General features: G+C 71.8%; 132 protein-coding genes, 1 tRNA gene and 3 pseudogenes. 87 read left to right on the forward strand and 49 right to left on the reverse strand.

Annotation, left to right across the window (positions count from 1 at the left end):
- A pseudogene (locus HGB44_RS19595) lies at window positions 1-233 on the forward strand (succinate--CoA ligase subunit alpha); the annotation flags it as partial.
- A 91-nt stretch (window positions 234-324) separates the two neighbouring features.
- Here HGB44_RS19595 and HGB44_RS19600 read toward each other — a convergent pair.
- Entirely contained in the window at window positions 325-831 is a 507-nt protein-coding gene (locus HGB44_RS19600; RefSeq protein ID WP_061081733.1) for a DUF1707 SHOCT-like domain-containing protein, read from the reverse strand.
- Between the two features lie 144 nt (window positions 832-975).
- On the opposite strand from HGB44_RS19600, the gene HGB44_RS19605 reads away from it, so the two are divergent.
- Together HGB44_RS19605 and HGB44_RS19610 are read left to right on the forward strand one after the other, a co-directional pair.
- Window positions 976-2,757 carry a cell division protein PerM gene (locus HGB44_RS19605; protein WP_061081732.1) on the forward strand — a complete coding sequence of 594 codons (1,782 nt, stop codon included), beginning with the start codon at window positions 976-978 and terminating at the stop codon, window positions 2,755-2,757.
- A gap of 89 nt (window positions 2,758-2,846) precedes the next feature.
- The gene (locus HGB44_RS19610) at window positions 2,847-3,299 is read left to right on the forward strand and encodes a hypothetical protein (RefSeq protein ID WP_061081731.1); all 453 of its coding nucleotides are present in this window, start codon (window positions 2,847-2,849) and stop codon (window positions 3,297-3,299) included.
- Here the strand turns inward: HGB44_RS19610 and mfd are convergent.
- A complete protein-coding gene (gene mfd, locus HGB44_RS19615; protein ID WP_061081730.1) occupies window positions 3,296-6,904 on the reverse strand; it encodes a transcription-repair coupling factor in 3,609 nt (1,202 codons plus the stop codon). The genes HGB44_RS19610 and mfd overlap by 4 nt on opposite strands.
- A gap of 322 nt (window positions 6,905-7,226) precedes the next feature.
- On the opposite strand from mfd, the gene cysC reads away from it, so the two are divergent.
- Both cysC and HGB44_RS19625 read left to right on the forward strand, forming a co-directional pair.
- Window positions 7,227-8,810, forward strand: a complete 1,584-nt coding sequence (gene cysC, locus HGB44_RS19620) for an adenylyl-sulfate kinase (protein WP_061081729.1) — start codon at window positions 7,227-7,229, stop codon at window positions 8,808-8,810.
- A gap of 128 nt (window positions 8,811-8,938) precedes the next feature.
- A complete protein-coding gene (locus HGB44_RS19625; protein ID WP_061081736.1) occupies window positions 8,939-9,637 on the forward strand; it encodes a MazG family protein in 699 nt (232 codons plus the stop codon).
- 136 nt (window positions 9,638-9,773) lie between these two features.
- Here the strand turns inward: HGB44_RS19625 and HGB44_RS19630 are convergent, their stop codons facing one another.
- Window positions 9,774-10,976: an FAD-dependent monooxygenase gene (locus HGB44_RS19630; protein WP_061081728.1), complete on the reverse strand. Its 1,203-nt coding sequence runs from the start codon at window positions 10,974-10,976 to the stop codon at window positions 9,774-9,776.
- A gap of 151 nt (window positions 10,977-11,127) precedes the next feature.
- Here HGB44_RS19630 and HGB44_RS19635 point away from each other — a divergent pair, with 151 nt between their 5' ends.
- From HGB44_RS19635 to HGB44_RS19645, 3 genes are all read left to right on the forward strand, one after another.
- Window positions 11,128-11,685, forward strand: a complete 558-nt coding sequence (locus HGB44_RS19635) for a TetR/AcrR family transcriptional regulator (protein WP_061081727.1) — start codon at window positions 11,128-11,130, stop codon at window positions 11,683-11,685.
- Window positions 11,686-11,789: 104 nt separating this feature from the next.
- Window positions 11,790-13,073 (forward strand): phosphopyruvate hydratase, encoded by a 1,284-nt coding sequence (gene eno, locus HGB44_RS19640; RefSeq protein WP_061081726.1) that lies wholly within the window; start codon window positions 11,790-11,792, stop codon window positions 13,071-13,073.
- A gap of 141 nt (window positions 13,074-13,214) precedes the next feature.
- On the forward strand, window positions 13,215-13,586 hold the full coding sequence (locus tag HGB44_RS19645) for an FtsB family cell division protein (RefSeq protein WP_061081725.1): 372 nt from the start codon (window positions 13,215-13,217) through the stop codon (window positions 13,584-13,586).
- Window positions 13,587-13,602: 16 nt separating this feature from the next.
- On the opposite strand, the gene crcB (HGB44_RS19650) is transcribed toward HGB44_RS19645, so the two are convergent.
- Both crcB (HGB44_RS19650) and crcB (HGB44_RS19655) read right to left on the reverse strand, forming a co-directional pair.
- Entirely contained in the window at window positions 13,603-13,980 is a 378-nt protein-coding gene (crcB, locus tag HGB44_RS19650; RefSeq protein WP_061081724.1) for a fluoride efflux transporter CrcB, read from the reverse strand.
- Window positions 13,977-14,423, reverse strand: coding sequence for a fluoride efflux transporter CrcB (gene crcB, locus HGB44_RS19655; RefSeq protein ID WP_231972516.1), 447 nt, complete (start codon window positions 14,421-14,423; stop codon window positions 13,977-13,979). The genes crcB (HGB44_RS19650) and crcB (HGB44_RS19655) overlap by 4 nt, the downstream gene beginning before the upstream one ends.
- A gap of 172 nt (window positions 14,424-14,595) precedes the next feature.
- Between crcB (HGB44_RS19655) and HGB44_RS19660 the strand changes: the two genes are divergently transcribed.
- From HGB44_RS19660 to HGB44_RS19675, 4 genes are all read left to right on the forward strand, one after another.
- Window positions 14,596-15,183: a DUF501 domain-containing protein gene (locus HGB44_RS19660; protein WP_061081723.1), complete on the forward strand. Its 588-nt coding sequence runs from the start codon at window positions 14,596-14,598 to the stop codon at window positions 15,181-15,183.
- Entirely contained in the window at window positions 15,180-16,163 is a 984-nt protein-coding gene (locus HGB44_RS19665; RefSeq protein ID WP_061081722.1) for a Ppx/GppA phosphatase family protein, read from the forward strand. The genes HGB44_RS19660 and HGB44_RS19665 overlap by 4 nt, the downstream gene beginning before the upstream one ends.
- A 345-nt stretch (window positions 16,164-16,508) precedes the next feature.
- Window positions 16,509-17,885: an NAD(P)/FAD-dependent oxidoreductase gene (locus tag HGB44_RS19670; RefSeq protein ID WP_061081721.1), complete on the forward strand. Its 1,377-nt coding sequence runs from the start codon at window positions 16,509-16,511 to the stop codon at window positions 17,883-17,885.
- A gap of 145 nt (window positions 17,886-18,030) precedes the next feature.
- A tRNA-Leu gene (locus tag HGB44_RS19675) sits at window positions 18,031-18,104 on the forward strand.
- A gap of 101 nt (window positions 18,105-18,205) precedes the next feature.
- On the opposite strand, the gene HGB44_RS19680 is transcribed toward HGB44_RS19675, so the two are convergent.
- Window positions 18,206-20,044, reverse strand: coding sequence for a helix-turn-helix domain-containing protein (locus tag HGB44_RS19680; protein ID WP_061081720.1), 1,839 nt, complete (start codon window positions 20,042-20,044; stop codon window positions 18,206-18,208).
- Between the two features lie 141 nt (window positions 20,045-20,185).
- On the opposite strand from HGB44_RS19680, the gene pruA reads away from it, so the two are divergent.
- The 3 genes from pruA (at window position 20,186) to HGB44_RS19695 (ending at window position 24,073) form a co-directional block, all read left to right on the forward strand.
- On the forward strand, window positions 20,186-21,811 hold the full coding sequence (gene pruA / locus HGB44_RS19685) for an L-glutamate gamma-semialdehyde dehydrogenase (protein ID WP_061081719.1): 1,626 nt from the start codon (window positions 20,186-20,188) through the stop codon (window positions 21,809-21,811).
- Window positions 21,812-22,068: 257 nt separating this feature from the next.
- A complete protein-coding gene (locus HGB44_RS19690) occupies window positions 22,069-22,995 on the forward strand; it encodes a proline dehydrogenase family protein (RefSeq protein WP_061081718.1) in 927 nt (308 codons plus the stop codon).
- A 121-nt stretch (window positions 22,996-23,116) separates the two neighbouring features.
- Complete coding sequence (locus HGB44_RS19695; RefSeq protein ID WP_061081717.1) at window positions 23,117-24,073, forward strand: Bax inhibitor-1/YccA family protein; 957 nt, start codon at window positions 23,117-23,119, stop codon at window positions 24,071-24,073.
- A gap of 128 nt (window positions 24,074-24,201) precedes the next feature.
- On the opposite strand, the gene HGB44_RS19700 is transcribed toward HGB44_RS19695, so the two are convergent.
- The 3 genes from HGB44_RS19700 to HGB44_RS19710 all read right to left on the reverse strand — a co-directional run bounded on the left by HGB44_RS19700 (window position 24,202) and on the right by HGB44_RS19710 (window position 27,192).
- Window positions 24,202-24,453 (reverse strand): DUF4287 domain-containing protein, encoded by a 252-nt coding sequence (locus HGB44_RS19700; protein WP_013151139.1) that lies wholly within the window; start codon window positions 24,451-24,453, stop codon window positions 24,202-24,204.
- A gap of 332 nt (window positions 24,454-24,785) precedes the next feature.
- Window positions 24,786-26,006: an acetyl-CoA C-acetyltransferase gene (locus HGB44_RS19705; protein WP_061081716.1), complete on the reverse strand. Its 1,221-nt coding sequence runs from the start codon at window positions 26,004-26,006 to the stop codon at window positions 24,786-24,788.
- Window positions 26,007-26,139: 133 nt separating this feature from the next.
- Window positions 26,140-27,192, reverse strand: a complete 1,053-nt coding sequence (locus tag HGB44_RS19710; RefSeq protein ID WP_061081715.1) for an SGNH/GDSL hydrolase family protein — start codon at window positions 27,190-27,192, stop codon at window positions 26,140-26,142.
- Between the two features lie 405 nt (window positions 27,193-27,597).
- On the opposite strand from HGB44_RS19710, the gene HGB44_RS19715 reads away from it, so the two are divergent.
- Both HGB44_RS19715 and HGB44_RS19720 read left to right on the forward strand, forming a co-directional pair.
- Window positions 27,598-28,974, forward strand: a complete 1,377-nt coding sequence (locus HGB44_RS19715) for a cystathionine beta-synthase (protein WP_061081714.1) — start codon at window positions 27,598-27,600, stop codon at window positions 28,972-28,974.
- A 149-nt stretch (window positions 28,975-29,123) separates the two neighbouring features.
- On the forward strand, window positions 29,124-29,864 hold the full coding sequence (locus tag HGB44_RS19720; RefSeq protein ID WP_061081713.1) for an acyltransferase: 741 nt from the start codon (window positions 29,124-29,126) through the stop codon (window positions 29,862-29,864).
- Window positions 29,865-29,973: 109 nt separating this feature from the next.
- Here the strand turns inward: HGB44_RS19720 and HGB44_RS19725 are convergent, their stop codons facing one another.
- Window positions 29,974-30,576, reverse strand: a complete 603-nt coding sequence (locus tag HGB44_RS19725; RefSeq protein ID WP_168444072.1) for a hypothetical protein — start codon at window positions 30,574-30,576, stop codon at window positions 29,974-29,976.
- 274 nt (window positions 30,577-30,850) lie between these two features.
- Between HGB44_RS19725 and HGB44_RS19730 the strand changes: the two genes are divergently transcribed.
- Window positions 30,851-31,996: a cystathionine gamma-synthase gene (locus HGB44_RS19730; RefSeq protein WP_061081711.1), complete on the forward strand. Its 1,146-nt coding sequence runs from the start codon at window positions 30,851-30,853 to the stop codon at window positions 31,994-31,996.
- 174 nt (window positions 31,997-32,170) lie between these two features.
- Here HGB44_RS19730 and HGB44_RS19735 read toward each other — a convergent pair whose 3' ends face one another.
- Window positions 32,171-32,410 (reverse strand): hypothetical protein, encoded by a 240-nt coding sequence (locus tag HGB44_RS19735; protein ID WP_061081710.1) that lies wholly within the window; start codon window positions 32,408-32,410, stop codon window positions 32,171-32,173.
- A gap of 313 nt (window positions 32,411-32,723) precedes the next feature.
- On the opposite strand from HGB44_RS19735, the gene HGB44_RS19740 reads away from it, so the two are divergent.
- Complete coding sequence (locus HGB44_RS19740) at window positions 32,724-33,449, forward strand: GntR family transcriptional regulator (RefSeq protein WP_061081709.1); 726 nt, start codon at window positions 32,724-32,726, stop codon at window positions 33,447-33,449.
- 8 nt (window positions 33,450-33,457) lie between these two features.
- Window positions 33,458-34,270 carry a GntR family transcriptional regulator gene (locus HGB44_RS19745; RefSeq protein ID WP_061081708.1) on the forward strand — a complete coding sequence of 271 codons (813 nt, stop codon included), beginning with the start codon at window positions 33,458-33,460 and terminating at the stop codon, window positions 34,268-34,270.
- Window positions 34,271-34,352: 82 nt separating this feature from the next.
- Here the strand turns inward: HGB44_RS19745 and HGB44_RS19750 are convergent, their stop codons facing one another.
- Window positions 34,353-35,603 (reverse strand): VWA domain-containing protein, encoded by a 1,251-nt coding sequence (locus HGB44_RS19750; RefSeq protein ID WP_061081707.1) that lies wholly within the window; start codon window positions 35,601-35,603, stop codon window positions 34,353-34,355.
- 167 nt (window positions 35,604-35,770) lie between these two features.
- On the reverse strand, window positions 35,771-37,204 hold the full coding sequence (locus tag HGB44_RS19755) for a sigma 54-interacting transcriptional regulator (protein ID WP_061081706.1): 1,434 nt from the start codon (window positions 37,202-37,204) through the stop codon (window positions 35,771-35,773).
- A 242-nt stretch (window positions 37,205-37,446) separates the two neighbouring features.
- On the opposite strand from HGB44_RS19755, the gene HGB44_RS19760 reads away from it, so the two are divergent.
- Together HGB44_RS19760 and HGB44_RS19765 are read left to right on the forward strand one after the other, a co-directional pair.
- Window positions 37,447-38,598, forward strand: a complete 1,152-nt coding sequence (locus HGB44_RS19760; protein WP_061081734.1) for an FIST signal transduction protein — start codon at window positions 37,447-37,449, stop codon at window positions 38,596-38,598.
- A gap of 223 nt (window positions 38,599-38,821) precedes the next feature.
- Window positions 38,822-40,123, forward strand: coding sequence for a hypothetical protein (locus HGB44_RS19765; RefSeq protein WP_061081705.1), 1,302 nt, complete (start codon window positions 38,822-38,824; stop codon window positions 40,121-40,123).
- 151 nt (window positions 40,124-40,274) lie between these two features.
- Here HGB44_RS19765 and HGB44_RS19770 read toward each other — a convergent pair whose 3' ends face one another.
- From HGB44_RS19770 to HGB44_RS19780, 3 genes are all read right to left on the reverse strand, one after another.
- Window positions 40,275-40,772, reverse strand: coding sequence for an RDD family protein (locus HGB44_RS19770; protein WP_231972515.1), 498 nt, complete (start codon window positions 40,770-40,772; stop codon window positions 40,275-40,277).
- Between the two features lie 394 nt (window positions 40,773-41,166).
- Window positions 41,167-41,667: a transcription elongation factor GreA gene (gene greA, locus HGB44_RS19775; RefSeq protein ID WP_017568294.1), complete on the reverse strand. Its 501-nt coding sequence runs from the start codon at window positions 41,665-41,667 to the stop codon at window positions 41,167-41,169.
- A gap of 137 nt (window positions 41,668-41,804) precedes the next feature.
- Complete coding sequence (locus HGB44_RS19780) at window positions 41,805-42,257, reverse strand: DUF4307 domain-containing protein (protein ID WP_061081703.1); 453 nt, start codon at window positions 42,255-42,257, stop codon at window positions 41,805-41,807.
- A 155-nt stretch (window positions 42,258-42,412) separates the two neighbouring features.
- Here HGB44_RS19780 and mca point away from each other — a divergent pair, with 155 nt between their 5' ends.
- The 3 genes from mca (at window position 42,413) to HGB44_RS19795 (ending at window position 45,731) form a co-directional block, all read left to right on the forward strand.
- Window positions 42,413-43,291, forward strand: a complete 879-nt coding sequence (mca, locus tag HGB44_RS19785; protein WP_017568292.1) for a mycothiol conjugate amidase Mca — start codon at window positions 42,413-42,415, stop codon at window positions 43,289-43,291.
- Window positions 43,292-43,296: 5 nt separating this feature from the next.
- The gene (locus HGB44_RS19790) at window positions 43,297-43,578 is read left to right on the forward strand and encodes a hypothetical protein (protein WP_061081702.1); all 282 of its coding nucleotides are present in this window, start codon (window positions 43,297-43,299) and stop codon (window positions 43,576-43,578) included.
- Between the two features lie 119 nt (window positions 43,579-43,697).
- Window positions 43,698-45,731 carry a thioredoxin domain-containing protein gene (locus HGB44_RS19795; RefSeq protein ID WP_061081701.1) on the forward strand — a complete coding sequence of 678 codons (2,034 nt, stop codon included), beginning with the start codon at window positions 43,698-43,700 and terminating at the stop codon, window positions 45,729-45,731.
- Window positions 45,732-45,750: 19 nt separating this feature from the next.
- Here HGB44_RS19795 and HGB44_RS19800 read toward each other — a convergent pair whose 3' ends face one another.
- Window positions 45,751-47,121 (reverse strand): serine/threonine-protein kinase, encoded by a 1,371-nt coding sequence (locus HGB44_RS19800; protein ID WP_061081700.1) that lies wholly within the window; start codon window positions 47,119-47,121, stop codon window positions 45,751-45,753.
- A gap of 311 nt (window positions 47,122-47,432) precedes the next feature.
- Between HGB44_RS19800 and HGB44_RS19805 the strand changes: the two genes are divergently transcribed.
- From HGB44_RS19805 to HGB44_RS19815, 3 genes are all read left to right on the forward strand, one after another.
- Window positions 47,433-48,044 (forward strand): RNA polymerase sigma factor, encoded by a 612-nt coding sequence (locus HGB44_RS19805; RefSeq protein ID WP_013151158.1) that lies wholly within the window; start codon window positions 47,433-47,435, stop codon window positions 48,042-48,044.
- A gap of 92 nt (window positions 48,045-48,136) precedes the next feature.
- Window positions 48,137-48,898 carry an isoprenyl transferase gene (locus HGB44_RS19810; RefSeq protein ID WP_061081699.1) on the forward strand — a complete coding sequence of 254 codons (762 nt, stop codon included), beginning with the start codon at window positions 48,137-48,139 and terminating at the stop codon, window positions 48,896-48,898.
- Window positions 48,899-49,156: 258 nt separating this feature from the next.
- Window positions 49,157-50,503 (forward strand): PhoH family protein, encoded by a 1,347-nt coding sequence (locus HGB44_RS19815; protein ID WP_061081698.1) that lies wholly within the window; start codon window positions 49,157-49,159, stop codon window positions 50,501-50,503.
- A gap of 165 nt (window positions 50,504-50,668) precedes the next feature.
- On the opposite strand, the gene HGB44_RS19820 is transcribed toward HGB44_RS19815, so the two are convergent.
- The gene (locus tag HGB44_RS19820) at window positions 50,669-51,076 is read right to left on the reverse strand and encodes a pyridoxamine 5'-phosphate oxidase family protein (protein ID WP_061081697.1); all 408 of its coding nucleotides are present in this window, start codon (window positions 51,074-51,076) and stop codon (window positions 50,669-50,671) included.
- 78 nt (window positions 51,077-51,154) lie between these two features.
- On the reverse strand, window positions 51,155-54,586 hold the full coding sequence (locus tag HGB44_RS19825; protein ID WP_061081696.1) for an SCO7613 C-terminal domain-containing membrane protein: 3,432 nt from the start codon (window positions 54,584-54,586) through the stop codon (window positions 51,155-51,157).
- 414 nt (window positions 54,587-55,000) lie between these two features.
- Here HGB44_RS19825 and HGB44_RS19830 point away from each other — a divergent pair, with 414 nt between their 5' ends.
- Together HGB44_RS19830 and HGB44_RS19835 are read left to right on the forward strand one after the other, a co-directional pair.
- A complete protein-coding gene (locus HGB44_RS19830) occupies window positions 55,001-55,714 on the forward strand; it encodes an aggregation-promoting factor C-terminal-like domain-containing protein (RefSeq protein WP_061081695.1) in 714 nt (237 codons plus the stop codon).
- Between the two features lie 58 nt (window positions 55,715-55,772).
- Window positions 55,773-56,414 (forward strand): aggregation-promoting factor C-terminal-like domain-containing protein, encoded by a 642-nt coding sequence (locus tag HGB44_RS19835; RefSeq protein WP_210751904.1) that lies wholly within the window; start codon window positions 55,773-55,775, stop codon window positions 56,412-56,414.
- Between the two features lie 162 nt (window positions 56,415-56,576).
- On the opposite strand, the gene HGB44_RS19840 is transcribed toward HGB44_RS19835, so the two are convergent.
- From HGB44_RS19840 to HGB44_RS19860, 5 genes are all read right to left on the reverse strand, one after another.
- Entirely contained in the window at window positions 56,577-58,571 is a 1,995-nt protein-coding gene (locus HGB44_RS19840) for a serine/threonine-protein kinase (protein ID WP_061083740.1), read from the reverse strand.
- A 237-nt stretch (window positions 58,572-58,808) separates the two neighbouring features.
- Window positions 58,809-60,197, reverse strand: coding sequence for a class II fumarate hydratase (locus HGB44_RS19845; RefSeq protein ID WP_061083739.1), 1,389 nt, complete (start codon window positions 60,195-60,197; stop codon window positions 58,809-58,811).
- Window positions 60,198-60,445: 248 nt separating this feature from the next.
- Window positions 60,446-61,036, reverse strand: coding sequence for a DUF1707 SHOCT-like domain-containing protein (locus tag HGB44_RS19850; RefSeq protein WP_061083738.1), 591 nt, complete (start codon window positions 61,034-61,036; stop codon window positions 60,446-60,448).
- A gap of 251 nt (window positions 61,037-61,287) precedes the next feature.
- Window positions 61,288-61,716 carry an RNHCP domain-containing protein gene (locus tag HGB44_RS19855; RefSeq protein WP_061078288.1) on the reverse strand — a complete coding sequence of 143 codons (429 nt, stop codon included), beginning with the start codon at window positions 61,714-61,716 and terminating at the stop codon, window positions 61,288-61,290.
- On the reverse strand, window positions 61,713-62,120 hold the full coding sequence (locus HGB44_RS19860; protein ID WP_061078287.1) for an RNHCP domain-containing protein: 408 nt from the start codon (window positions 62,118-62,120) through the stop codon (window positions 61,713-61,715). The genes HGB44_RS19855 and HGB44_RS19860 overlap by 4 nt, the downstream gene beginning before the upstream one ends.
- A gap of 478 nt (window positions 62,121-62,598) precedes the next feature.
- Between HGB44_RS19860 and HGB44_RS19865 the strand changes: the two are divergent.
- Window positions 62,599-62,775 (forward strand): annotated as a pseudogene (locus tag HGB44_RS19865) (transposase); the annotation flags it as partial.
- Between the two features lie 232 nt (window positions 62,776-63,007).
- Here the strand turns inward: HGB44_RS19865 and HGB44_RS19870 are convergent.
- Entirely contained in the window at window positions 63,008-64,669 is a 1,662-nt protein-coding gene (locus HGB44_RS19870) for a hypothetical protein (protein WP_061078285.1), read from the reverse strand.
- Window positions 64,670-64,860: 191 nt separating this feature from the next.
- Window positions 64,861-65,901 carry a class II fructose-bisphosphatase gene (gene glpX, locus HGB44_RS19875; RefSeq protein ID WP_061078304.1) on the reverse strand — a complete coding sequence of 347 codons (1,041 nt, stop codon included), beginning with the start codon at window positions 65,899-65,901 and terminating at the stop codon, window positions 64,861-64,863.
- 154 nt (window positions 65,902-66,055) lie between these two features.
- On the opposite strand from glpX, the gene HGB44_RS19880 reads away from it, so the two are divergent.
- The 4 genes from HGB44_RS19880 to trxA all read left to right on the forward strand — a co-directional run bounded on the left by HGB44_RS19880 (window position 66,056) and on the right by trxA (window position 68,306).
- Complete coding sequence (locus tag HGB44_RS19880; RefSeq protein ID WP_061078284.1) at window positions 66,056-66,655, forward strand: TetR/AcrR family transcriptional regulator; 600 nt, start codon at window positions 66,056-66,058, stop codon at window positions 66,653-66,655.
- Window positions 66,656-66,906: 251 nt separating this feature from the next.
- Window positions 66,907-67,461: a DUF4245 domain-containing protein gene (locus tag HGB44_RS19885; RefSeq protein ID WP_061078283.1), complete on the forward strand. Its 555-nt coding sequence runs from the start codon at window positions 66,907-66,909 to the stop codon at window positions 67,459-67,461.
- Between the two features lie 81 nt (window positions 67,462-67,542).
- Entirely contained in the window at window positions 67,543-67,959 is a 417-nt protein-coding gene (locus HGB44_RS19890; RefSeq protein ID WP_061078282.1) for a MerR family transcriptional regulator, read from the forward strand.
- Window positions 67,959-68,306: a thioredoxin gene (trxA, locus tag HGB44_RS19895; protein ID WP_061078281.1), complete on the forward strand. Its 348-nt coding sequence runs from the start codon at window positions 67,959-67,961 to the stop codon at window positions 68,304-68,306. The genes HGB44_RS19890 and trxA overlap by 1 nt, the downstream gene beginning before the upstream one ends.
- A gap of 127 nt (window positions 68,307-68,433) precedes the next feature.
- Here the strand turns inward: trxA and HGB44_RS19900 are convergent, their stop codons facing one another.
- On the reverse strand, window positions 68,434-69,405 hold the full coding sequence (locus HGB44_RS19900; protein ID WP_210751905.1) for a 4-hydroxy-3-methylbut-2-enyl diphosphate reductase: 972 nt from the start codon (window positions 69,403-69,405) through the stop codon (window positions 68,434-68,436).
- A 296-nt stretch (window positions 69,406-69,701) separates the two neighbouring features.
- Between HGB44_RS19900 and HGB44_RS19905 the strand changes: the two genes are divergently transcribed.
- The 4 genes from HGB44_RS19905 to HGB44_RS19920 all read left to right on the forward strand — a co-directional run bounded on the left by HGB44_RS19905 (window position 69,702) and on the right by HGB44_RS19920 (window position 72,815).
- Window positions 69,702-70,517, forward strand: a complete 816-nt coding sequence (locus HGB44_RS19905; protein ID WP_061078279.1) for a hypothetical protein — start codon at window positions 69,702-69,704, stop codon at window positions 70,515-70,517.
- 134 nt (window positions 70,518-70,651) lie between these two features.
- On the forward strand, window positions 70,652-71,164 hold the full coding sequence (locus HGB44_RS19910) for a DUF3060 domain-containing protein (RefSeq protein ID WP_061078278.1): 513 nt from the start codon (window positions 70,652-70,654) through the stop codon (window positions 71,162-71,164).
- Between the two features lie 148 nt (window positions 71,165-71,312).
- Window positions 71,313-72,545 carry an exodeoxyribonuclease VII large subunit gene (gene xseA / locus HGB44_RS19915; RefSeq protein ID WP_061078277.1) on the forward strand — a complete coding sequence of 411 codons (1,233 nt, stop codon included), beginning with the start codon at window positions 71,313-71,315 and terminating at the stop codon, window positions 72,543-72,545.
- Between the two features lie 3 nt (window positions 72,546-72,548).
- Window positions 72,549-72,815 carry an exodeoxyribonuclease VII small subunit gene (locus tag HGB44_RS19920; protein ID WP_061078276.1) on the forward strand — a complete coding sequence of 89 codons (267 nt, stop codon included), beginning with the start codon at window positions 72,549-72,551 and terminating at the stop codon, window positions 72,813-72,815.
- A 118-nt stretch (window positions 72,816-72,933) separates the two neighbouring features.
- Here the strand turns inward: HGB44_RS19920 and HGB44_RS19925 are convergent, their stop codons facing one another.
- Together HGB44_RS19925 and rmuC are read right to left on the reverse strand one after the other, a co-directional pair.
- Window positions 72,934-73,473 carry a DUF6542 domain-containing protein gene (locus HGB44_RS19925; protein WP_061078275.1) on the reverse strand — a complete coding sequence of 180 codons (540 nt, stop codon included), beginning with the start codon at window positions 73,471-73,473 and terminating at the stop codon, window positions 72,934-72,936.
- A gap of 35 nt (window positions 73,474-73,508) precedes the next feature.
- Entirely contained in the window at window positions 73,509-74,933 is a 1,425-nt protein-coding gene (gene rmuC / locus HGB44_RS19930) for a DNA recombination protein RmuC (RefSeq protein WP_061078274.1), read from the reverse strand.
- 304 nt (window positions 74,934-75,237) lie between these two features.
- On the opposite strand from rmuC, the gene HGB44_RS19935 reads away from it, so the two are divergent.
- Window positions 75,238-75,936 carry an alpha/beta fold hydrolase gene (locus HGB44_RS19935; protein WP_061078273.1) on the forward strand — a complete coding sequence of 233 codons (699 nt, stop codon included), beginning with the start codon at window positions 75,238-75,240 and terminating at the stop codon, window positions 75,934-75,936.
- 66 nt (window positions 75,937-76,002) lie between these two features.
- On the opposite strand, the gene HGB44_RS19940 is transcribed toward HGB44_RS19935, so the two are convergent.
- Window positions 76,003-76,983 (reverse strand): FkbM family methyltransferase, encoded by a 981-nt coding sequence (locus HGB44_RS19940; RefSeq protein WP_061078272.1) that lies wholly within the window; start codon window positions 76,981-76,983, stop codon window positions 76,003-76,005.
- A 474-nt stretch (window positions 76,984-77,457) separates the two neighbouring features.
- Here HGB44_RS19940 and ychF point away from each other — a divergent pair, with 474 nt between their 5' ends.
- Entirely contained in the window at window positions 77,458-78,543 is a 1,086-nt protein-coding gene (gene ychF, locus HGB44_RS19945; RefSeq protein WP_061078271.1) for a redox-regulated ATPase YchF, read from the forward strand.
- A gap of 74 nt (window positions 78,544-78,617) precedes the next feature.
- Window positions 78,618-78,818, forward strand: a complete 201-nt coding sequence (locus HGB44_RS32500; RefSeq protein ID WP_061078270.1) for a Txe/YoeB family addiction module toxin — start codon at window positions 78,618-78,620, stop codon at window positions 78,816-78,818.
- A gap of 55 nt (window positions 78,819-78,873) precedes the next feature.
- Here the strand turns inward: HGB44_RS32500 and HGB44_RS19955 are convergent, their stop codons facing one another.
- Window positions 78,874-79,449 (reverse strand): 1-acyl-sn-glycerol-3-phosphate acyltransferase, encoded by a 576-nt coding sequence (locus HGB44_RS19955; protein ID WP_061078269.1) that lies wholly within the window; start codon window positions 79,447-79,449, stop codon window positions 78,874-78,876.
- A gap of 484 nt (window positions 79,450-79,933) precedes the next feature.
- Here HGB44_RS19955 and HGB44_RS19960 point away from each other — a divergent pair, with 484 nt between their 5' ends.
- The 3 genes from HGB44_RS19960 to HGB44_RS19970 all read left to right on the forward strand — a co-directional run bounded on the left by HGB44_RS19960 (window position 79,934) and on the right by HGB44_RS19970 (window position 85,708).
- Window positions 79,934-80,884, forward strand: a complete 951-nt coding sequence (locus tag HGB44_RS19960) for a conjugal transfer protein (RefSeq protein WP_061078268.1) — start codon at window positions 79,934-79,936, stop codon at window positions 80,882-80,884.
- A 72-nt stretch (window positions 80,885-80,956) separates the two neighbouring features.
- The gene (locus tag HGB44_RS19965; protein ID WP_013151193.1) at window positions 80,957-81,274 is read left to right on the forward strand and encodes a hypothetical protein; all 318 of its coding nucleotides are present in this window, start codon (window positions 80,957-80,959) and stop codon (window positions 81,272-81,274) included.
- Window positions 81,275-81,292: 18 nt separating this feature from the next.
- Window positions 81,293-85,708 (forward strand): TcpE family conjugal transfer membrane protein, encoded by a 4,416-nt coding sequence (locus tag HGB44_RS19970; protein WP_061078267.1) that lies wholly within the window; start codon window positions 81,293-81,295, stop codon window positions 85,706-85,708.
- A 309-nt stretch (window positions 85,709-86,017) separates the two neighbouring features.
- Here HGB44_RS19970 and thpD read toward each other — a convergent pair whose 3' ends face one another.
- The gene (gene thpD / locus HGB44_RS19975) at window positions 86,018-86,926 is read right to left on the reverse strand and encodes an ectoine hydroxylase (protein WP_082768166.1); all 909 of its coding nucleotides are present in this window, start codon (window positions 86,924-86,926) and stop codon (window positions 86,018-86,020) included.
- A gap of 512 nt (window positions 86,927-87,438) precedes the next feature.
- Between thpD and HGB44_RS19980 the strand changes: the two genes are divergently transcribed.
- From HGB44_RS19980 to HGB44_RS19995, 4 genes are all read left to right on the forward strand, one after another.
- Window positions 87,439-88,101, forward strand: coding sequence for an HNH endonuclease family protein (locus HGB44_RS19980; protein ID WP_061078265.1), 663 nt, complete (start codon window positions 87,439-87,441; stop codon window positions 88,099-88,101).
- 214 nt (window positions 88,102-88,315) lie between these two features.
- The gene (locus tag HGB44_RS19985) at window positions 88,316-90,796 is read left to right on the forward strand and encodes an ATP-binding protein (RefSeq protein WP_061078264.1); all 2,481 of its coding nucleotides are present in this window, start codon (window positions 88,316-88,318) and stop codon (window positions 90,794-90,796) included.
- A gap of 270 nt (window positions 90,797-91,066) precedes the next feature.
- A complete protein-coding gene (locus tag HGB44_RS19990; protein ID WP_061078263.1) occupies window positions 91,067-92,101 on the forward strand; it encodes a hypothetical protein in 1,035 nt (344 codons plus the stop codon).
- A gap of 151 nt (window positions 92,102-92,252) precedes the next feature.
- A complete protein-coding gene (locus HGB44_RS19995) occupies window positions 92,253-93,545 on the forward strand; it encodes a DUF6891 domain-containing protein (protein WP_061078262.1) in 1,293 nt (430 codons plus the stop codon).
- Between the two features lie 286 nt (window positions 93,546-93,831).
- On the opposite strand, the gene HGB44_RS20000 is transcribed toward HGB44_RS19995, so the two are convergent.
- From HGB44_RS20000 to HGB44_RS20010, 3 genes are all read right to left on the reverse strand, one after another.
- Entirely contained in the window at window positions 93,832-94,323 is a 492-nt protein-coding gene (locus HGB44_RS20000; RefSeq protein ID WP_082768165.1) for a DUF3995 domain-containing protein, read from the reverse strand.
- A gap of 101 nt (window positions 94,324-94,424) precedes the next feature.
- Complete coding sequence (locus HGB44_RS31610) at window positions 94,425-96,464, reverse strand: protein kinase domain-containing protein (protein WP_061078260.1); 2,040 nt, start codon at window positions 96,462-96,464, stop codon at window positions 94,425-94,427.
- Between the two features lie 227 nt (window positions 96,465-96,691).
- On the reverse strand, window positions 96,692-97,774 hold the full coding sequence (locus tag HGB44_RS20010) for a hypothetical protein (protein ID WP_061078259.1): 1,083 nt from the start codon (window positions 97,772-97,774) through the stop codon (window positions 96,692-96,694).
- 746 nt (window positions 97,775-98,520) lie between these two features.
- On the opposite strand from HGB44_RS20010, the gene HGB44_RS20015 reads away from it, so the two are divergent.
- Genes HGB44_RS20015 through HGB44_RS20030 form a run of 4 tightly spaced genes read left to right on the forward strand, consistent with a single transcriptional unit; the run spans window position 98,521 to window position 103,506 of the window.
- Entirely contained in the window at window positions 98,521-100,872 is a 2,352-nt protein-coding gene (locus HGB44_RS20015) for a type IV secretion system protein (protein WP_061078258.1), read from the forward strand.
- Window positions 100,873-100,891: 19 nt separating this feature from the next.
- Entirely contained in the window at window positions 100,892-101,572 is a 681-nt protein-coding gene (locus HGB44_RS20020; RefSeq protein WP_061078257.1) for a hypothetical protein, read from the forward strand.
- Window positions 101,573-101,576: 4 nt separating this feature from the next.
- Entirely contained in the window at window positions 101,577-102,755 is a 1,179-nt protein-coding gene (locus HGB44_RS20025; protein ID WP_082768164.1) for a C40 family peptidase, read from the forward strand.
- Window positions 102,748-103,506 (forward strand): hypothetical protein, encoded by a 759-nt coding sequence (locus HGB44_RS20030; protein WP_168444074.1) that lies wholly within the window; start codon window positions 102,748-102,750, stop codon window positions 103,504-103,506. Before HGB44_RS20025 ends, HGB44_RS20030 begins: the two co-directional genes overlap by 8 nt.
- A gap of 78 nt (window positions 103,507-103,584) precedes the next feature.
- Here HGB44_RS20030 and HGB44_RS20035 read toward each other — a convergent pair whose 3' ends face one another.
- Entirely contained in the window at window positions 103,585-104,136 is a 552-nt protein-coding gene (locus HGB44_RS20035; RefSeq protein WP_061078256.1) for a thymidine kinase, read from the reverse strand.
- Between the two features lie 538 nt (window positions 104,137-104,674).
- On the opposite strand from HGB44_RS20035, the gene HGB44_RS20040 reads away from it, so the two are divergent.
- Window positions 104,675-105,622 carry an ion transporter gene (locus HGB44_RS20040; RefSeq protein ID WP_082768163.1) on the forward strand — a complete coding sequence of 316 codons (948 nt, stop codon included), beginning with the start codon at window positions 104,675-104,677 and terminating at the stop codon, window positions 105,620-105,622.
- Window positions 105,623-105,724: 102 nt separating this feature from the next.
- Here the strand turns inward: HGB44_RS20040 and HGB44_RS20045 are convergent, their stop codons facing one another.
- Both HGB44_RS20045 and HGB44_RS20050 read right to left on the reverse strand, forming a co-directional pair.
- Window positions 105,725-105,976, reverse strand: coding sequence for a DUF397 domain-containing protein (locus tag HGB44_RS20045; protein WP_061078254.1), 252 nt, complete (start codon window positions 105,974-105,976; stop codon window positions 105,725-105,727).
- Window positions 105,973-106,833, reverse strand: a complete 861-nt coding sequence (locus HGB44_RS20050) for a helix-turn-helix domain-containing protein (RefSeq protein ID WP_061078253.1) — start codon at window positions 106,831-106,833, stop codon at window positions 105,973-105,975. Before HGB44_RS20050 ends, HGB44_RS20045 begins: the two co-directional genes overlap by 4 nt.
- 227 nt (window positions 106,834-107,060) lie before the next feature.
- Between HGB44_RS20050 and HGB44_RS20055 the strand changes: the two genes are divergently transcribed.
- Both HGB44_RS20055 and HGB44_RS20060 read left to right on the forward strand, forming a co-directional pair.
- Complete coding sequence (locus tag HGB44_RS20055; protein ID WP_061078302.1) at window positions 107,061-107,612, forward strand: ATP-binding protein; 552 nt, start codon at window positions 107,061-107,063, stop codon at window positions 107,610-107,612.
- A 113-nt stretch (window positions 107,613-107,725) separates the two neighbouring features.
- Window positions 107,726-108,211 carry a 4a-hydroxytetrahydrobiopterin dehydratase family protein gene (locus HGB44_RS20060; RefSeq protein ID WP_231972202.1) on the forward strand — a complete coding sequence of 162 codons (486 nt, stop codon included), beginning with the start codon at window positions 107,726-107,728 and terminating at the stop codon, window positions 108,209-108,211.
- 65 nt (window positions 108,212-108,276) lie between these two features.
- Here the strand turns inward: HGB44_RS20060 and HGB44_RS31615 are convergent, their stop codons facing one another.
- The 4 genes and pseudogenes from HGB44_RS31615 to HGB44_RS31625 all read right to left on the reverse strand — a co-directional run bounded on the left by HGB44_RS31615 (window position 108,277) and on the right by HGB44_RS31625 (window position 111,131).
- On the reverse strand, window positions 108,277-108,939 hold the full coding sequence (locus HGB44_RS31615) for a type ISP restriction/modification enzyme (RefSeq protein WP_394354064.1): 663 nt from the start codon (window positions 108,937-108,939) through the stop codon (window positions 108,277-108,279).
- A pseudogene (locus tag HGB44_RS32855) lies at window positions 108,843-109,562 on the reverse strand (helicase-related protein); the annotation flags it as partial. The gene HGB44_RS31615 and the pseudogene HGB44_RS32855, both read right to left, overlap by 97 nt.
- A 6-nt stretch (window positions 109,563-109,568) precedes the next feature.
- Window positions 109,569-110,642 (reverse strand): DEAD/DEAH box helicase family protein, encoded by a 1,074-nt coding sequence (locus tag HGB44_RS31620; RefSeq protein WP_394354065.1) that lies wholly within the window; start codon window positions 110,640-110,642, stop codon window positions 109,569-109,571.
- Window positions 110,643-110,672: 30 nt separating this feature from the next.
- Window positions 110,673-111,131 (reverse strand): restriction endonuclease, encoded by a 459-nt coding sequence (locus HGB44_RS31625; protein ID WP_061078249.1) that lies wholly within the window; start codon window positions 111,129-111,131, stop codon window positions 110,673-110,675.
- A 493-nt stretch (window positions 111,132-111,624) separates the two neighbouring features.
- Between HGB44_RS31625 and HGB44_RS20070 the strand changes: the two genes are divergently transcribed.
- The 15 genes from HGB44_RS20070 to HGB44_RS20140 all read left to right on the forward strand — a co-directional run bounded on the left by HGB44_RS20070 (window position 111,625) and on the right by HGB44_RS20140 (window position 128,596).
- A complete protein-coding gene (locus HGB44_RS20070; protein WP_231972201.1) occupies window positions 111,625-111,963 on the forward strand; it encodes a hypothetical protein in 339 nt (112 codons plus the stop codon).
- 41 nt (window positions 111,964-112,004) lie between these two features.
- Window positions 112,005-114,461: a TPR repeat region-containing protein gene (locus tag HGB44_RS20075; protein WP_061078248.1), complete on the forward strand. Its 2,457-nt coding sequence runs from the start codon at window positions 112,005-112,007 to the stop codon at window positions 114,459-114,461.
- Entirely contained in the window at window positions 114,458-115,915 is a 1,458-nt protein-coding gene (locus HGB44_RS20080; RefSeq protein ID WP_168444075.1) for a PQQ-binding-like beta-propeller repeat protein, read from the forward strand. Before HGB44_RS20075 ends, HGB44_RS20080 begins: the two co-directional genes overlap by 4 nt.
- Before the next feature lie 115 nt (window positions 115,916-116,030).
- A complete protein-coding gene (locus tag HGB44_RS20085) occupies window positions 116,031-117,044 on the forward strand; it encodes an STM4015 family protein (RefSeq protein ID WP_061078247.1) in 1,014 nt (337 codons plus the stop codon).
- Window positions 117,045-117,201: 157 nt separating this feature from the next.
- A complete protein-coding gene (locus HGB44_RS20090) occupies window positions 117,202-118,209 on the forward strand; it encodes an STM4015 family protein (protein ID WP_061078246.1) in 1,008 nt (335 codons plus the stop codon).
- Between the two features lie 152 nt (window positions 118,210-118,361).
- Window positions 118,362-119,336, forward strand: coding sequence for an STM4015 family protein (locus HGB44_RS20095; RefSeq protein ID WP_061078245.1), 975 nt, complete (start codon window positions 118,362-118,364; stop codon window positions 119,334-119,336).
- Between the two features lie 150 nt (window positions 119,337-119,486).
- Window positions 119,487-119,714: a hypothetical protein gene (locus HGB44_RS20100; RefSeq protein WP_061078244.1), complete on the forward strand. Its 228-nt coding sequence runs from the start codon at window positions 119,487-119,489 to the stop codon at window positions 119,712-119,714.
- A gap of 272 nt (window positions 119,715-119,986) precedes the next feature.
- Window positions 119,987-120,298, forward strand: a complete 312-nt coding sequence (locus HGB44_RS20105) for a hypothetical protein (RefSeq protein ID WP_061078243.1) — start codon at window positions 119,987-119,989, stop codon at window positions 120,296-120,298.
- Complete coding sequence (locus HGB44_RS20110) at window positions 120,295-121,545, forward strand: zeta toxin family protein (RefSeq protein WP_231972200.1); 1,251 nt, start codon at window positions 120,295-120,297, stop codon at window positions 121,543-121,545. The genes HGB44_RS20105 and HGB44_RS20110 overlap by 4 nt, the downstream gene beginning before the upstream one ends.
- Window positions 121,546-121,574: 29 nt before the next feature.
- The gene (locus HGB44_RS20115) at window positions 121,575-122,156 is read left to right on the forward strand and encodes a DUF4913 domain-containing protein (RefSeq protein WP_231972199.1); all 582 of its coding nucleotides are present in this window, start codon (window positions 121,575-121,577) and stop codon (window positions 122,154-122,156) included.
- A 149-nt stretch (window positions 122,157-122,305) separates the two neighbouring features.
- Complete coding sequence (locus HGB44_RS20120) at window positions 122,306-123,937, forward strand: M48 family metalloprotease (protein WP_233458816.1); 1,632 nt, start codon at window positions 122,306-122,308, stop codon at window positions 123,935-123,937.
- Between the two features lie 5 nt (window positions 123,938-123,942).
- Entirely contained in the window at window positions 123,943-125,319 is a 1,377-nt protein-coding gene (locus HGB44_RS20125; RefSeq protein WP_061078242.1) for a type IV secretory system conjugative DNA transfer family protein, read from the forward strand.
- 161 nt (window positions 125,320-125,480) lie between these two features.
- Window positions 125,481-126,479, forward strand: a complete 999-nt coding sequence (locus HGB44_RS20130) for a hypothetical protein (RefSeq protein ID WP_231972197.1) — start codon at window positions 125,481-125,483, stop codon at window positions 126,477-126,479.
- A gap of 255 nt (window positions 126,480-126,734) precedes the next feature.
- Complete coding sequence (locus HGB44_RS20135; protein ID WP_061078297.1) at window positions 126,735-127,358, forward strand: DUF5956 family protein; 624 nt, start codon at window positions 126,735-126,737, stop codon at window positions 127,356-127,358.
- Window positions 127,359-127,588: 230 nt separating this feature from the next.
- A complete protein-coding gene (locus HGB44_RS20140; protein WP_061078240.1) occupies window positions 127,589-128,596 on the forward strand; it encodes an STM4015 family protein in 1,008 nt (335 codons plus the stop codon).
- Between the two features lie 63 nt (window positions 128,597-128,659).
- On the opposite strand, the gene HGB44_RS20145 is transcribed toward HGB44_RS20140, so the two are convergent.
- Both HGB44_RS20145 and HGB44_RS20150 read right to left on the reverse strand, forming a co-directional pair.
- A complete protein-coding gene (locus tag HGB44_RS20145; protein WP_231972203.1) occupies window positions 128,660-129,598 on the reverse strand; it encodes a hypothetical protein in 939 nt (312 codons plus the stop codon).
- A gap of 190 nt (window positions 129,599-129,788) precedes the next feature.
- On the reverse strand, window positions 129,789-130,955 hold the full coding sequence (locus HGB44_RS20150) for a DUF695 domain-containing protein (RefSeq protein ID WP_061078295.1): 1,167 nt from the start codon (window positions 130,953-130,955) through the stop codon (window positions 129,789-129,791).
- A gap of 227 nt (window positions 130,956-131,182) precedes the next feature.
- On the opposite strand from HGB44_RS20150, the gene mnmA reads away from it, so the two are divergent.
- The 7 genes from mnmA (at window position 131,183) to gatA (ending at window position 140,926) form a co-directional block, all read left to right on the forward strand.
- A complete protein-coding gene (gene mnmA, locus HGB44_RS20155) occupies window positions 131,183-132,271 on the forward strand; it encodes a tRNA 2-thiouridine(34) synthase MnmA (RefSeq protein ID WP_231972196.1) in 1,089 nt (362 codons plus the stop codon).
- Window positions 132,272-132,484: 213 nt separating this feature from the next.
- A complete protein-coding gene (locus HGB44_RS20160; RefSeq protein ID WP_061078238.1) occupies window positions 132,485-133,096 on the forward strand; it encodes a DedA family protein in 612 nt (203 codons plus the stop codon).
- 58 nt (window positions 133,097-133,154) lie between these two features.
- Entirely contained in the window at window positions 133,155-134,198 is a 1,044-nt protein-coding gene (locus HGB44_RS20165; RefSeq protein WP_061078294.1) for a methionine synthase, read from the forward strand.
- A 40-nt stretch (window positions 134,199-134,238) separates the two neighbouring features.
- Window positions 134,239-136,620, forward strand: coding sequence for an NAD-dependent DNA ligase LigA (ligA, locus tag HGB44_RS20170; protein WP_061078237.1), 2,382 nt, complete (start codon window positions 134,239-134,241; stop codon window positions 136,618-136,620).
- A gap of 309 nt (window positions 136,621-136,929) precedes the next feature.
- Window positions 136,930-138,978 (forward strand): putative bifunctional diguanylate cyclase/phosphodiesterase, encoded by a 2,049-nt coding sequence (locus tag HGB44_RS20175; protein WP_061078236.1) that lies wholly within the window; start codon window positions 136,930-136,932, stop codon window positions 138,976-138,978.
- A gap of 146 nt (window positions 138,979-139,124) precedes the next feature.
- On the forward strand, window positions 139,125-139,424 hold the full coding sequence (gene gatC, locus HGB44_RS20180; protein WP_017566322.1) for an Asp-tRNA(Asn)/Glu-tRNA(Gln) amidotransferase subunit GatC: 300 nt from the start codon (window positions 139,125-139,127) through the stop codon (window positions 139,422-139,424).
- A gap of 2 nt (window positions 139,425-139,426) precedes the next feature.
- Complete coding sequence (gene gatA, locus HGB44_RS20185; protein WP_061078293.1) at window positions 139,427-140,926, forward strand: Asp-tRNA(Asn)/Glu-tRNA(Gln) amidotransferase subunit GatA; 1,500 nt, start codon at window positions 139,427-139,429, stop codon at window positions 140,924-140,926.
- 371 nt (window positions 140,927-141,297) lie between these two features.
- On the opposite strand, the gene HGB44_RS20190 is transcribed toward gatA, so the two are convergent.
- Window positions 141,298-142,536 carry a thioester domain-containing protein gene (locus HGB44_RS20190; RefSeq protein ID WP_061078235.1) on the reverse strand — a complete coding sequence of 413 codons (1,239 nt, stop codon included), beginning with the start codon at window positions 142,534-142,536 and terminating at the stop codon, window positions 141,298-141,300.
- Window positions 142,537-143,475: 939 nt separating this feature from the next.
- Between HGB44_RS20190 and HGB44_RS20195 the strand changes: the two genes are divergently transcribed.
- Window positions 143,476-144,288, forward strand: a complete 813-nt coding sequence (locus tag HGB44_RS20195) for a CPBP family intramembrane glutamic endopeptidase (protein WP_231972195.1) — start codon at window positions 143,476-143,478, stop codon at window positions 144,286-144,288.
- Between the two features lie 44 nt (window positions 144,289-144,332).
- Here the strand turns inward: HGB44_RS20195 and HGB44_RS20200 are convergent, their stop codons facing one another.
- The 4 genes from HGB44_RS20200 to HGB44_RS20215 all read right to left on the reverse strand — a co-directional run bounded on the left by HGB44_RS20200 (window position 144,333) and on the right by HGB44_RS20215 (window position 148,588).
- A complete protein-coding gene (locus HGB44_RS20200; RefSeq protein WP_061078234.1) occupies window positions 144,333-145,274 on the reverse strand; it encodes a Clp protease N-terminal domain-containing protein in 942 nt (313 codons plus the stop codon).
- Entirely contained in the window at window positions 145,271-145,522 is a 252-nt protein-coding gene (locus HGB44_RS20205; protein WP_061078233.1) for a hypothetical protein, read from the reverse strand. The genes HGB44_RS20200 and HGB44_RS20205 overlap by 4 nt, the downstream gene beginning before the upstream one ends.
- Window positions 145,523-145,788: 266 nt before the next feature.
- The gene (locus HGB44_RS20210; RefSeq protein ID WP_061078232.1) at window positions 145,789-147,009 is read right to left on the reverse strand and encodes a thioester domain-containing protein; all 1,221 of its coding nucleotides are present in this window, start codon (window positions 147,007-147,009) and stop codon (window positions 145,789-145,791) included.
- A gap of 409 nt (window positions 147,010-147,418) precedes the next feature.
- Window positions 147,419-148,588, reverse strand: a complete 1,170-nt coding sequence (locus HGB44_RS20215; protein ID WP_061078231.1) for a thioester domain-containing protein — start codon at window positions 148,586-148,588, stop codon at window positions 147,419-147,421.
- 298 nt (window positions 148,589-148,886) lie between these two features.
- On the opposite strand from HGB44_RS20215, the gene gatB reads away from it, so the two are divergent.
- From gatB to HGB44_RS20255, 8 genes are all read left to right on the forward strand, one after another.
- Complete coding sequence (gene gatB, locus HGB44_RS20220) at window positions 148,887-150,383, forward strand: Asp-tRNA(Asn)/Glu-tRNA(Gln) amidotransferase subunit GatB (RefSeq protein ID WP_061078230.1); 1,497 nt, start codon at window positions 148,887-148,889, stop codon at window positions 150,381-150,383.
- A gap of 580 nt (window positions 150,384-150,963) precedes the next feature.
- Window positions 150,964-153,669, forward strand: a complete 2,706-nt coding sequence (locus HGB44_RS20225; protein WP_061078229.1) for a putative bifunctional diguanylate cyclase/phosphodiesterase — start codon at window positions 150,964-150,966, stop codon at window positions 153,667-153,669.
- Window positions 153,670-154,090: 421 nt separating this feature from the next.
- A complete protein-coding gene (locus HGB44_RS20230) occupies window positions 154,091-155,851 on the forward strand; it encodes an acetolactate synthase large subunit (RefSeq protein WP_061078228.1) in 1,761 nt (586 codons plus the stop codon).
- Window positions 155,852-155,871: 20 nt separating this feature from the next.
- Window positions 155,872-156,396 carry an acetolactate synthase small subunit gene (gene ilvN / locus HGB44_RS20235; protein ID WP_013151229.1) on the forward strand — a complete coding sequence of 175 codons (525 nt, stop codon included), beginning with the start codon at window positions 155,872-155,874 and terminating at the stop codon, window positions 156,394-156,396.
- Between the two features lie 103 nt (window positions 156,397-156,499).
- Window positions 156,500-157,495: a ketol-acid reductoisomerase gene (gene ilvC / locus HGB44_RS20240; protein WP_190394677.1), complete on the forward strand. Its 996-nt coding sequence runs from the start codon at window positions 156,500-156,502 to the stop codon at window positions 157,493-157,495.
- A gap of 209 nt (window positions 157,496-157,704) precedes the next feature.
- Window positions 157,705-159,294 (forward strand): phosphoglycerate dehydrogenase, encoded by a 1,590-nt coding sequence (gene serA / locus HGB44_RS20245; RefSeq protein ID WP_061078226.1) that lies wholly within the window; start codon window positions 157,705-157,707, stop codon window positions 159,292-159,294.
- Window positions 159,295-160,069: 775 nt separating this feature from the next.
- A complete protein-coding gene (locus tag HGB44_RS20250) occupies window positions 160,070-161,134 on the forward strand; it encodes a 3-isopropylmalate dehydrogenase (RefSeq protein WP_061078225.1) in 1,065 nt (354 codons plus the stop codon).
- A 247-nt stretch (window positions 161,135-161,381) separates the two neighbouring features.
- Complete coding sequence (locus HGB44_RS20255; RefSeq protein WP_061078224.1) at window positions 161,382-162,497, forward strand: branched-chain amino acid aminotransferase; 1,116 nt, start codon at window positions 161,382-161,384, stop codon at window positions 162,495-162,497.
- Window positions 162,498-162,554: the final 57 nt, after the last annotated feature.

The following is a 162,554-nucleotide window of genomic DNA, read 5'->3' on the forward strand; positions in this document are numbered from 1 at the left end:
GCGACGCCGAGGAGCGTGCGGCGGAGTTCATCCGTGACAACGTGACCAAGCCCGTGGTGGGCTACGTGGCGGGCTTCACGGCTCCGGAGGGCAAGACGATGGGCCACGCGGGTGCCATCGTCTCGGGTTCCTCGGGCACGGCCGCCGCGAAGAAGGAAGCTCTGGAGGCCGTCGGCGTCAAGGTCGGCAAGACTCCGAGCGAGACCGCTCAGCTGGCGCGCGCGCTGTTCTGACGCGTTCCGGTACCGACAACGGCTCCGCCCCGCCGCTCAGCGGTGAGGCGGAGCCGTTGTCGTGTGCGTCCCCGTGTCCGCCGACCGCAGGTCAGGTGGAGCGGTGGCGGTGCCGGGCCACGCCCACGACGACGTGGGGGACGATCATCACGGTGAGGAAGATCCCCCAGCCGACGAGGGCCTCGGTGCTTCCGTTCAGGACGGCGGGCAGACCCCAGAACAGGAAGACGAAGCCGACCCAGGGCAGCACGCCCCACCAGGGTGCGGAGCGGCTCCCGGCGTCCGCGCAGCCCGAACTGGCGGCCGGCGCGGCCTTCCCGTCCTCTCGGCGGGGACCGGGGACCGGCGCGCGCCCGTCCCCGCGCCCCTGGCTGCTTCGGTGCCCGGAACCGGGGGCGCTTCCGTTCGTCGCGGGCAGGTCGTCGAAGAGGGGGACCAGGTCGGAGGAGGTGGCGGCGCGCACTGCCAGGGAGGCGCGCTCCTCGTGCTCGTCGATGTCCAGGCGCCCCTCCTCGAAGGCGGTGCGCAGCCGGACCAGGGCTTCGTCGCGTTCGGCGTCGGAGAGGCGGTAGGGGCGCTGGTACTCGGGGCCTGCCATGCGGGACCGATCCGTTCGGGCTTGGGGAGGAGCCTCATTCCCCGGATAGGACGGCCGGACCGCGGATCCGGTTCCGTCCTTCCGGGCACGACACGCGCGGCCGGGATACCACGGAGCATTCCGGTCCCTGGCAGCATAAGTCGGGTGAGTACGCCAGGATCTCCCCCCGACCGCGGTCGCCCCTCCCAGCGCACGCGGTCCAGCGGCGCGGCGGAGCCCGACGCGGCCGCCGCGCCCCGACCCGTCTACGCGACCGGCGGGATCGCCGCGGCCACCGCCGCGGCGTTGGGGCTGGCCGTGATCGTCACCCTCACCATCATCGGGTGGGTGGCCGCGCCGCACGACACCTTCGGCGAGGACATCGTCGATATCCTCCAGGGCGCGGTGCTGGCCTGGCTGGTGGGCCACCACGTGTCGTTCTCGGTGCCCGACGGCCAGATCGCCCTGTTGCCGTTGGGGCTGGTGTTGCTGCCGGGGCTGCTGCTGTACCGGTCGGGACGGTGGCTGGCGCGATCCTGCGACATTCCCCGTCTGCGGTACGTGTACCGGGCGGCGCTGGCGATCGCCGGACCGTACGCGGCGATCGCGGGCACCCTGGCCCTGTTGGCGCGTACCGAGGCGGTCGAGCCGAGCATGCCGCGCGCGCTGGTCATGGGGTTCGTGATCGCCTTCCTCGCCGGAGGGCTGGGGGTGCTGCGCCAGCTGATGCGCGACAAGGAGGTACCCGCCCGGGACCTGCTGCGGCTGATGCCCGCCCGGTCGCGCTCCCTGCTGGTGGGGATGCTCGCCTCCACGGGAACGCTTGTGTTGGGCGGGCTGCTGTTGTTCCTGGTGGCTCTGGGGATGAGTCTGCCCGAGGTCGTCGAGACGACCCGGGTGCTTGGTCCCGGCCTGGTGGGCGGCGCGTTGCTGGTCGTCGTCCAGTTGGCCTACCTGCCCAACGCGGTGGTGTTCGCGGTCTGCTACGCGCTGGGTCCGGGGTTCGCGGTGGGGGCGGGGACCGTCGTCGCGCCGACGGGGGTTTCGGTGGGGGCCCTGCCGATGCTCCCGATGCTGGCCGCGCTGCCGTCGAACGGGGCCGCGCCGGTGGCCTCCCTGCTGGCGCTGGCGGTGCCGTTCGTGGCGGGGGCGGTGGGCGGCGCCCTCACCCAGCGCAGCGCCCCGGACGTGGTCAGCGAGGCCGCTCCGCTGTGGGGGTTCGTGTGCGGGGTGACCACGGGGCTGCTGTGCGCGGCGCTGGCCGTGATGGCCGGCGGGCCGCTCGGCGGCGAGAGGCTGAGCGAGGTCGGGCCGTCGGCGTGGCAGGTGGGCCTGGTCGCCGCCCTGGAGGTGGGCGTGGCCGCCGCCGTCGTGGCGTGGGTGGCCAACTGGTGGTACACGCGCGGGCGGCGTCCGTCGGCGCGCAGGGATCCGCGTTCGGCGACCGGGCGTGAGCAGCGACCGGCGAAGGACGCGGCGTCTTCCGTGAAGGACGAGGCGCCCGCCGCGAGGAACGCGGCGCGCCCGGCCAAGAGCACGGCGTCCCCCGCCAAGGACGTGACGCGCCCATCCGAGGAGGAAGCGCGGGCCCGGCCGGAAGTGGAGCTGCCCCCGGACGTGCCGGTCGGTGAGGGCCTGGCCACGGTCACGCCGCTGCGCCGCCGTGAGGAGGAGGTGCGGCCGGACCCCGACCGGAACGCTCCGCGGGACGGGTTCCCCGAGGGCGAGGAGCCGGACTCGGACCGGGCGGACCGGGCAGCCGAACGCGCGGAGGGCAGAAGCGAGCGCCGGGAGCTGCGCAGGCAGCGGCGCGAGGAGCGCAGGGCCGGGCGGGCCGGAGGCGGACGCTGGTGGCGTCGCGGGTCCGCCGAGGACGAGGAGTCCGAGGAGATGTACGGAATCACCTACGAGGCCGAGCCCGACGAGATCGACACCCCGCAGCGGTGAAGCGGTGGGCCCGGAGAGGGCCCCTGTCGTGACCAGTGCCCGGGCCCGGTGCCCTGAGCGGACGTCGAGTCGCGGGAAGGAGTGTTCGGGTGGTCAGCATCGAACCGGGGTTCACCGACTGGGACTCCCTGCGTCATGCGGAGGGGAAGGCGGACGTTCCTGCCATCCTCGCCGATCTGGGGTCGGGGGACCCCGACCGGGCCTCTGAAGCCCTGGATCTGCTGTCCTGCATCCTGACCGAGATCGGCCCCCTGTACCCCGAGACACCGGACGTGGTCACCGCGCTGGTGGCGGTGGCCGGGGAAGGGCTGGCCGCCGTACCCGTCGAAGCCCTCACCCGTCTCCGACCGGCGGACGGATGGCCTCCCGGCCTCCCGGCCGCGGGGCTGAACACGGCCGCGGGCCGTCCCGGTTTTCCAGGACGGCCCACGGCGTTGTCGGATGGTGTCTGCGGGCCCGCGCTCCGGGCCGTGGGCCAAAGCGCGCCAGGACGCCCGGACACGGCCCTCTCACACCGGAGACCTGTTCGCGACGGGTCCTAGGCGTTCTCCTTGGGCGCGGTCTTCCTCTTCTGCGGTTCGAAGATGGAGTTGACCAGGTCGGTGCACCACTTGAGCAGTTCCAGGTCCCGCAGGGGCCTGCCGCCCAGGCCGCCGGACTTGGGCACCGGCACCAGAAGGGTCCGGGTCGTCTCCTTGCGGATCGACTTGGGGTACAGGCGCCGCAGCCGCAGCTCCTGCGACTCGCGCAGCTCCACCGGGGCGAAGCGGATCTGGTTGCCCTGCATCACCACGTCCGAGAGGCCCGCGGACTTGGCCAGAACCCGGAACCGGGCCACCGCCATGAGGTTGTCCACCTGCTCGGGCGGGGTGCCGTAGCGGTCGGTGAGCTCCTCGTAGGCGGCGAGGATGTCCTCCTCGCTGGTGACGCTGGCGATGCGCTTGTAGGACTGCAACCGCAGCCGCTCACCCGGCACGTAGTCGTGCGGGATGTAGGCGTTGATGGGCAGCTCGACCTTGGTCTCGATCTCCTTGACCGCGTCCGGGTCGCCCTTGAGCTCGGCCACGGCCTCGCCGACCATGCGCACGTACAGGTCGAAGCCCACGCCCGCGATGGTCCCGGACTGCTCCGCGCCCAGGATGTTGCCCGCGCCCCGGATCTCCAGGTCCTTCATGGCCACGTACATGCCCGCGCCGGTCTCGGTGTGCTGGGCCACGGTGGCCAGCCGCTCGTAGGCGGTCTCGGTCAGCGGCCTCTCCGGCGGGTAGAGGAAGTAGGCGTAGGCGCGCTCGCGCCCGCGGCCCACGCGGCCGCGCAGCTGGTGCAGCTGCGACAGGCCGTAGGTGTCGGCGCGGTCGATGATCAGGGTGTTGGCGTTGGGCACGTCCAGGCCGGACTCGACGATGGTGGTGGAGACCAGCACGTCGAAGTTCTTCTCCCAGAAGTCGACCATCACCTTCTCCAGCTGCTGCTCGTTCATCTGACCGTGCGCGTACGCCACCCGGGCCTCGGGGACCAGGCGCTGGATGCTCGCCGCCACCTTGTCGATGGACGCCACCCGGTTGTGCACGAAGAACACCTGTCCCTCGCGCATCAGCTCGCGTCGGATGGCCGCGGTGATCTGCTTGTCCTCGTAGGGCCCCACGAAGGTGAGCACCGGGTGGCGCTCCTCGGGCGGGGTGAGGATCGTGGTCATCTCGCGGATGCCGGTCAGGCCCATCTCCAGGGTGCGCGGGATGGGGGTGGCCGACATCGCCAGCACGTCCACCTGGGTGCGCAGCCGCTTGAGCGCCTCCTTGTGCTCCACGCCGAAGCGCTGCTCCTCGTCGATGATGACCAGGCCCAGGTCCTTGAAGCGGGTCTCCGAGGACAGCAGCCGGTGCGTGCCGATGACCACGTCCACCTCGCCTGAGCGCAGCCCCTCGCGGGTGGCCTCCACCTCGCCGTCGGTCTGGAACCGCGACATCGGCTTGACGGTGACCGGGAAGGAGGCGTACCGCTCGGTGAACGTGGACAGGTGCTGCTGCACCAGCAGCGTGGTGGGCACCAGCAGGGCGACCTGCTTGCCGTCCTGCACGGCCTTGAAGGCTGCGCGCACCGCCACCTCGGTCTTGCCGTAGCCGACGTCGCCGCAGATCAGCCGGTCCATCGGGACCGATCTGGACATGTCCTTCTTGACCTCGTCGATGGCGGCGAGCTGGTCGGGCGTCTCCACGTAGGGGAACGCGTCCTCCAGTTCGCGCTGCCACGGGGTGTCGGCGCCGAAGGCGTGCCCGGGGGAGGCCTGGCGCGCCGAGTACAGCCGGATGAGGTCGCCCGCGATCTCCCGGACCACCTTGCGGGCCCGGCTCTTGGCCTTGCTCCACTCGGCGCCGCCCATCTTGGACAGCGTGGGCGCCTCACCGCCCACGTACCGGGTGACCTCGCCCAGCTGCTCGGTGGGCACGAACAGGCGGTCGCCCGGCTGGCCGCGCTTGGAGGGCGCGTACTCGATGAGCAGGTACTCGCGGGTGGCGCCCTGCACCTGGCGGCTGACCATCTCCAGGTAGCGGCCCACACCGTGCTGCTCGTGCACGACGTAGTCGCCGGGCTTGAGCTGGAGCGGGTCGACGGTGCCGCGCCGCCTGCTCGGCATGCGCCGCATGTCCCGGGTGGAGGACCTCTGCCCGGCCAGGTCGGTCTCGGTGAGCACCACCGTGCGCACCGACCGCAGCAGGAACCCGTGGTCGACCAGGCCGGTGGTGACGGTGGCGACCGCCTGTCTGGGCTGCTCGGTCAGGTCCGAGGCCAGGGAGGCGCCCAGCCCGGCGTCGCGCAGCATCGCCACCAGGCGCTCGGCGGGGCCGTGCCCCTGGGTGACCAGGACGACGCTCCAGTTGTCGTGCAGCCACCCCTTGATGTCGGCCAGCGCGCGCTCGGTGTCGCCCCGGTAGGACTCGGAGGGCACCGCGCCGACGACGACGGCGTCGTCCTCCTCGGCCGCGCCGCCCTTCTCGTCCGCGGCGAACGGGGTCAGCCCCCACCAGGGCAGGCCCAGCTCGGTGGCGGCGGAGCGCAGTTCGGAGATGGACATGTAGGCGGATCCGCCCAGGTCGATGGGCGCCTCGCCGCCGGAGGCGGCGTTGATCCACGACGCGTCCAGGAACTCGGCGCTGGTGGCCTCCAGTTCCACCGCGCGGGTACGGATGCGCTCGGGGTCGCAGCCCACCACCATCGCGCCCTCGGGCAGGTGGGCCAGGAACGGCTCCATGCGCTCGGCGAGCACCGGCGCGAAGGCCTCCATGCCCTCCACCGCGACGCCGTCGGCGATCTTGTGCAGGATCTCGGCGAGGGAGGGGTGCTCCTCGGCCAGCGCACGCGCGCGCCCGCGCACGGCGTCGGTGAGCAGCAGTTCGCGGCACGGCGGCGCGAACAGCCCGGAGGAGGCGCTGGTGCGCGGGTCCCCGCCGCCCTCGGAGGAGTCGATGGAGCGCTGGTCGGCGACCTGGAAGTAGCGGACGTCCTCGACGGTGTCGCCCCAGAACTCCAGCCGCAGCGGGTGCTCCTCGGTGGGCGGGAACACGTCCAGGATGCCGCCGCGCACCGCCATGTCGCCGCGCTTCTCGACCAGGTCCACACGGGCGTAGCCGGTGTTGGCCAGAGCCTGGACGACCTCCTCCAGGGGCGCCTCGTCGCCGGGGCGGATGCGCACCGGCTCCAGGTCGCCCAGCCCGGACACCAGCGGTTGCAGGACGCTGCGCACGGGGGCCACGACCACGCGCAGCGGGGTGGTCAGCGGGTCGGAGGGGTCGGGGTGGGCCAGGCGGCGCAGGACGGCCAGCCGCTGGCCGACGGTGTCCGAGCGCGGGGAGAGCCGCTCGTGCGGCAGCGTCTCCCACGCGGGGAAGAGGGCCACCGAGTCCTCGGGCAGCAGGCAGCCGAGGGCGTCGGCCAGGTCGGCGGCCTCGCGCTCGGTGGCGGTGACGGCGAGCACGGGCCGCTGCGCGCCCACGGGGGTGTCGGCGGCCAGCGCCCCCACCATGAAGGGGCGCAGCGCCGCCGGGGCGACGAGGTCGAGATGGGGATCGCGGCCGCCTCGGGCGGCCTCGATCGCGCTGTGCAGTGCCGGGTCCCTGGAGACGTCGGCGAGAAGTCCAATGAGGCTCATAGCACCAGAAAGTGGAAGTGGTCCGGATCAGGCGGTGAAGGTCGCGGCCTGCACGGGAAGAAGGCGGCTGCGTGAGTGGACGCCCGGCACCTTTCAGACTATCGAGTCCGGCGGTCCGGCGCGGGCGGGGTGTGGACAACCGGCGACACGGGGCTGCCCCGTGCCGCCCGCGTCCCCGGCCTGGTGGCGCGGGCGGCGGCGCACCGGGTAGAACCGTCTCCGAACTGCTTCTATTCCGTCCGACACGGTGCGAGGGCGGGTCGTCCCGTGCCCGCGTCATACGCTGGGTGCGTTTGCCGGACAGCCCGAGGAGAGGAAGCGCGTGGTGAGTGCCAACAGGCGTGGGAGTGCGCCGCAGGGCGGTGCGGGGAGCCCGGACGCCCCCGTCTTCGCCCCAGGCCCGGACGGGCTCGCCCACCTGGAGCTGATCCTCAACGGCGCCTACCCGCTGCCCGGTTTCATGACGCGGGACGAGGCGGAGTCGGTGGAGCGGGACGGCCGCCTGCCCGACGGGCGTCCCTGGCCGGTTCCGGTCACGCTGGAGGTGCCCGAGGAGCTGTCCGGAGCCGACCACCTGACCCTCTCCGACCCGGAGGGGGCACCGCTGGCCGGGCTCGACGTCACCGAGCACTGGCGGGACGCCGGCGGCCGCCACCTCCTGGCCGGTTCCGTGACCCTTCTGCGCCCGCCCACCTACGGCGTGCTGCGTGAGCTGCGGCCCTCGCCCGCGGAGGTGCGGGCCCAGCGCGAACTGGAGCCCTCCGAGCGCCCCCTGCTGGCCGTGGTCACGGACCGTCCGCTGCACCACCGCGCCCTGCACCAGATCCGGGCCGAGGCCGACGCGCTGGGCCTGGTCCACGGCGAGGGCGGCCGCGCCGACGTGCTGGTGATCGTCGACACCGGCCTGGAGGACGAGGGCATGGCCACGGCGGTGCTGGCCGCCGGGCCCCTGCTGCCCGCGCGCACCTCCTTCGTGGTGTGCACGCTGCCCAGGAGCGCCGACCGCTCCCGGGGCCTGTTCGGCGGGCCGTGGGGTGCGCGCGAGGTGGGTCTGGCCGCGCACGTGGCCGCGTCCTACGGCGCCACCCACATGCTGGCGGTGACCGGCGGGGACGGCCCCGACGTCGAGCGGGTGATGGCGCTGCGCCCGCCCCTGACCGTGCTGGACCCCGAACCGTGGCGCTACCACTCCTCCGACGGGCTGTGGCTGCCCGTGACCCGGATCGACCCGGCGTCCGCGCGGGCCGAGCTGACCGACGAGCAGGTGGAGACCGAGCTGGCGCACGGGCGCGAGCTGCCCTCCTGGTTCACCCCGGCCCGGGTGGGCGCGGAGCTGGCGCGGCTGCGCCCGGCTCGCACGTCGAGGGGCCTGACCGTGCTGTTCACCGGCCTGTCGGGCTCGGGCAAGTCCACGATCGCCCGGGGGGTGTGCGACGGCATCCGCAGGTCGGGGCGCCCGGTGACCCTGCTGGACGGCGACGTGGTGCGGCGCATGCTCTCCAGCGGGCTGACCTTCTCCCGTGAGGACCGGGAGCTCAACATCCGCCGGATCGGTTACGTGGCCTCGGAGATCACCCGGCACGGCGGGGTCACGGTGTGCGCGCCGATCGCCCCCTACGCCAAGGGCCGGGCCGAGGTGCGCGCGATGGTGGAGGAGTTCGGCGACTTCTTCCTGGTGCACGTGGCGACCCCGCTGGAGGTGTGCGAGGCCCGCGACCGCAAGGGCCTGTACGCCAAGGCGCGGGCGGGGGAGGTCCCCGAGTTCACCGGGATCTCCGACCCCTACGAGGAGCCGGACGACGCCGACCTGGTGGTGGACACCGAGGACGTGGACCCGGCCGAGTCCGTGGCCCGGGTGATGTCGGCCCTGCGCGCGGGCGGCTGGCTGCCCGAGCACGACGGCTGAACGGCGGCGCGAACAGTGGAGGAAGAGCGTTGAACGACCCCCGAGACCCCCAGGACGTGCGGGACGGACGGAGCGGGAGGGAGGGCGCCCCGCCGGTCGGGCACCGGGTGCTGCGCCTGGTCGAGGTGATGGACACCCTGCGCCGGGAGTGCCCGTGGGACCGCGGCCAGACCCACGGGTCGCTGGCCAAGTACCTCATCCAGGAGGCCTACGAGGCCCTGGAGACGATCGAGGAGGGCGACTTCGCGCTGCTGCGCGAGGAGCTGGGCGACGTGCTGCTCCAGGTGGTCTTCCACGCGGCGGTCGCCGCCGAGCGGCCCGAGGGGGACCCGGCGCGGTTCACGGTGGACGACGTCGCCGACGCCATCATCGACAAGATGACCCGCCGCCACCCGCACGTGTTCGGCGGGGTCGAGGTGTCGGGCGCCGACGAGGTGGGGTCCAACTGGGAGGCCATCAAGGCCGCCGAGCGGGCGGAGAAGGCCCGGGCGGCGGGCGGCGACGGGCGCAACTCGGTCCTGGACGGGGTGCCGTTCGCCCAGCCCGCGGTGCTGTTGGCCGACGAGTTGCAGAGGAGGGCGGTGCGCAACGGCTTCCCCGCCGACCTGGTCGGCGACGACGGGGCCGAGGGCGGCGAGCTGTTCGCGGCGGTGGCGGCCGAGCGCGGTCGGGGCCGTGACGCCGAGACCGACCTGAGGGCGGCGGCCCGCCGGTTCGACGCCCGTGTGCGCGCCGCCGAGGACGCCGCCCGCGCGGACGGCAGGGAGCCCCGCGAGCTGTCCGGGCAGGAGTGGCGGACCTACTGGGACAAGGCGGGCGAGGCCTGACGGGCCGGCCGCGGGCGCGGCCGGCGTGGCGCGGGGGCCCTGACCGGCGTCTCAGCCGATGCCGGCGCCCGAACCCCACCGCAGGCACGGGATCACGGCGAAGGGGGCGGGCGGATCCGCCGGGCGCCGGTCCGCGTCAGGCCCCGGCGGGTGCGGGGGCGTCCAGCTCCAGGGCCTCCGACGCCCGTGACAGCCGGTTGTCGAAGCCTCCGAGGGAGGACAGCAGCGGGGCCAGCCGGAGCAGGAGGCCGCGTGCCAGCAGCGCCGGTCGGGTGCGCGGGAGCAGGAACGCCTGGCCCCGGTCGGCGATGTCCTGGTTGGCCGCCACGAACGGCCTCATCCGGGCCTCGTAGGCGGCCAGCGCCGCGCCGTGGCCGTCGTTGCGGGCGAGTTCCCGGGCCAGGACGTAGGCGCCGACCATGGCCAGGCTGCTGCCCTGCCCCGACATGGGGGAGGGGCAGTACCCGGCGTCCCCGAGCAGGGTCACGCGCCCGGCCGACCAGCGGCCCATGCGGATCTGGGCCACGGAGTCGAAGTAGAAGTCCGGGGCCCGCTCCATCTCCTCCAGGACGCGGTCGGCCTCCCACCCGTGCCCGGAGAAGGTCCGGCGCAGGAACTCCCTCTGCTCCTCGGGCGGCCTGCGGTCGACGCCGCTCTCCTCGGGCACGGACAGCGCCAGCATGGCCTTGGCCCCCTCCGCGCGGGGCGTGTGGTACATGGCCACGAGCCGCCCCGGGGTGTTGAACAGCACGGCCTCGCGGTCCAGCCCCGGGTGGTTGGGCACGGTGAAGATGCTGATGTAGCTGCCCAGGAAGCGGCGGTGGGGGGCCTCGGGTCCGAACGCGAGCCGCCGGGTCGTGGAGTGCAGGCCGTCCGCCCCCACGACGAGGTCGAACACGCGCGGCCCGGCCCGCTCGAAGGTCACGCGGACCCCGTCCCCCTCCTGCTCGAACGCGGTGACGGAGTCCCCGTACAGGTACTCGGTGTACGCGGTGGTCGGTGCGTGGACCAGGCGGACCAGGTCGCCGCGCAGCAGCTCCGCGGAGCGGTCGTCGGCGGTGAGCGCGCTCGCCTCGAAACCGCCCCTGCGCCTGCCGCGGGCGTCCACGGTCGTGGCCCTGGACATCTCGGTGGCCGAGGCCCGGATGCCGTCGAGCACCCCCATGCGCTCGGCGACGTCGAGGGCCGCGCCGCGTACGTCGATGGCGTAGCCCCCCGTGCGGGGCGCGGGGGCGCGTTCGACGACGGTGGCCTCGATGCCGTGGCGGTGGAGCCAGTGGGCGAGGGTCGGCCCGGCGATGCCCGCGCCGGAGATCAGGACGTTGCGTACGGCGGTCATGGCGTTCTCGCTCCTTCGGGTGCCGTCGTCCCCACGCTAGAACGCTACTTACCGTGCGTCAAGTAACTTGCCGTTCGACAAGTAAACTACCGGCCGGAAGGTCGCCGTTAGACTCGTCCGACCAGGTGGCGAGGGAACGGAAGTGGCACGGGTGCCCAGAGTGCGGAACGACACCAAGGCGGAGATCCGGGCGGTGGCCCTGGAGCTGTTCGCCCGGAAGGGATTCGAGAAGACCAGCCTGCGCGAGATCGCCGAGCGCCTGGACATCACCAAGGCCGCGCTGTACTACCACTTCCCCTCCAAGAACGACCTGCTCACGTCGCTGGTCAGGCCTCTGGGCGAGGACATGGAGGCGCTCCTCGCCAGGTACGGGGACCGCGGCGGGGCCGGCGACCCGCGCGCGCTGCTGGGCGACTACTTCGACGTCTGCGTGCGCCACAGCGCCCTGCTGCTCGCCGTCCTCAACGACCTGGGCGCGCTGGCCGACGTCGGCCTGGTCGAGTCCGTCATCTCCTGGCGCCGACGCCTGGACGCCCTGCTCGTGGGGCCCGAGGGCGGCGTGCCCGCCCGGATGGGCGCCGTGATCGCCCTCGGCGGCATCCAGGACCTCTCGGTCATGTTCTCCGCTGAGGAGGCCGCCGACCACCGAGAACGCGCCATCGACATCGCCATGGCCGCCCTGGAGTCGGGAATGTCCGATATGGACTAGACCAATTCCGCCGGGTGCGCGCTCCCTCCCCGGTGCGGGGTCGCTAGTCTCGTGTCGGGTCCTGAACCAGTGGTCCGAGAAACCCCAAGAGACGGAGAGAGACCGTGGCGTCCATCGAGGCAGTACAGGCGCGGGAGATCCTTGACTCCCGGGGCAACCCGACAGTCGAGGTCGAGGTTCTGCTCGACGACGGAACCATCGCGCGCGCGGGCGTCCCCAGCGGCGCCTCCACCGGCCAGTTCGAGGCGGTCGAGCTGCGTGACGGCGGCGACCGCTACGGCGGCAAGGGTGTGACCAAGGCCGTCACGGCCGTCAACGACGAGATCGCCGACGAGCTGCTCGGCCACGCACCCGACGAGCAGCGCATCATCGACCGTGCGCTCATCGACCTGGACGGCACCCCGGACAAGTCCCGGATCGGCGCCAACGCCATCCTGGGCGCCTCCCTGGCCGTGGCCAGGGCCGCCGCGGCCGAGGCCGGGCTGCCCCTGTTCCGCTACATCGGCGGTCCCAACGCGCACGTGCTGCCGGTGCCGATGATGAACATCCTCAACGGCGGCGCGCACGCCGACAGCAACGTCGACATCCAGGAGTTCATGGTCGCGCCGATCGGCGCCCCGACCTTCTCCGAGGCCGTCCGCTGGGGCACCGAGGTCTACCACGCCCTCAAGTCGGTCCTCAAGGCCCACGGCCTGGCCACCGGCGTGGGCGACGAGGGCGGCTTCGCCCCCAACCTGGACAGCAACCGCGCCGCCCTCGACCTGATCGTGGAGGCCATCGAGAAGGCGGGCTACACCCCGGGCACCGACATCGCGCTCGCCCTGGACGTGGCCGCCAGCGAGTTCTTCAGTGACGGCGTGTACACCTTCGAGGGCAAGGCCCGCTCCTCGGAGGAGATGGCCGCCTACTACGCCGAGCTGGTGGAGGCCTACCCGCTCGTCTCGATCGAGGACCCCCTCGACGAGGAGGACTGGGAGGGCTGGAAGAAGCTCACCGCCCAGCTGGGCGACAGGGTCCAGCTCGTGGGCGACGACCTGTTCGTCACCAACCCCGAGCGGCTCCAGCGCGGCATCCTGGCCGACACCGCCAACTCGCTGCTGGTGAAGGTCAACCAGATCGGCACCCTCACCGAGACGCTGGACGCGGTCTCCCTCGCCCAGCGCAGCGGTTACACGGCCATGATCAGCCACCGCTCCGGCGAGACCGAGGACACCACCATCGCCGACATCGCGGTGGCCACCAACGCCGGGCAGATCAAGACCGGCGCCCCGGCGCGCAGTGAGCGGGTCGCCAAGTACAACCAGCTGCTGCGCATCGAGGAGGAACTCGACGACGCCGCCGTGTACGCGGGCGTGTCGGCCTTCCCGCGCTTCGCCGCGCGCGGCTAGTCTGCCCCCGTGTCCCGCGAATCCGAGCAGCAGCGTCCAAAGGCCAAGAAGGCGGCCAAAGCCGACAGGCCCGAGCGCCGTGCTGCCCGGAAGACGGGACCCTCCGGCACGAGCACGGGCCGCACCCCCCGGGTGCGGCCCATGCTCACCAGCCGCGCGGCCATCCTCGCGCTCGTGATGTGCGTGATCGCGCTCAGCCTGGCCTACCCGCTGCGCGAGTACATCGCCCAGCGCGCCCAGCTCGCCGAACTCCGGGAGGAGCGCGCGCGCATGGAGCAGAGCGTGCAGGACCTGCGCCGGCGCGAGGAGGAGATGACCCAGGACTCCTACGTGGAGCGCGAGGCCCGCGTCCGGCTGCACTACCAGTACCCCGGCGAGACCGCCTACATCGTCATCCCGCCCGACTCCGAGGACGAGGACGAGGACGACACCGGCCCCAGCGAGCCCTGGTTCACCGCCCTGTGGCGCTCGGTGGAGGAGGCCGACGACCCGCCGTCGGGCGACGGGCTCTGATGCCCTCCGCGCGCCCTCAGAGCAGGGCGCCCGCGGCCCGCGCCCCCGCCGCCAGCGCGACCAGCGCGCAGCACCCGGTCAGCGCCGCGTAGCCGACGGCGGCCGGAGCGCGTCCCTCCCGGGCGAGGGAGAGGACCTCGTGGGAGAACGTCGAGTACGTGGTCAGCGCGCCGCAGAACCCGACGGAGAGCAGGGCCCACAGCCGGGGGGAGACGGCCGCCGCCCCCGCGGCGCCGACCAGCAGGCCCAGCAGCAGGGTGCCCGCGACGTTCGCGGTGAACGTGCCCCAGGGCAGCCCCGCGCCGACCGCGCGGGAGACGGCCCGGTCCACCAGGTAGCGCAGGGCCGCCCCCGCGCCGCCGCCCAGGCCGACGAGCCACACCTCCCAGTTCACGGCCGCCTCCCACGCCCCATGGCGCGGATCGCGCGCCCCGTGGCCCACGCGCCCAGGGCGGTTCCGGCCACCGCTCCGACCAGCGTGAGCGCCATGTAGGCCGCGGCCTCGGCGACCCGCCCGGACGCCGCCAGCGTCCCCGTGTCCAGGACGTGGGCCGAGTAGGTGGTGAACCCGCCCAGGAAGCCGGTGCCGAGCAGCTGCCTGACCCAGGGCGGCGCGGGCCGGGGACCGGTGACGGCCGCGACCAGGACGCCGATGAGCACCGAACCCGCGAGGTTGACGGCCAGGGTGGCCAGCGGCAGCCCGCCGTCGGGGGTCGGCCAGGCCTGTGCCACCAGGTGGCGGGCCACCGCCCCCGCGGCCCCGCCGCAGGCGGCGATCCCGGCCATGGCGGCCACACCCCGCGCACGGAGGGGGGCGGGTTCGGGCGGGCTGCTCACGTCGGAGTCTCCCTTCGGCGGCTCCGGCGCGCGGGAACCGGTGCGGTGGTGTGCGCCGACGGCCCGGCGCCGACGGCTCGCGCCCGTGTGTCCGCGGCGAGGACCTGCGCGCGGACCGCCGGCGGACCGCCCGCGCCCGCGGGTGCGCGTGCGGCCCTATGCTGGGTGCGCCATGACTTCCGCAGATCAGCCCGCGCCCGGGCACGCCGCCGGGCGCCCCGCCCCGGTCGCCGAGCGCGACACCGTTGCCGTCGAACTCCAACTGGGCCGCCCGCCGCGCGGCGTACGCGCGATCGCGCACCGCTGCCCCTGCGGCCTGCCCGACGTGGTGCGCACCGCGCCCCGGCTGGAGAGCGGCGAGCCCTTTCCGACCCTGTACTACCTGACGTGCCCGCGCGCCGCCTCGGCCATCGGCCGGATGGAGAACGAGGGCCGCATGCGCCGCATGCAGGAGCGCCTGGGCGAGGACCCCGAACTCCGGGCCGCCTACACCCGGGCGCACGAATCCTATCTGGCCGAGCGCGCCGAGCAGGCGAGACTGGACGGTGTCGAGCCGCTGCCCGAGGGCATGCAGAGCACCGGTGGCATGCCCACCCGGGTCAAGTGCCTGCACGCGCTGGTCGCCCACGAGCTGGCCGAGCCGGGGACCAACCCCTTCGGCGCCGAGGCGCTGGAGGAACTGCCGCACTGGTGGGACAGGGGCCCGTGCGTGTGCGTCGACGAGAACGCCCCCGAGGGCGACGAAGGGAACAGGTCATGAGCGGTGTCGCGGCCATCGACTGCGGAACCAACTCCGTCCGCCTGCTGATCGCCGACGTCGTCCACGTGGGCGACGACGAGGTGCAGGTGGTCGACGTCGACCGGCGCATGGAGATCGTGCGCCTGGGCGAGGGCGTGGACGAGACCGGGGCGTTCGCGCCCCAGGCGCTGGAGCGCACCTTCGAGGCGCTGCGCGGGTACGCCGAGGCCATCGAGGCACACGGCATCGCCCTGGGCCCGGACGCGGTGCGCATGGTCGCCACCAGCGCCACCCGGGACGCGAGCAACCGCCAGGTCTTCGTCGACGGCGTGCGCGACATCCTCGGGGTGGAGCCCGAGGTGGTCACCGGCCTGGACGAGGCCGAGCTGTCCTTCGTGGGCGCCACCGCCGAGCTGGAGGCCGAGGGCCCGGACGAGGACCTGGCCCCGCCGTTCCTGGTCGTGGACATCGGCGGCGGCTCCACCGAGTTCGTCCTGGGCGGCGCCCTGTCCGGGGACGACGGCGGCGAGCTGGTCCGCGCGTCGCTGTCGGTGGACATCGGCTGCGTGCGCATGACCGAGCGCCACCTGCGCAGCGACCCTCCCACGGCGGAGGAGGTCGCGGCGGCGACCGCCGACATCGAGGCCGCGCTGGACGAGGTCGAGCGGGTGGTCCCGCTGCGCGAGGCCGCCTCGGTCGTGTGCGTCGCGGGCACCGCGACCACGGTCGCCGGTATCGCCCTGGACCTGCCCGAGTACGACCCCGAGCGCATCCACCACACCCGCGTGGGCGTCGCCGACCTGGAGCGCATCACCGGAGAGCTGCTCAAGGCCGCCTCGCGGGAGCGGTCCCTGATCGGCGTCATGCACCCGGGCCGGGTGGACGTCATCGGCGCGGGCGCGCTCGTGCTGTCGCGGGTGCTGGCCCGCACGGGAGCCGACTCCTTCACGGCCAGCGAGCACGACATCCTCGACGGCGTGGCCTGGAGCCTGGTGGTCTGACACCGCCTCCGTGAGGCGCTCCGCGGGGCGCCTCACGGAGCGCGCGCAAGGGTGCCCCGGGTGAGACGTGTCACCTCCCAGGGGCCTTGTGAATGCTTTCACAACCGCTCTGACCTGCGAAAACGCCGGTAAGGTGAAGCGGGAAGTGGTCGGAAGGTGAGCCGGTGTGAACCTTCTCTGTCGGCGGGGGCTTGTGAAAGAATGCACAAGCGAAGGGACGAGGCACCTCGCTCCGACCCGGGCGGCACCCCGCCGCGACCACGGCGCGGGCGACCGAAGACCGTGACAACCTCGCGGCCCCTGGGAAGGGGCACCACACAGAAGAACCGTTAGGGCGGAAATGCGATGACCGAGAGCAGGAACTACCGGCTGGTACACGGCGGAGGGGACGACGCGGAGATCCCGCACATCCTCATCGTCGGCGGCGGTTACCTCGGGATGTACACCGCGAGGCGGCTGGAGAAGAAGCTCGGGGCGGGCGAGGCGCGGATCACCGTCATCGACCCGAACTCCTACATGACCTACCAGCCCTTCCTGCCCGAGACCGCGGCCGGCAGCATCTCGCCCCGACACGTGGTCGTCCCGCTGCGCAAGGTCTTCAAGCGGGTCCGCGTCCTGGGCGGCAGGGTCGTGCGCATCGACCACGCCGACCGCACGGTCCGCTACGAGCCCAACGTCGGCGAGGCCGAGACCCTCGCCTACGACTACCTCGTCATGGCCGCCGGAGCGGTCTCGCGCACCCTGCCCATCCCCGGCCTGGCCGAGTGGGGCATCGGGATCAAGACGGTCGAGGAGGCCGCCTTCCTGCGCAACCACGTCCTGGACCAGCTCTCCATCGCCGACTCCACCGACGACGAGGCCATCCGGCGCAAGGCGCTGAACTTCGTCTTCGTCGGCGGCGGCTTCGCCGGAGCCGAGGCCATCGCCGAGCTGGAGGACATGGTCCGCGACGCCGTGCGCCACCACCCCTCGATCGGGCTGGAGGACGTGCAGTTCTACCTCATCGAGGCGGCTGACAAGATCCTTCCCGAGGTCGGTCCCGAGGTCGGCAGCAAGGCGCTCAACCAGCTGCGCCGCCGCGGCATCGACGTCCGGCTCAAGACCTTCCTGGAGTCGGCGGTCGACCAGCACATCAAGCTGAGCGACGGCACCGAGTTCGACTCGGGCACGCTGGTGTGGACCGCGGGCGTCAAGCCCAGCCCGGTCGTGGCCGCCAGCGACCTGCCGCTCGGGCCCAAGGGCCACCTGGACACCAGCGAGTACCTGGCCGTCAACGGCGCGGAGAACGCCTTCGCGGGCGGCGACAACGCGCAGGTGCCCGACGGCAACGGCGGCTACTACCCGCCCAACGCCCAGAACGCGGTCCGCCAGGCCCCGGTCTTGGCCGACAACGTGATCGCCGCCCTGCGCGGCACCGAGCCCAAGGCCTACCGCCACAAGAACCTGGGCGCGGTCGCCGGGCTCGGCGTCCACAAGGGCGCCGCCCAGCTGTTCGGAAAGATCAAGCTCAACGGCCGCCTGGCCTGGTACGCGCACCGGTCCTACCACCTGTTCGCGGTCCCGACCTTCAACCGCAAGATGCGCGTGCTCTCGGACTGGACGCTAGCCCTCTTCCTGCGCCGCGACTACGCCGCGCTCCCGGAGATGGCCGAGCCCCGCCAGGCCTTCGAGGAGGCCAGCCACCCGCAGATCGAGAACGGCCGCCTCCGCAGGGTCAGCTGACCGGACGGGACGCGCCCGCGGGCGCGGTCTTCGCGACAGGCGCGCGATACGACCGGCTTCCCGGAGGGGAGCCGGTCGTTTCCTGTCCCAATGCGGCCAAGCCAAGTCAAAGTGGGCAATCAGCCCGCCCGGTATGATGGGCCACGCCCTCGTAGCCCAATGGAAGAGGCAGGCCCCCTAAAAGGGTCACAAGTGTCGGTTCGAGTCCGACCGGGGGTACCCACGGCATCAGCCCCGACGACGCCTGCTCACCGAGCGGGCGTCGTGTGTTTTCCGAGGCGGGCGCCGCTCCGTGCGCCCGCGGGTACGGCGGCGGCCCCTCAGGGCGTCGGTCCCTGCTGCTCCATCAACAGCTGCAACTGCGTGAACAGGCGCTCGCCGGGGTCCCCCAGGTCGATCCCGCTCACCGACGCCGCCCGGCGCACCCGGTAGCGCAGCGTGTTCGGGTGGATGTGCAGCCGCTCCGCCGCCGCCCGCGCGTCCCCGAACGCCTCCAGGTAGGCCAGCAGGGAGTGCACCAGGTCGGCGCCGCCCGCACGGTCGTGCTCGATCAGTCGGCTCACCCGCGGGTCCCGCAGCGACGGGTCCTCGCGCAGCCGCGCCAGCGTCTCGCTGACCAGCACCCGAGAGCGCACGTCAGAGATGGTCGCCACGTCCCAGCCCGGACTCCGGTCCGGGGAGCGGTCCATCGCGTCCAGGACCCGGTCCGCCTCCGCGCGCGAGTCCGGTACGTCCCCCAGCCGCTCCACCAGCGACCCCACCGCCGCGTGCACATCCAACCCCAGCGCCGCGCGCGCCGCCGCCACCGTCTTGCGGGTCAGCGCCAGCACCGACTGCTCCACCCCGCGCCGCCCCTCCCGGGCGCGCGCCAGATCCGGCAGCAGCACGTAGACCCGCCCGCCCAGCGCGGTCACCAGGGCGCTGCGCCGGTAAGCCGCGGTGTGCACCGACACCAGGTCGATCAGCTGGCGGCGGCGCAGCTCGCGCTCGGGCCGGTCGGGACGCTCCTCCGCCGCACCCTCCACCACTCCGACCAGTGCGAACGCCACCACCAGCGCACCCCGGTCGGCTCGCACCTCCACGGTGTCGGCCAGCGCGCCGGCGTCGATCCTCCCCTCCAGCAGGCTCGACAGCAGGTCCTCGCGCAACCGCAGCCCCGCGCTGGCCTGCGTTCGCTGGCGGATCATCTGCAGCGCGGTGGTGCGCGCCGCGCCGAGCAGGGCCTCCTCCGCGTGCTCGGCCAGCGGCCGGTCCCCCTCCTGCACCCAGATCGCGCCCAGCGGCTGGCGCCCCGCGTGGATGCCCACGGCCAACCGGCGCCTGATGCCCAGGTCGGGGTGCTCGTCCACCCGCACCACCTCCTCGCCCGCGCGCAGCTTGGCGAACACCCCCCACTCGCGCAGCAGCGCCAGGTACGACTCCGGGCCGCGCCGCCCCAGCACCGACAGCCGCCGCAACTCGTCCACCTCGGCGCCGCTGGAGTAGGCCAGCACCCGGCTCGCCGCGTCCTCGATGCTCACCAGACCGCCGGTGAGCCGGGCGATGGTCTGCGCCATGGAGAACAGGTCGCCGCCGGACTCGCTCAGATCCTCCGAGGCGGTCAGGCGGGCGTCGTCCAGGATGGACCGGCACACCGACTGCAACTGGTCCCAGCGCACCTCGGGGCGCACGGTGAGCAGGGCGATCCCCGCCTCCTGCGCCTCGGTGCGCAGCGCCCGCGCCTCGTCGCCGCCTCCGGGCCGGGGCCGGCCGGACCGCGTCCCCGCGGGCGGCGGCAGCACCTCCTCCGGCGCCGCGTGCGCGCTGGTTTTGACCGCGACGGCCGTGGCGCCCCGCTCGGCCAGCGTCCTGACCAGGCGCCGCGCGGAGGCGCCCCGTGCCCCGATCAGCAGCACCAGGTCCCCCTCGCGCACCTCCGTGCGGTCCTCCGGGTCGAGGATGACGACGTTGTCCACCTGGACATCGAGCCCGTCCGGGGCGGCGGCCACGTCCACGACGGGATCGCCGAGGGCCAGCAGCAGCCCGCGCAGGGGCAGGCCTGTGGTCCTGTCATCGGATGAACCATCCTGAACAGGCGGAACCTCCGGCCTTGGTGTCGTCCGGGGCGCTCCGCCACCGGATGCGGGGAGCGGGTCTGATGCTGGGCTGTCATTACTCATGTGTGTCCCATTTTGTCCTGGAGAACAAATAAGGCGGGCAAAGAGTGGCCTGGTCCACAAGGTTCGCACGCCCTGGTTCTGGGAGCGTTGAGTCAGCCAACCCTGCTTGTTTCAGGGACATTCTTCACCGGGAAGGTGCCCATGGACGCCGTGACCAACGTCCCTCTGCCGCAGAACGAGCCGGTTCTGTCCTACGCGCCCGGCAGCGCCGAGCGCGAGGAGCTCGTGGCCAAGCTGGAGGAGCTCGGCAGCCGGAGCATCGACCTGCCGATGCGCATCGGCGGTGAGAGCCGCATGGGCGGCGGCGAGCCCATCGACGTCGTGCAGCCGCACCGCCACGCCGCGGTCCTGGGCACCATGCGCAACGCCACCCGTGAGGACGCCCGCGACGCCGTCGCCGCCGCCAAGGCCGCCGCCCCCGCCTGGCGCGCGATGTCCTTCGACGACCGCGCCGCCATCCTCCTGCGCGCCGCCGAACTGCTCTCCGGCCCCTGGCGCGCCACCATCAACGCCGCCACCATGCTCGGCCAGTCCAAGACCGTGCAGCAGGCGGAGATCGACTCGGCCTGCGAGCTGATCGACTTCTGGCGCTTCAACGTCTCCTACGCCCGCGACCTGATCGCCCAGCAGCCGCTGAGCGTCAAGGGCGTGTGGAACCGCATGGAGCAGCGCCCCCTGGAGGGGTTCGTCTACGCGATCACCCCCTTCAACTTCACCGCCATCGCGGGCAACCTGCCCACCGCCCCGGCCCTGATGGGCAACGTGGTCGTGTGGAAGCCGTCCCCGACCCAGCAGTTCGCCGCCGAGCTGACCATGCGCCTGCTGGAGGAGGCGGGCATGCCCCCCGGCGTCATCAACATGGTCACCGGTGACGGCCTCGCCGTCTCCGACGTCGCCCTCAACGACCCGGAGCTGGCCGGTGTGCACTTCACCGGTTCGACCAGGACCTTCCAGCACCTGTGGAGGAGCGTGGGCGAGAACATCGCCAACTACCGCTCCTACCCGCGCATCGTCGGCGAGACCGGCGGCAAGGACTTCATCGTCGCCCACTCCTCGGCCGACCCCGAGGTCCTGCGCACCGCCATCGTGCGCGGCGCCTTCGAGTACCAGGGCCAGAAGTGCTCGGCCGCCTCGCGCGCCTTCGTCGCCCGCTCGGTGTGGGAGCAGGTCCGCGACGACCTCGTCACCGAGACCGAGGCCCTGACCATGGGCGACGTCACCGACCTGTCCAACTTCGTCGGCGCCGTCATCGACCGCCGCGCCTTCGACAAGCTGGCCAAGGTCCTGGAGGACGCCAAGTCCGACCCGACCCTGACCGTCCTGGCGGGCGGCACCGCCGACGACTCCGTCGGCTACTTCGTGCGCCCCACCATCATCGAGGGCACCGACCCGTCCCACGACGTGTTCCGCACCGAGTACTTCGGCCCGGTCGTCGCCGTCCACGTCTACGAGGACGAGAAGTTCGACGAGGTCCTCAAGGTCGTCGACGAGGGCTCGGCCTATGCGCTGACCGGCGCCGTCCTGGCCCGGGACCGCGCCGCCGTGGCCAAGGCCAGCGAGGCCCTGCGCTTCGCCGCGGGCAACTTCTACGTCAACGACCGCCCGACCGGCTCCATCGTGGGCCAGCAGCCCTTCGGCGGCGGACGCGCCTCCGGCACCAACGACAAGGCCGGTTCGGCGCAGAACCTGTCCCGCTGGTCCAGCCCGCGCGCCATCAAGGAGACCTTCGTCGCGCCGACGGTCTCCTCCTACCCCCACCAGGGCTGACAGCGCCCCTCGGGGGCTCCGCCTCGTCCGCCCGCCGCCCGCCGAGGGCGCTTCGCGCCGGGACGGGCCGGCGCCCCCGACGGACGCCACGCGCAGTATTTCCCGTGTTCGGGCGTCCGAACAACGACGGGGTCCGGGCCCCCTCCCGTCCTGAGGGGGCCCGGACCCCGCCCGGATCCACCGGTGCGGCCGGAAGACCCCGCCGCGCCCCGTCCGCGCCAGCCCACCGGCTCGCGCACGTCTTTCCCGAGGTCACCATGCTTCGCAAACCCCTGCTGCTCGCCGCCAGGTCCCAGGCCTGCCGCACCGTCGTCGAGCGCACTCCCGTCACCCGGGCCATGGTCAAGCGGTTCGTCGCGGGCTCCACCCAGGAGGAGGCGCTCCCCGTGGTCGGGGAGCTGACCCGGGACCGCCACGTCACCCTGGACTTCCTGGGCGAGGACACCACCGACACGGCCCAGGCCGAGGCGACGGTGACCGCCTACCGGGACCTGCTGGCCGCGCTGGGCGAGGCGGGTCTGGCCGAGCGCGCCGAGGTCTCGGTCAAGCTCTCGGCCGTGGGCCAGTTCCTCAACAGCGACGGCGAGAAGATCGCCCTGGACAACGCCCGCCAGATCGCCGAGGCGGCCCGGGCGGTCGGCACCACGGTGACCCTGGACATGGAGGACCACACCACCACCGACTCCACGCTGGGCATCCTGCGCGAACTGCGCCAGGACTTCCCCTTCGTGGGCGCGGTGCTCCAGGCCTACCTGCGCCGCACCGAGGCCGACTGCCGCGACCTGAGCGGGGCCGGTTCGCGCGTGCGCCTGTGCAAGGGCGCCTACGACGAGCCCGAGTCGGTGGCCTTCCGCGACAAGGCCGAGGTGGACAAGGCCTACGTGCGCGCGCTGCGCGTGCTGATGGAGGGTGAGGGCTACCCGATGGTGGCCTCGCACGACCCGCGCATGATCGCCATCGCCGGTGCGCTGGCCGCCGCCAACGGCCGCGGCGAGGACGACTTCGAGTACCAGATGCTCTACGGCATCCGCGACGCCGAGCAGGTCCGGCTGGCCGCCGAGGGCAACCGGATGCGGGTCTACGTGCCCTACGGCGACGAGTGGTACGGCTACTACATGCGCCGTCTGGCGGAGCGTCCGGCGAACATGCTCTTCTTCGCCCGGTCCCTGGTCACGCGCGGTTGACACGGTCGGTGCGGCCCCGCCGCGCCGTGTCTGAACGGTGACCTCGCCCGTGGAACTCCGGATGGGGCGCGTACGTTACGTTGTGGGCAGCAATCCACGCGTGAAAGGGTCTTGACTAGACATGCGGATGCGGAGTTCCAACCCCGTCCTCAAGCGGGCGCTCCAGCAGGCCGGTCCTGCCGGAAGCGCCCAGCAGGGGCTCAACGGCCAGCCGGGTTACGGCTACGGCCAGCAGCAGGGCTATGGCCAGTCGGGGTACGGACAACCGTACCCGCAGCAGGGCTACGGCCAGCCCTACCCCCAGCAGGGGTACGGCCAGCCGTACCCCCAGCAGGGCTACCCCGGCGGCCCGGTGCAGAGCGCCGACAGCCAGCCGATGACCATCGACGACGTGGTCGTGCGCACCGGTATGACGCTCGGTGTGGTCGCGGCCTTCGCCGTCGTCAACTACTTCCTCTTCAGCTCGGCCCCGGGCATCGCCGTGGCGCTCACCCTCGTGGGCGCGCTCGGCGGCCTGGTGCTGGGCCTGGTGATCTCCTTCAAGCAGATCACCAACCCCGTCGCCATCCTGAGCTACGCCGCCCTGGAGGGCCTGCTCGTCGGCGGCATCTCCGCGATCCTGGCCACCAGCCTGACGGCCACCACCGGTGACGCCGGTGCGGGCGGCACGCTCGTGACCCAGGCGGTGCTGGGCACCGTCGTGGTGTTCGCCGTGATGCTCGCGCTGTACAAGTTCCGCATCATCAAGGTGACCGACGGCTTCGTCAAGGTCGTCACGTACGCGGTGCTCGGCGCCGCGGCCCTGATGCTGGTCAACTTCGTGGCCAGCTTCTTCATCGCGGGCGGCATCGGCCTGCGCGAGCCCAGCCCGCTGGGCCTGCTCATCGGCCTGGTGTTCGTGGTCCTGGCCGCGCTGACCCTGGCCGTGGAGTTCCGCGGCATCGAGGAGGGCCTCAACGCCGGCATCCCCAACAAGTTCGCCTGGCAGTTCGCCTTCGGCCTGACCGTCTCCCTGGTCTGGCTCTACATCGAGATCCTGCGCCTGCTCTGGATCATCAAGACGCTCTTCGCGGAGTAGTCCGCGTCCGACGCGCGGAGGTATCCCGCGGTCGCCCGCGGCGTCCGCACACCCACGCGAGGGGCCGCCGCCCGGATATCCGTCCGGGCGGCGGCCCCTTCGCCGTGGTCGGCGAGCCCGCGGTGCGCTCAGGCCTTCCCGCGCCGGGGCGCGGGAATGGAGCGGTTCCTGCGGCGGCGGTCGTACTCCGTCACGAGGGCCTGCGCGTACCACTGGGGCAACTCGTACTCGTCGGCGAGCCAGTTCGACCGGTCCTGGCAGCGCACCAGGCCCGGCCCCCCGTCGAGGGCGTCGAACCACTCGTGGAGTCCCCGGCCGGTGACGACCGGGATGCGTTCGATGAGCTTGGCGTGGATCTCCGGCGAGTGGGTTACCGACATGGGCACCTCCGGCAGCGCGTTGGCGTGTGGCACTTACCTGCGACCCTGCATCAGGATCACGTTTTGGACAAGCCCTGGTCACCAGCTTTTACCTTGCCAGTGTGAGAACGTTCGTCTTGAGGGACTTCCCAGACGAACCCTTCTGTGGCAGACGGGTTCCGCGCGTGTTCCGGCGACGGAAGAGTCGCCCGGTGACTGCGTGACCAAGCGTCCGGAACGCGGCCGCCGGTCGCGGCGCGGACCGGACGAGAGGGGCCGGACACGACGAAGGGCCCGGAGGCACCACTGGGATCCGAGTGGCGCGTTCCGGGCCCGGGGACTGCTCGGGGACGTCAGCTCAGGCGCTCGAAGACGGCGGCCATGCCCTGGCCGCCGCCGACGCACATGGTCTCCAGACCGAAGGTCCGGTCGTGGAAGCGCAGGCCGTTGATCAGCGTGCCGGTGATGCGGGCGCCGGTGCTGCCGAACGGGTGGCCGATCGCGATGGCGCCGCCGTTGACGTTGAGCTGGGAGTCGATGTCGATGCCCAGCTGGTCGGCGGAGGGCAGCACCTGCGCGGCGAAGGCCTCGTTGATCTCGACCAGGTCGATGTCGCCCATGGCCATGTTGGCGCGGGCCAGCGCCTGCCGGGAGGCCTCCACCGGGCCCAGGCCCATGATCTCCGGGCTCAGGCCGGTCACGCCGGTGGACACGATGCGGGCCAGCGGGGTGATGCCCAGCTGGGCGGCCTTGGTGTCGCTCATGACGACCACGGCGGAGGCGCCGTCGTTGAGCGGGCAGGCGTTGCCCGCGGTGACGGTGCCGTCGGGGCGGAACACCGGCTTGAGCTCGGAGACCTTCTCGTAGGTGGTGCCGCGGCGGATGCCGTCGTCGGTGCTGACCACGGTGCCGTCGGGCAGGGTCACCGGGGTGATCTCGCGCTCCCAGAAGCCGTTGTCCAGGGACTTCTCGGCGAGGTTCTGCGAGCGCACCGCGAACTCGTCCTGGCGCTGGCGCGAGACGCCGGTGGTCTGGGCGACGTTCTCGGCGGTCTGGCCCATCGCGATGTAGGCGTCGGGCAGGTTGCCGTCCTCGCGCGGGTCGGTCCAGGCCCCGGCGCCGCCCTCGGCGCGCTTGGCGGTGCGGGCCTTGGCGTCGTCGAAGAGCGGGTTCTCGTTGGCGCCGTCGTCGCTGCTGCCGTTGACGAACCGGCTGACGGTCTCCACACCCGCGGAGACGAAGACGTCGCCCTCGCCCGCCTTGATGGCGTGGTAGGCCATCCGGGTGGTCTGGAGGGAGGAGGAGCAGTAGCGGGTGACCGTGGTGCCCGGGACGGTGTCCAGGCCCAGCTGGACGGCCACGACGCGGGCCATGTTGAAGCCCTGCTCGCCGCCGGGCAGGCCGCAGCCGAGCATCAGGTCGTCGATGCCCCGGGGGTCCAGCTCGGGGACCTTGGCCAGCGCCGCGCGGACGATCTGGGTGGTCAGGTCGTCCGGCCGGATGTCCTTGAGCGAGCCCTTGAAGGCGCGGCCGATGGGGGAGCGGGCGGTTGCGACGATGACTGCTTCGGGCATGGCTGCGTCCCTAACGGTTGAGGTGCTGCGTGTGGAGCTGTGGATCCGGAGGGCCGGGCGACCTGCTCCGGCCTCGGTTGTTACCGACCAGTAAACCCGGCCGGGGTCCCGCACGCCACCCGGGGGTCGGCGTTCAGACGCCCTCCCCGGAACGGTCGGCGTTCTCGGCCGTGCCCACCTCGGCCGCCCCGTCCGGACGCCCGCGGGCGCCCCGGAGGTGGAACGGGCCTCGGACGAGCGCGGCCCAGCGCCCGCGCGTACCGGGCGTGTTCCCGCTGACCTGGGTGTCCACGCGGGAGACCTCCGTTCCGGGGGTCTGGGCGGCGACCACGGCCGCGCGGTCCACCGGCAGGACGCCGCTGCTGCGCTCGGCGTCGTCCAGCTCGGGCAGCAGTCCCAGGGCGGCGCAGGCCGAGGGCAGGACGGCGAAGGCGGCCTGCGAGTACCCGAGGGCTGACGGATGAAAACGGTCAGGTCCGAACATGGAACCAGGGTCTGTCCGAAAATCATCGGCCAGCACGTCGCTCATGGAGACCGCGCGGCCCCCGGCCTCGGTGACCGCGATGACCTGGGCGGCGGCGAGCTGTCGGGAGGCGCGGCGGGCCACCGAGCGCAGCGGCCAGCCGATGGGCCGGACGGTGCCCAGGTCGGGGCAGGTGCCCACCACCACCTGCGTGCCGTGGTCGACCAGTCGGCGGACGGTCTCGCGGAGCTGGCCGACGGCGTCGTTGGGGCGCACGCGGCGGATGACGTCGTTGGCACCGACGAAGATGACCGCGAGGTCGTAGCGGGTGGCCTCCTCCAGGGCGCGGGAGCGCTCGATCTGGGCGGCCAGGTTGGCCGAGGTGGTGCCGGGGGAGGCGGTGCAGCGCAGGCGCACGGGGCGCTCGGCGGCCGCCGCCAGCCCCGAGGCCAGGAGGACGCCGGGGGTCTGGTCGGCCCGCTCGACCGCGAAACCGGCGGCGGTGGAGTCGCCCATCATCAGCATGCGGATCGGCGGTCCGGAACCCTCGCCGTAGACGCCGTTGACCACGGGCCTGTCCCAGTGGGGGGAGCCGACCGCGCGCCGGGCCAGCCTGGCCTGGAGGTAGAGGAGCGCGACGGTGCCGCCGCCGACGAGCGTGAGTCCGCCGCCGCCGAACGCGGTGGCAGCGGCGATCCGTCTTGCGCGTGCGGCTCGCAGCATCGGACACCCCCGAGGCTCGGACCCGCCTGCCCTGGGCGGGACGGATACGAGCGAGGTTACCGGTGGGGAACTCCGGAATCACGTACCTGAGCGGTACACAATCCGCGCCCCGGGGTGAGGGGACCGGCATGGGCGGGACAGGGACGGACGGCGGCTCCGCCGGGCGGACGGCGGAGCCCCGGCGGGGCGGGCCGTGGCGGTGCAGGTGCGCGTGGTCACGCCGACACCTCCTGCCCGGCGGACACCGGGGAGGACCACCGGTTTCCTGAGGCCGCAGAACCCGCTGGTGGAGACCATTAGAGTCTGAACGGAGACGGGCCGGACCGGCCCAGGGCCCCGGACTCGCCACCGGGGCGAGGACATGGCGGGCCGAGACCCGGTCGCCAAGACGCAGAGGGAGCGCAAGTGCGGGTATACGACTCACTGATCGATCTGGTCGGGGACACTCCGCTCGTCCGTTTGAACAAGGTCACCCAGGTCCTCGGCCCGAACGCCCCGACGGTCCTCGCCAAGGTCGAGTACTTCAACCCGGGCGGCTCGGTCAAGGACCGTATCGCGCTGCGCATGGTCGAGGCCGCCGAGAAGAGCGGCGAGCTCAGGCCGGGAGGCACCATCGTCGAGCCGACCTCGGGCAACACCGGCATCGGCCTGGCCATCGTGGCCCAGGAGAAGGGCTACCGCTGCGTCTTCGTCTGCCCGGACAAGGTCGGCCCGGACAAGCTCTCGGTCCTGCGCGCCTACGGGGCCGAGGTCGTGGTCTGCCCGACCACCGTCGCCCCCGACCACCCCGAGTCCTACTACTCCGTCTCCGACCGGCTGGCCACCGAGATCCCCGGCGCCTGGAAGCCCAACCAGTACGAGAACACGAACAACCCGGAGTCGCACTACCACAGCACCGGTCCCGAGATCTGGGAGCAGACCGAGGGCCGCATCACCCACTTCGTGGCGGGCATCGGCACCGGCGGCACCATCAGCGGCACCGGCCGCTACCTCAAGGAGGTCTCCGGCGGCGCGGTGCGCGTCGTCGGCGCCGACCCCGAGGGCTCGGTCTACTCCGGCGGTTCGGGCCGCCCGTACCTGGTCGAGGGCGTGGGCGAGGACATCTGGCCCGGCACCTACGACACCTCGGTGTGCGACGACATCGTGGCGGTCAGCGACAAGGACTCCTTCCTCATGACCCGCCGCCTGGCCCGCGAGGAGGCCCTGCTGGTCGGCGGTTCCTGCGGCCTGGCCGTCGAGGCGGCCCTGCGTGTGGCCCGGGACGCCGGCCCCGACGACGTCATCGTCGTGCTGCTGCCCGACGGCGGCCGGGGCTACCTCGGCAAGATCTTCAACGACGAGTGGATGGCCGACTACGGCTTCCTGTCCGCCGAGACCGAGGAGGCCACGGCGGGCCAGGTGCTGGCCGCCAAGGGCGGCGAGATGCCCGACTTCGTGCACGCCCACCCGGACGAGACCGTCGGTACGGCCGTGGCCATCATGCGCGAGTACGGCGTCTCCCAGCTGCCGGTGATGAAGGAGGAGCCCCCGGTCATGGCCGCCGAGGTCGTCGGCTCCATCGCCGAGCGCGACCTTCTCGACGCCCTCTTCGACGGCCGCGCCGAGCTGGACGACCTGGTGGAGACCCACATGGGCAGGCCGCTGGCCACGGTGGGCACCGGCACGCCGGTGAGCGACTGCGTCCGCCTGCTGCGCGGCTCCGGCGCCCTGGTGGTGCTGCGCGACGGCAAGCCGGTGGGGATCCTCACCCGCCAGGACCTGCTGGCCCACCTGTCCGGCTGATCCCGTCCGCGGGAGCCCCCGCGGGACCGCCACGGGGCCCGGACCGCGCTCGGACCGAGCGCGGTTCGGGCCCCGCTGTGTACCGACCGGACATGTCAGCGCATACTCGAACACTGCTAATGTTCGCGACAGTTACTGGTAGGTAATAAATGGGGGCACGCGTGTCGCGGCTGTTGTCCTGGATTCTCCGCTCCGTCTGGTCGTACGCCCGTACCAAGGCCGAAATCCGCGCCGACTCCAGGGCGGCCCGCAGGTTCGCGCGCTTCGGCACGGGCTCGGCGATCGCCTTCCCCACGGCCACCCTCTACGGCGAGCCCTGGATCGAGATCGGCGTGCACACCGTCCTGGGCGGGGACATGACCCTCGCCGCCGGGATGGGGCCCGACTACGACCTGGGCCCCGGGACGGTCGTGCGGATCGGCTCGGGCTGCGCCATCGGGCGCGGCTCGCACATCGTCGCCCACAGGTCCGTCGACATCGGCGACCACGTGTACACCGGCCCCTACGTCTACATCACCGACCAGAACCACGCCTACGGCAACACCGAGATCCCCGTCGGCCTCCAGTGGCCGGTGGACGACCCGGTCAGCATCGGCGACGGCACCTGGATCGGCGCGAACGCGGTGATCCTGCCCGGCGTGCACCTGGGCCGCAACTCGGTCGTGGCCGCGGGCACCGTGGTCCGGCCGGGCACCTACCCCGACCACGCCGTCATCGCGGGCGTGCCCGGGAAGGTCGTGCGCACCCACGACCCCGAACTGGGCTGGGACCCGCCGCTGCGCGAGACCGGCACCCCCACCCGGGTGCCCACCCCCGTCACCGGTCTGCCGCCGGAGGTGCCCGCCGAGCCGCCCCGGCCCGGGTCCTCCACCCGCTTCCCGCCCGCCTAGGGCCGGTCCGGCGACCTTCGCGGAGGCGGGCCAGGACGTCCTGCGGCAGCGGGAGGCGGCGTGCGGGCCGAAGCGAGGACGCCGAAACCCGCCCCCTCAAGGCCGGTCCTCAGCGCCTGCCGTGTGCCCGGAGCCCGCGGGTACGGCCCGCGAACTCCTCGGGGACCCCGCACACGGCCATGCTCCGGCGCAGGAGCCCGAGGTCGGCGCCGTGCGCGCCGAGGTGGGCCAGTATCGGGCGGTACCGGTCGGGGCGGTCGCGGAGGAACTCGGTGACCAGGCGCAACTCCAGCCGCACGCAGTCGACGCGGTGACCGCCGACGTCCACGGTGACGTGGTGCCGCCAGGGGCCGGGCCCCCTGCACTCCCACCCGCAGTCGTCGCAGGACTGCTCGACCGTGCTGAAGCTGAACCCGACGCCGTCCAGGCCGTAGCAGGCGAAGTACTGCCGGGACGGTTCGATCCACCTCGGCGCGGCCACGCACTCCAGGCCCGCCAGTGCTTCGGCGACGGCGTCGACGTCCTCGCGCCGGGAGAGGAGGAGGTCGACGTCCCCCACCGGCAGGTCGACCCCCTGGAGACGCGCCGCCGCGGTGCCGACGAGCCGGTGGCGCAGTCCGGGGACGACGGGTCTGATCAGGTCGAATCCCGTGCGCAGCACCGCTTCCAGGTCTTGGCGGTCGCGCAGCGGTCGGGTGGGGTTCGCGTCCATGTCGGACAGGATGGCCGAGGGGGCCGACACCGTCGTCCTGCGCAGCCGGGCCGGGTTCGCCGGATGGGGAGAGGAGGGTCCGGGCCGGCCGGTACGCGGGCAGCCCGGTGCCGGGGGTCCCCGGGGACCCCCCGTTGTCCAGGAAACCGTGAGGAGCACCTCCGGTGCCAGCCCCGGTCCGCGCCTGTGGACGGCTCCCAGGCGCATTCGCGCCCACCGGAGCCGGCCTGTGGAAAACGCGATCGGTGAGGTCAGCGGGCACTAAGGTGGCCCTATGAAGTTCGACGGGTTTGAAACGCTGGCCATCCACGCGGGGCAGGAGCCGGACGCCGGGACCGGGTCCGTGGTGGTGCCGATCTACCAGACGAGCACCTACGCCCAGGACGGCGTGGGCGGTCTGCGCCAGGGCTACGAGTACTCGCGCACGGGCAACCCCACGCGCGCCGCCCTGGAGGAGTGCCTGGCCGCCCTGGAGTCCGGGGTGCGCGGCCTGGCCTTCGCCTCCGGCATGGCCGCCGAGGACACCCTGCTGCGCACGGTCCTCTCGCCCGGAGACCACCTGATCATCCCCGGCGACGCCTACGGGGGCACCTTCCGCCTGGTCTCCAAGGTGGTCGAGCGGTGGGGCGTGCAGTGGGACGCGGTCGACCAGTCCGACCCCGAGGCCGTGCGCGCGGCCGTGCGGCCCAACACCAGGGTGGTGTGGACCGAGACCCCCACCAACCCCCTGCTCAACATCACCGACATCGAGGCCGTCGCGCAGATCGCGCACGACGCCGGCGCCCTGCACGTGGTCGACAACACCTTCGCCTCGTCCTACCTCCAGCAGCCGCTGACGCTGGGCGCGGACGTGGTCGTGCACTCCACCACCAAGTACCTGGGCGGGCACTCCGACGTGGTCGGGGGAGCGCTGGTGGTCTCCGACGCCGAACTGGGCGAGCGGCTGGCCTTCCACCAGAACACCATGGGCGCCATTCCGGGGCCGTTCGACTCCTGGCTGACCCTGCGCGGGGTGAAGACCCTGGGCGTGCGCATGGACCGCCACAGCGCCAACGCCGAGAAGGTCGTGGCCGCGCTGGAGGGCCACCCCGCGGTGCGCCGGGTGTTCTACCCCGGGTTGGACGCTCACCCGGGACACAAGACCGCCGAAAGGCAGATGAGAGCCTTCGGCGGCATGGTCTCCTTCGCTCTGCGCGACGGGGAGAAGGCGGCGCTCGCTCTGTGCGAGCGCACCGAGGTCTTCACCCTCGGTGAGTCCCTGGGCGGGGTGGAGTCCCTGATCGAGCACCCGGGGCGGATGACGCACGCGTCCACCGCGGGTTCCCCCCTGGAGGTCCCGGCCGACCTGGTGCGGATCTCCGTGGGCATCGAGTCCGCCGACGACCTCGTGGCGGATCTGCTCCAGGCTCTGGAGGGCTAGGAGGGGGCGTCGCGCGGATCGGCTCGCGCCGGTCCGCGTCGGCGGCCTCGGCCGCCTCGGCTCCGTGCTCGGGGAGGAGGGGTCAGGCGTTTCGGGGGACGGGGCGGGGCGGGGGTGCCGGGCCGCTCCGCGCCGCGGCTCCGTCGCCGCGGCGTTCGTCTCGCCGCTCCCCGTTCAGACCGAGGTGGGCGTGCGGCCCGAGGAGGGGGCGGCCGGGTGCTCCCCGTCGCGGAAGCGCAGCCCCACCACGAGGCTCCCGGTACGGGAGAGGGGGGTGCCCTCGTCGTCCCTGCGCAGGGAGCGGTAGGTGCCCCGGCGGTCCTGTCGGCGGATGCCGATGGAGACGGCGAGGAAGAACCCCGCGGCCAGGCCCAGGAGTACGACTCCGACAAGGGCGATAACGATGTGGATCATGGTGTTCTCCTCGGGGGAAGTCCCTATCTGTGTCCTGCGTGCCCTCCTCCGTGGAGGGGGGACGCCGAGCGGTGTCTCACCGTCGTGTCTTCCTTTGCGGTGCCGCGGGGGTCAGGCGCCTGGGTCGAAGGGGTGGGGGGACCGGCGATTCTCGTCCTCGGGAGTGTCCTTCCGGCGGTGACGTCGTGTACTGAGGGTGGCCTTCATTTAAGATGGGTCCATGTTGACCGGATGGACCTGATCTCCTGGTGTTCCGATCATCTTGTTGGTACAAGCTAGGTTGTTGGTCTCATACCCCGGCTAGGACTGATATATGCGGGCCGAAAGCAGATATCGACAGATCGCCCGGACCCTGCGGCGCGAGATCCAGGAGCGCTCCCTGCCCCGGGGCGGACAGCTGCCGTCGGAGAAGCAGCTGGAGGAGCGCTTCGAGGCGTCCCGCAACACGATCCGGCTGGCCCTGGGCATGCTGCGCAACCAGGGACTGATCGTCAGCCGCCCCGGACGCGGGCACTACGTCCAGGACGTCGTCCCCGAGACCTTCCACGCCAACCGCGGCGGCCCCGAGGGCCTCAACGAGTCCGGTATGACCGGGCAGGTCCTGGAGGAGCTCCAGCTCCTCAGCGCCACCCCCGACATCGCCAGCCGCCTGCGCGTCCCCGAGGGCGACATGACGGTCGTCCGCCGGATGTACCGGTTCTCCGGGGAGGTCTCGGCCTCCGTCAGCACCGCCTACTACCCCATGGACCTCGTCGAGGGCACCCCGCTCATGCTGCCCGAGGACGTGGAGAGCGCCCTGGCGGTGCTGGCCGAGTACGGGCAGCGCCAGGCCGGGTTCGTCGACGAGCTGGAGACCCGCATGCCCAGCCCGCAGGAGGCGGGCCAGCTCGAACTCCCGCCCGGGGTCCCGGTGCTGACCGTCCACCGGACCGACCTGTCCGAGGAGCGCCCCATCCGGATCGTGCACACCGTCTACGCGGGGCACAGTATCCGTTACCAGTACGAACACGGCAATATGAACGCCTACCGCCGGGACTGAGCACACGCATGAGCACGTCGAGGAAGACGGTCGTCGCCGACCACCTGCGCGAGGCGCTGGCCAGGGGCGACTACAAGCCGGGTGAGCGGCTGCCGGGGGAGGAGGAGATCGCCGAGCAGCTCGACGTCTCCCGCGCCACCGCCCGTCTGGGCATGCGCATCCTCCAGGACGAGGGGCGCGTCGCCATCCAGCCCGGTCGGGGCGCCTTCGTCGCCGACCACCGGCCCATCGTCCACCTGGCCACTCCCGTCACGGGCGGCGGCGACTCCGAGCGCTTCGAGGCGGGCTACCAGCCCCATCTGCGCGAGGCCGGATACGACCAGGTCCAGGAGAAGATCAAGGTCAGCCTGGACACCATGCGGCCCAAGGTGGCCAAGCGGCTGCGCAGCGACGGAGCCGAGAGCGGCCCGCACGGGGACCTGGTCGTCATCCGCGCCTCCGACCGGTTCGTCGACGGCGGTCTGTGGCAGTCCCAGGTCACCTACTTCCCGTACGGCATCGCCAGCAACACCCCGCTCATGTCCCCCGAACGACTGGAGGAGGGCGTCACCGCCGTCCTGCGGTCGCTGGGGTACCGGGAGGAGTGGAACTGGGACATCGTCGGCGCCCGGATGCCCTCCCAGGACGAGGCGGACTCCTTCGGACTGGGGCCGGGCATCCCGCTGCTGGTTCAGGAGCGGGTGGTCTACGAGGGCATGCGCCCGCTGCGGTTCACCGAGACGGTCATGCCCGCCAACCGGCACCAGTTGCTCTACTCCGGCGGCGGCGCCCCGGAGGAGCTGCTGGTACTGGCCTCGGACGTCAGCATCTTCGAGCGCTGACCCGCTGACCCGCTGGTCCGCTGGCGGCCCGCGCGGAGCCCGAAGCCGACCGCGTCGACCCTCCGGCCCGCCCCTACCCGGATCAGCGCTGATGGTAGCGGTCCACCACCAGCGGCCCCAGCTCCTCGGCTCCGGCGTGCACCACCCGCGCCCCGCGCCGCCGCTCCACCAGCTCCTGGAAGGCGCGCAGCCGCGGGTCGTCCGCCAGCAGGAAGAAGGTCACCTCCGCGCCCTCGCGCAGTACGGCGTCCAGTTCGGCGAAGGTCAGCTCCACCGTGCGGGGCGCCGGAGGCCAGGAGAACCGGGTGTCGCCGTCCTCGCCCAGGTGCGCGGTGGGCTCGCCGTCGGTGACGACCAGCACCTGCGGGCGCAGGCCTCCGTTGCGCCGCAGGTGGGCGCGGGCCAGCCTCAGCGCGTGGTGCAGGTTCGTCCCGGGGACGCGGCGCCAGTCGTGCGCGACCAGCGCGGCGGGGGTGAGCTCGCGCGCCCGCTCACCGAAGCCGACCAGGTGCAGCCGGTCCTGCGGGCGGCGCGTGGACACCAGTGTGTGCAGGGCCAGCGCGGTCCGGATGGCGGCCTCGTGCAGCGACCGGGTCACCATCGAGTGGGACAGGTCCACCAGCAGGGACACGGCGGCGGCCTCCGAGGGCTCCGAACCGACCACCCGCACGTCCTCGGCCCGCAGCGCCACGCCGCGCTCTCCGGGGCGGGCCCGGCGCAGGGCCGCCTCGCGTACGGTCGCGACCGCGTCCAACGGCCGGTCGCCGTCCTCGTCGCGGGGCAGGGGGAGGCCCGTGGGCTCCCCGCCGGGCGCGGTGCCGCCCCGGTGCGCGCCGCCGCGCCCGCCGTGCCCGCGCCGGGAGGCCTCCACCTCGCGCAGCGCCACCTCGCCCAGGCGGCGCAGTTCGCGCGGGCTCAGACCGTGGTCGGCCCGGTCCAGGCGGTCCAGGGCCTGCCCGGCCTCCCCGCCCAGCAGGGTCAGCAGACGGCCCAGGGCGGTGACGTCGGCCTCGCCGAGGGCCGCGCGGTCGCCGTCGGCGTACCGGGACAGGACCTTCTCCAGGGCGGACAGCCGCCGCCGGTCCTCCTCGGCCAGAACGCCAGGACCGGTCGCGTGACTCGCCCCCAGGGGCTCCGAGTCGGACGCCGAACCCTCCGGGCCGGTCGCGGAACCCGCCTCCGGCTCCTTCGAGGAGGCGGCGGAACCCGTCTCCAGGGCCGAGGTGACCAGCACCAGCAGTTCACGCGCCGCCGCCACGGCCTCCTCGGGCGGCGGGTCGGGCTCGGCCAGCGGGTCGGGGCCGCCCATGTACGCCCGGTACCGGAACCTCACAGGCGTCCGCCTCCTTCTCGCCTCGCACACACACCGCTCGCCTCGCACACACGCACCGGCTACCTTCCCGATTCGGGAACCGGCAGTCCTGTCCGGGCGCGCCGACCACCGAGCCCGCCCTGTCCACGGCGGGGACCCGGTACGCGGGCTTCCCCGGAGAGCACCGCCTAGAAGCGGTAGACCCCTCCGTCGGGAAGCGCGTCCTTGGACAGGCGGCGCTCCAGGTACAGGCCCTCCAGCGCGAACTCCACCACCGCGGCGGCCAATCCCGGGGTCGGCGGGTCGCCCTCGTCATCGGGGGCCGCGTGCCCGATCATCGCCGCGAGCCCAGGCACCGTGCCCACCCGCCGCAGCAGCTCGGCGGCGCCCACCAGGTCCCCGGTCTCCACCGTGCCGCCGCCCGAGAAGCGGTCAGCGAGTCCGGACAGGTCCGCCGTTCCCAGGCGTTCGCGGAACACCTCCGCCACCGCCCGGCGCAGCAGCGCGTGCAGGACCTCCGCCTCGCGGCCCTCGGAGCCCATCTCGAACTCGACCTTGCCGAGCAGCGGCTCCACCGCGGCGGGCAGGTCGCACACCCGGGCAACCGGGACCTCCTCGCCGGTCAGGGCCGCCCGGCGCAGCGCCGACGCCGCCACCGTCTCGGCCGCCGACACCGAGAAGCGCACCGACACCCCCGAGCGGGCGTCCACCTTCTTGGAGGCGCGGACCAGCCGGGTGAAGCGCGCCACGGCCTCCAGCAGGTGCGAGGGCACCGTCGTGCCCTCGGGCAGAGCCGCCTCCTGGCGGACGAGCGCCAGCTCGTCCGCCAGGGTCAACGGGTAGTGGGTGCGCACCTGCGCGCCGAAGCGGTCCTTGAGCGGGGTGACGATCCGCCCCCGGCTCGTGTAGTCCTCCGGGTTCGCGCTCGCCACCAGCAGCAGGTCCAGCGGCAGCCGCAGGCTGTAGCCGCGCACCTGGAGGTCGCGCTCCTCCAGCACGTTGAACAGCGCCACCTGGGCGCGTGCGGGCAGGTCGGGCAGCTCGTTGACGCAGAACACGCCCCGGTTGGCCCGCGGCACCAGGCCGTAGTGGATGGTCTCGGGGTCACCGAGGGAGCGTCCCTGCGCCAGCCGCGCCGGGTCCACGTCGCCGACCAGCTCGCCCACCCCGGTGTCGGGCGTGCCCAGCTTCTCGCCGTAGCGCTCCCCGCGGTGCCGCCACACGACCGGCAGGCCGTCACCCTCCTCCGCCGAACGGCGTACGCAGGCCGGGCAGACCGGCGCGTAGGGGTGGTCGTTGACCGGGCACCCGGCCACCGCCGGCGACCACTCGTCCAGCAGGGTCGCCAGGGTGCGGATCAGCCGGGTCTTGCCCTGTCCGCGCTCTCCCAGCAGGACGATGTCGTGCCCGGCCAGCAGGGCCCGCTCCACCTGCGGCAGCACGGTGGCGTCGAACCCGTGCACCCCGGGGAACCGGGGCCGTCCCGAGCCCATCCGCCGCAGCAGGTTCTCGCGCACCTCGGCGGCGACCGGCCGGTGGACGTGCCCGGACTCGCGCAGGTCCGCGCGGGTGCGCGGGAGCGGGGGCGGAACGGGGAAGGGGGGTTCGGGAAGGGCGCTCACCCCACGAACCTATCCACAGCCGTCAAGGAGCGCCTGGTTTCCGGGATTGGCGTGCTGTTTCCTGGATACAAGGGGGCCCAGGGGCTCCGGCCGCATCGTGCTGCCCGCACACCGCGCCGCTGCCGGAGTCCGTGTTCGTTCACCGGAAAACCTCCTGTTCGACGCCGAGGTGGAAGAATGGGACGTGACGGTGGAGTCCTGTGTCCGGCCGCGACGGCCGGCGAAACCGGGGGTGGCAGCTGGTGGCACGGTTCGGCGATGCACTGACGACGGGGGCGGACCTCGTGAACGCGGCCGAGCGCGCCGTACTGAGCGCCCTGGAACAGGTGGACGGGCCCACCGACCTGGTGTGCTTCTTCGTCTGCGGCGCCGATCCCGAGGAGGTCACCCTCGCGGGCAAGCGCGTCATGGAGCTGGCGGGCGACGCGGCCACCCTCGGATGCAGTTCCACCGGGGTCATCGGCGGCGGCCGCAGTGTCGAGGGCCAGGGCTCGGTCAGCGTGTGGTGCGCCGGACTGCCGGGCGTGGAGATCACCCCGTTCCGGCTGGACACCGTGGTCGAGGACGACCACCTGGCCGTCATCGGCATGCAGGAGCCCGGTCCCCGCGACAGCGTGGCCATCCTGCTCACCAACCCCTACGAGTTCCCCACCCAGGCCTTCGTCCGCGAATCCACCGAGGCCCTCGGCGGCCTGCCCCTCGTCGGCGGCATGGCCGACGGCATGCGCGGCGAGGAGTCCGTGCGGCTCTTCTGCGACGGCGAGGTGGCCGAGCACGGCGCCATCGGCGTCCTCGTCGGCGGAGAGAACGTCCTCGGCACCGTCGTGAGCCAGGGCTGCCGCCCCATCGGCTCGCCCATGACCGTCACCAAGGCCGAGGGCAACCTCCTGCTCGAACTCGCGGGCACCAACGCCTACGAGAAGCTGGAGGAGCTGGTCGAGTCCCTCTCCGAGGAGGACCGCGAGCTCGCCGAGCACGGCCTGCACATCGGCATCGCCATGGACGAGTACGTCGACCGCCACGAACAGGGCGACTTCCTCGTCCGCACCCTGGCCGGAGCCGACCCCGAGCTCGGCGCCCTCACCATCGACGACATGGTCGAGGTCGGCCAGACCGTCCGCTTCCAGGTCCGCGACGCCGGTACCGCCGACGAGGACCTGGCCCGCCGCCTCAGCGACTTCGGTGCCGAGCACCCCGTCGGCGCCGGTCTGCTCTTCTCCTGCAACGGCCGCGGGTCCTCGCTCTTCCCGCAGTCCGACCACGACGTCCTGGCCGTCCACCGCGTCCTCGGCGTCGACGCCGTCGCCGGGTTCTTCGCCGCGGGGGAGATCGGACCGGTCGGCGGGGTCAACCACGTGCACGGGTTCACCGCCTGCCTGCTGGCCTTCGCCTAGAACGCCGTTCCCCGCACCCGTCACGGGGCGGGTGCGGGGCCTGCCGGGTCCGTGTCCGCCGGGGCCGGGCCGCGCCTGCCTCCGGAGCAGGCTCCACCGTCTTCCCGAGTCGGACTTTTGCCGCCATAACACCGACACCCGACACGAGCTGCTTGAGTGCGTTCGCGCCAGATCGCTTACTGGGAGTGTCCATGTGTGACTCCACGTGTTTGGCAGGGCGGGTATGTCCCACACAAGGCGCGAGCGCGCCACCAGCACCGCGAAGACCCTGGCGTCCCTGGGCGCTCTCGTCCTCCTCACGCCCCTGACCCCGGCCCCGGCGCTCGCGGAGGACGGTTGGCTGCGACAGGAGCCGGGCTCCGCCGACCGGATCGGCCTGGTCCTGGAGTCCGGAACGCTGCGCCTGGACGGCGACGCGGACCACGGGCCCGGCATCGTGGCCCGGTGGGAGGCGGCGCCCCGGCGCAGCGGCCTGGCGGTCTTCCCCCCGCAGCCGCTGGACGTCCCGGTCGACACCGTGGACGTGCGGGTGCGGACGGACGGTGGCCCCGGGGAGGTGGACACCGAACTGCGCGGCGGCCGGACCGGCGGGGCGTGGACCGAGTGGCACCCCGTCGGGGGCGGGCGGGTGACGCTGCCGCACGAGGTCGCGCGGGTGCAGCTGCGGGTGCGGGTCAGCGGGGAGGAGACCGGACTCACGGACCTGCGGATCCGCCCTCTGGAGGAGGGAGAGCCGCCGCGGGACGGCGGTGCCGGAGAGCCCGACGACCACGTCGACCACGCCGAACCGTTCTCGGCCATCCTCTTCGCCACCCGTATCGGCCTGGTCGGCGACACCACCGCCAACGGTCACAGGATCCGCGAGAACGACCACTTCGCCGCCCTGCCCTCGCGCCGGGGCCTGGCGGCCCGGGGCGGTGGCGAGTACACCGTCCGGGTGTGCACCACCGGCGCTCTGGGCCCCGAGGGGCGGGGCGACACCGAGAACCACCGGTCGCGCTGCGCCTACCTGCCGGTGTGGGACGTGGGGCCCTGGAACACCAGGGACGACCACTGGAACGCCGAACGCGAGTCCTGGCCCGACCTGGCACGCGGGCGCCCGCAGGCGCAGGCGGCCTACACACTGGGGCACAACGGCGGTCTCGACGGGTTCGGGCGCAGGGTGCGCAACCCGGCGGGCATCGACCTGGCGGACGGAGCGTTCCGGCAGGGGCTGGAACTGCCCACCAACGGATGGGTGCGGGTCGACTACCTGTGGACCGGCGAGTACCGGAGGCGTGCGCGGATCACCGCGGCCGACCAGCGGCACCCCGTGGTCGTGCGAGGGGGACCGGGGCTGGAGTACGAGCCGGTGGGCCTGGCCGCGCACAGCGCCGACGTCGACGTGGCCTGCCAGGCCGCAGGCGACGTGACGGCGGGGACGTTCGGGACGAGTCCCGTCTGGTACCGGATCGGGGAGGGCGACTACGTCCCGGCCGTGTTCGCCGACGGAGGGACGGGCGCCCCGGCCTGCGCGGAACCGTGAGGCGGGGGTGTGAGGCGCGGGACGGAGCGCCGGCGGTGTGCGGGCAGCACGGGACGGACGGGGTGGGGACCCCCTTTACCACGCCAGGCCGCGGCGGACCCGTGCCGGAAGGGGGGAGTTCCCGTCTGCGGACAACCCGGTGGCGGGCGGCTCAGGTGCGGACGACCACGGTCCCGGCGACCCGGTCGTGCAGGGCGCGCCTCTCGTCGCCGAGCGCCGCCATGGACTCGGCCAGCGTGAAGATGTGGCCCACGACCGGCAGGGACTGCGGGAGGCCGAAGAAGGCGGAGCGGCCCATCGCCTGCCCCTGGCCGAGCCTGCCGCCGTCGGCGGCGCTGACCACCTTGATCCCGACCGCCATCTTGCCGAGCGTGCGCCCCCAGGTGACCAGGTACAGCCAGTCGTAGAAGAACAGCAGCAGACCCCACCCGAACACGAACAGCAGGGCCCACAGCGTGCCCTCGGCGTCGGTGGTCTGCCCGTTGCCGGTCAGGACCACCGTCACGATGGCCATGAGGACGAAGAACACGAGCGCGGCGATCACCACGAGGAGGTAGTCGATGACGCGGGCGGCAAGGCGGCGGCCGAACGTGGCCCTCTCCTGCGCCGGACCCGGCACCGGTCCCGGGAACGCGCCCTGCCCCGGCACACCGTGCCCCAGTCCTCCCTGCCCCGGCACGCCCCAACCGGCGCCGGGAGGGGGAGCGCCCTGGCCGGGCACGGGGCCGCCGGGACCCCATCCCCCGCTCGGGGGCGGGTACGCACCGGGGCGGGGTTCCTGGGGATTCCAGTAGGGCGAGGACATGTCGGCAGGGGATCCCTCGGTTCGTCGGATCGGCGGTCCGGGGAGGCCGCCGCGGGAGTGTGCTTCGAGATTACGACGCGGGGGACCCTCCGCAGGATCCCTCGTCGGGATTCTGGTCCGGGCGCGGGCACGGAGGCGGCCAACGTCCGCCCCGAACACGGAAGGGGCGCCCCGGCGAGGGGCGCCCCCAAAGCGGCGGGGGCGGTCGGACACCGCCCCCGTGATCGCCGGACCGCTGCTACATGCCGGTGTAGGGCACGGCGTCGATGATCTCGACCCCCAGGCTCTTGCCGTTGGGCAGCGTGTAGCTGACGTTCTCCCCCACGCGCTTGCCGTTGATGGCGGAGCCCAGCGGCGACTTCGGAGAGTACACGTCGATGGGAGAGCCGCTCTCCTCGCGGGAGGCGAGCAGGAAGGTGACCTCGTCGTCGTCACCGTCGAACTTGACGGTGACGGTCATGCCGGGGCCGACCACGCCCTCGGTGTGGGGCGCCTCGCCGACCCGCGCGGTGCGCAGGATCTCGGTGAGCTGGAGGATGCGGGCCTCCATCTTGCCCTGTTCCTCCTTGGCGGCGTGGTAGCCGCCGTTCTCCTTGAGGTCGCCCTCTTCCCGGGCTGACTCGATCTTCTCCGCGATCTCGATGCGCCCACTCCCCGACAGGTGGTCCAGCTCGGACTTGAGCCGGTCGTACGCCTCCTGGGTGAGCCAGGTGACGTTGTCATCGCGGGTCTGGGTCACGGGAACTCCTTGTGTACTAGTAGCAAAGGCCACCAGGCGGCCAGAGCTGAACTTACGAGAATATCACCGTGCGTCGTGACACACGGGTTCCCGCGGTTCGGCGGTGCCTCCGGAGCCGGGCTAAGGGGCTCGGTGGATCAGTCCTGCGAACCTTGTTCCCTGCACGAGGCCACTTCTACCGTGGCGGCCTGACGAACCGTCTCAACGGTTGTGGTGACCATCCGGTTCCCGGCCTCGGCCTCGGAACGCGTCTGGCCCACCTCGACGAGCTGTTCGTCCAGCGCCACGATCAGGCACTCGGCGCCGTTCCTGCTGTTCACCTCATAGCTGATGGTGGCCTCCTCGGGGGTGGACGCCGAGAACGTGACCACCTGGTGGTAAACGCCACCGCCCAGACCGCTGAAGCTCATCACGGAATAGCCCCAGCCGACCGCGCACACCACCGCGAAGAGGGTGGCGATGACGAAGAAGACGGGTCCGTTCCCGTGGCGCTTGCGCAGCGCGGGAGCTGTACTGGCCGAGGAGCCGGCCGCTGTGTCGGCCGTGGTGTCGGCGCTCTTCACGGCGTCTTCCTCCGGGGTCGGCTGCATCGGGAATCTCCGAACAAGGGGACGGTGTTGTCTAAGATATCCCCGACCTGACAGCCTCCCCACGCGCCCCGCGCGGAAGTCGTCCGAGCCTGTGTACGGGGGGAGCCGGACGGCCGCGCCCCCGCGTCCGTCCACCTAGTCAAGGAGACCCTTCGTTGTCCGAGCGCCTGCGGCTCATGGCCGTTCATGCCCACCCCGATGACGAGTCCAGCAAGGGCGCGGCCACCATGGCCCGCTACGTGGAGGAGGGCGTCGACGTGCTCGTTGTCACCATGACAGGTGGCGAGCGCGGCGACATCCTCAACCCCGCGATGGAGCGTCCCGACATCCGCGAGAACATCGCGCAGGTGCGCCGAGAGGAGATGGAACGGGCCAGGGAGATCCTCGGCGTCCAGCAGGAGTTCGCCGGGTTCGTCGACTCCGGCCTGCCCGAGGGCGACCCGCTGCCGCCCCTTCCCGAGGGCTGTTTCGCCACCCTTCCTGTGGAGGAGGGCGCCGCACCCCTCGTGGAGTCCATCCGCAGGTTCCGGCCGCACGTCATCCTCACCTACGACGAGAACGGCGGTTACCCGCACCCCGACCACATCATGACCCACAAGGTGTCGATGCACGCCTTCGACACCGCGGGCGACCCCGACGCCTACCCGGACGCGGGAGATCCCTGGCAGCCGCTCAAGCTGTACTACTTCGTCTCCTTCCCGCCCGAGCGGTTCGAGGCCCTGGCCGACGTGCTGGCCGCGCGCGGCCTGGAGAACCCCTTCGAGGAGTGGATGAAGCGCATCGGGGACCGCGACCGCCCCCGCTGGGAGATCACCACGCGCGTGCACTGCAGCGAGTACTTCGACGTCGCCGACGAGGCGCTCAAGGCGCACGCCACCCAGGTGGACCCCAACGGGTTCTGGTTCGCCGTGCCCAACGAGGTCGTCGCGGAGGCCTGGCCGAGCGAGGACTACCACCTGGTGCGCTCGCTGGTGGACACCGAGGTCCCTGAGAAGGACCTCTTCGCGGGTGTCCGAGAAGCAGTGAGAGTATGAGCGGTATGAACACCCTTCTCACGTCCGCGACGGTGCTGGCGAGCGACTTCGAGCTCGACAGGGACACCGTGACGCCCGGTGTGCTCGGCTTCCTCGTCATCTTCGTCATCGGCGTCGGGCTGTACTTCCTCATGCGCAGTCTCCTGGGCAAGCTCCGCGCCCTGCCCAAGGACGACGACTTCGGTGCGGGGACCGCGGCCTCCGACGACGGGTCGGCCGACGCGGCGCGGGTTCCCGCCGACGCCTCCGCTGACGCTTCCGCCGAGGACACCGCCACGCGGACCTGAGAGACCGTTCCCGCCCTGACCCCGCGGGACGGCAGCCCGCCCTCCTCCCGGGCGGTGGAACCCGCTCCGCTCCGGCGGGTGTGCGGCGTCCCACCGCCCCGGATGGCAGAGTTGGGGGCATGCCCAACCGCCTGAGCGACGCGACCAGCCCCTACCTGTTGCAGCACGCCGACAACCCCGTGGAGTGGTGGCCCTGGGGTGAGGAGGCCCTCGCCGAGGCGCGTCGGCGCGACGTGCCCCTCCTCGTCTCCGTCGGCTACGCCGCCTGCCACTGGTGCCACGTGATGGCCCACGAGTCCTTCGAGGACGAGGCGACCGCGGCCCTGATGAACAGCCTGTTCGTCAACGTCAAGGTGGACCGCGAGGAGCGCCCCGACGTCGACGCCGTGTACATGGAGGCGACCCAGGCCATGACCGGCCAGGGCGGCTGGCCCATGACCGTGTTCGCCACCCCCGACGGCGCCCCGTTCTACTGCGGCACCTACTTCCCGCGCGAGCACTTCCAGCGCCTGCTGCGGGGGGTGGCCGACGCCTGGCGGGACCAGCGCACCGAACTGGTCGACCAGGGCGCGCGCGTGGTGGAGGCGCTCAGCGGCCCGCGCACCCTGGCCGCCGCGCCGCCGCCCTCCGCGGACCGGCTCGACCTGGCCGTCCGCGCGCTGGTGCGCGACTACGACAGCGTCCACGGCGGTTTCGGCACCGCACCCAAGTTCCCGCCGTCGATGCTGCTCTCCTTCCTCACCGCGCAGGACGAGCGCACCCGGCCCCTGCAGAGCGCGGACGAGTCCACGCCCGCCTGGCTCATGGCCAGCGGCACCGCCCTGGCGATGGCGCAGGGCGGCATGTACGACCAGCTCGGCGGCGGTTTCGCCCGCTACTCCGTGGACCGCGAGTGGACCGTGCCGCACTTCGAGAAGATGCTGTACGACAACGCGCTGCTGCTGCGCGCCTACGCCCGGATGGGCCGCCGCCCCTCGGGTCCGGGGGTCTCCGACGCCGCCACCCACGCCCTGCTGCGCCGGATCGCCGGGGAGACCGCCGACTGGATGCTGCGCGACCTGCGCACCCCCGAGGGCGGGTTCGCCTCCGCGCTGGACGCCGACAGCGAGGGCGAGGAGGGCACCTACTACGTGTGGACGCCCGCCCAGCTGCGGGAGGTCCTGGGCGAGGAGGACGCCGCCTTCGCCGCCGAGGTGTTCGGCGTGACCGAGGAGGGCACCTTCGAACGCGGCGCCTCCGTGCTCCAGCTGCCCGTCCCGCCCGCCGACGTCTGGCGCTACCAGCGGGTCCGCGAGGCCCTGCTGGCGGCCCGCGCCGAGCGGGTCGCCCCCGCGCGCGACGACAAGGTGGTGGCCGCCTGGAACGGTCTGGCGATCGCCGGGCTGGCCGAGGCCGGGGTGCTGCTGGAGCGGCCCGACCTGGTGGAGGCCGCCCGCGCGGCCGCGGAGCTGCTGCTGCGCGTGCACCTGCGGGACGGGCGTCTGGCCCGCACCTCCCGGGACGGGCGCGCGGGCACCAGCGCCGGGGTGCTGGAGGACTACGCCGACGTCGCCGAGGGGCTGCTCGCCCTGCACGGTGTGACGGGGGACGCGCGCTACGCGCACGAGGCCGGACGCCTGCTGGACACCGTCCTGGAGCGCTTCGGCGACGGCTCCGGCGGGTTCTACGACACCGCCGACGACGCCGAGCGCCTCTTCAACCGCCCCCAGGACCCCACCGACAACGTCACGCCGTCCGGCCGGTCGGCGGCGGCGTCCGCGCTGCTCTCCTACGCCGCGCTGACCGGCTCCGAGCGCCACCGCACCGCCGCCGAGGAGGCGCTGTCCCCGGTGGCGCTGCTGGCGGAGAAGGCCGCCCGGTTCGCCGGATGGGGCCTGGCCACCGGCGAGGCCCTCCTGACCGGACCGCGCGCCGTCGCGGTGGTGGGCGACCCCGACGACCCGAGGACCGCGGAGCTGGTGCGCGCCGCGCTGGTCTGGGCGCCGCTGGGCACCGTGCTCTCGCGCGGCGACGGCCGAGACGACGGCGGGGTGCCGCTGCTGCGCGACCGCGCGCCGGTGGGCGGTCGCCCGACCGCCTACGTGTGCGAGGGCTTCGTCTGCAAGCTCCCGGTCACCTCGCCCGAGGACCTGCGGGAGCAGCTGCTGGCCTGACGGGTGCCGCCGCCGGGCGCTATCCCAGGTGCGTACCGGCGATGATCTGGTCCACCAGGTCGGGCCGGTAGCTCGGCTGGCGGATCTCCAGGTACACGGTCGTGGGCTCGCCCGGCTCGTGCACGGCGGCGCTGCTCAGCGACCCGTTGCCGTGACACTCGGGCCAGTCCCACACCGTGCCCTCCCAGGCCCCGGTGTCCAGCGGCCGCTCCTCGGGGGGGCTTCCGCACGGGTCGGCGCCGGCGATCCCGCCCAGGTCGGCGGCGCCCCGCACCACCGTCGCGTACACCCCGTAGGCCGCCGCCTCGGCGGAGGCCCAGTCCCCGGCGTCGGTCGCCACCAGCAGCCCCGGCCCCGCGCCGGCCTCGGCCGCCGCGGGGAGGGCCTCCTGCGCGGTGTGGATCTCGTGGGCCCACACCGACGGGACCTCCATGTGGATCCCCTGTGTGACGTCGTGCACGGTGGCCATGGACATACCCGGCCTGCCGAGGGACCCGGAGAGGGCGGTGCCCATCAGTGCCAGTGCCCCCGCCAGGGCCGCCGCCCGACGCCACGGCATGCGCAGCCGCTGCCACCACGGCACGGCCGCCCTGGGCAGGTCGGGCGCCATACGGATGGTTCTGACCCGGTCGGTGAAGGTTTTGGCGTCCGCCGGACGGCTTTCCCGGTCCACCGAAAGTGCCGACAGGATGAGCTCGTCAAGCGCCGGGGGCAGACCTGGCCGGATCTGGCCAGGAGCCACCTTCACCGGCGGACGCGAGGGAGGACGGCCGGTGATGAGCTCGTAGGCCACCGCGCCCAGCGAGTACACGTCCGAGCGGACGTCCAGGTCACCGCCGGGAATGCTCTGCTCGGGGGACATGTAGCCGGGGGTCCCGGCCGCCGCGGTGAACCCGGACGCCTCGTCGATCGACTTGGCGAAGCCCAGGTCCGCCACCAGCACCCGCTGCCCCACGGGCGACGACTGGAGCAGCACGTTCGACGGCTTGATGTCGCGGTGGATCGTGCCGTGGTTGTGCAGCACCGTGATCCCCTGGCCGATCTCGGTCAGCAGCCGCAGGGCCTCGTCCAGGGGCAGTGTGCCCCGGTGGACGAGGTCGGCGACGCTGCCCTGGTCGGCGTAGGTCATCACCATGTAGGGCCGACCGTCGGGGAGCACGTCCACGTCGTGCACCGCCACCAGCCACGTGGAGTCGGTCTGGCGCAGGATGCGCGCCTCCTCCAGGAAGCGGTGCTGGATGTCCATCTGGTGCGCCCAGTTCTCGGCGAGTACCTTGATGGCCACCGAGTAGTTCAACAGGTCGTCCTGCGCCAACCAGACCGTGGCGAAGGAACCCGACCCAAGGCGCCGGATGACGCGGTAGCGCCCGAAGGCCTCAGGTTGGCTCATCTCCGCCTCGGTCTGTCAGGGGTGAACACGCGGTCGTTGCCCACTAATACACCATCTGTACCTTCACATTGCCTCCCGCCGATATGATCCCCTCTCCGGGTGGCGCCGACGCCCTCGGGCCGTGGAGACTGGAGGGGGCCCGACGGGCTCCGCGCCGTGCGCGGCGGCGAGAGAGCGACGATTTTTCGCGAGCGCGGATCCGGACCGGGGCCGTAGACGTCCCAGTGACGTGTGACCCTCGAACACAAGGGGCGCACCCGCGTCCGCAGCGGACGGCCGGATGTCTGCCGTCAGTCAGGGAGAGACCAGCCATGCGCAGTAGTGATCACGCAGACCACGAGGAGAGCCCCGCGCCGCGGCGCCGGGTGGCGAGCAACGTCGACGAGGAGCTGGAGGACCTCGCGCGCAGGGCCAAGGCCGGAGACGCCATGGCCCTGGACGACCTGCTCCGGCGGATCCAGCCCGAGGTGCTGCGCCGCTGCTCCCGCTTCCTGCCCTACCGGCAGGACGCCGAGGAGGCGTGCCAGGACGCGCTGCTGCGCGTGGCGCGCAAGATCGACAGCTTCAAGGGCGACTCCCTGTTCACCACCTGGCTGTACACCGTGGTGTCCAACTCCGCGCGGCAGACCTACCGCTCGATGAAGCGGCGCTCGGCGGAGTTCCCCACCGAGGCAGAGCGCATGCCCCACCAGAGCGACCCCCGCACCACCAGCGTCATCGCCGGTTCCCGCATCGACCTGCTGGAGGCCCTCGACCAGCTGGAGAAGGACCGCCCCAACCTGGTGGCCCCCCTGGTTCTGCGCGACCTGTGCCAGATGGACTACAACGAGATCGCCTCCGAGCTCAACCTGGCCCTGGGCACCGTCAAGTCCCGCATCCACCAGGGGCGCAAGCACGTGCGCAAGTCCCTGGCCGTGACGTAGCCCCCGCGGGCGAACTACGCTGGAGGCATCCCCGTCGGCACATCCTTTCCAGCGGTGTGCTGTTCCAGATCCAGCTCTGAGAGGTTTCGCCAATGGGGCTTCGTGACCCCCTGTACTGGCTCTACGAGCGGCGCCTGGAGCGTCGGCTGACCAGTCAGGAGATCCCCCGCCACGTCGGTGTCGCCATGGACGGCAACCGCCGCTGGGCCAAGGTCAGCGGGCTCGGCGCGGCCGAACAGGGCCACCAGGCGGGCGCGAACAAGATCTTCGAACTGCTGCGCTGGTGCGACGAGGTCGGCGTACAGGTGGTCACGCTCTGGATGCTGTCCACCGACAACCTCACCCGGGACGAGTCCGAGCTGGGTCCGCTGGTGCGCATCATCGAGCAGACCATCGCCCGGCTGCGCGAGGAGGGGTGGAACACTCGGCCGGTCGGAGCCCTCGACATCCTGCCCTCCTCCACCGCCCAGGCGCTCAAGGAGGCGGAGACGGCCACATCCGGCAACCCCGGACTGGTTGTCAACGTCGCCGTCGGGTATGGAGGTAGACGTGAGATCGCTGATGCGGTTCGGTCCCTCCTCCAGGCGGAGGCGGCCAAGGGCACCGGTATCCAGGAGCTTGCCGAGCGCCTGGACATCGAGGACATCGCACGGCATCTCTACACGCGCGGTCAGCCCGACCCCGACCTGCTCATCCGCACGTCAGGGGAGCAGCGCCTGTCCGGCTTCATGCTGTGGCAGAGCGTGCACTCGGAGTTCTACTTCTGTGAGGTCTACTGGCCTGCCTTCCGCAGGGTGGACTTCCTACGTGCACTGCGCTCGTACGGCGCGCGCAACCGCCGCTACGGATCCTGACCCCCCGAAGCCCTACCCCTTAACGCGGAGTTCACCGCGCGGAGGGAGAGGTCCCTTGGAAACGGGAGCACGGACGCGTAGCGTCGGAAGTAGCGGGTGGCGTTCGTCCACCCGTTCGGGAGGCCCCGTCTCATTGATCTCCTCCGCCATCGCGGAACGTCAACGAGGAGGGCCGGACCCGGCCCTCGCGGGCCAGGTCCCGGTCCTCCATGATCCCGTGACAGTAGGGCGCCCCAGCGGTGCCCAAGGGGAGAACGAGTGGCTAGTTCCTCGACCGATCGCCGCGACACCCAGTCCCCCGACCCCCGTACGGAGGTAGGCCAGGACGGACGCGTCTACGTGCTCGACACCAGTGTCCTGCTCGCCGACCCGGCCGCCATGAGCCGGTTCGCCGAACACGAGGTCGTCATCCCCGTGGTGGTGATCACCGAGCTGGAGAGCAAGCGTCACCACCCGGAGCTCGGGTACTTCGCTCGTCACGCGCTGCGCCGCCTGGACGACCTGCGGGTCGCCCACGGCCGTCTGGACGTCCCGGTACCGGTGAACGACCTCGGCGGCACGCTGCGGGTGGAGCTCAACCACAGCGATCCGCAGATCCTGCCGGCGGGCTTCCGGCTCGGCGACAACGACACCCGGATCCTCACGGTGGCCCGCAACCTCCAGGAGGAGGGCGGGGACGTCGTGCTGGTGAGCAAGGACCTCCCGATGCGGATCAAGGCGTCCTCCATCGGGTTGGTCGCCGACGAGTACCGGGCCGAACTGGCCATCGAGCACGGCTGGACGGGCATGGCCGAGCTGGACGTGCCCGCGCACCAGATCGGCGAGCTGTTCACCAGCGGTGAGAGCGACATCGAGGAGGCCCGCGAGCTCCCCTGCCACACCGGGCTGGTGCTGGTCTCCGAGCGCGGCAAGGCGCTCGGCCGGGTCCAGCCCGACAAGTCGGTGAAGCTGGTGCGCGGCGACCGCGACGTGTTCGGCCTGCACGGCCGCAGCGCCGAGCAGCGCGTGGCCCTGGACCTGCTCACCGACCCCGATGTGGGCATCGTCTCCCTGGGCGGGCGCGCGGGCACCGGCAAGTCGGCGCTGGCGCTGTGCGCCGGTCTGGAGGCCGTCCTGGAGCGCCGCCAGCACCGCAAGGTGATGGTGTTCCGGCCGCTGTACGCGGTCGGCGGCCAGGAGCTGGGCTACCTTCCCGGGAGCGAGAACGACAAGATGACCCCGTGGGGCCAGGCGGTGCACGACACCCTGTCCGCGGTGACCACCGAGGAGGTCATCGAGGAGATCGTGGACCGGGGAATGCTGGAGGTCCTCCCGCTCACCCACATCCGCGGCCGCTCGCTGCACGACGCGTTCGTGATCGTGGACGAGGCGCAGTCCCTGGAGCGCAACGTCCTGCTCACCGTGCTCTCCCGCCTCGGCCAGAACTCGCGGGTGGTGCTCACCCACGACATCGCCCAGCGCGACAACCTGCGCGTGGGCCGCCACGACGGTGTGGTCGCGGTGATCGAGAAGCTCAAGGGCCACCCCCTGTTCGCGCACGTCACCCTGACCCGGTCCGAGCGGTCGCCGATCGCCGCCCTGGTCACGGAGATGCTGGAGAACTGACGCGGTACCGCGGCGGGCCCGTCCGGCCGGACGGGCTCGCCGCCCCGTGGTGGCGGGCCGGGCATGCCGAAGCCGGAGGGCCGGGGAGGCCCCCCGATCTCCAGTCAACCGGAAACCGGGGCGACGCGGCAGGGGCCGCCCCGGTTCTGTGGACAACCTCCCCGGTCAGTGCGCGGCGCCGCTCATCAGCCAGCGGGTCACCCTGATCTCCAGCAGGGCCCGGGGCTCATCGCGCGTGTCGATCGGTGTGCGGATGTCGTAGTCGTACTTGTCCCGGAAAGCGGCCACCACATCACCGGGGAAACCGTCGGTGTGGACCCGTGTCCGCCCCTCGGCCACCACCGGGACGTCGCCGTCCTCCAGGGCCAGCGACACCCGCGGATCGGCGGCGGCGTTGCGCGCCTTGACCGACCGCGCGTCCACGCTGATCCACCAGCGGTCGCGCAGGTGGGCGAACCACACCGGTGTGACGTGCGGGGAGCCGTCGCGGCGCAGCGTGCACAGCCACGCGTTCCGGTCAGTGCCCAGCCTCCCGGCGAGCGCCTCGGGTGCGGGGACGGTGGTCTCGGTCATGCTTCCTCCGTGGAACGTCGGGGACACGAGTCTGCGGCCCCAACCAGGATTGAGGTCAAGGGGCAAGGGCCTCCCGGATCAGCGCATGCCCGCCACCAGGCGCCCCAGGCGCCGCAGCCGTTCCAGGCTCGCCTCGTAGCGGGCGCCGACCACCAGCAGCAGCACACCCGCGACGGCGAACGGCACCCAGTTCGGCACCAGCTGGGTCAGGTCCCACAGGGGCGGCCCGAACGCCCGCAGCGAGGTCGCCACCAGCACCAGCCCGCCCGTCACCAGGACCGCCTGGAGCCGTCGGCGCAGGCCCCACACGGTCACCGCCAGACCCAGCACGAGCACGGCGGGCACCCGCCACACCATGCCGTCCTCCGCCAGCACCAGCACGACGGTGGGCAGGAACAGCAGCGCCAGGCCGCCGCCGTGGGCGGCCCAGCTCGACGGCGGTTCGGCCGCCCTGCGGCTCCACTCCCAGCCCACGGCCAGTGCCGCCAGGGCGGGCGGCATCGTGTACGCCTCGGGCACGGCCACGTCCCACGCGGAGAGTACCGTCCACAGCGCGGCCAGCATTAGCAGCGCGCCCACCAGGGCGAACCAGCGCCGGTCCGGCCGCGCGGCGGTCGCCAGCGCGACGACCCCGACCACGGCCAGCGCCAGCGCGACCAGCTCCAGCCGCGCCCCCGCCGCCACGGTGACGCCCAGCGAGACCGCCGCCCACACCCATGCGGGGACCTCCGTCGCCGGTACGAGCGGTCCGCGCAGCCGCGGCGCGGCCACGGCCACCGCGGCGACCATCGCGATCGGGGCCAGCGCCGCGTACTCCACCGGAGCACCCAGCAGCAGGGGCAGCGCGAACGCGAACCCGCCCGTCGCCGCCGTCGCCACCGCCGTGGCGCCGACCGCAGCGGCGGAGGTCCGGGCCAGGGCCGCGGCCACCGCGGCCACCACCGCGACCCCCATCAGGGCGCCCGTGGTCGCGTGCTCCTGGACCAGCGCCCAGCCCGCACCGAGCAGCAGGGTGAGGAGGCCGGTCAGCCCCGCCAGCCAGCCGAGCTGATCGTCCCGGGTCAGCGCCGACCACAGTGCCAGGGCCGAACCCACCGCGAACACCCACAGCAGGGCGACGAGGAACGGCGCGTCCAGGACCAGGGGCAGCGCGACGAGCGCGGGCGGAGCGGCGAGCACCGCCGCGGCCGCCGTCCGCCCGCGGTCGAGCAGGGCGACCAGGGCCACCGCCACCGCACCGGCCAGCAGCATCCCGGCCGCCGTCGCGACAGCCTCCGCCGGGACCGTCACGCGGTGGAGCCCCAGGACGGAGTAGGCGGGGTCGCCCAGCGCCCGCACGGGCGCCGCCCACGGCCCGTACGCACCGGACAGCAGCGGCAGGCCGGGGCCGTGCCCCCGCCCGACCAGCAGCGGGGCGGACGAGAGCAGGAGCAGCCCGACCACGGTGAACACCGGCCGGGGGCCGCCTCCGGTACCGCTCGCCGCCGGGAGGGGGATCCGTCCGAACACCACGGCGTTCGCCCCGGCCACCAGTGCGCAGGCGGCCAGCAGCCACCACGCCGGAGGCGGCACGGTGTCCGACATCACGAGGCCGAGTCCGAAGAACGCGCCGGTCAGCAGGGCAAGCGCCCACAGGAGCAGGCCGGTCGCGTAGAGCGCCGCGGGACGGCCGGACCGGCGGTACAGCAGCAGCGCGGCCAGGACCGCCGCCTCCACGAGCACGAGGGCGGCCAGGGAGGTGTACTGGTCCGGGAGCGACCACAGGCCGCCGGTGGCCAGGGTCAGGGCTCCGGTGAGCGCGGGCACCCAGGCGCCGGTCCGACGCGGCGACAGGGCCGGGCCCAGGAGCAGCGCGGCGCCGACCAGGAGCGCGCACGCCACGGCCACCGCGTGCGGCGGGTCCAGCAGGTGCACGGCCGTCAGCAGGGTCGGAGGAGCGGTCAGGGCGACGGCGGGCAGCAGCGCCCGGCGGCGCAGCAGGAGCACCGCGCCCAGGGACAGCACGGCGCAGACCAGCACGGCGACCAGGTGGAACACGGTGTCGGGCAGGGCCGTCGTCGGCAGCCCCAGCACGCCGGACACCGGTGCGGTCGGAGGGACGCCGTTCCACAGGTGCGGGGGCACCCTGGGCAGCGCGGGCAGGTGTGCGGGTCCGGCGGCCAGCGGTGCCATCCCCAGGACCAGCAGGGCGATGACCGCGGGAACCCTGGAGACGCCGTAGCCGGGGGCTCCGGTACCGCTCGGGACACCCGGGCCGGCGGCAGCGCCCGCGGCGCCCGCGGAACCGGGGCCCTCCGGGACGCGGGGCAGCGGTTCGCGGGCCAGCAGCAGACCGGTCGCGCCCGACAGCAGCAGGGCGACGGCCACGAACCACCAGGCTCCGACGCGGTCGACGCCCGCGGTGGAGGCGGCCAGGACGAACGCCGTGTACAGCAGCGCCAGGACCATGGTCAGCACCCACAGCACGGTCGCGCTGACGCGGAGGGTGCGCACGGGGACGCCCGTACGGGGCGGTCCGAACCACCGGGCCAGGAACAGGTCGACGAGCCCGGTCGCGGAGAGGGCGGGCAGCAGCCAGGACCAGAGGCCGGGGGAGCCGGACGCCACCACCAGCAGGACGGGAACCGGTTGCAGGAGCAGGACGGCCAGGACGCGCGGCGTCCTCAGCGGCACGAGCAGCGGATAGGACGCCAGCAGCGCGCCGATGACGACCAGCGCGGCCGCGGTGTAGCCGGGCCCGCTCCCGAGCCGCTCCGACATCAGCAGCCACAGCGCGAGGGCGTCGACGCACAGCAGCACGGCGGCCAGGCAGCCGAAGGTCTCCGCGGTCGCCCTGAGGCCGCGCCGGTGCAGCGGCACGGCCAGGACGGCGAAGGCCGCCGTGGTGAGCCCGAGGACCCCGGCGCGTGCGCCGGTGCCCATGTCGCTCCACGTCCAGATGGCGAAGACCAGGGCCGCGATGCCGACGAGCACGCCGCCCAGCCCGAGGATGATGTTCTGCGCCGAGCGGCGGGTGACCTCCCCGGGCGGCCCGGACGCGACCCGTGAGGGCTGGAACCGCCCTCCCGGTGCCTGCCCGGCCGGTACCGGTACCTGCGTGCCGGGCGCCCACCCGGGCGGGGACTGTCCGTACGCGTCCTGGCCGACCGGAGTCCGTCCGGCGGGAAGCCGCCCGGCCGGAGCCCCCGCGGCCGGGCCGTGCGCCGACGCGTACGGGGCCTGCCCGTCCGCGAACCCGGGCCCGGCTCCGGAACCGGCCGGGGGCGCACCCCGGTCCGACTCCTCACGCAGTAGTGCCACGACGGCGGCCCGCTCCTCGCTCAGGCTCCGCTTGCGGCTGTCGAGCAGCGCGATCTCCGTGTCGATGTGCCACAGCCGCTGGGCGGTGGAGCCGACGAGCAGGAGCCCGCACCGCTGGCAGGCCCGGGGCAGCGCGGGAAGCGTGGCGTGACAGTCCGGGCACCTGAGCCGGGGGCCCGCGGGGGACGGCGGGGATCCGTGGACGTTCATGGCGCCATCCTGACCCCCGGAGCCGTCCGCGCACATCCGTACGGGTACTCAGGCACAGCGTTCCCGGTGACCTCCGTCTCCTTCCGCAAGGCGTGGAGATCCCCGCCACAGCGCCGAGGGCTTGACCACTCCTTGACTCTGCGTGGCGATGTGCAGGTCAAAGCACTGCATTCCGGATGCATTCCGTGATGTGATCCAAGACATAGCAAAACTGGCGTTACTTCATCGTGACGATGATGCAGGCTGAACCCGCTGCACGAACATCCCCTCCCACGTGGGAACCCGCGCCGCGGTCGGTCGAACGGCTAGCCCCTTCCCTCGCGCGCACCACCCCGGGCCACGTGGTCAGCGGCGGCGAACTCTCACACACGCGGACCCCGTCAGGCGCGTGTGCGTCTACGCGAAAGGGCGATTTTGCTACTCAACCTCATCTCACTGCGACATGCGGGCGCCGTCGGCGCCGCGACCCTCGTCGCGGGCGGCACGTTCTCGGTCGCCGCGTTCGCCCAGAGCGACGCGATCGACCCCGGCCAGCTCAGCTCCGCAGCGGTGGTCCCCGACCAGCAGACGGCGGCGGGAGGCGGCGACGGCGAACCCGAGGACTTCTTCGCCGCGCCGCCCGAACAGAGCGACCAGGAGCGGGAGACCCAGCGCGAGGAGAGCCTGGAGCAGGCCAGGGTGGCCGTCGACGAGGCCGTTCGCGCCGACAGCGGGACGGCCAGCGACATCCCCGAACCCGAACCCGAGCCCGAGGAGGAGCCCGAGGCCGACACCTCCGGCGGTTCCGACTCCTCCGGCGGCGGCTCCGCCGGGTCGGCCCCCTCCGGCGACCCCAAGGAGATCGCCCTCCAGATGGTCCTGGACGAGGGCTGGGCCGCCAGCGAGTTCCACGACTGCCTCGAACCCCTGTGGGAGAAGGAGAGTAACTGGGACCCCAGCGCGCAGAACCCCAGTTCGGGCGCCTACGGCATCCCCCAGTCGCTGCCCGGCGACAAGATGGCCTCCCACGGCTCCGACTGGCAGACCAACCCCGCCACCCAGATCGCCTGGGGCATCGACTACATCAAGGACCGCTACGGGAACCCCTGCGGCGCCTGGTCCCACTCCCAGTCCAACAACTGGTATTAATAGGGCTTTCCCTGCCAATAACCCCCTCTTGGGAAAGGCAATCGTGCTAATCAACCGAATGTCGCTGCGTAGTACGGCGGCGGTCGGTGCGGCGACTCTCGTCGCGGGTGCGACCTTCGCCGTCACCGCGTTCGCGGACGACGACATCGATCCGGACACGGTGGCCAGCGCCGCCATTCCGGAGGCCGAGGAACCCGCCGCCGACACCGAAGCCGGGGAGGAGGCGTTCTTCTCCGAGCAGTTGTCCCAGGAAGAACTCCAGACCCTGCGCATCCAGGCTCAGGAGCAGCGTGACGCGGCCCTCACCGAAGGGGTCCTGACGGCCCAGGTCGAGGGAAGCGACATCGAGGAGGAGGAAGAAGAAGAGGAAGAGGAGGAGGAGACTCCCGTCTTCACCGGCGACCCCAAGGGCATCGCCCTGGAGATGGTCCTCGCCGAGGGCTGGGCCGCCAGCGAGTTCCACGACTGCCTCGAACCCCTGTGGGAGAAGGAGAGCAACTGGAACCCCAGCGCGCAGAACCCCAGTTCGGGCGCCTACGGCATCCCCCAGTCGCTGCCCGGCGACAAGATGGCCACCCACGGCTCCGACTGGCAGACCAACCCCGCCACCCAGATCGCCTGGGGCATCGACTACATCAAGGGCCGCTACGGCACTCCCTGTGAGGCCTGGGCCCACTCCCAGTCCATCGGCTGGTACTGATCCGCCCGGGGCGTCCGCGCCCCCGCCGGCGGAGGCCTCTTCCGGAATGTACGGAAGACGCGGGGGCCGTTCCCCTCCGGAACGGCCCCCGTCCTGTTCGGTGCCCCGCCCGTTCGCCCGCCCGTTCGCCCGCCCGTTCGCCGAGGCCGCCGGGCGGCGCGTTCACAGCTTCGGGTCGAACGACTCCATGACGTCCTCGGGCAGGTCGTCGTAGTAGTCGGCGTCCTCACGCGGAACGTTCACGCTGACCAGGTAGAACACCCGGTCGCCCTCGTGCCCGGTGCTGACCGCGTAGGCCCAGAAGCGCCGTTCCTGGCTCGTCCAGGTCTCGTTGGTGAAGTCGGACTCCACCATGGCGACGTCCCAGCCCTCCTCGAAGTCGCCGTCGTCGAACTCCTCCAACTCCAGCTGTGTGTAGTCGGCGGTGACGTCGCCCTCGACCTGCGTTCCGCCGTTGGTCTCCTCCAGGTACTCGGCGCTCGTCCCGGTGAACTCCTGCTCGGTCCAGCCGGTCACCCACACCTGGTGGTCACCGCCCGGCGCGACGAACACCGCCAGCGTGTTCTCGATCTCGCTGTCGTCCACCTGCCACCCGGCCGGGTAGTCCACGTGGAACCACTGGGACTGGAAGGTCTCCAGTTCGTCGTAGGACGGCGGCTCCCCGTCCTCGTCCTCGCCGCTCGTCTGGCCGCCGTCGCCCCGGCCCTCCCCGCCGCTGCCGGCGCCGCCCTCGTCCCCGCCGACCGGGGCGGAGGGCTCCGCGGGGGGCCTCGCGATCTCGGACTCCGTCAGCTCCCCGGAGGCGCCGCCCTCGGCCTCGGCGCCCGCGAGCAGGGTCGCGCCGGCCACGGCCACGCCGCTGATCAGACCCAGGGCCACCACCACGGCGCCGACGCCGATGAGGAGCCTGGTGTTACCCGAACCCGAAGCCGGGCGCGCGCCGCCGTGACCGCCCGAGTGGAGCGGGACACCGGGAGTCCCGGGCCCTCCCGGGCCACGGCCCATGCCGCCGTGCCCGCTTCCCGCCGAGTGAGTCGACTGGTGCGGGTAGGCCGGGTGGTGCCCGTGCGGGAAGGGCGTCGCGGGCGTCACCGGGTTCGCGGGTCCGCCCCGCGGTACGCGCGGTCCCGTCATCGGGCCCTGCGGCAGAGGGGCCCGCGTGTGGGGGTAGCCGCCCTGCGGCCCCGCGCCGGGACGGCCGCCGCTCGGCGCGTGGTGGGGGTTCTGCGGGCCGCTGCCGAAGGCCGGGGCACCGCCCCCGAAGGCGCCCGCCCCCGAGGCTCCCACGGCACCCGCCGCACCGAAGCCGCCGCTGCCGTCGCCGCCCGGGTTCGGCCCACCGCGCCCGCGCAGCAGCGCCAGCGCCTCGTCCACGCTCAGCCTGCGGTCCGGGTCGCGCTCCAGCAGGCCGGAGATGACCGGCTCCAGCCACCCGGCGCGCGTCATCGGCGGCAGCGGAGCGGACATCACCGCCGCGATCGCCGCGGTGAGGCTGTCGCGGCGGAACGGGGAGGTGCCCTCCACCGCCGCGAACAGGGTCACGCCGATGCTCCACAGGTCGCCCCGGTGCTCGGCCGGGCCGCCCGACAGCCGCTCGGGCGGCATGTACTCGGGGGAGCCGATCAGCGCGCCGGTGCGGGTGATGCTCGGCCCGCCCTCCATCGTCGCGATGCCGAAGTCGGTGAGGATCACCCGGCCGTCCAGGGACGTCATGATGTTGCCCGGCTTGATGTCGCGGTGCAGGACCCCGGCCGCGTTCGCCGCCCGCACGGCGCGCAGCAGCGACTCGGCGATCTCCGCGACCTCGTCCGGCGGCAGGGCGCCCCGCTCGTTGAGCCGGTCCTGGAGGGACCCGCCCTCGACCAGCTCCATGACCACCCACGGGTTGCCGTCGTACTCGAAGACGTCGTGGATGGTGATCACCGTGGGGTGGCTGATCCGCGCGGCGGAGCGGGCCTCGCGCCGGACCCGGCCGTGCGCGTCCGCGCGCTCGGAGTCGGTGAAGTGGTCGGGAAGCAGCACCTGCTTGATCGCGACGTCACGGTCCAGCGCCGGGTCGAAGGCCTCCCAGACCACCCCCATGCCGCCGCGGCCGAGTTCACGGCGCAGGACGTAGCGGTCCGCGACGATGCGTTCACTGTCGCTGTTGCTCGACATGTACTGCCCTCTCGAAGGCGGGCTTCCAAGGTGCTCTGTTCAAGAATGTCGGACGCCTCCCGCGCGCGGAAGGTTCCTGGTCGAAGCCCTCCGCGGCCGAGCGAGACACAACCGAGGCCCGCGCGCACCGTGCAGTGGCCCGGTACACGGCCGCCCCGCCCGGTGAACGGCCGCCCTGACCGGCACACGGAAGGGGCACCCCGTGCACGGGGTGCCCCGTGGCGCGACGGGTCCGTACTACCGGGAGTTGGTCATCCGCAGCACGTCGAGGGCCTCGTCCAGCTGCGCCTCGGTGAGCTTGCCGTCCTGGACGTAGCCGCGCTCGATGACCACCTCGCGGATGGTCTTCTTCTCCTTCAGCGACTGCTTGGCGACCTTGGAGGCCTCCTCGTAGCCGATGTAGCGGTTGAGCGGGGTCACGATCGACGGCGAGGACTCGGCGTAGACGCGGCACTGCTCGGCGTCGGCCTCGATCCCGGACACGCAGCGGTCCGCGAACACGCGCGAGACGTTGGAGAGCAGGCGGATCGACTCCAGCACGTTGCGGGCGATCATCGGCAGCTGCACGTTCAGCTCGAAGTTGCCGCTGGCGCCGCCGAAGGCCACCGCGGCGTCGTTGCCGACGACCTGCGAGGTCACCTGGAGCATGGCCTCGCACAGGACCGGGTTGACCTTGCCCGGCATGATCGAGGAGCCCGGCTGGAGGTCGGGCAGGAGGATCTCGCCCAGGCCGGTGGTCGGGCCCGAGCCCATCCAGCGGATGTCGTTGGCGATCTTGGCGAAGCCGACCGCGATGGTCCGCAGCTGGCCGGACAGTTCGACCAGGCCGTCGCGGGCGCCCTGCGCCTCGAAGTGGTCGCGGGCCTCGGTCAGCGGCAGACCGGTGTGCTCGGCGATCTCGGCGATGACCCGGGCGGAGAAGCCCTCGGGGGTGTTGATGCCGGTGCCCACGGCGGTGCCGCCCAGCGGCAGCTCGGCCACGCGCGGCAGGACGGCCTCCAGGCGCTCCACGCCGTAGCGCACCTGGGCGGCGTACCCGGCGAACTCCTGGCCCAGGGTGACGGGGGTGGCGTCCATGAGGTGGGTGCGGCCGCTCTTGACCACGGAGGCGAACTCGGTCGCCTTGGCGCTGAGCGCCTCCTCCAGGTGCCGAAGCGCCGGGACCAGGTCGTTCTGGACGGCGGAGGTGGCGGCGATGTGGATGGAGGAGGGGAACACGTCGTTGGAGGACTGCGACGCGTTGACGTGGTCGTTGGCGTGCACGGGAGCCCCGAGGCGCTCGGTGGCCAGCGTCGCGACGACCTCGTTGGTGTTCATGTTGCTGGAGGTGCCCGAGCCGGTCTGGAAGACGTCGATCGGGAACTCGTCGTTCCACCTGCCCTCGGCGACCTCCAGGGCGGCCTCCCGGATCGCCTTGCCCAGGTCGTCGCTGATGACGCCGAGCTCGGCGTTGACCTTGGCCGCGGCGGCCTTGATCTGGCCGAGGGCGGCGATGTGCGCGCCCTCCAGCCCCTGGCCGGAGATCGGGAAGTTCTCGACGGCACGCTGCGTCTGGGCCCTCCACTTGGCCTCGGCCGGAACCCTGACCTCACCCATCGAGTCGTGCTCGATACGGAACTCGCTCATTGCAACCCAACTCTCCCTGGGAAAACCTGTGAGCCCCAGACTGCCAGACGCACCGGAGCACACCGCCACCTCACCCGGGGTTGGCGGTGTTGCGCGCGTCATGTTGACACCGCGGCCGTCCGCTGTGCCCGGTCGGCGGTCCTCGCAGGTCGGTGCGGGTCCGGTGCGGCCCACGGCGGTTCCGGGGGCGCGGTGCGGGACGGACGAGGCGTGCCGGTCGGTCCGCGGCGGCACCGTGCGGGCCGCGGTCAGGCCCCGATGCCGCGTCGGCGCTCGCGGCGGCGCCACCCCAGGAGGCGGCGCCTCCTGGGGGCGCGCACGCGCACCACGCCGAACAGGGAGAACCCGTCGATCTCCAGCACCGGGGGGTGGGACAGCTCGGATCGGCGCGCGGTGGTGGTGCGCCTGCCCAGGAACGACCAGCCGGTCAGCCGCACCTCGACGCCCTCGGGGACGTCGATATCCACGCGGCCCAGGACGGCGGTCACGGTCATCCGGTGGTGGTTGTGCATCAGGAGCGCCTCGCGCATGTCCACCTCGACCCTGCCGACCAGCGCCACGGCCAGTTCGTTCGGATAGGCCACCCAGCGGCCCCTGCGCTCGGCGCTGCCGAACAGGCCCAGGACGGGCTGGCGGTCCAGGCGGATGGGCTGCTGCTCGGCGGGGAGGAGGTCGGCGGTGATCCCGGGCAGCTCGCCGAGGGTCCGGGCCTCGTGCGCGAGGGAGGAACGCTCCTCGAACTCCTCCAGGTCCAGGCGGCCGTCGGCGGCGGCATCGCGCAGGACCCGCAGGACCCGTTCGCGGTCGGTGTTGGAGGCGCGGAGCCGATCGGGGGACACTTCCTCACTCACACCGCCCACATTAGGCGAAACCCCGGGACGGTCGCCCGTCCGCGGAGTACCGCGCGTCGGTGGTGTCCGGGGAGCGCCCCGCGTCGGCCCCGCCCGGGGAGTGCCACGGGACGGCCCCGCCCGGGAGCACCGCGTGTCGGCCTGCCCCGGAAGCGCCCCGCGTCGGCCTGTCAGGGGAGCGTGGCGGCCCGGAGCCGGGCGGGGCCGGGAAGCCGTACGGCCCCCGGCCCCGCCCGCCGCTACAGGTCCATCAGCGCCCGTCTGGCGACCGCGTCGGAGGCGGCGGCCAGCGGCCGGACCGCCACCCTGACCAGTGCGCGGGCGTTGTCGTCGCCCGCCACGCGGTTGGAGCCGAGTTCGCCGCACCGCGCGCAGCGGTGGACGATCATCCACTCCCCGTCCGGTCGCGCCGCCATGCTCAGCGCGTCCATCGCGCCCCGGCAGCCGGACGCGCGGTCGCCGGGGATCCGCAGGTCCACGTGCAGGCTGGTCAGGCAGTGCGGGCAGTGGTTGCGGTGGGCCGTCCCCGGCGCGTGGGCCGGGATCTCCAGGCGGCACCGCACGCAGCGGAACGAGCCCGCGCCGCCCGCCTCGCCGTGGGCGTGCAGCACGGTCTTGGGGCGCTGGGGACGCCTGGTGACGCGGGTGTTGCGTCGGCCCACGCTCACACCTCCCCGAACAGGTCGAGCGGGAAGGGCGGTTCGGCCAACGGCCGGACCGCGATCCGCATGAGGACGAGGTGGTTGTCGTCCGGCGAGACGGCGCTCTCGGACATCTCGTCGCACACGCCGCAGCGGTGGATGAGCGTCCAGGCGCCGCCGCGCGGGACCGCGACGGAGATCGGTGCCATGCGCCCGCCGCAGTCGGAGGCGCCGCCCCCGACCCGGTCCAGGACGTGGCGGGAACTCAGACAGCTCGGGCAGTGGTCGCGGGGCTCTCCCTCGGGATCGAGGAGGGACACGGACAGACCGCAGCGCACGCAGGCGAAGGCGCCGGTGCGCGGAACGGATGCGGAGCGGTGGCCGGAGCCGGTGCGTCGGCCGGAACGGCCGGAGGAATCGGTGGTGGACACCCGGAGGTACTCCTTGCTGGAAACGGTGACAGACAGCAGGGAGCAGGCCGAGCGCTTCTCGACGGAAGGGGCGTGGCCGCCTCAGTTACCCGGGGGCCGGGTACGGCGGTGGCACGCGTGACTGTCAGGCGCGCTCGGCGCGTTCCGGGGCATACTCACCCTTCTCCGTCCGGAGTCGTCCTCCGGATCCTCGTTCCTACGGGGCCGAAGGACGATCGTAGGCGGACGCCCCGACCGGGGCAACGGGTTTTTCGCTGGTCGGACCGCCCGGCGCGGCGGGGGTGTTTCCACAGCCGCGGGAACCCGCTGGAAATCCGGCGCCCCGGCTGTCCGAGGAAACGCGCTTTCCCTCTCGTGGCTTTGTGTTGGATTCGGCTCACGCGACCGCAAGGCGGTCGCTGCGGTGTGCGCCGTGACCAGGAAGAGCGTGAAGCGGGCGTTTCGGTACCGCTTCCATCCGACCGGTGCGCAGGCGGCTGAGGCCAGGGGCAGCGCGAACCGGGACAAGGCGCGCCGAGAGGCGGCGCGGGTGCACGCCCGCATCACCGGCCGGCGTCGGGACTTCCTGCACAAACCCTCTACCCGACTCGTCCGCGAGAACCAAGCGGTCGTGATCGAGGATTCGACGGTGCGCAACCTGGTCAAGAACCGCAGATGGTCAACCCGCTTTACCACTCGGTCGAACTGACCCGCGGGGCGGTCTTCGGCGCCCTCGGGGGCGGACCGGCACTGCTCCACCTCGGAGTGCCGCTGGTGTGCGTGGTCCTCATGTGGTTCCTGGCGTGCGCCCGGATGAGAAGCCGCGTGGTCGGCTGCCCCCCCCACACACACGGACGGCGTGGGGGCCACCGTCCCCCACGCCGTCCGCGCACCCGTGAGCCGTGCGGCTACTCGCCGCCGCTGGGCGACCAGCGCAGCTCGACGCTGCTGCGCTGACCCTCCTCGGTGACGCTCAGCGCCACGCCCACGGCACCCCACTGGCCGGGGGCCTCCACCTCGCTGTCGGTCAGCACCTGGCGCAGGTCCATGTACCCGGCCATCACCGCCGAGTCCATCTCCTGCATGGTCTGCTGGAAGACCGGGTCGTCGCCCAGGCGCCCGGTGGCGCTGCTGCCCTGGGACACCACCACGGCGTCGCCGTCGGTGCTCACCCCCGGCGGGGTGCTGTACGAGTCGACGACCATGCCCTCGACGAAGTCGCTCAGGACCTGCTCGTCGCCGCCCACCGCGCGGTACTGGAAGGACGCCTCCCCACCGCCGCCGTAGGAGGACCCGAAGAAGCCCTCCAGGTTCATGTCGGTGACACCGAACGCGGTCGAGGAGCCCAGCAGCTGGGTGAAGCCCTCCGGCAGCGGGGCGCCCATCGAGTTGAACTGGCGCTCCATCTCCTGCATCTGGCCGCTGCTCGTCATGAACGGGATCGAGTCGCTCTCGTAGGCGTCGGCCAGCGCCGTGTCCAGGCCGCTGGCGCCCACGGCCATGACCGTGCTCTCGGGCAGCGACTCCATCGCCGCCACGCTCGCGCCCGGGGTCTCGGCCAGCCACGCCAGGTCGGTGCCGTCCACCGTGAGGTCGAAGACGTCCGTCCGCGCCTCCAGGTACTCGCCGTCCACCCGCAGGGACGCGGTCATCCGGCCGCTCAGCTCACCGGTCTCGGCGGCCAGGTCGGCCTCGAACTCCTGGGCGAACTCCTCGACCTCCATCATGCGCGCGAGGTCCGTCCATCCCACGGCCAGGCTGCCGCCGGGCACGTCGGCCATGTCGCCGGAGAAGGTGTCGGCGTCCGCCAGGGGGCCGTGCTCGTCCACCTGGGCGTGCAGGTCGGCCAGCGCCGCGTCGGAGGTGGTGAGGAGCGCGAAGTCGTCGACCACCTCGAAGTAGAGGTCGTCGTAGTCGCCGCTGAGCTGGTCCAGCTCCTCCTGGGCGAGCCGCTCGTCCTCCACAGCGAGGGCGAACGCACCGGCCACGCCGGCGCCCTCGCCCAGCTCGGCCTCTCCGCTGGCGGGCCACATCGCGAAGCCCACGCGCTGGCCGATCCACTCCTCGACCTCGGACTGCTGCGCCTCGGGGAAGGCGGCCACGAAACCCTCGGCGAACAGTCCCGTCATGTCGCCGTCGGGCTCGTCCATCTCCGCGGTGACCTCGTCCGGGAGCTGGTCCACGAACCGCAACAGCTCCATGGCCTGGGAACCGTCGATGGACAGGTCGATCCTGCCGAACGCGAGCGCGCTGCCCGGGAGCACGTCCTCCGGCTGGGGGCCGCCGAAGCTGACCAGCGAGACGGTGGCCCACACCGTGCCGCCCATGAGGAGGAGCGCGGCGCCCGCCGCGGTCGGGATCAGCCAGCGCCTGCTGCGGCCGCCGCCGGAGGGCGGCACGTGCCCGCCGGAGTACTGGCCCCCCGGGAAGGGGCCCGCGGGGGGCGGGCCGCCGGGTGCGCCGCCGCCGAAGCCCGCGGGGTACTGGCCGGGAGCCTGCGGCGGAGGATAGCCCTGCCCCGGCTGCTGGGGCTGCCACTGGGGCTGCTGTGGGGGATCGGGGTAGGACATCAAACCTCCGGCGGGGAATTCCTTGGCGCGTGCACCGCGCAACCAACGCCGGGTCTGATGCCGCATCGACCCGGTGTGGTTCGCGTTCCGCGCCCTTTTCGGTCGGCCGGTGGGGAAGGGCCCGGTGTCCCGTACCGGCCGGGACGGGACACCGGGGTGGAGCTTTCCGCGGAGGTCCTCGGGTCAGCGGCCTAGACCGACTGGGGCTCCTCGCCGCGGTAGGGGGCCGAGGTCAGGTCGACGCCGCTGTAGGAGGCCAGCTTGCCCAGGCGGTGCTCGCTGAGCACCTGGCGGACGGTGCCGCTGCGGCCGCGCATGACCAGGGAGTCGGTGATGACCCGCGCGGACTCGTAGCGGACGCCGCCGACCAGCTCCCCGTCGGTGATGCCGGTCGCGGCGAAGAACACGTCGTCGGACGAGACGAGGTCGTCGGTGCGGAGCACGCGGTCCAGGTCGTGCCCGGCGTCGAGCGCCTTGCGGCGCTCCTCCTCGTCCTTGGGCCACAGGCGGCCCTGGATGACGCCGTCCAGGCACTTCATCGCGCACGCGGTGATGATGCCCTCCGGGGTGCCGCCGATGCCCAGCAGCAGGTCCACGCCGGTCCCCGCGCGGGCCGCCATGATCGCCCCGGCCACGTCGCCGTCGCTGATGAACTTGATCCGGGCGCCCGCGTCGCGCACGTCCTGCACGATCTGCTTGTGCCGGGGGCGGTCCAGGATGACGACGGTCACGTCCTGCGGCGACTTGCCCTTGGCGCGGGCCACGGCCCGGACGTTGTCGGCCACCGGAGCGGCGATGTCCACCACGTCGGCGGCCTCGGGGCCCGTGGCGAGCTTCTCCATGTAGAACACCGCGGAGGGGTCGAACATGGTGTTGCGCGGACTCATCGCGATCACCGACACGGCGTTGGGCATGCCCATGGCGGTCAGGGTGGTGCCGTCGATCGGGTCGACCGCCACGTCCCAGTCCTGGCCGCCGCCGTCGCCGACCCGCTCGCCGTTGTAGAGCATCGGGGCGTTGTCCTTCTCGCCCTCGCCGATCACCACGGTCCCGTTCATGGACACGGTGCTGATCATGTGCCGCATGCCGCGCACCGCGGCGCCGTCCGCGCCGATCTTGTCGCCCTTGCCCACCCAGCGGGCCGCGGCGAGCGCCGCGGTCTCGGTGACGCGGACCAGTTCCAGCGCGAGGTTGCGATCCGGGGCCTTGGGCGGGCTGCTGGACTGCGACATGGACACACCTTTCATCGGGAGAACAGGGCGGGGGCAGGTCTTAGGGTAGTCACCCGATGTGACACCCGCCGGGCCACGGGTACCCCTCGGGGCGGTCACGGGTGGACGGGGACGGACTACTCTGGCGTGACCCGGACTGGAGTGAGGCGTGACAGTGGACAAGACGGACAAGCCCGCGAGGGTCTCCCCGCGCGGCGCGGCCACCCGCAGCGCCCTGCTCAACGCGGCATCCCAGGTCTTTCGCACGGTGGGCTTCGCCAAGGCCGGGGTGAGCGAGGTCGTCGCCGCGGCCGGGGCCAGCGTCGGCAGCCTCTACCACCACTTCAGCGGCAAGGCCGACCTCTACCTCGCCCTGTACGAGGAGTTCCAGCAGCGCCAGCAGGACCGCACCCACCAGGCGGTCGTGGAGGCCCGTTCCGACGGGGAGAAGGACCCCACGCGGCTGATGAACATCGCCGCCCGCGCCTACCTGCTCGGGTGCATCGAGGAGAGGGAGACCACACGGCTGTTCTTCAGCGGTGACGGCCCTCCCGGGTTCGACTACCAGCTGCGGGCCCGGCTCACCCAGTGGACCGACCGCAACGTGGCGCTGTTCCGCAAGGCCGACGAGCCCGTGGACGAGGCCCTGCTCATCGTCGTGAGCGGCGCCATGCTGCTGGCCGTGGCCGAGGTGGTCCAGCGTGAGGACGCCGAGGCCCGCCGGCTCGCCGACGACATCACCGGTCTGCTCACCCAGCTCGAACCCCGGCGCTAAGGGCGCCCGCCGGTAGGTCCTTCGTCCGGGTGCCCCCCGCACAGCGGCCGCGGCTCCTTTCGCCGTGATCTTGTACCCATAGCGAGGTTCGACCGTCGAGCCTCGCTATAAGTACAAGATCACCGCAGGTCAGGGCTCTTGCGTCGCACCAGTAGCGTTTCCGGCCAGTACACACTCGGCACCTAACGGCGGACGTCCTAAGCGCACCCCGGGTCCCCCGGGTCCGGGACCTGCGGCAAGCTGGAGAGGTCATGAGTGAGCACAGCCGGTCCAGCGCGACCTTCAAGAACTACGCCATCTCCCTCGGCGTCATCGTCGGCATCGTCCTGGTCATGGCGTTCGTGGTCGCCACGCGCTCGGGCGAGAGCATTCCGTCGGTGGAGTACCGGCCGGACGCCGACGTCCTGCGGGAGGCGGCGGACTACCCGGTGACGGTGCCCTCCGCCGACCTGGAACAGGAGGGGTGGACGCCCACCAGTTCCACGCTGGACGTGTCCGGGCCGGTCCAGTGGAGCGTGGGATTCGCCACGGCCGAGGACAGCCACGCCATGTTGGTCCAGAGCGACGCCGACCCCGGCGCGGTCCTCGCGGAGAGGGTCCCGGGCGCCGAGCAGGCCGGTACGGTCGCGATCGACGGCCGCGAGTGGGAGCACCACGAGTCCGAGGACGAGAACGCCCTGGTCCTGCGCGAGGAGGGCGCGACCCTGGTCGTGTTCGGCCCCGCCGACCTGGACGAGCTGACCCACCTGGCCGAGGGCCTGGAGACCGACGCCGACGGCGGCGGGGAGCCCGCGGACGGCGCCTGAGCGGGACCGGCGTGCCCCGGCCGCCTCCGGGCGTGCCCGCTTCCTTGCCTTGACGCCAGCGTCAGGGTCTACGGTCGTCCCATGCGCATCGGTGAACTCGCCCGACGTACCGGGACCACGGCCCGCGCCCTGCGGTTCTACGAGACCCAGGGGCTGCTCAGCGCACGGCGCTCGGCCAACGGCTACCGGGACTACGGTGAGGACGACTACCGGCTGGTCAGCGAGATCCTGACCCTCCAGGCCGTCGGCCTCAGCCTCGACGACACCCGTCCGTTCGTCGAGTGCCTGCGCTCGGGCCACGAGACCGGGGACTCCTGCCCCGACTCGATCGAGGTCTACCGGCGCAGGCTCGCGGAGGTGGACGCCTGTCTGGAGCGGCTCGGCGCGATGCGCGACAGTCTCACGGCCAAGCTGTCCGAGGCCCTGGCCCGCGAGGCCGGGGGCTGCGGGGCGGTTGGGCTGTGCACCGCTGAAGCGAACGATCCCAGGGAGCCGTGATGCCGTCCACGAACTCGACCGCCGAGGTGTCCGCCGTCACCGACGAGACCTTCGAACGCGAAGTCCTCGGCGGTGAGGGGCCGGTCCTGGTGGAGTTCTGGGCGGACTGGTGCCCGCCCTGCCGCATGCTGGCCCCGGTGCTCGACCAGATCGCGGACGAGCGCGCCGGAACGCTCGCCGTCCGCAAGGTCAACGCCGACGACAACCCCCTCACCACACGCGGGCACGGGGTGATGTCGCTGCCGACGCTGATGCTCTTCCGCGACGGCGAGCCGGTGCTGAAGCTGGTCGGCGCGCGGTCCAAGGCGCGGCTGCTGTCGGAGGTGGACGCCGCACTGGGGGGCTGACGGAGCGCTCGCGGGCGCGCCGGGCGGTTCTCGCGTCCGGCCCCCGCATGAGGAGGCGCCCGGTCGGTTCTCCCGACCGGGCGCCTTCGCGTACTGGGCGTGCCCCGGAGCCCCGGGAACCCGGGCGCTACTCGGCGCGCAGGTCGCGGCGCAGCTCCTTGGGCAGGGAGAAGGTCAGCGTCTCGTCGGCGGTGGTCACCGGGGTGACCGTGCCGTAGCCGTGTCCGGCCAGCTTGTCGAGCAGCTCGCGCACCAGGATGTCCGGCACGGAGGCGCCGCTGGTCACGCCGACCGTGGTCACGCCCTCCAGCCAGGAGTCGTCCATCAGCGAGGCGTTGTCGATCAGGTGGGCGGCGTCGGCGCCGGCGTCCAGGGCCACCTCCACCAGGCGGACCGAGTTCGACGAGTTGTCGGAGCCGACCACGATGACCAGCTCGCACTCGGGCGCCATCGCCTTGACCGCGTCCTGGCGGTTGGAGGTGGCGTAGCAGATGTCGTCGCTGGGCGGGTCGAGCAGGTTCGGGAAGCGCTCGCGCAGGGCGTCCACCGTCTGGGTGGTCTCGTCCACCGACAGGGTCGTCTGGGAGAGCCACGACACGTTGTCCGGGTCGCGCACCTGAACCTTGTGCACCTCGTCCGGGCTCTCCACGATCTGGATGTGCTCGGGAGCCTCACCGCTGGTGCCCTCGACCTCCTCGTGACCGATGTGGCCGATGAGGATGATGTCCCGGTCCTCGGAGGCGAAGCGCTTGGCCTCCTTGTGGACCTTGGTGACGAGCGGGCAGGTGGCGTCGATCGTCTTGAGGCTGCGCCTGTGCGCCTCCTCGTGCACGACCGGGGAGACGCCGTGCGCGGAGAAGACCACGATGGCACCCTCGGGCACCTCCTCGGTCTCCTCGACGAAGATCGCGCCCCGTTCCTCCAGGGTGCGCACCACGTGGGTGTTGTGCACGATCTGCTTGCGGACGTAGATCGGCGCGCCGTACTGCTCCAGGGCTTTCTCGACGGTGATGACAGCGCGGTCGACACCGGCGCAGTAGCCCCGGGGGTTGGCGAGGAGCACACGGCGTTGGTTCGTGGCAGTCGTCATCGCAGTCATGTGTTACATCCTAGGTGGCTTGGGCGGCGTGCGACCCGGGTGTGGGAGACGGCACTGAACAGGCCGCTTCGGCGCGCGACCGGCGCCAAGGTGACGGTACCGCAACGGGGCGCATCCGGTTGCGCCTCGAAGTGGCGAAATCGTTCACTTCTCCCCTGCTCATGGTGTTCCTCCCTCCTCTATCCTGGTTCACCATCACACGCATTGCAGGCGGTTCGCCCTCACCTCGGCCCTGCCGGTCGGCTGTTCGCGCGCCGCTCACCCCACCCGCCGAGATCACCAGGAGCCCCCGTCCTATGTCGAACCCGACGCTCGCCACGAAGCTGGTCGCCCTGGTCAAGGGCATCTTCGGGCGCAAGGAAACGGCGGCCACGCCTGAGCCCGCGGCCCGGGAGGCGGACGGGACCCCCCAGTCCCCCGCCCCCGCTCCCGCGGAGACCGAGGACGTGACCGCGCCGAGCACGGCCGCGGACGAGGCCGTCGCGACCGAGGCCGAGAAGGCCGAGGCCGCTGGGCCCGCCGCGGAGCAGGAGCCCGCGACATCGGAGGCGAAGGCCGAGGAGCCCGCCGCGGCAGAGGTCGTCGGATCCGAGCCCGAGAAGGCCGGGCCCGCCGCGGAGCAGGAGCCCGCGGCCGCTGAGCAGGCCGTGCGGGAGAAGCCCGCCGAGCCGGTCAAGCCCGCCGAGAAGGAGCCCGAGGAGACCCCCGCCACCTCCGAGGCCCCGGCGACCGCTGAGGCCGCCGAGCCGGTCGGGACCGAGGAGACCGGAAGCGGCCTGGAGGAGCGGACCGAGCCCGCCACCCCCGCCACCGCGGACGTCCCCGAGGAGGGCGCCGCCATCGCGGAGGAGCTCGCCGCCGCCGAGGCGCACACCAAGGTCAGCAGCGACGAGATCCTGGAGAGGGTGCGCAAGGGGGCCGCCCCCTCCCTGGAGGACCTTGCCGTGCCCACGTACGACGAGCTCACCCTGCCCTCGGTCCGCGCACGCCTGCGCAAGCTCACCATCGAGCAGGTCCGCGAGCTGCGCGCCTACGAGGTCGCCCACCAGAGCCGCCCCGAGTTCATCAGGATGTACGACAACCGCATCGCCAAGCTGGAGGCCGAGGCCTGACGCGCGCGGACCGCCGGGGCGGGAGCGCCGTCGGTCCCGCTGACGGCCGCGTCCGCTGGGCACGGGAACCGCGGGGCGGTACGGAACGTCATAGAGGTGACCACACCGGCGCTTCCCGTCCGAAAGGACACCACATGCGTTCCGCTGCCCCCGCCGCCGCGCTCCTCGCTGCCACCGCGTTCTGGCTGACCGGCTGTTCGGTCGGTATCCCCGGGACCGACCAGGAGGTCTCCGTGGACCCCGACGGCGTGTCCGTCGGCAGTGAGGACGGAGAGGTCTCCGTCGACTCCGACGGCGACATCTCGGTCGGCAACGAGGACGGCGGCGTCACCCTCGACGAGGGCGGCGGCATCTCCGTGGACAGCGAGACCGGCGACCTCACCATCGCCACGGTCGAGGGCAGCGTCACCGAGGAGTGCGACGGCCAGAACGTCAACGTGACCGCGAGCGGGGCCGAGGTCGTCCTCAACGGCCAGTGCGGCGAGGTCTCCATCCTGGGCAACGAGCTGACGGTGCACATCGGCAGCGCCGGCTCCATCCGGGTGACCGGCGCCGACAACACCGTCCACCACGCCGAGGGCGAGCCCTCCGTCACCGACATCGGCCTGAACAACACCGTCTCCGCCGGCGGAGACGCGACCGCCTGACCGCGCCGCTCCGCACACGGCGCCCCACCCGGCCCGGTCGCGTCCGGCGACCTCCGGCCGTCCCTGCCCCACCCCGCCCGGCCGCTCCGCCCCCGCTCCTGGCGGGCCTGCCCCGAACTGTCCCCGCCCTGGCCTAGGCTCGGTTGGCATGGGCATGGACAGTTCCGCGGAGGCGCCGCAACCGGTACGCGTCGTCCTCAACGCCGTCGGCCAGTGGATCGGCCGTCTGGGCCGTATCTGGGTCGAGGGCCAGATCGCCGAGCTGAACCGGCGCGGCCGCATGGCCTACATCACGCTGCGCGACCCCGTCGCCAACGTGTCGGTGCGCGTGGTCTGCCAGACCTCGGTCCTGGACGCGCAGAGCCCGCCGCCCGAACCCGGGGCGCGCGTGGTCGTGCACGCCAAGCCCGACTTCTACGAGGTCCGCGGCACCTTCTCGCTGCGCGCCCTGGAGATCCGCCACGTCGGTCTGGGCGAGCTGCTCGCCCGGCTCGAACAGCTGCGCCGCACCCTGACCGCCGAAGGCCTCTTCGACGCCGCGCGCAAGCGCCCCCTGCCCTTCCTGCCCAACACCGTCGGGCTCATCTGCGGGCGCGACTCCGCGGCTGAGCGCGACGTGCTGGAGAACGGGCGCCGCCGCTGGCCAGCCGTGCGCTTCGAGGTGCGCCCGGTCGCCGTCCAGGGGGACCGGGCCGTGCGCGAGGTGATGGAGGCGCTCAAGGACCTGGACTCGCACCCCGACGTCGACGTCATCGTCATCGCCCGGGGCGGCGGTTCCCTGGAGGACCTGCTGCCCTTTTCGGACGAGGCCCTCGTGCGCGCCGTCGCCTCCGCGGGCACTCCCGTGGTGAGCGCGATCGGCCACGAACAGGACGCCCCGCTGCTCGACCACGTCGCCGACGTGCGCGCCTCCACCCCCACCGACGCCGCCAAGAGGACGGTTCCCGACGTCGGCGAGCAGCTGGAGATCATCCGCCAGCTCCGCGACCGGGGCCGCCGGGTCCTCCGGGGCGGGGTGGAGCGCGAACTCTCCTGGCTGGAGGGCATGCGCTCGCGTCCGGTGCTCGCCAGCCCGGTGCGCGAGGTCGACCGGCTCGCCGAGCAGGTCGCGGACCTGCGTGACCGGGCCCGCCGGAGCCTGACCGTGTCGCTGGACCGGTCCGCCGACGGCCTCGGTCACACCCGGGCGCGCCTGCACGCCCTGTCCCCGGCGACCACGCTGGCGCGCGGTTACGCGATCGTGCAGCGCGAGGACGGGTCGGTGGTGCGCTCGGCCCGGGAACCGGACGCGGGGGAGGCCCTGCGCGTACGGTTCGCCGAGGACAGCCTGACCGCAACCGTGGAGTCAGTCCACACCGAAGACACCTCCGAGGAGGGGTAGGAGATGGCAGCCAAGGGCGCCAAGACCCGCGACGAGGGCACCGCCGAGCCCGAGCTCAGCTACGAGGAGAGCCGGGAGGAGCTCAACAACGTCGTCCGGCAGCTGGAGTCGGGCGGACTCAGCCTGAAGGACTCGCTGGCCCTGTGGGAGCGCGGCGAGGAACTGGCCCGGGTGTGCGAGCAGTGGCTGGAGGGCGCCCGCGCCAAACTGGCCGCCGCCATGGACGAGCGCCGGGGGGACGAACCGGGGGACGGCGACACGCCCTTCTGAGGTCCGGGGCCGCCTCGCGGTCCGCGTCCCGGGACGCGCGCGGCCCGTGCGGTGCACTCCTCCGCGCGTGCTGACCCGCCCGCGCCGGGCCTTCCGCGCCGAGCCGCGCGGCCTGGTCCTACCTGCGGCCGTTCAGCTGGTCGCCCAGGTCGCGGATGTTGCCGGGCAGGCCCCGGAACACCCCGATCACCAGGACCAGCGCCGTGCCCAGGAACAGCCAGGGGGCGACCTCGGCCAGCCGCGACGCCAGCCCCAGGAGCAGCACCCGGGCGAACCCCTCGCTGCCCAGGGCCAGCACGCTCTCGGCGGCGACCACGGCGACGAAGAAGGCGATGGGCGGGCTGACCGACAGCGACAGCAGGTCGCTGGGCCGGACCAGGAACGCACCGAGCAGGCAGGCGAGGGTGAAGGCGACTCCCGGAGCCGCGGGGGTGCCCGCCCAGTGCGAGACCATGGCCCCGGCGAAGCTGAACACGATGATGGCCAGCACACCGCCGCGTCCGGTCAGGCGGGGCGGGGTCCCGGGGGCGTTCTCCTTCGGACTCGACACCGGGCGCTCCCTCTTCCTGACATGCGGCACGTCCCGGACGCGACCGTCGGGCCGCACGAAGTACGGTGCGCGCCCGCGTTCGGGGCCGTCCGCCTTCCGCGGGGGCATAGCCGTCCGCCTCCCCAGTGTGTTGCTCACGGTGTTTAGTGTGTCACTTCTCGTGAATGTTCGGTGTCTTTTCCATGGATCGTGTCGTCCTTCCGGCTGCTTGTCCCATCCGCGACGAACACGCCGTCCTCCCCGTTGGACACCGGCTTGGGCCGTTGTGGTTCCGATGTTTCGCGACGAACGTCCGTTCCGTTCCTCTGCCCCCCGGATCCCGGACCACTCCGGCCTCCAGAGCCTGCCCCGGTGCCGCCCTGGTCCGACAGCTCGGGCGCCACCACCGCGCGCGGACGCTCCTCCACGCCCACGGGCCGGTCCAGCTCGCCGTCCACCAGCCCCAGCTCGCCGAACCGGCGGGCCGTCACCAGCACCCGGCTCTCCAGCGACCCCACGGTCTGGTTGTAGGCGCTCACCGTCCGGGTCAGGGCCCGGCCCAACCCCTCCACGTGCCCGCCGAGCGTGCCCAGCCGCTCGTGCAGCTGCTTGCCCAGGTCGAACACCGCCCGCGCGTTCTCGCTCAGCGCCTCCTGCTGCCAGGCGTACTGCGCCGTCCGCAGCAGGGAGATCAGCGTCGTCGGCGTCGCGATGTGCACCCGCCGCCCCATCGCGTACTCCAGCAGTTCCGGGTCGTACTCCAGGGCCGGGGCCAGGAACGCCTCCCCGGGGATGAACAGCACCACGAACTCCGGCGCGGGGGTGAACGCCGACCAGTACGCCTTGGCCGCCAGCTGGTCCACGTGCGTGCGCAGGTGCCTGGCGTGCACGCGCAGGTGCCGCGCGGCCTCCTCCGCGCCCGCCTCCACGGCGTCCAGGTAGGCCGCCAGCGGGACCTTGGAGTCCACCACGATGTTCTTGCCGCCCGCCAGGCGCACCACCATGTCCGGGCGCTGCGACCCGTCGCGCGTGGCGGCCTGCTCCTCGAAGTCGCAGTGCGAGCCCATCCCCGCCAGTTCCGCCACCCTGCGCAGCTGGAGCTCGCCCCACCGGCCGCGCGCCTCGGGCCGCCGCAGCGCCGTCACCAGCGACTGCGTCTGGTCGCGCAACCGCTCCGAGCCCTCGCGCACGTACTCGACCTGCTTGGCCAGCTCCGCGTGGGCCGCGGCGCGCCCCGCGTCGGCCTCCCGCAGCTGGCGCTCCACCCGGTCCAGGGTCCGCGTGAGCGGCTCGACCATGCGCTCCACCGCGCGGCGCCGCTCGTCCAGGTCGCCCCCGGCCTCGGCGCTGACCGCGCGCAGCCGTCCCTCCGCCAGCTCCATGAAGCGCTGGTTGGTCTGGTCCAGGGCCTGCGCGGACAGGGCGCGGAACCGGTCGGCGAGCTGTTCCTCCACGTAGGCCGCCCGTTCCTGGGCCGCGCGGGCGTCGGCCCGAGTCTCGGCCTCCCGGCCGCGGGCCAGGACCCAGCCCACGGCGGTGCCGACCGCCAGACCGATCAGGAGCATGAGTACGAGTGCGAGGCCGTTCATGGCCGTCCATGGTGTCAGCCCGCGCCGTCGTGCGGGCCCCCGCCACGCAGGACATCGGTGAGCAGTCCCGCCAAGTCCGGCATGTCCGCCGGCCCCGGGCTCCGCGGGGACGGGTTTTCGGTGCGCGGACCCGAACGGTACGGAGCCCCGAAGGGGAGTGGGATCGGACACGAGGCCGCTTCCGGTCATTCACTTCCCTTGTGCAAAAGTTTTCGAGAACCTGAGGTCTCCGTACGGGGGCCGGAGCACCTCTCGCCGGCCCCCGTACCTGGCAGTCCCTCACTTCCCCAGGAGGCCCGCTCCCATGAGACTGGAGACCTACACCCGCGGCACCGGAGACCTCACCGTGCTCCTCGTCCACGGATCCATGGCCACCCACGAGACCTGGCACGCCGTCGAGGACGCGCTGGTCGAACGCGGCCGCCGGGTGGTCAGCGTGGACATGCGCGGCCACGGCAGCAGCCCGCGCGGCGCCTACTCCGTGGCGGCGCTCGGCGACGACCTGGCGGACTCCCTGCCCACCGGGGCCGACCTGGCCATCGGCCACTCCACGGGCGCGGTCGCGCTCTCGCTGGCGGTGGAGCGGTTGCGCCCGGCCCGCGCGGTGTACGTGGACCCGGCGTTCCGCCTGCCCCCCATGCACGCCGACGCCGGCGAGCGCGTGCGCCGCGTCTTCGTCACCGCCGACGCCACACGCGTGCGCCAGAGCAACCCCAGGTGGACCGACGACGACGTCGAGAGGGAGGTCAGGGGCTTCGCCGCCTTCGACCCGGAGTTCTTCGACTTCGTCGCCGAGGAGATCGCCGGTCACGACCTCCTCCCCGGCGAACCGGTCGTACCCTCCCTCGTCCTGCGCGCGGGCGACAGCGTCACCGTCACGCCCCAGACCGCGGACGAGCTGACCCGGCGCGGCTTCACCGTCCGGGTCGTGGAGGGCGCCGGGCACTGCGTCCACCGGGACAACCTGCCCGGGTTCCTCGCCGCACTGGAGGGGTGGCTCTAGGGGGTGTTCCGCGGGGGCTTCCGGGTCAGCGAGCCCGCGAGCCCGAAACGGTCCAAGGAGCACGACCTAGGGGTCCGGGTTCCCCCGGGAGCCGGGACGGCAGGACTCCAGCGCCCTGCGCCAGCCGCGCACCGAGGGCCAGAACTCCTCCGTCACCGGCTCCGGCGTGAACAGCCACATCCGTTCCCACGCGGGGGAGGCCCGGCCCGAGATCTCCGGGCGCGGCTCGTAGGGCGGTGGTCCGCTCACCGGGTACCAGGTGTACTCCAGCGGGTCGAGCAGCGCCATGAGCCGCTCCTCCACGCCCCGGTCGGGCCGCACCTTCACCAGCATCCACGGCCGGTAGCGGCGCAGGACCTCCAGCCCTCCGGCGACCACGTCCGGCTCCGTGCCGACCGTGTCGATCTTGAGCACGGTCGGGAAGGCCGAGGCGTCCTCGTTCCACCGCGCCAGGGTGGTCACCTCGACGGTGATGTGCGACAGGTCGGTGCGCGCCGAGCGCACCAGCGTGTTGCACATGTCGTTGTGCCGGGCCCGCCGCAGGTGGGCGGTGCCGGTGTGGTTGCTCAACGCCAGTTCCACCACGGTGAAGCCCAGGTCCGCCGACGAGGACACCACCCGGGCCGCCGCGGCGATCTCAGGGGTGGGCTCGAACGCGAACACCGGGCGGCGCGTGCGCGCGGCGGCCAGCAGCGAGTACACCCCCACCCCGGAGCCCACGTCGAACACCGCGCCGGGGCGGGTGTGGTCGAGCATCGCCATGAAGCAGGCCAGGCTGTCGGGCTCGTGCCGGGCCAGCCCGAAGGCGGCCAGTCGCCGCGGAACGGTGAGGTCGCCGGGCAGCCGCAGGGAGAGGCCGTCCGGGCCGATCCGGCGCGTGTCCGAGTCCAGGCGGGGCAGGGAGAAGACCACCTCGCGGGTCCACGGAGGGACCCGGTCCGGGTCCAGCCCGCCCAGCCGTCTGGGCAGCCGGACGCGGATCTTGCGGGCCGCGAAGCGTACGAGCGGGTAGCGGCGCACGAGCGCCCTCAGTTGGTCGGTGACCACGGTTGTCTCCCCCCAGGAAAGGTGCTGCGACGGGGAGCGCCGGTCCACGGCGTCAGCCGTGTGCTCCGGCGCCCTCGTCCGACGCGGTCCGGGGCCGGTCCTCCCACCGGTCGCCGCACCGCGCGCCTGCCGAGCCAGCGGCGGTGTGTCGGTCCGGGTCCGGGAAGGCGGAGCCGTGCGTGCGACGGGCGGCCCGCGCACCGGACGGTCGCCGCCCCGGTTCCCGGCAGCATCTGTCGAACCTACTGTGAGTAGCGTCTCCTGTGCACTGCGTTTCGGCGATTGGCCCTGTTTTTCCGGTCCGGTATCGCCCGAGGCCCCGCGTCCCGCCTTCCGCCCCGCCGTCCGGGGCGGGACCCGGCCCGTTGACCGGGCCGGGGGCGGCGGTGGGGAGGTCTCCGGCCCCGGGCGGGGCGACCGGGAGCCGGACACGGCTGGACCGCCCACCCGCCGGTCCGCATAGACTCTGACCTTGTGAGTCTGTCTATCGGGATCGTCGGCCTGCCCAACGTCGGCAAGTCCACCCTCTTCAACGCGCTGACCAAGAACGACGCCCTGGCCGCGAACTACCCGTTCGCGACCATCGAGCCCAACGTCGGGGTCGTGGGCGTTCCCGACGCCCGGCTCGGGAAGCTGGCCGAGATCTTCGGCTCGGCGAAGGTCATCCCGGCGACGGTGGACTTCGTCGACATCGCGGGCATCGTGCGCGGCGCCTCCACCGGTGAGGGCCTGGGCAACAAGTTCCTGGCCAACATCCGCGAGAGCGACGCCATCTGCCAGGTGATCCGGGCCTTCGACGACCCCGACGTCACGCACGTCGACGGCGACGTCGAGCCCTCCCGCGACATCGAGACCATCAACACCGAGCTGATCCTGGCCGACCTCCAGACCCTGGAGAAGGCGCTTCCCCGCCTGGAGAAGGACGCCAAGCGCAACGCCAAGGACAAGGGCGCCCAGGAGCTGCTCCAGGCCGCCCGCGACGCCCAGGAGGTCCTCGACGGGGGCACCTCGCTGTCCGCGGCCAAGGGCGTGGACCTGGACCGGCTGCGCGAGCTGAGCCTGCTCACGGTCAAGCCGTTCATCTACGTGTTCAACCTCGACACCGACGAGCTGGCCGACGGGGCGCTGCGCACCAAGCTCCAGGAGCTCGTCGCCCCGGCCGAGGCGATCTTCCTGGACGCCAAGATCGAGGCGGAGCTGGCCGAGCTGGACGAGGACGAGGCGCAGGAGCTGCTGGAGTCCATGGGCCAGACCGAGTCGGGCCTGGCCCAGCTCGCCCGGGTCGGCTTCGCCACCCTGGGCCTGCAGACCTACCTGACCGCCGGGCCCAAGGAGGCCCGCGCCTGGACGATCCGCAAGGGCGCCACCGCCCCCGAGGCCGCCGGGGTCATCCACACCGACTTCCAGCGCGGCTTCATCAAGGCCGAGGTGGTCTCCTTCGACGACCTGGTCGCCGCGGGCGACATGCAGACCGCCCGCGCGGCGGGCAAGGTCCGCATGGAGGGCAAGGAATACGTGATGGCCGACGGCGACGTGGTGGAGTTCCGCTTCAACGTCTGACCGCGCCGCGCACCCGTGAACAGGGGCCGCGGACCCGCGCCGAACCTCCGGCGCCCGGGTCCGCGGCCCCTGTCGTGTGTCGCGGGGCGCTCGCCCGGACCAGCAAGCTGACCGAGGACATCCGCCGGGACCCCTTCACCGGCATGGGCAGGCCGGAGTCCCTGAAGCGCCACCTGCCCGGCGCCTGGTCACGGCACATCGACGACGGGCACCGCCTGGTCTGCGTCGCCACGGGGCGCGGGACCGTCGTCACCGCCGCTCGCCACCACTACTGACGGCCGACGGTTTCCGTCTCGTGGCGAGAGGTCGATCGTCGGGCCCGGACGGGGGTCAGCCGGCGCCGCCCTCATCGCGCAAGCGCGGTTCGACGCGCCGCTCCGGGCTGTGCCCCGCCTTGTCGGCGTAGAAGGCGCGGATGCGGCCCATGTCCTCCGCGACGACGCCGGTCAGCTCGAAGGTCGGGCCGAGCCCGGTGGTCATCGTGGTGCGGTCGACGAAACCGAGCGTCACCGGCATCCCCGTCTCGCGGGCGACGCGGTAGAAGCCGGACTTCCAGCGCGTGTGCGCTCCGCGGGTGCCGTCGGGGGTGATGACCAGGCCGAAGGTCTCGCGGGACCGCACGCGCCGGACGACGTCGTCGACGACCCGGCCGGGGTTCGCGCGATCGACGGGGATTCCGCCGAGCGCGCGCATGACCGGGCCGCGCCAGCCCGTGAACAGGCTCTGTTTCCCCAGCCAGTGCAGCTCCAGGCCCAGACGCCAGGAGATGGCGAGCATGAGCACGAAGTCCCAGTTGGAGGTGTGTGGGGCACCGATCAGCACGGTGGGGCGGTCGGGCTTGGGCTCGGTGGCCAGCTTCCACCGGCTGAGGGACCAGAACACCCGGGCTGCGAGGTATCGGAGCATGCCGCCAATCTAGGGCACGCCCCCGGGCCCACACGGTGGGTCCGTGCTCGGGGCCGGATCGGCCCGAAGCCGGGGGAAGCGCCCTGGTGGGCGCCCGCCTGCGTTCACGGCCGGGAACCGGCGGGCGGCCGGGCCAACGCGGGAACGGGCACACGGCAGTCCGGGGCCCGGTCACATCCCGTCAACGGTTTCCCGGTCCGCGGGGACACATCTTGCTGCCCTCGGGGGAACTAATCTCTTTCCGGTCCGACCATAATTGCGGCGAAGTGTGTGACCGCGGCGGTAGTTAGTGCAACTCTTGCCGTGATGTGCACCTTTTGGGAAGTTAAGCCCATGTGCGTAATGTGCGGTTGGCGGGGAAACGCGGAGTCACCAAGGACGCTCCCAACCCGCACAATGCCTCACTATAGGGATGGGGTAGACAAGGGCATGGCGAAGACGCCGTCCGAAGCGGGCGGCACGGACCTGGGTGCAGGAGGCGGGGATGGCGAAGGCGTCGCGGCGCGGTGCCGCCGCGGGTGAGCCGGATGACGGCGGTGTGGGGCTCGACGCCCCCCGCGGCCGACGGCCCCGGGCCGGAGCCGGAGGGCGCTGGTGGGTCGGTGTGGGCCGCGCCGTCCTGTGGGCGTTCATCATCGTCGTCGTCTTCAACGGCATCTGGTTCCCGTTGCGCGGCGGGTTCGCCCTTCCGGACACCTCCGAGGAACCCGAACAGGGCGACACGGTGACCTATCCGGAGACCGCCGCGGCGGCCTTCGGCATGCGGTTCGCCGAGGCCTACCTCGACACCGCGGACCCCGAGGCGCGCCTGTCGGACCTGGCGGGGTTCGTCCCCGAGGGTGAGGCCGCCTCCCTGGACGTCCCCGCCGACAGCCTCGCCGGCGACAACCTCACGGTCGTCGCCGTGCACGTGCAGGACGACCACAACGGCCTCGTCGTCGTGCGGGCCGACGTCAACGGCGAGCCCATGCGCCTGGACGTGCCGGTCTACGCCGACGGGGAGGCCCTGGTGGTCTCGGGTACCCCGGCGCTGCTGGCCGCGCCGACCCAGGCCAGCCTGCCCGAGGGCTCGGCCTTCGAGACCGACCCGGAGGCCGAGGAGCAGCTCAGGGAGGTGCTGTCCGGCTTCTTCGAGGCCTACGCGGGGGAGCCGGCGCACCTGGAGCGCTATGTGGAACCGGGTGTCACTATCGCCCCGCTTCCGGAGAACAGTCTGGAATTTGGCGAACTGCCCGATATCACGGTGCCAACACGGGCCTCGACCGGGAATGATGACGTACGACAGGTAGCGGCCACCGTCCGGTGGAACGTCCCGGCCTCCGACGGGACCGAGACCGGGCAGATCACGCAGAACTACCTGGTCACCGTCGTGGACTCCGGAAGCGAGTGGCACGTGCGTGACATCCAGGGTGCCCCGCGCTCGTTCGGCGGATGACGGGGCCTGTAGGCAAGGAGAAGAGAAGGACCATGCGCACACCAGAAACGACACCGGGGGGCGGCGCCTGACATGCTCCCCCTGCTGTCCTCCACACCGGACGTGTTCCACGCCGCCGGAGGTGCCGACCTGCTCTTCCTCGCGGCGCAGACCACCGAGAACGCCCCCGACACCGGTGGCCTCGCCGACTTCCTGAGGGGCTTCTTCGGGCCGCTCTTCCTCGTCATCGTGTCCATCGTGGCGGTGTTCTTCCTGTTCACGAGGGAGATCACGAGGTTCGCGCAGTTCATCATCCTGGCGATCTTCATCGGGATCGTGTTCTACGTCCCCGGCATCATCGAGGTCATCGCCGTGGCGCTCGCCCGAGCGATGGGCGTATCGACCGAATAGGCGAGGGAGGCCGGGAACGTGGATCTGCCCACGTACACCAACATCTGGCGTATCGAGAAGCGGCTCTACAAGCTCTACGATTTCCGGCTGCCCATGCCGCTCCCGGTGGGCACCTTCGGGGTCGCCTTGGGCGTGTTCGCGCTCTGGGTGGTCCTGCTCAGCCTCGTCAACGCGCCCTTCGTGTTCGGCAACGGCTGGCACCTGGTGCTGTGGGTGGTTCCGCCCGGTGTGATCACCGTGCTGGCCACCCGGCCGGTGATCGAGGGCAAGCGCCTCACCGAGCTGCTCATCTCCCAGGCGCGCTTCCTCGCGGAGGCGCGGGTGTACAACCGCCTGGCCCCCGAGTACGAGCCCGCCGAGGTCCGCGTGGCCGTGCGGGTGTGGCACCGCGACCCCGAGTCCGGTCCGCTCCCGCTGGCGGCGCGGCGCCGCGCCGAACCCGAGGCGGATGCGGCCGGGGCCGGGGTCGCCGAGGCCGTTGACACCGAGGTCCGTCCGTCCCGCTCCGACGCGCCGCCGCTGCTCGGTGTGCGCGGGTCCGCCGACCGTGTTCCGAGCGTCGAGACCGAGGACGGGGTCCCCGCCCGGGTCGGGTCCGGGACGCCGGGCCGGGGGCAGGAGAGGGTTCCGGCCGAGGCTCCGCGCATCCGGCCCCGGCACGACGAGGAGCCCGAGAGGCGGGTCCCGGTCAGGTCGGAGGCCGCCCCCGCCCGCTCGGAGGCCGCGTCCGTCCGGGCCGATGCCGCCCCGGCCGGGACGGAGGCCGTCATCTCCCGCTTGGAGGCCGTCCCCGCCCGAACGGAAACCGCTCCGGCTCTGGAGCGCGAGGTCCCGGCGGAGAGGGTCCCGGCCGCTTCCGAGCGCGCCCCCGTGGCCGTCGCCGCGCGCCCCGAACCCGAGGAGCGGCGCACCCCGTCGCACCCGCGCGAGGAGGGGCCCGCCGCGTCCGCCGTCTCCGGAGGGGACGACGGAACGCCCGACGGGCCCCGGCGCGGAGTCGGCCGCCGCGTGCTCAACTACTTCGGCTTCGCCCTGGGGTCGGGCCCCCGGGAGGCCCGGGAGGAGGAACCCCGAGGTTCCGAGGCGCCCGCCGGGGAGGAGCCCGACGACGGCTTCGCGGGGGAGAGGGTCTACGAGACCGAGGGCGAGGAACAGCGCGACAGCGACGCGTGGTTCGCCCGCCTGCGCGCGTCCTCCGGCGAGACCCCGGTCGGCCTGACCTCCAAGAGCGCCTACAACGTCGGCGACACCGCGGCCATGAGCCGGGGAGAGCTGGCCGACGCGGTGGACGAACGGCGTGCCTCCGACCTCGACGAGGAGGAGACGGCCGCGGCCCGGCGCCTGCGAGGCCGTACCCAGGGCCTCAGGGTCGCCAAGGACCTGGAGGAGCAGCGCCGCACCGAGCGCGTGCGCGAGCGCGGACCGAGGGAACTGCCGACCTCCCGAGCCCGGGGCCAGGCGCTTCCCGGTACCGGCGAGGAGCCGGAGCGGCCCCGCCGCCGGGGGCGCCCCCACGCCGCCCCGTGGGAGCTGGAGAAGAAGGCCGAGCCCGCCGGGGGTTACGGCGACCTGTCGGACTACGCGGCCCGTTACGCGGCGGCCACCGGCCGCCCCCCGGCCGAGGCCGGCTCCCTGCCCTGGTTGCCGCCCTCCTCCGCGGCGCCGGAGGAGGAGGCCCGTGCGACCGCGGACCTGGACGGTAGCGTGCCCGCCAGCACCGACCGACGCGACGGCGCGGCCGAAGCCGAGGACACCGCGCCGGCAGCCGGTGCGCCCGGGACCACGGACACGGACGGGACCGCGGACACCGGCCGCCCGGTGACGCGGGCGGAACAGGCCGCGACCGGCGAGGAGGGCGGGGCCCCCGCGGAGGCCGCTCCCGCTGCGGGCACCGGGGACGCGGCCACCCCCGGACACACGGCCGTCCCCGGGGCGGCCAAGGAACGCCCCTCGGTCGCTCCCCGTCGGAGCGCCACCGGGCCCGGGGACGCCGAGCACCGGTCCGTCACGGGAGACGGGGAGACCGTCGCGCACCGGAGCCTCGCCGGGAACGGGAGCCCGGCCGGACCCGAGGGCACCGCCGGGCACCGCCCCGCCAGGGGACACGAGGACACCGCTGTCACCGAGGCCGCACCCGAGCGGACCGCTCCCGACGGTGCGGACGCCCAGGCCACCGCGGACACGGTCGTCCAGGCCGCCACGGACACCCCGGACACCGGTGTGCCCGCGGCCCCCGCGACCGGACGCTCCGCCCACAAGCCCGTCCTGGAGATCGACCACGGCACCGGCGAGCAGGACGCCATGCCCGGGAAGCCGCGTGAGGAGTCCGAGGACCGAGGCCCCGAGTGGAACGAGCACATGTCCGTGCTCGACGGCCACCTCATCACCGCCGACACCCCGGCACCGCCGCGCCCGAAGTTCGCCGACGCCGTTCCCACACAGGACCGCGACGCCAAGGACCCCTCGCGGTGGTTCGATGACGGCAGGAAGCGCCACCCGGACCAGCCCAAGGTCGGCGACCGGGGCAACCCCGTCATCCCCGCCAACGAACTGCGCGAGGAGCGCGAGGAGAACGCCGCCCCGACCGGATCCGAGGGCACCGCCGACGAGGCGGTCCGGAAGGCCGAGCCGACCGGGCAGGCCCCCGCCGACGAGCCCAAACCGCCCACCCAGCTCGACCACGGGACCGGGGAGCTCGTCAGCTTCGTCGAGGTCCGGGACGACCACGGGCGCGGGGACAGCAACGTCCGCGCGGACTCGGGCAGCGAACAGGTCCGCCGACGCACGGCCTCCGACCTGGAGAGGGCCGAGGCCGAGGCCCTGGCCCGCCGCCGGAAGACCGCGCGCCGGGACGTCCGCGACCCCGGTGACGCCCGGGTCTCCGACGGGGTAGCGTCCTCTCCGGCCACCGGTGACGCCGGAGCCGACCGCGGTGACGCTTCCTTCCGCGCCCGCTGGAGCATGCGCGCCACCGGCGTCGCCGACTCCGCCGGCCGGGACACCGGCGCCTCCGGAGAGCCCCCGTCGGACGCCGACCCCCGCAGCGGGCACGCGGACACCGGAACCGCCCGCGCCGCCTCCGGGGTCCAGGAGCACCGCACCGGCGCCGCCCGGGACCCGAGGGCCAACCCCAGCATGGCCGACGCCCTCGCGCAGGAGCGGACCTCCTCCGGGCAGGAGCGGACCGCCACGCCGACCGGCCGGGACACCGAGGACGCAGACCGGGGCACCGAGGACGCCGGGCGGGCCGAGGACACAGGGCGGCCCGAGGACGAGGCCTTCGCGGATCGCCCCGCCCCGACCGCCGGTCGGGAACACCCCTCCGAGGAGCCCGAGGAGTCCGGCGACCCGCACGACGGCGTCTTCCACCGGGTGGCGCAGAACGCGCGCAGGCTCGGCCAGCTCTTCGGCCAGCCCGCGCCCGGTGAGGAGCCCGAACCCTCCGCGCGCGAGCCCAGGACCGCCCTGGAACTCGACCACGGCACCGGTGAGCAGGAGCGCCTGGGCGACACCCCCAACGGCGTCCCCGCGTACCGGGCCGAGGAGCCCGAGCCCCGGCGGCGGGCCGAGGAGCCCGCCGCCAGCGACTCCGGCGGGACCCGGGGCTGGCGGCGCCTGGCCAAGGTCGTCACCGGCGGCGCCGCACCCGTGCGCTCCGACCTGCCGCCCAGCGACATCGAGCGCCTGCGCACCCCGCTGGACGGTCCGCGCAGCCTCGTCGTGCTGGGCTGCACCGGCGGCGCGGGGCAGACCGTCACCGCGCTGATGATCGGCCACACCCTGGCCGCGCACCGCGACGACCTCGTCGTCGCCGTCGACGTCAACCCGGGCCCCAACGGCCTCTCCCGCCGCGTCGGCGCCCAGACGCCCGAGACCCTCACCGGGCTGCTCGCCAACGCCGAGGCGATCCAGGACTACCCACGGATGAGCGGCTACACCAGCCGGACCTCGACCGGCCTGGAGGTCGTGCAGACCCTGGACGACCCCTACGTGCAGACCCTGGACGACCGCGACTACGGCCAGCTGGCCTCGCTGCTCGGCGGGTTCTACGGCGTCACCCTGCTGGACCCGGCGGCCACGGGCGTGGCGCGGGCCCTGCCGGTCGCCGACGGGCTGGTGCTGGTCGCCCCGGCCAACGCCGACGCCGAACGCGCGGTCTCCATGACCTTCGACTGGCTGGACGGCAACGGCTACGGCGCCCTGCGCGCCAGGTCCGTGCTCGTGGTCAACGGGGTCAGCAAGCGCAGCCTCCAGGACGTGGACGCCGCCGAGCGGGTGGCCCGCGGCCGGTGCCGCGCCATCGTCCGCATCCCCTGGGACGACCACCTGGGCTCGTCCTACACCAGGATCGACGTGGGCGCCCTGCGTCCCGCCACCAAGCGCGCCCACGGCGCCCTGGGCGGGGTCCTGGTCAACTCCCTCACCCAGCAGTAGCGCCGAACGCAAGCCGCCCGGCCCCCGGATGCGGGCCCGGGCAGCTCCCGGCACGGGGGCGCGGGGGTCATGCCTCGTTCTCGGGGACCTCCGCCTCGCTCCGGCCCGTGTCCGGGCGCACGGAGAACGGGAACCGGGTCGTAGCGGGCACGGCGGCGCCCACGGCGGGTCCGCCCGTTCCTCACGAACCCGCCTCCGCCACCTCCAGAACCCGGTGGGTGCCCGCACCGACCCCCCGCGAGCTGAGGACGGTTCGGAAACAGCACCGGGTCACACCTTCCCGGCGGGCACGCGGCGTGCTCGGGCGCGTCAGCGGCCCGCGGGGTCGAACTCGCGGGAGGCGAGGAACTCCGGGCGCGGGGCGGGGGCGCTGAACGGCCTGTCGCAGGTGTTCTCGACGCTGTTGAAGACGATGAAGACGTTGGAGCGCGGGTAGGGCGTGATGTTGCCGCCCGAGCCGTGCATGCAGTTGGAGTCGAACACGGTCACCCCGCCCGCGGGGCCGGTGAGCACGTCGATGCCGTGCTGGTCGGCCAGGTAGGACAGGGAGCTCTGGTCCGGGGTTCCCACGTGCTGGCTCTTCAGCGAGTCGCGGTAGTGGTCGTCCGGGGTCTCGCCCACGCAGGAGACGAACGTCCTGTGCGATCCCGGCATGATCATCAGCGCGCCGTTGTGCGCGTAGTTGTCGGTCAGGGCGACCGAGAAGCTGACCGCCCGCATCCGCGGCATGCCGTCCTCGGCGTGCCAGGTCTCGAAGTCGGAGTGCCAGTAGAACGAGCCGCCGCCGAAGCCCGGTTTGTAGTTGACGCGGCTCTGGTGCACGTACACGTCCGAGCCCAGGAGCTGGCGGGCGCGGTCGACCAGGCGCGGGTCGTTCACCAGGTCGGCGAAGACCTTGCTGACCTTGTGCACCTCGAACACCGAGCGCACCTCGTCCGAGGAGGGCTCGACGACCACGCGGTCGTCGCCGCGCAGTCCGGGGTCGGAGCCGAGCCGCTCCAGTTCGGCGCTGTACGCCTTGACCTCGTCCTCGGTGACGAGGGACTCGATCTGGGTGTAGCCGCGCCCGTCGTAGGCGCAGAGCTCGTCGTGGGAGAAGGGGCCCTCGTCGGTCCCCCAGACGGCCGGGTCCCTGCGGTACAGCAGGGCGGGTTCGGTGCTCTTGCGTGTGGGGTACTCGTCCGCGGTGCTTGTCGGAAGGTCCATCTGCAGAGTCATGGTCGATCCCCTGGCGGGGCTCATCCTCTCTGAGGTCGACGGTTTTTCCTACGACATGCGAATTTAACAAAGGACAGGCAAGCCTACTTACGGCTTCTTTATGCGCGGTGTTTAGTGTCCTTTTTGTCGGGTATGACAGTTATACTATATGGGGGAAAACTGTGAGGGCCACCGGTTTCGCCTCCCATTCTTCTCTTTTTCCTGGGGCTGGATCCGGTCGTTCACCTGCACTGTGTCACCCAGCGTGACCGCGCGGCGGTCGGAGGGTGCGTCTTCCCAGGTCGTCCAGGTGCACCCTTCGCCCCTGGGGGTGCTTGTGAAAGGACGCACTCTTGCTGTGTGCTAGCTCACACGAATACGGTTCAGGGGCTGGTGCAGAACTCCGCGGGAAGTGCCGGTGCGTCATCCCCGATTCGGACGGAATTTCCCGCGGGGTACTGGTGGGAGAAGGGCGTTTGCCGCACAGTGGTGGGGTCCGTGGTTTCCTCCCACCCGCTCACAGAGGAGAAAACGTGTCGTCCCCCCGCCCCCGCGCGCTTCCCCGCGCGCTCGCGACCCTCAGCGCCGCCGTCCTCGCCGTCGTCCTGGGCTGGTCGGCCCCGGCCGCCGCCGACCACGTCCTGCCCCCGGGCATCCCCGGCACCGCCACCGCCCAGAGCCAGCTCGACTCCCTCACCGTCCGGGCCAAGGGCCCCCAGACCGGCTACGACCGCAGCCTCTTCCCGCACTGGAACGTCGTCGACAGCCCCTGCACCGCCCGCCAGTACGTGCTCGTCCGCGACGGCCACGACGTGGTGACCGACTCCGACTGCCAGCCGACCTCCGGGCGCTGGTACAGCACCTTCGACGACGTGTGGTGGGACGGCGACGTCTCCCAGATCAGCGTCGACCACATGGTCCCGCTCAGCGAGGCCTGGAAGACCGGCGCGGCCGACTGGACCACCGAGCGGCGCCGCGACTTCGCCAACGACGTCGACTCCCCCCAGCTGTGGGCCGTCACCGTCAGCAGCAACAGCTCCAAGGGCGACAAGGACCCCTCCCAGTGGATGCCGGACAACACCGCGATCCACTGCGACTACGTCAAGGCCTGGGTCAACGTGAAGCACCGCTACGACCTCACCGTCACCTCCGCCGAGAGGTCCGCCATCCAGGACACCATCGACACCGCCTGCTAGGAGGGGGCTGCCGAACGCTCCCCCCGCCCCGCGGCGGGTCGGGCCCGTCTCCTCCGGAGGCGGGCCCATCGCCGTCCGGCGGGATTCTGGCGCGCCGTAACCCCGTCCGCTTCTCCCGTTCCGGGGCGATACTCCACTATGAAGGGGGCGGGGCGGCGGGTTCGGGTAGGAACGACGGAACCCCGCCACGCGACGCGACCAGGAGGGCGAAGAGATGACCGGCACCAGGGGAACCCGTGGCGCGACCCGCCTCGCGGTCCGTTACTTCGACGACCGCGTGCTGTTCAGCGACAGCGAGGCCTGGGCCTACTTCCGCCTGCCCACGGTCTCCTACGAGTTCACCACGCCCGAGGAGCGCCAGGCGCTGGCCACCAACGTCACCATCGCCCTCGCCGCCATCCGCATGAACGACGCCGAGGTCCACCTGCGCGTCGCCCACCGCACCTACCCGGCCGCGGAGTGGGCCACCCGGCTCGACGCCACCTCCGACTCCGGCCCCGGCTGGTACGACTACCTCGACGAGACGTACCGCCACGTGTGGGCCAAGGACTTCTGGACCAAGGAGGTCTACCTCGGCGTCCGCCTCGGCCAGCGCAACGCCGGTGGCGGACTCGGCCTGTTCTCCCAGCTCTTCGGCGCCTACCAGCGCACCGAGCAGGTCCTGGGCATCAACGACGACGCCGTGGACGACCGCGAGATCGCCCGCTGGACCGACCAGGCCGAGCGGCTCGGCCGCGCCCTGGCCGCCAGCTCGCTGCACGCCCGACACGCCACCTCCGACGAGATCGCCTGGCTCATCCGGCACGCCGTCAGCGGCACCGCCGAGGAGATCCGCCCCTCGGCCGCCGGACGGCGCACCTGGGGCCGCGGCGAGATCGAGGCGCTCGTCGACGGCGTCGTGCACAACGGCCGCTCCGCGCTGCGCCTCGAACAGCCCGCGGGGTCCACCCACGTCGCGTTCCTGTCCTTCGCCCGCTTCCCGGACCTGATGCCCTTCCCGGACGGCGAGCCCTGGATGCACCACGCCGACGCGCTCCCGTTCCCGGTGGAGATGTCCCTGCGGATGAAGCTCATCCCGCCCGCCAAGGCCTCCAAGGACGTCGGCCGCAAGCTCGCCCACGCCCGCGACATGGACGCCCACATCCGCGAGGCCGGGGTGGAGGCGCCCATCGCGCTCGCCGAGCAGATCGACGCCGCCCGCATGCTGGAGCACGGCATCACCAAGGAGCGCCTGCCCTTCGTCTACGGCTGGCACCGCCTCATGGTGTCCGCGCCCACCGAGCGCCTCCTCGGCCAGCACGTCGAGGCGGTCATCGAGCACTACCGCGACATCGGCATCGACGTCATCAACTCCACCGGCGACCAGTTCTCGCTGTTCAACGAGTCGCTGCCCGGCGACCGCATCCGCCTCAACGCCTACGCCCAGCGCCAGCCGCTGCGCACCATCGCGGGCGGCATGCCCACCGCCACCGTCGACGTCGGCGACCGCGTCGACCACTCCGGCGGCGGCTGGGTGGGCCCCTACGTCGGCGAGACCATCGGCCGCGCCCGCTCCATCGTCCACTTCGACCCCATGGTCGCCGCCGCCCGCAACCGCCCCACCGCCATCGCCATCACCGGCGAGCCCGGCGGCGGCAAGACCACCCTCGCCCTCCTGCTCATCTACCAACTCGCCCTGCGCGGGGTCACCGTCGCCGCCATCGACCCCAAGGGCGACGCCGAGTCCCTCGTCGAACTCCTGCGCAGACGCGGCCGCAAGGCCCGCATGATGTCCCTGGGCTCGGCCCAGCCGGGCCTGCTCGACCCCTTCGCCTTCGGCGACGACCTGTCCGCCAAGAAGACCATGGCCACCGAGACCCTGCGCCTGCTCCTGCCCCGCATGAGCGAGGAGCGCGAGTCCGCCATGATCCAGGCCGTGGCCGCCGTCGCCAACCAACCCCAGCCCTCCCTGGCCAAGGTCGTGGACCACCTGGTCTCCTCGCCCGGCGCGGCCTCGCGCAACCTGGGCGCGGTCCTCCAGTCCATGTCGGAGATGCGGCTGGCCAGCCTGTGCTTCGACCCCCAGGGCGAGGCCCAGATCGACACCGAGGGCTGGACCACCGTGTTCACCCTGGGCGGGCTCACCCTGCCCGACTCCGGCGTGGGCCGCGACGACTACTCCTACGAGCAGCGCCTGTCCGTCGCCCTGCTCTACCTGGTCTCCCAGTTCGCCCGCCGCCTGATGAACGGCCTGGACCGGCACCTGCCCAAGGCGATCTTCCTGGACGAGGCCTGGGCGGTCACCTCCACGTCCGAGGGCGCCAAGCTCGTCCCCGAGGTCTCGCGCATGGGCCGCTCCCGCAACACCGCGCTCATCCTCGTCTCGCAGAACGCGGGCGACCTCCTCAACGAACAGGTCACCAACTGCCTGTCCTCGGTGTTCGCCTTCCGCTCCAGCGAGCGCTTCGAGGTGGAGAGCGTCATGTCCCTGCTGGGCGTGGAGACCAACGAGGACCACCTCGCCGTGCTGCGCAACCTCGGCAACGGCGAGTGCCTGTTCCGGGACCTGGACGGCAGGGTCGGGCGGATCGGCGTCGACCTGGTCTCGGAGAACCTGCTGCGCTGGCTGGACACCAACCCCACCCGCCAGCGTCCCGGCGAGGAGGAGGCGGCGGAGAACCTGGTGCCCGCGGGCGGACGGGACGAGCAGCTCTAGGTGGTCGTCCGAAACCGTTGCTGGTGTGACGCAAGGGGTCCTGAACTGCGGTGATCTCGTACTCGTAGCGAGGCTCGAGCGCCCAGCCTCGCTACAAGCACAAGACCACGGCGGGTGGGGCGGGCCGACGGGCCCTTCCGGGCAAGGGGCGCGCGGTGCCTGGTTCGGGGCGCTCCCGGGTGGGAATCTCCTACCCTGTCGGGTTCCGCCCCGGGTGCCCGACCTCCCCAGCCCCGCGTTCCGCCCCCCACCGCTCACGAGGGACCGCCCATGCGTGAGGACGCCATCCGGCCGCGACCCGTCATCGACCCCGCCCTGCCCGACCGCCGGCGCGAGGAGGCCTTCCGGGGGACGGAGCCCCCGGGACCCCCGCCCAGACGCCGCGGCGGGTCCACCGAGGCCCGTCCGCCGCGGCTGGCCGACAGCGGTGTCCACCTGCTCGGCGTCGGGTTCACCACGGCCATGGCCCTGATCGCCGCGGGCTGGTACCTGAGCATGGTGGTCGCCAGCGTCAGCCTCGTCGCCTACGTCGCCGCCCTGGCCTTCCGGCGGGACGCCCACCCCGCCGTACGGGCCGCGGGAGCCGCGGCGGGAGCGGGCACACTGGCCGCCGCCCCGGCCTGGCTGATGGACGTCGTGCCCCAGGACCCCTCGCCGGGCATCCCGTGGATGGTGTTCGGGGTGCTCGTCGCCGTGGTCACCGCCGACACCCTCACCTCGCGGGTGCGCCGGACCGACCGGGAGCGGCACCGGGAGCACGTGGTGCTGCCCGACGACGTCAGCGAGGGCGACCACGCCCTGCTGGTGGAGGTGCAGCGCACGATCGACCTGGTGCGCGGGGCCCGGACCGAACTCGGCGGGGAGTCCCTGGACACCGACCGGGCGCTGGCCGTCCTGTACGAGCAGGAGTGGCGGATCGCCTCGCTCCTGGCCCGGCAGCGCGAACTGCGCCGCTCCCACCAGCGCCGCTGGCAGCGGGCGGTCTCGCCCCGGGTCAGGGAGGCGCTCAAGCCCCAGCGCGAGCACCTGTACGCCGTGGAGACCGCCGTGCGCGCACGGGTCGCCCAGATCACCGAGTACGGGCGCCTGGTCGAGCAGGCCGTCGCGGCCCACCGTGAGTGGGAGCAGTGCCAGGAGGCGGTGGACTCCACCGCCGAGTACGCCGAACACCTGGCCTCGGCGGGCTTCCTCGGCACCCGGGCCGCGGACGTCGCCGAGCTCGCCGCCACCGCGGCCCTCGCCCGGCAGGTCCGCGACGAGCGCGTCAGCCGCCTGGCCGGACACGACCTGGTCGCCCACGGGTGAGGCCCCGCGGCCGCGTGGAGCGCTGGCCGCGGACACCGCCCGATCCCCGCGGCACCTGTGGTGACCAGCGTCTCGGTAGTTGTCCGGATGCGGACAGTGGCGGCTTCGGCAATCGTCCCCAAACACCTCCCGCTTCTGACACATTGGGCGAATGAGTGAAGTCAGGGAGAGCGTCCACCCCCTCGTCTCCGCCAGGGAGACGGTGGCGTTGGGGGTCGCCTCGGGCCGGGACGGGTTCGTCGAACTCCTCCGGGACGCCCGCCGGAGCCTGCTCGACACGCTGGAGGACGGCGACCCCGGCGGGCGGGGGGTCCGCGAGGCCTCCGCCCGGCTCCACGACCACGTGGACCGGGCCCTGGCCGAGCACGTCCAGCGCCAGCGCCGCTGGCCCGCCCGCACCGACGGCGAGCGCCTCACGCGCGCCTTCCGCGCGCTGGACGAGTCCGGCGTCATCGCCCGCGAGGAGTTCACCTGCTGCGAGCGCTGCGCCAGGACCGCGCTGGAGGGCGAACTCGCAGCCCGCAACTCCCGGCCCGCCGACACCGCGGCGCGCGGGTACGCGTTCTACCACAGCCAGGACGCCGCGCACGCGGTCGCGGGGTCCTCGCTCACCATCGGCTTCGGGGCCAGCCACCCGATCCGCCGCGCCGCCGTCGGCGAGGAGGTCGCCGAGGCCCTGCGCGCCCACGGGCTCACGGTCGAGTGGGACGGCGACCCCGACCGCAAGCTCCACGTCGGCATGGACTGGAGCCGCCGCCGCTTCGGCCGCGGAGCGGCCTTCCCCGGACCCGCCGTGGACGGCGAGCCCATGGTCCACGTGTCCTTCAACAACCCGGGGCCCTACGAGGTCCCCGAGTGGATCTCCCACTACCAGGGCCGCGTGAGCGTCCGCGAGCTGTCCCGGATGGTCCTGCCCTGGCTGCCGCGCTTCTTCGTCGCCACGCTGAGCAGCGACCGGGGCCACACCATCGCCCTCGAACGCGACTTCGACCTCCTGCGGGTCCGGCACGGACCGGCGCTGTCCCGCGAACGCGTCGAGGAGCCCCTCAGCCGCTGGGTGGTGGGCGCGGTCTGGCCGCGCGAGGAGGCCCGCTCCGCCCACACCGGCCTGCTGGAGGTCCACTACGCGGACGCCGCCGAGGAGGGGCTCGGCTTCATGGACTACGCCGAGCCCCTGGAGACGGCCGCCGCGCGCCTGATCGTCCACCGGCTCACCCCCAGCAAGGGCACGTTCGCGGTGTTCACCGCCCCGGGCGGCGCGGTCGTGCAGATGGTGTGGGAGAGCGGGCCCCGGCTGTGGATGGAGAGCCCCTCGCCCGCCGAGGCCGTGTCGAGGGGCCGCCACGTCACCCTCTCCGAGGCGGAGGAGACGGTGCGCGTCCTGGCCGAGGAGGGGCGCGTCGCCCTGGCGGACCTGGGGGAGCTGAGGGTCACCCGCTGGTGAGCGGGGCGGGACCGGTCGGGGGCCGGTCGGCCTCTCGTGCGCGGCAGGCCTTCGTGCGGGGCTTCGGTCTCCCCGCGGGGCGTTGGTGCCAGTGGGGGTGTCGGACCCGTGCGTCGCCGGTTTCCGCGTGGGGGTGTCGGCCCCCGCCTGCGGAGCGGTCAGCGGGGCTCCGGCTCGCCGCCGACGCCGTGGTCACGGGCCCCGCCCGCCGTTGCGCGGTGTTCCCCGGCCCCTCCCGCCGTTGCGCGGTGTTCCCCGGCCCCTCCCGGCGTTGCGCGCTGCGCCCTCAGGCGCCGTTCCCCGGACCGCGCGCTCGTGCGAACCCCAGCGCGGCCAGGCCGAAGACGAGCCCGCCGACCAGGAACCAGGGGTTCCACAGCAGCAGCGTCCACAGCCGCTGTTCCGGGCTGACGGCGCTCTCCCGGCCCGCGGGGCCGGCCAGCAGCATCACCTCGACGGTGACGGCGCGTAGCAGCAGCACGGCGCAGACGCACCAGCCGAGGACCCTGACCAGCCGCCCCGTCGGGCCGGGAGGCCGCGGCCTGGAGAGGAGCCAGCCCAGCGCACCGCCGACGAGGCACAGCAGCCCCACGCCCCACAGGCCCACCACCACGAACCACCCGGGGCGTTCCTCGGCCACAGGGCCCGCGGAGGCGCCGAGGCCCCAGTTGCCGCCCAGCGCCCAGTAGAGGTGGAGCACGGCGAAGGCGACCGCCCAGGCGCACGCGACGCGCCCCCACAGTCCCGGCGCCGCCCCGTCCCGCGGATCTTCGTACATAGCGAGCAGCATGCCACTGCCCCGGCACCCCGGTGCCCGCGGCGCCGTGGGAACCAGCGCTTCCGGCCCCGGGGTCCTGCGGAGAGGCGTCCGGGGTGACGTCAGCGGAAGGCCGTCCCGAACCCGAAGTAGGCCCGCGCACCCGCCGGGACCAGCAGCAGGCCCGCGACCGCCAGGTTCAGCACCAGCACCAGCACGTAGATCAGCAGCTGCTCGGGGGCGTAGACCAGCACCGTGAACATGTTGAGCACCAGGACCACCGCCGCCACCATCTGCAGGAGCACGACGCCCCCGTAGACCAGGCGTGACCGGGTCATCAGGGCGGGCGCCGCGACCGTCGACAGCAGGCCCCAGACGTAGAGCTGGGCCATGGAGGCCCCGTTCACCTCCTGGGACCCGCTGGTGGACTCCACGGTGAACAGCACCGCGAGGACCAGCAGGTAGAGCCCGTTGAGCACCAGCATCACGGCCGCGGTGACCACGGTCCCGGGCATGCGCGTCCGGGGGCGCTCCCACGGCGTCTGGCCGCCGGCGGCCGGGCCGCCGCCGTGCCCGGGGAACATCCCCGGGTGCCCGGGGCCGCCGACCGGCTGGCCTGGCAGCGGGCCCCGCCCCGTCGGCGTGCCTGCGGCGGGGAGCGGCTGGGGGAACCGGCCGGTCGCCCCGGGGACCGGGGCCGTCTGCGGCGCGGACCGGTGGCCAGCGGCGTGCGGTGCCGGCGGGTAGGCCCCGGGACGCGCGCCCGGGCCGTTCGCCGCCGTGCCGCCCGGAAGGTTCGGACCGGTCTGCCCGCCCGGGAAACCGGGGCCGTGGGGGCCGGAGGGGAAAGCGGGGTTGTGGGGTCCGCTCGCGAACCCGGGGTCGTTGGGGCCGATCTGGGGCCCGCCGGGGTTGTGCGGGGCGCCGGGGTTGTGGGGCCCGCCCGGGAACGCCGGGGCGTTCGGTCCGCCCTGGGGCCCACCGGGGCCGTGCGGGCCGCTCGCGAACCCGGGGTTGTGCGGGCCGCTCGGGCCCGCGTGCCACGGCGGGTGGGGGCCCGGGCCGGGGCCGCCCTGACCCGGAGCTCCCTGACCGGGCGCTCCCGCACCCACGGCGGGGAACGGCGGGCGGTAGCCCCCCGAGGGTCCGGTGGGAACGTCGCCGCCGCCCGGCGCGCTCTGCGCTCCGGTGCCGGGGGCCTTCCACGAGCCGCTGCCCGCGTCCTGGGGGCCGGTGGGGGGCACGGGCCGGCCCCCGGTGCCGGGGGCGTCCCGCGTCCCGGTGCCGTCGCCGCCGCTGCCGTCGTCGCTGCCGTCCTGTGCCTGCTTCTCCCGTTCCAGGAGGGCCAGCGCCTCGTCGGGGCTGGGCCGCGCCGACACGTCCCGGGCCAGCAGCGCCGCGATCAGCGCCCGCAGCGGTGCGCTCGCGGGGCTGTGTCCGCCCTCGTCCAGCGACAGCCGCGGCGGCATCGGCGCGGTCAGCACCGCGCTGATGATCCCCGTGATGCTCTCCCGCTTGAAGGGCGAGCGCCCCTCCAGGAGCGCGTACAGGGTGACGCCCAGGCTCCACAGGTCCGACGCGGGCAGCGCGCGCTTGCCCTCGAACCGCTCCGGCGCCATGTACTCGGGCGACCCGATGTACACGCCGGTCTGGGTGAGGGCGGCGCCGCCGTCGACGTTCGCGATCCCGAAGTCGGTCAGCACGGTCCGGTCGTCGTCGGTGAGCATGATGTTGGCGGGCTTGACGTCGCGGTGGGTGACCCCGCCCGCGTGCACCGCCTTCAGTCCGCCGAGCAGCGACCTGGCGGCCTCCTCGACCCGCTCCACCGGCATCGGACCGTGGTGGTCCAGCTGGTACTGGAGGGACGTGCCGCTGAGCAGCTCCATCACGATCCAGGGGCTGTCCTCGTGTTCGAGGACGTCGTGGACCGTCACCACCGCCGTGTTGCTGATCCGCGCGGTGGCCTGGGCCTCGCGCAGCGTGCGGGCGTGCGCCTCGGCGCGGGCCTCGGCGTCCATGCCCTGGGGGAGGAGGACCTCCTTGATGGCCACGTCACGTTGGAGGGAGGGGTCCCAGGCGCGCCACACGGTGCCCATCCCGCCGGCGCCGAGCCTCTCCCGCAGCTCGTAGCGGCCGACGGAGGAGTGACCGGAGGAGGACATAGGCGCGCATCCCTTCAGGGGGTCGGGAGAGGGGTGACGATGCGCAGGACAATCTATCCGAGAAAAGCCCTACAGCAGCACTTTGTGACACTCGTCCGTGTTTCCTGAATTATTCTCCCTCGATTGCGGACAGTTCCCCATACCCCGTCGGGAGGCTGGCCGGTAGCGGTCACCTGCGCGGCACGGCGCGGAGGACAGGACCCGTTGTTCCGCGTGCTCGTGGAATGTCATTCCGTGACCGCGAGAATGATCTCCTCCGCCTCTCCCGGCTCCGCCTCCCGGATGTGTTCCGACAGCCGCGCCATGTCGATGTCGGGGAACTCCATGGTCGAAGCGCGCCGCGGGTCGTTGGGCGGGTCCGTCATGAGCGTGGCCCTGACCCCGTCGGTGAACTCCGTGCGCGCCTCCATGAACTCGATCTCCTCCCCGTCCGCGTCGACGGCGATGACGGTGTCCCCGTGCTCCTCGCACGCCCAGGGCCCGTCCTCCAGGTCGCACAGCTCGTACAGGGGGGTCCAGCCCGACTCGTGCTCCCCCTCCAGAGGGTGGCTGCGCAACGTGAGACCGAAACCGTCGAGTTCGGGGGAGGGGTCGACCGGCACGTAGGTGATGTCGGCGCTCTTCTCCTGCACGTCGTTGTCGATGACGTGCATGCCCGACGGTTCCCAGTCAGGGGAGTCCAGTACGGCGATCGCGACGGGGAAGTCGGAGACCTCGCCCAGGAGCTCCTCCCGGTCCCGCCGCTGGCTCTCCACAGCGGTCGTCCACGACATGCCGTGGAGCAGCAGCGCCGCCGCGACGACCAGGGCGAGCGCGGACACGAACCTGTGCCGGTGCCGGAGCGCCGCCAGCGTGACGGTACCGAGCAGGGAGAGCCCCAGGCACGTCAGCGGCAGGGGCGGGGAGCCGTCCAGGCGCAGGAGTACCACCAGCGGCAGCTGGAGGAGCGCCAGGGCCAGCGCCGTGCTCACGACCGTCGGGAACTCCCAGGGGCGGGCGACACCCTGCCGTCGCAGGATCCACAGGAACAGGCAGTGCCCGCCGCCGACCAACGCGAGGGCCGCCACGGCGAGCAGGACCGTGTAACCCCAGCCGGAGTACAGCAGGCCGAGGAGGGCGAACATCCCTCCGACCCACAGGGCCGCGCCCACCAGGAGCGGGTACAGGGTGGTGGCCACGACCACCGTCCACACGGCGCCCTTGCCGAGGGCGGGCGCGGACTCGGACTCCGGGCCGGATGGCGGCGCGGGCGCCGGGTCGGACGCGGGCTCGGATTCGGAACCGGGCGGCGGATCGGGGGCGATGCTCACGGGGCCTCACAGAAGCGGGGGAGGGGAGTCATGTGATGTGACGCCTCCGAGGGCTCCCGGGTTCGGTGTGGGCCCCGGGTCCGGCGCGGACCCGGCGGGGGCGAGCATGGCTGACCCTCCGGGACGGGGGTGAGGGTCAGATGATCGCTTCCCGCGATGCCACGGCCCCCTGTCTGGTGGGCGGGTGCCGCCCGGAGGCGCCCGGGGCGCCATTCGGTGACGAGGGGGTGGCCGGGTGGCAAGGGACTGTTGAGCCGGGAGGGAACAGGGCGATGCCGTTGTGGACCTAGGTCAGGTTTCGGTCCTGCGGCAATGCGGACTCGGGGTTCCACCGAAGGCAGTTCTGGTGTCGGGTGTCAGTCCGATTGATGGCGTGGTGTCCGCTTTTGGCGGTGAAACTGAGTGTGACGCCCCTCATAGTGCTGAGATGGCTAGGAAATTGTGGCCTTGTGGTTTCTGGGTGTTTCGGAAGGCCGTTCACGCCCACTACCTGCGCAAACGTTGACAGGGGTCGCCTTTGTCCCCCAGGGTCTGGCCACAACGGGGGAGAGAAGGGGAAAACCCGACGCGTTGCGCCCGTTCCCCAACCCGGTGATGGCGCACCATAGAGGATGGGGTAGAGACATGCGGGGGCCTTGCGGTCGCGCACGACCGCGTGCGGTGTGCACGCGTGTACGGGCGCGTCGACGGGGCCCCGGTGTCTGCGAACATCGCCTTCGGCCGAACCACGACGCAGGAGCCAGCAGATGACGCATCAGCACGTCCGACGGCGGGGATGGCGACGCCTCCTGATGACGTTCCTCATGCTGACCGGTCTCGTCGTACTGCCCCTCACCGGGGCGCAGGCGAACCCGCTGTGCCCGGGCGAGCCCGCGCCGCTGCCGGAGTCGGCGGGAAGCGGTTCCGACGGCCTGCTCGTACCCCCGCAGTCGCAGTCCTCCATCGAGGGCTCCACGGACGGCCTGCCGCCCGACGCCAGCATGTACGGCCAGTACGGCACCGCCGGGCAGCAGTGGCACATGATCACCGAGTCCTGCGTCGACGGGATCAGCAACGGCGCGCAGGCGACCCTGGCCAACACGGCCTGGGACCTGTCCAAGACCATCAACCAGTCGACGATCACGGTGTACCAGGCCGCGACCTCCGACGGCCTCCTCGCCAGCTTCAACGAACTCGTCGAGAACGTGGTCGTCACGCTGAGGGAGGGCATCTGGCGTCCGCTGATCCCCACCGTCGTCATCCTCGGCGCACTGTGGCTGGGCTGGTACGGGCTCATCCGGAAGAGGATGACGCTCACGATCGAGTCCAGTATCTGGATGATCGCGGCGACGGCCCTGGGGCTGTGGATCCTCGTCAACCCGGCTCAGATCATGGGTATGGCCAGCGGTCTGGTGAACTCCGGCAGTCAGCTGGTGACGAGCACGATCGGGCAGGTGCCCTACGGAGGGGGGTCGGGGACCTGTCCCTCGGGGGCGGAACCGCCAGAGCGCGCGGACTGGGAAACCGAAGCTGACTTCCAGGTCAGGCGCAATGCGGACATGCTGTGGTCCAGTCTCGTGTGCCAGCCTTGGCTCGCCGGGCAGTTCGGCAACAGCGACGTGGGCGAGGTGGCCGCCTCGTTCCATGCAACTGACCTGATAGCTGCTCAGGGGATTAGCAGAATTGAGCAGCAGCAGATCGCTGACGCGGAGATCGACGCGAACGAAATCGTTGCGGAGAAGCAGGAAGCATATGAGGCTATCGCTGCTGACGTGCAGGAGTTCTACCCCAGTGTTTACCCTCTCTTCTCGGGTGATGACCAGGGAAGCCGCCTCGGAGTTGCGACGCTCGCGCTTTTTGCTTCGGTCTTCGCTGGTGGTCTGATTCTCGCGGGATCCGTGGCGCTCATCGTGCTGAAGATCGCCTTCCTCCTGCTCTTCCTCCTGGCTCCCATATTCCTGCTCATCGGCATCCATCCGGGCTACGGGCGCATGGTCCTGCTGCGCTGGGTCGAGCTGATGATCGGCTTCCTGCTCAAGCAGATCTTCGTCGTACTCCTGATCTCGCTCCTGGTCATGTGCTACGGCATGGTCATGTCCACCAGCCTCGGCTGGGGCTTGCAGATGATCCTGCTGGCGCTCTTCACCGTGGCCCTGTTCGTCTACCGCAAGCCCTTCGCCTACCTGTTCTCCTCGGTCAACGCGAACACCTTCACCTCGCGCATCGTCAGCGACGCCGCGCAGAGCCAGGCGCTCAGCCGGAGCGCGGTGGTACTGCCGCCGGTCGCCAACCTCAAGGCGCAGGCCTGGGGGCTGCGCCGGGGACCGCAGATCGCCGGAGTGGCCGCGGGGGTGCCCGCAGGAGGAGGAGTCCCGAACGGCGGTGTGGACACCGGGGTCGGCGACGAAGTCCCGGCCGACGGCGGTCCGGTCCGCGCGGACGGAGCGCGGGCACGCGGCACTGCCGGGTACGGCAGGGTCCGCGACAACGCGGCCCCGCCCCTCAACGTCACCAGGAGCGCTCCGGCTGGCGGGGGTGGCGGTGGTGGCGGCACCAGGCCCGCCGGGCCCGCGCGCAGCGGCGACCAGGCGCCGAGCCTCTCCGGTAGCGGTGCGGCCTCCGGATCCATCCCGCCCCGACCCAGCGGCGGCTACACCGGGACGGGTGACAGCGGCTGGGCCTCCGTGTTCGGTACCGGTTCGGGAGGCCGTGGCGGCTCCGAGCGCCGGGACGGCGGCGGAGGCGGCGGTTCGGTGTTCGGCGGGAGCGCACCCGCGGCCGGGAGCGGACGCGCCGCGAGTTCCGAACGGCCCGAACCCAGTACCGGACAGGGCATCTTCGGCGGTCGCGCGGACACCCCGGCCCGGGGCAACCCCAACGCCCGCGCCTCGCGCTGGGGCTCGCCGAGGGAACGGCGCGAACGCCCCGCCCCCCAGCGTCCCGCCCGTCCCGCGCCCTCCGGCGAGAGCCGGGGCCGGGGCGACGGCGACGGCGGCTGGCTGACCGGTTCCGGCAAGCGCAAGGACAACGCGCCCATCACCCCCTTCTGGGGGGAGAGCAGTTCTTCCACGACGAGGGACCGCAAGCGGGACGTCCCCTTCTGGTTGAACGACGACTGACGAACAAAGGCCCGAAGCGATGCCCAACCCTCTCCCCGAACGCGCCCAGCGGGCTGTCTTCCTCGGACTGATCGTCGTGCTGGTCGTGTTCGGGCTCTACCTCAGCTTCGGAGGCTTCGGGGGCGCCGAGGAGGACGACGATCCCTCCGCGGCCTCCCCGGACCCCGGGACCGCCCAGGAGGAACCCCCGGGCGGCCCCGGCGGCCCGGACGGGCTGTCCACGGTCGAGCCGAGCCCGATCCCGACCACCGCAGCCGAGGACGTGGACGTCCTGGACTGGTTCCCCTTCACGGAGGCGGAGTTCCAGGCGGCCGGGGCGGCGGCCCGCGCCTTCGCCGAGGCCTACGGAACCATCGACTACACCCAGTCCCCCGAGTCCTACTACGCCTCGATGGAGGAGCTGGCCACCCCCGAGTTCGCCGGGGTGCTGGCCGAGACCAGCAGGGTCGGCGCCTTCTGGAGCGAGATGTCCGAGGCCGAGGCGGTCTCCGAGGGGCGGGCCCAGGTCGACTCGGTACGGACCTTCGACGCCGACTCGGTCACCTTCGTCGTGACGGCGCAGTCCATCACCGAGACGGGGGACGCCGAGTTCGACGAGAACCTCGGCGAGTTCGCCGTCACCGTCGTGCGCAGCGGCGGTTCCTGGAGGGTCTTCGACTTCCAGCCCGCCGACGCCGGACAGTTCGGAGGGGAGGAGTGACCCCGTGATCTCCCTTTTCACCCGCAGGTCCTCTGACAGGGGCGCCGCGGGCCTGTGGTTCGGCGCGGCCGTCGCCGTCACGGTCGCCCTGATGACCATGTTCGCGATGTTGGTGATCCCCGTGATCACCAACACCACCCAGCAGATCGGTTCCATGATGGCGAACGGCCTGGTCTGCGGACCGGATGCGGACGCCGAGCAGCCGGACGCGAGCGGCTACGCGATGAACTCCATCCCGGAGAACTACCTGGAGATCTACATGGAGGTCGGGGAGGACCGCGGGATCCCGTGGAACATCCTGGCGGGTGTGGGCCAGGTGGAGTCCCACCACGGGCGCTGGGAGGGCCCGGGGATCACCGAGGGGCACAACGACTGGGGCGCGGCCGGACCGATGCAGTTCGGCTCCCTGGACGGCTCGGCGGCGGGCAACAGCTGGGGCGGCGAGCCCGTGCAGCCCGTGGACGAGCGCCCGGAGCAGGGGTACGGCGTCGACGGGAACGACGACGGGGTCGTCAGCGTCTACGACCCCGCCGACGCGATCCCGGCCGCAGCCGACTACCTCATCGCCCACGGTCTGAAGGAGGACGTCCGGCAGGCGATCTACGGCTACAACCACGCCTGGTGGTACGTGGACGACGTGTTGGAGTGGGCGCAGCAGTACGCGGAGGGGCAGTACGACACGTCGGGTTCCATCGAGAGCGCGGTCGCCTGCCAGTTCGACGCGCAGGGCGCACCGATCGGGAGCGCCCCGGACGAGCTGACCCAGGCCGTGGTCGACTGGGCCCTGGCCCAGCGTGGAAAGCCCTACATCTGGGGTGGTGTCGGTCCGAACGGATTCGACTGCTCCGGCCTGATGCAGAAGGCCTACGAGAGCATCGGCGTCACCATTCCGCGGATCTCCCAGGACCAGTGGGGTTTCGGCCCCGAGGTTTCACCGGGAGAGGAACAGCCCGGCGACCTGGTGTTCTTCCATGTGAGTCGGGCGGGGGAGCCTCCCGGCCCGGGACACGTGGGAATGGTGATCGGTGACGGGCTGATGGTCGAGGCCTGGTGCACCAACTGTGGCCCGATCGCGGTGCGCGAGTACGATGACCCCAATCGTGCGGATGTCATGGGTTTTACCCGTCCGCTTGAGCACCCGGACGTGCAGGCCCAGTTGGAGGCACAGGACAGTCGTGGTTGACGAGAAGGCGCCGCCAAGGAAGCAGGGGCTGCACGGGTGGAAGGCCGCCGGGGCGGTTTTCGGGTGTGGGACCCTGGCGGCCTTCGGGGTCTTCGGCGTCGTTATTGCACTCCTCGGTAGCTTCCTGACGACTCTGTCTTCGGGCTTTGGGGATACGGAGCAACCCCAGGGGGCAGCCGAGGCAGGAGCAGCTGAAACTACTTCGCCACGAGACGAGTTTGTGGCGGATAAGTTCGACCTCTGTCGTATATCTCTGCCTTCGATATCAGGGGTAAGCCTTAACCTTGATGAAGATTCCGAAGGTCCAGTAGACACGGCTATTGAAGGTGGAGATTCGACAGAGGATAACCTGGTCCGCTCTGACGAGTGCGCCGGTGTCGTGCATCCAACAGTCGCCGCAACCACTCCTTGGGAGTTCCAGTTCTCCTACCGCGCGATTATCTTCTCCCCAGATGGTGGTCGAGACCAACTATCCCAAAGTGACCTGGAGGAATGGAGGGACGAAGCTCAAGCCTCACTGTCTGGTTTCCAGGAAGGCGAGGAGTTAGACTTCCTGGATCAGGCCTATTATGTTTATGGGTCGACTCCTGGCGGTGGGTCTGAGTACATAGCAGTAGCTCGAAAAAGGAGCGCTGTCCTCCAGTTCTCCATGGTTTCGGAGGATGACAACACCCCTGCGCACTTCGAGAATGAGGTGGCCAAGTTCGAAGCTCATCTCGATCTGGCTTTGCAGAACCTCATCCCGGCGTGAGACGACAGGGCGGAGCCCGTCGGTTTTCCTGCGGCTACGGCGCCCGGGCGGCCGTGGGCATCCACGGCTGCGGGATGATCAGGCGACCCCGGCCATGAAGTGGTGGCGGCACAGGGTCGCGTACGACTCGTTGCCGCCGATGTGCACCTGTTCGCCCTCGTAGATCATGACCCCGTCCACCACGCGCGCGTTGTGGGTGGCGCGACCGCCGCACCAGCAGCGCGCGGACACCGGCAGGACCTCGATCTTGTCGGCGAGTTCCACCAGGCGCTTCGAGCCGGGGAACAGCTGCCCCTGGAAGTCGGTGAGGATCCCGTAGCAGTACACGTCGATCCGCATGCCGTCCACCACGCCCGCGAGCTGTCCCACCTGCTTGTCGGACAGGAACTGGGCTTCGTCGCAGATGACGTAGGGGGCCTTGCGGTCGGCGATGTCGTCGTACAGGTCCAGGTCGTCGCCCACCTCCACGGCGGGGGACTCCAGGCCCAGACGGGACGAGATGATGCCCGCTCCGGCACGGTCCTGCTTCGTGTAGAGCACCCCTTCGCCACCGCGTGAGTGGTGCTCCTGGAGGGCCATCGTGCTCTTGCCCGAGTTCATCGAACCTGTGAAGTACTTCAGCTCCGCCATGTCTCTTCCTGTGTCGCGGGCGCTGGCGCTGTCGACGGCTCGGGCTCGTCACCGTGTCGGGCTTCCTGCCGTGGCCAGCAGTGAACATACCAGTGACGCGCGTGGCCTCCCGAACCACCGCTCGCCCGCCTACGCGCCCTCGCGACTCCCTCACGCCTCTCTCACGCCTCCCCCGCGACCCCTCGCGCCCACGTCCTCCTCGTCGGGAAGGCCCTCCCGCTCGGACGGGGCGCCTCGACGGACGCGGTGTTTCCGGTCTTACCGCCTTCGGTCATTGTTCGGGCCGAAAGTAGTGATGTGGGATACGGCACCAGTTATTTCCTCTTCCGGTGCCTTCCCGGAGACCGGCCGAACCAGTGAGGGTGTGCCTTCCGTGAAGCGTGGGCACGGGGTGGGGCGGTGACGACTGATGTGAGCGCGAAGCCGTACGCACCCGATCAAAGGCAGGTGCGCCGCACAGGAGTTGAGTCCACTTCGATATATTTGGTGCCCCATGTCCGAATCACTCGGAAGTGGAATTGATAAGGGGGAAGTGGCATTGCGGCGTGCTCAGATCACCAGGCTTGTGGAGAGTCGGTGGTTCTCCAACATCATGCTCGCGGTGATTCTGGTCAATGCCGTGATTTTGGGTTGGATGACTTATGGGGGTTCTGCCCTTCCGTATCTGGTGATCGTTGAGTACGTCGTCGTCGCCGTGTTCGTCGTCGAGATGCTGCTCAAGATCCACGCCTGGCGGGGACGGTTCTTCCGGAGCGCCTGGAACTGGTTCGACTTCCTGGTGGTGGCGATCTCCGTGATCCCGGCCACCGGCCCGTTCGCCGTGCTCCGCATCCTGCGGGTGCTGCGGATCCTGCGGGTGATCACCGCCGTCCCGCAGATGCGGCAGATCATCACCGCGCTGTTCAAGGCCATGCCGGGGGTGGGGACCGTGATCGGCCTCCTCCTGGTGGTCATCTACACCTCGGCGATCATCGCCCACCAGCTGTTCGGTGAGGCCGTGCCGGACTTCTTCGGCAACCTGGGCACGTCGCTGTACACGATGTTCCTGCTGATGACGACGGAGGGCTGGCCGGACGTCTCGGACGCGGTGCTGGCGGAGCATCCGACGGCCTGGATCTTCTTCGTGTGCTACATCGTGCTGACGGCGTTCATCATGCTGAACCTGGTCATCGCGGTGATCGTCACGTCCCTGGAGCAGGAGATCAGCGAGGTCCGCTGGGCGGAGGACCAGGAGCTGGAGGAGGTCCAGCACGAGGCGGTCATGAACCGGTTGGTCGAACTCGGGCAGCAGGTCGAGCGCCTGGACCGCATGCTGCGAGAGCGGGACACGGGCCCAGGCACTGACGGCCTTCCGGGGAACGTTCAGGCAGACCAGGCGACTCAGACAGCCCAGGCCGTCCAGACGATCCAGCCCGGTGAACCTGCCGAGCCCGTCAGGCGCGGGAACGGGGACGCGGCGCAGCCGCCGCCTTCCGCTTCCCTGTAGCGAAACACCCGGAGGCCCGGGGGCGGGCTTCCGGGTGTCTGCGTGTCTGTGTCACGCCTTGCGGGTCAAGGGTGGCGGGGAGGACGGGAAGGTGTGGGGTACCTACAGCTTCCGGCCGCGAGCGGCGTTGAGGAAGGTGGTCCACTCGGGGGCGGGGAAGGGGAGGTGTCCGGCGTCCGGGTGCTTGGAGTCGCGGATGGCGGCGCCGCAGGGGAGGTCGCCGACCTCCACGCAGTCGACGTCTCGTCCGCTGTATGTGCTCTTCCTGAAGTTCGCGGGGATGTGGGCGACCTCGACGCACTCCTGTCGTTGTGCGCTGTAGCTACTCTTACGGAACTCAAGCTTGGTGATCATCGTGCGCTTTCTAGAGACTCCAGGACATCTTCGATGAGCTCGAAAGACAGGGTGGTGGAGAGTGCAACCCCCTGAACGTTACTGAAAGCCAGACTATATGCCTCTACTTCTTCTGGTTTGTCCAGATAGAGGTCATCTGTAACGGTTTCCAGGTAGACAATGGAAGGGTCCTTTGCGGCAGGGAAGTCCAAGATGGTGAAGGGGACAGCCAAAGCTAGGTGGGCGCCTGCCTGGTAGGGAAGTATCTGGATATCGATGTGGTGACGGAGGGCCATGTTCCTGAGGTGCTCAAGTTGCTCACGCATCACCTCATGGCCACCGATGGCTCGCTGTAGAGCGCCTTCATCGATGACCGCGATCATATGTGGGGGCTTGACCCGGTTGAAGATGTTCTTCCGCTCCATTCGGGCTTGGACGCGGCGGCCAACCTCGCTCTCCTCCAAGACGCGCCCGGCACGGAAGACCGCAGCAGAGTAAGCCGGAGTCTGGAGCAACCCAGGGATGATCAGTCCCTCAAAGCGGCGGATCAAAGATGCCTCGGCTTCGAAGTCTGGGAGGGCGTTGCCTTCGAAGACGTCTCTGTAGCGCGACCACCACCCCGACTCCTTGGACTCGCGCGTCAGTTCATGCAGGGCTTCCCGCATCTCTTCCGAGGCGTTGTAGAGGTCTGCGAGCGCATCGATGTCACGTGCCCTTATCCGTCTTGCTGTCGCGTTCTCGATGCTGCTGATCGTTGACAGGGGGACTCTGGAGTCCTTGGCGGCTGCGGCCAGCTTGAGACCGTGCGCTTCGCGTAGACGTCGCAGCTCGCGGGCCAGACGTCGACGCCGTACGGAGGGGCTGATCGGACTCTGCATGAGGGGATTCTACGTCCTAAGTTGGCTGGATTCTGAGTGAAGCCGTTGACAACCCAGATTCTGAGTATGACTATAGAGGTGTAGCAAGTGATCGGCTCATCACAGAGGGTTCCTGCCGCTCAGGCTACGACTTGCCCGTGCCGCGCATCACGTCAACCGTGAGACTCCTTCGACGGGCACCGCGAAACCCCTGCTCATGACCTGCCATGCCAAGGAGTGTGTTCGTCATGCCCGCGAAAGCCCCGCTGCCCATGCCCGCGCTGGGTGAGGCCACGGTCCCGCTGACCAGCTTCATCCGGCCCGCGCACCGCCACTACTTCTCCAGCCAGCCCGAGCGGCCCAACTACCGGCTGCGCCGCTACGACTTCGCCGGAACCCCGGCCGTGATGCCTCTGGTCCGGGCGTTCCTGGATACCTGCGCCGCCGCGAAGTCCGCCGACTACCGCTACCTCTTCACCCTGCTGGGCAGCGAACTCGCCAACAACAGCATCCGCCACAGCCTCTCCGGTCAGCCCGGCGGTACCTACACCCTTCTCGTCCACCGCCACCGCACCGGACTGCACCTGGCCTGCCGCGACCGGGGCGGCCTGAGGAAGAAGGACGCCCGCCTGGAGCCCCGGGCGAACGGGCTGGACCTGGACGCCGAATCCGGTCGGGGCCTGGCCATGGTCAACGCCTTCGCCTCCGAGTGGGGCGACAACGGAAACGCCCACTTCCGCACGGTGTGGTTCTACCTGGCCTACGACCTGACCGGAAGTCAGTGGGAATCCGGCGACTGAACCCGCATCGACTGACCTGAGACGCAAGACGGGCCCAGGAGAGCGCACCACCGCTTCTCCCGGGCCCTGAATCCCCAAAACCAACTCAGACATAAGTAAGAAAAGAGGATCTGATGAAGAACCCTATCCCCTTGCCCCGCCCCTCCGAAGAGGTTCGCCCCATCTCCCGGCCACTCCCGCGCCGCACTCCGCTCGTCGGTCCGGTCTGCCCGGTCTGTGACCACCCCTCCTGCCGGACCCGCCGCGCCCAGCAGCTTCCGCGTCTCGGGGGTCACCGCGCCGAGTTCGCCCACGAGCACGCCCAGGCCGCCGCCGTCCAGGCCCGCCACCGCGACCTGACCATCTGGTGGGGTGAGGCCACCCAGTCCTTCTGGATCGCCAGCCCGGCCGGACTTACCGAGGCCGCCGACATCGACGCCCTCCTCCTGGCCCTGCGACCGCACAGCACCCTGGACACCGACCCGCCCGTCACCCGTTCCTGGGCCAGGCCGTCCGTCGGACACACATCCGAGCCCGTGCCCGTCTCCCAGCGGATCCGTAGGAACGCCCGCACCGGCCGCCGTCCCTTCGCACGCCCACGGGCTTCCATGCCCGCCTGACCGGACTCGGACCGCCGTTGCTGCTCCCAGCGGTACGGGAGCAGCAACGGCGGGCCCCTGGGCTGTCAGCAGGCGTCCAGGATCTCCAGGGGAGGCAGCGCCTCGACGATGTCGACCGTTTCCAGGCTCACCGTGACGATGCGCCCGAGGAGGTCGATGATGTAGCGGGGATCCTCGGACCAGTCGTTGGGGTCGTTGACGATCGCGCTGGCCTTGTCGGTCTTGACCTGGTAGCGGTCGATGATCCACTCGATGGCCGACCGTGCGCCGAGCTGGTAGCGGTAGGCGCGTTCGGGGATACCGCTGACGGTCACCCGGCTGTTGTAGACGATCGTGGACCGGTCGTCCTTGCTCTTGAACTTCATCTTCTGCACGCGGTACAGCTCGGTGAGCGGGGTCGGGGTGGGGCCAGTGACCTTCTCCTCCAGCGGGTACGGCTTCACGCTCTCGTAGCCGATGTGCAGTTTGGCGAGCTTGCGCCCGGCGTCGGCGAAGCCGTGGAAGTCCGCGACCTTGGAGACACGGGGTAGGGACCTCTTGAGGTCCGCCGAGAACTGACTGCGATACTCGGGGGAGTGAAGGAGGCCGTAGACGTAGTAGAAGATGTCGTCCTTGCTGACCTCGGGAACGCCTGCGCCTTCTCCGACCCCGGATCGGCGATCGCCGCCGTGATCCGGGTGACGTGGCGCTCGGCGATCGTGGCGATGTCGTCCGCCCAGTCCTCCCAGTAGTGCCGCTCGCCGACCTTGGTCACGATCCGCGCGTAGACGGTCTCGTGGAGCTGGTTCCAGTCGTAGGCGATCATGTCCTGCACGGCCTGGTCGGCCCCGCTGGCGCTGTCCGCGCCTTCGCCGCCTCCGTCCCGCCCCTGGCCGCCCAGGCCCTCCCGGGTGCTGTCGAAGTCCTCCACGGTGACCGAGCCGACCATGATGTTCTTGGGCTTGTTGCGGTTGAGGTGGATCTGGTTGACGGTGGCGTTGAACCGGTCGTCGTGGGAGCGCAGGGCCTGGAGCACCTGCCAGACGGTCTTGTAGCGCTTGTTGTCGCTGAGCGCCTTCTCGGGCTTCCCGGTGGTGGGGATGCCCACCGGCAGGATGATGTAGCCGTACTCCTTGCCCTCGGCCTTACGCATGACGCGCCCGACCGACTGCACCACGTCCACGACCGAGTTGCGCGGGTGCAGGAACAGCACCGCGTCCAGGTCGGGGACGTCCACGCCCTCCGACAGACAGCGGGCGTTGGTCAGGATGCGGCAGGTGTCCTCGCCCGGGTCGGCCTTGAGCCACTCCAGGAGCTTGTTGCGCTCCAGGGCGTTGAACCCGCCGTCCACATGCTGGACCTCGCACCTCAGGCGGGCCTAGCCTTGCTCGTCGCGCTCGACGTTGACCTCGTCGATGACGGCGGGGAACTTGTCCCGGATGTGCTTGGACTCGGCGATGCTGCGGGCGAAGGCCACCGCCCGGCGCATCGGGGCCTCACCCGGTTTGAACCCCTCGCCTTCGGGGGTGTGTCCGGCCCGCTTGGACAGGCCGTTCCAGCAGCCGACGATCTTGGCGGCGTCGTCGATGTTGAGCTCGCTGTCCTCGGCCATCTGGGACTGCAGCGTCGAGGACAGGGCGGTCTCGTCGACGTTGAGGATGAGCACGCGGTAGTCGGTGAGCAGACCCCGCTCCACGGCCTCGCCGAAGCCGAGCCGGTGGAACTCCGGGCCGAAGAGGGACTCGTCGCTCATCGAGCACAGGACGGCGTCGTTGTCCTCGGCGGTGCTCGCGGTCTTGTCGTCGAACATCCGGGGCGTGGCCGTCATGTACAGGCGCTTGTCGGCGCGCAGGTAGTCGTTGTCGTGCACCTTGACGAAGTGCGACTCGGTCTCCCCGGCCAGGATGACGCCGGTGGTGCGGTGCGCCTCGTCGCAGATGATGAGGTCGAAGTCGCCCAGTCCGGCCTTCTGCGCCCCGTGCACGGCCGCGATGGACTGGTAGGTGGAGAAGACCACCTGCAGGCCCTCGCCGGTCGCGGTGCGCTCGACCTGCTCGATGAGCTTGGCGGCGTCGGTGGTGGCGGGCAGGGCCAGGTCATGGGTGCCCATGTCCTGGAAGTCGGCCTCGGCGGCCTTCTTGCCGACCTTGGTGTCGGAGCACACCGCGAAGCTGCGCAGGGTGGTCTGGCACTGGGCGGACCACTCGCGCAGGGTCTGCGACAGCAGGGAGATGGACGGGACCAGGAACAGCACCCGGGTGGGGCCCTCGCCCTCCGCGGACCGCTCGGCGGCCAGGCGTTCGGCGATCTTGAGCGAGGTGAAGGTCTTGCCGGTGCCGCAGGCCATGATGAGCTGGCCGCGGTCGAGTGAGGCGAAGTTGTCGAAGACCGCGTCCACGGCCTCCGCCTGGTGGGGGCGCAGCTCGTTGGGGGGCGTGCGCTGGAGCTCGATCCTCGCGTCGAGCGCGGGCCAGACGCGCTCTCACTCGATGGGGCTGTCGGCGATGTCGGCCAGGCCCAGACATACCACCTTGACCTGCTGGTCGAGTGCCTTCTCGGCGTTGAACCCCCACTTGTCGGTGGTGGAGATGATCATGCGCTCGGTGAAGGGGGCCCGGCCCGAGGCGGTGAAGAAGGAGTCGATGTCCTCCCTGCGCAGGGTGTGCTGCGGCTCGTAGAACTTGCACTGGATCGCGCAGTAGCCGCCCTCGACCGTCCTGGCGACCAGGTCGATGCCGTCGTCGCGCCGGTCGGGGGCGTCGGGCCAGTCCGCCCACCGCCACACCTTGTCGAACCGGTTGGCGTAGGTGGGGTCGGTGCTCAGGTAGGCGACCATGAGGTTCTCGAAGAGGGTGCCGCGCTGGTGGTTGCTCGTCGAGATCTCGCGGATGTGCGCGACGATGTCGTGCACCGTCCTGGAGGGGCTGGTCGTTTCGGCCACTGCGCGCCCTGCTTTCCGTACCGCTGTCGGCGTGCGGGAGGGGGCGCCGCGTCCGCATGGGGGTCCCGGCCAGCCTAGTCTCCCGTGCGGACGGCCGACCCTTGCCCGGTTCGGCCCGGACCGGGACGCGAACCCGTGCCCGGCGTTGCCTCCGCCACACGGAGCGAAACGCGGCGTTTCCTACTCAGCGGCTCAGTCAATTGCCGCAGATCGTGGAGGCCGTGGAGGCCGTGGAGGCCAGTGGGTTCACCGGTCGTGTTCACAAGAGCTGTCCGGATGCGGCCACGATCGTCCTGCTTCTCCTGGGCGTCCGCGCGTCTCAGCCTGCCCTCAGAAAGCTAGAGTGTCGTCGACATCCGGCATTCGGGACATTACCCACTGTTTCTGCTCGGGTGTGCACATAGACAGTGCCGACCATGGCAGGGCCAACGGCTTCCGAGACTGCTGGCCTGCTGCATGTGAGGTCAATGCAGAGCGAAGTTCAGGAGAGATCATGGCAGTCGGTATGAACGCTACTGAGGCCTACGCTGGAGGAGACGCGTCCCTCACCGCCGCCTCCAGGCTCCGTGACCTCGCTGACGACTGGACCGAAGCCGTGGAAGACGTCGAGACGACCATGACCCATGCGCCGGGCGTGACGGGATGGGGTTCCTTCGGAACCGAGCAGGAGACGCACATGCAGGATGTCCAGGGACATGCTCGGACTCTTGCCACGAACATCCAGGCGGCGGCTTCAGAGGGCGAGCGGACCGACAGTGAGGCCGCATGGGAATACCGCTCGACGTCGAGTTCCCCCATCCTCGGACGCGCGGTCAACGCACAGCAGTTCTAGATTTCCCTCCCCCTCCCCCACCATAATTGGAAGACGCGTCCATGGCCGACGAAAACTACCAGATCTCCATCAAAGAGTGTGACGTCAGCGTCCATCTGCTGCAGAGTCAACAGCAGAGGTTCGACGAAATGTACTCGAACATTTGCGGGAAATCCGCCACCTACAACGCCGTGGCTAACACGACCGCGACGGAGTTCTCCGAGTTGGTGTCTGAGGACATCATGGCGGCGGTGGACGAGAACGAAGAGGCCTGGAGCAGCGCTCTGACAGCCTGTATCCACGCTGTGGGGGTCATCTCGACCTATCGCGTGGCAGTGCAGAACTACAACGACCGGGCCGAGGAGATCGAAGAGAACTTCAGGCATGACATAGCCGGAGCGGAGACCGACTCCGAGAGGCAGGCCTCGGTCGACAAATACCAGCCGCAGGCTGACGAGGCGTGGGCCTCACTGGAGGAGCAGGCCGCAGTAGTGTCCGACATGCTGGCGGACGGTCCGACACCCGAGCACATCCGCACTCTCACCGAAGCAGGGCACCTGGGAGATGTTCCCGGTGGGATTCTGTATGTCGTCACGGGGGACGAGGACTACTTCGCGGTCCCACCCGGCATGGACGGTTCCGAGATAGGCGAGACCATCCAGCTCGCCGCGGAAGGCGACGAGGCTGCTCTGGAGCGGCTTGATGAGAACCTCGCACTGATGAATGCCTTCATGGCGTATGTCGCGCGTAAACAGGAGAACGGTGGCCAGTTCACCGAACGTGAGTTGGAGATCCTGAATGATCTGAACGCTCACCTGAATGACGCGGACGCGTCGGAGTCAAGCGGCCAGGGGACAACCTCGGGTTCCAACCTTGACGCGCAGGAGCACGAGTTCTTCGACTCGATCGAGGCCATCCGTGACAGCGAGCACCTGTCACAGGAACAGCGGGACCAGTTGTTGGCCGTGATCGGTGGTTCCGTCCTCGCCGCTTCCGACGAACGCATGGGCGGCGGCTACGAGAACCTGCCCGAGGTCGTCAGGAACACGATCGAGGGTCCGAGGATGCACAGTCCCACGTCAGCGCTGAGCAACGGTTATTCGCCTGACTGGGCGGGGGACTTCGAGACGCTGACGGAGATGTTCGAGAGCGCCAACCAGACGGCGAAGGAGGAGACCGGTCATCCGCTCCAGGGCGGCACGGAACTGTCAGCTCACGCGATCGGTACCGTCGCGGGCGCCGTTGAGAGCACGGACACCGGGGGAGCCGCGGAGGAGACCCTGCGGACCATGCTGGAGTTCGCCACGCAGAACACGGACGCCAACTACACGATCCTGACCGGTGAGTACCCGGACGGAGAGAGCTACCGGCACCCGGTGGAGTTCGTCGGTCCCGGAAGCCAGGCCGGGACCGACGAAGCAGCACTGGTCGCGGCCCTGTTCAGTCATGACTGGGACCACGGGGGCGAAGCCGTCAGGGGACTGACGGACTGGATCGCCGAAGACGGTGGTTCAGGCGACGACGCGATCAAGGAGCGGGCTGACCGGGCATTCGAGGGTCTGATCAACATCATCACCGATCCGGATGCCCAGGAAAAGCTCAGCAGCACCGAGTACGACGTGGTGGGTGAGGGGCCGGACGGCGAGGAGTTCACCTGGAGAAAAGCGCCGATGGGACTCTTGAACCCGGAGATATCGGATAGTTTTGCTGGAATATTCGAAGCCTACATCGACGAATTTGCCAGCCTTGACATCCTGGATGGAAGTAACAGTATCAATGATGAGATAGAGACCAGTTACAGTTCTGAGCAGGGTCTGGTTATAGGTCTAGATGGACGCACGGCTTTCACGAGCTTGATCGCAGGCGACGGGGAGGCTACGGTGCGCATGTTTGAGGCCGCTGGAGATTACGCGCAGAATAATATGTATGAGTACTTCACCGATTCTGAATTTGGAGAAGATTATGAGCCAGGGCGAGAAGTCGGAATCCTGTGGAATTCTGTAGGCTTTGGTATGGCTGACGCTGTGGGTGACCGTATTGATAGCCATAACGCTGATATCATGAATTGGAATAAGAATGCAGGTTACGTTGTCGACATGATGGCGGCAGGGATCCCTGAAGCACTCGCCGCGGAGCCAGTGAAGATGTTCCTCAAGGAGATGTTCACGGAAGAACAGTTGAATTCTCGGGATGTGAACCCACCAAGCAATGGGCAGATGTATAATAACATTTCATCAAGGCTTGATGCGATCCTCTTGGATTCCGCCCTCGAGGCGTTTTATGACTCAACTGACGGGGGGGATGGACATATTCCGGATGAAATGGTCGATGAAAATGGAGATTTCATCAGGGATTGGGGCGAGTGGGGTCCGGGCGACCCTGAAACTCGCCCCCTCAGGGATAGTACATGGACAATTGTCGAGCAACAAGATATGCCAGTTCCTTCAGGGAGTCCTAATGTGGGCACGCATTTCGACCATTTCATGGAGGCAATGGAAGGTGTCATGGGTATCTCATGATGAATAGAACCGCGAGAGCGAAAAAGAGTATTCCGTTTCTTGCTCTGCTCATCACTCCTCTGCTGGCCTCGTGTTCTGTGTTTCCTGGCTGGGGGGATCCTGAGGTTGATCATGTCACCCTCTCCGAGCCTGCCGAAGCCCTTGAGGTGCCGGCGAACGTGCGATCTGTCGGCTGGACGTGGAGTTCTCCGGAGGAAACCAGCGTCAGGCACGTTAGTCCCACGTCCTATGGTCTTTCTGTGTACGTTTCCGACGGCGTCGTCGGCGTGAGTGGAGAATCTGGAGAAGAGCTCTGGAGGTACAGGCGTCTGGGCGAAAGAGCGGCGAGCATGAACGTCACTCCAGACGGGGAAACCGTTGCTGTGTCGTACGGCGCTCACGACGGAGAAACCGAGGGCGAAGAGGAACCCCCTCCTCTCTATGAGGTCGTGCTTCTTGATGCTTCCACCGGCCAGATCAAGGGGACTCAAGTCGTAGAGTTCGCCAAGATGCCCTTCGATGGGTTTGGGATCTCTTCGTATACATCAGTGGACGAAGAGTTGGGTGTTCTTTCAAACAGTTCTCGGATCATTTACCGAGATGATGAACAGGGGGAGAGTGAGGTTGTCTCCCTGGGGTTGGAGAACGATGAAGAGCTCTGGAGTACGTCTCCGGAGCAGAGCGGGGACGAAGAACTGTTTTTCGTCGCCAGGAGTTCTGTGGTATCGCGTGGCGTGCTGATTCTGTCCAGTAGTTTTGTGGATGAGAGTGTCCTGGAACCTGGGGGTTTGAGTGGGGTTAAGGACCACACGCTTGCCCTGATCGGAATTGACATCGAAACCGGCTCTGAGCTATGGCGTCATGAACTCGAAGCGAACGCAGGAATCGACCTCACGCCGTTTGATATTGTCGTCGAACCTGAGTCGGGCATGGTTGCAGCAGTCGCCGTAGGAACCAACTACTACGAAGAATGGTTGCTGGATCCGGTGACCGGAGAGACTCTCACGGACACGGGTTTCTTCACCGGTCGGGATGACACAGCGATCGGAATCCTTGAGGAAGCCATCGTAAGTTTGCGCAGGGTTTCCGAGGGGGAGTACGAGTACTCCTATTCAAACCTGTCTGGTGAAGTTCAACAGTCCGTAACTGTTCCGGGTCCTGTGGAACGGTGGGAGGGGCGGTTTACCCTGGCTCTGAAGGAATCGGTCGCATGGTTGGATGTCAACGAGCAGGCGACCGATGATTTGTCCTGGGGGCAAGCGCAATTGATGGTCACTGATTGGGACGATGGGGAAACGCGTGCGATCGATCTGGGAATCAAAGTGGAGAGGCGTCCAAACGAAGATAGGTCACATAGTTTCGCACCGAACCCCGATCCGGGAGACATGGTCATCGCTCCTGGTGCCCTGGTGGTCACAGAGGACCTGAAGACGGGAAACGGGCTATCCCGTCGTCTTGTCGGTCTCGTTCCCTGACCGAGGCCGGTGCTGGTGGAGGCCGCGCCTCAAGGCTCCCGAACCCCCGTCTGTCATCCAGAGCTGCTAGGCATGGGGAACATTTCGCCCCCTGAAGCATGAGAAGAGATTCCCCATGTCCAGCCTCAGCGAGTTCGCGGGTCTGCCCGTGGTCGAGTTCCCCGCCAGCGGCACGCGGGAGGAGCGGCTCGAACGTATCCGGGAGCGGGGCGGCGACCCGCACGACCCCGCCTCCACGGCCTGGCGGCTGCGGACCAGCGAGGACATCCGGAGAATCCCGGAGGACAAGGGTCCCGACTACCTGGCCCGGTTCCTGTCCGAGGTGGACGGCGAGCGGGTGAGGGCACTGGTCATCGGCGAATGGTCCTATGCCAGTGACGGAGGCCTGTACCAGGCCGCGGACCTGTTGGTCGAGCACGCCGACGCGCTGCCGAACCTGCGCTCGCTCTTCTTCGGTGACATCACCTTCGACGAGTGCGAGCTCTCCTGGATCTCCCAGCCCGACCTGGCACCGCTCGTGGCCGCCTTTCCCCGGTTGGAGGAACTGACCGTGAAGGGCGCCGACGGTATGGAGGGTCGGCTCGGGCTGCACGTGCCCTCGCACGAGGCGCTGCGTTCCCTCACCCTCCAGAGCGGTGGCCTGCCCGGCCGGGTCGTGCGCGAGGTGGCGTCCTCGGGGCTGCCCGCGCTGGAGCACCTCGAGCTGTGGCTGGGGATGGAGGAGTACGGCGGCAGCACCTCCCCGCAGGACCTGGCGCCGGTGCTCTCTGGGGAGGCGTTCCCCCGGTTGAAGTACCTGGGGGTGCGCAACGCGGAGAAGTGGGCCGAGTGGGTCCCGGTGCTGGCCGAGGCGCCCGTCGTCAGGCGCCTGGAGGTGCTCGACCTGTCCCTGGGCATCCTGACGGACCAGGGCGCCCAGGAGCTCGTCGACCGGGCCGAGGCCTTCTCCGGTCTGCGCAAGCTCGACCTGCACCACCACTTCATGAGCGAGGAGACGGTGGAGCGGGTGCGGGCAGCGTTCGCCGGTTCCGGGGTCGAACTCGACCTGGACGTAGGGATGGACGCCGAGGACAGGGAGGAGTACGACGAGGACGAGGAGCCCTACTACTACACCGCGGTGTCCGAGTAGCCGGTCCGCTCACGGCCGGGGCCTGGCTGACCAGCGGTGGCCCCGGCCGGATGCGGTTTCCGGCGCCCCGCCCGTCCTCCGCCCGTCCTCGTCTGTCATCCGAAACTGCTAGGCATGGGGAGCATTTCGCCCCCTGAAACCTGAGAAGAGAGTCCCCATGCCCGACCTCAGCGAGTTCGCGGGTCTGCCCGTGGTCGAGTTCCCCGCCAGCGGCACGGAGGAGGAACGGCTGGAACGGATCCGCTGGCAGGGCGGGGATCCGCGCGACCCCGCCTCCACTGCCTGGCGGCTGCGGACCAGCGAGCACCTCCGGAGAACCCCCGGGGACGAAGGCCCCGAGTACTTCGCGCGCTTCCTGTCCACGGTGGACACCGAGCGGGTGAGCGCGCTGGTCCTCGGTGAGTGGGGTTACGCCGCCGACGGACTGGACCAGGCCGCGGCTCTGCTGGCCGAGCACGCCGACGCGCTGCCGAACCTGCGCTCGGTCTTCGTCGGTGACATCTCCTTCGACGAGTGCCAGCTCTCCTGGATCTCCCAGTCCGACCTGGCGCCGCTCGTGGCAGCCTTTCCCCGGTTGGAGGCGCTGGCCGTGAAGGGCGCCGACGGTGTGCAGGGCCAGCTCGGGCTGCACGTGCCCTCGCACGACTCCCTACGGTCCCTGACGTTGGAGACCGGGGGTTTGCCCGGCCGGGTCGTGCGCGAGGTGGCGTCCTCGGGCCTGCCCGCGCTGGAGCACCTGGAGCTGTGGCTGGGGGTGTGGGACTACGGCGGCGACACCTACCCGCAGGACCTGGCGCCGGTGCTCTCCGGCGAGGCGTTCCCCCGGCTGAGGTACCTGGGCGTGCGCAACGCCGAGGGGGCGGACGGGTGGATCGCGGCACTGGCCGAGGCGCCCGTCGTCAAGCACCTGGAGGTGTTCGACCTGTCGCTGGGGATCTTCACGGACCGGGGCGGCGAGGTGCTCGTGGACCGGGCCGAGGCCTTCTCCGGTCTGCGCAAGCTCGACCTGCACCACCACTTCCTGAGTGAGGAGATGGAGGAGCGGGTGCGGGCCGCGTTCGCCGGGTCCGGGGTCGAGATCGATCTGTCCGACCGGCTGGAGCCCGACCAGGACGAGGATGAGGAAGAGGACGAGCTCTACTACTACACCGCGGTCTCCGAGTAACCGGACCGCTCACGGCCGGGGCCGGGCTGACAGCGGTGGCCAGCCCGGCCGTGAGCGGTTCCCGGAGCCCCGGCCGCTCTCCGCCCGTTTCCGTCTGCCGCCTGCGACTGCTAGGCATGGGGGACATACCCACCCCTCCGAAGGGATTTCCTATGCCCGAACTCACCGAGTTCGCGGGTCTGTCCGTGGTTGAGTTTCCCGCCAGCGGCACGGAGGAGGAACGGACCGAGCAGATCCGTAGACAGGGCGGGGACCCGCACGACCCCGCCCCCACGGCCTGGCGCCTGCGGTACGACGGCGAGGTGATCGGGGAGTACGTCGCCCGTTTCCTGTCCCTGGTGGACGCAGAGCAGGTGCGGGCGCTGGTCATCGGCGACTGGGACGCGGCCGCCGGAGGCCCGGAGGAGTTCCTGCTGTCGCTGGCCGAGCACGCCGGGTCGCTGCCGAACCTGCGTTCGGTCTTCGTCGGCGACATCACCTCCGACGAGTGCGAGCTGTCCTGGATCAGCCAGGGCGACATGGCGCCGCTGCTGGCCGCCTTTCCCCTGCTGGAGGAGCTGACCACCAAGGGCGCCGACGGCGTGGACGGCTCCCTCCACCTGCACGTGCCCTCGCACGGGGCGCTGCGTTCGCTCACCCTCCGGAGCGGCGGCCTGCCCGGTTTCGTCGCCCGCGAGGTGGCCTCCTCGGGGCTGCCCGCGCTGGAGCACCTGGAGCTGTGGCTGGGGATGGAGGACTACGGCGGCGACACCACCCCGGCGGACCTGGGGCCGGTGCTCTCGGGCGAGGTGTTCCCCCGGCTGCGGTACCTGGGGGTGCGCAACGCCCAGAGGCTGGACGAGTGGATCCCGGTACTGGCCGGGGCTCCCGTCGTCCGGCGTGTGGAGGTGCTCGACCTGTCCCTGGGCTGTCTCACCGACAGGGGCGGTCGGGTGCTCCTCGACCGCGCCGACGCCTTCGCCGGTCTGCGCGGGCTCGACCTGCACCACCACTACCTGAGCGAGGAGATGGAGGAGCGCTTGTACGACGAGTTCGACGGACTCGGGGTCGACGTCGACCTGTCCGACCGGCAGGAGCCGAAGGAGTACGCCGAGAGCCTCTGGTACTACACCGCGGCGGCCGAGTAGCCGGGCCGGCGAGCGGCCCGGACCGCGAGACCCCGGCCCGGCCGAGGTGGAGTAAGGGCTGTGCGTCATCGTCCGTCGCTGTGTGTACCCGCGGGCGGGTTGGGCAGTGGGATTCCGGCAGCGGAAAGACACGACACCGAGGAGGCTGTCATGGCTGAGCCCGAGAGCCCGCTCAAGGACAAGAACTACAACCTGGTCTGGGCCGTCCACCAGTCGCTGGAGAACGTCTGGCGCCTGGAGGGCTACATCAAGGACGCCGAGAGACAGGGCGACGACGAGCTCGCCACGTGGTTCCGCCGAATCCAGGAGAACAACCAGAAGGCCGGCGACCAGGGCAAGAAGATGCTCGTCGAGCGCATCAAGAAGGAGAACGGCTGAGGCACCGCGAAAGCGGATCCACCAGCCGAGGCGGTTGACTCCGCCCGTCTTCTGATCCCGGCACCGAAAGGCGCCCCCGGTCCCGACCGGGGGCGCCTTCGCGCGTGCCGGGGCTCTGCGCTCCGTGCGCGGCGAGGCCTCCGCGTGCCGGTGGTGGGCGCGTGGCCGCTCCCGGCCACACCGTATGCCCACCTTGCCCTGGTTCGGTGTCCTCGTCTCGCGATAGGAACGAGCGAGACGGCTTCTGCGACCCCAGGGGGAGGGTGTTACCCGTGAACGACGAGCAGCACGAGGGCAGGACTCCCAAGGCGGGGGAGAGCACCACGGCTCACCGCTCCCGCTATGCGGAGATCAAGCGCCGTGAGCGTTTGGAAGGTGCGGCCAAGAGTGTGTGGCTGACCTATCAGCTCCTTCGGCACAGGGCCGAAAGAGGATCCACAGAGTACGAGGAGTTCGACCAGAAGCGCAGGCACTACGTGGAGGTCGAAAAGAGGGTCGGCTCTCTCACGAGAGAGGAGCAGGACCGCATCCTGGAGGAGTACCCGCAGTTGGTTGCCCGGCTTGAAGAGGAGCACGGGCTTTGACGGGTCGCTGGGAGATCTCTGCCGGGGAACGTGCGGATGTTGTCCGTGACAGGATCCAAGCCCTTACACCACACGAACTTCCGGAGCGGAGCCCAGGCCAGCGCCCGCGAGCGGTCATCATCGGTGGTCAGCCCGGTGCGGGCAAGAGTTCGGCGCAGAAGCTTGTCCGCGATGAGCTCGGAACGGGGGTCGCTCTCTATGACGGCGACGAATTCGCGGAGTCACATCCCAACTACAAGGAGATCGTCGCTCAGTATCCCTTCGACGGGCACAACATAGCCGGGCAACACCTTCCCGACGACCTGTACCGGCGGTGCATGGACCATCTACGCGCCGGTGACACCAAGTACGACGTCGTCGCCAGCCATCCCCTCGGCAGGGCGGACTGGGCCGAAGGCTGGGTGAAGGGCTTCTCCGACGAGGGTTACCACGTCAGCGTGGCCTTCGTCGCCACCCACGAGTCCAACAGCCTCCTCGGTATCGCCGACCGGTACCAGACGGCCCGCGACCAACACGGGGGCGGCCGTTGGCTTCCGGCCCAGGTCCACGACCGGTTCTACTCCGAGATCCCCGACGTCGCCCACCACCTGGAGTCCCGAGGCCTCGTCGACTCCATGTACGTCACCAACCGCGACGGCGACCTCCTCTACGAGAACCACCGTGGTCCCGACGGAAACATGCGCCACCAGTTGGGCGCCCGCGACACCATCGTCCAGGAGCGCGCCCGGGAGCCGACGGGCGAGGAGATTCGCGGATTCGGGGAGAGCACGGCCTACTTACGCGATCCGGAGCGGTTAGGGCCCGGTCAGAAGGCCGAACCCGTGCACCCCCTCGTCGCCGACACAGCGGCCGAGGCCGAGCGCCGCCACAGGGGGCACCGGCTGGAGAGCGCGGGCAGGGAAGGCCCTCCGGTGTCGGAGACCACCCTCCCCGAGGCGCTCCGGGAAGCCGCCAGACGCGATGCCGAACGAGCCGACGACCCCGGGCGCGAGACTCCCACACGCCAGAACTCTCCGGTACAGTCCCCATCCCCGGCCCCACCTGCTCCAGAGTCCGCCCCGGAGCACGCCGACGACACCCCCCGTGCCGGTGCCGACGACCTCGACGCCAAACTCGAACGGATCCGCCGGGAACGACGCGCCCGTGAGCAAGCCCCGGATCCGGACGCCGTCACGGAGCGGGATGTCCGCCGCCGGAGGGAGACCAGCGACGATCTCGGCCGAGAGGTCCTGGAACCCGAGCGGTGACCACGGCCCCCAGCAGGAGAAGCATCCTCATGAACGACCCACACCCCCAGGGCCCCGAACCGCCCGAGCGGTCCGGACCGCCCGACCCCTCCACCCGGCTCGACCGGATCGAGAACCAGGTGCACCAGCTCGCCGACGAGGTCCTCTCCCTCGTCTCCATCAGCGCACCCCCGGCCCCGGCGGGCACGGACCGGCCGGGGCAGCCCGCCGCCGCGTGGGTCGACATGGACGGACGTCAGGCCGCGTCCGCCCTGGGAAGCCTCCAGGAGTGGATCACCCGGGTCCTCGTCCACCACCCCCGCACCATGACCCGCCTGCGGCCCTGCTGGTACCGTCACCCCGCCGTGGTCCAGATGCTGTTGGACCTCCACCGCGCCTGGGAACACGCCTACCGCGACAGGGCGGAGGACCCCTACCTCGCCCTGGAGTGGTGGCAGCGCCACCTCCCCCGCCTGGACCAGGACATGTCCGCCGAACTAGGACACTGCACCAGCGTCCGGCACGACCCCGACCGGGTGCCTCCGCCGCTCGCCGCCCCCGGGGACGTTCGCGCCTACACGGCCTGGTGGGGCGGTGGACGCGCCCCCGGAGACGAACCCCCGGCGCCCTGAGGCGGCATTGCCAGTCCGCGCCGCACGGGCCCACCCACACCCGTTCCACATCCGCCCGACCCCCTGCACTCCGGCCCCCGCACGGCCCCGCCCGCTTCAGCCGCCACACCCCAGCCCCGTATCCGACCCCCGCGCACTGGAGAACCCTCATGTACTGCGACCAGTGCGGCACCCGTCTGCCCGCCGTCGCCAACTCCTGTACCGCCTGCGGCGCGGCACCGCCTCCGTCCGCGCCGCGCACACGGAGCAGGTCGGCGTCGCGTCGCGCTGCGTCCCGCACCGTCGACGACGCCCCGGCCCCGCCCTGGTCGCTGACACGCTCCTCACCGGAGTCGCCGGGGGAGGGGGCGACACGGGAGCCCGGGGGCGACACCGGCGGCTACACGGGGCTCTCCCACGTCGCTGAGTCCGGCCCTGATCCGGTTTCCCGCTCGGGTTCGTCCCACCGCGTCGACCCGGATTCCGGCCCCGCCCCGGAGCCGCCACGCCTTCGGCGCTCCACACCCGGCCCCGCGGGGCCTCGTCCGCGTACGGTCTCGGCACCCGAGGAGGGCCTGACCGGGCGGCCCCGGACTGAGCGGGCCCGGGCCGAACGAACCGGGGACGGACGGTCCGCGACACTGCGCGACGCGCCCCGTCCTGCCGGGCGCGGACCGGCACGGCTGCGCGACAACGCGGCGGGCAACGCGGTCGCACTGCTCGCGGCCTGGTTCAACCTGCCCCTCGCCGTGTTCCTGACCGCTGTCGGCACGGTCTTCGGCGCGGTCGGCGGACTCGTCTCCGGTACGTTCGCCGGCGCCGGGGTGCTGCGCCAGCTCAACACGGTCTTCGCGTGGATCCTGCCGCTGCCCGTGAGCATGGACGACCTGCTGCCCACCGCGGCCGTCCAGATCGGCGGAACCGTCGGCGCGCTGCTCGGAGCGGTCAGCGGCGGCGCCACGATGGCCTTCCACGTCTTGGTCTCGCCGTGGCTCCTGCTGTGGGAGGCCGATCCCGCCTGGCCGTTCGCCCTCGCCGTCGGCCAGGTCGTCACCGCCCTGGCCGTCGCCTCCGCCTACGTCGCCTACTGCGGCGCCGCCGAACCCGCGAGGCTGCGCGTCTCCGGTGCCCGCCGCCCCAGCCGCCGCGAGGCCGAACTGCTGGAACCGGTGGTCGCCCGTGCGGCGGCCCGCATGGGCCTGGACCGTCCCCCCAAGCTCCTCGTCGACGACAGCCGTGAGCCCAACGCCTACGCGGGGATCCGGCACATCGTCGTCAACCGCGGCCTGCTCGACGTCCTGGGGCACGACGCCGACGCCGTCGCCGGGGTGATCGCCCACGAGGTCGCCCACCACAAGCACGGAGACGCCGTCAGCCTCGCATGGAACCGGGGCATCGCCTGGCCGGTCTTCCTCGTCCACGAGCTCGCTCACCGGGCCCAGGTCTCCGCCGTGTACTGGACCTTCCTCCTCGCCCTGGTGCGCGTCCTGCTGTGGAGCGTGACCGTCACCGTTCGCCTCCTGGTCATGCCGGTCAACGCCCGGCACTGGAGGCGCGCCGAACTGCGCGCCGACGCCGAGGCGCGGGCCGCCGGGTACGGCCCGGGGCTGTACACCGCTCTGGCCAGGCTCGGCGAGGGCTTCGACGGGGCCCGTAGCGGCTGGGACGCGGCCGTCCTGGCCACCCACCCGCCTACCGAACTGCGTCTGGAACGCCTGGAGACACCGGGGGCGCACCATCCGCTCCACCGCACCGGGGCGCCGCTCACCAGCGGTCTCCGCTCCCAGCTGCTCAAGGACTGAACTCCATGACCGAGACCTTCGCACCCGTCCCACCGGTCCGGTTGGACCTTCGCGACCGCGTGTACCTGGGCCTTGATCCGGCCGACGGGTACAAGCGGGTGTGGTCCTCCCCCGCGGATTCCGTCGGCGTGGTCGGCCCTCCCCGCTACGGCAAGACCTCCGGGATCATCATCCCCACTCTCCTGTACTGGGCCGGGCCCGTCGTCAGCACCACCACACGGGGCGACGTCCTGCGGTTCTGCGGGGACCGGCGCCGCCGGATCGCGGCCCCGGGCGGACGGGTGTACGTCTACGACCCCTTCGACAGCGAGGGGTTCGGCACGATGCGGTGGTCCCCGCTGGCCGGGTGTGGGGACCCGTCGGTGTGCTACCGGCGGGTGCAGGCGATGACGGCCGCCGCCGGAGGGCTCTCCGACGGGGAGCACTGGCGAGGCGGAGCCGCGCTTGTCCTGCGCGGCCTGTTCCACGCGGCGGCACTGTCAGGGGCGCCGATGGCCGAGGTCCGCCGGTGGCTGGCCGCCCAGGAGACCCGGCGCCCCGCACAGGTCCTGCGCGACCATCCGGGGGCGGCTCCCGGATGGGCGGACGACCTGGAGTCCGTGCAGCTGCTGGGTGAGCGCGAACGCGGATCGTTCTACTCGGTGGCCCGCAACTGCCTGGACGCCACCGCCGAGCCCAAGGTCCTGGACTCCTGCTCGGCCGTCGACCTGGACATCGACGCGTTCCTGGACACCAACTCCACCCTGTTCATCGTCGGACCGAGCCACTACCAGGCCGTGGTGGCGCCCATGGTCGTGGGACTGGTGGACGCGATCGCCCAGCGTGCGGCCGAGCGGGCCGCGGCTCGGGGAGGGCGCCTGGACCCGCCGCTCCTGCTGGCCCTGGACGAGGTCGCCAACATCGCGCCGCTGCCGAGTCTGCCCGCTCTGGTGTCCGAGGGCGGAGGCCGGGGCGTGGTCACGCTGTGGGCGGCCCAGTCACTCGCCCAGCTGCGGGCCAGGTACGGCGCGGACGAGCAGCAGGCCGTCCTGACCGCCACGACCGCCAAGGTCGTCTACGGAGGCATGTCCAACGAGGCCGACCTGCGCAACGTGTCGTCCTGGGGAGGGGAGACGCGGCAGACAGACGTGACGACCCACGGAGGAGGCGCGTTCCCGGGGCCCGGGCCCGCTCTTCCCGCGGTCATCCAGCCCGACCCGGCCCGCCAGTACTCCCTGAGCCCGGCCTACCGTCCCGCGCTGCCGTTGGAGGCCATCCAGCGGATGCCGCCGCACAACGCGTGGCTGTGGTGGCGGTCCGAGCCGCCGCTGCACGTGGAGACCCGGCCGGCCGGCCTCATCGAGGAGTACCGGCGGGTCAGCGGCTACACCCCGAAGCCATGACCGGGTACCGCCGTCCGTGTCCGGACTGCGGGACCGCCGCCGCCCGCCGCGAGTCCGTGTTCTGTGTGGGGTGCGGTGCGCGTCTGCCGGAGAGGCGCCGCGGATGGTGGGCCGGGCGCCGCGCCCGGTGGACCGCGGCCGCGGTGTGCGCGGTTCTGCTGGTGGCTGCTCTGGTACGGGTGCCCGCCTCGCTGACCGCCGATCCGAGTGCTCCGGTGGAGGAACTCGTCACGGCCCTGGAGGAGCACGACACCGAGAGGCTGTTCGCCATGGTGGGGTTCGACGTCGGTGACGCGGACTCCTTCGCCGGGCTCCGGTCGGCGCGGGCCCACGGACTGCTGGGGCCCGACGCCCTGACCGAGGGCTACGAGCCTCCGGACGTCCGCTTGGGCGAAAGCCGCGGGACACCCGATCCCGCGACCGGAGACACCGGACGTGCACGCGGACCGCAGTCGCATTCCACGCCGGTGACCTTCGAGGACGACTGGACGGTGCGTGTCCTGACGGACCGCTCGGACACGGGGTGGATCCGGGACTGGGAACTGCGTGAGGAGACGGCACTGCCCGCCGTCCTGGGTGGGATCACCCTGCCGTACACACCGGCCGGGCCTCTGGTCATCGCCGGGGTGAGGTTCGAACCCACCGGGTCGGATCGCGTCCCGGGGGCGCGCAACCGTGCCGACGCCCTCGTCGGCACCTACACGGCCACCTACGAGCACCCGCTGTTCGAGCCGGTGGAGGAGACCTTCGTGGTGCGGTCGGGCGCCGCCACCGAACTCGCTCTCCCGGTCGGCGGGGTGCGCACCGGTGTGGCCGAGGAGGTCGACGAACAGATCCGCGCGCACGTCCGGACCTGCGCGGAGGATGCCACCGAGCTGCGGCCGTCGGGGTGCGTCCTGCACCACGACCCGGGGCACTACTTTCCGCTGCGGGGCGAGGCGCGCTGGGAGGTCGAGAGCATGCCGGAGGTGGACCTGGAGGTTGAGGACCCAGCACAGGGGTTCCACCGGCCGACGGCCGCCGTGACCACGGTCCGCCCCGGGAGGGCGTCGGTGACCTACGCGATCCTCGAGGAGGAGGAGCGCACGGTGTCCGTCGACATCGTGGTCAGTGGAAACGTGGAGACCGACGACGCCGGGCGCCCAGTGTGGCGGCCGTGACCCACCCGGGTTCCGTCCCGGCGCCGGGGGCGCCTCCCTGCGCGCGGGGGCTCCGCGCGCACAGGCTCTTGCCCCTCCCGCGGACGGCGGCTCCGGGACGGGCCCGGCCACGGAGGCCGCGCGGAGGTCCGTCCGGTCCGGCCGACATGGCCGCTTCCGGCCGCGCGGCCGGTCCTTCGTCCCTGGTTCCGTGCCCCCGCCGCGCGGTACAAACGGGCGAGACGACCCCCGAGACGCCGGGAGAGGGTGCTGTCCATGAGCGACGGTCGGGAAGACGGTCGCCGTGCCTCCGGGGCGTGGGAGGAGACCGGGGCGGAGCTGGTCCGCTTCCACGTGGGAGGGCGCCGGAAGGACCTGAGCGGACGCTCGTGGTCGGAGTACCCCGTCCTTCCCCGGCCGCCGCACGAGGCGGACACCGGCGAACACCCCGAACTCCGGGGGAGGAGGTTCGTCGAGGTCCCCGAAACCGGCTGGCACGCCCTTGTCGCCTGGGCGGTCGGCCCCGAGCACGCGGTCCGCTGCCCGGAGCCGCGGACTCCCTCCCCGGTACACGTGACCTGCGAGAGCGGTGGCAGGCGCGTCCGGCGGTGGGAGGAGAGGACGCGCACCGACCGGGCGGGTGTCGACAGCGGCATCGACGACTTCCTGGCGGAGGCCGGGGTGCCGCACCAGCCGTGCGGGTACCGGTGGTTCGCCGAACTGCCCGAGGGGATCCGCGACGGCGACCGCCTCTTCGGCGCGTTCTCGTCCCACCTGGCGTCGGTGGGCTCGGACGAGCAGGACCCGCCGGGGATGCGCGGCGCCATGAGGAACCTGTCCCGGCGCCTGTACGGGGACCCCTGCCGGTCCGCGCTCCCGGACCCGCTCGACGGGCCCTGACGGATCCGCGGGGGCGGTCGTGCGCGGCGCGCGGCGGAGCGAAGCACGGGACGGCGGGGTGCGAGCGGTCGAGCGGCACCCGCACGGGACGACAGCGTGAGCGGCGGGGAGCGGACAGGTGAGCGGAGTCCGTCCCAGGTGGCGGCTCCGAGCGTGCCTGTCTGTCTTCCGGGACTGCTAGGCATGGGGAAACCGATCCCCATCCCCATCCCCCCGGAAAGAGAGCCCCCATGGCCAACCTCATCGAGTTCGCGGGTCTGCCCGTGGTCGAGTTCCCCGCCGAGGGCGCGCCGGAGGAACGGCTGGAACGGACCCGCTGGCAGGGCGGGAACCCGCACGACCCCGCCTCCACGGCCTGGCGGCTGCGGACCAGCGGAAGCGACGGGAGGCATCCCGAGGACGACTACGACGAGTACTTCGCCCTCTTCATGTCCGAGGTGGCCACCGAACACGTGACGGCACTGGTCCTCGGTGACTGGGGCAACCCCGACCAGTGCGGCCCGGAGGAGGCCGTGGAGCTGCTGGCCGAGCACGCCGACGCGCTGCCGAACCTGCGCTCGGTCTTCGTCGGCGACATCACCTCCGACGAGTGCGAACTCTCCTGGATCAGCCAGGGTGACATGGCCCCGCTGCTGGCCGCCTTCCCCCGCCTGGAGCTGCTGGCCACGCGGGGCGCCGCCAGCGTCCTGGGCGGGGGCGGCCTCAGCCTTCAGGTGCCCTCCCACACCGGCCTGCGCTCCCTCACCCTGGAGAGCGGCGGTCTGCCGGGCCGTGTCGTGCGCGAGGTAGCCTCCTCGGGCCTGCCCGCGCTGGAGCACCTGGAGCTGTGGCTGGGGATGGAGGACTACGGCCGTGACGTCTGCCCCCAGGACCTGGAGGCGGTGCTCTCGGGCGGGGCGTTCCCCGGGCTGCGCTACCTGGGCGTGCGCAACGCCGAGGACGTGGACGCGTGGATCCCGGTGCTGGCCGACGCACCCGCGGTCAGGAGTCTGGAGGTGCTGGACCTGTCCCTGGGCATCCTCACCGACGAGGGAGCCCGGGCACTCGTCGAACGCAACGACGCCTTCGCCGGTCTGCGCAGGCTGGACCTGCACCACCACTTCATGAGCGGGGAGGCGGTGGAGCGGGTGCGGGCCGCGTTCGCAGGGAGCGGGGTCGAGGTCGACTTCTCCGACCCGATGGAGCCCGAGGACTACGGGGACGGCGAACCGGAGTACTACACCGCGGCGGCGGAGTAGCCGGGACGCCGGGGAGCCGAGCAGCCGGACCGCGCACGGCGGGGGGCGGGCCCGCGCGGCACCTCACGCGGTGACGGCCTCCACGAGGGCGCCGCGCTCACCGGGCTCCTCGGGGCGCAGCGCCCGGGACACCCCGACCAGGTCGGCGGGCGTGCCCGGCTCCGGGAGCAGGCTCGCCACCGTGCCGTCGTCGAGGTGCGTGCGCAGCTCGCTCGGGTGGCCGTCGGAGTGGTGCACGACCACCGCACCCTCCCCCAGGTCGCGGCACCACGTGCCGGGGAAACCGCAGCCCGCGCGCAGCACGGCATGGGACGAACGCGCGTCGTCCCAGGTCAGCACGTGCAACGGTGCTCCGTCCTCGTCGCGGTAGGTCAGGCGCAGGCCGCCCTCCACCTCGTGCACCTGGGTCAGCGACCAGCCCGGGTGGTCCAGCACCGCGATGGTCTGCTCGAAGGACATGATCTGCGCGCGCGAACGCTCGTCGGCCGCCCGCGCGAGCACCGCGTCGCCCACGGCGGGCAGCGCCGCGAGCAGAGCGGCGACCACCGCCACGGCGGGCAGCACCCCCGGCCGCCAGCGGTCGGACGGCCGGTCCACCAGCATCGACGCGCCCATGCCCAGCGTCGCGACGGCCCCGGACAGGAAGGCGGTGTTGGCGGTCGTCCCCCAGGGCAGCGGCATGACCTCCGGGGCCAGGAACGTGACGACCACGGGCGTGGCCATGGCGGTGGCCGTCACCAGCGCGGCCGACGCGGAGGGGTGGTTCACACCGGACCTCTCCAGCCACTGGGACCCCAGCCAGAACATGAGCAGGATGACCCCGGCGACCACCGGCGCGAGCAGCAGCACCCCCTGGCCCGCGCCGCTCATCGTCAGGGCGCGGGCGGTGTCCCAGACCCCCACGGGGAACAGGGACATCAGCGGAGCCCCCACCAGGCACAGGGAGAGGATCGCGCCGACCGCGGCGACCCGAGGCCGGCCCGAGGGTGCTCGTGGCAGCACACCGTCCAAGGCCGCATCATCCTCCCGGCGGGAATGACACGTTACGCCTGTTGTGACTTGGGAGCCAGATGTGCAAGGCGGGATTTCGGCTTGACCCCGAGGGGCCCGGAGCCGGCGGCGGACCAAGCACCGGTGGTCCGTTCCCCTCGCGGCGGTGAACCGCCGCCCCGGCCGCCTGCCCCGCTGCGCCCTACTCGCCCAGCTGGCGGCGGAAGGGCCTGCGCGCGGTGTTGAACTGCGCCCAGGAGGGGTCGAGCTGGCTGCGCAGCTTGACCTCCCCCTCGGACCAGTCCGTCAGCACGGCCTCGAACTCGGGCAGCACACCCGAGTCCGGGTCCAGGTAGTAGCGGTAGTCGCGCCTGCCGCCCACGGTCTGGCGCATGAACAGCGCGCCGTTGTCCCCCAGCACACCCGAGATCCGGGCCTCCAGGTCGTCCAGCGCCGAAGCGGAGGCGCCGGTGGGCAGCCTGTCCTCGTCCGTGTGCGTGTACGGCACGACCACCTGCACGAACAGCGTGAACGCCGGGAAGTCGCGGCGGGTCAGCGGGTGGCGGAGCAGGATCTCCACCGCGCCCTGGAGGGGGATGCGCCCGTGCAGTGTCGCCCAGCCGCCCGAACCGCCGAGCATGTCCGCCATCTGCCGCACCACGGCGGGCATCGACGTGGGCGGCAGCGGGTCCAGCGGCGGCTCGTCCAGCGGCGCCGTCTCGCCGATCCACCGCACACGGTCGTCCTCGCCCAGCGCCAGCAGGGTGACGTGCTCGGCCACGGCCGCGCGCGTGCTCTCGGGCAGGAACATGTTGTCGGGGTGGTACACGCCCACCTCGACCTTGCCGGTCGCGTGGTCGACCCGCATGGACACCGACACGTGCGACAGGTCGAGCTCGTGGTCGTCCAGGTTGACGGTGGCGGACAGCTGGTCGTGGTCGGCGGGCCGCACCGGCTGGAACAGCCATCGGGAGTCCTCGGGGGCCGAGCGCGCCCAGCGCTCGGACAGGATGCGCGCCTCCTCCGACCCGCCGGGGCGCAGCGTCAGGGCGTAGGCGGGGCCGTCGGTCAGCCGGGAGGGGTCGTCCAGGGCGGCCAGCTGCTCCAGGAGCTTGCCCGGGTCCACGTCGGCCGACAGGTCGAGGTCCTCCAGGCCGCTGCTCGGCTTCGGGGCGCGGCCCACCTCCCACTCCATGTCCGGGTGGATCGAGCGGACCAGCGCGGTGACGCGCTCGGACACCTCGGAGGGCACGGGCTGGTCCGACTCGACCGCGCTGGCCAGGGCCTCGCGTTCGGCGGGCCAGGCGTCCCAGAAGGCGGTGACTGAGGAGGTGGAGTCGGCGGAGCGGCGACGACGGAACAGAGCCATGTCCCGATTTTCGCAGAAGCGGACGACCACACTCGCCGTCGCGGCCGGGGCGCCGCCCACCGGACGGCTCCTCGTCCCGGGGCGGCGGCCGGGTTCCCGTCCCGGGTGCCGCCGTACCCAGGCCGGATCCCCCCGTGCCCCTGACGCGCGTTCCCGTCCCCCCGGCGCGTGTTCCCGTCCCCGGCCGGGGTCTCTGTCCCCCCACTAGCGCATACCCTGGACGCACTATGACTTTGCGTGTACTCGCCGCCATGTCGGGCGGGGTCGACTCCGCGGTCGCCGCGGCCCGTGTGGCCGAGGCCGGCCACGACGTCACCGGTGTCCACCTGGCGCTCTCCAAGAACCCGCAGTCCTACCGCACGGGCGCGCGCGGCTGCTGCACCGTGGAGGACTCCCACGACGCGCGGCGGGCCGCCGACGTCATCGGCATCCCCTTCTACGTGTGGGACATGTCGGAGGAGTTCGACCGCGAGGTCGTGCAGGACTTCGTGGCCGAGTACGAGGCGGGCAACACCCCCAACCCCTGCCTGCGCTGCAACGAGAAGATCAAGTTCGAGGCGGTGCTGGACCGGGCCGTCGCCCTGGGCTTCGACGCCGTGGCCACCGGACACCACGTCCGCAAGGTCGACGGGCGCCTGGTGCGCAGCGTGGACGCGGCCAAGGACCAGTCCTACGTGCTGGGCGTGCTCAACGCCGAGCAGCTGGAGCACGCGGTGTTCCCGCTGGGGGACTGCACCAAGGACGAGGTGCGCGCGGAGGCCGAGCGGCGCGGCCTGTCGGTGGCGGACAAGCCCGACAGCCACGACATCTGCTTCATCGCCGACGGTGACACGGCGGGCTTCCTCAACCGGCGCATCGGCGAGCGGCCGGGACCGATCCGGGACGAGGACGGCACGGTGGTGGGCACGCACAACGGCTCGCACACCTTCACCGTGGGCCAGCGCAAGGGCCTGGGCCTGGGCGGCGCCGCCCACCCGCGGTACGTGCTGTCCATCGAGCCGGTCGACAACTCCGTCACGGTGGGGCCGCGGGCGTCCCTGCGGGTGGACGCCATCACGGGCGTGCGCCCCGTGTGGAGCGGCAGCGAGCCCCTGACCGAGCCGACCGACTGCCACGTGCAGCTGCGCGCCCACGGGGAGGTCTACCCGGCGAGTGTGTGGCAGCGCGAGGGCGACGGGGGTCCCGAGCTGGTCGTCCGGCTGGCCGAGCCCGCCACCGGCGTGGCCACCGGGCAGGCCGTGGTGGTCTACCAGGGCGACACGGTGCTGGGGTCGGCCACGATCTCCGCCACCTCCAGAACCGGGGCCGCGGTCTGACGGACCGCCCGCCTCGGCGGTCCGGGTCGGCGACCTGGCGCGGCGGCTCGAGGGCGGCCTTCCGGGAGCGCACCGAGGGGCGGTCCGGGGCGACCGTCCGGGAACGCGGCGACGGCCGGAGTGGGACGTCCCACCTGGTTCGTCGTCAGCGATCCCTTGCCGAACTTAGGTAAGGCATAGCATAGTTGCGGGGCGAGGTGAGGGGGCCTGCCCATGCCGGAGTTCGATTTCCTCGACGGCCAGCCGTTCTGGATCGTCTACTTCACGCTGCTCGGCGTGGTCCTGTGCCGTGCCCAGGCCACGTACTGGATCGGCCGCGGCCTGGGCGCCGGGGTGACCCGCAGCCGTATGGGCGCCAGACTCGGCCCCCGGCTGGACGCCGCCCGGCGGCGCATCGACCGCTACGGCGCGCCCGTGGTCACCCTGAGCTTTTGCACCGTCGGCGTGCAGACCGCCGTCAACCTCGCCGCGGGCGCCATGCGCATGCGCTTCCCGCGCTACCTCGCCGCGATGTTCGTCGGCTCGCTGATCTGGGCGGGCCTGTGGGGAGTGGTCATCGGCGGCCTGGTGGGCACCTGGTTCTCCCTGTTCCTGGACTCGCCCTGGGCGGCCCTCGGCGTGGCCGCGCTGGCCGCGGCGGTCGTGGCCGTGATGGTGCTGCGCTCCCGCCGCTCCCGCGCCGCCGCCGGAGCCGCCGAGGAGGCGGGGGACCCCGCTGAGGAGGGGGCCTCCGGCGGCGGCGCGGGCAGCGGCACCGACCAGGACGGCGCCGACACGCCCGGGAACGACGGTGCCGCCGACTCCCGCCGCGCCTCCGCGGGGTAGCGCCGGCGTGTCCCGCCGGTAGCGCCCCCCGCCCCGCGTTGCCCTAACCTTGGGCGATGTGAGCGAACAGCACCCCTACCCCTGGCCCGCCGCGTCCTCCACCGGGGTCGGGTCCTGGCCGGGAGAGGACCCCGACGAGGCGATGCGCACCGTCCTCGGCGAACTCCCCGACCTGCCGCACCTGCCCGAGCTGCCCGCGCGCGGCGTCGGCGCCGACATGGTCGGCCGCACCGGCGGCCTCCTGGTGGAGTTCCCCATGGAGGTCCAGCCCAGCGGCTGGCGGGTCGCCGACAGCCCCGGGCGGGACCTGGGCCGCGCGGCCAGCCTCATGTCCTACGACCTCGACGCCCTCACCGAGCACGCCCACGGCTTCACCGGCACCCTCAAGGTGCAGGTCGCCGGGCCGTGGACCCTGGCGGCGTCGGTCGAACTGCGCAACGGGCAGCGCCTGGTCTCCGACCCGGGAGCCTGCCGCGACCTGGCCGAGTCCCACCTGGAGGGCGTCCTGGCACACCTGGCGGAGGTCCGCAGGCGGGTCCCCGGCGCCCGGCTCCTCGTCCAGGTCGACGAGCCCTCCCTGCCCGCGGTCCTGCTGGGCGCCCTGCCCACCGCCAGCGGCTACGGCCGTCTGCCCGCCGTCGACCGGGTGCGCGCCGAGGCCGTCCTGCGCGTCCTCTTCGCCGCGGTCGCCGACACCGGGGCCGTCCCCGCGGCGCACTGCTGCGCCCCCGGCGCCCCCGTCGACCTGCTGCGCCGCAGCGGCGCCCGCGCGCTGAGCCTCAACGCCCTCCTCCTCACCCGCGACCACGACGAGACGGTCGGCACGGCCGTGGAGGCGGGCACCGGACTCCTGCTCGGCGTGGTCCCCTCCACCGACGACGCCGCGCCCGCGCGGACCGCCCGAATGTCGGACCCCGCCGCTACTGTCGATCCTGTTCGCGAGTTGTGGAACCGGCTGGGATTCTCCCCCGACCTGCTCTCCCGTGCGGTGGTCACCACACCCACGTGCGGGCTGGCGGGCGCTTCACCCGGCCACGCGAGGGCGGCCCTGAGCGCCTCCCGCGCCGGTGCCCGGGTCCTGCGGGACGAGCCCCGAAGGTAGCGCCCGCAGCAGGCGAGCACGAGAGCGAGAAAGGTACCGAGTGAGCGCGCCCGACACCACCACCGACATCCCCGACGAGGTTCGCGCCCGGCACACCGAGCTGTGCCAGGAACTGGACGACCACAGTTACCGGTACTACCTGGGCACACCGGTGGTCTCCGACGCCGAGTACGACACCCTCATGCGCGAGCTGGTCGGCATCGAGGACTCCTACCCCGCCCTGGCCACCCAGGACTCGCCCACGCAGAAGGTCGGCGCGCCCATCAGCGTCGACTTCGCCGCGGTCGAGCACCTGGTGCGTATGGAGAGCCTGGGCAACGCCTTCGACGTCGACGAGCTCAACGCCTGGGCCGACCGGGCCAGCGCCGAGGTGCCCGTCAACGGCTACCTGTGCGAGCTCAAGATCGACGGCCTGGCCGTGGACCTGGTGTACGAGAAGGGCCGCCTCGTGCGCGCCGCCACCCGCGGCGACGGCCGCGTCGGCGAGGACATCACCCTCAACGTGCGCACCATCGGGGTCGTCCCCGAGCGCCTGGACGAGAGCGTGCGCCCCGCGCCCGAGCTGCTGGAGGTGCGCGGCGAGGTCTTCCTGCCGGTGGAGGACTTCGGAAGGCTCAACGAGCGCATCACCGCCTCGGGCGAGCACACCCCCTTCGCCAACCCCCGCAACGCCGCCGCCGGGTCGCTGCGGCAGAAGGACCCCCGCGTCACCGCCACCCGGCCGCTGTCGATGATCGTGCACGGCGTGGGCGCCTATGTTCCCGCCGGGGGGAGTGAAAGCGGCGGGAACGGGGTGCGGGACGGCGGCGGGGACGTGGCCTTCACCAGCCAGTCGCAGGCCTACCGGCTGCTGGGGGAGTGGGGGCTGCCGCTCAGCGACCGCTACCGGGTCGTCACCACCATGGACGAGGTCCGCGAGTACGTGGGGTACTACGCGGCCCACCGCCACGAGCCCGCCTACGAGATCGACGGCATCGTCATCAAGGTCGACGACTTCGCCCTCCAGCGGCGCCTGGGCTCCACCAGCCGCGTCCCGCGCTGGGCGATCGCCTACAAGTACCCGCCCGAGGAGGTCACCACCCGCCTGCTCGACATCAAGGTGGGCGTGGGCCGCACCGGGCGCGTCACCCCCTACGGCGTCATGGAGCCGGTGGTCGTGGCCGGTTCCGAGGTCGAGTTCGCCACCCTGCACAACGCGCGCGAGGTCGAGCGCAAGGGCGTGCTCATCGGCGACACCGTCGTGCTGCGCAAGGCGGGCGACGTCATCCCCGAGATCGTGGCCCCGGTGCTCGACCGCCGCGACGGCACCGAGCGGGCCTTCGCCATGCCCGAGACCTGCCCCGAGTGCGGGACCCCGCTCGGCCAGCAGAAGGAGGGCGACGTCGACCTGCGCTGCCCCAACGCCCGCTCCTGTCCCGGCCAGCTGCGCGAGCGCCTGTTCTTCGTGGCCAGCCGCAAGGCCCTGGACATCGAGGCGCTGGGCTACGTGGCCGCCACCGCCCTCACCCAGCCGCTGGAGCCCGCCCAGCCGCCGATGCGCGACGAGGGCGACCTGTTCGACCTCACCGTCGACATGCTGCTGCCCATCCGCACCCACGTGCTCGACCCCGACACCACCGAGCCCAAGACCGACCCCAAGACCGGCGAGCCCAAGGTGGTGTCCTTCTTCGCCAACAAGAAGGGCGAGCCCAAGAAAACGGTCGAGAAGCTCTTCGAGCAGCTGGAGGAGGCCAAGTCCAAGCCGCTGTGGCGGGTGCTGGTGGCGCTGTCCATCCGGCACGTGGGCCCGCGCGCGGCCGAGGACCTGGCCCGCCACTTCCGCTCGATGGACGCCATCCGCGCGGCCAGCGAGGAGGAGCTGGCGTCGGTCGACGGCGTCGGCCCGACCATCGCCGCCTCCATCCGCGAGTGGTTCGCGGTGGACTGGCACGCCGAGATCGTCCGCAAGTGGGCCGACGCCGGGGTGCGCATGGAGGACGAGGACGACGGCTCCAGGCCGCGCCACCTGGAGGGGGTCACCGTCGTGGTGACCGGGTCCCTGGAGGGCTTCAGCCGCGACGGGGCCAAGGAGGCGATCGCCGAGCGCGGCGGCCGGGCCACGGCGTCGGTGTCCAAGAAGACCGGTTTCGTGGTGGTCGGCGACAGCCCCGGCTCCAAGTACGACAAGGCCGTCAAACTGGGGGTGCCGGTCCTGGACGAGGAGGGCTTCCGCGTCCTGCTGGAGGCCGGCCCCGACGCGGCCGCGGTCAAGCGCGTCAACCCCGCGCCCGAGGAGCCCGGGGCCGAGGACGCCCCAGAGGCCGCCGGGTCTGAGGCCGGGGCCGGGCCCGAGGCGGACGCCGTCTCCGGAGCAGCCGAAACGCGGGCAGCCGAAACCGCCGCCGATGCCGAGACGGCGGAGGCTGTCAGGGGCGACGCCTGAGGAAGGCGGACCGCAACCGCTGACCACGGCCGCGGGACCCGGGGCGTACCGGGCCCGCGGCCGTGTCGGACCCGCGTACCTTTTTGGGGATCTCTCACCACACGCGGCCCCGCCTTGGTTAACTGATAGTTCCTGGCAAGCGACAGTTGGTGACGAAACCACGTAAGGTGGACGGTAACGCACAGGATGCGGGTGTATCCAAAACCAGGATTCGGTCATGAGGGGTGGCCGGGTGCTGGGAACCCCGAGCAGGAGCGGCGGCACCGTCCGGCGCCGCCGTACTCCGCGGCCCCCTCACAAGGACCAGGCATGAAGGATCCCCACAGCACACGGGACATCGGTCCCCGGGTCGGGACACCGCTCTGGCTGTACATGCTGGGCGCCACGGCCGCAGGGGCGTTCCTGCTCGTCGTCTCCGGCCTCGGGCTGGGGACGGACGAGTTGCGCGCGCTCGCCGTCGAACCGCTCGTCTGGGTTCTGCTGTGCATGATCGTCCTCGGCGAACTGCGCCCCCTCTCCCTCCCGGGCCAGGCACCCGGCGACGGCGTGCCCACCTCGCTGCCCTTCTCCCTCGCCCTCGTCATCCTCCACGGTCTGCCCGTGGCCGCCCTGGCCCAGGTCGTCGCCACCGCGGTCGCCGGGTTCGCGCGCGGCCACGCCCCCCACCGCATCGCCTTCAACGCCGCCCAGTACACGCTCTCGCTCGGCGTCGCCGACGCCGTCCTACGCCTCCTGCTGCCCGGAGCCGTCCAGGGCACGTGGCTGCCCGCCGCGGGCGAGCTCCTGGCCGTCGCCCTCGCCGGGGCGGGCTACTTCGCGGTCAACCGCGTCCTGGTCCTGTGCGCGGTGGCCATGCACGAACGCGTCCCCCTCCGGCAGGTCATGTCCAAGGGCCTGGCCCAGCAGGTGCACGTCAACGTCGTCCTGCTCAGCCTCGCCCCGCTCGTGGTCGTGGCCGCGACCCACTCGGTGCTCTACGTCCCGCTGTTCGCCCTCCCGCTCAGCGCGCTCTACACGAGCGCCATGCTGTCGGTCAAACGCGACCACCAGGCCAACCACGACGAGCTCACCGGCCTGGCCAACCGCAAGCTCCTCACCCTCCGCGCCCACGAGGAGATCGCCCACGCCCAGCAGCGCGGCGGCAGCGTCGGCCTGCTCCTGCTCGACCTCGACCGGTTCAAGGAGGTCAACGACACCCTGGGCCACCCCACCGGCGACCGCCTCCTCCAGACCGTCGCGCGCAGGCTCACCCACAGCGTCCGCCCCGGAGACCTCGTCTCCCGCCTGGGCGGGGACGAGTTCGCCGTCCTGCTGCCCCAGGTCCGCGACAGCGCCTCCGCGTGCGAGGTGGCCTTCCGGCTGCGCGGCGCCCTCGCCGAACCGGTCCGCCTGGACGGCATGGACTTCGACCTCCAGGCCAGCATCGGCATCGCCCTGCACCCCCACGACGCGCCCGACTTCGCACTCCTCATGCAGCGCGCCGACGTGGCCATGTACGTCGCCAAGGCCGACCGCACCGGCGTGGAGTCCTACGACCCCGGCAAGGACCGCAACTCCACCGCCCGGCTCAGCCTGTACACCGAACTGCGCCGCGGACTGTCCGAGGGCGCCCTGGAGATGCACTACCAGCCCAAGGTCGACCTGGGAGACGAACGCCCCATCGGCCTGGAGGCCCTGGCCCGCTGGCGCCACCCCAGCCGCGGACTGCTCACCCCCGAGGAGTTCATGCCGGTCGTGGAGCAGTCCAACCTGCTGCGCGCCTTCACCGGCCAGGTCCTGGACATCACCCTGGCCCGCGCGGCCCGCTGGCACGCCGAGGGCCTCGACCTGCCCGTCGCCGTCAACCTCGGCGTGCGCGAACTGCTCGACCCCGCGCTGCCCGCCACCGTCGCCTCCGCGCTGCGCGAGCACGGCGTACCGGCCGACCGGCTGGTCCTGGAGATCGGCGAGCACGCGCTGATCACCGACACCGACGCCGCCACCGCGGCCGTCCGCCGCCTGCGCGACCTCGGCGTCGGCCTGTCCCTGGACGACTTCGGCACCGGCCACTTCACCCTCGCCCAGCTCGCCGGGCTGCCCCTGGACGAGGTCAAGATCCACGAGTCCTTCACCGCCCGCCTGGTGAACCGGTCCGACAACGGCCACACCGTCGTCCGCGCCGCCATCGCCCTGGTCAAGGCGCTGGGCATGCGCGCCACCGCCGAGGGCGTCCAGAACTCCGAGCTCGCCCGCGCCGCCCGCGACACCGGCTGCCACGCCGCCCAGGGCCACCACTTCTCCGCGCCGCTGACCGCGCGGGAGGTCGCCGACTGGGTCGCCGCCCACGACGGAGGGACCGCGGCGGGCACCCGCGTCTGACCGGGGATCCGCCGAGCGGTGCGGTCCCCGTGGAACCCGTGCCGCCCGGCCGACCGGTGTTCGCGGACCGACCGGCGCCGGGACCGGCACCGGAGCCATAGGATTGGTCCCGATAGTCCTTCCGCCGAAGAAACGGTTCGCATTCCATGACCGCCATCACCCGCGATGAGGTCGCGCACCTCGCCCGGTTGTCGCGGCTGGCGCTCGACGAGAGCGAGCTCGACACGCTCGCCGCCCAGCTCGGTGACATCCTGACCGCCGTGGCCAAGGTGCAGGAGGTCGCCCAGGGCGACATCCCGCCCAGCTCGCACGCCCTGCCGCTGACCAACGTCTACCGCCCCGACGAGGCCAGGCCCGGCCTCGCCCACGACCAGGCGCTGGCCGGCGCCCCGGCGGTGGAGAACCAGCGCTTCCGGGTTCCGCGGATCCTCGGAGAGGGTGAGTAGTGGTGAGCGACGTCATCAGCCTGACCGCCGCCGGACTCGGCGAGGCCATCCGGGAGGGGCGGGTGTCCTCGGAGGAGGCCACCACCGCCTACCTGGACCGGATCGAGTCCGTGGACGGCGAGATCAACGCCTTCCTGCACGTGCGCCGCGAGACCGCGCTGGAGCAGGCCCGTGCGGTGGACGCCCGCCGCGCCGCGGGCGAGGAGCTGGGCCCGCTCGCCGGTGTCCCGGTCGCCCACAAGGACGTGTTCACCACCAAGGACATGCCCACCACCGCCGCCTCGAAGATCCTCGAAGGCTGGCAGCCGCCCTACGACGCCACCGTCACCGCGCGCCTGCGCGAGGCCGGGCTGGTCATCCTGGGCAAGACCAACATGGACGAGTTCGCCATGGGCTCCTCCACGGAGAACTCCGCCTACCAGGTCACCCGCAACCCGTGGGACACCGACCGCATCCCGGGCGGCTCCTCCGGCGGTTCCTCCGCGGCCGTGGCCGCGTTCGAGGCGCCCCTGGCCACCGGCACCGACACCGGCGGCTCCATCCGCCAGCCCGCCGCCGTGTGCGGCCTGGTCGGCGCCAAGCCGACCTACGGCGGCGCCTCCCGCTACGGGATGATCGCCTTCGCCTCCTCCCTGGACACCCCGGGCCCGTTCGCGCGCAACGTGCTCGACGCCGCCCTGCTCCACGAGGCCTTCTCCGGGCACGACCCGCGCGACTCCACCTCCATCGACGCCCCGGTCCCGCCGGTCGTGGACGCCGCCCGCCTGGGCGACGTCGACGGGCTGCGTGTGGGCGTGGTCAGCGAGCTGGACAGCGACGGCTTCCAGCCGGGCGTGCGCCAGCGCTTCCACGAGACGCTGGAGCTGCTGGAGTCCCTCGGCGCGAAGATCGTGGAGCTGTCCTGCCCGAGCTTCGACGCCGCCCTGTCGGCGTACTACCTCATCGCGCCCAGCGAGTGCTCGTCCAACCTCGCCCGCTTCGACGCCATGCGCTACGGCCTGCGGGTGGGCGACGACGGCACGCGCAGCGCCGAGGAGGTCATGTCGCTGACCAGGGCCCAGGGCTTCGGCCCCGAGGTCAAGCGCCGCATCATGCTGGGCACCTACGCCCTGTCGAGCGGCTACTACGACGCCTACTACGGCAGCGCCCAGCAGGTGCGCACGCTGATCAAGCGCGACTTCGACGCCGCGTTCGAGAACGTGGACGTGCTGGTCTCGCCGACGACGCCGACCACGGCGTTCCCGATCGGCGAGCGCTCCGAGGACCCGATGGCCATGTACCTGGCCGACCTGTGCACGATCCCTTCCAACCTGGCCGGGAACGCGTCGCTGTCGGTGCCGTGCGGCCTGGCCCCGGAGGACGGCCTGCCCGTCGGCTTCCAGATCATGGCCCCGGCCCTGGCCGACGACCGCACCTACCGGGTCGCGGCGGCGGTCGAGCGCGCGCTGACCGCGCGCGACGGCGACCTGCTGGCCCGCAGCCCCTACGCGGTCGCCCGCTAGGAGCCAGCGGCCACGACAGGGTCATCCGCGCGCCCGCCGTCCCCGAGAGGGGCGGCGGGCGCCGTGCTGTCGGCGCCCGGGAACCCCTGGGGCCCGCCAGCGCCTCCGTGCGCTCGGGGGCCGGGGAAACCGGAGGAGAGGCCGCCGGGTTCCGGCAACGAGGAGGCGTCGTCCACAGGCGGAATCCGGGCTGGTGGGGCGTCCGCACGCGGCTCTAACGTGGATATCGGGGGGTCCCCGGGGCTTCCCGGCTCCGTGCTGCCCTCGGGCCGCTCCGGCGGCGGCCACGGGCGCCGACGCCGAGGGCCCGCCCCGGAACTGTTCCGGAACGGGCCCTCGGTCACGGCCGCCCCGCGGCGGCCGGAGGGGGACTAACCCTCCAGGTCCTGGCTGTCGGCGGCCTTGCGCCTGCGGCTCAGGTAGAGGGCGCCGCCGCCCGCGCCGAGCGCGGCCACACCGGCCGCGACCAGGCCGGCGAGCGCGCCACCGGTCACCGGCAGGCTGGGCTCGTTCTGGTCGTCGGCGGGCTCGGACGGCTTGTCCGTGGGCTCGGAGGGCTCGTCGCTCGGGGTCGGCTCCGGGCTCTCGGGCTCACTCGGCTCGGGGGACTCCGGCTCGCTGGGCTCGGGGGACTCCGGCGGGGTCTCACCGCCGCCGGTCCAGGAGACCGAGGCCGAGGCGGAGACGGTGACGTCGCTGTCCTCGGCGGTGATCAGGGTCTGGGTCGGCTGGTACTCCTCCTCGCCCTTGAACAGGCGGCCCGACCGCACGGTGGCCGTGGTCTCCAGGGAGAAGGAGGCGGTGCCCTCCGCCGCGCCCTCCGGAACGGCCAGGCCGACGGTGTCACCGTTGTTGACCGTGGTGACGGGCTCGCCGCTCTCCAGGTCGACCAGCTGGACCTCGACGCCCTCGGGGGCCTGGACGCTGACCTCGATGCCGTCCTCGTCGCTGGTCTCGACGAGGAACTCACCGATCGTCTCGCCCGCGCTGCCGGTGGCCTCGCCCGGGGTGATGCTCAGGGTCGGGCCGGGCTCCTGCGGGAGGTCCTGGGCCTCCCCGACCAGGTAGTCGTAGACCGCCTTGACGCCGTTCGGGTCGTTCGCGGTCGCCTCTGAGCCGTTGCTGAAGTGCCAGATGGCGGCCTGGGTGGCGGCGATCGCCTCTTCGTCACCGAAGTGGCGGGCGTTGCCCCGGTTCAGCCCCGCGTTCTCGGCGAGCTGGGCGGCGCTGACGGTCGGGTAGCTGTTCTGGAGGATCCAGTGCACCTTGCCCGGCTCGGCGAAGTCGCCCCTGCCCGGGTAGTTCGCCCAGTCGTCCTCCAGGTACCAGGCGTTGTCCTTGATCTTGGTCTCAAGGTCGATGCAGTAGGCGGTGAGGGCGGTGCCGTCCTCCAACCGGAGGTCGAAGAGGCTCGTGCTCTCCATCGCACCGTTGACCCGAACGTCCACGCCGGACGCGGCGGTGGCGGGGTACTGGGCGCGGACGGAGCCCTCGTAGGTCTCCACGGGGTCGGCGGAGGCCGGGGCGGCGAGCCCGAAGGCGAGGAGCGCGGCGGCGGAGGCGGCGAGAGTCGCGCGCCCGACGGAATGGGGGAGGGACACGTACGTCACGTCTTTTCCTGTGGGGATGTCACGGTGCCGACCGAGCCGTTCGCCATGGCCGGTCGCCGCGTGGCGGACGGTGGCGGTCGGCTGTCGGGGGTGGCCAGGTCAACAGCGGTGTGCGGAGTGCCGGGGAAGGGGCTGAGGAACCGCCCGGCCGAGGGACCTCTCCGGCGCGGTCGGTTGCGGGGACGGGCCCGGACCCGAGCCCGGGCCACAGCGGAAAGCTGTTGGCGCCCGTCCGATATTAGCGATATGTCCTGTCCCCTCCAACCCCGTGTTTCCGGGATCGCGTACCGGGCCGGAAGAGGGCCGAGGGGCGTGCACAGAGAGGACGCCGAGTTCCCGTTCCGGGTTGTCCACAGGCGGAAACCGGATCTGGTGCGGCGTGTTCGCGCAGGTCTAACGTGGATAGCGGGGGGTCCCCAGGGGCTCCGGCTCTGTGCTGCCCTCACACCGGTACACCGGGTCCGCGCACCCTCCTCGCGCGCCAAGCCGTGTGGCGGCGGCCGACCACGACCGAGGGCGCTCCCGGTCCGTCACCCCCGGTTCACCGGACTTTCTTCACCCGGCTCCGTCGCCCGCCTCTCACCCAGGCCCCGCCGGGGCCAGGTCGGGTCCGGCCCGCCCGGCTTCCTGCCGCCCGTGCTCCTCCGGGGTCGGAGCCGGGGAGCGGAGCGTGTCCGCGCGTCGCCCGTCATGGGGGAGCATGGATTGGTGGGAGCGTCCGCCAGTAGTCCTCCGCCCGGGTGCGCCCTCGCACGGTGGCCGCTGCTTCTCAGGCCGTGATCTTGTACCCATGCCGAGGCCCGACGGTCGAGATAAGTACAAGATCACCGCAGGACAGGGCCCTCGCGTCACACCAGTAGCGTTTCCGGCCAGTGCTTGTCCGGCACCTGCCCGCGGACGCTCCAAGCAGCCGTATACCGCTTTCTTCGATGGAGAGAAGTGAACGCCGACATGGGCACCGCCAGCGCCCGCGACCCCGGCCGGGCCGCTCCCACAGGCGTCGGGCGTCTCGGACGCCGCGCCACTCCGCTGTTGGGAACCCGGGTGCGCCTCCGGGACGCGGCACTCCTCGGCGCGGCCACGGTGGTTTCCGGGGCGCTGCTGCTCGGCGCGGGGCTGCTGGTGGTCACCCTCACGGTCGCGGACTGGCCGCCCGTAGCCCGGGTCGCCCTCGCGATCGGCCCTCTGGTGCTGCTCACCCCGCTGGCGGCCTGTGTCGCGGGCCACGCCCTTCTCATGCGACGCGGACCGCGCCTGACCCTGAGCGACGTGGGACTGACGAAGCCGAACCGCGTCCCCGCCGGCCTCCTGCTGTGGGTTCCGCTGGCCATCGCGTCCGCTGCGCTCTCGACGGGCATCGCGCTCGGCGCGGCCTCCCTCCTGGGCTTCGGGGAGGAGGTAGGAGGCTCCTCGTCCTCGGGATCCTCCGGTCTCGTGGCGGAACTTCCGCTCCCCGCGGGCATCACCATCGCCCTGGGCTCGGTGCTGCTCTTCCCCTTCGTCGAGGAGGTCCTCTTCCGCGGCATGCTCCACGGAGCCCTGACGCGTCACACGGCGCCGTGGGCTGCGGTCGTGCTCTCGGCCGTCGTGTTCTCCCTCGTCCACGTGACCCCCCTGCTGATGCCCTACACCCTGGTCCTGGGCCTGTGGCTGGGGTGGCTGCACCGCCGGTACGAGTCCATCATCCCGTCGGTCGTGCTGCACTGTTGCAACAACGGGCTGGTCGCGGCCATCGCCCTCGGCGGGCTGTGACACCGCGCCGGGTGGGGGCCGCGGCCCCCACCCGGCGGTGCCCGCTACGACGCGGCGGCCTGGGCGATGGACTGGGCGTGCCCCCGGAGGTTCTGCCAGGCGATCCACCGGACCACGCGGTTGGCGATCACCCGGTGCTTCAGGCCGTTGCGCCAGGCCCGGCGCAGGCGCAGCCTGGAGCGGTCCCCCAGCGGTTCGATGAGGATCCGCAGCGTGCGACCGCTGTCGTCCTGCGTCCAGGTGACCTCACGGCCGGGGACACTGTGCGTGATCGACTCCCTGACCGCGTTTTCCGTGAGGCTGTTGGTCAGCTCCACGACACCGTCGCCGAGCTGCCGCGACGAGACGGAGGCCGGGTCCCACTCGCCCCGGCGCTCCGGGTCGCTGACCAGTTCCCAGACCCGTTCGGGCGACACGGGCACCTCAAGGTCGTAGTTCGTGTACTCCCAGCCCTCGGGCGGCTGTTCGGAGGCGTCGGCGCCGCCCGCCGGGGACGACGGCTCCGGGGCCTGCGGCCTCTCCACCAGCTCGCCGAGGTCGCGGCGGATCCTGTCGGTGTCCGCTCCCAGCCGGTCCAGCACCCGCCGCACCCGGCCGCCCTCGTCGTCGATCAGCGCCGCGAGCAGGGCCGCGTCGCCCCCGGCCAACGGGATGTCGTACTCAAGCTCCTCCAGACGGGGAGTGAACCGAAGCCACCCCTTCGGGTCCTCGCCGGACGGAGCCGGTACGGGTACGTCGACCCCCAGCAGGGCGAGGTCCTCGCGGAGGATCTCGTCGATCGCCGAGCGCGCTTCGGTCAGGCCCACCCCGGAGTCCATGAGCAGACGGGCCCCCGGACCACCGGTGACCAGCACTCCCAACAGCAGGTGCTCGAAACCGACTTCGGCCTGTCCCGCGCGGGCGGCCTCGCGGCTCGCGGCCCCAGAGGTCGCGATCCGGTCGAAGCCCCGGTTGACCAGGCCCTGCTTCGCCGACGGGTTCGTCATCGTTGACCTCTCTTGCCTTCGGTTGTATCGATATGGCTCAGCCGTTTTCCGTACTTCTTGTGGACGGCCTGACGGGTCACTCCGAGCGCGGCGGCTATGGAGCTCCACGACTCACCCGACCGCAGTGCCTGTTCGACCTGCCGCAGTTCCAGGGAGTCGACCACCGCCCGCAACGATGCGACGGCGCGCAGCCCCTGCACGGGGGTCGAGGTGTCCGAGGCGGTGGCCGCCAGCTGTACCGCATCCATGGCGTCAACCTAGGTTGCGCACCCTCTTGTTGTCAACCTGGGTTGCGCGACTTCTGTTGTCGGCCTGGGGCGCGTGTCGGTGCACACCCGCGCGGCGGGCGGATTCCGCGCCCTGACCCGGCTCCGGACCGCCTCGGCTCCGGACCGCACCGGCACACGGTCCTCCGCCCGCCTTCCCGCGCCGGACGACACGAAGGGCCCGCTTCCGTGGTCTCCCACGGAAGCGGGCCCTCAGGCTCCACCGTCATCGGACGGCGGGAGGGGGATCAGCCCTCCAGGTCCTGACCGTTGGCGGCCTTGCGCTTGCGGCTCAGGTAGATGGCGCCACCACCGGCGCCCAGGGCGGCCACACCGGCGGCGACCAGGCCGGCGAGCGCGCCACCGGTCACGGGCAGGGTCGGCTCGTTCCGGTCGTCGGCGGGCTCGGACGGCTTGTCCGTGGGCTCGGAGGGCTCGTCGCTCGGGGTCGGCTCCGGGCTCTCGGGCTCACTCGGCTCGGGGGACTCCGGCTCGCTGGGCTCGGGGGACTCCGGCGGGGTCTCGCCGCCCACGGTCCAGTCGGCCGAGGCGGACGCGGACACGGTGGCCTGGCCGCCCTCAGCGGTGATCAGGGTCTGAGTCGGCTCCTCGGACTCGCCCTTGAAGAGGCGGCCGGTCGCGACGGTCGCGCTGGCCTCCAGGGAGAAGCTGGCCTGGCCGGCCTCGGCGTCGGCCGGGACGGAGAAGCCGACGGTGTCACCGTTGTCGACCTCGGTGACGGGCTCGTCGGTCTCCAGGTCGACCAGGGTGACGCCCTCGGGGGCGTCCAAGACGACCGGGATGGCGCTGGCATTGGTCTGGATGAGGAACTCACCGACGGTCTCGCCGGCGGTGCCGGAGGCCGTGCCCGGGGTGATGCTCAGGGCAGGGGCGGGCTCGGCGGTCTGCGGCAGCTCCTCGGCGTTCTCGATCAGGTAGGCGTAGACCGCCTTGATCGCGTCGGAGTTGCCCTGGTCCTCAAGGTCCACGCCGTTGCTGAAGTGCCAGATCGCGGCCTGGGTGGCGCCCAGGGCCTCCCGCTGGCTCAGGCCCTCGACGCCGGCGTCCGCGCCCAGCTCCTCGGCGGTCTTGGCCGGGTAGGCGTTCTGGAGGATCCAGTGGACCTTGGCGGGCGCGGCGAACTCGCCCTTGCCGGGGTAGTTGGCCCAGTCGTCCTCGCGGTACCAGGCGCCACCGCGGATGTTGGTCTCGAAGTCGATGCAGTACGTCGTCAGGATCGTGCCGTCTTCGAGCTCCAGGTTGAAGAGGCTGGTGCCGATGGTGCCGCCGGACGTGCTGACGTCGCTGCCGTCCTGGGCGTTGCCGATGTACTGCGCGCGGGTGGAGCCCTCGTAGGTCTCAACGGGCTCCGCGGCCGCGGGGGCGGCGAGGCCGAAGGCCAGGAACGCGGCTGCGGTGGCCGCCAGGCCGGTACGGCCGACGGTGCGGGGGAGGGAGGAGTTGCTCAAATTGTGTCCCGGTGTGTTCTAGGGGTAACCGGATGGAAAGATGCCTGCCCAAAGGACGTCGGGAACCGATGGGACGGACAACGGTGGCCACGGCGCGGCGGTCGCCGGAGGAGAACCGGTGCCGCCTGCTGCGTTCACCCGTTCCGGGGGGTCACCACGTCGGGGTCGGATCGTGGCGCCGTGCGGGGTGGGCGCGATCTTCCGGTAGGGCTCGCTGTGACGCGGGAGCCGGTCGCGCTCGCCGTGGGTGCCAGCGCTCGCCTGATACTAGCGATCCCCTTCGCCACTTCCAAGCTGGTTCACGGAAAATGTGACCGGATACGGGCAGGAAAAAATTCCTCGCAGGTAGATCCGCATTATGTCCAAAAGCTATGCAACGAAAACGGGAGCTCGGCGTCCCCGAACGCGGTCAGTCGCGTCGTTTGCGGCCTACGACCAGGATGATCAGGCCTGATACCACCAGAGCCCCCGCGATGATCAGCAGACCGGACAGCCAGGTTCCGGTGACGGCCAGATCGTCCTCGGGGATTTGGTCCTCCGTTGTGGGAGATACCGCCTCGGTGGGAACCTCCTCCTCGACGACCTCGTCGAGGGCGGGGGGCTCCTCCTCCGGTACGGGCTCCGGGCTCACCCCGGCCACCGGCTCCTCGGTCTGCTCCGGGTGCCACGTGAACGTCGCGGTGGACGAACTCGTCGCCGAACCCGGCTCCGCGGTCACCAGGGACCGGGTGCGCACGCCGTCCCTGCCGGTGAATAGGCGCCCCTGCGGCAGCGGGAAGTCCCGGCCGTGCAGGTGCAGGGTCGCCACGCCCGCCGGGACCGACGGGTCCACGTCCAGGAACACCCGTTCGCCGTCGCTCATCTGTGTGACCTGCTCTCCGTCGGCGTCGACCAGCCACGACGCCGGGGCGCCGCGCACCGACACCGACACCGGATCCGCTCCGGAGCTGTGCACGGTCAACGGCCCCAGCGGCTCCTCGGGGGCGACCGCCTCCACGTGGGACGGCGACACCGCCAGGGAGCGGGAGACGGTGTTGTCCGCCGCGGACGCGCTGCCCTCCAGCAGGTGGTCGTACAGGGCCATGACCGCCGGGTCGTTCGCGCCGGGATCCGGCTGCACCCCCTCCAGCACGTGCCACAGGGCGGCCTGGGTGCCCGCGATCGCCCGTGCCTCGTCCAGCTGGGGCAGTTCCGATCCCTCCAGCAGGGGCTCCATGCCGACCGCCGGATAGGAGTGGGAGACGATCCAGTTCGCCCTGTCGGCGGGATCCGTTTCCTGTGGGGTTTCGGTCCATTCCGGAACGTCGGACCACGCTGACTCCACGTAGGCGGCGTACGGCTGGACCTCCCCGTCCGCGGTCACCGTGTAGGCCCGGACCGAGGCGTGCTCGGCCACGCGCAGACTGAACAGTGCCGTGTCGACCTCCCGGCCGTCGGCGAGCACGAGCAGCGCGCCCTCGACGGGGTCGCGGTCCACGCGTGAGAAGTCGTCGGCGCTGGCCGCCGGGGCACCGAGCAGGGTGCCGATCAGGGCCGAGGCGGAAAGCAGCGCGGCGTACCGACGCAGGATGCCGGACATGCTCGTGCGCTCCCGTGAGAAGGCGGCGGCCGCAGTGCGGGGCCACCGGCGAAATCGTCTTCCTCGGCCACCCAGACTAACGGTCCGGCACCCGGTGACAGCGGATATTCCCCTGACAGCGTCCCAATCGTGTACTGGCCGTGATGTCCGGTGACCCGGTCGTGACTCCGCTGTAGGGCACCCCACTCCCGCGCGCTCGGTAGGCTGAGCTGGAAGGTATGTCGTCTACGGAAGCGGGTTTGCGGCGATGGCCCACGCGGTACGTCCCAGTTCTGCCACGAACAGCGGTCCTGCGCCGGTGGCCTACGAGCAGGCACTGGCCAGGTACGAGCCCGTGCTCGGCCTGGAGACCCACATCGAGCTGGGCACCGCCTCCAAGATGTTCTGCTCCTGCCCCACCGCGTTCGGCGCCGACCCCAACACGCAGGTGTGCCCGGTCTGCCTGGCGCTGCCCGGCTCCCTGCCGGTCGTCAACGAGAAGGCGGTCGAGGGCGCCATCCGGCTGGGCCTGGCGCTGAACTGCTCCATCGCCCCCTGGGGCAGGTTCGCCCGGAAGAACTACTTCTATCCGGACATGCCGAAGAACTACCAGATCTCCCAGTACGACGAGCCGATCTGCGTCGACGGCCACCTCGACGTCACCGTCGACACCCCCGACGGCCCGCGCGTGTTCCGCGTGGACATCGAGCGGGTCCACATGGAGGAGGACACCGGCAAGACCGCCCACGTGGGCGGGGCCACCGGCCGCATCCACGGCGCCGACCACTCCATCGTCGACTACAACCGCGCGGGCATCCCGCTGCTGGAGATCGTGACCAAGCCCGTCACCGGCACCGGCGAGCTGGCGCCCCTGGTCGCCCGCGCCTACGCCGCCGAGCTGCGCGACCTGGTCCGCTCCCTGGGCATCTCGGACGTGCGCATGGAGGAGGGCTCCATGCGCTGCGACGTCAACGTCTCCATCAATCCGCGCGGCGCCTCGGAGTGGGGCACCCGCAGCGAGACCAAGAACGTCAACTCGCTGCGCTCGGTCGAGCGGGCCGTGCGCTCGGAGATCGAGCGCCAGGCGGGAGTGCTCGACGCCGGGCAGAGGGTCGTGCAGGAGACCCGCCACTTCCAGGAGAACACCGGCCGCAGCATCTCCGGCCGCTCCAAGGAGGAGGCGCAGGACTACCGCTACTTCCCCGACCCCGACCTGGTGCCCGTCGCGCCCTCCGAGGAGTGGGTGGAGGAGCTGCGCGCCACCCTGCCGGAGCTGCCCGCCGCCAAGCGCGCGCGGGTCCGCGCCGAGTGGGACCTCACCGACACCGAACTGCGCGACCTGGTCAACGCCGACGCCATCGACCTGGTCGCGGCGACCGTGGCCGAGGGCGCCCCGTCGGCCGAGGCGCGCAAGCTGTGGCTCAACGAGCTCTCGCGCCGCGCCACCGAGCAGGAGGTGGAGCTGACCGCTCTGCCCATCACCCCGTCGCAGGTCGCGCGCGTCATCGCCCTGGTCGCCGAGGGCACGCTCACCAACAAGCTCGCCCGCCAGGTGGTGGAGGGCGTGCTGGCCGGTGAGGGTGAGCCCGACGACGTGGTCGAGACCCGCGGCCTCAAGGTGGTCAGCGACGACGGCGCGCTCGGCGCCGCCGTGGACGAGGCCATCGCCGCCAACCCCGACGCCGCCGACAAGGTGCGCGGCGGCAAGGTCGCCGCGGCCGGCGCCCTGGTGGGCGCCGTGATGAAGGCGACCCGCGGTCAGGCCGACGCGGGGCGCGCCCGCGAACTCATCCTGGCCAAACTCGGCGCGAGCTGATCCCTTCCTCCGGTCTCCGTCCGGGCACCGGGCCTCACCGCCCGGTGCCCCTCGGCCGGCCCCCTGCGGCGGACGCGCTCCGATGACGGCCGCCGAGGACGGCCGTTCCGCGGAGGCCGCGCTCCTTGTCGCCCGGTTCGTCCTGTTCTGTCGGTGCGGGGTGGCACCCTGCACGGGCCGTGGTCGGCCGGGTGGACGGAAGGGCCCCGGGGCCCGCACCGTGCTCCGCACACGGGGCGGGTGTCCGCGGAGGCCGCGACGCGCCGGGGCCGGTACCGGACGGGCGAGGCGTGAGCATCACCGTGGGTGATGGTTCCGTCGTCATCTCTCATCCGGTCCTCAATCGCTGTGTGACCTTGGTTGCGTAGGGTTGCGACGCACGGGGACGTGTACGGTCCCCCGGGCCGTTCCGCCACCGGCCCGTCCCAGTCCCGCGAGATCCTGGGCGGCAGACGCGGTGCCGGGTGCTGTGCCGCGCCCGGACTCGAACGACGCGAGGTGGGTGCTCCATGTCCGAGGAGAGAGCGTGACCGCGGCGGTACGCCGCGTCGACCGTGACGCGCCCACTGGGAGGTCGGTAATGGGAACCCGGGCACGCCGCCTGTGGATCGTGGCCTTGGTGGCGCTGTTCCTGCTCTACCTCGTGGGGACCCTCGTCCCCTCGGCGCAGAGCAGTGTGACCGCCGCGCTCGGCGAGTGGCCCACGTCCGTCGCGGCCGGTGCCGCCGGGCTGTCGCTGCTCTACGCCTCGCGCCGCTGGGCGGCCACCGGCGCAGACCGGGACGCCCACGCCGACGGCGCGGACGGGCCCTCCGCCCTGCGCCACCTCGGCTTCGCCGCGCTCGCCTGGTGCGCGGGTGGCATCACTCACGGTCTGATCCGCCTGTTCAGCTCCGCCACGGTCCTGTCGCTCACTCTGGGTGACCTCTTCGCCCTCGCGGCACTGCCACTCTTCGTGATCGGCTTCACCAAGTTCGCGCCGTGGCCGGGCGGCCTGCGAACCGCCGTGCGCCACGTCACCGACAGCTACGTGTGCGCCGCGGCGGTCTTCTCCGTGGTGTGGCTGCTGCTGTTCTCCCCGCTCTACCAGGAACTCGGGGAGGGCGCCGGGTTCCTCGGCTTCGCCCTGGTCTACCCGGTCGCCGACATCGTCGTGCTGTGCCTGCTCGTGCCGCTGGTCTTCATGTCGCCGCACAGCACGCGGCGCGCGGTGCTGGTGGCCATCGGCGCCCTCATCGTCATCGCCGGGGCGGACATCCTCGGCGCGCTCACCCGTCTGACCGGCCCGCCCGTCCTCGGCGGGGTCGAACACCCGGTCAGGTTCCTGGGCTTCGCCCTGCTGGGCGCCCTGCCGTGGCTCGTGGAGCACCGGCCCGGCACCGACCCGCGCCGGATCACCGGCCGGGGGCTGTACCGGTTCGCGCCCGAGCTCGCCGCGATCGGCGCCGTGTTCGTGGCCGCCGTGGTGCTGACCGTGGCCGGGGTCCGCCTGGCCGGGGTGGCGCCGGTGCTGCCGCTGGCCGCGGGCACCGCCGTGGTGGTGCTGCTGGTGCGCATGGTGGGCATGCTGGAGGAGAACGCCACCCTCTCCCGCATGGTGCGCAACCGCGAGGTCCACTTCCACGAGCTGGCGCGCAACAGCGGCGACGTGATCCTCGTGCTGGACCGCGACGGCGGCGTGAACTACGTCAGCCCGGGCACGGCCGAGGCCTTCGGCTACCGGCTCGACGACGTGCTCGCCGCGCCGGTCACGGCGCTCATCCACCCCGAGGACCTGGGGCGCACCAAGGCGGTCACCGACCTGTTCTCCGAGCGCGGCACGCAGGGTGTGCACATGCGGCTGCGCGTGCGGGCGGCCGACGGGACCTGGCGGCACACCGAGTCCACCATGTCCCTGTACGAGCAGCCCGGCGAGCCCGACCGGCTGCTGGTGACCACCCGCGACATCAGCGCGCAGGTGGCGCTCCAGGACGAGGTGGAGCACCTGACGTTCCACGACGGTGTGACCGGTCTGCCCAACCGGGCCTACCTGGAGGAGCGGGCCAGCGACGTCCTGGCGCACCGGGCGATCAACGAGGAGCCCGAGGGCGAGGTCGCGGTGATCTTCCTGGACCTGGACGGGTTCACGGCGGTCAACGACTCCGCCGGGCACGTGCGCGGCGACCACCTGCTCGGCCAGGCGGCCCGCAGGCTGCGCGGCGAGGTGGACTCCGACGCGACCCTGGCGCGCTGGGGCGGCGACGAGTTCGCGGTCCTGGTCGAGAACGTGTCCCGGGCCCAGCGGGTGGTGGACCTGGCCGAGCGACTGGGGCGGGTGATCGCCTCGGAGCCGTTCCCGGTCGCCGACCGGGACATCATGCTGACCGCCAGCATCGGCGTGGCCTTCGCCGAACCGGTCACCGACAGCGGCGAGCTGCTGCGCAACGCCGACGTGGCCATGACCCGCGCCAAGGAGCGCGGGGCGGGCCACGTGGAGGTGTACGCCGCGCACATGCACGACACGGTGGTCTCGCGCCTGGAACTCCAGATCCGCCTGCGCGAGGCGCTGGCCAAGGACGAGTTCTTCCTGGAGTACCAGCCCGTCGTGGACCTGGGCAGTTCCCAGGTGACCTCGGTGGAGGCGCTGGTGCGCTGGGACCGCGACGGCGAGACGGTGGGCCCCGAGGGCTTCATCGGCGCGGCCGAGGAGTCGGGCCTGATCGTGCCGCTGGGCGAGCGGATCCTGCGCGAGGCCTGCGGGAAGGTCGCGGTGTGGCGGGTCTCGGACTGGGACATCGGCCTGTCGGTGAACCTTTCGGTCAAGCAGGTGCTGTCTCCGCGCTTCGTGGAGTCGGTGGCGGGGGTCCTCGCCGAGACGGGGCTTCCGGCCGAGGTGCTGACCCTGGAGGTCGACGAGGAGGTCCTGCTCGACGACGGCGGGGAGGCCGTGCAGCGCCTGGGCGAACTGCGGGAGCTCGGCGTGCGACTGGCCATCGACGACTACGGGATGGGCTACGCGTCCCTGGCGCACCTGCGCAGGCTGAGCGTGGACGCGATCAAGATCGACCCGTCGTTCGTGGCGGACCTGGGCCGCGACGACACGGTCACACTGCTCACGCACACCATCATCCAGCTGGGGCGCGACCTGGGCGTGCAGGTGGTGGCCGAGGGCATCGAGCGCCCCGAGCAGCTGGAGCAGCTGCGCGCGATGGGCTGCGACCACGGCCAGGGGTTCCTGGTGGCCCGGCCGATGCCCGCGAGCGGCGTGGAGTCGCTCGTCGGCGGCGAGGCCGGGGCCAGCCTCTGATCGCTTGGAACGGACGGACGGGGCGTGCGCTGCCCGCGCGCCCCGTCCCACTCCTCGGACCCCGGCCGCCGCCCGTGCGGTGTGCGTCACACACAACCGGGGTGGCTTGCCAGTATTCGCCCAGTTCACAGGGGTTGTCGTGTCATCAGCTGCGGCCGCATTCTGACATTTCCGTCTCAAATTCTGAGACAATATGTCGTTCTGGTTGACGGGCGGCCTCTCCGTCGGCCAATGTGGTGAACGTGCAGAGCAACTCCCTGATTCTCGTACTTGGTCGGCGCGCAGCCCGCTGAGTTTCTTCTGCTGCGCGCCACCCCTCAACCGCCGTCGGCGGTGGGGGTTTTTTTATTGCCAGGCCCAGAGCCAGACCCACCAGGCCAGAGCCCCCGTGCCGCTCTGACCCTCGCTGAAGGATCTTGAGATGACCGAGCAGATGACCGGCGCCCAATCGCTGATCAGGTCGCTGGAGCAGGTCGGCGTTGACACTGTCTTCGGGATTCCCGGCGGCGCCATCCTCCCGGCCTACGACCCGCTCTACGACTCGGCCAAGGTGCGCCACATCCTCATGCGCCACGAACAGGGAGCAGGTCACGCCGCCGAGGGCTACGCCTACGCCACCGGCCGCCCCGGGGTGTGCATGGCCACCAGCGGACCCGGCGCCACCAACCTGGTCACCCCGCTCGCCGACGCGCACATGGACTCGGTCCCGATGGTCGCCATCACCGGCCAGGTGGCCTCCCCGATGATCGGCACCGACGCCTTCCAGGAAGCCGACATCTGCGGCATCACCATGCCGATCACCAAGCACAACTTCCTGGTCAAGGACGTGCGCGAGATCCCGCGGATCGTCGCCGAGGCCTTCCACATCGCCTCCAGCGGACGCCCCGGCCCCGTCCTGGTCGACATCTCCAAGGACGCCCTGCAGAACTCCGCCGAGTTCGTCTGGCCCGAGCGCCTCGAACTGCCCGGCTACCGCCCCGTCACCAAGCCGCACGGCAAGCAGGTCCGCGAGGCCGCCCGCATGATCGCCGAGGCCCGGCGCCCGGTGTTCTACGTCGGCGGCGGGGTCCTGCGCGCCGGAGCCTCCGCCGAACTGCGCGTCCTGGCCGAGCTCACCGGCGCCCCCGTCGTCTCCACCCTGATGGCCCGCGGCGTCTTCCCCGACAGCCACCCGCAGTCGGTGGGCATGCCCGGCATGCACGGCGACGTCGCCGCCGTCGGCGCCCTCCAGAAGGCCGACCTCATCGTCGCCCTGGGCGCGCGCTTCGACGACCGCGTCACCGGACGTCTGGACAGCTTCGCCCCCGACGCCAAGATCGTCCACGCCGACATCGACCCGGCCGAGATCTCCAAGAACCGCCACGCCGACGTGCCCATCGTCGGCGACTGCCGCGAGGTCCTCGCCGACCTGGTCGTGGCCGTGCGCGCCGACCAGGAGAAGGGCCGCCAGGGCGACTACGGGGCCTGGTGGCAGCAGCTCAACCGCCTGCGCAACACCTACCCCAAGGGTTACGAGGCCCCCGAGGACGGCAGCCTGTCCCCGCAGGCCGTCATCGAGCGCCTGGGCAAGGTCGTCGGCCCGGAGGCCACCTACGTCGCGGGCGTGGGCCAGCACCAGATGTGGGCCGCCCAGTTCATCGACTACGAGCGCCCCGGTTCCTTCGTCAACTCCGGCGGCCTGGGCACCATGGGCTTCTCCGTCCCCGCCGCGCTCGGCGCCAAGGTCGGCGACCCCGACCGGACCGTGTGGTCGGTCGACGGCGACGGCTGCTTCCAGATGACCAACCAGGAACTGGCCACCTGCGCGATCGAGGGCATCCCGGTCAAGGTCGCCGTGGTCAACAACGGCAACCTGGGCATGGTCCGCCAGTGGCAGACCCTGTTCTACGAGGGCCGCTACTCCAACACCGACCTCCAGACCTCCCCGCGCGACGAGAAGGTCCGCATTCCCGACTTCGTCCGCCTCGCGGAGGCGTACGGTTGTGTCGGCCTGCGCTGCGAGCGAGCCGAGGACATCGACGCCACCATCGAGAAGGCCATGGCGATCAACGACGCCCCCGTCGTCGTGGACTTCACCGTCAACCACGACGCCATGGTCTGGCCGATGGTCGGTCCCGGCGTCAGCAACGACAACATCCAGTACGCGCGCGACATGGCGCCGAACTGGGAACACGAGGACTAAGAGGAACAGGCGAAACCACCATGAGCAGTCACACGCTTTCCGTTCTGGTGGAGGACACCCCGGGTATCCTCGCCCGCGCCTCCGCCCTCTTCTCCCGTCGAGGCTTCAACATCGACTCGCTCAGTGTGAGCAACACCGAGTACCCAGGACTGTCCCGGATGACAATCGTGGTCAACTGCGACCTCCACCCCTTGGAGCAGGTGACCAAACAGCTCAACAAGCTGGTCAACGTCGTCAAGATCGTGGAGATGGACACCACCGCGTCGGTCCGGCGCGAGCTCCTGCTCGTCAAGGTCAAGGCCGACGCGTCCAGCCGCACCCACGTGCTACAGACGGCCGAGCTGTTCCGCGCGCACGTCGTGGACGTCAGCCCGGACGTCGTCGTCATCGAGGCCACCGGCGACCCCGAGAAGCTCGATGCCCTGGTCAGGAACCTGGAGCCGTTCGGCATCCGGGAACTCGTCAAATCAGGGCTGGTCGCCCTGGGACGCGGACCCCGGTCGATCACCGACCGATCCCTCCGCACGGTCGAGCGCAGCGCGTAGCGGTGCTCTCAGGTTCACCGCGCCCGCTGGTGAACCCGGGGCCCGTGCACGGACGGACCCCACCGCGTCCCCCACGAAACCGAGAAACAAGGAGCAACCCCAAGTGGCAGCACAGATGTACTACGACGACGCCGCGGACCTCTCGCTCATCCAGAGCAAGAAGGTCGCCGTGATCGGCTACGGCAGCCAGGGCCACGCGCACGCGCTGTCGCTGCGCGACTCGGGTGTGGACGTGCGGATCGGCCTCGCCGAGGGGTCCAAGAGCCGGGCCAAGGCCGAGGAGGAGGGCCTGCGCGTCCTCACCCCCGCGGAGGCCACCCGCGAGGCCGACGTCGTCATGATCCTGGTCCCCGACCACATCCACCGGGACCTGTACGCGGCCGAGATCGCGCCGAACCTGGAGGCGGGCAACGCCCTCTTCTTCGGCCACGGCTTCAGCATCCGCTACGGCCTCATCACCCCGCCCGAGGGCGTGGACGTGGCCATGGTCGCCCCCAAGGGCCCGGGCCACCTGGTCCGCCGCCAGTACGAGGCCGGGCGCGGCGTGCCCTGCCTGGTCGCGGTCGAGAAGGACGCCAGCGGGCAGGCCTGGGACCTGGCGCTGTCCTGGGCCAAGGGCATCGGCGGCACCAGGGCGGGCGTGATCAAGACGACGTTCACCGAGGAGACCGAGACCGACCTGTTCGGCGAGCAGGCCGTGCTCTGCGGCGGCACCGAGGAGCTGGTCAAGGCCGGTTTCGCCACCCTGGTCGAGGCGGGCTACCAGCCGGAGATCGCCTACTTCGAGTGCCTGCACGAGCTCAAGCTCATCGTCGACCTCATGTACGAGGGCGGCATCTCCAAGATGAACTGGTCGGTCTCGGACAACGCCGAGTACGGCGGCTACACCCGCGGACCGCGCCTGATCACCGAGCAGACCCGCCAGGAGATGCGCAAGATCCTCGGCGAGATCCAGGACGGCTCCTACGCCAAGGAGCTCATGGACGAGTTCGACGCCGGGCAGCCGACCTTCACCAAGCGCCGCGAGGCCGAGCAGAACGAGCAGATCGAGAAGGTGGGTGCCGAGCTGCGCCCGCTGATGAGCTGGCTCAAGGCCTAGTTCCTTTGGGCCTCCGCTTCGCTTCGGCCCGTTCAAGGACGAATCCCGGGGCCGGGTCCCGGTGAACCGCGGGGACGGGCGGCCCTCGGCCACCCGTCCCCGTCAGGCTTCCCTACCCCGCCGGTAGACTTTCGACCAGCCGTCACCCCCGATCCGGGCAGCGCCCACCACCTGCGCGGTCGGGCCGCACCACCCGAAAAGGAACCGTTGTGCCCAAACCCGCCGTACTCGTAGCGGAAAAGCTCTCGCCCGCCGGAATCGCGCTGCTTGAGGAGGACTTCGAGGTACGCCACGTCGACGGCGCCGACCGGTCCCAGCTCCTGCCGGCCCTCGCCGACGTCGACGCCCTCATCGTGCGCAGCGCGACGCAGGTGGACGCCGAGGCGATCGCCGCCGCCTCCCGCCTCCAGGTGGTCGCCCGGGCCGGTGTCGGTCTGGACAACGTGGACGTGGAGGCCGCCACCAAGGCCGGCGTCCTGGTGGTCAACGCGCCCACCTCCAACATCATCAGCGCCGCGGAGCAGGCCATCAACCTGCTGCTGGCCAGCGCCCGCAACACCGCCCCGGCGCACAACGCCCTGATCAACGGCGAGTGGAAGCGTTCCAAGTACACCGGCGTCGAGCTCTACGAGAAGACCGTCGGCATCGTCGGCCTCGGCCGCATCGGCGCCCTGGTCGCGCAGCGCCTGTCGGCCTTCGGCACCCAGGTCATCGCCTACGACCCCTTCGTGCAGCCCGCCCGCGCGGCCCAGATCGGCGTGGAGATGACCACGCTCGACGAGCTGCTGGAGCGCTCGGACTTCATCACCATCCACCTGCCCAAGAACAAGGACACGCTGGGCCTGATCGGTGACGAGGCCCTGAGCAGGGTCAAGCCCACCGTGCGCGTCATCAACGCCGCGCGCGGCGGCATCCTCGACGAGGACGCGCTCTACCGGGCCCTCAAGGACGGCCGTGTGGCGGGCGCGGGCATCGACGTGTTCGCCAAGGAGCCGTGCACCGACAGCCCCCTCTTCGAGTTCGAGAACGTGGTCGTGGCCCCCCACCTGGGCGCCAGCACCGCCGAGGCCCAGGAGAAGGCGGGCACCCAGGTCGCCCGCTCGGTCAAGCTGGCCCTCTCCGGCGAGTTCGTCCCCGACGCCGTGAACGTGCAGGGCACCGGCGTGGCCGAGGACGTCAAGCCGGGCCTTCCCCTGACCGAGAAGCTCGGCCGCGTGTTCACCTCCCTGGCGGGCAGCATCGCCAGCCGCATCGACGTCGAGGTGCGCGGCGAGATCGCCTCGCACGACGTCAAGGTGCTGGAGCTGGCCGCCCTCAAGGGCGTGTTCGCCGACGTGGTCGAGGACACCGTGACCTTCGTCAACGCCCCGCTGCTCGCCAAGGAGCGCGGCGTCGAGGTCAACCTCGTCACCAGCGACGACAACACCGACTGGCGCAACCTCATCACGGTCCGCGGCGTGCTCGCCGACGGCACCCGCGTGTCGGTCTCGGGCACCCTGACCGGCCCCCGCCAGGTCGAGAAGCTGGTGGAGATCAACAACTACACCATGGAGATCGGCCTGGCCGAGCACATGGTGTTCCTGTCCTACGAGGACCGCCCCGGCGTGGTCGGCACGGTCGGCGCCCTGCTGGGCGACGCCGGCGTCAACATCGCGGGCATGCAGGTCATCCGGGACCAGGAGGGCGGCAAGGCGCTGATCGCGCTCACCGTGGACTCCGCGGTGCCCGACGAGACCCTCGCCTCGATCTCCGCCGAGATCGACGCCGACATCAGCCGCCAGGTCGACCTGGAGGACTAGGGGACCCAGGACTCCCCTCCGGGCGGTCGCGGCAGGGGCCGTACCGCATCCGGCGCTCACGGGCGCCGCGTGCGGTACGGCCCCTCGTGCTGTCCGGGGGCCGCGTGGTGCGGTGAATTATGCGCTCTTCGCGGCTTTTCTCTACCTTTCTATCGCTATGGCGTGGGTCCGAGGTTCGTCGCGAGCGGCTCCTGACCAGCCACGATGCCAGATTGTCTCGCATGCTGAGAAAGCCTGGCCATATAGTTGGACATCCGATATTCTGAGGTCCTAGGAGTCAGTGGTACCGGCTTCACGGCCGGATGCCGCCGCCCCGCGCCGCGAGCGCCCCCACCCGGGGCCCGTGCGGGTGTTCCACGGCAGGCGATCCCGCCGGGAGGGCTCCCCTGGCCGTGGACACCGCCGCCCACGTTCCGCGCTCCGCCGCCGTTCGGCGCGATCCGTCCCGAACCCCGGTCCCGTAGTGCACACCGCCGCAGAGCATTCCCTGGCCGCGCCGTTCCCGGCTCCGGTCACGCAACGCATCCGGAGGATCGCATGTACGACATGATCGAGTACCCGTCCGCGCCCGACTCCCAGGACGAGATCAACCGCGCCCTGCAGGACGCCCTCAACCGGCGGGCCTGAGGCCCGGTCCCGGCGACGGCCGCGCGAACCCCCGGCCGGAGGCACCCGCACTCCGCCGGGGCGGTAGGGTTGTCTCATTCAGTGTTCATCCTGGTCTCACCATATGAGAAGCGGCCGGTGGGGCCGTGTCGAAGCAGAGGCAGTCCATATGGCAGCGCGCACCGTGAAACTGGCGGTCATTCCCGGCGACGGGATCGGTCCCGAGGTCATCGCCGAAGGGCTCAAGGTGCTGGAGGTCGCGGCCTCCCAGCACGACCTCGCCGTGGAGACCACCGAGTACGAGCTGGGCGCCAGGCTCTGGCACCGCACCGGTGAGACCCTGCCCGACTCGGTCGAGGCCGAGCTCGCCGGGCACGAGGCCATCTACCTCGGCGCCGTCGGCGACCCGTCGGTCCCCAGCGGCGTCCTGGAGCGCGGCCTGCTGCTGCGCCTGCGTTTCGACTTCGACCACTACGTCAACCTCCGCCCCGTCCGCCTCTACCCGGGGGTGGACAGCCCGCTCGCCGGCGTGGGCCCCGAGGACATCGACATGCTGGTGGTCCGCGAGGGCACCGAGGGCCCCTACGCGGGCGCCGGGGGCGTCCTGCGCAAGGGCACCCCGCACGAGATCGCCACCCAGGACAGCGTCAACACCCGCTTCGGGGTGGAGCGCGTCGTGCGCTACGCCTTCGACAAGGCCGCCTCCCGCCCCCGCCGCAAGCTCACCCTGGTCCACAAGGACAACGTCCTGACCTTCGCCGGTGAGCTGTGGCAGCGCGTGGTCCGGGAGGTCGGCGCCGAGTACCCGCAGGTCGCCGTGGACTACTGCCACGTCGACGCCGCGTCGATGTTCTTCGTCAACCAGCCCGCCCGCTTCGACGTGGTGGTCACCGACAACCTCTTCGGCGACATCATCACCGACATCGGCGCGGCCATCACCGGCGGCATCGGGCTGGCCGCCAGCGGCAACATCAACCCGGACAACACCTTCCCCAGCATGTTCGAGCCCGTCCACGGCTCCGCGCCCGACATCGCGGGCCAGGGCAAGGCCGACCCCACCGCCACGGTGCTCTCGGCCGCGACCATGCTGGAGCACCTCGGAGTGCCCGAGGCGGCCCGCCGGATCGAGGCGGCGGTCGCCACGGACCTCAAGACCCGCGCCCAGAACGGCACGGTCCGCTCCACCTCCCAGATCGGCGACGACCTCGCCGCGCGAGTAGCCGAGCAGGGCTGACGCACACGCCGGAAGCCCTGCCCTTTCCCGAGGCGCGGCTGACGGCCCTGTTCACCTTCACCGTCGACGGGCGCGCCCGGGTTCCCGAGCGCGCCCGTCGCCGTGTCCGCGTGCGGCTCCGTTCCCCGAGCGGTGCCGTCCTCGCGTGCATCACTCCTGCTCTGGCACCGGGTGCGCTCTTCAGACAGACTAGATCCCAGGCCGGCGATGCTGCCGGCCTGATGCACCCGAGAGGACCACCGACACCATGAACAACGACACCACCACAAGCGGGTTGACGTTCGACATCCAGCTCTCCGACAGGCGGAAGACCCCGCAGGAACGAGAGGCACTGCTGGAGAGTCCCGGGTTCGGCAAGGTGTTCACCGACCACATGGTGAGCATCCACTACACCGAGGGGAAGGGGTGGCACGACGCCAAGCTGGAGCCGTACGGTCCGCTGAGCCTGGACCCGGCCACCGCCGCCCTCCACTACGCCCAGGAGATCTTCGAGGGCCTCAAGGCCTACCGGCACCCCGACGGCTCGCTCGCCTCCTTCCGCCCCGAGTCCAACGCGGCCCGCTTCAACCGCAGCGCGGCGCGCATGGCGATGCCCGAGCTCCCCGAGGAGCTCTTCCTGAAGTCCATCGAACTCCTCCTGGAGCACGACGGCGACTGGGTGCCGACCAAGGAGGACTTCAGCCTGTACCTGCGCCCGTTCATGGTCGCCACGGACGTCGGCCTCGGCGTCAACCACCCGTCCCGCTCCTACGTCTACCTGCTGATCGCCTCGCCGGTCGGCTCCTACTTCTCGGGCGGCGTCCAGCCGGTGACGGTGTGGCTGTCCAAGGACTACACGCGCGCCGCTCCGGGCGGCACGGGCGCGGCCAAGTTCGCGGGCAACTACGCGGCGAGCTTCCTCGCCCAGGCGCAGGCGGTGGAGCAGGGCTGCGACCAGGTGGTCTGGCTCGACGCCCGCGAGCACCGCTGGGTCGAGGAGATGGGCGGCATGAACCTGTGGTTCGTGTTCGGCTCGGGTGAGAACGCGCGGCTGCGCACGCCCCCGCTGACCGGGACCCTGCTGCCGGGCATCACCCGCGAGTCGCTGCTGACCCTGGCCCCCGATCTGGGCATCCCGGCCGAGGAGGCGCCCATCTCCACCGACGAGTGGCGCGAGGCGGCCGAGTCCGGCGAGCTCACCGAGGTGTTCGCCTGCGGAACCGCGGCCGTCATCACCCCCGTCGGCCGGGTCAAGGGCGACGACGGCGAGTTCACCGTCGGCGACGGCACCCCGGGTCCGGTCACCATGCGCCTGCGCGAGGAGCTGGTGGGCATCCAGACGGGTCTGCGCGCCGACAAGCACGACTGGATCACCCGGTTCTAGCGTGACCCCGGCGGGCCGTCCTCCCCCGGGCGGCCCGCCCCGGCCTTCCCTCCCCCC

The sequence above is a fragment of the Nocardiopsis alborubida genome (assembly GCF_012396365.1).
Classification (GTDB): Bacteria; Actinomycetota; Actinomycetes; order Streptosporangiales; family Streptosporangiaceae; genus Nocardiopsis; species Nocardiopsis alborubida.

Coding starts and splice junctions, on each gene's coding strand:
- HGB44_RS19670 (WP_061081721.1), top strand. CDS start 16,509: ATGACCGAGAGCAGGAACTACCGGCTGGTACACGGCGGAGGGGACGAC.
- HGB44_RS19870 (WP_061078285.1), bottom strand. CDS start 64,669: ATGTCCTACCCCGATCCCCCACAGCAGCCCCAGTGGCAGCCCCAGCAG.
- HGB44_RS19765 (WP_061081705.1), top strand. CDS start 38,822: ATGTCCCACACAAGGCGCGAGCGCGCCACCAGCACCGCGAAGACCCTG.
- HGB44_RS20060 (WP_231972202.1), top strand. CDS start 107,726: ATGAAGAACCCTATCCCCTTGCCCCGCCCCTCCGAAGAGGTTCGCCCC.
- glpX (WP_061078304.1), bottom strand. CDS start 65,901: ATGTCGCAGTCCAGCAGCCCGCCCAAGGCCCCGGATCGCAACCTCGCG.
- HGB44_RS19835 (WP_210751904.1), top strand. CDS start 55,773: ATGTCGCTGCGTAGTACGGCGGCGGTCGGTGCGGCGACTCTCGTCGCG.
- HGB44_RS19680 (WP_061081720.1), bottom strand. CDS start 20,044: ATGAGTAATGACAGCCCAGCATCAGACCCGCTCCCCGCATCCGGTGGC.
- HGB44_RS19995 (WP_061078262.1), top strand. CDS start 92,253: ATGAGTGAAGTCAGGGAGAGCGTCCACCCCCTCGTCTCCGCCAGGGAG.
- thpD (WP_082768166.1), bottom strand. CDS start 86,926: ATGACTCTGCAGATGGACCTTCCGACAAGCACCGCGGACGAGTACCCC.
- HGB44_RS20000 (WP_082768165.1), bottom strand. CDS start 94,323: ATGTACGAAGATCCGCGGGACGGGGCGGCGCCGGGACTGTGGGGGCGC.
- HGB44_RS19905 (WP_061078279.1), top strand. CDS start 69,702: ATGTCGAACCCGACGCTCGCCACGAAGCTGGTCGCCCTGGTCAAGGGC.
- HGB44_RS19700 (WP_013151139.1), bottom strand. CDS start 24,453: ATGTCGGTAACCCACTCGCCGGAGATCCACGCCAAGCTCATCGAACGC.
- HGB44_RS20255 (WP_061078224.1), top strand. CDS start 161,382: ATGAACAACGACACCACCACAAGCGGGTTGACGTTCGACATCCAGCTC.
- HGB44_RS19920 (WP_061078276.1), top strand. CDS start 72,549: ATGGCAGCCAAGGGCGCCAAGACCCGCGACGAGGGCACCGCCGAGCCC.
- HGB44_RS19910 (WP_061078278.1), top strand. CDS start 70,652: ATGCGTTCCGCTGCCCCCGCCGCCGCGCTCCTCGCTGCCACCGCGTTC.
- HGB44_RS20020 (WP_061078257.1), top strand. CDS start 100,892: ATGCCCAACCCTCTCCCCGAACGCGCCCAGCGGGCTGTCTTCCTCGGA.
- HGB44_RS19965 (WP_013151193.1), top strand. CDS start 80,957: ATGCTCCCCCTGCTGTCCTCCACACCGGACGTGTTCCACGCCGCCGGA.
- HGB44_RS19935 (WP_061078273.1), top strand. CDS start 75,238: ATGAGACTGGAGACCTACACCCGCGGCACCGGAGACCTCACCGTGCTC.
- HGB44_RS20080 (WP_168444075.1), top strand. CDS start 114,458: ATGATGAATAGAACCGCGAGAGCGAAAAAGAGTATTCCGTTTCTTGCT.
- HGB44_RS20100 (WP_061078244.1), top strand. CDS start 119,487: ATGGCTGAGCCCGAGAGCCCGCTCAAGGACAAGAACTACAACCTGGTC.
- HGB44_RS19960 (WP_061078268.1), top strand. CDS start 79,934: ATGGCGAAGGCGTCGCGGCGCGGTGCCGCCGCGGGTGAGCCGGATGAC.
- HGB44_RS20135 (WP_061078297.1), top strand. CDS start 126,735: ATGAGCGACGGTCGGGAAGACGGTCGCCGTGCCTCCGGGGCGTGGGAG.
- HGB44_RS19630 (WP_061081728.1), bottom strand. CDS start 10,976: ATGACCGCCGTACGCAACGTCCTGATCTCCGGCGCGGGCATCGCCGGG.
- HGB44_RS19985 (WP_061078264.1), top strand. CDS start 88,316: ATGACCGGCACCAGGGGAACCCGTGGCGCGACCCGCCTCGCGGTCCGT.
- mfd (WP_061081730.1), bottom strand. CDS start 6,904: ATGAGCCTCATTGGACTTCTCGCCGACGTCTCCAGGGACCCGGCACTG.
- HGB44_RS20035 (WP_061078256.1), bottom strand. CDS start 104,136: ATGGCGGAGCTGAAGTACTTCACAGGTTCGATGAACTCGGGCAAGAGC.
- HGB44_RS20075 (WP_061078248.1), top strand. CDS start 112,005: ATGGCCGACGAAAACTACCAGATCTCCATCAAAGAGTGTGACGTCAGC.
- HGB44_RS20205 (WP_061078233.1), bottom strand. CDS start 145,522: ATGGATGCGGTACAGCTGGCGGCCACCGCCTCGGACACCTCGACCCCC.
- HGB44_RS19695 (WP_061081717.1), top strand. CDS start 23,117: ATGCGGATGCGGAGTTCCAACCCCGTCCTCAAGCGGGCGCTCCAGCAG.
- HGB44_RS20160 (WP_061078238.1), top strand. CDS start 132,485: ATGCCGGAGTTCGATTTCCTCGACGGCCAGCCGTTCTGGATCGTCTAC.
- HGB44_RS20175 (WP_061078236.1), top strand. CDS start 136,930: ATGAAGGATCCCCACAGCACACGGGACATCGGTCCCCGGGTCGGGACA.
- HGB44_RS20250 (WP_061078225.1), top strand. CDS start 160,070: ATGGCAGCGCGCACCGTGAAACTGGCGGTCATTCCCGGCGACGGGATC.
- HGB44_RS19805 (WP_013151158.1), top strand. CDS start 47,433: ATGCGCAGTAGTGATCACGCAGACCACGAGGAGAGCCCCGCGCCGCGG.
- HGB44_RS19845 (WP_061083739.1), bottom strand. CDS start 60,197: ATGAGCGAGTTCCGTATCGAGCACGACTCGATGGGTGAGGTCAGGGTT.
- HGB44_RS19890 (WP_061078282.1), top strand. CDS start 67,543: ATGCGCATCGGTGAACTCGCCCGACGTACCGGGACCACGGCCCGCGCC.
- HGB44_RS19810 (WP_061081699.1), top strand. CDS start 48,137: ATGGGGCTTCGTGACCCCCTGTACTGGCTCTACGAGCGGCGCCTGGAG.
- HGB44_RS19690 (WP_061081718.1), top strand. CDS start 22,069: ATGCTTCGCAAACCCCTGCTGCTCGCCGCCAGGTCCCAGGCCTGCCGC.
- HGB44_RS20150 (WP_061078295.1), bottom strand. CDS start 130,955: ATGGCTCTGTTCCGTCGTCGCCGCTCCGCCGACTCCACCTCCTCAGTC.
- trxA (WP_061078281.1), top strand. CDS start 67,959: ATGCCGTCCACGAACTCGACCGCCGAGGTGTCCGCCGTCACCGACGAG.
- HGB44_RS20070 (WP_231972201.1), top strand. CDS start 111,625: ATGGCAGTCGGTATGAACGCTACTGAGGCCTACGCTGGAGGAGACGCG.
- HGB44_RS20230 (WP_061078228.1), top strand. CDS start 154,091: ATGACCGAGCAGATGACCGGCGCCCAATCGCTGATCAGGTCGCTGGAG.
- HGB44_RS20050 (WP_061078253.1), bottom strand. CDS start 106,833: ATGCAGAGTCCGATCAGCCCCTCCGTACGGCGTCGACGTCTGGCCCGC.
- HGB44_RS19795 (WP_061081701.1), top strand. CDS start 43,698: ATGCCCAACCGCCTGAGCGACGCGACCAGCCCCTACCTGTTGCAGCAC.
- HGB44_RS20045 (WP_061078254.1), bottom strand. CDS start 105,976: ATGATCACCAAGCTTGAGTTCCGTAAGAGTAGCTACAGCGCACAACGA.
- HGB44_RS20085 (WP_061078247.1), top strand. CDS start 116,031: ATGTCCAGCCTCAGCGAGTTCGCGGGTCTGCCCGTGGTCGAGTTCCCC.
- HGB44_RS20095 (WP_061078245.1), top strand. CDS start 118,362: ATGCCCGAACTCACCGAGTTCGCGGGTCTGTCCGTGGTTGAGTTTCCC.
- HGB44_RS20225 (WP_061078229.1), top strand. CDS start 150,964: ATGGGAACCCGGGCACGCCGCCTGTGGATCGTGGCCTTGGTGGCGCTG.
- HGB44_RS20125 (WP_061078242.1), top strand. CDS start 123,943: ATGACCGAGACCTTCGCACCCGTCCCACCGGTCCGGTTGGACCTTCGC.
- HGB44_RS20200 (WP_061078234.1), bottom strand. CDS start 145,274: ATGACGAACCCGTCGGCGAAGCAGGGCCTGGTCAACCGGGGCTTCGAC.
- HGB44_RS19780 (WP_061081703.1), bottom strand. CDS start 42,257: ATGCAGCCGACCCCGGAGGAAGACGCCGTGAAGAGCGCCGACACCACG.
- HGB44_RS19645 (WP_061081725.1), top strand. CDS start 13,215: ATGCTCACCAGCCGCGCGGCCATCCTCGCGCTCGTGATGTGCGTGATC.
- HGB44_RS19730 (WP_061081711.1), top strand. CDS start 30,851: ATGAAGTTCGACGGGTTTGAAACGCTGGCCATCCACGCGGGGCAGGAG.
- HGB44_RS20115 (WP_231972199.1), top strand. CDS start 121,575: ATGAACGACCCACACCCCCAGGGCCCCGAACCGCCCGAGCGGTCCGGA.
- HGB44_RS19660 (WP_061081723.1), top strand. CDS start 14,596: ATGACTTCCGCAGATCAGCCCGCGCCCGGGCACGCCGCCGGGCGCCCC.
- HGB44_RS20015 (WP_061078258.1), top strand. CDS start 98,521: ATGACGCATCAGCACGTCCGACGGCGGGGATGGCGACGCCTCCTGATG.
- gatC (WP_017566322.1), top strand. CDS start 139,125: ATGACCGCCATCACCCGCGATGAGGTCGCGCACCTCGCCCGGTTGTCG.
- HGB44_RS19735 (WP_061081710.1), bottom strand. CDS start 32,410: ATGATCCACATCGTTATCGCCCTTGTCGGAGTCGTACTCCTGGGCCTG.
- HGB44_RS19840 (WP_061083740.1), bottom strand. CDS start 58,571: ATGTCGAGCAACAGCGACAGTGAACGCATCGTCGCGGACCGCTACGTC.
- mnmA (WP_231972196.1), top strand. CDS start 131,183: ATGACTTTGCGTGTACTCGCCGCCATGTCGGGCGGGGTCGACTCCGCG.
- HGB44_RS19600 (WP_061081733.1), bottom strand. CDS start 831: ATGGCAGGCCCCGAGTACCAGCGCCCCTACCGCCTCTCCGACGCCGAA.
- HGB44_RS19725 (WP_168444072.1), bottom strand. CDS start 30,576: ATGGACGCGAACCCCACCCGACCGCTGCGCGACCGCCAAGACCTGGAA.
- HGB44_RS19825 (WP_061081696.1), bottom strand. CDS start 54,586: ATGAACGTCCACGGATCCCCGCCGTCCCCCGCGGGCCCCCGGCTCAGG.
- HGB44_RS19625 (WP_061081736.1), top strand. CDS start 8,939: ATGGACACCCTGCGCCGGGAGTGCCCGTGGGACCGCGGCCAGACCCAC.
- HGB44_RS19990 (WP_061078263.1), top strand. CDS start 91,067: ATGCGTGAGGACGCCATCCGGCCGCGACCCGTCATCGACCCCGCCCTG.
- pruA (WP_061081719.1), top strand. CDS start 20,186: ATGGACGCCGTGACCAACGTCCCTCTGCCGCAGAACGAGCCGGTTCTG.
- HGB44_RS19710 (WP_061081715.1), bottom strand. CDS start 27,192: ATGCTGCGAGCCGCACGCGCAAGACGGATCGCCGCTGCCACCGCGTTC.
- HGB44_RS19705 (WP_061081716.1), bottom strand. CDS start 26,006: ATGCCCGAAGCAGTCATCGTCGCAACCGCCCGCTCCCCCATCGGCCGC.
- HGB44_RS19955 (WP_061078269.1), bottom strand. CDS start 79,449: ATGCTCCGATACCTCGCAGCCCGGGTGTTCTGGTCCCTCAGCCGGTGG.
- HGB44_RS20215 (WP_061078231.1), bottom strand. CDS start 148,588: ATGTCCGGCATCCTGCGTCGGTACGCCGCGCTGCTTTCCGCCTCGGCC.
- ilvN (WP_013151229.1), top strand. CDS start 155,872: ATGAGCAGTCACACGCTTTCCGTTCTGGTGGAGGACACCCCGGGTATC.
- HGB44_RS31610 (WP_061078260.1), bottom strand. CDS start 96,464: ATGTCCTCCTCCGGTCACTCCTCCGTCGGCCGCTACGAGCTGCGGGAG.
- HGB44_RS19885 (WP_061078283.1), top strand. CDS start 66,907: ATGAGTGAGCACAGCCGGTCCAGCGCGACCTTCAAGAACTACGCCATC.
- HGB44_RS19745 (WP_061081708.1), top strand. CDS start 33,458: ATGAGCACGTCGAGGAAGACGGTCGTCGCCGACCACCTGCGCGAGGCG.
- HGB44_RS19900 (WP_210751905.1), bottom strand. CDS start 69,405: ATGACTGCGATGACGACTGCCACGAACCAACGCCGTGTGCTCCTCGCC.
- HGB44_RS20120 (WP_233458816.1), top strand. CDS start 122,306: ATGTACTGCGACCAGTGCGGCACCCGTCTGCCCGCCGTCGCCAACTCC.
- xseA (WP_061078277.1), top strand. CDS start 71,313: ATGGGCATGGACAGTTCCGCGGAGGCGCCGCAACCGGTACGCGTCGTC.
- HGB44_RS20090 (WP_061078246.1), top strand. CDS start 117,202: ATGCCCGACCTCAGCGAGTTCGCGGGTCTGCCCGTGGTCGAGTTCCCC.
- HGB44_RS19820 (WP_061081697.1), bottom strand. CDS start 51,076: ATGACCGAGACCACCGTCCCCGCACCCGAGGCGCTCGCCGGGAGGCTG.
- HGB44_RS20140 (WP_061078240.1), top strand. CDS start 127,589: ATGGCCAACCTCATCGAGTTCGCGGGTCTGCCCGTGGTCGAGTTCCCC.
- HGB44_RS19720 (WP_061081713.1), top strand. CDS start 29,124: ATGGGGGCACGCGTGTCGCGGCTGTTGTCCTGGATTCTCCGCTCCGTC.
- HGB44_RS19740 (WP_061081709.1), top strand. CDS start 32,724: ATGCGGGCCGAAAGCAGATATCGACAGATCGCCCGGACCCTGCGGCGC.
- HGB44_RS19800 (WP_061081700.1), bottom strand. CDS start 47,121: ATGAGCCAACCTGAGGCCTTCGGGCGCTACCGCGTCATCCGGCGCCTT.
- rmuC (WP_061078274.1), bottom strand. CDS start 74,933: ATGAACGGCCTCGCACTCGTACTCATGCTCCTGATCGGTCTGGCGGTC.
- HGB44_RS19925 (WP_061078275.1), bottom strand. CDS start 73,473: ATGCCCCCGCGGAAGGCGGACGGCCCCGAACGCGGGCGCGCACCGTAC.
- HGB44_RS20055 (WP_061078302.1), top strand. CDS start 107,061: ATGCCCGCGAAAGCCCCGCTGCCCATGCCCGCGCTGGGTGAGGCCACG.
- HGB44_RS19790 (WP_061081702.1), top strand. CDS start 43,297: ATGAACACCCTTCTCACGTCCGCGACGGTGCTGGCGAGCGACTTCGAG.
- HGB44_RS19665 (WP_061081722.1), top strand. CDS start 15,180: ATGAGCGGTGTCGCGGCCATCGACTGCGGAACCAACTCCGTCCGCCTG.